General features: G+C 51.0%; 198 protein-coding genes, 3 pseudogenes and 1 riboswitch (1 of these 202 cut by a window edge). Of the genes and pseudogenes, 44 read left to right on the plus strand and 157 right to left on the minus strand.

What is annotated here, in order from left to right:
- The 9 genes from ACETK5_RS25520 to ACETK5_RS25560 form a co-directional block, all read right to left on the minus strand.
- On the minus strand, positions 1-2,306 hold the 5' portion of the coding sequence (locus ACETK5_RS25520; RefSeq protein WP_394058611.1) for a helix-turn-helix domain-containing protein. It extends 4 nt beyond the left edge of the window; 2,306 of the gene's 2,310 nt are visible here — the first part of the coding sequence; the start codon lies at positions 2,304-2,306; its stop codon lies beyond the left edge, outside the window.
- Between the two features lie 361 nt (positions 2,307-2,667).
- Positions 2,668-3,429, minus strand: a complete 762-nt coding sequence (locus ACETK5_RS25525) for a CPBP family intramembrane glutamic endopeptidase (RefSeq protein ID WP_394058613.1) — start codon at positions 3,427-3,429, stop codon at positions 2,668-2,670.
- Positions 3,410-3,961, minus strand: a complete 552-nt coding sequence (locus tag ACETK5_RS25530) for a helix-turn-helix transcriptional regulator (protein ID WP_394059087.1) — start codon at positions 3,959-3,961, stop codon at positions 3,410-3,412. Before ACETK5_RS25530 ends, ACETK5_RS25525 begins: the two co-directional genes overlap by 20 nt.
- 195 nt (positions 3,962-4,156) lie before the next feature.
- On the minus strand, positions 4,157-4,405 hold the full coding sequence (locus ACETK5_RS25535; RefSeq protein WP_394058615.1) for a hypothetical protein: 249 nt from the start codon (positions 4,403-4,405) through the stop codon (positions 4,157-4,159).
- 160 nt (positions 4,406-4,565) lie between these two features.
- The gene (locus ACETK5_RS25540; RefSeq protein ID WP_394058616.1) at positions 4,566-6,824 is read right to left on the minus strand and encodes an outer membrane protein assembly factor BamB family protein; all 2,259 of its coding nucleotides are present in this window, start codon (positions 6,822-6,824) and stop codon (positions 4,566-4,568) included.
- A gap of 195 nt (positions 6,825-7,019) precedes the next feature.
- A complete protein-coding gene (locus ACETK5_RS25545; protein WP_394058618.1) occupies positions 7,020-7,340 on the minus strand; it encodes a hypothetical protein in 321 nt (106 codons plus the stop codon).
- A gap of 252 nt (positions 7,341-7,592) precedes the next feature.
- Entirely contained in the window at positions 7,593-8,810 is a 1,218-nt protein-coding gene (locus ACETK5_RS25550; RefSeq protein ID WP_326117236.1) for a sensor histidine kinase, read from the minus strand.
- A gap of 21 nt (positions 8,811-8,831) precedes the next feature.
- Positions 8,832-9,524: a response regulator transcription factor gene (locus ACETK5_RS25555; protein WP_394058619.1), complete on the minus strand. Its 693-nt coding sequence runs from the start codon at positions 9,522-9,524 to the stop codon at positions 8,832-8,834.
- Positions 9,525-9,678: 154 nt separating this feature from the next.
- The gene (locus ACETK5_RS25560) at positions 9,679-10,863 is read right to left on the minus strand and encodes an acyltransferase (protein WP_394058621.1); all 1,185 of its coding nucleotides are present in this window, start codon (positions 10,861-10,863) and stop codon (positions 9,679-9,681) included.
- A 591-nt stretch (positions 10,864-11,454) separates the two neighbouring features.
- On the opposite strand from ACETK5_RS25560, the gene ACETK5_RS25565 reads away from it, so the two are divergent.
- Positions 11,455-12,201, plus strand: a complete 747-nt coding sequence (locus tag ACETK5_RS25565) for a class I SAM-dependent methyltransferase (protein ID WP_394058623.1) — start codon at positions 11,455-11,457, stop codon at positions 12,199-12,201.
- A 181-nt stretch (positions 12,202-12,382) separates the two neighbouring features.
- On the opposite strand, the gene ACETK5_RS25570 is transcribed toward ACETK5_RS25565, so the two are convergent.
- The 13 genes from ACETK5_RS25570 to ACETK5_RS25630 all read right to left on the minus strand — a co-directional run bounded on the left by ACETK5_RS25570 (position 12,383) and on the right by ACETK5_RS25630 (position 26,734).
- A complete protein-coding gene (locus ACETK5_RS25570; RefSeq protein WP_071221197.1) occupies positions 12,383-12,871 on the minus strand; it encodes a cation:proton antiporter regulatory subunit in 489 nt (162 codons plus the stop codon).
- A gap of 81 nt (positions 12,872-12,952) precedes the next feature.
- Positions 12,953-14,173, minus strand: a complete 1,221-nt coding sequence (locus ACETK5_RS25575) for a cation:proton antiporter (RefSeq protein WP_394058626.1) — start codon at positions 14,171-14,173, stop codon at positions 12,953-12,955.
- Positions 14,174-14,541: 368 nt separating this feature from the next.
- Positions 14,542-15,144 (minus strand): response regulator transcription factor, encoded by a 603-nt coding sequence (locus ACETK5_RS25580; RefSeq protein WP_100540608.1) that lies wholly within the window; start codon positions 15,142-15,144, stop codon positions 14,542-14,544.
- Positions 15,141-16,274 carry a sensor histidine kinase gene (locus tag ACETK5_RS25585; RefSeq protein ID WP_100540607.1) on the minus strand — a complete coding sequence of 378 codons (1,134 nt, stop codon included), beginning with the start codon at positions 16,272-16,274 and terminating at the stop codon, positions 15,141-15,143. Before ACETK5_RS25585 ends, ACETK5_RS25580 begins: the two co-directional genes overlap by 4 nt.
- A gap of 99 nt (positions 16,275-16,373) precedes the next feature.
- Positions 16,374-17,450: a Delta(5) desaturase DesA gene (desA, locus tag ACETK5_RS25590; protein WP_394058629.1), complete on the minus strand. Its 1,077-nt coding sequence runs from the start codon at positions 17,448-17,450 to the stop codon at positions 16,374-16,376.
- Positions 17,451-17,576: 126 nt separating this feature from the next.
- Positions 17,577-18,575 (minus strand): Gfo/Idh/MocA family protein, encoded by a 999-nt coding sequence (locus ACETK5_RS25595; RefSeq protein WP_394058631.1) that lies wholly within the window; start codon positions 18,573-18,575, stop codon positions 17,577-17,579.
- A 50-nt stretch (positions 18,576-18,625) separates the two neighbouring features.
- Positions 18,626-19,081 carry an acyl-CoA thioesterase gene (locus ACETK5_RS25600; protein ID WP_394058633.1) on the minus strand — a complete coding sequence of 152 codons (456 nt, stop codon included), beginning with the start codon at positions 19,079-19,081 and terminating at the stop codon, positions 18,626-18,628.
- Positions 19,082-19,369: 288 nt separating this feature from the next.
- A complete protein-coding gene (locus ACETK5_RS25605) occupies positions 19,370-20,365 on the minus strand; it encodes an ABC transporter permease (protein ID WP_100540603.1) in 996 nt (331 codons plus the stop codon).
- Entirely contained in the window at positions 20,362-21,852 is a 1,491-nt protein-coding gene (locus ACETK5_RS25610; RefSeq protein WP_394059090.1) for a sugar ABC transporter ATP-binding protein, read from the minus strand. The genes ACETK5_RS25605 and ACETK5_RS25610 overlap by 4 nt, the downstream gene beginning before the upstream one ends.
- Before the next feature lie 144 nt (positions 21,853-21,996).
- On the minus strand, positions 21,997-23,118 hold the full coding sequence (locus ACETK5_RS25615) for a sugar ABC transporter substrate-binding protein (protein WP_100540602.1): 1,122 nt from the start codon (positions 23,116-23,118) through the stop codon (positions 21,997-21,999).
- Between the two features lie 182 nt (positions 23,119-23,300).
- Entirely contained in the window at positions 23,301-23,837 is a 537-nt protein-coding gene (locus ACETK5_RS25620) for a GNAT family N-acetyltransferase (protein WP_326115544.1), read from the minus strand.
- Between the two features lie 182 nt (positions 23,838-24,019).
- Positions 24,020-24,655, minus strand: a complete 636-nt coding sequence (locus ACETK5_RS25625) for an SGNH/GDSL hydrolase family protein (protein ID WP_394058636.1) — start codon at positions 24,653-24,655, stop codon at positions 24,020-24,022.
- A gap of 336 nt (positions 24,656-24,991) precedes the next feature.
- Entirely contained in the window at positions 24,992-26,734 is a 1,743-nt protein-coding gene (locus ACETK5_RS25630) for an ABC transporter ATP-binding protein (protein WP_100540599.1), read from the minus strand.
- Between the two features lie 147 nt (positions 26,735-26,881).
- Here ACETK5_RS25630 and ACETK5_RS25635 point away from each other — a divergent pair, with 147 nt between their 5' ends.
- The 3 genes from ACETK5_RS25635 to ACETK5_RS25645 all read left to right on the plus strand — a co-directional run bounded on the left by ACETK5_RS25635 (position 26,882) and on the right by ACETK5_RS25645 (position 31,751).
- Positions 26,882-28,324 carry an ABC transporter permease gene (locus ACETK5_RS25635; protein WP_100540598.1) on the plus strand — a complete coding sequence of 481 codons (1,443 nt, stop codon included), beginning with the start codon at positions 26,882-26,884 and terminating at the stop codon, positions 28,322-28,324.
- 13 nt (positions 28,325-28,337) lie between these two features.
- Positions 28,338-29,846: an ABC transporter permease gene (locus ACETK5_RS25640; RefSeq protein ID WP_100540597.1), complete on the plus strand. Its 1,509-nt coding sequence runs from the start codon at positions 28,338-28,340 to the stop codon at positions 29,844-29,846.
- 84 nt (positions 29,847-29,930) lie between these two features.
- A complete protein-coding gene (locus tag ACETK5_RS25645) occupies positions 29,931-31,751 on the plus strand; it encodes an ABC transporter substrate-binding protein (protein ID WP_394058639.1) in 1,821 nt (606 codons plus the stop codon).
- Positions 31,752-32,215: 464 nt separating this feature from the next.
- Here ACETK5_RS25645 and ACETK5_RS25650 read toward each other — a convergent pair whose 3' ends face one another.
- The 14 genes from ACETK5_RS25650 to ACETK5_RS25715 all read right to left on the minus strand — a co-directional run bounded on the left by ACETK5_RS25650 (position 32,216) and on the right by ACETK5_RS25715 (position 52,531).
- Positions 32,216-32,758: an alpha/beta hydrolase gene (locus ACETK5_RS25650; RefSeq protein WP_326117241.1), complete on the minus strand. Its 543-nt coding sequence runs from the start codon at positions 32,756-32,758 to the stop codon at positions 32,216-32,218.
- Between the two features lie 311 nt (positions 32,759-33,069).
- The gene (locus ACETK5_RS25655; RefSeq protein ID WP_326117242.1) at positions 33,070-35,628 is read right to left on the minus strand and encodes a beta-mannosidase; all 2,559 of its coding nucleotides are present in this window, start codon (positions 35,626-35,628) and stop codon (positions 33,070-33,072) included.
- A 160-nt stretch (positions 35,629-35,788) separates the two neighbouring features.
- Positions 35,789-36,805, minus strand: coding sequence for a glycosyl hydrolase (locus ACETK5_RS25660; RefSeq protein ID WP_326117243.1), 1,017 nt, complete (start codon positions 36,803-36,805; stop codon positions 35,789-35,791).
- A 229-nt stretch (positions 36,806-37,034) separates the two neighbouring features.
- Complete coding sequence (locus tag ACETK5_RS25665) at positions 37,035-38,030, minus strand: carbohydrate ABC transporter permease (protein WP_100540593.1); 996 nt, start codon at positions 38,028-38,030, stop codon at positions 37,035-37,037.
- A 48-nt stretch (positions 38,031-38,078) separates the two neighbouring features.
- On the minus strand, positions 38,079-38,978 hold the full coding sequence (locus ACETK5_RS25670) for a carbohydrate ABC transporter permease (protein WP_394058643.1): 900 nt from the start codon (positions 38,976-38,978) through the stop codon (positions 38,079-38,081).
- Entirely contained in the window at positions 38,975-41,551 is a 2,577-nt protein-coding gene (locus tag ACETK5_RS25675; protein WP_394058645.1) for a DUF5696 domain-containing protein, read from the minus strand. The genes ACETK5_RS25670 and ACETK5_RS25675 overlap by 4 nt, the downstream gene beginning before the upstream one ends.
- 14 nt (positions 41,552-41,565) lie before the next feature.
- On the minus strand, positions 41,566-42,186 hold the full coding sequence (locus ACETK5_RS25680; RefSeq protein WP_100540590.1) for a Yip1 family protein: 621 nt from the start codon (positions 42,184-42,186) through the stop codon (positions 41,566-41,568).
- Positions 42,167-43,630 (minus strand): gluconolactonase, encoded by a 1,464-nt coding sequence (locus ACETK5_RS25685; RefSeq protein ID WP_394058647.1) that lies wholly within the window; start codon positions 43,628-43,630, stop codon positions 42,167-42,169. The genes ACETK5_RS25680 and ACETK5_RS25685 overlap by 20 nt, the downstream gene beginning before the upstream one ends.
- A 10-nt stretch (positions 43,631-43,640) precedes the next feature.
- Complete coding sequence (locus ACETK5_RS25690) at positions 43,641-44,552, minus strand: carbohydrate ABC transporter permease (protein ID WP_100540588.1); 912 nt, start codon at positions 44,550-44,552, stop codon at positions 43,641-43,643.
- A gap of 4 nt (positions 44,553-44,556) precedes the next feature.
- Positions 44,557-45,525: a carbohydrate ABC transporter permease gene (locus ACETK5_RS25695; protein WP_100540587.1), complete on the minus strand. Its 969-nt coding sequence runs from the start codon at positions 45,523-45,525 to the stop codon at positions 44,557-44,559.
- A gap of 12 nt (positions 45,526-45,537) precedes the next feature.
- Positions 45,538-48,495: an extracellular solute-binding protein gene (locus tag ACETK5_RS25700; RefSeq protein WP_100540586.1), complete on the minus strand. Its 2,958-nt coding sequence runs from the start codon at positions 48,493-48,495 to the stop codon at positions 45,538-45,540.
- A 59-nt stretch (positions 48,496-48,554) separates the two neighbouring features.
- A complete protein-coding gene (locus ACETK5_RS25705; protein ID WP_394058651.1) occupies positions 48,555-49,922 on the minus strand; it encodes an ABC transporter substrate-binding protein in 1,368 nt (455 codons plus the stop codon).
- 429 nt (positions 49,923-50,351) lie between these two features.
- The gene (locus ACETK5_RS25710) at positions 50,352-51,395 is read right to left on the minus strand and encodes a LacI family DNA-binding transcriptional regulator (protein ID WP_394058653.1); all 1,044 of its coding nucleotides are present in this window, start codon (positions 51,393-51,395) and stop codon (positions 50,352-50,354) included.
- 221 nt (positions 51,396-51,616) lie between these two features.
- Complete coding sequence (locus ACETK5_RS25715) at positions 51,617-52,531, minus strand: hypothetical protein (RefSeq protein WP_394058655.1); 915 nt, start codon at positions 52,529-52,531, stop codon at positions 51,617-51,619.
- A gap of 379 nt (positions 52,532-52,910) precedes the next feature.
- Here ACETK5_RS25715 and ACETK5_RS25720 point away from each other — a divergent pair, with 379 nt between their 5' ends.
- On the plus strand, positions 52,911-53,960 hold the full coding sequence (locus ACETK5_RS25720; RefSeq protein WP_100540582.1) for an S-layer homology domain-containing protein: 1,050 nt from the start codon (positions 52,911-52,913) through the stop codon (positions 53,958-53,960).
- Between the two features lie 93 nt (positions 53,961-54,053).
- Here the strand turns inward: ACETK5_RS25720 and ACETK5_RS25725 are convergent, their stop codons facing one another.
- The gene (locus ACETK5_RS25725; protein WP_100540581.1) at positions 54,054-54,479 is read right to left on the minus strand and encodes a VOC family protein; all 426 of its coding nucleotides are present in this window, start codon (positions 54,477-54,479) and stop codon (positions 54,054-54,056) included.
- 101 nt (positions 54,480-54,580) lie between these two features.
- Positions 54,581-55,420 (minus strand): putative RNA methyltransferase, encoded by an 840-nt coding sequence (locus ACETK5_RS25730; protein ID WP_326115566.1) that lies wholly within the window; start codon positions 55,418-55,420, stop codon positions 54,581-54,583.
- A gap of 503 nt (positions 55,421-55,923) precedes the next feature.
- Here ACETK5_RS25730 and ACETK5_RS25735 point away from each other — a divergent pair.
- From ACETK5_RS25735 to ACETK5_RS25745, 3 genes are all read left to right on the plus strand, one after another.
- A complete protein-coding gene (locus ACETK5_RS25735; protein WP_100540847.1) occupies positions 55,924-56,439 on the plus strand; it encodes a DUF6773 family protein in 516 nt (171 codons plus the stop codon).
- A 25-nt stretch (positions 56,440-56,464) separates the two neighbouring features.
- Entirely contained in the window at positions 56,465-56,662 is a 198-nt protein-coding gene (locus ACETK5_RS25740; RefSeq protein WP_009594955.1) for a helix-turn-helix transcriptional regulator, read from the plus strand.
- Between the two features lie 173 nt (positions 56,663-56,835).
- Entirely contained in the window at positions 56,836-58,287 is a 1,452-nt protein-coding gene (locus tag ACETK5_RS25745; protein ID WP_394058658.1) for an erythromycin esterase family protein, read from the plus strand.
- A 147-nt stretch (positions 58,288-58,434) separates the two neighbouring features.
- On the opposite strand, the gene ACETK5_RS25750 is transcribed toward ACETK5_RS25745, so the two are convergent.
- The 3 genes from ACETK5_RS25750 to ACETK5_RS25760 form a co-directional block, all read right to left on the minus strand.
- Positions 58,435-59,106, minus strand: coding sequence for a DUF4097 family beta strand repeat-containing protein (locus ACETK5_RS25750; protein ID WP_394058660.1), 672 nt, complete (start codon positions 59,104-59,106; stop codon positions 58,435-58,437).
- Positions 59,107-59,250: 144 nt separating this feature from the next.
- Positions 59,251-59,739 (minus strand): helix-hairpin-helix domain-containing protein, encoded by a 489-nt coding sequence (locus ACETK5_RS25755; protein ID WP_394058661.1) that lies wholly within the window; start codon positions 59,737-59,739, stop codon positions 59,251-59,253.
- Between the two features lie 41 nt (positions 59,740-59,780).
- Entirely contained in the window at positions 59,781-60,269 is a 489-nt protein-coding gene (locus ACETK5_RS25760) for a DinB family protein (RefSeq protein WP_394058663.1), read from the minus strand.
- Between the two features lie 111 nt (positions 60,270-60,380).
- Here ACETK5_RS25760 and ACETK5_RS25765 point away from each other — a divergent pair, with 111 nt between their 5' ends.
- On the plus strand, positions 60,381-61,328 hold the full coding sequence (locus tag ACETK5_RS25765) for a helix-turn-helix transcriptional regulator (RefSeq protein WP_100540575.1): 948 nt from the start codon (positions 60,381-60,383) through the stop codon (positions 61,326-61,328).
- A 283-nt stretch (positions 61,329-61,611) separates the two neighbouring features.
- Complete coding sequence (locus ACETK5_RS25770; protein ID WP_394058665.1) at positions 61,612-62,208, plus strand: CatB-related O-acetyltransferase; 597 nt, start codon at positions 61,612-61,614, stop codon at positions 62,206-62,208.
- Between the two features lie 131 nt (positions 62,209-62,339).
- Here ACETK5_RS25770 and ACETK5_RS25775 read toward each other — a convergent pair whose 3' ends face one another.
- The 9 genes from ACETK5_RS25775 to ACETK5_RS25815 all read right to left on the minus strand — a co-directional run bounded on the left by ACETK5_RS25775 (position 62,340) and on the right by ACETK5_RS25815 (position 70,935).
- Positions 62,340-62,630 carry a hypothetical protein gene (locus ACETK5_RS25775; RefSeq protein WP_100540573.1) on the minus strand — a complete coding sequence of 97 codons (291 nt, stop codon included), beginning with the start codon at positions 62,628-62,630 and terminating at the stop codon, positions 62,340-62,342.
- An 81-nt stretch (positions 62,631-62,711) separates the two neighbouring features.
- Positions 62,712-63,851 carry an N-acetylglucosamine-6-phosphate deacetylase gene (locus tag ACETK5_RS25780; RefSeq protein ID WP_394058668.1) on the minus strand — a complete coding sequence of 380 codons (1,140 nt, stop codon included), beginning with the start codon at positions 63,849-63,851 and terminating at the stop codon, positions 62,712-62,714.
- A 16-nt stretch (positions 63,852-63,867) separates the two neighbouring features.
- Positions 63,868-64,659: a glucosamine-6-phosphate deaminase gene (locus ACETK5_RS25785; protein WP_100540571.1), complete on the minus strand. Its 792-nt coding sequence runs from the start codon at positions 64,657-64,659 to the stop codon at positions 63,868-63,870.
- Between the two features lie 17 nt (positions 64,660-64,676).
- Positions 64,677-65,705 carry a Gfo/Idh/MocA family protein gene (locus tag ACETK5_RS25790; protein WP_100540570.1) on the minus strand — a complete coding sequence of 343 codons (1,029 nt, stop codon included), beginning with the start codon at positions 65,703-65,705 and terminating at the stop codon, positions 64,677-64,679.
- A 53-nt stretch (positions 65,706-65,758) separates the two neighbouring features.
- Positions 65,759-66,769: a Gfo/Idh/MocA family protein gene (locus ACETK5_RS25795; RefSeq protein ID WP_326116173.1), complete on the minus strand. Its 1,011-nt coding sequence runs from the start codon at positions 66,767-66,769 to the stop codon at positions 65,759-65,761.
- Entirely contained in the window at positions 66,766-67,632 is an 867-nt protein-coding gene (locus tag ACETK5_RS25800; protein ID WP_394058671.1) for a sugar phosphate isomerase/epimerase family protein, read from the minus strand. Before ACETK5_RS25800 ends, ACETK5_RS25795 begins: the two co-directional genes overlap by 4 nt.
- A 60-nt stretch (positions 67,633-67,692) precedes the next feature.
- Positions 67,693-68,517 carry a carbohydrate ABC transporter permease gene (locus tag ACETK5_RS25805; RefSeq protein WP_100540568.1) on the minus strand — a complete coding sequence of 275 codons (825 nt, stop codon included), beginning with the start codon at positions 68,515-68,517 and terminating at the stop codon, positions 67,693-67,695.
- 60 nt (positions 68,518-68,577) lie between these two features.
- Positions 68,578-69,543, minus strand: coding sequence for a carbohydrate ABC transporter permease (locus tag ACETK5_RS25810; protein WP_012819332.1), 966 nt, complete (start codon positions 69,541-69,543; stop codon positions 68,578-68,580).
- Between the two features lie 30 nt (positions 69,544-69,573).
- Positions 69,574-70,935 (minus strand): ABC transporter substrate-binding protein, encoded by a 1,362-nt coding sequence (locus ACETK5_RS25815; protein WP_394058673.1) that lies wholly within the window; start codon positions 70,933-70,935, stop codon positions 69,574-69,576.
- Between the two features lie 193 nt (positions 70,936-71,128).
- On the opposite strand from ACETK5_RS25815, the gene ACETK5_RS25820 reads away from it, so the two are divergent.
- Both ACETK5_RS25820 and ACETK5_RS25825 read left to right on the plus strand, forming a co-directional pair.
- Entirely contained in the window at positions 71,129-72,997 is a 1,869-nt protein-coding gene (locus ACETK5_RS25820) for a sensor histidine kinase (RefSeq protein ID WP_394058675.1), read from the plus strand.
- Entirely contained in the window at positions 72,975-74,036 is a 1,062-nt protein-coding gene (locus ACETK5_RS25825) for a response regulator transcription factor (protein WP_394058677.1), read from the plus strand. Before ACETK5_RS25820 ends, ACETK5_RS25825 begins: the two co-directional genes overlap by 23 nt.
- Before the next feature lie 17 nt (positions 74,037-74,053).
- Here ACETK5_RS25825 and ACETK5_RS25830 read toward each other — a convergent pair whose 3' ends face one another.
- Together ACETK5_RS25830 and ACETK5_RS25835 are read right to left on the minus strand one after the other, a co-directional pair.
- Positions 74,054-74,581: a GrpB family protein gene (locus ACETK5_RS25830; protein WP_100540845.1), complete on the minus strand. Its 528-nt coding sequence runs from the start codon at positions 74,579-74,581 to the stop codon at positions 74,054-74,056.
- A 191-nt stretch (positions 74,582-74,772) separates the two neighbouring features.
- Positions 74,773-75,321, minus strand: coding sequence for an NAD(P)H-dependent oxidoreductase (locus ACETK5_RS25835; protein WP_326117260.1), 549 nt, complete (start codon positions 75,319-75,321; stop codon positions 74,773-74,775).
- A 248-nt stretch (positions 75,322-75,569) separates the two neighbouring features.
- On the opposite strand from ACETK5_RS25835, the gene ACETK5_RS25840 reads away from it, so the two are divergent.
- The 4 genes from ACETK5_RS25840 to ACETK5_RS25855 all read left to right on the plus strand — a co-directional run bounded on the left by ACETK5_RS25840 (position 75,570) and on the right by ACETK5_RS25855 (position 78,925).
- Complete coding sequence (locus ACETK5_RS25840) at positions 75,570-75,956, plus strand: winged helix-turn-helix transcriptional regulator (RefSeq protein WP_326117261.1); 387 nt, start codon at positions 75,570-75,572, stop codon at positions 75,954-75,956.
- 377 nt (positions 75,957-76,333) lie between these two features.
- Complete coding sequence (locus ACETK5_RS25845; protein ID WP_100540561.1) at positions 76,334-76,879, plus strand: PadR family transcriptional regulator; 546 nt, start codon at positions 76,334-76,336, stop codon at positions 76,877-76,879.
- Between the two features lie 42 nt (positions 76,880-76,921).
- Positions 76,922-78,073 carry an MFS transporter gene (locus ACETK5_RS25850; RefSeq protein WP_326116179.1) on the plus strand — a complete coding sequence of 384 codons (1,152 nt, stop codon included), beginning with the start codon at positions 76,922-76,924 and terminating at the stop codon, positions 78,071-78,073.
- 225 nt (positions 78,074-78,298) lie between these two features.
- Complete coding sequence (locus ACETK5_RS25855; protein ID WP_100540558.1) at positions 78,299-78,925, plus strand: DUF3298 and DUF4163 domain-containing protein; 627 nt, start codon at positions 78,299-78,301, stop codon at positions 78,923-78,925.
- A gap of 112 nt (positions 78,926-79,037) precedes the next feature.
- On the opposite strand, the gene htpG is transcribed toward ACETK5_RS25855, so the two are convergent.
- The 9 genes from htpG to ACETK5_RS25900 form a co-directional block, all read right to left on the minus strand.
- On the minus strand, positions 79,038-80,915 hold the full coding sequence (htpG, locus tag ACETK5_RS25860) for a molecular chaperone HtpG (protein ID WP_394058681.1): 1,878 nt from the start codon (positions 80,913-80,915) through the stop codon (positions 79,038-79,040).
- Positions 80,916-81,163: 248 nt separating this feature from the next.
- Positions 81,164-82,405, minus strand: a complete 1,242-nt coding sequence (locus ACETK5_RS25865; protein ID WP_394058682.1) for an MFS transporter — start codon at positions 82,403-82,405, stop codon at positions 81,164-81,166.
- Positions 82,406-82,458: 53 nt separating this feature from the next.
- Positions 82,459-85,557: a glycoside hydrolase family 2 TIM barrel-domain containing protein gene (locus ACETK5_RS25870; RefSeq protein ID WP_394059092.1), complete on the minus strand. Its 3,099-nt coding sequence runs from the start codon at positions 85,555-85,557 to the stop codon at positions 82,459-82,461.
- Positions 85,558-85,705: 148 nt separating this feature from the next.
- Positions 85,706-86,518 carry a carbohydrate ABC transporter permease gene (locus tag ACETK5_RS25875; protein ID WP_100540555.1) on the minus strand — a complete coding sequence of 271 codons (813 nt, stop codon included), beginning with the start codon at positions 86,516-86,518 and terminating at the stop codon, positions 85,706-85,708.
- Positions 86,515-87,528: a carbohydrate ABC transporter permease gene (locus tag ACETK5_RS25880; protein WP_100540554.1), complete on the minus strand. Its 1,014-nt coding sequence runs from the start codon at positions 87,526-87,528 to the stop codon at positions 86,515-86,517. The genes ACETK5_RS25875 and ACETK5_RS25880 overlap by 4 nt, the downstream gene beginning before the upstream one ends.
- 23 nt (positions 87,529-87,551) lie before the next feature.
- Positions 87,552-88,829, minus strand: coding sequence for an ABC transporter substrate-binding protein (locus tag ACETK5_RS25885; protein WP_394058684.1), 1,278 nt, complete (start codon positions 88,827-88,829; stop codon positions 87,552-87,554).
- Positions 88,830-88,970: 141 nt separating this feature from the next.
- Complete coding sequence (locus ACETK5_RS25890; RefSeq protein WP_394058686.1) at positions 88,971-90,143, minus strand: response regulator transcription factor; 1,173 nt, start codon at positions 90,141-90,143, stop codon at positions 88,971-88,973.
- Positions 90,121-91,866, minus strand: a complete 1,746-nt coding sequence (locus ACETK5_RS25895; protein ID WP_394058688.1) for a cache domain-containing sensor histidine kinase — start codon at positions 91,864-91,866, stop codon at positions 90,121-90,123. Before ACETK5_RS25895 ends, ACETK5_RS25890 begins: the two co-directional genes overlap by 23 nt.
- A gap of 412 nt (positions 91,867-92,278) precedes the next feature.
- Positions 92,279-93,985, minus strand: a complete 1,707-nt coding sequence (locus tag ACETK5_RS25900) for an amylo-alpha-1,6-glucosidase (RefSeq protein ID WP_394058689.1) — start codon at positions 93,983-93,985, stop codon at positions 92,279-92,281.
- Positions 93,986-94,185: 200 nt separating this feature from the next.
- On the opposite strand from ACETK5_RS25900, the gene ACETK5_RS25905 reads away from it, so the two are divergent.
- Positions 94,186-94,323: a hypothetical protein gene (locus ACETK5_RS25905; protein WP_165789766.1), complete on the plus strand. Its 138-nt coding sequence runs from the start codon at positions 94,186-94,188 to the stop codon at positions 94,321-94,323.
- A gap of 5 nt (positions 94,324-94,328) precedes the next feature.
- On the opposite strand, the gene ACETK5_RS25910 is transcribed toward ACETK5_RS25905, so the two are convergent.
- The 7 genes from ACETK5_RS25910 to ACETK5_RS25940 form a co-directional block, all read right to left on the minus strand.
- On the minus strand, positions 94,329-95,021 hold the full coding sequence (locus tag ACETK5_RS25910; protein ID WP_394058691.1) for a YqeB family protein: 693 nt from the start codon (positions 95,019-95,021) through the stop codon (positions 94,329-94,331).
- Complete coding sequence (locus ACETK5_RS25915; RefSeq protein WP_394058693.1) at positions 95,014-95,613, minus strand: TetR/AcrR family transcriptional regulator; 600 nt, start codon at positions 95,611-95,613, stop codon at positions 95,014-95,016. Before ACETK5_RS25915 ends, ACETK5_RS25910 begins: the two co-directional genes overlap by 8 nt.
- 170 nt (positions 95,614-95,783) lie before the next feature.
- Positions 95,784-95,981, minus strand: a complete 198-nt coding sequence (locus ACETK5_RS25920; RefSeq protein ID WP_100540546.1) for a hypothetical protein — start codon at positions 95,979-95,981, stop codon at positions 95,784-95,786.
- A 20-nt stretch (positions 95,982-96,001) separates the two neighbouring features.
- Complete coding sequence (locus tag ACETK5_RS25925) at positions 96,002-97,210, minus strand: hypothetical protein (RefSeq protein ID WP_326117271.1); 1,209 nt, start codon at positions 97,208-97,210, stop codon at positions 96,002-96,004.
- Complete coding sequence (locus tag ACETK5_RS25930; RefSeq protein WP_326117272.1) at positions 97,207-97,674, minus strand: RNA polymerase sigma factor; 468 nt, start codon at positions 97,672-97,674, stop codon at positions 97,207-97,209. The genes ACETK5_RS25925 and ACETK5_RS25930 overlap by 4 nt, the downstream gene beginning before the upstream one ends.
- A gap of 490 nt (positions 97,675-98,164) precedes the next feature.
- The gene (locus tag ACETK5_RS25935) at positions 98,165-99,160 is read right to left on the minus strand and encodes an NAD-dependent epimerase/dehydratase family protein (protein ID WP_394058696.1); all 996 of its coding nucleotides are present in this window, start codon (positions 99,158-99,160) and stop codon (positions 98,165-98,167) included.
- A gap of 139 nt (positions 99,161-99,299) precedes the next feature.
- Positions 99,300-99,818, minus strand: a complete 519-nt coding sequence (locus ACETK5_RS25940) for a TetR/AcrR family transcriptional regulator (RefSeq protein ID WP_394058698.1) — start codon at positions 99,816-99,818, stop codon at positions 99,300-99,302.
- A gap of 245 nt (positions 99,819-100,063) precedes the next feature.
- Here ACETK5_RS25940 and ACETK5_RS25945 point away from each other — a divergent pair, with 245 nt between their 5' ends.
- A complete protein-coding gene (locus ACETK5_RS25945) occupies positions 100,064-100,534 on the plus strand; it encodes a DinB family protein (RefSeq protein WP_394058700.1) in 471 nt (156 codons plus the stop codon).
- A gap of 122 nt (positions 100,535-100,656) precedes the next feature.
- Here ACETK5_RS25945 and ACETK5_RS25950 read toward each other — a convergent pair whose 3' ends face one another.
- The 14 genes from ACETK5_RS25950 to ACETK5_RS26015 all read right to left on the minus strand — a co-directional run bounded on the left by ACETK5_RS25950 (position 100,657) and on the right by ACETK5_RS26015 (position 117,802).
- A complete protein-coding gene (locus tag ACETK5_RS25950) occupies positions 100,657-101,388 on the minus strand; it encodes a nucleoside phosphorylase (RefSeq protein ID WP_394058702.1) in 732 nt (243 codons plus the stop codon).
- A 1-nt stretch (position 101,389) separates the two neighbouring features.
- Positions 101,390-102,064 (minus strand): sulfite oxidase-like oxidoreductase, encoded by a 675-nt coding sequence (locus ACETK5_RS25955; RefSeq protein ID WP_394058704.1) that lies wholly within the window; start codon positions 102,062-102,064, stop codon positions 101,390-101,392.
- A gap of 97 nt (positions 102,065-102,161) precedes the next feature.
- Positions 102,162-103,085, minus strand: a complete 924-nt coding sequence (locus ACETK5_RS25960) for an ABC transporter permease (protein WP_100540538.1) — start codon at positions 103,083-103,085, stop codon at positions 102,162-102,164.
- Positions 103,069-104,136: an ABC transporter permease gene (locus ACETK5_RS25965; RefSeq protein WP_394058705.1), complete on the minus strand. Its 1,068-nt coding sequence runs from the start codon at positions 104,134-104,136 to the stop codon at positions 103,069-103,071. Before ACETK5_RS25965 ends, ACETK5_RS25960 begins: the two co-directional genes overlap by 17 nt.
- A complete protein-coding gene (locus tag ACETK5_RS25970; RefSeq protein WP_394059094.1) occupies positions 104,136-105,629 on the minus strand; it encodes an ABC transporter ATP-binding protein in 1,494 nt (497 codons plus the stop codon). The genes ACETK5_RS25965 and ACETK5_RS25970 overlap by 1 nt, the downstream gene beginning before the upstream one ends.
- A gap of 70 nt (positions 105,630-105,699) precedes the next feature.
- Positions 105,700-106,743: a BMP family lipoprotein gene (locus tag ACETK5_RS25975; RefSeq protein WP_100540535.1), complete on the minus strand. Its 1,044-nt coding sequence runs from the start codon at positions 106,741-106,743 to the stop codon at positions 105,700-105,702.
- A gap of 991 nt (positions 106,744-107,734) precedes the next feature.
- Entirely contained in the window at positions 107,735-108,103 is a 369-nt protein-coding gene (locus ACETK5_RS25980; RefSeq protein ID WP_394058708.1) for a mCpol domain-containing protein, read from the minus strand.
- Positions 108,096-108,710 (minus strand): Cap15 family cyclic dinucleotide receptor domain-containing protein, encoded by a 615-nt coding sequence (locus ACETK5_RS25985; protein WP_394058710.1) that lies wholly within the window; start codon positions 108,708-108,710, stop codon positions 108,096-108,098. Before ACETK5_RS25985 ends, ACETK5_RS25980 begins: the two co-directional genes overlap by 8 nt.
- A 114-nt stretch (positions 108,711-108,824) precedes the next feature.
- A complete protein-coding gene (locus ACETK5_RS25990; protein ID WP_394058712.1) occupies positions 108,825-109,289 on the minus strand; it encodes a Mov34/MPN/PAD-1 family protein in 465 nt (154 codons plus the stop codon).
- Positions 109,286-111,073 (minus strand): ThiF family adenylyltransferase, encoded by a 1,788-nt coding sequence (locus ACETK5_RS25995; RefSeq protein ID WP_394059096.1) that lies wholly within the window; start codon positions 111,071-111,073, stop codon positions 109,286-109,288. The genes ACETK5_RS25990 and ACETK5_RS25995 overlap by 4 nt, the downstream gene beginning before the upstream one ends.
- A complete protein-coding gene (locus ACETK5_RS26000) occupies positions 111,057-112,028 on the minus strand; it encodes a CBASS cGAMP synthase (protein WP_394058713.1) in 972 nt (323 codons plus the stop codon). Before ACETK5_RS26000 ends, ACETK5_RS25995 begins: the two co-directional genes overlap by 17 nt.
- The gene (locus tag ACETK5_RS26005; protein ID WP_394058715.1) at positions 112,021-113,028 is read right to left on the minus strand and encodes a CBASS cGAMP-activated phospholipase; all 1,008 of its coding nucleotides are present in this window, start codon (positions 113,026-113,028) and stop codon (positions 112,021-112,023) included. The genes ACETK5_RS26000 and ACETK5_RS26005 overlap by 8 nt, the downstream gene beginning before the upstream one ends.
- Before the next feature lie 491 nt (positions 113,029-113,519).
- Positions 113,520-113,726, minus strand: coding sequence for a hypothetical protein (locus ACETK5_RS26010; RefSeq protein ID WP_394058717.1), 207 nt, complete (start codon positions 113,724-113,726; stop codon positions 113,520-113,522).
- Positions 113,727-113,938: 212 nt separating this feature from the next.
- On the minus strand, positions 113,939-117,802 hold the full coding sequence (locus tag ACETK5_RS26015; RefSeq protein WP_394058719.1) for an RCC1 domain-containing protein: 3,864 nt from the start codon (positions 117,800-117,802) through the stop codon (positions 113,939-113,941).
- A 189-nt stretch (positions 117,803-117,991) separates the two neighbouring features.
- On the opposite strand from ACETK5_RS26015, the gene ACETK5_RS26020 reads away from it, so the two are divergent.
- Complete coding sequence (locus tag ACETK5_RS26020; protein ID WP_394058721.1) at positions 117,992-120,613, plus strand: LuxR C-terminal-related transcriptional regulator; 2,622 nt, start codon at positions 117,992-117,994, stop codon at positions 120,611-120,613.
- A 156-nt stretch (positions 120,614-120,769) separates the two neighbouring features.
- Here ACETK5_RS26020 and ACETK5_RS26025 read toward each other — a convergent pair whose 3' ends face one another.
- Positions 120,770-122,122, minus strand: coding sequence for an MATE family efflux transporter (locus tag ACETK5_RS26025; protein WP_326116197.1), 1,353 nt, complete (start codon positions 122,120-122,122; stop codon positions 120,770-120,772).
- Between the two features lie 398 nt (positions 122,123-122,520).
- Between ACETK5_RS26025 and ACETK5_RS26030 the strand changes: the two genes are divergently transcribed.
- Complete coding sequence (locus ACETK5_RS26030; RefSeq protein WP_394058723.1) at positions 122,521-123,795, plus strand: chitinase; 1,275 nt, start codon at positions 122,521-122,523, stop codon at positions 123,793-123,795.
- A 100-nt stretch (positions 123,796-123,895) separates the two neighbouring features.
- On the opposite strand, the gene ACETK5_RS26035 is transcribed toward ACETK5_RS26030, so the two are convergent.
- Positions 123,896-124,261, minus strand: a complete 366-nt coding sequence (locus ACETK5_RS26035) for an MmcQ/YjbR family DNA-binding protein (RefSeq protein WP_326116200.1) — start codon at positions 124,259-124,261, stop codon at positions 123,896-123,898.
- A 146-nt stretch (positions 124,262-124,407) separates the two neighbouring features.
- Between ACETK5_RS26035 and ACETK5_RS26040 the strand changes: the two genes are divergently transcribed.
- Both ACETK5_RS26040 and ACETK5_RS26045 read left to right on the plus strand, forming a co-directional pair.
- Positions 124,408-124,800, plus strand: coding sequence for a hypothetical protein (locus ACETK5_RS26040; RefSeq protein WP_100540530.1), 393 nt, complete (start codon positions 124,408-124,410; stop codon positions 124,798-124,800).
- Between the two features lie 81 nt (positions 124,801-124,881).
- Positions 124,882-125,637, plus strand: a complete 756-nt coding sequence (locus tag ACETK5_RS26045; protein WP_394058725.1) for a YheC/YheD family protein — start codon at positions 124,882-124,884, stop codon at positions 125,635-125,637.
- A gap of 109 nt (positions 125,638-125,746) precedes the next feature.
- Here the strand turns inward: ACETK5_RS26045 and ACETK5_RS26050 are convergent, their stop codons facing one another.
- The 7 genes from ACETK5_RS26050 to ACETK5_RS26080 form a co-directional block, all read right to left on the minus strand.
- Positions 125,747-126,133 (minus strand): RidA family protein, encoded by a 387-nt coding sequence (locus ACETK5_RS26050; protein ID WP_394058727.1) that lies wholly within the window; start codon positions 126,131-126,133, stop codon positions 125,747-125,749.
- A 185-nt stretch (positions 126,134-126,318) separates the two neighbouring features.
- On the minus strand, positions 126,319-127,791 hold the full coding sequence (gene nhaC / locus ACETK5_RS26055; RefSeq protein WP_100540527.1) for a Na+/H+ antiporter NhaC: 1,473 nt from the start codon (positions 127,789-127,791) through the stop codon (positions 126,319-126,321).
- Between the two features lie 146 nt (positions 127,792-127,937).
- Positions 127,938-129,110, minus strand: coding sequence for a MalY/PatB family protein (locus tag ACETK5_RS26060; RefSeq protein ID WP_394058729.1), 1,173 nt, complete (start codon positions 129,108-129,110; stop codon positions 127,938-127,940).
- A gap of 56 nt (positions 129,111-129,166) precedes the next feature.
- Entirely contained in the window at positions 129,167-129,838 is a 672-nt protein-coding gene (locus tag ACETK5_RS26065; protein ID WP_394058731.1) for a helix-turn-helix transcriptional regulator, read from the minus strand.
- Between the two features lie 319 nt (positions 129,839-130,157).
- On the minus strand, positions 130,158-130,667 hold the full coding sequence (locus tag ACETK5_RS26070) for a CYTH domain-containing protein (RefSeq protein ID WP_326116206.1): 510 nt from the start codon (positions 130,665-130,667) through the stop codon (positions 130,158-130,160).
- Between the two features lie 129 nt (positions 130,668-130,796).
- Positions 130,797-131,261, minus strand: a complete 465-nt coding sequence (locus ACETK5_RS26075) for a DinB family protein (protein WP_394058734.1) — start codon at positions 131,259-131,261, stop codon at positions 130,797-130,799.
- 196 nt (positions 131,262-131,457) lie between these two features.
- A complete protein-coding gene (locus ACETK5_RS26080; RefSeq protein ID WP_100540522.1) occupies positions 131,458-131,772 on the minus strand; it encodes a hypothetical protein in 315 nt (104 codons plus the stop codon).
- Positions 131,773-132,043: 271 nt separating this feature from the next.
- Between ACETK5_RS26080 and ACETK5_RS26085 the strand changes: the two genes are divergently transcribed.
- A complete protein-coding gene (locus tag ACETK5_RS26085; RefSeq protein ID WP_127589783.1) occupies positions 132,044-133,018 on the plus strand; it encodes an aldo/keto reductase in 975 nt (324 codons plus the stop codon).
- Between the two features lie 65 nt (positions 133,019-133,083).
- Here the strand turns inward: ACETK5_RS26085 and ACETK5_RS26090 are convergent, their stop codons facing one another.
- A complete protein-coding gene (locus tag ACETK5_RS26090) occupies positions 133,084-134,022 on the minus strand; it encodes an aldo/keto reductase family protein (protein WP_127589784.1) in 939 nt (312 codons plus the stop codon).
- A gap of 160 nt (positions 134,023-134,182) precedes the next feature.
- Between ACETK5_RS26090 and ACETK5_RS26095 the strand changes: the two genes are divergently transcribed.
- A complete protein-coding gene (locus ACETK5_RS26095; protein WP_100540519.1) occupies positions 134,183-134,521 on the plus strand; it encodes a winged helix-turn-helix transcriptional regulator in 339 nt (112 codons plus the stop codon).
- Positions 134,522-134,665: 144 nt separating this feature from the next.
- On the opposite strand, the pseudogene ACETK5_RS26100 reads toward ACETK5_RS26095, so the two are convergent.
- From ACETK5_RS26100 to ACETK5_RS26110, 3 genes and pseudogenes are all read right to left on the minus strand, one after another.
- A pseudogene (locus ACETK5_RS26100) lies at positions 134,666-134,872 on the minus strand (KGG domain-containing protein); the annotation flags it as partial.
- 72 nt (positions 134,873-134,944) lie between these two features.
- On the minus strand, positions 134,945-135,796 hold the full coding sequence (locus ACETK5_RS26105) for a manganese catalase (protein ID WP_100540517.1): 852 nt from the start codon (positions 135,794-135,796) through the stop codon (positions 134,945-134,947).
- A 152-nt stretch (positions 135,797-135,948) separates the two neighbouring features.
- A complete protein-coding gene (locus ACETK5_RS26110; RefSeq protein ID WP_326117287.1) occupies positions 135,949-136,698 on the minus strand; it encodes a MerR family transcriptional regulator in 750 nt (249 codons plus the stop codon).
- Between the two features lie 187 nt (positions 136,699-136,885).
- Here ACETK5_RS26110 and ACETK5_RS26115 point away from each other — a divergent pair, with 187 nt between their 5' ends.
- The gene (locus ACETK5_RS26115; RefSeq protein ID WP_100540515.1) at positions 136,886-137,842 is read left to right on the plus strand and encodes an LCP family protein; all 957 of its coding nucleotides are present in this window, start codon (positions 136,886-136,888) and stop codon (positions 137,840-137,842) included.
- A 52-nt stretch (positions 137,843-137,894) separates the two neighbouring features.
- On the opposite strand, the gene ACETK5_RS26120 is transcribed toward ACETK5_RS26115, so the two are convergent.
- The gene (locus ACETK5_RS26120; RefSeq protein ID WP_326116210.1) at positions 137,895-138,674 is read right to left on the minus strand and encodes an AraC family transcriptional regulator; all 780 of its coding nucleotides are present in this window, start codon (positions 138,672-138,674) and stop codon (positions 137,895-137,897) included.
- Between the two features lie 158 nt (positions 138,675-138,832).
- Here ACETK5_RS26120 and pyk point away from each other — a divergent pair, with 158 nt between their 5' ends.
- Both pyk and ACETK5_RS26130 read left to right on the plus strand, forming a co-directional pair.
- Positions 138,833-140,248 carry a pyruvate kinase gene (pyk, locus tag ACETK5_RS26125; protein WP_100540513.1) on the plus strand — a complete coding sequence of 472 codons (1,416 nt, stop codon included), beginning with the start codon at positions 138,833-138,835 and terminating at the stop codon, positions 140,246-140,248.
- Positions 140,249-140,396: 148 nt separating this feature from the next.
- Positions 140,397-141,614: an L-dopachrome tautomerase-related protein gene (locus ACETK5_RS26130; protein ID WP_100540512.1), complete on the plus strand. Its 1,218-nt coding sequence runs from the start codon at positions 140,397-140,399 to the stop codon at positions 141,612-141,614.
- Positions 141,615-141,829: 215 nt separating this feature from the next.
- Here ACETK5_RS26130 and ACETK5_RS26135 read toward each other — a convergent pair whose 3' ends face one another.
- The 4 genes from ACETK5_RS26135 to ACETK5_RS26150 form a co-directional block, all read right to left on the minus strand.
- The gene (locus ACETK5_RS26135) at positions 141,830-142,792 is read right to left on the minus strand and encodes a phosphotransferase enzyme family protein (RefSeq protein WP_394058739.1); all 963 of its coding nucleotides are present in this window, start codon (positions 142,790-142,792) and stop codon (positions 141,830-141,832) included.
- Positions 142,793-143,054: 262 nt separating this feature from the next.
- Positions 143,055-144,020, minus strand: coding sequence for a peptide-methionine (S)-S-oxide reductase MsrA (msrA, locus tag ACETK5_RS26140; RefSeq protein ID WP_394058741.1), 966 nt, complete (start codon positions 144,018-144,020; stop codon positions 143,055-143,057).
- 293 nt (positions 144,021-144,313) lie between these two features.
- The gene (locus ACETK5_RS26145; protein WP_394058743.1) at positions 144,314-146,908 is read right to left on the minus strand and encodes a glycoside hydrolase family 95 protein; all 2,595 of its coding nucleotides are present in this window, start codon (positions 146,906-146,908) and stop codon (positions 144,314-144,316) included.
- 72 nt (positions 146,909-146,980) lie between these two features.
- On the minus strand, positions 146,981-149,761 hold the full coding sequence (locus ACETK5_RS26150; protein WP_394059098.1) for a discoidin domain-containing protein: 2,781 nt from the start codon (positions 149,759-149,761) through the stop codon (positions 146,981-146,983).
- A gap of 284 nt (positions 149,762-150,045) precedes the next feature.
- On the opposite strand from ACETK5_RS26150, the gene ACETK5_RS26155 reads away from it, so the two are divergent.
- Positions 150,046-151,878, plus strand: a complete 1,833-nt coding sequence (locus ACETK5_RS26155) for a glycoside hydrolase family 97 protein (protein WP_394058745.1) — start codon at positions 150,046-150,048, stop codon at positions 151,876-151,878.
- A 94-nt stretch (positions 151,879-151,972) separates the two neighbouring features.
- Here ACETK5_RS26155 and ACETK5_RS26160 read toward each other — a convergent pair whose 3' ends face one another.
- The 26 genes from ACETK5_RS26160 to tenA form a co-directional block, all read right to left on the minus strand.
- A complete protein-coding gene (locus tag ACETK5_RS26160) occupies positions 151,973-153,814 on the minus strand; it encodes a cache domain-containing sensor histidine kinase (RefSeq protein ID WP_100540506.1) in 1,842 nt (613 codons plus the stop codon).
- The gene (locus tag ACETK5_RS26165; protein ID WP_100540505.1) at positions 153,811-154,836 is read right to left on the minus strand and encodes a response regulator transcription factor; all 1,026 of its coding nucleotides are present in this window, start codon (positions 154,834-154,836) and stop codon (positions 153,811-153,813) included. Before ACETK5_RS26165 ends, ACETK5_RS26160 begins: the two co-directional genes overlap by 4 nt.
- A 213-nt stretch (positions 154,837-155,049) precedes the next feature.
- On the minus strand, positions 155,050-156,630 hold the full coding sequence (locus ACETK5_RS26170) for an extracellular solute-binding protein (RefSeq protein WP_100540504.1): 1,581 nt from the start codon (positions 156,628-156,630) through the stop codon (positions 155,050-155,052).
- Positions 156,631-156,770: 140 nt separating this feature from the next.
- Entirely contained in the window at positions 156,771-157,643 is an 873-nt protein-coding gene (locus tag ACETK5_RS26175) for a carbohydrate ABC transporter permease (RefSeq protein ID WP_100540503.1), read from the minus strand.
- 17 nt (positions 157,644-157,660) lie between these two features.
- Entirely contained in the window at positions 157,661-158,611 is a 951-nt protein-coding gene (locus tag ACETK5_RS26180) for an ABC transporter permease (RefSeq protein ID WP_100540843.1), read from the minus strand.
- 774 nt (positions 158,612-159,385) lie between these two features.
- Positions 159,386-160,420, minus strand: coding sequence for a glycoside hydrolase family protein (locus tag ACETK5_RS26185; RefSeq protein WP_100540502.1), 1,035 nt, complete (start codon positions 160,418-160,420; stop codon positions 159,386-159,388).
- A 7-nt stretch (positions 160,421-160,427) separates the two neighbouring features.
- Positions 160,428-162,239, minus strand: coding sequence for an alpha-L-fucosidase (locus ACETK5_RS26190; protein ID WP_100540501.1), 1,812 nt, complete (start codon positions 162,237-162,239; stop codon positions 160,428-160,430).
- Between the two features lie 213 nt (positions 162,240-162,452).
- Positions 162,453-163,388 carry a dihydrodipicolinate synthase family protein gene (locus ACETK5_RS26195; RefSeq protein ID WP_100540500.1) on the minus strand — a complete coding sequence of 312 codons (936 nt, stop codon included), beginning with the start codon at positions 163,386-163,388 and terminating at the stop codon, positions 162,453-162,455.
- Between the two features lie 18 nt (positions 163,389-163,406).
- On the minus strand, positions 163,407-164,444 hold the full coding sequence (locus tag ACETK5_RS26200; protein WP_394058750.1) for a sialidase family protein: 1,038 nt from the start codon (positions 164,442-164,444) through the stop codon (positions 163,407-163,409).
- On the minus strand, positions 164,434-167,187 hold the full coding sequence (locus ACETK5_RS26205; protein ID WP_394058752.1) for an exo-alpha-sialidase: 2,754 nt from the start codon (positions 167,185-167,187) through the stop codon (positions 164,434-164,436). Before ACETK5_RS26205 ends, ACETK5_RS26200 begins: the two co-directional genes overlap by 11 nt.
- A gap of 14 nt (positions 167,188-167,201) precedes the next feature.
- On the minus strand, positions 167,202-168,086 hold the full coding sequence (locus ACETK5_RS26210) for a carbohydrate ABC transporter permease (RefSeq protein WP_394058754.1): 885 nt from the start codon (positions 168,084-168,086) through the stop codon (positions 167,202-167,204).
- A gap of 11 nt (positions 168,087-168,097) precedes the next feature.
- A complete protein-coding gene (locus ACETK5_RS26215; protein WP_394059100.1) occupies positions 168,098-169,054 on the minus strand; it encodes an ABC transporter permease in 957 nt (318 codons plus the stop codon).
- 21 nt (positions 169,055-169,075) lie between these two features.
- Positions 169,076-170,626, minus strand: a complete 1,551-nt coding sequence (locus tag ACETK5_RS26220) for an extracellular solute-binding protein (protein ID WP_394058756.1) — start codon at positions 170,624-170,626, stop codon at positions 169,076-169,078.
- A gap of 203 nt (positions 170,627-170,829) precedes the next feature.
- Positions 170,830-173,217 (minus strand): helix-turn-helix domain-containing protein, encoded by a 2,388-nt coding sequence (locus ACETK5_RS26225; RefSeq protein WP_394058758.1) that lies wholly within the window; start codon positions 173,215-173,217, stop codon positions 170,830-170,832.
- A 271-nt stretch (positions 173,218-173,488) separates the two neighbouring features.
- On the minus strand, positions 173,489-174,751 hold the full coding sequence (locus tag ACETK5_RS26230) for a DUF4073 domain-containing protein (RefSeq protein ID WP_394058760.1): 1,263 nt from the start codon (positions 174,749-174,751) through the stop codon (positions 173,489-173,491).
- Positions 174,752-175,191: 440 nt separating this feature from the next.
- Positions 175,192-175,623, minus strand: coding sequence for a hypothetical protein (locus ACETK5_RS26235; RefSeq protein ID WP_394058762.1), 432 nt, complete (start codon positions 175,621-175,623; stop codon positions 175,192-175,194).
- Positions 175,624-175,630: 7 nt separating this feature from the next.
- Complete coding sequence (locus ACETK5_RS26240; protein WP_394058764.1) at positions 175,631-176,029, minus strand: hypothetical protein; 399 nt, start codon at positions 176,027-176,029, stop codon at positions 175,631-175,633.
- 47 nt (positions 176,030-176,076) lie between these two features.
- A complete protein-coding gene (locus ACETK5_RS26245; protein ID WP_394058766.1) occupies positions 176,077-176,445 on the minus strand; it encodes a hypothetical protein in 369 nt (122 codons plus the stop codon).
- A 468-nt stretch (positions 176,446-176,913) separates the two neighbouring features.
- Complete coding sequence (locus ACETK5_RS26250) at positions 176,914-177,543, minus strand: TetR/AcrR family transcriptional regulator (RefSeq protein WP_394058768.1); 630 nt, start codon at positions 177,541-177,543, stop codon at positions 176,914-176,916.
- A gap of 146 nt (positions 177,544-177,689) precedes the next feature.
- A complete protein-coding gene (locus tag ACETK5_RS26255) occupies positions 177,690-178,856 on the minus strand; it encodes a dicarboxylate/amino acid:cation symporter (protein WP_394059102.1) in 1,167 nt (388 codons plus the stop codon).
- Positions 178,857-179,167: 311 nt separating this feature from the next.
- Positions 179,168-181,186, minus strand: a complete 2,019-nt coding sequence (locus ACETK5_RS26260) for a fructose-specific PTS transporter subunit EIIC (RefSeq protein WP_394058770.1) — start codon at positions 181,184-181,186, stop codon at positions 179,168-179,170.
- Between the two features lie 247 nt (positions 181,187-181,433).
- A complete protein-coding gene (locus ACETK5_RS26265) occupies positions 181,434-183,386 on the minus strand; it encodes a BglG family transcription antiterminator (protein WP_394058772.1) in 1,953 nt (650 codons plus the stop codon).
- Positions 183,387-183,628: 242 nt separating this feature from the next.
- On the minus strand, positions 183,629-184,309 hold the full coding sequence (gene thiE, locus ACETK5_RS26270; RefSeq protein ID WP_100540487.1) for a thiamine phosphate synthase: 681 nt from the start codon (positions 184,307-184,309) through the stop codon (positions 183,629-183,631).
- Positions 184,306-185,322 carry a bifunctional hydroxymethylpyrimidine kinase/phosphomethylpyrimidine kinase gene (thiD, locus tag ACETK5_RS26275; RefSeq protein ID WP_100540486.1) on the minus strand — a complete coding sequence of 339 codons (1,017 nt, stop codon included), beginning with the start codon at positions 185,320-185,322 and terminating at the stop codon, positions 184,306-184,308. Before thiD ends, thiE begins: the two co-directional genes overlap by 4 nt.
- On the minus strand, positions 185,319-186,161 hold the full coding sequence (gene thiM, locus ACETK5_RS26280; RefSeq protein ID WP_100540485.1) for a hydroxyethylthiazole kinase: 843 nt from the start codon (positions 186,159-186,161) through the stop codon (positions 185,319-185,321). The genes thiD and thiM overlap by 4 nt, the downstream gene beginning before the upstream one ends.
- Positions 186,162-186,216: 55 nt before the next feature.
- On the minus strand, positions 186,217-186,903 hold the full coding sequence (gene tenA, locus ACETK5_RS26285; RefSeq protein ID WP_394058775.1) for a thiaminase II: 687 nt from the start codon (positions 186,901-186,903) through the stop codon (positions 186,217-186,219).
- 141 nt (positions 186,904-187,044) lie between these two features.
- Positions 187,045-187,148, minus strand: a riboswitch (TPP riboswitch).
- Positions 187,149-187,412: 264 nt separating this feature from the next.
- Here tenA and ACETK5_RS26290 point away from each other — a divergent pair.
- The 3 genes from ACETK5_RS26290 to ACETK5_RS26300 all read left to right on the plus strand — a co-directional run bounded on the left by ACETK5_RS26290 (position 187,413) and on the right by ACETK5_RS26300 (position 189,769).
- The gene (locus ACETK5_RS26290) at positions 187,413-187,913 is read left to right on the plus strand and encodes a VOC family protein (protein ID WP_394058777.1); all 501 of its coding nucleotides are present in this window, start codon (positions 187,413-187,415) and stop codon (positions 187,911-187,913) included.
- A gap of 178 nt (positions 187,914-188,091) precedes the next feature.
- Positions 188,092-188,367: a hypothetical protein gene (locus ACETK5_RS26295; protein WP_394058779.1), complete on the plus strand. Its 276-nt coding sequence runs from the start codon at positions 188,092-188,094 to the stop codon at positions 188,365-188,367.
- Between the two features lie 1,204 nt (positions 188,368-189,571).
- Entirely contained in the window at positions 189,572-189,769 is a 198-nt protein-coding gene (locus ACETK5_RS26300; protein WP_394058780.1) for a hypothetical protein, read from the plus strand.
- 189 nt (positions 189,770-189,958) lie between these two features.
- On the opposite strand, the gene ACETK5_RS26305 is transcribed toward ACETK5_RS26300, so the two are convergent.
- Positions 189,959-190,981 carry an ABC transporter substrate-binding protein gene (locus tag ACETK5_RS26305; protein ID WP_100540481.1) on the minus strand — a complete coding sequence of 341 codons (1,023 nt, stop codon included), beginning with the start codon at positions 190,979-190,981 and terminating at the stop codon, positions 189,959-189,961.
- A gap of 197 nt (positions 190,982-191,178) precedes the next feature.
- Between ACETK5_RS26305 and ACETK5_RS26310 the strand changes: the two genes are divergently transcribed.
- Genes ACETK5_RS26310 through ACETK5_RS26320 form a run of 3 tightly spaced genes read left to right on the plus strand, consistent with a single transcriptional unit; the run spans position 191,179 to position 194,101 of the window.
- Positions 191,179-192,162 (plus strand): FecCD family ABC transporter permease, encoded by a 984-nt coding sequence (locus ACETK5_RS26310; protein WP_326115854.1) that lies wholly within the window; start codon positions 191,179-191,181, stop codon positions 192,160-192,162.
- Entirely contained in the window at positions 192,159-193,205 is a 1,047-nt protein-coding gene (locus tag ACETK5_RS26315) for a FecCD family ABC transporter permease (protein WP_100540479.1), read from the plus strand. The genes ACETK5_RS26310 and ACETK5_RS26315 overlap by 4 nt, the downstream gene beginning before the upstream one ends.
- Positions 193,206-193,225: 20 nt before the next feature.
- Positions 193,226-194,101: an ABC transporter ATP-binding protein gene (locus ACETK5_RS26320; RefSeq protein WP_394058783.1), complete on the plus strand. Its 876-nt coding sequence runs from the start codon at positions 193,226-193,228 to the stop codon at positions 194,099-194,101.
- Between the two features lie 331 nt (positions 194,102-194,432).
- On the opposite strand, the gene ACETK5_RS26325 is transcribed toward ACETK5_RS26320, so the two are convergent.
- Entirely contained in the window at positions 194,433-194,615 is a 183-nt protein-coding gene (locus ACETK5_RS26325) for a hypothetical protein (RefSeq protein WP_394058785.1), read from the minus strand.
- A gap of 177 nt (positions 194,616-194,792) precedes the next feature.
- On the opposite strand from ACETK5_RS26325, the gene ACETK5_RS26330 reads away from it, so the two are divergent.
- Positions 194,793-195,281 carry a hypothetical protein gene (locus tag ACETK5_RS26330; protein ID WP_394058787.1) on the plus strand — a complete coding sequence of 163 codons (489 nt, stop codon included), beginning with the start codon at positions 194,793-194,795 and terminating at the stop codon, positions 195,279-195,281.
- A 97-nt stretch (positions 195,282-195,378) separates the two neighbouring features.
- Here ACETK5_RS26330 and ACETK5_RS26335 read toward each other — a convergent pair whose 3' ends face one another.
- The 15 genes from ACETK5_RS26335 to ACETK5_RS26405 form a co-directional block, all read right to left on the minus strand.
- Positions 195,379-195,957, minus strand: coding sequence for a YecA family protein (locus tag ACETK5_RS26335; protein WP_100540475.1), 579 nt, complete (start codon positions 195,955-195,957; stop codon positions 195,379-195,381).
- Between the two features lie 338 nt (positions 195,958-196,295).
- Positions 196,296-196,844, minus strand: coding sequence for an SGNH/GDSL hydrolase family protein (locus tag ACETK5_RS26340; protein ID WP_394058789.1), 549 nt, complete (start codon positions 196,842-196,844; stop codon positions 196,296-196,298).
- 117 nt (positions 196,845-196,961) lie between these two features.
- A complete protein-coding gene (locus tag ACETK5_RS26345) occupies positions 196,962-198,278 on the minus strand; it encodes an ABC transporter substrate-binding protein (RefSeq protein ID WP_100540473.1) in 1,317 nt (438 codons plus the stop codon).
- A gap of 294 nt (positions 198,279-198,572) precedes the next feature.
- Positions 198,573-199,529, minus strand: a complete 957-nt coding sequence (locus ACETK5_RS26350) for a glycoside hydrolase family 113 (protein WP_394058792.1) — start codon at positions 199,527-199,529, stop codon at positions 198,573-198,575.
- A 36-nt stretch (positions 199,530-199,565) separates the two neighbouring features.
- Positions 199,566-200,396, minus strand: a complete 831-nt coding sequence (locus ACETK5_RS26355) for a carbohydrate ABC transporter permease (protein ID WP_100540471.1) — start codon at positions 200,394-200,396, stop codon at positions 199,566-199,568.
- Positions 200,393-201,277, minus strand: coding sequence for a carbohydrate ABC transporter permease (locus ACETK5_RS26360; protein WP_100540470.1), 885 nt, complete (start codon positions 201,275-201,277; stop codon positions 200,393-200,395). Before ACETK5_RS26360 ends, ACETK5_RS26355 begins: the two co-directional genes overlap by 4 nt.
- A 114-nt stretch (positions 201,278-201,391) precedes the next feature.
- Positions 201,392-202,897 (minus strand): response regulator transcription factor, encoded by a 1,506-nt coding sequence (locus ACETK5_RS26365; protein WP_394058795.1) that lies wholly within the window; start codon positions 202,895-202,897, stop codon positions 201,392-201,394.
- Entirely contained in the window at positions 202,872-204,761 is a 1,890-nt protein-coding gene (locus ACETK5_RS26370; protein ID WP_394059105.1) for a sensor histidine kinase, read from the minus strand. Before ACETK5_RS26370 ends, ACETK5_RS26365 begins: the two co-directional genes overlap by 26 nt.
- 7 nt (positions 204,762-204,768) lie before the next feature.
- A complete protein-coding gene (locus tag ACETK5_RS26375) occupies positions 204,769-205,827 on the minus strand; it encodes a LacI family DNA-binding transcriptional regulator (RefSeq protein ID WP_394058797.1) in 1,059 nt (352 codons plus the stop codon).
- A gap of 233 nt (positions 205,828-206,060) precedes the next feature.
- A complete protein-coding gene (locus ACETK5_RS26380) occupies positions 206,061-207,194 on the minus strand; it encodes an SGNH/GDSL hydrolase family protein (protein WP_394058798.1) in 1,134 nt (377 codons plus the stop codon).
- Positions 207,195-207,317: 123 nt separating this feature from the next.
- On the minus strand, positions 207,318-208,733 hold the full coding sequence (locus ACETK5_RS26385) for a radical SAM protein (RefSeq protein WP_076322754.1): 1,416 nt from the start codon (positions 208,731-208,733) through the stop codon (positions 207,318-207,320).
- Positions 208,734-208,750: 17 nt separating this feature from the next.
- The gene (locus ACETK5_RS26390) at positions 208,751-209,539 is read right to left on the minus strand and encodes a prolipoprotein diacylglyceryl transferase family protein (RefSeq protein WP_100540466.1); all 789 of its coding nucleotides are present in this window, start codon (positions 209,537-209,539) and stop codon (positions 208,751-208,753) included.
- Between the two features lie 65 nt (positions 209,540-209,604).
- Positions 209,605-209,868, minus strand: a complete 264-nt coding sequence (locus ACETK5_RS26395; RefSeq protein WP_326117326.1) for a B-box zinc finger protein — start codon at positions 209,866-209,868, stop codon at positions 209,605-209,607.
- A gap of 585 nt (positions 209,869-210,453) precedes the next feature.
- On the minus strand, positions 210,454-211,590 hold the full coding sequence (locus ACETK5_RS26400) for an alpha/beta hydrolase (RefSeq protein ID WP_394058801.1): 1,137 nt from the start codon (positions 211,588-211,590) through the stop codon (positions 210,454-210,456).
- A gap of 112 nt (positions 211,591-211,702) precedes the next feature.
- Positions 211,703-212,362 (minus strand): TetR/AcrR family transcriptional regulator, encoded by a 660-nt coding sequence (locus ACETK5_RS26405; RefSeq protein ID WP_394058803.1) that lies wholly within the window; start codon positions 212,360-212,362, stop codon positions 211,703-211,705.
- A 166-nt stretch (positions 212,363-212,528) separates the two neighbouring features.
- On the opposite strand from ACETK5_RS26405, the pseudogene ACETK5_RS26410 reads away from it, so the two are divergent.
- Positions 212,529-212,767 (plus strand): annotated as a pseudogene (locus ACETK5_RS26410) (recombinase family protein); the annotation flags it as partial.
- Here the strand turns inward: ACETK5_RS26410 and ACETK5_RS26415 are convergent.
- From ACETK5_RS26415 to ACETK5_RS26445, 7 genes are all read right to left on the minus strand, one after another.
- On the minus strand, positions 212,719-212,970 hold the full coding sequence (locus ACETK5_RS26415; RefSeq protein ID WP_394058805.1) for an RNA polymerase sigma factor: 252 nt from the start codon (positions 212,968-212,970) through the stop codon (positions 212,719-212,721). The pseudogene ACETK5_RS26410 and the gene ACETK5_RS26415 overlap by 49 nt on opposite strands.
- A 35-nt stretch (positions 212,971-213,005) precedes the next feature.
- Positions 213,006-213,128: a hypothetical protein gene (locus ACETK5_RS26420; RefSeq protein ID WP_394058807.1), complete on the minus strand. Its 123-nt coding sequence runs from the start codon at positions 213,126-213,128 to the stop codon at positions 213,006-213,008.
- Complete coding sequence (locus ACETK5_RS26425; RefSeq protein ID WP_394058809.1) at positions 213,122-213,301, minus strand: sigma factor; 180 nt, start codon at positions 213,299-213,301, stop codon at positions 213,122-213,124. Before ACETK5_RS26425 ends, ACETK5_RS26420 begins: the two co-directional genes overlap by 7 nt.
- Positions 213,302-213,907 (minus strand): DUF2087 domain-containing protein, encoded by a 606-nt coding sequence (locus tag ACETK5_RS26430; RefSeq protein ID WP_326117329.1) that lies wholly within the window; start codon positions 213,905-213,907, stop codon positions 213,302-213,304. It abuts the gene before it with no gap.
- 205 nt (positions 213,908-214,112) lie between these two features.
- A complete protein-coding gene (locus tag ACETK5_RS26435) occupies positions 214,113-214,301 on the minus strand; it encodes a hypothetical protein (protein WP_394058811.1) in 189 nt (62 codons plus the stop codon).
- A 234-nt stretch (positions 214,302-214,535) separates the two neighbouring features.
- Entirely contained in the window at positions 214,536-214,982 is a 447-nt protein-coding gene (locus ACETK5_RS26440; protein WP_100540838.1) for an NUDIX hydrolase, read from the minus strand.
- Between the two features lie 45 nt (positions 214,983-215,027).
- Positions 215,028-215,459, minus strand: a complete 432-nt coding sequence (locus tag ACETK5_RS26445; protein ID WP_394058813.1) for an NUDIX hydrolase — start codon at positions 215,457-215,459, stop codon at positions 215,028-215,030.
- Positions 215,460-215,587: 128 nt separating this feature from the next.
- Here ACETK5_RS26445 and ACETK5_RS26450 point away from each other — a divergent pair.
- Both ACETK5_RS26450 and ACETK5_RS26455 read left to right on the plus strand, forming a co-directional pair.
- Positions 215,588-216,130: pseudogene (locus ACETK5_RS26450) on the plus strand (MFS transporter); the annotation flags it as partial.
- 154 nt (positions 216,131-216,284) lie between these two features.
- A complete protein-coding gene (locus ACETK5_RS26455) occupies positions 216,285-216,830 on the plus strand; it encodes an MFS transporter (RefSeq protein WP_394058814.1) in 546 nt (181 codons plus the stop codon).
- 81 nt (positions 216,831-216,911) lie between these two features.
- Here ACETK5_RS26455 and ACETK5_RS26460 read toward each other — a convergent pair whose 3' ends face one another.
- A complete protein-coding gene (locus ACETK5_RS26460; RefSeq protein ID WP_100540458.1) occupies positions 216,912-217,157 on the minus strand; it encodes a PepSY domain-containing protein in 246 nt (81 codons plus the stop codon).
- Between the two features lie 199 nt (positions 217,158-217,356).
- Between ACETK5_RS26460 and ACETK5_RS26465 the strand changes: the two genes are divergently transcribed.
- A complete protein-coding gene (locus ACETK5_RS26465; RefSeq protein ID WP_394058816.1) occupies positions 217,357-218,088 on the plus strand; it encodes a class I SAM-dependent DNA methyltransferase in 732 nt (243 codons plus the stop codon).
- An 84-nt stretch (positions 218,089-218,172) separates the two neighbouring features.
- On the opposite strand, the gene ACETK5_RS26470 is transcribed toward ACETK5_RS26465, so the two are convergent.
- From ACETK5_RS26470 to ACETK5_RS26490, 5 genes are all read right to left on the minus strand, one after another.
- Positions 218,173-219,645, minus strand: a complete 1,473-nt coding sequence (locus ACETK5_RS26470) for a DEAD/DEAH box helicase (RefSeq protein ID WP_394058818.1) — start codon at positions 219,643-219,645, stop codon at positions 218,173-218,175.
- A gap of 155 nt (positions 219,646-219,800) precedes the next feature.
- Positions 219,801-220,676 (minus strand): radical SAM/SPASM domain-containing protein, encoded by an 876-nt coding sequence (locus tag ACETK5_RS26475; RefSeq protein WP_100540837.1) that lies wholly within the window; start codon positions 220,674-220,676, stop codon positions 219,801-219,803.
- A gap of 290 nt (positions 220,677-220,966) precedes the next feature.
- Positions 220,967-222,412: a M56 family metallopeptidase gene (locus ACETK5_RS26480; protein WP_394058821.1), complete on the minus strand. Its 1,446-nt coding sequence runs from the start codon at positions 222,410-222,412 to the stop codon at positions 220,967-220,969.
- Positions 222,413-222,420: 8 nt separating this feature from the next.
- Positions 222,421-222,795, minus strand: a complete 375-nt coding sequence (locus ACETK5_RS26485; protein ID WP_394058823.1) for a BlaI/MecI/CopY family transcriptional regulator — start codon at positions 222,793-222,795, stop codon at positions 222,421-222,423.
- A gap of 264 nt (positions 222,796-223,059) precedes the next feature.
- Positions 223,060-223,287 carry a hypothetical protein gene (locus tag ACETK5_RS26490; protein ID WP_100540453.1) on the minus strand — a complete coding sequence of 76 codons (228 nt, stop codon included), beginning with the start codon at positions 223,285-223,287 and terminating at the stop codon, positions 223,060-223,062.
- Between the two features lie 246 nt (positions 223,288-223,533).
- Here ACETK5_RS26490 and ACETK5_RS26495 point away from each other — a divergent pair, with 246 nt between their 5' ends.
- The 5 genes from ACETK5_RS26495 to ACETK5_RS26515 all read left to right on the plus strand — a co-directional run bounded on the left by ACETK5_RS26495 (position 223,534) and on the right by ACETK5_RS26515 (position 229,964).
- Positions 223,534-224,556 (plus strand): ABC transporter substrate-binding protein, encoded by a 1,023-nt coding sequence (locus ACETK5_RS26495; RefSeq protein WP_326117337.1) that lies wholly within the window; start codon positions 223,534-223,536, stop codon positions 224,554-224,556.
- Positions 224,557-224,578: 22 nt separating this feature from the next.
- Positions 224,579-225,691, plus strand: a complete 1,113-nt coding sequence (locus tag ACETK5_RS26500; protein WP_394058826.1) for an ABC transporter ATP-binding protein — start codon at positions 224,579-224,581, stop codon at positions 225,689-225,691.
- The gene (locus ACETK5_RS26505; protein WP_100540450.1) at positions 225,688-227,343 is read left to right on the plus strand and encodes an ABC transporter permease; all 1,656 of its coding nucleotides are present in this window, start codon (positions 225,688-225,690) and stop codon (positions 227,341-227,343) included. The genes ACETK5_RS26500 and ACETK5_RS26505 overlap by 4 nt, the downstream gene beginning before the upstream one ends.
- Before the next feature lie 139 nt (positions 227,344-227,482).
- Positions 227,483-229,183 (plus strand): sensor histidine kinase, encoded by a 1,701-nt coding sequence (locus ACETK5_RS26510; RefSeq protein ID WP_394058828.1) that lies wholly within the window; start codon positions 227,483-227,485, stop codon positions 229,181-229,183.
- A complete protein-coding gene (locus tag ACETK5_RS26515; protein WP_100540449.1) occupies positions 229,176-229,964 on the plus strand; it encodes a response regulator transcription factor in 789 nt (262 codons plus the stop codon). Before ACETK5_RS26510 ends, ACETK5_RS26515 begins: the two co-directional genes overlap by 8 nt.
- Positions 229,965-230,056: 92 nt before the next feature.
- On the opposite strand, the gene ACETK5_RS26520 is transcribed toward ACETK5_RS26515, so the two are convergent.
- The gene (locus ACETK5_RS26520) at positions 230,057-230,617 is read right to left on the minus strand and encodes a delta-aminolevulinic acid dehydratase (RefSeq protein ID WP_394058831.1); all 561 of its coding nucleotides are present in this window, start codon (positions 230,615-230,617) and stop codon (positions 230,057-230,059) included.
- Positions 230,618-230,686: the final 69 nt, after the last annotated feature.

A 230,686-nucleotide genomic window follows, 5' to 3' on the forward strand; every position in this document is an offset into this window, starting at 1 on the left:
TGATGAAAACTCCGGTATTTGGCTGGGGTAATGCCTTCATATCGACGGAAAGCCCGAATCAAAGAATTTCGCCCCCAATACCCAACCTTCTCGGCAATTTCGTCTATTTTCAAATCGGTTTCAAGCAAAAATTGCTTTGCCTTCATCAGCCGGTACTTCGCGATATATTCCACGTACTTCTCACCGACCTCCTCTTTGAAGGTACGGCTGAAATGCCCGATGGACATATTCATCATGCCGGCGAAATGCTCAATCGACAGCTCTTGATCATAATGCTCATGAATGTATTCCACAATCTCCATAAACTGTTGACTCCGGCTGCTGGAAGCCGGCTTCCGGAACAGAAAACCATGAATGTCCTCGAAGCAGCACGTCAGCTCGTCCCATGTCATGCAGCGATTCATCCGTTCGAACAGACCCGAGTAATACGGAACGTTGAGTTCATTGCGCTCCGATTCCACGGCCCGAATCCAGGTGTTGAGCACATCGGCAAGCAGATATTTCATCTGCATGGCGGAGGCATCCTTGCCCTTTCCCTCCTCCAGCAGAGCAAGCACGGAATGAAGCAGCTTGTCATACTCCCTCGTTTTGTACTGATTGAGAATCCGCTGGACCTCTTGTACGGATAAGAAAGGATCCCACTGCTGCAGCTCCCGGGAAGGCTGACTGCCGCAAATCTCCACCGCGGAATGCAGCCCCCGGTACTTCAGCATGGCTAGAGCATGCTCATAGGACTGGTGCAGCTCTTCGATGGCATGAACGGTCTTTCCGATACCGATGGTCGCTTTATAATAAGCACCGTATTCCAGAAAAATGCCCCGAATCTGCTCTGCTACTTTTTCCGAATAATCCTCCGTGATGGGACCATGCTCAACAATGCAAGCCATCAGATCCGGCCTTGTTTGGCAGATCCAGATCATGCCGGGTGCCAGCCGGTGAATCTTGTCCTTCAGCTCCGTCAGCAAAAAAGTCTTGGTGGATTCCGATGCCGAATCGTAAACGGTTGGATCATAATGGAACGAAATGCACAGGACGGTTCTCGCCGCCTTATGGCTGTAGGCAAATTCAATCTCCTTGGCGTAAAACTCAATCGATAAGGCATCCCGGTATTGCCCCAGCAGGATTTTCGTAAAAAACTGCTCCTGCACGATCGGCAGCATCCCGTTCACCATCTGGAACAGCTCTTTATTCTCCGTCATGATGAACTGGGAGTAGCGTTTGATGACATCAAACTCGTTTCCTTCGTGGCCGACCTTCCCGCTGGGAGCGTGATGCAGCTTCAATTCATCCTTAATCTCCCGGATCGGCCGATATAAGCGCCGACTTAAATAATATGAGGCGAGCGCGCCGACTATGAGGAAGAATAGGAGGAACAACCAGCAGATCCATCGGGTCATATAGACCGGCTTCATCAATGTTTCTAAATCGATCATGCTGATATAATGCCAGGACTCGTCGAAGCCGGATGCCATGAAGGACAGCCCCATCTTGTCCGATATCGTGAATGGCGAAGCAACGCCGTCTGTACGTATTCGCTGCTGCAGGGTAAGCTGGTCCTGCTCGGTCAGTCCGGTCTGGGCTATCACTTTGGCTCCATCATCTACAATCGCCGTGCCTGTAACCCAGCTCTCCGGAATATGAATCTGCTCCTCTAGCTTGTCTCGTTTCACTTCGACCAGGAGATAGACTTCAGGAGCCGCGGTATTAAACGGGTAGCTCATGGATGCCGTCAAAGTGTCGGGGGAATCCATGAAATCCATCATTTTTTTGCCGGATAACTCGGCTTCCAGCTGATGGCGGCGGTTCAAATCCAAGGGATAACGGGAATGGAAATAATACGCTTTATTCGTATAGGTTTCGGCATCGATCATCAAATCCTGGTGAACAAAATAATAATACGCCCTCTCGACAAGATCGTCCGATTCCAGCTGCTGCAGCTGCTCCCGCAGGGAATGAAGCAGTTCCGGAAGCAGTTGGCTATCCGGCGAAGAAGCCATGGGAGCGAGAAGCACGCTCCGTAATCTGGAGGTGCTGAGGATATTAATCATGCTCGTCTTTAAGGATTGAAGCTCGGTGTCCGTCTGCTCGGAGAATCGGTTCATCATCACTTGATTGAAACGCTCGGCATCCTTTTCAATGATGCGAACGACCAGCACCTGGGCAAGAACCGATGCCACAATAACGGGAATGAGAATGAGGAGAAAATAGTTGGCGAACAGCCTCCAAAACAGGGTGTTCCTTCTGGGAGGCGGAGAATCGGTATCTCCCGGCTCAGGTGATCGGTTAGGCGGCGTCCTTCGCTTCATGAATGTCCCCCCTTTGTTATTTAAAATTGCAAGCAGCAGGGCTTGCATTTACGTCTACTATATTTTGATGTAAGTTATATTATTCGCTGCACCTTCCTTGCACGGAAATTGTACTGAAATGACGTTTACCGGACATGTATGCGTCCATAGCAAAAAGAGCCAGGAATCTCCTGGCCCTTCTTACGTTTCGCTTCCCAAGTGGAAAATGGTTATTCACGAAAAAATAAACCATTAGCTTTTGCTTTGCTCACGCATCCACTCAAAATCAAGATCCACACTATTTATACAGTAAATCGCTGTGACACCCCAGCAGCACACTTGATATCGGTTATATCAACGTTTACTAATATCATATTTTCCACTAACCCACTTGATGTATTCGTGCGGATACCGGAGGTTTCCTTAAAGAGAGAGACAGCCAGACACAGTGGACGGCCAACACCAGCAAAATGAACAGGTCGTAACCGATAAATGCATCACTATTGTCATTACCGGCAAACTGGATAAAGTTGTGAAGGAAGTGGAATAGAATCAGAGGGATGATATTTTGGTTCTTCACCATCAGCAGAGCCAGTACAGCGCCTATAAGCAGAGCATATACAATCTGTAAAATCGTTTGGAATGCGTCCTGCCCTGATAAGACGTTCAGTACGTGCGTGACCGCGAACAGAATGCTGGAGGTGATGACCGCAGTTTTAATGCCTTTGGGGAGAAGCGTCTTCAGAATCAATCCCCGATAGATGCTCTCCTCCACAAATCCAACGAGCAGTGTGAAAAAGATAAAGAACAGGATCTCCGAAGCGCTGATTTCTCGCATCCCATTGAGCGAGATGGTAACCAGTATAAGGAGTAAGGGGGAATAATAGAGCCAACCGGCGGCCGGTATACTGTTCAGCTTACGGAAACCGAGCAGGTGCCACTTCTTTTTCCATGTAAAGTACGCCATCAACACCAGAGCGATTGGGATAAATGAGATCAGCACAGGCGAAGTGTAACTCAACCCTTTAATCGTGGCGTAAGCTCCGGCAGCAAATACGGCTAATAACAGCAGAACCTCGATAATGACTACGGTTAAAATCGGGTGTTTTTGCGAAAAAGAAACCTTAGTTTTCCGGTTTGACATGGTTCAAATCCTTCCTCTCCATAATATCCTTCAGCCATTGCCGTTCCATCTGAAAATGATTCAGTCCATACGCCAGAACCGATACCCGATAGTAATAATTCTCCGGATGCTCGATCTCAGCCAATTCTCCAGCCACGACGTTCTGCACCGCCTCAAGCATGTGAATTTCCTGATCCAGCTTAAATATGTACTCAGCCAATCGTTTTTGACGAAGGTCTTCATCCAAATAATCAAAAAAGAAAATGCGGATTAGCTGCTCATTACGCCCTGTCTGCATCGGTCCGGACAACCAGTCCAGAAAAGCCTTTTGACCACTGGGCCGCAGAGAATATAGCTTCTTGTTCTTGCTGTTGTCCGTTTCGGTCAGTTTTACCATGTCCTTGTCGGCGAGTCTCTTGAGCGCAGGGTAGAGACTGCCGTAACTGGCCTTGTAGAAAGTGCCCACGGTGCTGTCGATCGTTTTTTTCAGATCATAGCCGCTCATCGTTCCTTCCATCAGCATGCCGAGGAGAATGTACTCCAGCAATGTCATCACCACATTTCATATAATGTATCTGTTCGATATATCTGTTTGATATATTAATCATCGTCTTTTTTCCAAAAGTAATCAAGGAAAATTTTAACAAGTAATTCTTCTTGTCCGTCCGTTCATCCATCGCAATCCACAAAAAAACACCCCCAGCATCTGTTTCCAGACGCCAGGGACGCTTATCGTTCATCCATCCACTTATTCCATGCGCTCAAACACCTTGAACCTTCGATCTTCCTGCAAAGCCACCAACATATCATCATCATCATCCACTACGTAGATTTCAGTGCCGACCAGCAGTTCATTCGATGATAAATGCGTATCCGGGTATTGGTCCGGCTCGAGCTGCTTCTGGATGGTGCCTGCCAAGGTCAAATTCGCCTCTGCAAAAGCCTCCGCACCCTCGATGCCTTTTCCTATATACTCTTCATCATTGTACTTTAACAAAAGACGCATAACTGGCCGACGGTTTACTGCCGCAGCCCATGCACAGGATCAACAATAGGCTGATGACCGGAATCCCTGTTATCTTAAGCCTCTTGCCCATAAGTCTTCCTCCCTTGCGGCATCATCCATACGGTCTCATCATCTATCGATAAAAGCCAGGCTATAACAGCTCATCCAGGCGTTCCTTCAATCTTTGCGCATCATAGCGAATGAAGGCTCCACTAACCGTACCGACGAGCACTTCATGATCCGTTACGTTCAGCGCACCGTTTCTGGCATATAACTCTCGCAAATCGACGTTGCCGGTGATCACGTTATGCAATCTTCCCAAGCTTCTGCCGTCCTCCTTATTCAACACCACAAGATCGCTTCCCCAACTCAGAAGCAGGTACTGATCCAGGATTCCATAACTGCTGGCGACCAAATGGGACAGATCGTCACTGGCTTTGGCAGTAGTCTCCATCTTCCATATAATGCTGCCGCTCTCTTTATCTACAGCTGCCGGAATGCCGTTCAAGGTAAGATAGACTCGCTCCCCCTCGATGACGCCGCGGGCGGCCTTGCCTTTCACGGTCCATAATTCCTTATCTTCCAGGCTGTCATACAATACGCTTTCGTAAGCGGTAGCCCCGCTGAAATACTCCCCATTCAGTGCACGCTGCACCAATAGATACCGCTCATTCAGCACCTCGAGCCGTTCCATCTCACGTGCTGGATATACGCTTTTGCGCTCGCCGGTTTCCGTATGGAGCAGAACCCATTCCTTGCCAAGCAGCATCCATCTTGTGGTCATATCCGCAGGAGATACCGGATCGTAACGGTAGCCTCCGGTGAAATAGGGATCTCGGGACGGATCGTCCATGAACTTGTTCCCGACTTTAATATCCCATGCCGATCTGCCGGTTACGGGATCGTAAGCGGTAAGCTGTCCGTTCAGCTCGATAAGCACGTACGGATCATCCGTGCCTTGGTTCAACAAGCGGTGTTCACCGGACAACGTTTTTTTCCAACGCAGCTTTCCGGTTTCCTGATCCAGCACACTTAGCACGCTTTTGGTTTCGTTCATGTTCAAAGCTTCATCCAGAATAATCGTATCGGCTGCAGCCGTCATCGTCAGGCCAAATTCATGCTTCGGCTTAACCTCCCATAACACTTGTCCATCCGACAACCGGATATGCCGCACGCGGGCTACATAATCCTTAACCTCCGGGTTATAAGCCGAGTACATGGTAACATGCTCCCGCTCCTTGTCCGTGACAGCCGTGTACCAGCCAAATCCCGCATCCTCCTGCCACAGCTTCTTGCCGGTGCCCCGGTCTATCGCATACAAGGAAGAATTATCGTGCATTCCGCTATATCCGCCATCATCCCCCTTGAGGAGCAAAACCTCGTCGTTTGCCTCAAGCAGGAAGGTAAAATTCAGATTGCCCTGATTTCGCCAGTCGGGCTCGGCTTCTAGAGACTTCAGCGGCGGTACGGCGGCAAAACGATAGGTAAACTCGTAATCATCGCCAGGACTGTAACTCCGCTCAAAGGAATCGGTCCCCGGAATCGTCCATTCGCTGGCCGTCAGCTTTCCGGACGGAGAGAACGTCACGGTATAATGGGCATCCCGCTGCTCATATCTCCAGGTCTCCCCGAGTATCATCGGTTTATTGGAGCTCATCTCCTGATTCCGCGATGTCTCCCTCGCCTGCGGTTCGCCAAGCAGCTTTTTCACATAAAAAGAAGGGGTGCCTTTCTTGAAAAGAAACTCCGTCAAGTTGCGTACCGCATCCGTCGTTACTTCCGAATTTCCATCGAGAAGCCCGTCAGGCATCGCCTTCTTGGCGGTCGTGTCCTTGCCCCGTACCCACATCATGGCCGGACGGTAGATCCGGTAATCTTCCTTCCACTTGGCAGGACTAATCATGACGCCGTACCAGTCCTTCCACTGGGCAACGGCGATGAGTGACGTTCCGGTTTGGGATATCGGCCATTTCACCGTGCTTCCGGGAGCAAGATATATACTGCCGCTGCTGCGCAGTTGAAGCGAGAGCGGGGAAATTGGTTTCATTTGGGCAGCTTCCTTGGAAACATACCATGTCGGGAGCCACAGGTCTCCACGGGAATCGGATTTGATTAACGCCATTTCCCCCTTTACGGAGTGAAGTCGGAGCGATTCTCCCTTGGCCCCATAATAACTGACCTTGAGATTTGTCGGATGGCTGTTCCTACTAAGCGCATTAGGGAAAAAAGCTGCCTTTTGCTGAAGTATGACGCGTTGACCGGATGTAAAGCCCCCGGCTCCGGCAGCATCGGCGAATACGGTACGAGCGCTCTCCTGCGTCTGCTGAGCCGGAATCCCAACAAGTGAAATACAGACGGCTGCCGTTATTCCGATGAATAGTCGCTTTCGGATTGATACGCGTAAACTCACAGAAACCATCCTCTCCCATACAAGCATATATAATGTAAACGCTATTATAAGGCAATCTGTTCCAAAATCAAAACAAAAAAACTCCCTTCCAGGAAAGGAGCCTATCCAAAATCTCTTTATGGTCGTCTACATTCACGAAAAGTTCTCGTTAAAATAATTTCTGCTGCAACTTCACAATCAGCCGTCTTCCCTGTATTATCGTACCTCCACACGCCGACTTGCTTCGGATAGGGTATGGCCCTGCGTTTGCCTGCCTGTCATTTTTCTGGTGCGGTTTGTCACCCCGTTTGCTATTTCCCCCCATAACTGCCCCAGAAAGGATGCTGGAGCCATCGACGTGCTTCTATGCATTGCTGTTGCCGTCCCGCCAATGGATCGATTCTCAATCCGCGGATCTTCGACGGACATCTTGAGCTCTGCGCATCCCGATAGCAATATGACACCAACCATCACAATGATTGCCGGCCATGCCATCGTAATCCTAATGCTCCGTTTCACATGTTGTATGGATTCCATCCCGACTGCCTCCTTATGTACGTTCCTAAAGGAAAGTATAAGGAACACATCTTATCAATCCATGGTCCAAGTTCTTAACGAATGCTTAAATAAAGCTGAACAATTCCATATGGACCACGCAGAAGAAAGGCGAAACTTCCGTCTTAGAATCATATAAAAAACGCCCCCTTCGAGGGAGCGTTCGCTTGGATATCCTCTGCTGCTATGCAAAGGTAGAAAAACCACCGCGCGGCAAACTTGAAGAAGCAGCCACTATACGACTTTAGGAAATCGGGTTTCAAAAATTGTCCTCTGCCGATCGCTCCGCACCCGGATTTCGCCGCCCTGGACTTCGACAATGCTCTTCGTAATGGCCAATCCCAAGCCGGTGCCCCCTGTCTGCTTCGAACGGGAAGCCTCCACACGGTAGAAGCGGTCAAAGATGAACGGCAAATCCCGCTCGGGAATCGGATCGCCATAGTTGGTGAAGCTGATGCTCACCTGATTGCCATCGCTGCGGACGGCGATGTCGATCCTTTTGCCCGACTCACCGTAACGGATCGCATTGGTTATCAAATTCTCGTAAGCCCGGACGAGCTGGGCGCCGTCTGCCCGAATAACGAGGCCTTCCTCTGCCGCAAGCTTGCATTCCATCCCGGATTTCTCCAGGGCGGGAACGAATTCCTCGATCAGCTGTCTCATGAACTGAGCCATATCGATCTCCCGGATATCCAGCGGAAGCCCGTTATTAATCCGTGTGTACTCGAATAAATCATCAATCAGCTTCTTCAGATTTTGCGCTTTCTCATAAGCGATATTCACGTAATATCGCAGCTCCACTTCATCCTGGTACCGGTCTTCCTCGATCACCTCCAGAAAACCCAGTATCGATGTAAGCGGCGTCCGCAAGTCATGGGAAACTCCCGTAATCAGATCATTCTTTGTTTTCTCCGCGTTGCGCTCCTCCAGAATGGATTGGTGAAGCTGCCTTCTCATCTGGTTGATGCTCTCAGCCACCTCACCCAACTGGCTGCCTGACTGAACCGGGATGTCGGTGTCGAAATTCCCCTTGGCAATCTCGCGAAGCCCGTTCCTGATTTCCTCCAGATAAACGTTCAGCTGTTCGGTCATGCGGTTTATGCTGGAAGCGACGACGCCTAATTCGTCTTGGGATTTGAGCTCGATTCTGGAATCGAATCGTCCCGCCGTGATGTCCTGAAGACCGGTCTGGATTTTCTGCAGATCAAGGACAAACCACTTCGTGCTCATATAATAGCTGACAAAAAAGAGAAGGATGCCCGCAACCAGCATAACCGGATCCGAGCCAATATGGTTAATGATCCAGACTAGCGGCGGCTTGATTGCCGGAATAGAGAGTATCAGCGTACTTAACGCATAGAGTATGATAAGCAGGGCTGCCGTGATGCCGATGCTGGTAAGCAGCATAAGCAGCATCTTCAGGCGGATGCTATGAAGCTTCATTACTTTCAAGTTAGTCACCTCTGCTTAAGTTTACTCTATTTTGTAGCCGATCCCCCACACTGTCTTAATATATTCCGGCTGCTGCGGATCCTTCTCGATCTTCTCGCGCAGCTTGCGAATATGTACCATGACCGTATTTTTCGATTCCATGAACGGTTCATTCCACACCTCGGTATAAATCTTGTCCATGCTAAGCACGAGTCCGCGATTGATGGCCAGCATATGCAGCAGGTCAAATTCGCGCGGCGTCAGCTTAATCTCAACGCCTGCCACCGTTACCCGGTGGGAAGCGACATTCATAATCAGCTCATCAATCTGAATTTCGTTCTCATCCCTCACCGAGCTGCTGTTCAGCTGTTTGTATCGGCGAAGCTGTGATTTGATTCTAGCGATCAATTCCAGCGGGCTGAACGGCTTGGTCACATAATCATCCGCGCCGATGCTGAGCCCGGCGATCTTGTCAATCTCCTGACTCTTGGCGGACAGCATGATGATCGGCGTGTTGTTCTCCTCCCGAATTCTCATGCATGCCTCAATGCCATCCATCTTCGGCATCATGACATCAAGGATGATCAAATCCACTTTATGTTTTTTTAGAATCTCCAGCGCTTCCATGCCATGAGATGCGGTGAGGAGCGTATAACCCTCATTCCTGACGTAAATCTCCATCAGTTTCAAAATTTCCGTTTCATCATCAACCATCAATATCGTAACTCCAGACATGGCTCCTCCTTAATTAAAAGCGGCAGTCAGCATAACGCCTTTTACGACGTCTTGCACCATGGATGTGCAGACTGTGCGTTGCTGCTGTTTTGGTTTTTCTTCGCCACGGCCATGCCCTCGTCAGGTATACATCCTTGTTGGCTATCGCCATAGACTATGAACCGGAAAGCGGCACAGCCGGCGTATCGGTTGGTTTAACCGATCTCTTCGCCTTCGGAATATTACCGAATATCACCCATGAACCCGGTATATATCGAACCGTCAATTCCACGACGATCCATGAACATCCTAAGGCTGCCGCAAAACCGCCTGCATACCATAGATGGGTCAGCATCGAGTTCCCCGTGGTTAGCGGGAATTGACGGTAGACGAGCAGAAAGATTGGATGAATAAGATAAATCCCGAAGGACACGGCCCCCAGTCTCTCCAGCGCCGGCGTCCATCCGCGTACTCCGGCCCGGTAGAACAAAATGGCGAACTGGAGCAGGACAAGCGTCCCAAAGTAAGTATGCATATTCCACAGCAGCTCATACAGCGTTGAATTATATCCGGTTCCGTGAAGGCGGTTGTTGTAATAAATGTACACATGGCCGAGACCGGCAGCGGCCCATGCCATCCACAGCATCGTCCAAGCAGCGATGCGGTAAGGCTGTGCGTTGGCACGGCTGATCACAAGCCAGGCCTTCAGTTTCGGGTAATAGATGCCGATAAAGGCGCCCAGCATGAAATAGGCAATGTAGGACAATGCCCAGCTCCCTTTATTCGGTACCTGCCAGTAGTACTTATTCATCAGTATAAACGTCCACTGGATCACCAGTCCAATCGGTATCGCCCATTTTGCAAGCTGGGGGACCTTCTTGAACAGCCACAATACAAGCGGAAACAGCACATAAAACTGAATGCTGATAAATACGAAATATAGATGCGTGTACGCTTTGCCCGTCAACAGCATTTGAACAAAGCTCTCCATCGTCTCGCCGAACGGCCTGCCCTGATAATATAAATAGTGCAGGAGTGCGAAGTAGAACACGGAGAACAGCGTATACGGAATGATAATATACAGCAGTCTTTTTTTGTAAAATCCGCCGATCAGCTTCTTTGTCGTGGGACGGTCATAGTAATTATAGAAGAGTACCAGACTGCTCAAAAATATAAATGTCGGCGTTCCGTATTTCATGAAGATGTTCATGAAATTGTATATAAAAAAGTATTTGGAGTCCGTCATCGCAGATACGGCATACGATGTGGAGTGAACGGACAGCACGCCGATGATGGCGAATGCGCGTACCAATTGCAGCTCGGGAAGACGTTCCCTTGGTAAAGCGTTTATTTTGTTCATGGCAGTACCCTCTCATCTTTTAAAATCCGATTATTCTCGTTCTTCGCGAAACAGATTCATCTAGTATAGTAGACAGTTCTTAACGCCATACTTCCAAATTCTTATCATTTGCTTAAGATTATGGTCCTTCCTCCTAATAAAATTCTCCTTGATCATAAAGAATCCTTGGACTTACAATAAGAAAAACATCTATCGACGTACTTTCTCAGAAGACAAACCGCGTATAGCGGAAGTTTTTCTTGCGAGATAAGGATGGTAAGCCTCTGAAGTTTATACTTTCTTATCTCTTAAAAATAATAATCTTTTCCGAATTGGGGGGAATTGGATGTTGCACTTGATCCGTATCATTCGAAGTAGCTAGGCTCGGGTTCATAGAGGACCGGGCCATGTCCAAGTTATAACTCGTCGCCATAGAGCCTGCTTTTTGCTATAAAACGTAAATCAGCTGCCGGACATTAGGGAGCCGACCGTCCTTTTGGACAAGTCCCTGATCTACAGCAAAGAACTCTACCGGCTTCTGGCTTCGAACGAATGAGGGTCAATCTGTTTACAGCATCCCATTTTATCTCATGTGGAAGGTGGACAATATAAATGAATTCACAGGAATACAAGCAGTTTTATGATATCGTAGGAGCCTTAAACGGCTGGGACTTCAGCCAGGTCCGATGTATCTCGGAAGGTGTAAAGTGGGATTTTTACGATCAGGTTGGCAAATTATGCCAACCATCCGACGTTGTGCTCGATATCGGAACGGGCGGCGGAGAAAGCTTGTTATCCATCGCTGACAAAGCAGCATCGCTGGTTGGAATCGATCTTTCGCATGCGATGATCGAGACAGCCCGGCGGAATGAACGGAACGTATCGGCTTCCAATGTACGCTTTATGCAGATGGATGCAGAGGCGCTTCAATTCCCGGAGGCGTTTTTCAATTTGATCTCATGCAGACACTCCCCTTTCCGTGCATCACAGGCGGCAAGAGTATTAGCAGAGGATGGCGTGTTTTTGACACAGCAGGTTCGCGAATGTGATAAAGCCAATCTGGCTCAAGCCTTTGGCAGAGGACAATCCTCCCGTGAAGACGGTGCCTTAAAGGATCAATATATGAAGGAACTTCGGCTTGCCGGGTTCCGCGATATCCAATATGCCGAGTACGATGCGGTCGAATACTATGAGCGTGAAGAGGATCTCATCTTTCTGCTCAAGCACACGCCCATCATCCCCGGGTTTGGACAGGAGGAATCGGATTTTCGCATCCTGCAGCAGTTCATCAGAGACCATCGCACAGATCGCGGAATCCGAACGAATTCCGCACGGTTTATGATAGTGGCACGGAAATAACCGGCTCCTCTGGAAATCCATAACCCGCAGCATTCCGCTGGTAAACAGAAAAAGCGCACAAGGGTCGAAGCCCTTGGCGCTTTTTTTAGAGAGGATTCCCAGCACATAAAAAAGCAAGCCCCTCGCAAAAGGAGGAGCTTGCTTTCGGTATGGTTATCATCTCATCGACCAAGGAGCGCTATTAACCGTTGACCAGCAGTTCTTTCAGCTGCTTGATCTGCTTACGTTCGCCCGCTAGTACCAGCGTCGATCCCGCTGTCAGGATGTCGTCCGGACCCGGATTGATTTTCTGCTCTTTCTTGTTCACAATCGCTAATACATTAGCACCTGTACGTTGACGAACCTGAAGCCCTGCAATGGATTGTCCCACGCATTTGTAATGCGGCTCGATGCGAGCCCATTCGATGATCAGGTCTTCAAGTGTCACCTCGATGGTCTCCAGCGCTTTCGGCTTATACGTCATGCCTCCGATGATGCCGGCGATTTGTCTAGCCTCATCATCCTCTAATGTAATCTGGGAGATGGTCTCCTCAGGATCGTCATCTTCAAAATGGTACAGCTCTCTACGGCCATCGTCATGAATAACAATAACCAGCTTATCCCCTGATCTCGCCTGAATAAGGAACTTCTTCCCGATACCCGGCAGATCAGATTCGCGAATAATACTCATGTGAAAATCCTCCGTTCTGGGGTTAATTCAATCTCTAGATTATATAGATTAGTTGGAAGAAAGTAAATCATCCCGGCATCCTTACACTTTCCTTTTTTTTACTTTCTCCACAGGGTCGCTCCATTTGAATATTTTATTCACTCCACGGTAGACACGTTTTGATTCCTTGGCTAGAAGAGGCCCGAGGATCGCAAGAATCAGAACATAAAGCGCCGAGAATGGTTTCAGCACGGCGGACAGTCCGCCAGCGAGTCCCAGATTCGCAACGATGATCGTAAACTCCCCGCGTGCCATGATAGTCAATCCGATGTTAAGCGACGACTTATGCGACAGTCCGGCCTTGCGTCCCGCGATCATGCCTGCTACAAGATTACCAATAATGGTCAGTCCCACAGCACCGAGTGCCAGCCATAACGCATTCCCCAGCGTGGTCGGGTCGATGCCGAGACCGAAGCTGAAGAAGAAGATCGCGCCAAAGAAATCACGGAAAGGAATGACCAGCTGTTCGATCCGTTCGCTATGATCCGTCTCGGATAAGGCTAGTCCGAACAGCAGCGCGCCAATCGCTTCAGCTACGTGCAGCGTCTCAGAAAATCCAGCAATAAAGAACATCGATGAGAAAACAACGATAATGAAAATTTCGCTGGACGTTATATTCAGCAATTTGTTAAGTATAGGTGGACCTTTTCTCGCAATAACAAAGAACAACAGCATATAACCAATGGATATACACACGGAGATAATCGTTGCCCCTACCGATGTGGCCCCGCCCAACAGCAGTCCGGACATAATCGATAAGAACACCGCAAGGAATATATCATCGAACAAAATCATGCCGAGTATTAGCTCCGTCTCCGCATTACCGGTGCGCCGCAGATCCACCAGTACTTTCGCCACAATCGCAGTAGAGGAAACGGACAACATCCCTGCTATGATTAACGTCTCGTACAGCGGCATGTTGATCACAAATCCGTAAGCCAGGCCCAGAGCAAAGTTCAATATGACATATACGGTTCCGCCTACCACGATGTTTCGCCCGGACTTGATTAATTTCTGAACGGAGAATTCAAGACCAAGGTAAAAGAGCAGGAATAGAATACCGATCTGTCCCAGAAAATCTATGATTCCCTGGCTCTCAATAAATTTAAAGTCTAGAATTCCTATCGTTGGTGCATGCGGACCTACAAGCATCCCGAGTACAATCAAGAACGGTATAATCGAGAACTTGAGCTTTCCTGCAATTATGGAGGCTATAGCAACCAGAATCAGAGCAGTTCCAACCTCAAACATCATATGGTCCATAGAAGACCTCCTCCTCCTCAAATTTGACTTCTGGCAATCATTTCTATTATACATAAAAATGCATACATTTACAAAGCAACGGCAATATTCTTGTTTGAACACCCATTGCATGCTAAATTATACACATGAAGTACAGGCTTAATTTTATTATCGATTTTATGGTTTCCAAAAAATATAAATTATATCCAAATTCTTTACCACACAAAAGAGTATGAATATTTATGCATTATAATGAATACAATACCAGGTAAAAAAATCCATATATTGCGCGAATCAAACGGCCTTCTGGACTATCACCTTTCTCTTATTTCACACGAAAAAGAAGCCCGGTGGCTGCAACCACGGGGCTTCCGGCTATTTTCAGATGATTATTTAAACCAACCTTTTTCTTTAAAACGCGTGATCGCTTCGATCCGGTTGCTGACGCCAAGCTTATCAAGAATAACGGAAATATAATTCCGCACGGTACCTGTCGTAATAAACAGCTGGTTGGCAATTTCCTTCGTATTCTTGCCGTCCGCTATCAGGCCCAGCACTTCCTTTTCCCGCTCCGTCAGCGGATTCTCTTCACCGGAATACGCTTCATCCACCAACTCGGAGGCGTATATTCGTCTGCCTGCCATAATGCTCCGAATGGATGCAGCCAGTTCCTCGCTTGGGCTGTCCTTAAGCAGGTAGGCGTTGGCGCCGGCCTTCACGGCACGCTCGAAATACCCCGGCCGGGCAAAGGTCGTCAAGATCATTACCTTGCAGCCAAAGCCCTTTAATGCTTCGGCAGCCTCAAGTCCGTTCATCATCGGCATCTCAATATCCATGATACAGATATCCGGTTTATGAAGTTTGACAAGCTGTACGGCATCCTTCCCGTTCCCTGCCGTCCCGACCACTTGCATATCTTCTTCCAGATCAAGCAGTGAGGCCAGGGCTCCAAGCAGCAATCGCTGATCTTCGGCTATGACAATTCGGATCATATTCCCGCCTCCTTATCCGGCATTCTGAGCACATTAGGTACACGAAGGACCAGCGTAGTCCCCTCGCCGGAAGTGAGCTCCATGCTTCCGTTTACGAATTCAAGCCGCTCTCTCATTCCCCGCAGTCCATTTCCGCGGTTTCTCGCATCGGTCACGAACCCTGTTCCATTGTCCTTCACCCTCGCAACCAGATCCGTTTCCGTGGATTCGATCACAATGGAGCACGCCGTAGCATTGCTATGTTTCACTATGTTATTCACGGCCTCTTTCAGGCACATGCTGATCACATTTTCATTCATTAACGACAGATTTTCCGGCTCCAACGTTCCTTCAAAGTTCAATTCAATCTGGGCAGCCTTTAGAATTTGCTGAATGCGGAAAATTTCATCCGTGAGCCGGGTCCCCCGCATCCGTGTCACCATCTCACGCACTTCCTGGAGTGCCGTTCTCGCCGTCTGGCGCACATCGTTGATCTCTGCCTGAGCTCTTTCCGTATCTTGCGTCATCAATTTACCGGCCAAATCACTTTTGAGGCCGATGAGAGACAGCTTCTGTCCGAGCGTATCATGCAAATCGCGTGCTATCCGCTGACGTTCCTCCAGCTTCACCAGTTCCGAAATCCGTTTGTTGGCATCCTCCAGCTGACCCTGCAGCTGATCATTCTTATTCCGGTTATAGTTCGTCACGGGCAGCAGAATCACCCCGACTACACTGACAAGCATAAATGGGAGCTGCGTGATAAAGAACGGATTCCGCGTTAACAATCCATAATTGACCGTAATGATGGTCGTGACCAGATGGATGGAGTACAGCGTGATAAACCCGGCTTTATTCTTGATGTTCCCGATGAAAAATGCGAGGAACAACGAGAAATAGATATACCCGAATACCAATGACATCGTTATCGATATTAAAATTTGCAGACTCGTCCAGAAGTAGACGAGCCAGCCTTTGGCCAGAAATGAAAGCACATAGAAGGCGAAGAACATCACAATCATCAGTGTTCCGAAGACAACCTGGTAGGTAGAGGTCGAACGAAAGATGAAATAAAACGGAAGGATGTAGAAGACGACCCATACATAAGGGCTCAGCCCCGTACTTTTATGAAATATCTGATACCATTTCTGCATGGAGTCCCACCTTCTGTCGGTTCAAGCTTTAGTCCTCATTTCTACATAACGGACCCGTATTCTTATTCATTTCTATTATAACCTCGTACCGGCAAGGAATTACTCGCCCTGCACTCTCGGTCTGCTGCTCGCCAGGCTCTTCTCGGCTTTCGCCAATACCGATTCCTGCGGTTTACGGAGCGACTTCTTGGCTTCCCTAAACGTGACGAACACCTTTTTCTCTTCATCCCACAGACGGAAACGAATAGACTTCAAACTGGTCTTGAGCGTAATTGTCGTTGCCTTTTGCAGCGGAGGAGCGGCTTCATGCGCCTTCTCCAGGTTATAATTAGGAACCTTCGGGCTAAGATGGTGAACGTGATGGAAGCCGATGTTGCCGGTGATCCATTGGAGGACCTTCGGAAGTTTGTAATAAGAGCTGCCTTCTACGGCTGCATTGATATAACTCCACTCTTCATCATGCTCATAGTACGTTTCTTCGAATTGATGCTGTACATAGAACAACCAAATGCCAAGCATTCCCGATACCATGAATATAGGAGCTTGAACGAGCAGGAATGCCTGCCATCCAATCGCCCAGCACAGCAATGCATACAATGCAACAATCGAAATATTCGTTATATAGTTACTGATCTTCTCCTTGCGTCTCGCACCTTTGCGGTTGAAACGATAGGATATCAGAAATATGGCGATGGGACCAAGTCCGAACATCACGATCGGATTACGGTATACCCGGTAGTATAAACGCTGCCAAAAGGAAGCCGCTCCATACTCTTCAACGGTTAATACCCACATATCCCCGATTCCCCGCTTATCGAGATTGCTGCTCGTCGCGTGATGAATCGCGTGCGTGTTCTTCCATTGCTCGTAAGGGCACAATGTAAGCACGCCTGTAATCGTACCGAGAATTTTGTTCGCCTTGCGGCTTTTAAAGAAAGATCCGTGACAGCAGTCATGGAATATGATAAACGTCCGGACAACAAACCCCGATGCAATCACCGCTATGGGAATGGTAAGCCAGTACGATACGGATAGGCTTAAATAGGCTGCATACCATAGCAATATCAAGGGAACCAGTGTATTGAAAAGCTGACCTATACTCGCCTTTGTGTCAATTTCTTCATAAGGGGCAACGTTCTTTTTCAAGCTGGATAGTTTGTTATCGGGTTTAGCCATAGTTGTCTTCCTCCTCGAAATGGCGCAAGGACGTTATACATGTATCACGCACTTGTCTAATTTAAGTATAGACAAAACGTCATGCGTGTCGTAGTCATAAACGTCATTTCGGGAGTATGACAAATATCATATATCGGTCCTGGAATCGGCCGGAAACCGCAGTCCGACCTGGCGTCTGGCTTCCTCCATGATTTCAGCCGTAATGAGTGAGTTGGCATGGGTATTGATTGCACTTTCCCGTTCGCCGCACCGGATTAAATCGATAAATTCCCGGGCTTCATAATACATCGATTCATGCGTCTGCAGCTGGGTGACGTTCTCAATGGTGCCGTCTCTATAATGGATCTTCACATCATAAGGCTGATTGATCTTGTCGATAATCATCGTGCCGTTCTCGCCCTGAATTTCGGCAGGTGCATAGGAATCGCTGATCTTGGAGTGCATGATCACGGCATCCATCTCGGGATAGGACAACAACAGGCTGCCCTCGCCATCAACCCCGGAGGATAGCATATAGCCGGAAGCTTTGACAGAATCCGGTTTACCGAACAGAGTGACCATCGGGTACAGGCAATAAATCCCCAAATCCATGAGTGAACCGTTGGAATACTCAGGGTTGAACGCATTCAGTACCGTCCTCTGCTTGAACGCGTCATAGCGGGAGGAATATTGGCAATAGCTTGCAAAATAACGCCGAATTGGGCCCAGCTTGTACAGGTTGTCCCTGACGGTCTTGAAGTTTGGCATCAGCGTCGACTTTAACGCTTCCATTAGCAAAACGTTGTTATTCTTCGCTGCTTCAATCATGGCGGACACTTCGACTGCATTAGAAGCCATCGGCTTCTCGCAAAGGACATGCTTCCCGTGGTTCATGCATAATATCGCCTGATCGACGTGATAGGAATTCGGACTCGCAATGTACACCGCGTCAATCTCGTCATCCTGCAGCATCGTCACAAGATCCGTGTACACTTTGGGATCCGCGTACTTGGCCGCGAAAGCCCTGCCCTTCTCTTCCGTACGGGAGTATACGGCAGCAAGAATAAATTCTTCCGTCTCCAGAGCGGCTTGGAGAAACCGCTCGGTAATCCAGTTTGTGCCGATAACGGCAAAACGGATGTTCATCCCTAATCCCTTCCCTTCTTATCTGATTGTGATTGATCTTTCGCTTTCCGTTACATCCATCCTTCAAACGTTGAAATTCGCTCGCGTGCCGAATCCGGAATGTGCGTGCTCTTGCCGGATTCGGTATCGATGAGCACAATGGTTCCACGCCCTGCCGCCTTTAAGGCGCCGTCCACCACGATCGCATACTGGATGTCCATGGAGGAGCGTCCGATCTCAGCTACCCGGACATGAAGCTTAAGTGCGTCCTTCAGATACAATTGAGCAAGATACTGACACTCCAGATCCGCAACCACCGACACCTTTTTGTCGCTGAACAGATCCTCGGTCAATCCCAAGTTCTCGAAATACTCAATGCGTCCCTGCTCAAAATACATAAAATAACTGACGTTATTGACATGACCCAGCATATCCGTTTCGCAGTACCTTATCTTTATCGGAATTTCAAAGTGAAACGTGTCCAGCCAAGCCTTGGGATCCGGTTGTATGAAGGTTGTTTTTTTCATGATGAGTCCCCTTTCTCTTTATAAGAGACAAATGTATGTACAATTTATAATCAGTCTTATACAAGGATAATGAATACAAGTTGAGTCCGTCAACTAAATAACCATATCATGGATAAAATGCCGGATTCGCCCGTAGAATAAGGCTTGAAATCCGCTTCTCTCATAGCTTGCCTAAATGCAGCTAGCCATGAAAAAAGACCACCCGCTCCGGAGCAGGATCACTGGAGGGATGGTCTCGATAAGTATGCATGGAACAAAGCTCGGTTAAAAAAAGCGCAGCTCAGGCGATCAATGCCGCTTCTTATAGTAGGTTAAAGCAAGCGCCAACGCCAGCACGGCGCCCTTCACGATATCCATCGCATAATACGGCACGGACAGCATGATCAGACCATTTTGCAATATTCCGATCAATACTGCCCCAACAAAGGTTCCGAGCGCGTTCGGCTTGCCCGCTCCGAATACGGAGTATCCGATAAAGGTTGCAGCGACGGCATCCATCAGATAAGGTCCGCCGGAGTTGACTTCGGCTGTCATAACCCGAGCCCCGAGGATAATGCCGCCGATGGCGGCAAACAAAGCGGAGACCAGATAAGCGATCAGTCGGTATTTACTCACCGGTATCCCGGATAAAGCCGCGGCTTCGCGGTTGCCCCCGATCATGTACATGTACCGCCCGTGTTTCGTATAGGTCAGAAACAGATGGACCACGAGGACCACGAGCACCATAATGATGATGATCCATGGCACCTGCCCGATCTTCTCAAACACCGCCGGAATTTTACCGGTGGCAAAGTCTCCGCTCGGCAGGATCATATTCTGGGAAATGGTAGCGCCGCGGGTATACGTGAGCGCAACGCCCTGAAAGATAAACATCGTCGCCAACGTCATCAGCATATCATCAATTTTGAAATTGATGACCAGGAAGGCGTTGATCAATCCCACGACCAGACAGAACAGCAGCGTGAGACCAATGCCGATGCCGATATTTTGCCCGTGCCAGACAAACATGGAAATGACCAGCGCGTTCGCCAGGGAAGCCGTCGAGCCAACAGACAGGTCAAAGCCGCCAACGGCCAGCGATACGGTCAGCCCTACAGCAATGATCGTCACGATCGAGATCGAACGGAGTATGTTAATAATGTTGCTTGTATTCAAAAAGTTGTCGGCGACGGTCCCGAATACCAGAATAAGTACGAATACCGTAATCAACGTGCCGTATTTATACAGAAAATCAAAAGCGAAACTAGCCGCCGGCTTCTCCTTAACAGGTCTTGCTGTATTCATGTCAACCCGCCTCCTGTGCAATAAAGCAATATTTCCTCTTCGTTGGATGACTGCGTAATTAGCTCCTTCGTGATGCCGCCGTCATACATCACATACACCCGATCCGTGATGCCAACGATTTCGGACAGCTCGCTTGAGGCGTACAGCACGCATTTCCCCCGTTTGGCCAGCTCGGCCACCAGATGGAAAATGTCCCTCTTCGCGCCAACGTCAACCCCTTTGGTCGGTTCATCAAAAATATACACATCCGCGTCAACCAGCAGCCACTTGCCGATCGCCACCTTCTGCTGGTTGCCCCCGGACAGGTTTCTCACCTTGGCTCGCTCATTCGGCGTCTTAATCCCGAGCGACTCGATCATCTCCCTCGCCGCCTGCTTTTCCTTGCCGAAGCTAAGCCAGGATCCCCACTTGGAAAAACGGGACAGCACCGCAGCCGTTAAATTGACGGATACCGGCTCTTCCACGAAGACGCCTTCACGACGGCGTTCCTCAGGGACCAGCGCAATGCCATGCGAAACGGCATCGTGCGGCGAGCGGATGCGGAGCTTATTTCCGTTCAGCGTGATCTCGCCGGTTGATGTGTCGGATGCTCCGAATATCGCCCGGCACAGCTCGGTTTTCCCGGCCCCGACCAGTCCGGCCAGACCGACGATCTCCCCTTTGCGAATGTGCAGGTCAACGCCGTTGATTTTGCCTGGGTCCAACATGTCCTTCACCTCGAACCAGACGGTGCCGATGTCTCGTTCAATATGGGGAAACTGCTGCTCCATCTTGGAGCCCAGCATGTACTCCACCACTTTTGGCTGTTCGATATTCGCAATGCGGTCGCTCTTCACCAGCTGACCATCCCGCATGATCGTAATATCATCGCAGATTTCATACAGCTCCGGCAGCCGGTGCGATATGAAAATAATGCCGACCCCATCCTGCTTCAACTTGCGCACCAGCTTGAACAGCTGCTCCGTCTCGCTGTGGCTGAGCGGCGCGGTCGGTTCATCCAGCACCAGAATCCGGCACTGCTTGGAAACGGCTCTTGCGATCAGCACCATCTGCTTCTCCGCCAGCGTCAGCTCGGAAATCAGCTTCTTGCCGGGAACCCGGATATTCATCCGTGCAAGAATCGATTCGGCTTCCCGATGGAGCTCCTTCCAGCGGACCAAGTGCCGTTTGCCCATATCGTGAACCGTCCGGTCAAGCATAATGTTCTCCCCGACCGTCAGGTTCGGAATGAGCGCCGTATCCACCTCTTGATAAACGATCTGAATGCCCAGGTCCTTCGCTTCCTTCGGTGAACGAATGTCCGCCTTGCTCCCATCGATCCAGATCTCGCCCTCGTAATGGTTGTACGCTCCCGACAGAATCTTCATCAATGTAGATTTCCCTGCGCCATTCGCGCCGATCAACGCATGTGCCGTTCCTGCGGTCGTCTGAAAATCCACATCGGTTAACGCCTTAACGCCCGGAAAAGAAATCGATACGTGCTTCATTTGAAGTAAGGGTGCCGTATTCGACGAGTGGGTCGAGGCGGCAGTAGTTGGCTCCATCACGCTTCGCAAGTGTATTCTTCCCTTCAAATAGGATAGGGCGCCCCTATCGATGACCGATAAGAGCGCCTGTATGGATATTGCTGTTTATTTGCCGCTGGCTTCTTTCAACGCCTTCATCCAATCCTCTTCGAATTCGGTGCTTGTCCCCCAGCTAGGGATAATATCCGCCAGGTTGACCATGTTAACCGCTTCAGCCGCACCCGCAAGGTCGGAGCGCTCAATCAATACAGGCTCCAGATTATGCGTAGCAGGTGTTTCCTCGCCGGCAATCTTCTTAGCCAGCAAGCGAACGTTGATCGCGCCGATCGTTTTCGGGTCTACGGCCGCCGTAGCTACCCAAGGGCTGTCCGGCTTCTGGATCAGCTCCAGGTCTGCGTTGGATACGTCGATGCCGTAAATCTTAACCTCGGTGCGTCCCGCTTCCTCCAGCGCTCTGGCTGCGCCGATGGCGAATGCATCCCAGGTTGCGAAGATTGCATCGATTTCGCCCTTCGGATATTTCGTTAGGATGGCGGATACCGCATTTTGCGTTTCCAGGGAAGTCTGGTCGCTCGCTACGCCAAAACGCTCCACTTCCTTGATGCCCGGATTGTTCTTCAGCGTTTCCTGATATACGGCATTGCGTCGTACCATCGGCGGGAATCCGTCTACCCAGAGATAGACAATGTTGGCTTCCGGCCCTTGCTCTTCAACCAGCTTGTCCAGCGCCAGCTTCGCGAGCTGCTCGTCATCCTGCGAGGTCTGGGTTACCCCTGCAATGTCGCCGATCTCTGGCAAGGAGTCAAATGTGACGACCGGAATTCCTTTTTCGGTAATCTTCTTTACGTCCTGCACCGATGCAGGATCGTCGCCATGCGATATGATAAATCCATCGTAGTCGCTGTCAATGGCTTGTGCGATCGCATCGTGGAATTTGGCGGAGTCTCCGTTCGCCGAGAAGGTATCTACCTTAAACCCGAGAGCTTCGCCTTCCTGTTTCGCACCTGCCAAAAATTGCGCCGTATGATCATCGCCCCCGATTTTCCGGACGACCATCAATTTCACCGGATCCTTCTCGGCAATGCCTGCCGGCAGGTTCTCGACCTTGTCCGCCAGATTGCCTGCCCCGCTACCGCCGCCGCTGCCCGATTCGGCACATCCGGTTAAGACGATCATAAACGCGAGCACCAGCGTCGTTAATTTCCTTACATGTTTACTGCCTTTCATGTTCTCTCTCCCCCTGTTTTCCGTAAAAAGGACAAATATTAATACAAGTAATCCTATAGGATTTAACTGGAGGCGTCAACCATTATTTTTCCGCTTTAATGCATTACACCACATAGGCAAAAAAAATGAAAGTGATTTCTAACTCTCGTTCGGCTTTCGAGAAGCTTTCATTTTTAAAAAAGTCAGGCCCTTACGACATATTCAGAATGAAGCAAACTCATCAGAATACGATCCACATACGAGCCGTTCTTATACGCTTCATCACGCAGAATTCCGTCCCGCTGAAAACCGGCTTTTTCATAACACCGAATTGCGCCGGCATTGGTAGCATCCACGGTAAGATACACCTTGTGCAAATTCAGTCTCTCAAAAGCGAACTGAACTAGGACTTGCGTAACCTCCGTGCCGTAGCCTTGTCCCCACACGCTTTTATCTCCGATCCATATCCCGAATTCCGCTTTGCGCGCCCAAGGATCGATCTTGAACAACTGAGCATTGCCGAGCGGCTTCCCGTCCAGGTTGAGCACAGTGAAATATGCACCTGACGGGTCACCCTCCGCATATTTCTGTGTCCGTTTCTTCACGATTGCCGGGGTTAAAGGCACCCCGGTACCGGATGGCAGTGTAGAACTCACTTCAGGATCCGTAAGCCATTGATATCGTTGCTCCCAATCCTCTTCGACGACTGGTCTGAGAATTACCCGTTGCCCATACAGCATAACGTCATCCCCTTTGTTTATATATGTATCGGTAGCTCCAAGCCCCTATTTCATACTCTAAGTTCAAATCTTATTTAAAAAGAGCTTCGGGACGCAGTGATTCACGCCCGAGCTCTTTCTAATTGATAAGCCGTTCAAGATAATCCCGAGTTGGTTGCCTCTAACTTCGGCTCTTAAATCTGTTAATCCAAACGAATGCCCATTGTTTCGAGCCAAGCCTTCGCAATCAGGCCGTGTCCGGCAGGTGACGGATGCACGCCGTCCGGCGCCCAGAAGGCAGCTTCGCGGCGTACCGACGCAGCAGCGAACAATCCGTCCAGCGGCACCAGCAGCGCTCCGAATTCCACCGCCAATTCGCGAACGGCCGTGATTTTCGGATCCAGATCCTCGCGCCATAATCTGCGATCCTCCGGATGCGGCAGCACGAACGGTTCAACCAGAATCAGCTTGGCGTCCAGTGCCCCTTTAGTGCGTTCGATCAATTTACGGTAGCCGGCTTTATAATCCTCGGTGCTCGTCGGGTCCCCGCTGTCATACCGGCGCCAAGTGTCATTGATGCCGATATAGATGGATACCCAGTCCGGTTTCAGGTCCAGGCAATCCTCCTGCCATCTGTCATTCAAGTCGACAACCCGGTTTCCGCTGATCCCTCTATTCAAAAAGGTTACGTTTAACTCAGGAAATTTCATGCCGAACAACGAGTCGATCAATAGCGGGTAGCCGTTCCCCAAGCTACCGGAAAAGTTCCGGTCACGACCGCAATCCGTAATGCTGTCCCCTTGAAATAATACGACATCCCCTTGCTGCAAACGATTCATTCCACTTCCTCCTCATCGGTATGTTGCTATTGTGCGTACCATTGGAAATTCGTAGGCTCATGTCTCGTGAGAACGCTTCCTAACATTTAAATATTTGCCGTGCAGGGCTCAATTCCTTTTTATAAACCAAGCAAATCATTGATTATGACCGAATTTTTTTGGAATCCCCGTTAGGTGAGTAAAACGTCTATCAACGTACTTTCCCGGAAGACAGACCGCATCTAGCGGAAGTTTTTCTTGCGAGCTCAGGATGGTCGACCTCTGAAGCCAGATACTTATTATCTCATAAAAAAACCTGCCCCGACTTCGGTCGGGACAGGTTCTAGTATGGTTCGATTAGGCTCCGGTCGGCATGGCCACCCAGTGGCCCTCCGATACTTCCACAAGCTCCGAATGCTCGAGATTATATTTGTCCTCTCCGGTGCGCTCTTCCAACAGTACCCGTTTCTTCTTGGATTCGATCTTCGGATCGGGGACCGGAATCGCCGCGAGTAAAGACTTCGTATAATCATGCTGGGGATTGGAGTACAGCTCTTCGCTTTCCGCCAGCTCTACGATTTTGCCCATATACATAACGGCAACGCGGTCACTGATATGCTTCACCATCGACAGGTCATGCGCAATAAACAGATAGGTCAAGCCCAGACGGTGCTGCAGCTCTTCCAGCAGCTTCACGATCTGCGATTGGATCGACACGTCGAGCGCGGAGAGCGGCTCATCGCACACGATGAATTTCGGCTCCACCGCCAGCGCCCGGGCAATCCCGATCCGCTGGCGCTGACCGCCGGAGAATTCATGCGGATAGCGCGTGGCGTACGCCGGATCCAATCCGACCATATCCAGCAGCTCCTCGACCCGTTTCTTCCGCTCCTGCTTACTGCCGGTCAATTTGTGAACATCCAGCGCTTCGCCGATAATGTCCACCACCTTCAATCTCGGGTTGAGCGAAGCATACGGATCCTGGAAAATCATCTGCATATGGCGCCGCATGGCCTTCATTTCCGAAGGAGATAGGCGATTCACGGACATTCCCTGATACAGCACTTCTCCACCGGTCGGCTGATGAAGGCGAAGGATAGCTCGTCCCGTCGTCGATTTACCGCTTCCGGATTCCCCGACGACCCCGAGCGTTTCCCCTGCCTGAATGTGAAAGCTGATATCATTCACCGCTTTAAGCACATTCCCTTTGCCCATATCAAAATATTGCTTCAAAGACTTAACCTCTAACAGCGGTCCTTTGTAATCCGTGCTTGGCACGATGATCGGCGCAGGCTTTGCTTTCTTCTTCTCGTCCAGACGCGGAAGCGCGTTTAACAGCTTCAAAGTATAGGGGTGCTGAGGATTCTCGAAGATTTCCTCCGTTGTTCCCGTTTCCACAATCACGCCGTCCTTCATCACCGCCACGCGGTCGCACATGCCTGCAACGACGCCGAGATCATGCGTGATCAATATAATGGAAGAACCGAAGCGCTCCTGCATATTTTTCATCAAATTAAGGATCTGGGCCTGAATGGTTACGTCAAGCGCCGTTGTAGGCTCATCCGCAATCAGCAGCGCAGGTCTGCACGCCAGGGCGATGGCAATCATCACGCGCTGCCGCATGCCGCCCGAGAACTCATGCGGGTACTGGTTATAGCGCGCTTCGCTGTTCGGTATGCCGACTAGCTTCAGCATCTCAAGCGCCTGCTTCTTCGCTTCCTGCTTGGACAGCTTCTGGTGTTTCACCAGGCTCTCCGATATTTGTTCCCCGATTCGGATCGTCGGATTAAGCGAGGTCATCGGATCCTGAAAAATCATCCCGATATCGCGTCCGCGGATGCTCTCCATCTCTTTCTCGGTTTTCTCGGCCAGGTTCTGGCCAAGGAACAGGATCTCCCCATCCTTCATATAGGAAGGCGGAGACGGCAGCAGCCGCATGATCGAGCGCGCCGTGACGCTTTTGCCGCTCCCGGATTCTCCAACGATCCCGAGAGTCTCCCCTTTCTTCACTTCAAAGCTGACCCCACGCACCGCGTGAAATTCTGAATCACGGGATTGAAAGGCTACACTCAAATTTTTAACCTGCAATATCGGTTCCAACTCTGCTCACCTGCCATTATGCATTTATGTCATTAAAGTAATATCCTCTACAACTCTTATAATCTATTGACTTTTAAAATAGGCTAAAATAAAATATACTATATCACTCGGAATAATGCAATTTGAAACAAGGAGGAAAGGCAGCTTATGGGGGGGACAGAAGCAGCAAGACCAAACAGACTCATAGGTTTGATAAGCAGCACATACAGTAAGATCCTTCTGAATCCTTCTTATAGATACTTACTATTATTATTGGGAGCGCCCGTGAATCTCGTGGTCTTCCTATTTTATTTGGTTCAGAGAAAGAAGGACGACTACACAGCGGCGGAGAACCGCATACGCAGCGAGATGCTGGCTGCCGGATATCTGGAGGCCCTACGCTCCGAGATGATGGAGCAGCAGAAACGCAAGCACGACTTTTTCAAGCAAAAAGTCAATGAGGGGCAGCTCCGGCAGGAAGTCGACAAGATCGTAGAAGCAAGGTTCCAGGAAGTCCTCAAGGAACGGACCGCCAAGGAACTGAAGCTGAACAACCGTAAACGGTTGACCATGGCCGATACGTTTGGTTCTCTTATCGAGAATCCATTGTTCTTCATTATATCACTTATTCCAGGCTTGCTGATGTACATCCTTATTTTTTTGTACAGCAATCCTTACCTGAAATATATTCTGGAGAGACTCGTGATGACGGTCTTCGTTATCTTTGGCGTAGCGGTGCTCGTCTTTACGATTCTCCACTTGTCGCCGTTCAACCCTGCAGCCAACATCCTGGGCGAGACGGCAACACCGGAACAGATCGCGGCTTTTAACAAAATGCACGGACTGGATCAGGGCTATCTCACGCAGCTGTGGAACAACATTAAAGGAATTGCCTACTTCGATCTCGGCAAATCCTTCTCGGGCAATGAAGAGATTACCTCAAGCATCGCCAGAAAGTTCCCGATTACGCTGACGCTTACGGTCATTTCCCTGATTATCGCGATTGTGATCGCATTGCCGATCGGGATTATCTCGGCTACGAGACCGAATTCGTTTTTTGATTATACGTTTATGTTTATCGCGCTGATCGGGCTGTCCATTCCGAATTTCTGGCAGGGACTGATCTTCATCCTGAATTTCTCGATCAAGCTGCAGTGGCTCCCTGCCACCTTTAATCCGGAGAACTGGTTGTCCATGATCATGCCGGTGATCGTGCTCGGTACAGGACTTACCGCTTCAGTAGCGAGAATGACGCGCTCCTCAACGCTGGAAGTTATTAATGAAGATTACATGATAACAGCCAGAGCGAAGGGGCTCAGCAAGGGTACCATCCTGATGAAGCATGCTGTCCGCAACGCCATCATTCCGATCATTACCGTCATCGGACTTCAGTTCGGCGGGATGCTCGGCGGCTCTGCCGTTACGGAGAAGGTATTCAACATCAGCGGTATCGGCAGCTACATCGTCGATAAACAATTCATCCCTGACATTCCGGCCATTATGGGCGGCGTAGTGTACACCGCCATTACCATATCGCTGGTGAACGTCATCATTGATATCTTGTACGCGTTCTTCGATCCACGGATCAGATCCAAGATGAAACAATACTAAAGCAGGTGTACTCATGATCAAGAAGCTTCTTTCTAAACAAGAAACCAAACACCAGCTGAAATCCTCACACGAGTACAGTCAAGCCAGCTTCACATGGGTTATTTCTTTGACCTTAACGGTGATCCTGCTTCTGAACAGCTTTGATTTCACTGGGGGAACCATTAAACCGTGGGTGTTCACCGCCTTTGCGGTATACGCATTGTTTACCATCATTCAGATTATCATTACGCTGTTGATCCGAAGAGATCTTCAAAGCCAGGGAGAAATCCGGCGCTCGACGAGGATCCTGGGTTACATTCAGCTGCTGAGCATTGTCACGGGAAATCTGTTTACCGTCACTTTCGGTTTCAATCTGATTAAAAAGCAGAAGCCTCCCGAATATACGATTGCCGTCTACATGCTGTTAACCCAGCTGTTTGTCATCGCGATATCGGCGCTGAACCTGTTCAAGCCTTACGTCTCGAATACGTTTCTGCCGGCGATGGCCGTGCTTCTGGTTGTAGCCGTCATTCAGCTGATCGCGCTTATCCTTGTTGCCAGGTACGTCAAAGCGAATTACGCGCATCCCGCATTGACCTGGCTTGCCTTTCCGATCATACTGACTGCGGTAACGGGCAATATTTTTGCTCTGGTGCTCGGCATCAACCTGCTTGCGAAGATACGCAAGAACGGTAATCCGGCGATGACCCGCTGGGGTGACGTGTGGGTGAAGCTTACTGCCAACTCGACAGCCATGTCCGGACTGTTCTTTGTAATCTTCCTGTTCTGTCTGTCGGTAACCAGTCTGTTTACCTTCGATTACAGCATTGCGATCGATAACAACTATAGCGCCATCCTGCAGCCGCCAAGCCTGGTGTACCCTTTTGGTACGGACAACTTCGGCCGGGATTTGTTCTCCCGAATCGTATTTGGAGCCCGAATCTCGCTGATCGTCGGATTTGCTTCTACAGCCATCCCGGTTGTCATCGGCGGTGTTCTCGGTGCCATCTCCGGCTACTATGGCCGCCATACCGATAACATCATCATGCGTTTGCTGGATGTGCTGTACGCCATTCCGGGCATCTTGCTCGCCATTGCGATTATTGCTGCATTCGGAGCCAACACCGTCAATCTCATCCTGGCACTCAGCGTAGGCGCTATACCGACTTATGCGAGAACCATGAGGGCGAACGTGCTCCTGGTCTCCACCTTTGAATACGTCGATGCGGCCAGAGCCTTCGGCTCCAGCAATTTTTCGATTATATTCAAGCATATCGTTCCTAACTCGCTTGCACCCATGATTGTGAAATCCACGCTAACCATCGGTGCAGCCGTCATCTCGACGAGCAGCTTGAGTTATCTGGGTCTCGGCGTTGAGCCGCACATCCCGGAATGGGGCAATATCCTTAAGATCGGAAGCACGTATCTTGAGACGCATTCCTACTTGGCCATTTATCCGGGTCTAGCCATCATCGCGCTTGTCTTGTCCTTCAACTTCCTTGGCGACGGACTCCGGGATGCCCTTGATCCTAAGCTGGATTAATGCTTCAGTGCCCTTGGCACACTAACTAATGGTTTCAAAAAATATTTTATATAAATATATATACAACTCAGGAGGGTATCACCAATGAAAAAGAGTTCCTTGCTGTTACTGTTTCTCACGCTAGTCATCGTACTGGCCGGATGCAACGTAACAACCAAAGATGATGCACAGCAAAATCAGCAAGAACCAGCGGATACAGCCACGGACACATCTGCTGTTAATATCGAACTGCTCGGCATGAGCTCTAACGAATCGGATGTTAACATCATTCGCGACCAGCTCACGAAGAACGGCTTCAACGTGAAGCTGAATCTGCAGCCGGACTACGGCAGCTTCAAGGCACAACAGGATGCCGGCAACTACGACGTCGCGCTGTCCAGTTGGACTACCGTTACGGGTAACCCTGACTATGCCGTTCGTTCCCTGTTCAAAACCGGCGGCGACTACAGCATCATGTCCGACGAAGAAGTGGACAAGCTGATCGACCAAGCAGCTACGCAAACGCCTGAAGACGCTGTTGAAACCTACAAACAGCTGGAGCAACGTCTTGTTACAGACAAAGCTTACATCGCTCCACTGTACATTTCCTTGAAGAGCCAAGCGTTCAACAAGGACGTGCTGGACGAGAATTCGGTCCGTCTTTCGAAATCCCGTTCCCTTCCTTGGGAAGCCGTTGATTTCAAAGACCCATCCAAGCGTGCTACGCAGCCGCTGATTCTGTCCCAATCGATCTCTGAACTGACCTCTCTTGATCCGATCAAGGGTAATGACGGTTCCATCAACATCATCAACACCAACATGAACGTACGTCTGATCAACCTGACCGATGATGACAAAATCACATCCGAAGGATCGCTGTCGTATAACCATGCCATTGGCGAAGGCAACTCGGAATACTACTTCATTCTTAGAGACGATATTAACTTTGCCAAAATCACGAACAAAAAAGCTGAAGATTCCGGCGAGCGCGTAGGCGCCGACGATGTCATCTTCTCCATGAACAGAGCCAAAGACAAAAATTCAGTGCCTGATCATCGTACCTACACGCTTCACGAGCACATCAACACGGTTGAAGCTGTAACGGATTTGAGCGCACTGGAGAACACCAAAGTATCCGGCGGCAGCGAAAGCGTCAAGGATGCTCTGGAAGCCGGCTTGGATACCAAGATCACTTCCCTTGTTGATGACAAGAACCAAGCAAGCACCAAAGACGGTAAGTACCAAGTCATTAAATTGACGACAACCGAGCCGTTCCCGCAAGTATTGAACTACCTGGCTCACCAATCGGCCGGTATCGTGTCGAAGAAACAGGTCGAGTCCATCAACACGTATGACGTTGAGAAATTCGACGTGAACAAAGACATCCCTTACGGCGACCAAAATACGGTAACCGAAGGCGACAAATACAATAATACGCTGTATGCCAGCGGTCCGTACATCCTGTCTTCCAAAACGGACTATGAAGCCACCTTCTTCAAAAACCCTGGCTACATGAAGGGCTCGGAGCACGAACCGAAAATCGAGCAAGTGAAAGTTCGCTTTATCAAGGATGCGGACAGCACGCTCTCCGCACTGCGCAGCGGCGAAATTCACCTGTACTATGGCGTGCCTGAAACGAAATACGATGTGGTTAAAGGCGACAGCAAGCTGAAGCTGCAAACCATCGAAAGCAACGCCGTCTCCTACTTGCTGTTCAACACGAAAAACCGTGATGTAGCAACAAGCGACGATCTGAGAAGAGCGGTGCTCTACTCCATTAACCAGGATGAGATCCTGACTTATTACAACAACAACAAAATCAAAGCCTACTCCACCGTCAGCCCAATCGTAAAAACTGGCAACGAGCTGGTCGCCGATCCGGCGAAGGTGAAGGAATTCTTGAGCGCATATAAAGCGAGCAAGTAAAAAAGAGGACGACATTAGCGAAAAGCTGATGTCGTCTTTTTTTGATGCGAGGTTTATATGCGCCACTTCTTGCTCCTATAGCATCGCAATGGAACGGGTAGTTCTTTGCATCGCTCCGCATGCGGATGATTCTTCCGATCTCTGTTGCCCCCAGATTTCTATGAATGAATGGGCCAATGTAGAAATCCGGGGGCGGTTTACGCTTACGATGCAGCTTTCTTTCAGAAAGCTTTCAGGAGACCGCTACCCGCTTCTCCAGAATCATTCCGCCTTCTCCGCTGGAGCACTACCTTAAGTAGTCCGTTGTTAGCTCATGTTTCGATACATCTCACATTAGCCATAAAAAGGGACGAATGATAGCCGCGGCGCAGCTACTCTCGCCTTTTTTTGGGGAGGGGGGAGTGAGAGGAAGCCCCCCTGTAATTAACATATACAGGGGGGCTTACCAAGATTGATGCCTTGGATTACAGGCGCTTGATATCATCTACAAGCTCAGGCAAGCCCTCGCAGAAATAGTGATCGTCGCCCTCGTATTCTCGGGTGACAGCTTGGGGGAGCTGCTTCGCGTAGTGCTGAGCGTGCGCGAAAGGCACCACGGGATCGTGGCGGCTGTGGTACAGGTACAGACTGGATATGCGAGGCAGCATGGTGGCGAAAGAATCAGGCAATCTAAAATCTTCACTCCGCCAATCGTCGTCTTTCTCCCAATAGGGGGCGGCGATCAAAAACAGTCCAGAGACGGTTAGCTGGCAGTCTTCTTCCGAAAGATATTTCAGTAGCACGGAGCCGCCTAGGGAATGACCTATGAGCAGCACCTCCCCATCCCATGCCTTGATTTCATTGGCGATCTGCGTTTTCCACGGAATGTAATCCGGATCCGGCATGCCGGGGGATAAGATATGGTAAACTTCCCCGAGCTGTTCTTGTAGATGGGCGATCAAGCCACGGCTTCCTTGGTTAGGACCTTGGGGTCCTGCGCTATGGATGAACAAAACTTGTTTTTTCATGTTCAGTCTCCTTCCCGATCCTTGCTTATGGGTATGAGCATGTCCAACAGGATGTGTACCAACCTAGAATATCCTATGGAGAGGGGTTCGACTTCTTTTCATTTGCTGACATTTAATTGGAACGGGTTTATTCCTTGCATCTTACCCGGAAACGCCCTCACTTGGTAATCATGCTTAAGATCAAGCAGCGAGGATTCGTTCTCTATCAGCCTCAAATCTACGTGGTACTCCATCTAAGACAAACAAAACCGCCCCTTCACCAGAAACGGTTGAAGGGGCGGCTCTTTTTAGCGGATCGATTATAGGATGAATTAAACCGTCAGCACCATCGACGGATCGATACAATCGGCCATGGACCGAACCACGGCCCGGCCTGGCTTGCCCGGTACGAATGCCTGCTCGCCGTCATCGCGGCGGCTGAAGGAAACGGTCATCGGGATGCCTGGAATCAGGTCGAAGAAGTTATCGCTGTAGAAGCCTTCCGCTTCCGAGGACAGCCATACGTGGCGGGCGAGCACACTGCTCTCCAGCACAAACGTCGTGCCGTCGCTTCCCTCGACTTCTTTTATGCTGATGGTCGGGCTGTGCAGACGAAGATGCTTGTCATTCACGAAATAGAATGTTTTACTGTCAAGCACGTCTCCATCCTGAAGCAATTGCGCCAGGAGCACGACCTGGGATGCATCATGTCCGCCAAGCAGCTCATCGGCCACCGCGCGGAATACGACGAGGGACGCCTGCTCTTCCGCACGGATCGGCTGCTCGGATATATAGAGCTCTTTTCCGTTAAAATCGAATAACTGAATCTTCAGTGTGCCCTGGACCGCTTCTGAAATATCGGATACGAGATGGACGATGATCTCTTGTTCCTTGGATTCGATCGTGACACTGACATCCCGGAAGCTGCGCTTAGCCACATACTGCAGTGCTTTCCATCTGCCGAGGTAATCCATGCCCGCCCACGAAGCGACCGGCCAGCAGTCATTCATCTGCCAATACAAGGTGCCCATGCAGTACGGTTTGTTGCGGCGATGGGCTTCAATCGCCATCTTCATCGCTTCGCCCTGCTGAATTTGGCTCATATGCAGGAAAGCTTCAAAATCCTTCGGCTCGTTATAATATTGATCCATGTAAGTCTTGATCAAGCGGTTGCCGGCACCGTTCTTCTGGTGCGCCAGCATGACCTTGGACTCCAGCTCCATATCGCTATCTTCCGCGTATGTGCGGACCGTCTTCGGTTCCGGGAAGGACTGGAACCCATATTCGCTCATGAATCGGCCAACATAAACATTGTAGTTATCAAACGGCTCCGTGTTATGCCACACGCCCCAGTAATGGATGTCTCCGCTCGTTGTGGACGGATTGGCATGCTGCTCCTTATCATGGCTGAGCGATACCAGCGGAGATGAAGGCCAGTACTCTGCTCCAGGTGCATAACCGGTTACAGCCTCCGGCAGAATTCCGTGGAATACCTTTTCGTAGTCGCTCCAGATCTTTTCGCGGAGTTCTTCGGTATATTGCTGCTTCCAGCCCCAACCGGCCTTCTCTTCATAGTGCGCCCAAGCGGAATCTATCTCGTTGTTGCCGCACCAGAGCACGATGCTCGGATGATTCCGCAGCCGGATCAGGTTCTCCTCCGCTTCCAGCCTGACGTTCTCCAGAAACGCCTCATCGCCCGGATACATGCTGCAAGCGAACATGAAGTCCTGCCACACCATGAGTCCGTATTCATCACAGAGATCGTAGAATACGTCCTCTTCATAAATACCGCCGCCCCATACGCGCAGCATGTTCATGTTGGACTCCGCTGCGGACGCAATTTCATGACGGTATCGCTCCGCCGTCACTTCCGTTATGAAGCTGTCATTCGGGATATGGTTTGCCCCTTTGGCAAACACGGGCGTCCCATTGAGCTCAATGTAAAAGGAAGTACCGCGGTTATCCTGTTCCCGAACGAGCTTCACGCTGCGCAGGCCGGTTCGAACCTTTTTCTCCGCAACGGTTCGTTCTGCTTCCACCAGCTCGGCATGGAACGAATACAGATGAGGCTCGCCCAGGCCGCGGCACCACCACAGCTTCGGCTCCGCAAGCGCAAGGCTCAATTCAACCGAATGACGGCCCTCTTCCAGCCGAACATCCTGTTCCCATGTCTGGCCGTCTGCACTTACCCGAAGCACGCCTTGCCAAGCATGCTCCGCCGCAATGGAGGCAACAGCCGTGACCCTGGCCATTTCTGCCGTAACCTCATCCTGGCGAATAAACAAATCATCCAGCCTGACTTCGGACCAAGCCTCTAGCCTGGCCTCCCGCCAGATCCCGCTGGTCACGAAACGCGGTCCCCAATCCCAGCCGTAATGATAAGGCGCTTTCCGGGCAAAAATACTCACTTTCTGGTCGCCCATCCCGCCAACCTCGGACTGGTCATTCGAAGCAGGCAGCGAATATCCGAGCTTCTCAAGCTTCGGCAGATCCTCCTGGATAGGGGAACGGAAGCGGATTTTAATCACATTTCCCGAATCCTTGAGCTGCGATTTCACATCGATCCGCCATGAACGAAACATATTATCGGCGGAAAGCACCTTGGCCCCGTTCACGTACACATCCGCGTAGGTATCCAATCCGTCGAATACGAGTTCGATGCGGGATTGGGCGCTCAGATTCGAATCCACATCAAACGACGTCTCATATTCCCAATCCTTCTTATCGATCCACTGCAGGTCATGCTCATTCGTCCCGTAGAAGGGATCGGGGATGATGCCATTCTTCAGCAGGTCGGTATGAACGCAGCCCGGCACCTGGGCCGGCAGCCACTCGGATTCGTCGCAAGCTTTGAAGTTCCATTGATTTAAAGTCATAACGTTAAAATTCATGATAGTCTCTCTCCATCTCTATATATTGATTTTGATGCGGTTCGGGTCATACTCCTTACAGATATGGCTTCTTTCGCGTATCAGCTTGTTCTCCACGCTTCGATCAGCTTCCCGGCGAGCGGCAGCGGCCTACAACTGGCATGCCTTACAGATCAAGCCGTCAGCCTTTCAGATCCGGAAGTTCATCCAGCGTGACGGTATACGGATGATGATAGGTGCGAATCAGCTGCAACTCATCCGTATACTCTTCGGAATACCTCCGGTTATTTCCTTCCCCTGTGAACACAAAGTTTCCATACCACGTGCAATTCCATGACCACGGGCATCCGTCTGCCTGCATGAGATCGGGGTCGGGTATGACGCCGTTCTCGGTCAGGGCAATGATTTTCTTCGTGACCGTATACGATAATGCCCTGCGGAACCGTTCGGATTGCGAGCTGTAATCCCGGGCAGGCGGATAAATGTCCTCCCCGATGATATCGACGTAGGAATCACCCGGATACCAATCCTTGTGCTGCCCGTTCCATACCCAGATCAGGTTGTTCAATTCGTGGTGATGCGTCATGCGTTCGTACATCAGCTTCCAGAGCGCGATGCAAGGCTCGGGGCCTTTGGCCCCCCACCAGAACCACCCGCCGGAGGCCTCGTGAAGCGGTCTCCACAGCACCGGGATGCCGGCATCCTGCAGACGTTTGAGCTCGACAGCGATCGTATCGATATCCCGGAGGATAAGGCCATACTCTTCCGACGAAGGCTCCGACATCGCCCTTGCGATATCAAAGGTTGTCGCATTGGTGTAAAAGCCTCGGCCCCAGGTCCGATCCGGCGGCAAATCGATCAGATCCTTCGGGGCATTCCAATGCCAGCAGAAGGTCACGATCCCGCCGCGCTTCCACCACTTCATCGCCAGATCCGTATCTTGACGCTCGGCCCCTCGCTCCACCCGGGATGGGGAGTAATTCATGAAATCGAACCCGCCGACGGCCGGGTATTTGCCCGTGACCTCGTGGATCATCTCGAACTCCGGCGTTGACACAACGCCAATCTGCTGCCCGGTCAGCATCCGCTTGCCGTAAATGCTGCACAGATAGCCCATTAACCGTTTCGCTTCATCGGAAGCGGCCGGGTTGATCAAGTCCGGTTGGACCTCATAGCGGGTGCTGCTTGCTTTTGTCATGCGATTCACTCCTATCCTGTAATTGCCGTATGGATGAAAGAACCTACAGATTTCCTTCACCGTAACCCAAATGGCACAGCCCAATTCCAGCAGCATACCTATCAAGCAAGCACGATACCTAACTCACGCCCTCCACTCATCCAGCGCACACGGCATCTATCTTGCAATACAATATCTATCCTGCGATATGATATCTATCCTGCAACACGACATCCATCCTCGGCAGCTTCTACCCGACAACCCCCGTACGCTCCACGCTCTCCACAAAATGGCGCTGCACGAACAGATACAATCCGATCAGCGGCAGAATGGCCAGCAATATCCCCGTATCCACCACGAGTGCCACATAGTTCGGATCGGCCTTGGCCGATGAGCCGAGCCCCATCAGTGCCGGGAGAAACTGGTTGGCGTCCGCCGGCAGTGAAGCGATTTTCAGCGGCATGAGGGACTGTTCGCTCATAAAAAGCGAGGTATAGAAGGTGTCGTTATACTGCCAAACGAACGAGAACAGCGTCACCGTAATGAGCGGCGGAATCGCATTGGGAAGCATAATCGCAAAAAACGTCTTGATCCCGCCTGCACCGTCGATCAACGCCGCCTCCTCAATCTCCTTCGGCAGCCCCCGGAAAAATTGACGGAAGATATAAATGAACAGTCCAGCCTTTAGCCCGGTGGCCGTAGCCGAAGTAATGATCGAGGGCCAATAGCTGTTTAACAGATTGATACCCTCTTTTCCGGTAAACAAGTGAACCAGCCCCAAAATATCGAAGCTGCGAAAGTGCAAATACATCGGTACCATCAGCGTGCTCATCGGGATCAGGATCGTCAGCACCACTAGGCCGAAGAGCAGGTTGCTTCCCGGAAAGGTGAACCTGGCAAAGCCATACCCGGCAAGCGCGGTCGACATCGTGGTCAGCAGCATCGTGATGAATACGTAAATCATCGTATGAAGCAGCAGCGGCCAATAATCCAGCAAGTCGAGCACGAGCTTGAAGTTATCCAACGTGAAATGCACCGGAATCATGTAAATCGTCGGATTATAAATATCCTGTTTGTCTTTGAACGCGACGGAGAACTTGGAGATGATCGGATAGATGATGATGAATGTGATGCCGATGATCAGCAGGTAGCGGAACACCGCCCATAGGATAGGCAGCGCCTTGTTCTTGAACCGGTTCATTCGTTCCTGAGCCGCTTCGTCCGAGCGATCCCGAATCGATGCCATACGGACCTCCTTTTTTCCTGCACCCGTCAGTCAGGAATCTCTTTGCCATTAATTTTGATAAAAGGTTTTCCTCGATACGATGATCCCCATGATAATCAGCAGCACGCTGATGACGATGGTATACAGCCACGCCATCGCGGCACTGAGTCCGAAATTCTGCGTCTTGAAGGCTGTCTCGTAAATCGTCCGGGTCACCGTGCTGTCTGCAAACGAATCAATGATGGTATAAATCATGTTTGTCAGGATGAGCGGGCTCACCATCGGAAACGTGATTTTCCAAAAGGATTCATAGGCGGTAGCCCCTTCGATCTTCGCCACCTCATACATCGAGCCCGGCACGGCCTGCAAGGCTGCAAGAAAGATCAGAATCTGCACGCCCGAGCTGCTGATGATATCGTAGATCCTCATGACGGCCCCGATAATATACTCGGTTACGGTAATCGGAAATCCGGCCTCGGATAAAATGCGCACCATCGACAGCACATTGAATTGCCCGGAGGTTTGCCCGAGCTCCTCCGCCACCGTCGCGTTTCCGACCAGATTGATCAAACCCGAGGTTTCCGCTGCGGAAATCGCGCCTGACGCCAGGATGACCGGCAGGAAGAAAATCGCCCTGGCAAGGGCTCTCCCCCTGAATTTCTGATTCAGCAGAACGGCCGAGAACAAACTGAAAAACAAGATCAACGGAACGTCCACCACCATGCCCAGTATCGATTCCGTCAAGATTCGGTTAAAATTCGCGTCCACGAACAGCGCCGTGTTGAAATTGCTCCATCCAACCGACTCCAGTTCATAGCCTGTGGGGGAAATGTTCAATTTACTGAAGCTGAACAGAATCGACTGTAACAGGGGTCCGGCAAACAGAAATATGAAACCGATCAGCCATGGCGCGATGAAGAGTAGGCCGAGCATGGATCTTTTCTGAGTCAGGGACAATCTCATTTTCATGCCCGGTCACCCCCTACGGCATAATTTTGCGGTCCCACTAGAGTTCCGTTCACATCGACGGCTTGATCGGTATAATTGATCAGAATCGACGTGCCGCTCTCATACCTCACTTCAACGACGCCGTCAGCATGCCGTATATGCTCCACTATCCGCTGCGTCCGGAGCGGCGCCAGCACCTCACTTAGCTCTTGATACAAGGAAACCGCCTCATCGAACCAATCCTTGTAATGGGTGGCGTACATGTCATCGAAACGCGTGTACTTCAGCTTCGAGCTTGGCTCATAAGACCACAGAAAGTGTGGAGCCGATCCGAATTCCAGCGACTGCAGAAGCTGCTTGCGCAGGTTTTGCTCATTCAGGTTATTGACCGATGCCCCTGCATAATCCAGATATCCGTGAATGACCATTTGATAAAAGGGGACTTCCTCATCTGTCAGCCCAAATCCGCTGCTCGACGACGGTACATCAATCACGTGGCTGGCATAAGGCCAGCTGTATGCATTGGCACCGGAAACCATCGTATCCGGGTAGGCCTCATGCAGCTTCTGCAGCTGATCCGTCACGATAAACTTCGCGGTTTCTCGGAAAACCACCCGCTGCACCCGGTAATCGGAGCTCAGGATATCGCCCAGGTCCCGCAATGACACGGCCCCCATGCCAAACCGTTCATATTGCCCCGCAAATCGGTCCACGTAATAGGGAAGCTTCGCCGGCGACATCAGGTTGTACGTGCCGTAATACGAGTCCATCCGGTTCGTGTTCCGATCATACGGATGCAGCGCTGCCGTTTCCCTGGTCACGTAACGGGATGCATCGGATGACGGCGTAAACGCCCCATCGTCATGGTAGACATGCTGGAAGGCGATATCCGGGTACAACCCGCCGCCGGCGTCCTGCAATTGCTTGGACAGTGCCTTCAGCTCGGCGGCGCTTCCAACAACGCTGTCTGTCTTTACCTTCACCGGAGTTTTGTGATGGACGCCTTTGCCAAACCATCCGAGGTAACGCATTCGAAGATTGGCGATGCCCTCGCCTTTCAGAAGAGCGGCAATCTCGCCTGCCTGCTCGAAGGTGGTCATCGAGACGACGGCATCATACGGCACGCCCAGAAAAGATTTCCGTTTATCCACGCTTCCCAGCATATCGAGATAGAACGGGATGCCCTCCGCTTCTTCCAGGGGAGCCAGCTTGTTTTCCTCCACAAGCGTTTCCTGATATAAGCGGGCCATGCCCGAGTAGCTGGCCTCGTCGCCGGACAGGAAACGGTATCTTACGGACAGCTTTCCGTTGTAGAGCTTGTCATTCAGCAGCTGGATCTCCTGTATCGTGCTGCCGGTGTATAGCTCCAGCATATCCTCGCCGCGCAAGGCAAAGCTGCTGAATATATGATTGTACGAGTTCTGCTTCCCGCCGATATCGGCGGACACGCTCGCGATGGCGTCGCCTTCTTCAATCACGGCAAACCAGCCGCGATCGCCGCTCTTCATGCCGAACACAGGCATCCGTGCCTGCTCCGCCACTTGCCCGCGGCTGCTGCTGTTATTATTCGGATCGGTGCCGTATATTCGCTGCACGTACTGCTCTTCCTTCACTTTGCCGTTATTCAGCTTAATCAGACTGCCGCTGCCGTCCGGCACCAGCATGTATCCCTCGGCCTTCGAGCCCGCCGCGCCGAAATAGCCAAGCAGCTCCACGCTGCGCAAACGGTGGCTCTCACTTTCCGTTACCTGATCAAGCGGTATGGAAACGATCAGCGAATCCTCTTCCAGCCTGTATTCGAGCGGAACCTTGAACTGCGGTTTCGAAGAGGCGCTTGCGGCCGCTCCTCCACCCGCTTCGTTATCGTAGGCAAGATCCTCCGCGGTGTAGCCCGCTTGTTCAAACGCCCCCAGCATTTTTTTCAGCACCAGCTCCTTCTTGATCTGGTCATCCAATCGCTCCAGCATCGCAGGGTTATCCTTCAAGGGGTAGTACCGGGCCTGAACGTATCTCGCCAGGGACTCATCCAGCTTGCTGATCACCTTCTCCTGCAGCCGGTCCTGCGAGATGTATTTCGGCAAGGCATCGATCCCGAGCGACACATCTCCCAGCGTATACGTGACTCGAATTCCGTTGTCCAAGCTTTCCGCCGTGTAGTTCCCGTTCATCACGCTCCACGTATAATTCGGATAGGTCTCAAGCGTGCCGATCTCATCCCGGAACGTCAGCGTCAATTGCGAAGATAGCACTTCCTTCTCAAACGGCGAGGCAATTCCGTCCTCCATCCGGTCTGGCGGATTGCTGTACCATACCGTGTCGCTCCGCTTATCCCGAACCGCCACCTCGGTCGTTTCCGGATGATAATACAGGGCAAGCGCCGCCGTCTCCGCTACCAGATCCATACTGGGTACGCCGTCCGTCGAATCGTTCAGGACGGTCAGCTCACCGCCCGGCGTCGGCTCGGCTGCCGCGGTACGGTAAGCCGCCACGTCCACCGCCGGTGCTCCCCGGTTCACGTAGAACAGAAAGCTCGCAGCCATGCACGTTATAACGGTACATGCAAGCACCGTGTACAGCCATTTTCTTTTTTTCACGGCCCACGGCCTCCTTATTGCCTGAATAGGATCTCTCGGTAAACGTTGACAACGAACGTGTAAATCTGCTGCAGCATGCTCAGGACGAGCGTGCCCAGAAATACAATAATGCCCATGACGATCAAGCTCAGAAACATCGTGACGATCGTTTTGCCTGCGGAGTATTGATGAACCGTCATCGTACCGACAAAGAGCAGCCCGATAAACCAGATCGCCGCTACCAATGTGAGCAGATAGTAGAACACGGTCTCTTCCTGGACCATGAACCGGCTCGCCAGCGTCATGGGCGGATAAATCAGAACCATCGGAATCAGGGCATACGCGCTGGCCATCACAATCTCTTTAAACTTTCCTTCCCCGCCCATGAGCGTGGTGACCGACCAATTGGAGACGCACCACAGAAAGAACGGGAGCACGAAATAGATCAGTTCGTCGATGCTGCTCAGCGTCCTCGGATCATTGTAATTGACCAGAAATCCCGCATACTGCCGCTGCAGAATCATGGCCATGACCACAAGCGCCAATACGACATAAGCAACTCCGAGGCGTCCTCTGTTCTCATACTTCAGGTCCCAATACCCATCGAAGGGGTGCACGATCAAATGAAGGGGGAATCTAAGATAATCCTGTTTCATGCTTCCCTTCCCTCCTCTGCTTTCGGTATCTCACCGTTCTATAGACCGCATAGAGCAGCACAGCGCTGGTCCCAACCGATAAAATGGTGCCGAAATGCTCCTTCATGACCTCCCTGCGATATCGTTTATAAGCAACGGAATAATTTTTGCGGTCCATGCCTAACTCAAAATATCGAAGGGCTTCCTTGTTCTCCCCCTTCATGAGCTTCGCTTTCCCGATGCCGATATAAGCGATGTCATAGTTGGCATTCAGCTGAAGCACGCGTTCCCAGTACCTTTCCGCCTCCGCATCTTCTCCCCGGTAATGATGGCGGACAGCAAGGTTAACGTGCTTCCCGAACTCGGTCGGCTCGAACATGACAATGCTCGCTTTTCCCCGGTCCAGCACAAGCTGACGGTCTCCAAGCTGTTCAATTGCCGCCGGCGTCTTAAACACGCCCAGCTGATTCCCGATGCCGCCGTAGACATACAGCAGGTTCCCGGTCTCATCGTAGGTGAATACGCGCCCCTGGGTAGAGTCCAGCGCGCTGTATATCCCGTCGCCAAGCACTTTAATATCAACGAACTTGGAGGGACCTACCGTTCTCCGATAATAAATATCCCCGGCAACCGGAAAGTAGCCAAAGCGTTTCAGCACATCCTCACCCGACGGATTGAGGCGTTTAATCGGCTCCTTGGAGCCGACATCAATATTCGTGGCATAAACGAACCCTTTTCCGTCGATATCCAGATTGGAGAATTCGGTCGGGATGAACAGTCTCATCTGGGCCTTTTGCGCGCTCGTCGATACCAATCGCCAGAAATAATCGCCATAATCGCGCTTCACCTTAATCGTTCCGACGTAGCCTAGAAAGGTACCGTCCTCCTCGAACTGCATTATGCCTTCGTAAACGCCGCGTGCGACAACGAATACCCGCTTGGCTTCATCCACCGTTACTTTCAGCGGAATGAATTGAAAGCCTTGAGGCAGCACATCCGACTCCGGCTGCTCGATGATCCGGACAAGCGTGCCTTCCGCCGTTAATACGACAACCCGCTGGTGGTCCGTATCCGCAACATAGATTTGCTCATCTCCGTCAATGAAGATGCCGGTAGGGTTCGCAAAACCGTCCTCTTTCCCATCATTCATAAAAGTATCGATGACACGAACGACCTTCCACGTTTCATCGAGGCAAACAATACGTTTGTTGCCACTGTCCATCACGTAGATGTTTCCGGCCTCTGACACATGCATATCGCTGGGCTCCAGAAACTCCCCGATACCCAGATCCTTCCCTGTCACGGAGCGAACCGGCAGATAGGCTGCAGGCACGGCGACCGTTTCCTCCCAATAATTGTAGATATAGCTCTCATACGGAGCACTGGCGGAGACGCTCCCCGGCATCAGGCCGGTTAGCAGCAGGGAGGCCGCCGCGAGCGATAGCAACCATTTTTTCGCTGACATGTGATCCCCCCTAATCCTTCATTCCGGATGTGGCCATCGTCTCGATAATCCGGCTCTGCGAGAACAGAAAGAGCACAATCGGCACGCTCATCAGGATGACTGCCACGGCTGCGCCTGCGCCGGCCCGGGAAATACCGCCCAGAATGATCTGATTGGAAGCATAATGCAGGGTCTTGAGCTGCTCGCTGTAAATAAAGCCGTTGCCATCGGTTCCCCACAGGATCTGGAACAGTAAAATGATCAGCGTGAGCCAAGCCGGCTTCACGTTCGGCATCACGATGGACCAGAAGATCCGGTATTCGCTGGCTCCGTCGATCTTGGCCGCCTCCAGCAGGGCATCCGGTATCTGCTCCATGAACTGCTTCATCAGATATAACCCTAGCGAATAGCCGAAAGCCGGTATAATGACGGCCCAGTAGGTGTCGATCAGCCCCAGCCACGACAGGATCATATAGTTCGGCGTCGCCGTAACGACCGGCGTGAACATCAGGGACAGCACCACGACCTGGAACAGGAATACCTTGCCCGGAAACTTATGCTTGGCCAGCGGATAAGCCGCGGCGGAGGCAAAGATCACATGCCCGACAATGCCGACCCCGGTTATGAAGACCGTATTGAAGATATACCGCGAGAACGGTACCCAGGACTGGCCCAGCAGATTGATCAAATCGGAAAAGTTATTCCATGTTGGATTGCGGACAAACAATGTGGGCGGGAACAGGAAAATTTCGTCCAGCGGCTTGAACGCATTGTTGATAGCGTACACCAATGGCAGCGCCATGAAAGCGCCGAACACCGCCAGCAGCGCAAACAGGGAGATGGTGCCCATGAAGGAACGGTTTACCCGTTTGCTGCGAGCTTTAAGACTTACGTTCAGCAGGCGGCTGCCCCGTTTTTTCGGAAGTTCGTATGTAACCCTCATGCGTCTACTCACCTACCTTGCGCAGCAATTTTTGGACGATCAGGTTGGTTCCCACCATCAGGATGAACAGCACGGTCGCAATCGCCGACGCAAAGCCCATCTCGAAGCGCGTCGTGCCGAAATCAATGAGATGCGTTACGATCGTTTCCGCCGCGTAGTTCACGCTGGGGAAACCGGCAAGCGCAATCGAGACGTCGGCCACGGCAAACGATGTCGTTAGCTGAATGACCGCGCCGAACATGAGCTGGGGCCGCATCGAAGGCAGCGTAATGAACCACAGCTCCTGCCAGCGGTTGCGGACCCCGTCCACGGCCCCGGCTTCGTAGAGCGTTTTATCTACGGTCTGAAGACCGGCGATGAAAGCCAGGAAGCCGGTTCCAAGGCTGAGCCACAGCTGGACCAGAATGATAATCGGCATGATCAACGCTTCGGTCTTCAGCCATTGGATCGGCTCCAGAATGATGCCGAGCTTTATCAGCATGCCGTTCGCTATGCCGTAGCGGTCGCCCGAGAAGATCATCAGCCAAATGAAGTAAATGTTCCCCGAGATCGAAGGCGCATAGAAGATCAGAGTCATGAACGCCCGCAGCCGCGGACCCAGCTCATTGATGACCCAAGCAAACAGAAAGCAGGCCAAATAGCTGATGGGTCCTGTTATGGCGGCGAAGAGCAGCGTGTTCTTCAGCGCAACCAGAAAGATATCGTCCTCCAGGAACAGTCGTGTGTAATTATCCCAACCGACAAACCGCGGAAACTCCAGCATATTAAAGTACGTAAAGCTGAGAATCATCGAAATGACGACCGGAAACACGGTAAACAGCGTGAACAGGATCATATAAGGCGCAAGCAATATATAGGAATGCTTGCTGGCCTTCATCTCCGCCAGCTTCCGCTTCCACCAGGATTGCGGCTTGACGGGGCGGATAGCGGCGGGCATCGTAACCTCAGGATCCTGAAGGCTGGCATTATGCAATTTGGACTCCCCCTATTCCTGCAGCTCGCCGAATTCTTCTTGCTTGGTTCGGATTTCGTCGTGAATATACTGCACCGAATCCATCAAGGCCTCCCGCGGCTCGATGCCGCTGATGACCGCACGGTAGAAGGCATTGAACAAATGTCTGCCCGTGGAATAGCCGCCCGGCACCTCGGGTATTCCCTGGACCCATTCAAATTGGGATTTCAAATTCTCATAGTCGGCTACCGGCCATGGCAGACTGTCCAGCGCCTTGATGTTGGCGGTCGGATAGCGGGCCGCCGCCCCCATAAGTCCTTCCATCTCGCGGCCAAAGTTCGTCTGTGTTGCATCGCTGGTCCACCACTTCAGGAACTCCCAGGCTGCATCCTTGTCCTTCGCATCGTCCAGCATCAGCACGGCGCTGCCGCCGCTTGGAACGGTGCGGTCAATGGTGCCGTCCGTCTGAACGGTTCCCGGTACGGGCGCGAAGCCCCATACGCCCCGGATCTCCGGCGCGAACACGGACAGCTGGTTATAGGTGGTATAGTCGGAAATACCGATTGGCATCTGTCCGGTACGGAATCGGTTCGCAAAATCGTATTCCCGCTCCAGCTTGTAATCCGTGTAATATTCCGTCCATTGTTTGAAGGCCTCCAGCCCAATCTTGGAATCCAGATCCGATTCCTGATCGTTGTTGCGGTAAAATTGCCCGCCGGATTGCATCAGGAGCGCGGCATATAAAGAATTCGGCGGCAGCGTGGTCCACTGATCCGGTGCCTGCGCCACAACGGGAAGACCAAATTGCATATGATTTTTGTTTAATACGGCAAGCAGGCTGGCCACATCGTCCCAAGTCTTCGGAACATCAAGACCAAGCTCCTCCAGCACATCCTTCCGGTAGAACATCATGTTGAAGGTTTGGGTCTCGGGCAGCGCGTACACGCCGTGCCGGTATCGGTAAGGCACCAAGGCGCTGTCCCTGAACCGGTCCGCTACCGATTCGAAATCATGGAATTGCGTCAGGTCCGCTGCCGCATTCCGCATGGCGAAGTTCACCGGGAGGTCATTGCCGATCTGCATCGCGACCTCAGGTCCCTGACCTGACAACGTTGCGGGGAGCAGCGTCCCCATGTTCACCAGCTTTAGATTGACGTTGATGCCGGTCTCCGGCGTAAAGGTCTCATCAATCATTGCCTTGATGGTATTGGCCTGATCCCGCCCGCTGCCGATCCATACCGTGATCGAACGCTGATTCTTCTCATCCGAGACATTACCGATATTGTTGTAATCGATGAAGAAGGAGCTGAAGAACGTCGACACTTCATGCTTCACCTTATCGGTTGCCCCCATTCCGCTCTTCGGCAGCTTGGCATCGGCTGACGCAACGTAGAGGGCATCGATCTCGAGCGGCTGCTCCCTTGCCTGCTGCAGCCACGTTCCGAGTCCGCCGCTGTTCGTCTTGTAAGCCTCCAGCCTGCGCGGAATCGTATCCGGCTTCTCGATCATCTCATCCAGCTGAAGCGCCATGGTCTTCAGCAGGGCCTCCTGGTCGCCGGATTGTCCCGACAGCTCAACCAATCTGGCCGCGATGGCTTTTAATCTGTCACTCTCGTACCGGAAGATTTCCAGCAGCTCCGGTATCCGCTGCTCTACGCGGTAATCCCGGAATTCATCCGGATTCGTGCCGGTGATCATCAATATTTTGCGATACATGGCATTCAGGTTAAGCAGACTATCCTCCACCTCATGAATGAGCGGAGCGAATTCACCCAGACTCGCCTCGAGGCGTAACACATGCTTACCTTGCTCCAACCGGAACAGATAAGGTTCATCGCCCCCAAGCACGTCCATGCGATATCCATTCTTAAAGCGGAAAGCGACGTGGTTCATTTCTTCAAACGGAACCTTCCCGTCGATCGTCAGCTTTCTCGTCGAGTATATGCCCCTTACAAAATTTTGCTGCGATTTGAATGCAATCTGGTAGAGCCCACTCTCGGGTACATCCAGCTCCCATTCGATCCACTGTCCGGGCAGCCGCCAGTTGAAGCCGCCGATGGTATTGATCCGTACCTTCGACGCGCTGTAGGGACTGACGCTCGGACTCGAACGCTCGCTTAACGGATACAAGGTCGGCGAGGATTTGGCGACTGCGTCCTCACCCTGAATTGTAAGCACGGTTCCTTCGATTTTCCGAATCCCTTCATCCTCATACTGTTGATGCAGCTCGGCGTACGTCAGCGGGCCCTCCTGCTTAAAAAGCTTCAGCTCTCCGATCACCATCGGCTCCCTTGCTGCTGTAAGGGACACGGTATGTTCCCCTTTTTCAAAGTAAAAAAGAAACGGCTCCGTAATGTATCCGTCCGCATCCTTAAGCACTGCCTCAACCCAGGCCGGACGTTCGATTTGTTTCGGTCTCAGGTCATTGCCCTGGTTATCCTGATCGATGCTGTCCTTGGCGTTATCCCATATCCGGTCAAATTGCAAATAGGCCGCCTCCTGAAAGGGAACCTCCCCGTCGATGCGGATGGAACGCTCAATGGAGGAGCTCTTTCCTTCCACTGGATAATAGAGCAGGGACAGATTGTACAATCCCTCTTCCTCCACATGAACCTTCCATTCCACCTCACCCTTCTCGCCCGTAAAAAGCGAGGTACCCGAATGACCCTCATAGGCTTCCAGCTTGCGGAATTCCCCGCCCTCGGCACGGCTGTAATCGACAGCGGGAATCGTGATTTCACGATCCGGCCGACTCTTTTCGTCATGATCCGACAAATACTGGGCATAGGAGAGGCTTTTTCCCGGCTGCGTGCTGAGATTGACCAGCGATGCGGGACGTTCCAATGAAAGCTCGGTCCGGCTGTCTTCCGCTTTTCCGACGGATCCGAGTTCACTTCCCCCTCTATTAAAGAACACAATCAAAGCGGCCATGACCGCCAAAAGAATCCATAATCGGTTCATCCATTTTTTTAGCTGCGTTTGAAGTGTCAATGTTCATCCCCCTGTTCAGGAGAAGGGGGCGCGGCTTGCGCAAAACGCCCCCGTCCATCTTATTTGCCCATTTTATCGACAGCAGCCTGTGCCTGTTGTTTATATTTCTCGGCCGTAGCGGCTACCGATTGATTGTTCACGATAATATCCTCAATGAAAGCGCCCGTAGGGTAATCCGTGTAAGCCTCGTCAACCGTGATGACGCCGGTTCCGGCAATATGCTCGCGAATCATGTCGATGTCTTCCTGATTGGTATAGATGCTCTCCAGGTAATCCTGACCCGGATATTCCTCTGTTGGCGGTATATCGAACGTCTCTTCATAAATTTGATAGACGATGGCCGGATCTTTCACGCCTTTTGGAATGAACTTCGCGGATGCGGCGGTATTGGCATACGTTGTTTCTGCCGAGCCTTGCGGACCGCTAGGAATCGGAACCACGCCGACCTCGAACGTAATGTCGCCGAGCATCCATTCCGCTGCCGTAAACATGGCTACATCGCCGTCTTTAAAGGTGTTTGTCTCTTCCCAGTTTGTTTTGTTGCCGCTCTTGACTTTAACAACCTTCTCCACGTTGTAGAGGCGGTTCACAAATTCGGCTGCTTCCAATGTTTTTGGATCGGACAAGCCTTCTTTGCCATTGGAGTCATCAACGATTTTCCCCCCGTTAGCAGCGGTGAAATGCTTTACCGCATCAATCGCCCAGCCGGAGAAGCCCCATACGTCCGTTTTCCCGTCGTTATTCGTATCTTTGGTTGCCTGTTTGGCAATTTCCATGAGTTTATCCCAGTTCCATTCTCCCTTGGCATACAGCTCCTGAAGATCCGGGAGGCCGTTCTTCTTAAACAAATCACGATTGTAATGAAGTCCGAGCCCGATGGAGGTCGGATTATCGAATCCGTATTCCCCTCCGCCAATGGAAGGATATTTCGTCTGCAGATCGGCTTCGTTATTAATGTTGTTCTGATCCGTCGTAAACTCGCTGATCGGCAGAATCTGCCCCTTCATAATGGCCGGCAGTGCCGATTTGTACTCCAGCTGCACGATATCGGCAAACGGCTCGCCTGCCAGTACGCTTGTCGTGAATTTGTTCATGTACTCCTCAAAAGGAACGTTGACGAACTCAATCTTGCAATTGTACTTCTTCTCGATTTCAGCAATCTTCTCCAGGCGGGCTTTCTCTCCGGCTGTTGTGCCTGCCGGCTTCAGGTCCCACCAGGCAGCGACCTTAATCACGCGGCCGCCTAGATCAACAGGTTCTGCCTCAGGTTCAGCGGGTTCTTCTTTTGGAGCCTCTGTCGCGGTTTCCGTGCTAGGAGCCGGAGTCGCAGGCGGTGTCTCTGCTTGTTTTGCCCCTCCGCCGCTGCAGGCCGTAATCAAAAATAATAAACAAACAAGCAACAAAGAAAGCCCTTTCATTTTTCTCACACCAAAAACCTCCCTTATTTGTTTAACACCCTGTTAACTGCTGCATGTACCCCTAAGATGATGTTGAATAGATCGATTCCCGGTGCTCCCTGCTGCTCCCCTCGGCTCCCCCCAATCCGTTATCCCTGTTTGCCAAAAAATATATCACCCAATTTGTGAGTTAGTCAATATAAATTATGTTAATAATAACAAAAAACCTAATTTAATTATTATAATTCACCTAAATATTTAGTGATAACGATTACAATATGAATCTACACAACTCGGCTTCATTCGATATAATTCCTTATATATCAACGATTTATTTTAATTTATCTGGATAAAACACCCCTCTTAAGGCCACTACATTTGTTATTTTTTTGTTATGAATGTAAAAAGCCCCGATGTCATGAAGACATCGGAGCTAACATGAAAATATGACATTACAGCTTATTGTTCATCCGTATCGCGTGTTGCGTTATTCAAATCCCTAACAATGACATCTGCTTGAATTAGAAGCCGCTCGTAATTCGAATCCGGGTTCAGTATTCGCCAGAGCAATTGATCAACGGCACGCATCCCGAGCAGTTCCTTATCGATGTTGACGGTTGCCATAATCGGCAGGTTATCGTACGTATTATCAAATCCGGTCACCTGTACACGACCTGGTACGTCGATGCCCTGATTCCTGAGCGCCTCCATGGCGAACATGGCGGTGATATCGTTAGCGCAAACAAACACTTCCGGAAGCTCGTTTCCGGCAAGAGCCTTTCCTAACGCTTCGTGTATATTCTCAATCTCCGGGCTGATCAGGGAAGGCAGCTGCCGATGTTCGATTTTGTAATCGGCCAGCGCGGACGAGAAGCCGATCCAACGCTCATAAAAGCTCTGGGCATCTTCGATATTACCGATGAACTGATATTTTTTATAACCTCTGCTGATCAGCTTGGTCATGATTTGTTTCATGCTGTGCATATTGTCAGTGAACACCGTGTCCGATTGGAACGCCGGGTCCATGTGGTCCACCATGACCACGGGAATGTTCAGCTTCTTGATGTCCATTAAATTTTGGGTGGATACAGATCCCACCGTCACAATTCCGAGAATCCCCTGGGGATTTAGCAGAGTGAACATATGGTCATTCGAAGGCTCCGTCAGCGTCAGAATGTCCTGTCCCTTCTGATTCAGGCGAGCGGATATGCCGTCAAACACCGGTCCCCAATAAAGGGATTCCCGATTTTGATAACGGACATTCGGGAACAGGACAAGCACCGCCCCCGCCCATTTTCTGTTCTCCGGATCTTGAAGCTGCTGGTTTTTTCCCGCCGCTTGGTTCGGCTGATCCTTAAAATATCCAAGCTGTCCGGCTGCCTTCAGAATCATATCCCTGGTCTGGGGACTGACGCCCGACTTCCCCGACAAAGCACGGGATACCGCGAATTTAGACACGCCGGTAAAATCGGCAATTTCCTGAATCGTCACTTTCGTTTTCATCGTTATCAACCTACTTAAGTGCGAATTTGTCGTTCAATTTCCGTGTTATTATTGTTAGTTTTTGTTAGGTTACTGACATAATATTATTTGAAATAATCGTCAAAGTCAAAGAATATCCTGCATTTTCTTGTTTTCATTTTTACAAAAACAAAAGCCGCCCTTATGATCATGTTCAGACCATGAGAGCAGCTCTTCTCCAGTAAGCGGTAAGATTTACGATATTATGGTTTCTTCACGAGCAGTGGTTCCCATTGCAAGCCTTCTCCGGTGATTTCGATCCGAAGATCGGAGATGCTCTTCAGTGCCTCCTCGCGGCGTGTCTCGAGTGTGACCACTGTTTCCTTGTAAAGCTCCCCTATCTTCTTCTGCGTGCCGCTTGCCATTTTCGCTATTTCGGATTTTCTTGCGGCGTTGCTCTTGGAGATCGCGGTTGTCTGTTCCTTAAACAGCTTACTGTATTGGCTCTTGGCTGTTGCCTTGCTGATTTTCCCCTGTTTGTACTTCCACATCGGACTGTTCAGGTACGACGTACTGGACCCGTTCCGAAGCTTCCACATCGGGCTGTTCAAATAACTTTCACTGACCGTTTTGTTAAATTTCCACGCGGAGCTGTTCAAATAATCCGGGCTGATCGTCTTCTTATAGGTCCACATCAAGCTGTTCAAATAATCCTCGTTCATTTCTTTGCTTAGTTTCCAGAGCGTGCTATTCAAATAACTCCGGTTTGCAGCATTCGCGTACTTCCACATCGGGCTGTTCAAATAACTTGGATTGATGAACCGTTCATATTGTGTCAGCTTATCCATTAAGTCCCGGTTTCCTTCATGCTTCAGCTTCAGCTGCTCCAAATCAGCTTGAAGCTTCTCATCCCACTGCTTTTGATCCTCCAGCACTTTTTTCTCCAGCTGATCCAGCGACGCATGGCTTGTTTCATAAAATAACTTATATTTCTTGTCCGCTTGCTTCTGGTAATTGTTATAGGCGTTTACCGTCTTCTTATGATAGGATTTATACTCGCTCCATACTTGATTCATCCATTTCTGATCCGCTGCGTGAACCGTTGTTTGCGGGATCAGGACCGAGACTGCAAGCAAAAGGCTGCACAGGGTCAATAAGGATTTTCGCACCAATCTCATCAAAATTTCGCCCCTCTTCTATAGATCGTAAACAAGGGATATTTTACCTAATGGCTTGGTATCTTCCAATAGGAATTCCGAACCCCTAACTTTTAGACTATAGCTGTCTTTTTCCACGCTCGAATATTTCAGGGTACAGCGTCCTCCATTCCCTAGCTCCTTCGCGAAAAACATGTCTTTCTTTCGCAATTCCATTTCCAAAGTGGAGGATTTATGCACTTCCTTAGTCCTGTAGTCACTAAGTATCGTTTAAGTTAGTTAGCTAGTTATAACAGCCCATCTTTGACAAGAACCGCTTCCAGACGCTTGACCGCTCGAAAAACACACTTATACAATGTATTTTGTAGTATTTTAGCAAATTATAGATGGAGGATTGCAGATGTTGAAGTTCAGGACACTATGTGCGCCTATACTCCTGGTTGTCTCTTTATTCGTAGGGGCTGGCAGCGCTTCCGCCGGGGTTACGTTTCGGGATATTGATAATCACTGGGCAAAAACGACCATCGAATGGGGCGTCGATCAAGGGATTGTCAACGGTTATGCCAATGGGATGTTCATGCCCAACCAAAATGTAACCGAGGCCGAATTCATTCGTATGCTCGTTGTCGGCATCACGGGCAAAGACCTGCAGGAGAACTATTTGACCGAACTATGGTCGGATAAATATTATCATTTTCTGCACTTCAAGAACTATCCTGTTCACGGATTCGCAGACAAAACCAAGCGCAGCCAATACATAACGCGGGCCCATGTGGCCGAGCTGATATCCAGCGCCGACGGCGTGAACTACGACGGGAATCAAGCGATTCAATACGTTTTGGGTAAAAAGTACGCGCAGGGCCGGATCAAGGGCGAAAACACGATTGAAGGGTATGTAGGCAGCGGCACCATCACGCGCGCTGAAGTGCTTCAGCTTATCAAGAACCTGACCGATCGTGGAATGTCGAACCTGTATGATCGCCCCACTGTGCCAAGTGCGGAGGCGATGCTTCCGAAGCTGCCAACGCCTTGGGATGTGTACCGGGATGAGATGTATCTCGTGATTCGTCAGAAGGTATTCTCGAACTACAGCGGCTACAGGATCTATGACGACGGGTCAAACAAAATAGTCATGACCAGCACAAAGCAAACCGGCGAAACGGATTATGCCGTGTCCGTTCAATTCGAGCCGCAGATTATGCAGTTCAGCGGAATCGCGCTTTCCAATGCCGCCGATAAAACGCAGCGCAGCATGCTGATCGAGCTCCTCCAACTGTATGGATTCCAAGTCGATTCCTCCTTCCTCGCGAAGATAGACTCCGCCGAGAAGAACAAAAAGGTGATCGAGCTGAAAGTGAGCGGCAAGACGATCGTGATCGATCCGCTTGTGGCAAGCCCCGCCGGGCATGTCCACATCTACTATAAGTGGTGGGATGGATCGCGGGCGTAGATTAGGAAACTGGATTTTGGCTTTAACCGAAAAAGGCCCTGACGATTTGCCGTCAGGGCCTTTTTATTATACCTGCAGGAGTAGCATCTGCTTCTAAGCTTCAACTTCGGTTGAGATATTCCAGTTAACGCCGTATTTGTCCGCAACGATCCCGTAGGCCGGGCTCCAGAATGTTTCCTGCAGCGGCATAACGACCTTGCCGCCCTCACGCAGCGCTTCATATATCTGCTTCGCATGTTCGGCTGCATCGGTCATGATGCAGATCTGGACCTGATTGCTGGATTGGACCGGTTGACCGGGAAACGTATCGGATAACATCAAGACCGTCTCGCCGACCATAAGGTTTGCGTGGGATACCCGATCCCGCGCGCTTTCCGGCAGCGGAAAGTCCGGGTTGGCCGGCATCTCGCCAAAAGTCTGAACCATGACGACTTTGGCGTCCAAGGCCTTCTCATAGAATTGAATAGCTTCCTTAGCATTTCCATCCATAATGAGATACGGATTCATTCGAAGTGTCATGCGATAGTTAACCACCTTTTATTTTGATAACTCATATTATCTCCTATGGTGGACACTTTAGCAAAATACGACGGAGATCCCGGCAGGAAAAATACTTCCCCTTATTTCCAACCATAGAGAAGTGTGAAGTCGGCGGTTACCTCCATCTCTCCACCTGACATCCGTTCAATAACCTCAGGTGAAACGCTCCAGGATAACGGCGTCATATGAATCAGCTGCTTCGTCTGCTCGGAATCCAGCATGATGCGATACCGAATCTCTTCGAACTCGATCCGTTCAAAATGTCGGCTGAACAGCTCCATCGTGCCGTCATTGGAATACGTCTCCTTACCTGTACCTGTATAAAATAAAGCTCGAAGCTCCTGCAAATACAGGCTCCCCGGAATGACCTTCACCAACATTCCGTCACTCGTAAGCAATCGCCTGAACTCCGAATAATTGGAAGGGGACAAAATATTCAAAATGTAATCAAACTGTTGGTCAGCAAACGGGCTCTGAGACAGGTCAGCCACGCACCATATAGGGTCCGGGGATGTCTTGGCGGCCATTACGACCCCCTCTTTGGCGATATCCATGCCCACACCGAGAATGTCCGGCACCGTGGGGTGATCGAAAAGCTTACGTCCAATGGCGGATAGATGGGAACCCTCTCCGCAGCCTGCATCGAGCAGTCTCAGAGGTTTGCCGGATTCCGGCGGCTTCCGAGACTGCATCCTGATCAGACGATTCGAAATCCCTTCAATCATCGGGCCAAAGAACCCGCTGCTGTTAATCATTTTTCGTGCCTCAAACAAGGCCTTATCATATTTGGTTTTGGATCTGTTGGACAGCAGGTTGACGTACCCCTGTCTCGATATATCATAGCTATGCAGCTTCTCGCACACCAAGCTTGCCAGCTGCTGAACTCTCATGGAACTGCCGCAGATCGGGCATCTAAACATCTTCTCATGTTTCGATAGCCATTGTGCTTTTTGTAATAACCTTTCATTTCTGGACACAGCAAAAATCACCCTTTCATTCGATCATACGTAATGAAAAAGGCACAGAAAAATAAACTCAAGCCGCAATGTCAAAAAAAAAGGGCCGAGCCTACTTGGATCTGTACCTCACATTAACGTAAGCGAATGAAATGGATCATAATCATGGCAACGAACACGCTCCAGTTATCAATTCGGGCAAGAGATCTGCCCTATTCCCATTTTAAACACGCTGTGAAGCGTTGTAAACCCGCCGGCCTATAGTTCTGTTTTAGCAAAATAGATCAAGAATAAACTCCCCCTACGGACTATGATGAAATTCTTGAGACTACATCCACTTCCTCGGTCAAAAAGACAAATATTGAAATCAAAACGACATATATATATTGCAAAATGACGTGAATACTATTACAATGCAGGTATCCAGAAAATCTCAGGAACGTATCTCTAACCAAACGAAAGGAATGATGAGCTTGAATTGGTTTAAGAAAAACTCGGTTGAGGATGAGCGTATCGTCAATTTGAAGAACAAGTTATATAAAGAGGTGTATACCTTGATCATGATCATATGCAGCATTTCCGTCATCATCAAATCTTTTGCGCTGCCACGGACGGAATCCGTTTGGCTGGAAATGCTGATCATGCTGGGAGGAAGCTTATATTTTGGTATCCGCAGCGTAGCGCTGGGAATTTATTCGGATGAAGTGGAGGTCCATGACCAGCGAAGCAAAGTTTCGTTCAATAAGCGCAATGTGCTCTGGTGCTTTGCCATCGGGTTCATATTAGCTCTTTACTGTGGAATCCGCAGCGCAATCTTGTACGGAAACAACAACAGCGCCACCGAGATTAAACATTTTATCATCGTATTCTTCGCTACACTTATCATCAATGTCCCGCTCTTTGTTATAGTGAGCTCGGTGATCCACTACGGCGCCAACAAGGTAAGCCAGAAAATGTCGCAGAACGATCCGTTCGACTCGTAGAAAGGGATATCAGGGTGACTGTCGCATGAAAAACATCAAATTGAAGATGGCCCGCGTCGAGAAGGATTTATCACAGGAAGAACTGGCCCAGATTGTCGGTGTCTCCAGGCAGACCATCGGCCTGATCGAGCTGGGGAAATACAATCCGTCCCTCAGCCTGTGCGTTGCCATATGCAAGGCATTATCGCGTACGCTGAACGATCTGTTCTGGGAAGAGGACTAAGGTAGGCCATACAGTATTATAGTTCTTTAACGCCGCCGGACAGTAATTGCGGCGATGTTAAGGAGGTGATGCCAACGCTTCAAGACAAGAAATAATAGTGTTGATATTCTCTTCGAAACGTTCAACCACCACAAAACATATAACTGATCATCATCTTATAAGGAGTGACCCGCATGCCGATACATAAAGCTAGAAAAGCATTCACCGTGTTTCTGCTCACCGCTTCCCTATTGGGAACCACCTTCATCTCTGAAGGAAAAGCAGATGCTTCTGCCGCCGATTCCATCCAAGGCCAGGTTACGGAGGTTAAGACGGCACGTACGTCGGATGAAAAGATTGCCGAGTGGGAGAATTGGGCCAAAGACCATGTATACCGACTGGATACGATTCAGCCATCGAACGTGGCCAACGGCTCTAACCAGTATAAGGATCTGGCCATGCTGAAGCCCTTGCTGCATGACAAACGCATGGTGTTCCTGGGGGAAAGCTCCCACGGCGTTGCCGAGTTCAATCTGGCCAAGACCCGTTTGATCCAGTTTCTGCATCAAGAAATGGGGTATAACGTCCTGGCCTTTGAGAGCGGCCTAGGAAACAGTTCCTTGGCTTATGGCCGGGCCGGACAGCAAAGCGCCGAACAAACGATGAAGGATTCCATCTTCGGCGTTTGGTGGTCCAAGGAGATTTTGCCGTTGTTCGACTACATTAAAACAGCACAACAGAGCAAGCAGCCGCTCGTGCTGACCGGTTTTGACATGCAGCTGCAGTATCCGCTGTTGGATGGGCAATGGCTGCAGGATCAGGCCATGGCCAAGCGCCTAGCGGAAGCTGAGAAGAAATTGTCCGACTACTCTCTCGCTACGGATCTTGCTGCTTACCGCAAAGAGAAACATCAGCTGATTCAAGTATACAAGGATGCTCTGGTGTCCTTAAAGACGGAGGCAAACGAAGTTCATATAAAGAAGCTGTACCCGGATAACCCCAAACTGTCCATGCTGCTCGAGCGGACCCTGAACGACCGGATTCGGGTAGCCCGGGAGTATGTGGAGCTCTCCATCCAATCAACCCTTGGCATGGAAAGCGGCGATTATGCCCCGTTCCTGGAATCGATGGAATGGCGGGATCAGGCGATGCATGACAATCTCATGTGGCTGGCAACCGAAGTATACCCGACGGAAAAATTCATCGTGTGGGGACATAACGACCACATCCGTAAAGCCCAAACCGAAGTGATGGGTACGCCATATCCGGTTACTTTAATGGGGGAAAAGCTCTCGGAGGAAATGAAAACATACAGTTACGTACTCGGCTTGTATCCGGCCAGCGGACAAACCGCAGATAATATGGGCAATGTGCATGACGTTCTGCCGGCAGAGCCGGGATCCATGGAATCGATCCTGTCGGCTGCAGGCTCACCGTATACCTTCGTTGACCTGCGTTACCAAAAGCGTGAGGCAGGCAACTCATGGATGTTCGAGCCGCGTTTTGCCTATAGCTGGGGCATGATTCCGGAAAGCTTAATCGCCCGTGACCAATACGACGGTATTCTGCTTATTGATGACGTAAACCCGCCGCAATATATGAGATCTCCTGCTTCATCCAAGGCTTCTGTGTCTGCTGAAGACTAAGGCGCTATCATTCTTCTTTGTCATATAAGAATTTAATAGGTTAACATGCCAAGCATCCTCTGATGATCTGCTTCAAGAGCCCGAAAGCTGTAAGCTCTTGGAAAGGACCACGGGGATGTTTTTTTCTTACACTTTGTTCTTACATGGTTATTGGATCGAGATGTTCCCCGAGGAGGTTTTGAGTTTCACCTCATGCTCCCCGTCACCGGTGCGCCCTTCCGTCTTACGGTTGCTCTCGTTCCTGTCCTGTATCGGAACGGCAATGGACCTCCGTCCGCTTCCGGATTGCAGCATCCATGTTGCATCAGGCGTTTCTTCATCGAGCTGTATGTTCACGTTTCCGCTAGTCGCCGATACCTCCACATCGTTGTTCAAACGGGTAAACGCAAGTGAGATATTCCCGCTTCGCCCCTTTACCTGGAGGCTGTGGTTTTGCAAGCCGGTTCCCGTTACTTTGCCGGAAGAACCGTCTACGATGACCTTCCCCGCATAATCCTGGGGAATTCTCACGTGAAGCTGTGGCATTCGCCCGATATTCAACATCCGAGTGATAACGTTATCTAAACGAATCTTCATCCGATGGCCATCCTGATCAACAACGGCCCCCGCAGAATTGCCGCTTTGGAGCAGCGAAACCTCTAATACCTCCACATCCGCTGTCTCCACGAACAAGGTCGTGCTGCCATGGTCGATCTCCAGCTCTTCAACCTTCTCAAGCGTTACGCGTTGGAGCTGCTCTTCTTCGCCCGCTGAACTGCATGCACTGAGTAAGAATACGCCAAGGATCCATAGGATAACAGCTGGTGCATATCGTTTCATTACTTTTCCCACCCCTTTTCAACATTGAAGCCATTGTACAGGATGACGCCGCTTCACTTTCAAGCGATTTATCAAGTTTGGTAAACAACAGGAAAAAAGACACCGCCATGTGGCAGTGCCTCCTGCTAGTTCAAGGTAGGGACCCTATGGTTGTCCATCTTTTTGGTCGTACCACGATAAAGTTGGACGGGTTGGAGGGTATCCGTGCTGCTCCCTAAACTGCTTACGCACTTCGGTAAAGTCATGCCAGCTCTTCCCGCTCCCCGGATGATTGGCATGATGTACGATGCAGCGAAACGCATCCTCCACGCAAGGATCCACCCAGAAACCGCTGCTTGCTTCCATCCGGTCCGTTAAAGAGGCAGCGTCTTCATCCTTGATATCTTCCAATGCGAAATACCCCAACTGGACTACGCGTTCAGCCACTTTCGGTCCGATCGAAGGAACTGTCTGAAACTGTGCCAGTCCCCGGATATATTGGGCGCGGCTACCCGAAACACCAAGCACGCCGGACAATAACTCGATATCCATTTGCGCAATATCGATGAGCTTCATTTTGTTTGACCGCAGCTTCGCCAACTCCTCGCCAGTTAACGGCAGCTTCGGCGATTTTCTCGGTACATGCCGCTGCATCCTTCTCACCCCTGTTCTCACTCTGCTTACATACCTGACGTTTAATATAGATCGAACATATTTACTTCATAGCCTTGGGCTTTCAGGTAATTGAACATTTGCGCCCGATGATGCTGGGCATGCGTGACGATTTCAATCAGCCACTTGGCTTGGGTTGAACCGTGCTCCAAATAGAAGGGTCTCGTTGTCTTCTGCATAAATTCTTCATCTGTCAGCCCATTCATGTAGGATTTTACATCGGCAAGTCCCTTTGTCATCCAAGAGATCAGCTTGTCCTTGTCCGTGCCGTCAGCGGCGATGCCTGCCTCCAGTTCCCGGATCTCCGCTTCGCTCTTCTCTTGGAGAATCAACAGGTCCGTCGCAGGCACCGAAACCAGATGATGCACGAGTTCCTGCAGCGATCTCATATTGTGGGCAGGCCTGTAATCCCAATGCTCTGCCGAAATTTTGCCGATCAGATTCGAACTGGTACGAACGATAAGCTCCAGCTCTTCGAACAACAGCTGCTTCATTTCATGCAATTGATTCACGTTTCATCACTCCATTTATTAGTTATAAGGCGGCTCTGGGTTCTACGGCCAGTATAGCGTATAATAGTGACAACTATTGTCATAGTCATCCAACGATTCGGAGCTGATCCTATGTCCAAATCCAAACGTCTCATCGAGCTGATGATGACCGTTAACCGAATGCGAAAATTCACCGTAAGAGAACTGGCCGATCAATTCGGCGTGTCGTCTCGCACGATCTTGCGGGACCTGCAGGAGCTCAGCGAACTGGGGGTTCCGCTCTATTCCGAGGTAGGACCGCACGGAGGCTACCAGGTGCTGAAAGAACGGGTTCTTCCGCCGATCGCCTTCAGTGAGGAAGAAGCCGTTGCAATGTTTTTTGCCAGCCACGCCCTGCGTCACTATCTATTTCTTCCCTTTGAAGCCGAGTCCTCTACTGCACTTCAGAAATTTTATTATTATATGCCTGGGGATGTGCGCGACCGGATTGACCAGATGAAGAATCGGGTGGATTTTCTGACGCATACAAGGCAGCAGAAGGCCGAATCTCTCGGGGCTCTGCTGGATGCCGCCGTCGACCAGCGGGTCGTTACGGTGTTGTATGAGAGCAGGGAGGGCTATGCCGCGAGAAGCATCCAGCCCGTGGGCATCTATGCAAGCAACGGCTTCTGGTATTGTCCCGCTTATTGTTTTCTGCGCAATGATTTTCGCCTGTTCCGCTGTGACCGCATGCAGTCCGTGGCCTGTGATACAACCGGCATCGAGCCGCGGGATCACCGCCATATCCATCTGGGTAACTGGAGGGAATACGGGACAGAGAAATCGGTCTATATTCGCATGGTCGTAGATCTGAGCCGGGAAGGCGTTCAGCGCTGCGAATCCGAGTTATGTCCGGTTCCCCATATCGATATGCAGCCGGATGGAAGCGGACAGCTCGATCAGAACGTTCCTGTCAGCGAAATGTTGTATTTTGCTAAATTTTTTATCGGATTAGGAAATGAAGCCACTGTGAAGGAGCCGCAGGAACTGGTGGATCGCATGAAGGGGATTCTGACGGAGATGATGGTGAAGTACGGTTAGAGGCAGCTACCTCTTATTTGGCAAAAGGTATGGATTATTTTATCGGAATCTTGTATCCCTGTAAGTTTGACGAAAAGAACATGCCTTGTTACAATTTCATCAACAATTAGGAAAAGGATGAGGACGATGGTTCGTCGTTTGATCAGGTTTAAGAATGTGGCTACTGTATTGAGCTTCTAAGTAAACGATATATTCTACTTAGAAGCGAGGAAATAGAATGAAACAACATCAATTTGAACACTAGTCCGAAATTAAGTATTTAAAGGATATTGTCACGAACCCTATGATTAGTGTAGGAGAATACTCATACTATTCTGGATATTACGATCATCATGATTTTGAAGATGGCTGCGTTAGATACCTATGGGGGGATGAAAAATCCAGAAGGTTGTTTAATCCCATCGAAAACCATGGTTGGCATATCGATAAGTTGATTATCGGAAATTACGTATGTATCGCAAGTGGCGTCATTATTTTAATGGGCGGAAATCACAACCATCATCCTGAATGGATAACCGTGTACCCGTTTGTAGAGCAGATTGAAGCTTCTTACGCGCCAAAAGGTGATACCGTCATCGAAAGCGATGCCTGGATTGGAATGAATGCCATGATTATGCCAGGCGTAACCATAGGCGAAGGCGCCATTGTTGCGGCTGGTTCGGTTGTTACTAAGGATGTCCCGCCCTATACGATCGTAGGCGGTAACCCTGCCAAAGAGATAAAGAAACGCTTTGCGGACGAAGACATCGAAAAGTTAATGGAAATGCGATGGTACGATTGGGAACGTGAGCAAATTGAACGAGCTGCTCATATCTTGTCCAGTTCCTCCATCCATCGATTATATGACTTTTATCAAAATGAAATAAAACCCTACGTTTAAATTTCAGATGCCTCATTATAAATAGGAATGCAAAAATCCCTTCTTGAATTCAAGAAGGGATTTTTGCGTCTTGGCCTTAGACTTTTGTTCATCGTTCAAAACGCCTTGCATCCTGTTCATGGAAATCTAACTTATGGACCCAGCATTAGATATCCTAAAAAGGTGTAGATAAAATAAGAGCATAACGCAAGCCCATTGCTGGCTATTAATAGCAGGTCCTTGGCTGAATCGGTAATTCCATAGGAACGGATAGATAACACGATACCGAACGGCGGAATAACGACAGTGGATAGCAGTCCGTAAAAGTGAAACCAATGCCCATCGCGGACAAACAAAATTTCGATTGCGAATAAGAGGATAGGCAAAATAAACGTCCATGCTGAGATTTTACGCACAACGGGAACTCTCCATTTCGATGTCATGCCCCTCTCCTTCTGTCCGTAATGAGGAAAAACCCAGATATTACTCTGGGTTTTTCAAGTATCTTCTCTATATTTTAACATTTATTGGGCCGCCCGGTAAACCGAACGCCCTCCCTTGACGGTCTCCACAATGCGAAGTTTCCCCTTATGCTTCTCCAGAAGCACGAAGTCGGCCTGCGCCCCTCTCCTCAGCCCATAGCTTTCCGTTTGCCCTACCGCCTGGGCGGGCAGCATGGAAGCCATGTCCCATGCTTCAGGAAATGTGCACAGCCCCGACTGAGCCAGCCGCCATACCGCATCGGCAAGCATCATGGCCGAGCCGGCCAGCAGCTCGGGTTTGCGGGCGAGATGCAATCGGCCTTCGGAAGTCAAGACGACATGACCACCGATATGGGTCTCGTATTCGCCTGGCGGCATTCCGCTTAAATAGACGGCATCGCTGACGAGCAGCGCTTTGGACGGCTTGGCGCGGAGCATCACCTTGATGACCGAATCCGGCAAATGGTATCCGTCCGCGATGATCCCTGCCCACAGCCGATCTTGCGCAAGCTGCTCCCATATATAATTCGGATGGCGAGGCAGCGTCAGATGCGCGCCATTGCCCAGATGGGTGGACATCGTCGCTCCAGCGTCCACGGCTTCCCGAATTTGCTCAGGTGTGGCGGCAGTGTGCCCGATCGATACAACGATTCCCGCCTTCGCGCACGCCCGAATAAAATCCGCAGCTTCCGGCCACTCCGGCGATAGGGTCACGATCCGAATCCGGTTCCCCGATGCCTCCTGCCACCTTGTAAACAACGACCAGTCCGGCGCTTTGATATACCGGGAATCGTGCGCGCCTTTGGGCCCTTCCTCCGGAGAAAGAAAGGGTCCTTCCAAATGAATCCCGCCAATGGTCGAACCGACCGTTTCATCCTCCAGGCAAGCCGCGTCGATAACCCGCAGCAACTGTTCGATCTCTTCGTTGCCATTGGTAATGATGGTTGGGTAGTACAGCGTTACCCCCTTTTCCCATAAGCGCCGGGTTGCCTGGATGACCGTCTCCGTTGTAAGCGGCAGCGAATTGAAATCATGTCCATAACCGCCGTTAATCTGAAGATCGATCAATCCGGGAGCAATCCACATCTCCCCGTCGCCGTCGTAAGGAAGTGCCCGCTCTATTCGGCCGTCAGGGTTCCATGCCAGCTCAATCGGCTCATCTGTTGCATAATGTCGGCCCATACGAACAAGACCAGGGCTATCCATTCCGGATTTCCCCATACGACTCCAGGTCCACGTACAGCGTGCAATCCGGATGCCGCCGAAGAATGCTGGCGGGGCAGGCCTCGCTTATCTCGCCGTGCAGCGTCCTTTGTACCGCTGCCCGCTTGCTTGCACCCGGAACGACGCAGAACAGATGGGCACCTGACATTAACGCCGGAACCGTGAGCGTAAGCGCATATTCCGGAACCTCTTCCAAGCTCGCGAAGCAGCCGTCATTCACCTGCTGAAGGCGGCAAGCCTCGTCCAGCTTGACCCGCTTCACCCACAGCGGATCGGTAAAATCCGCAACGGGCGGATCGTTGAAGGCGATATGCCCGTTCTCTCCTATGCCCAGGACCACCATATCGATCGGCTCAGCAGTTACCAATCGGCTGTATCTGTCGCACTCCGCTTCAGGATCATTCATACCGTCGATCAAATGAACCTCCCCCGGAGATACCCGATCAAACAGCTGCCGGGATAAAAAGTTCCCGAACCGCTGAGACGCAGACGAAGGAAGGCCGATGTATTCATCCATATGAAAAGCCGTGACCCGGCTCCAGTCCAATCCTTCCGATTGAACCAGCGCCGCCAGGCATTCGTTCTGTGACGGGGCAGCCGCAAAGACGATGCGAATGCGCTCTTTCTCGGTCAGAAGGCGCTGCATGGCCGCGCGGATATCGGCGGCAGCCGCTTTTCCCATCGCTTCGCGCTGGTCATAAACGCGGACCTTCAGTTGATCTTGAACTCTTTCAATAACAGGCTTTATGCTTTGCCCAGTCTTCATAAAGTCACCTCCAGCCGTTACAACACCGGCGTTCCGGTCTGTAGTTGAATTTCCTTGCGCTGCCGGGAAGCCTCGTAGGTGCCGAGAATGATCTCCAGAGAGTGCCGCCCGTCCTTCCCGGTGACGACAGGCTCGCGGCCTTCGCGAACGGCAAGCGCCATATCTTGAATTTGGAGACGGTGGCCGTCAGGTATAACTTTAAACGGTTCGAAATCAGGCAGTTGAACTTGTTCGCCATCGATCTCAAGGGATACAATCGTATCTTCTTCGATGACAAGCGCGCCCTTCTCGCCATGAATGACCAGCCGCTGCCCTTTCCCGTCGCAGGCTGTCGTCGTGATCTCCATGACGCCGAGCGCGCCGCTCGCAAATTCAAGGGCTGCGATCACGGTATCTTCGACTTCGATATTGCGCAGCACGGCTTTGGCTTTGGCAGACAAGGATGCAACGGGTCCAACGAGCCATTGCAGCATATCCACCGTGTGGATTCCCTGATTCATCATCGCCCCGCCGCCGTCCATCGCCCAGGTCCCACGCCAGCCCGCACTGTCATAATAGGCTTGATCTCGGTACAGCATGACATACGCCGAGCATAAGCTGAGCTTCCCGAGGCGCCCTTCTTGAATGACCTGGCGGGCATATCGGGCCTGCGGGGACATACGCCTTGGAAAAACGGTTGCCAGGAGCACCCCATTCTCCGCACATACCTCAATCATGCGCTCGACATCGTCAAGCCGGATCGCCATTGGCTTCTCTACCAGCACATGCTTGCCCGCCCGGGCAACCATCGCCGTCTGCTCTGCATGCATACCGCTTGGCGTGCAGATGCAGACTACCTCTATATCCTCGCGTGCCAGCAGTTCTTCCAAGGTATCGCAGATATCTCCTCCGTACGTTGCAGTCAGTTTGACCGCAGATTCCCGTTTCGTATCGAATACGGCGGCCAGCACGGCTTCCTCCGTGTTCATGATGCTCCGTGCATGAATGTCCGCAATAATCCCGCAGCCGATAATCCCGAATCGAACCGGCAATGTTTCCTCCGTCATGTATCCTACGCCTCCTCGTTACGTTCAGTTTGCAGCAAAGCCGCATGCGTTCCCTATTCCCGAATCAGGATCCGTGCTTCCTCATCGGCTATCACCGTCGCCTCCGAGGCTTTGTAAATATCGTCATGCGTGATCACGCCCGCTTCTCCATTCACCCGGTTCAGAAAATCCTGCGAAAGGGAGAACGGCGGCGGCTTCAAAGGCATAGAACGCAGCTCCTGATCGGTGATAACAAGCACAACCTCATCGCTGGACAGCAAAGGATCGCCTTCCAGCCGAATTTCGGCAATGCCTCGCGTCCCCGTAATGAATATCCGGCCGTCTCCCCAAGTCCAGCTGCCGGCAGGTGTATGCCAGTCCGCGTAAAGCTGTGCCGTTATGCCGCCAGCCATAAATACCTGCACGCCGGCCGCATCATAAAAAGTCGGGTATTCAGGCAGCATATGCTTCGCCAGATAACCGGATGTCGTCTCGACTTCCCGGCCCGTCAGCCACCTTAACAGATCGAAGTCATGCACGAAGAGATCGTTGATGATGCCGCCGGACTGCGATTTGTCAAAATGCCAGGCCGGGCGGGCAGCCGGATTCAGCCGATGCGGCTTGCGCATCGAGATATGGACGATGTCCCCCAATTCTCCTGCCCGGATCATCCGATGAACGGTATGCAGGGATGGACGGAAACGCTCGGTCAGCATCATGCCTACCTCGATCCTTCCACGCTCCAGAACATCGCGCAGCCGGATGAGTCCCGCTCGATCCGTCACGGCAGGCTTGTCGATCATGATCGGTTTGCCGTGCAGCTCGCACAGCTCTATGACGTCCATCTTCTCATCATTGATGGCCGCGCAGCCGATGATTCCTACGCCTTCGTCTGCCAGCATCGACTCGCGATCCCCCGTCAGCTCTAGGCCGTACCGGTCGGCGAGAGTGCGGGCGAACGGCTGATTGTCCGGTTCGTATACTCCTGCACATTCGTAGCCCAGTGCCAGCATCTCCTCGATAAACATGCCGATGTGGGCATGCTGGCAGCCGATGATTCCAAATTTCCGTGCTTTTCCGCTCATCTGTTTGACACCTCCACAGCCTGCAGCCACTCCTGGATGACCCTCAGATCATAAGCGAGCCGTTCCTTCGGTGGATAGGGAGCGGCACATTCCAGTGTAAGCCAACCCGCGTACCGCTGTTCCCGAAGTCCCCTGAGCAGCCCGCCGTGATCCACTTCTCCCTCACCCAGGCGGCACTGCAGGAAGAATTCTTCCCCGTGACGGGTCAAATTTTTGAACGTTCCCGGCTCGCCCACTTGGCCGATCCGCCGTTCATCCTTGATGTGCACATGAAACAACCGGCTTCCAAGCTGCCGGACCGATTTTTCCCCAAATTCCGTGTCCGTGATGTACATATTCCCTGCATCATGAATCAGGCCAACCTGATCGTCACCGATCAAATCCAGCAACCGCAGCGCGCTGTCCGTTGTCTCCACCAGGCTCTGATTGTGAATTTCCAGCACGATCCGTTTTCCCGCAGCACGGGCTTCCTCCGCGCATTTCCGAATCCAGAAAGCCGCCTTCGCATAATGATAATCCTCTGCCAGGAAGGCATTTGGCCCTCCCTGAAAGATCCGGATCATGCCCGCCTCCAACATCACCGCGCGTTCAAGCAGGCCCATAAACTGATCATAGGCCCCGGCACATTCGGCATCCCCGCTTGTCGAGAAATGACCCATGTAACCTGCCAATGCCGGAATCTCCATACCGTGCCCATCCGCAAGTGCCTTCATTTCGCGGACTCGCGGAAGCGATGCCTCCGGACTCAAATGCGGTTCGCGGCAGGCGATTTCGATCCCGTCAAAACCGAGTTCGGCCGCAATCGACATCGCTTCATGGATGCTGTAATCGATGAGTGATCCGCTGAATGCCGCTATTTTCATCTCGTCTTTCATCCTTTCCTTCACAGACATGGCCCTTCCCGGGCCGATAGTTACGTTCCATTATTTAATCCCGGCCATATTGTGGTTCTGCACAAAATATTTCTCGGCAAACAGGAATACCAGCAGAATCGGAACCAGGCTGACCAGTGCGGCTGCAATCATAAGCTGTTCATTGCCGGTCCACTGGCCTGATAAGGAGAGAATGCCGATGGGCAGCGTATACTTCTCATTCGAGGTCAAATAAATGACAGGCGTCAGAATCTCGTTCCACTTGCCCATAAACGTAAAGATCGCCAGCGTCGCCAGCGTAGGCCTGGCCATCGGAATGAAGATCCGCAGATAAATCTGGAACGGATTGCAGCCCTCCATTTTGGCCGCTTCCTCATACTCTTTAGGTATATTCATAAAAGCCTGTCGCATGAGGAAAATCCCAAACGGCTGAGCCAGCCATTCGATAATCCACAGCGGCGTGAGCGTATCCAGCATGTTCAACTTATTAAAAATGATGAAATGCGGGATAATGATCACCACCGCCGGAATCATCATCGTTCCCAGCACCATCACGAACAGCGCACTTTTCAGCGGAAAGCGCAGTCTTGCGAACGCGTAACCGACCATCGAGCAAGAGATTAATGCGCCGATGACGGACAATGCGGCCACGAAGATGCTGTTTAGCGTGTAACCGCCAATATTTCCAAGCCGGAACACCTCGGCGTAATTGGACCATTGGAATACTTCGGGAATCCAGCGTGGCGGAACCGTTGTATATTCCTTGTAGGTTTTCAATGAATTCATGAGCGCCGACAGAAACGGCACGATCATGATGAGCGAGCTGATCCCGATCAGCACATAACCAATACTTTTTCCCAGCAGCTTTCTTCTCATTTGCGGCTCCTCCTTTCCCCGATGCAGTTCCCAATCTGCAGTTCCATCTTGACCGCTTGATCAGTCATAGTGCACCCACTTCTTCTGAGCCCTTAGCTGTATCAGCGTCAGCAGGAACAGGATCATGAACAGCACCCAAGCAATGGCGGAAGCATAACCCATCCTCATAAACGTGAACCCTTCGCGATATAAATACAGCATCATGACCAAGCTGGAGTTATTCGGGCCTCCAGCCGAGCTGATGTCGCCCCTGCCGGTCAGCACGTAGATCTGTTCGAATGCCTGGAAGGTAGAGATCGTGCTCATGATGACAACCAGGAAGGTTGTCGGCGAGATCAACGGAACCGTAATGTAGCGGAATTTGCGCAGGGCTCCTGCACCGTCGATCTCCGCGGCTTCATACAGATCTCCGGGAACGCTCTGTAGACCCGCCAGGTAAATGACCATGATATAACCGATCCCTTTCCAGACCGCAATGAAGACAAGCAGCGGAATGGCCAGCTTCGGGTCCTGCAGCCAGCCTTGCCCTTCCAGCCCCAGCTTGGCAAGCAGCGTATTCGCCAGACCGAAGCGAGGATTGAATACGGCGTCGGCAACATACAGGATGACGGTCCAGGAGGAGATCACCGGGATAAAGTGGGCCATCCGAAACCATTTAAGCCCTTTCAAACGCTGGTTTAGCGCAACAGCCAGCACGAGCGCAAGAAAGGTCTGGAGCGGCACGAATAGAACCGCAAAATACAGGGTATTCCACAGGGAACGCCAGAACATCGAATCCTCGGCCATTCGCCGGAAATTATCCAATCCACTCCACTCGGGCGGATTCAACATATCGTAATCGGAAAAGCTGAAGTACAGGGATGCGGCGAGGGGACCCGCCACAAAAATGATAAAGTGGAGAAGATAGGGGGAGGCCATGAGCAGCCCCCATCTCCCCTCATGATCCCATTTCCGTTTTCGGGCGGGCTTTCCGTGCGGCATCGGATCGGCTTTGAGTGCTGCATTGTCATTTAGCGTATTGTCCATTTCACTCCCGCCTTTCTTCCACCCTTGGTTTTATTTTTTATAAAAATCATCGAGAACCGACTGAACGGCTGCGTCCGCCTCGCTTAACGCCTGATCGATGGCTGCATCGCCCAGGAAGGCACGCTCGGCATGTTCGTTGAATTTGCCCACCCATTCTTCCCAGACCGCGTTATTGTCGAGCGTCTGTGCGAACTCCAGGCTATCGAGGAATGCCTGGCGGTTTGCCGGCTGCTCTCCCGCCTTGAGGAACACTTCGGATTCCGCTACGGATTTTTTCACGGGCACAGCTTCCCCAAGCTCAGTCCACTGCTTCTGCACATCGTCTTCCGTAGCCCAGTATTTAATCCACTCCCAGGCAGCTTCCGCTTTCTCATTGTTCGACTTCTGATTAATCACCCACGAGTTGGCGATGACCGGGGATACCCGCTTGCCGTCAGGTCCCTTCGGCAGCAGCGTCACATCGTAATTCAGACCGGCTTCATTCGCTGCCTGCACCCGGGCATAGATGCCGATCCGCATGGCGGCCGATCCGCTAGGGAACACGGCGGTATTGCTCTGGAAGCTCTTCAGGTCAACCGGATCGGTAATGATGCCGCGCTGCATGCCGTCCACCATCCATTCGAACGCCTGCTTGTTCTCAGGGGAATTGATGATCGAGTTCTCCGCCTTCTCGTCAAGGGCACCGCCTCCGTAGGATTTCATCACGGAGAACCAGCCCTCGGTAATGCTGAAGAACGTAAGCCCGAACTGGTTCACGCTCGCGGCGTCAAACCCGCTGTCCTCGGCCGTTTTCCCACTGGCATCCACCGTCAGCTTGGCTGCCGACGATTTCAGGTCTTCCCAGGTCCATTCATCCGAAGGATACGCTACGCCCGCTTTATCAAACAGCTCCTTGTTATAAAACAGCACGCCGACCTGAATGCCCTGCGGCACGCCCCAATAGCGCCCGTCCGCGTCCTTGTTGAAATCGAGGCCGTAGTACTCGTCGGCTTTCAGGTCCCTTGCGATCCAATCCGTCAGATCCTTAGCCGCGCCCCGCTGGGCGTATTTCATGACGTAGACGCCGTCGGACAGCCATACATCCGGCGCCTGGCCGGCCGCGATCTGCGTATCCAGTTTCTGATAGAACTGCCCGTATGGCGCGCTCTGCGTCTTCACCGTAATGTTCGGATGCTGTTTCTCAAACTGTTCAATCAGCTCCTTCATCTTGGCATCGGAGCTGTCGCTGGAATAATATCCGAGCAGGATTTCTACCTTCCTCCCTTCCTCGTCCCCGGTGCCCGGAGATGCTGTGCCGTCCTTACCTTCGCTGGCATTCCCGCATCCGCTTACAATGATGGATATAAGCAATAAGGCCGTTACCCAGCTGTAGAACCCTTTTCTCTTTTTCACAAATCCTCGCCCCCTGATTGATTGAAATGGATTAATGAGATTGTAGTTGATAAAGACCGAATGCGCCCATGTGCTTTCTTAGCCCACTTGTGATTTCTTGCTGCGGCATCATGGTTTTTTATTTACAACTTGTGTTTTTTTGCTACAATGTTCCTTACATTCCCTACTTCAATGCGAGGAAGGCGGAAGAGCGATGAACATCCAAGGCGTTTCCACCGGTAATCTGACCATTAACCAACGATTGTTCGTGCTGATCATCCTATTCATTGGCCTCCCCTTCTTTCTGCTCGGCAGCTTCTGGTACCAGTCGTCTACCGAAGCGATTGAACAGTTTGCCGCAGGCGCCAACAAGCGTATCATCGAGCAAACCAACGTCTCGCTGGATTCTTACATATCCAATCTGGAGAATTCCACCTATCCCTTTATCCACAACCCGCAGATCCAGCAATTTCTCTCAACTACCCAGCTTACTCCCTATGCGTACTTTCAGCTTGCCAAAAAAGTGGAGGACGACTTGTTTGCCCAGATGATCTACGGCAGGTCCGACATTATCGGAATCTCGCTCGTCGCCGAAAACAAGCGGCAAATTACCGATTACGAAAGCGCGCCGGGGCTGCTCGATATGAGTGAAATCCGCAAACGCAACCGATCCTTTCAAGCGCAGCTGGATCAATTCAACGATTTTCAAATCATCGGCCTCAGCCGGGTAGGAAACACGCCAGCCCTTACCGTGGCCCGAAAGCTGTATGACAATTCTTCCTTTCTCTATAAAGGCTTATTGATTGTCGACCTCAATCTGAAGCAAATCGGAGCCATCTGCTCTAACGATTCGCTGGGCGGCTTTGACGTCTGGATCATGGGTAAGGATGGGCAGATGATTTACCACCCGGATCCGAGTCGGGTCGGAACGCAAGTTGAATCGGGGCTGTTAACGCGTATTCAAAACCGGGACTCCTCCTTCTTCCGGCATCAAGATGCAGCTTCGGGCACCGAAAAGATGGTCCTGCATGAACGCTCGCAGATCACCGGCTGGACGGTCGTCGCCGACCTGCCGCTGAACAATCTCATCGGTGGTTTGATCACCCAGCGTAATTACTCGCTTGCGGCCGCAGCTGTTCTCATGATCATTGCATTGGCGCTCGTGGGCGGATTCTCTTTGTCTTTGACAAGGCCGCTCTCCATGCTCCAGAAGCTGATGGCCCGCGTCGAGCGGGGCGATTTTGTGCTTCCTACCACAATGAATCGGTTCCGGAACAATGAAATGACCGCGGTATTCCAGAGCTTTTACAGCATGACGGGAGAGCTGAAGCGGCTGATCCGGGAGGTCCAGGATTCCCAGCTGAAGGAACGGGAGCTCATCATCAAGCAGAAGGAATCCGAGCTCCGCTCCATGCAGTCCCACATCAACCCGCATTTTTTGTACAATTCACTGGAGATTATTAATTCATATGCCATCGCGGACGATCATATGGAAATCAGTCGCATGACGCGGGCGCTGGCCCACATGTTCCGTTACAATATCGGCCATGCCGGATCCGTTGTGCCGCTGCGGGAGGAGATGACGCATGTCCAGTATTATCTCGATCTTCAAAGCGCCCGTTTCCGCAGGCTCCAAATCGATATGGTCGTGAACGAACGGGACCTGGATCGCGTGAACGCCGTCAGGCTCACGCTGCAGCCGATTGTGGAGAATGTGTTCATCCACGGATACCGAGGCAAGAAGCCGAGCTACCTTGGGATAAGCACCCGTACGGAGGCGGACTATTTTGCCATCATCATCCGGGACAAGGGGATTGGCATGACCGCGGAAACGCTGCGGCAGATCAGGCGAATCCTGCAAACCCGCGAGAAACCGGGTGAGAGCATGCTGCGTAACAACGGGGAGGAACCCACCAGCGGCATCGGGCTCTTGAACGTGCATCAAAGGCTTCAGCTTACCTTCGGTGCCGAGTATGGCCTGCACCTTGTCGAGTCCGTGCCTTTGGAAAGCACCATATTTGAAATCAGACTGCCGTATAGGACTAGCGAGGAGGGACACCATGTACCGGATCATGATGATTGATGACGAATACGCCATTCATTTAAGTTTGCGAAAGCTTGTTGAGAGGTCTGGTCTTCCAATTGCGGTCGCCGGCGAAGCCGAAGACGGGGTTGAAGCCCTGCAAATGCTGGAGAATAGCCGGCCCGACATTATCGTGACCGACATTTGCATGCCTGAAATGGATGGATTGGAATTTATCCGCCGTGTCAGAGAATCCCATCCACAGATGCATTTTATTATCCTGTCGGGCCACGACAACTTCGAATTTGCACGCCAGGCCCTGCGCTATGGCGTTTCGGATTTCCTGCTGAAGCCCATCGACCCGGCGCAGTTCCATACAACGCTGGAACGTGCCTACAGGGAGCTGGATAACCGGAAAGCGCGATTCTCCAGGCAAACGGAATGGACGCTTGCGCAGCAGCGCTATAAAGCCAGGCTCGCTGAGCTGCTGTATTCTGCCGATGAGCAGGGAGCATTGGAGCAAATCCGCGAGATCATGACCCTTTTTGAGACGAGGGGACCGGAAGAAGTGAGCTTGTCACGATACGCCCATATGCTGCTGCAGGATCTGCTGTCTGCTCTTGAAGAACGCGGTTTGCTTCTTGCGATGGACATCGGTGAGGATCAATGGCCGCAGGACGATCCCCTGGCCTGCAACAGTCAAATACAGGATAAGGTCAAGGAAATGCTGGCGTTGATTAAGGGCTCCCGAAATCTGGGGTCTCGCCACAATATTCAGAAAGCCAAACGATACATTGAAGAGAATTATGCGATGGAGGATTTGTCCTTACAGGAGGTGGCTGATTCAGTGGGGATGTCGGTCACGTATTTAAGCCGTACCTTCAAGAGCGAAACGAATATGAACTTCGTGAAATACCTGGTGCAGGTCCGCATGGAAAAAGCGAGGGAATTGCTGGCGGAATCTGAGCTTTCCGCCCAGGAAACGGCCTACCGCGTCGGCTTCTCGGACTATGTCCATTTCAGCAAGACATTCAAAAAATTTCATGGCCTCACCCCTTCAGCGTACCGAAAGCAGTGCAAGGCCATGAATGGAGGATGAGACGGGCAGGAGCTTATTCAGCTTGTTCTCCCGTTCATCCATGCTTTGGCTCTGGCAAGAAGCTGCTCTACATATGCATGCTTCTCATTGGAATATTGGAGCAGGGTTCGGGTCCCTTGCGTAACGATCCGTCGTTTGATCTCGCTGTAACGCTCGGCCTCCACCGCATGTGCTCGCAAGTACTCCCTGATCATGATGTTATGATTCCACATGTCGCCACGGTATGACACAATATGAACGTTATAGGCATGCCTACCTCTTTTGCGGAGATATAAACGGCCGGGGATCCCCGCTTCGCCTAAGTCCTCATAACCCATAGCGGTCAGCTTGGGAATGATTTCATTCGCATGCTGCGTGTTCTCCACGCCAACCAGAATATCGATAATGGGTTTGGCCGTCATCCCCGGTACGGATGTGCTTCCGAAATGTTCGATGGCGGCCGTATAAGGGCCGATCTCCCTGATTAACGTCTGGTGTTCGTCGCTAAACCGATCCGCCCACTGCTTGTCGTAGGACTCCAAATGAATGGCTTCATCAATCGTCATGAAGGATCCTCCTTCGAATTTGGTACGTGCGTGCTGCTGGTGAAGCTCCTCGAACAAAAGTAGCAGGCCCCCATAAGAGGCATAGGCACGGCTTCAGCTCATGCGCACGCACTCACGTATGACTCCATCATGCCCTTTAGGGTTTTAATCGGCAAGAGCCAATGTGCTATTGGTTTATGGCCAAGCATACCTTAATATCGACTTTCCACAACGGCAGGTGCCAGAACCTGCTCCACATACCTGTCGGCCTCCGCCCCAAGTGTTTCATCGCTTACCCGCTCTACGTTATAGGTTACGAAGGCAGGTAGATATTGGACTTTGCACCGGTTCAACGTGGCTTGAATCGGCCGCAGCAGCTCACTGGCGGTATACCAATTGTCCCCGCCTGCACGATACCCTTGTTCTGCCCCTGCTGCGGTCGTCGCCAGCATGAATTCCTTGCCCTTCAGGCTGTTGCCTTCGGGCCCGAACGCCCAGCCGAAGGTCAGCACGTCATCGAACCATTTCTTCAGCAGGGGCGGGCAGCTGTACCAGTAAAACGGAAACTGGAACACCACCCGATCATATTGAAGAAGAAGCTGCTGCTCGCGCTCGATATCGATATTCCAATTCGGATACTCCTTGTAAAGATCCCGGACGTCTACATTTCCATTCGCATACAGCCCGCTGTGCTCCATCAGCGCTCGATTCGCACGCGAGTTGTCTAAATTCGGATGAGCTACAATCACCATGATTTTCATATTCAGGTCTCTCCTGTCTCATTTGGTTTGTTTGACACCCCCATTATGTTTCGGATCGGTTTCGTTGAAAAGTACGCTCTTTTTATGTACTTAGTCGGTTTTAGCGTACCTATTTATCCCATGCATAGTACGATAAAACGTACTAAGTACGAGAAAGAATAGTACTGGGTTTTAACCGAATACTATGCTACATTACTAACATCAAATGAACAAAGACCGATGGCACACTTCCAATGGGAGATGAGAATATGAGAACAACCAAACATGAACGGCCTAACACTGACGGCATCCTGACCACACTGCAACTAATCGGCGGCAAGTGGAAGCCGCTGATTCTGTTTATACTGCTCCAGGACGGAACCAAGCGGTTCGGGGAACTCCGGCGGCTGCTTCCGGGCGTGACCCAAGGCATGCTCACGAATCAGCTCCGTGAACTGGAACAGGATGGGCTGGTCGTACGCAAGGTATATCAGGAGATTCCGCCTAAGGTGGAGTATTCCATCTCAGAGCATGGAATGAGCTTGGACAGCGTACTCACCGACATGTGCACCTGGGGGTTTCAACATTTGGATTATGTCGACAAGGTCAACGGACAGCCTGATGAGAGTCACGGGAAAAACGCAGGCGGGCTGTAAACGAAAATAGCAGGCCAGCATGAGAGGCCTGGCATTGCTCATACATCGAGCGCATGCATTTACTCACAGCTGCGCATAACGGATTCGTGTCTGCCAGACGCCTCATGTTACCGTTGGCTTCCCCCTCCCTCTTCGCTTCTTCAGCCGTCCCTCTTGGGATCAGCTTCACTGGCTGCTCCTCTCCAGGCTGGTATTTAAAACCATAACCGAATCGCTCTCCTTGCTTCTCTTCACCTATCGCATAATCTAATCGAATATCTGCCAACGGTTGACCGTAGTTTGAAAATCGATTGCAGAAATTCACTTCCAGGTATTGCTTATTTATGTCGATACGATATATATTTATATCGTATCGACATATTTTTAGGAGGAGCTATATGTATGAGATTTATGTTCTGGGTGAATTGATGACCGGAGATAAACACGGTTATATGCTTCAAGAGATCCTTAAAAATGCAGGCGGGCCTTACCGCCAGATTAGTTCCGGTACGTTATATCCCCTGCTCTCCCGGATGGTGGATCACGAGTGGATCCATCTTCGTCTGGATGAATCCGGCGGAGGCAAACGCCCCCGGAAAATCTACGGGATTACCGATTCCGGACGGAAGAAGTTTCTCGACCTTATGGAGAACCCCCTGGAATACAACATGGATACGGAGCAAATATTCCATTTCAAGATGGTGTATTTCAGGTATGTTCCAAAGAAGGTTCGGCTCGCTTGTCTAGAGCAGTACTTGATTTATCTGGAGACCAACCTGAAACATGTGACGGACTTTGAAGCGGAGATCACGTTTTATAAACCTGAGCCTGAGAAACAGCGTCTTCAATTGCTGAGGGTGCTGGATCACCGGAAGCAGATGGGAATGACGAATATCGAGTGGATCAAGAATGAAATGGCGGCTGTCAATTCCGAAGAGGACTAGCGTTCAAACGTTTTATACATTGGACATAAGGAGGGATATAGGATGGAACGTTTATGGACGAAGCCGTTTATTCAGATGACGGTCGGAATGTTGTTTCTGTTTACGGGCTTCTATCTGCTGCTGCCCACGCTTCCGCTGTATATCAAGCATTTAGGCGGCTCCGAAACCCAGGTGGGATTGGCAGCCGGTGCGTTCACGCTGACGGCTGTGGTCTTTCGCCCGATGGTCGGCGGATTGGTGGACCGGTACGGCAGAAGAGCTTTTTACGTATGGGGTCTTATCTTCTTTGTTCTTTCGATGTATCTTTACGATTGGGTTGGCAGCATTCTGCTTCTGCTTGCGCTGCGGATCCTGCACGGCGCGAGCTGGGCTTTCTCGACAACCTCCATCGGAACGGTCATTACGGATTTAATCCCGACCTCCCGTCGTGGGGAAGGCATGGGCTGGTACGGTATGGCGATGACGGTGGCGATGGCCATCGGCCCCATGCTGGGGACTTTTATCGTCAGCGGGTATTCGTTTCGGACGTTGTTTCTTGTTGCTACCGGGCTCTCTCTGATTGCCTTCATACTGGCCTACATGACCAGAGCCCCTTATCAAGCCAAACCTTCGGCAGGGCGAATTCAGTTGGTCGAGAAATCCGTTCTCCCGGTCACGGTCGCCATCTTTTTCCTGGCCGTCGCCTATGGGGGAATTACGACCTTTCTCCCGTTGTTTGCCGAGTCCATCCGGGTCAATCCGGGAACCTTTTTCCTGGTGTACGCCGTCGCTCTTACCTTGATCAGGCCCTTTGCCGGGAAGCTGTCGGACCGTTTCGGTGAAGCGGCTGTCATCATTCCGTCCCTTGTCGTAACGGCGGCGGCTCTGATCGTTTTAAGCCTGTCGAGCGGATTGCCCGGACTGATTACAGCTGCCATTCTGTACGGTATCGGCTTCGGTTCGGCCCAGCCCGCTCTCCAAGCAGCCACCCTGCGCATTGCTCCGGAGAACCGGAGAGGCGCAGCCAACGCCTCGTTCATGACGGCGTTCGATCTCGGCATTGGACTTGGCGCCATCGTGTTGGGCCTGGTCTCCGAGCGTATCGGCTATGCATATCTGTTTACGGTAACGGCCGTGTCGGTTGTCGTATCCTTAATCATATTCGCGGTCTTTGTAAGAAGACTGCTTTCGCCCGGCGTTGCGGACAAAGAGTGATGGATATCCGATTTCAGGCAAACACGCCGCGGACCGGGACTGCCGCATAAGAGCGCTCTGTCTGCCCGAAAGCCGTTCCGAAGGGATGACCGAGCTTCCGAGCTTCCAAGCTTCCAAGCCCGCCGGCCTCCGAGGTTCCGACTTCCGACCCTCCGGCTTCGTAACCTCCGCGCCCGCTTCCGAATAGGCTAACGTATCTGATGTTAGATTGGAGCGATGGTACGCATGGCGCAATATGTACCGCCGGTGAACATCCATACCCTCACGCATACGGCACCCGGTCTCGTGATTCATTATCCGCAGGTATACGGCCTCCTGAATCCTGGAGCAGAAGAAGCCATCAACCGGGCCATTATTCTTCAAATCCAGGATATGCAGCGTGAACAGCAGCAGGTTCAGACCGGCACCAACCCGCAAACGACAGGCACCTTTGAGATTAAAACGAACGAGCGCGGCATTCTTAGCCTCGTGCTGACCAACTACACCTACTCCGAGCATATGGCGCACGGGTATACGGTGACAAAAGGACTGACCTTTTCCACGGCTAACGGACAATCCTACGCTTTATCCGACCTGTTCCGTCCAGACTCCAGCTATCAAACCGTCTTGGCCGCCGAAGTGAACCGACAGATCAAGGAACGGGGCATTCCTGTGCTGGAGAACCGTCCGGTTACCGTTTCGCCAAATCAGGACTTCTATCTGGCGGATAAGTCCCTGGTCATCTTCTATCCGCTATATGCCATCACGCCATACTATGTCGGCTTTCCGATGTTCCCCATATCGGTATATGACCTCTTGAGTATGGCGCCCGAGAACGGATTGTTATCGGATCTTGCCGCGGACGTGGTGTAACGAGCCGTACCGTGTTCAGGTGATTATGCAGAAAAAAACAAACCCGATCCCCTGGTACCTTACCAGCGTTTCGGGTTTGTTTGTTATCATCGCATGAGCTTAGCTGCGACGGTTACACCATGATTTTGCAAATATCGTTCGTGAACTCCACCGGATCGGCAATCGGCAAGCCTTCGATCAGCAGCGCCTGATTGTACAGCAGATTCGTGTAGAGCTTCAGCTTATCCTGATCGGCTTGCAGCGTCTTCAGGGATTGGAATACTTCATGGTTCGTGTTAATCTCCAGCACCTTGTCGGCTTGGATATCCTGTCCGTTCGGCATCGCCTTCAATATTTTCTCCATCTCGATCGAGACATCGCCCTCCGTGGACAGGCATACCGGATGGGATTTCAGTCGTTTGGAGGCTTTAACGGATTTTACCTTGCCAGCCAAGAGACTGCCCATGGCTTCAAAGAGTTCCCTATTGTCGTTATCTTCAGCTTCATTCTCCTGTTTGTCCGCCTCGGAGTCGAGGCCAAGATCGCCGCTGGATACCGACTTGAATTCCTTCTCCTTGTATTTCATGAGCATCTTGATTGCAAACTCATCGACATCGTCGGTAAAGTACAGAATTTCATAACCTTTATCGAGCACCATTTCCGTCTGCGGGAGCTTCTCGATCCGGTCGATGGAATCCCCGGAAGCATAATAGATATATTTCTGATCTTCCGGCATTCTCGACACGTACTCATCCAGCGAGACCAGCTTCTTCTCCTTGGAGGAAGTAAACAGCAGCAGATCCTGAAGATCTTCCTTGTTCATGCCGTAATCGTTATAGACGCCGAATTTCAAGCCTCTGCCGAAGGATGCGAAGAACTTCTCGTAGTTCTCCCGCTCGTCCTTCATCATACCCTGCAGCGCGCTTTTCACTTTGCTCTTGATGTTCTTTGCAATCAGCGTCAGCTGACGGTCATGCTGGAGCATCTCGCGGGAGATGTTCAGCGACAGATCCTCGGAATCAACCATCCCTTTCACGAAGCTGAAGTAGTCCGGCAGGAGGTCACCGCATTTGTCCATGATCAAGACGCCGTTGGAATAGAGCTCCAGCCCTTTCTCGTATTCCTTGGTGTAATAATCGAATGGCGTATTCTCGGGAATGAACAAAATCGCGTTGTATACCACGGCACCGTCCGCTTTGACGTGAATGTGTTTGAGCGGTTTATCGAAGCCGTAACGCTTCTCATTGTAGAAATTCTCGTAATCCGCGTCGGTCAGCTCGCTTTTATTCTTGCGCCAGATCGGCACCATGCTGTTGATGGTCTGCTCTTCCTGGATTTCCTCGAACTCGTTCTCGGCATCTGCCTTAGGACGCTGCGTTTTCACGTCCATCTTGATCGGATAACGGATGAAATCGGAGTACTTCTTAATGATCGCTCTTAGGCGATATTCTTCCAAGTACTCGTCATACTGATCGTCTTCCGTGTTCTCCTTGATCTTCAGCACGATCTCGGTTCCGACAGCATCCTTCTCGGCCGGCGTAATGGTGTATCCGTCCGCGCCTTCGGATTCCCACTTGAATGCTTCGTCGCTGCCGAGGGCTCTGCTGGTTACGGTAACAACATCGGCCACCATGAAAGCGGAGTAGAAGCCAACGCCGAACTGGCCGATAATGTTGTGGCCGTCCTTCGCTTCATTCTCACTCTTGAATGCAAGGGAACCGCTCTTCGCGATGACGCCGAGGTTATTCTCCAGGTCTTCCTTGGTCATCCCGATCCCCGTGTCGGTAATGGTCAGCGTACGGTTTGCTTTATCTGCGGTAATCTTAACGTAGTAATCTTCTTTATTAAAGGTCAAGTTGTCGTCGGTCAGTGCTTTATAGTAAATCTTGTCGATCGCGTCGCTGGCATTTGAAATCAGCTCACGCAGAAAAATTTCACGCTGCGTATAGATGGAGTTGATCATCATCTCGAGCAGCCGTTTGGACTCAGCTTTAAACTGTTTTTTCGCCATGAAAAAATCTCCTTTCCAATCTGAACGAGGTTTCTTTTAGCACTCTTTACAGCAGAGTGCTAACACTTCTTCTATTTAAACATGTACCAATTTTTGATGTCAATATGTTTCAAGACTTTCCCTGGAACAAATACGGGTTCAGCCTGTAGCGGTGAAGCCGACGTCGTAAGATGAATATGAAAGTGCATGCTGCAATCGGCAAAAAAGCCGCCTAAAAGAGGAATTCCCTTTTAGACGGCCCTTCACATTCATGATTCTATGCTGCTGTTTAATCTCTTGGATAAGACCGGACGAATCCACCATACGTAATACAGGCCGCATAGGAGCAGCACGCCGGCCGTGGCCAGAAAGGGGAGCCGATAATCCTGCCTGGCCAGGATCAGCCCGGCGACAAAGGTTGCCCCGGACGAGCCTAGACTTCGGAAAACCGACCGCATGCCGGCGTACAGATTTCGTTCCTTCTCATTGAAAGCCGACATCAGCAGACTGTCCAGCAGATTGGACAGCATGGTCACGCCTCCGCCCCGCAGCAGAAACAGCCCGACAAACAGCCATACGGGGAGAATCATGTATAGAGCGGCAAACAGCAAAATATTAACGATAAATACCGAGATGATGGCCGTGTTATAACCGAACCGCTCCATGACGTACGGTGTCATCAATGAGCATATAAACAGCAGGATCGCGCCGATGGCAAGAATTAGAGATACCTGGTCATCCATCCAATCCAGGCGGAACTTCACGATGACGTTCAGGAATGAGCCCGTCATCGCGATGCAGCCCCCAAGCAGCGCCGTAAATACGGCGAACAGCCACAAGGTCCCGGAGGATAGAGGCCCCGTTAACCTGGAGATTCCCCTCGAAGGCGAAGCTGCCGCCGCTTCCTCATCCACGCCCCTGTGCTCGGCAGGCAGCCAGAATGCCCGGATGATGCCGTGAAGCACAAGCACAAGCCCGGTCAGCAGAAGAGACACCTCATAGCCCCTGCTTCCTTCAAATCCCTTCGAGATATATCCGGCTGCCAGCGTTCCGAGACCCGTGAAAGCCGTAAAAACGGCAAACATCAAGGAAAATGCACGCGCCTCCTCCTTGCGGGAACGGCAATAATGGAAGAGAAGCTGAATCTCCGTCGTCTCCACAAGCGTCAAGCCGGCAGACACCAATATTTGAGCTGCATAGAACCACAGCAAATCATCGCTGACGGCAAACAGCACATTGCCTGCGGCGATAAAGAATACGCCGGTAACCAGCAGTTTTTTTCTTCCGGTCCGGTTAGCGAGCAGGGATACCGGAATGGCGAGCACGCCCATGATCAGAATGCCCATCGACACCAACGCGCCGATCTCGTCTTCCCTAAGCCCCCGGAAGAGCAGATGCAGATTCAGGACGAGCGTATAGAGGCCGATTCCGATACCATAGAAAGCCTCGCTTATGAGGAACCGGCGCACCCCCGTAGACAGCTGCAGCAGGTCTTTGATGTAAAAGGACATGTTATTCCCCTTCTCCAGAAAATCCGATGACGATCTAAAATGAAATCAGTCGGTTACTTGTATAATTCCGCTTCCGAGCGCATCCGCCGGCTCAGTCTTACCGGATCGGTATCCTCGGCAGCGTAAGCCTTCAGGAGAATGCGGAACGAAAACGGCTCCGGCTTGATCGAATGCTCCGGAGACTGTGCCGGACCGCAGCTGTTGCTGCCAAGTCCGTTCTGTCGGTAATCCAGATTCAGCGTAATGAAGCTGCGTGGAACAAGGTCGCTGGCATGCGCCGCGGACTCCACATCCTGATCGGTGTACCGGCTTGCACTGAAATTCAGGACAGGCTCGCCAACGGCGAGGAGCCCCAATCCAGCACCATCCGCGAGCGAGATCCAGCGGACATCCGATCGGTTCCCATTCTCCTGCGGATAAATATACGGCGTGAACAAGCCGTCCACCGTGCTGCGGTATTCCCCGAACCGTCCCGCTTCCAGGCTGTCCGGATAGCTTTCCCCAGGTCCTCTGCCGTACCACCGGACATGTTCCATGTCTCCCGCGACTTGCATTTGCAATCCGATTTTCGGCAGCATGGCGGGCGGCGTGCCGATCGGCTCACCCTTCACATCCATGATAATCAGGCCGCTGGAAGTGATCGTATAGGTCGTTTCGCAGCGGAAGCCCCAATCATATACCGGCGGCGCAATCCGGGAAATCCGCCGCACCTCCACGCTGTCTTGGTCCAGTCGCTTCCATTCGAAATGATCGATCCGCTCGGAGAGTCGGTCCAGATGGGCCTTGCGCCAATCCGGAAGCACGTACATATCATTATCAATCGGCGGGCGCCAGAAATTCAGCGCCGGTCCGCCAAGCGTGATTCTTTTGCCATGCAGGAATAAGCTCTCAAATCCGGAATGAAGCGAACCGAGTGACAGCTGAAAGCTGCCATTTCCCACCTTAAGCTTGTGCTTCTCCTCGGTGACCTGTAGTGGTCCCCGCCGCAATGCGGCCGTTTGCTCGAATTCAGGCTTGGACGATTCCCGCAGCAGAAACTGGTACCATGCCACCTCATGTCCCCGTTCCGCCCAGCGGCAGTCCGCAGCCAGCGAGAGGGATACCTCAAACCACAGCTCGGCATAAGGACTCACGCCTATTGTCGCTTGCTCCAAAACCTTCTGGAGGCTTAACTCCGTGCTTGTGCCTGCATCGATGCGGGGAAGCTCCAGCGCTCCGTTATGGACAAGCTGTCCATCGGCCAACACCCGGTAGTGGGCCGCCAGATGATCCAGCGAAATGAAATCATAGCGGTTTGCAATGTGCAGCAAACCCTGATTCGGCATCGTCATACGGACAGGCTCTATGACCTTTTTGTATTCCAGAAGTCCGGGTGAAGGCGTACGGTCCGGACGGACCAAACCGTCGATAACAAAATTGCTGTTGTTCGGCACATCGTCATAATCGCCGCCGTATGCATAATCCTTCCTGCCGTCCGGGGTCCTTCTGCTCAGCCCGTGATCGATCCACTCCCACACGAAACCGCCCGCAAGGCGGGGATGCGATTCAAAGGTATCGAAGTAGGGACGCAAGCCTCCGGGCCCGTTGCCCATCGCATGCGCGAATTCGCACAGAATATGCGGCTTGGGATGATTGGTCATTTTGCCGAAGCCTTCCATCTTCTCGACGGAGGAATACATCGTGCTCACCACGTCGCACACCTCGGCTTCGCGATCCTCCTCGTAATGGATCAGCCTCGTCGGATCATTCTCCCGGCACCATTCCGCCATCGCACGGAAATTGCAGCCGAAGCCGGATTCGTTGCCGAGTGACCAGAATAGCACGGACGGATGGTTCTTATCCCGTTCCACCATTCGGCGGACACGGTCCACATAGGCTTCCTTCCACTCCGGATCATCGCTCAAGCGGGAAATGTTGCCGAGCGGCTCGAAGCCGTGAGTCTCCAAATCCGTCTCTTCCATCACGTACAGTCCGTACACGTCGCACAGCTCGTAGAACCGGGGATCATTCGGGTAATGCGCCGTCCGCACGGCATTGATGTTGTGCTGCTTCATCAAACGGATATCCTCCAGCATCGTAGACAGGGTGACGGTTCGGCCCGTATCCGGATGATGGTCATGGCGGTTGACGCCTTTAAGCAGGATCGCCTTGCCGTTTACCAGGAGCTGTCCATCCTTCACTTCAATGGAGCGGAATCCGACGCGCTGCGCCACCGTCTCCAGCGTTCCCCCTTGAGCATCCCGCAGGATGATCACCAGGTGGTACAGTGCCGGTGACTCGGCAGTCCATAAATCCGGGCCGGCCACCTCGATCTCAAAATCCTCCGCAGCGGAGTGTGTGACGTCCTTTTCGACTGAACCCACCACCACGCCGGTTCTATCCAGCAGCTGCAGCCGTACCGATCCGGACTCTTTTCCTTCCAGCTCCAAATGCACGTTCAGCTTGGCGTTCAGATACTTCGCATCCAGCTCGGTCGTTACGCGGAAGTCGTTGATGCGAAGCGCCGACGGCTCGGCAACCAGGTAAACATCCCGGAAAATGCCGCTCATCCACCACATGTCCTGGTCTTCCAGATAGCTTCCATCGGACCACTGATACACCCGAACGGACATCTTGTTTACCCCGGCCTTCAGGTAAGGCGTCAGATCGAATTCCGAGGTCAGCCGGCTTCCCTGGCTGTAGCCGATAAACGACCCGTTCAGCCACACATGAAACGCACTGTCCACCCCGTCGAATTTGACGCAAATCTTTTGGCCGTCCCAATGCTCCGGAAGCTCGAACTCGCGTACGTAGCTGCCGGTCGGATTTGCGTTCGGCACATGCGGCGGATCCACGGGGAACGGATAGTACAGGTCCGTGTAATGCGGATGCCCGTAGCCCTGAAGCTGCCAGTGCCCCGGAACCGGGAGGTCATCCCAGGCCGATACATCGTAATCCTCTTCATAAAATGCTTCAGGAGCAGTTTCCGGCTCCTCGGCATAGTGAAATTTCCACACCCCGTTCAGCGATTGGTACCAAGCCGAGCTGCCTCTGTCATAACTTAATGCGCCGTCCGTATCCGCGAACGGAATGAAATAAGCCCGGCTCTTCACCCGGTTTCGTTCCAGCACGCTTAGGTCATCCCAGTCGCGGCCGATACGATGGTCCTTCATCATGTCTCTCCATCCTTTCCAAGCAGTCTAAGCTTCTAGAGGTCGTTCAAAAAGTCATCGTTCCATGACTTTTCGAACACACACTTCTATGTTCTGATGCTGCATTATGCTGCATATCCATCGTGGATGCCTCTTATCACCGGCACGGTTACCCCTTGATCCCCGTCGTGGCAATCCCGCCAACGATATAACGCTGCGCAAAGAAAAAGACGGCAAGCGGCGGAATCGAGATCAAGCAGGTGATGGCCATAATGGATTGCATATCGACGCCGTGCATGCCCTTAAATTGGGATAATCCCAGCGTCAGCGTATATTTCGTCTGATCGTTCAGGAAGATGAGCGGACCCAGATAATCGTTCCAGCAGCTCATCATATGGAACACGGCCACCAGAATGAGCGAAGGTCCCATCAGCGGCACGATGATCCGCAGCAGAACCATCATTTTGCCCGCCCCGTCAATGGTTGCCGCTTCATCCAGCTCCTTCGGCAAGGTCATGATGAACTGGCGCAGCAGGAAGATGAAATAGGCGGAACCGAACCAGGACGGTACGATGAGCGGTTTGAGTGTATTGATCCAGCCCAAGTAGTTGAATTCCATATACTGCGGAATCATGGTCACTTCCCACGGAATCATCATGGTGGCAAGCACGATCAGAAACAGCGCATCCCTTCCCTTGAACTGAAATCGGGCGAACCCGTATGCCACCAGCGTGCACGATATGAGCTGTCCGAGCGTTGAGAGCAGCGTCACGATCAGCGTATTTTTCAAAAACAGATTAAACGGCTGAATGCTCCAGGCTTCCGCGAAATTGCTGAATCTCCACACGGAAGGAAGCCATTTCGGAGGAAACAGATACAGCTCCTGCTGCGACTTCAGTGCAGTCGTGATTGCCCAGAAGAGCGGAGCAATGAACAGCAGGGAGCACAGAATGAGCAGTGCGTACGTGATCACCTTTTTCATGCGGAACGCCCCTCTCTGCCGGCAGGTACGCCTGCTTTGTTACGCTTCGGCTTCGCTTTCTCCTTCTTCGTCTTCATCTCACCCTCATAGAACACCCAGGCCTCCGAAGACTTGAACACGAGGAATGTCAGCGTCAGCACGATCAGGAACATGAACCAGGCATTGGCTGCAGAATAACCCATCTTGAAATACTTGAATGCATTCTCATACATGTACATCGCATAGAAAAACGTCGACTTCAGCGGACCACCGCCGGTAAGCAGAAGTGCCAGCGTCAGCTGCTGGAAGGCGGCGATGATGGATGTAATCAGGTTAAACAGCAGGGTTGGCGTGATCATCGGGATGGTCACATTGAAAAACTGCCTGATCTTGCCCGCCCCGTCCATCGAGGCCGACTCGTACAGGTCCTTCGGAATTCCCTTGAGACCCGCCAGAAAAATAAGCATCATGGAGCCCTGTCCCCACAGGCTTGCAATGACCATGGCGACCAGGGACCACTTCGTATCGTTCAGCCAATCCGGGCCTTCGATGCCGACAAGCGATAAAAAGAAATTCAGGATCCCATAATCCCCGCTGTACACCCACGACCAGATCATGGCGAGGGCTACGCCGGAAATGACCGACGGCAGGTAAAACGCAGTCCGGAAGAACGCGCTCCCTTTTACCTTCTGATTCAGCAGCATGGCGAGTCCCAAAGCCACGATGATGTTCAGCGGCACAAACAAAGCCGCGAATTTCAGCGTAACCAGCAGCGATTTCCAGAACAACGGATCATTCGAGAACATCTCCACATAGTTGTCGATGCCGACAAAGGTCACTTGGCCTACGATCGGCCAATCAAAAAACGAAATGACGAGGGAAAACAGCAGCGGGCCAAGCGTGAATACCAGGAATCCGAATATCCATGGAAAAATGAAGAGGTAGGGCACGGCCCCACCCCAACGTTTTGGTCCAAGTCGCTTCGGGGCCGCTGTCTGCTGTTGTGAGTAAGGCACTTGAGTGTGGGCCATTTTCGCGAACCTTCTTTCTTCGATTATTTCAAATAGCGTTCGCTATCCTTCACCGCCTGGTTCAGAACCTCCTGGGCATCGCTGCCGAACATGACGGATTCCACGGCTGCCGAGAGCTGGCGGTTTACTTCGTTCCATTTCGGATTCAGCAGGAAGGCCGGCGTATTGTCCGAACGCTCCAGCATCGTGTAATACGGCTTGTAGAGCGGATCCTGGTCCTTCTTCAGCTCGTTGACCACGCTGACCCGGACCGGAAGGTCGGCCACACGCATTTTGATCGCTTCATCCGATACGTAAAACTTGATGAACTCCCACGCCAAGTCCTTGTTCTTGGAGTCCTTCGCAATCGACAGCGCGGATTCGGCCAATACGCCTTTCACAGGCTTGCCCTCGAAGGCCGGCATCTCCACCGTGCCCACATCGATTCCGGCTTCCCTGAAGGATTCCAACGGCCAGATGCCGCTCTCCCACATGGCAATTTTGCCGGCTTTGAAAATATCCTCCCCACTCTGCTGCCCTTTGCCTCCAGTCAGGACGGCCGAGCCGTTCTTGAGCATATCGCCCAGCATCTGAATGGCTTCCGCCGTTTCCTTGCTGTTCATGTAACCTTCAATCGTTGTGCCGTCCTCCGAGATGAAGGAACCGCCGTTGCTCCATACGAACCCTTGAAGGTCATACGTATCGTTCTCGGCCCGAACGCCGAAGCCGTACTGCTTCTTGGATTTATCCGTCAGCCTCTGGGCGATTTCCTGGAACTCGCTCCAGGTCCATCCATCGCTCGGGTAGGCAATGCCCGCATCGTCGAACATCTTCTTGTTGTAGTACACCACCCGCGTCGTAAAGCCCGCCGGGATTCCGTACAGCTGATTCTCGATCTTGCCGTAGTTGAACAATCCTTGGTAAAAATCATCGATGTTCAGATCCTCGTCCTTAGACGCGTAGGAATCCAGCGGCTCCAAGGACTGGTGATACGTCGGAAAATCCCACATGTACATCACGTCCGGCGGATTGGCTGCGCCAAAACCTGCGGCCAGCTTCTGATCGAATCCGTCGGCATAAGCCTCCACCTGCACCTTGGTTCCGGGATGCGATTCCTCGAACTTCTTGGCGATCTCCTGCTCGATTTTCAGCGCATCTCCCGTATCCCAGGTAGCGAAGCGAAGCGTCGTCGCCGCGCCCGATGAATTGCCGTCCGGCTCCTTCGATGCCCCAGTCCCGCCGCTGCCGCCGCATGCGGCCAGCAAGGATCCCATTAACGTCAAAACCCAAACCAATGCGATCCATGACATTTTCTTTTTCATATTGTCAGCTCCCCTAAAGTATTGAGTTGATATGAATTGAACCGCTTTCATCATAACTCGGATGAAAGCGGTTCAAAACGTGCGCTGATTCGCAGATGATCGTATTTTTGTTCGAAATTGCGCCCCCGGGTGTTCATTTGTTTACAATGATTCCCCTTTTTGTTCGGCACGGTATTGGCTTGGCGTCTGACCCGTGCAGCGCTTGAACCATTTGCTGAAATATTTGCTGTCTCCGAGCCCCGTCTTCTCGGCGATCTCCTGCATCGTTAAGGAGGTTTCGCGCAGCAGGCCATAAGCGAGGCGAAGCTTGCGTTTATATTGGAACGCGATGAAGCTGTCGCCAACCGTTTTCTTGAACAGGATCGAAAAGTGGCTGCGGCTCAGCCCCACCTTCTGAGCCAGCTCCGCTGCCGACCACTCGTCCGCGGGATGCTCGTGCAGCAGATGAACCGCGTGCAGGATCGGCTCCGGCCAATGCTCCCCGCTCAGACCGTACACCCGCTCCAGCTCGGCTTCCTTGTGCAAGGATTGAAAGGCTCTCTGCACATCCTCCGAGTCTTGAAGACCTCCCCGCCAATTCCAGGTTAGCTTCCCGCAGCGGCTCTTGATCTCCACCAACAGGCCGTTCGCCGCTTCCTTATATTCCTCCGGTACGGCCCAATAGCAGCTGTCCGCGCCGTACGGCACCAGCTTGCTAAAGCGCAATCCCGGCTCCTCGGAGCCCTGCTCCTGCAGCAGGTCCTCCCAATTGCCGCTGCAGCCCGCCGTCTTGATCAGATACAAAGAGATGGGCTTGCCCTCCCCGCCCGCTCGGGCGCAGAGCTTACGGAGCTCTCCAGGGAAACGGTCGCTATGACCGTTAAGCCAAGCAAACAGATGGGCGGATACCTGTTCTCCCAACTCGTACCCGTAGGCCGGCATGTCGGCCAGCTCACGCTGGAATTTTCCCAGCATCGCTTCGAGCTCTTCGTCCTCGAAGGCGGTTTTCAGCAGATAACCCGAAGCGCCGAGCCGCATCCCCTCCTGGGCATATTCGAAGTCCCGGTGGCAGCTGAGCAGAATGATCCGGGTTTCCGGCGCGATTTCCTTCACCTTCCGCGACAGCTCGATCCCATCCATCTCCGGCATGACGATATCCGTAATGACGACCTGCGGTCGAAACTCCAGAAAAGCCTCCCAGGCCGCCTGACCGTTGGGGCTGTCCGCCACAACCTCCATCCCGAACCGATCCCACGGCACCGTGGAGCGGAGTCCCTTGCGAACAATGCTCTCATCGTCGGCAATCATCACTTTAATGTTCCCTGCTTTCATCATCGAAAGATTCCTCCTTTTTCGGCCAACGTATGGTGATCGTTGTTCCTTCTCCCTTAACCGAATGCACCTTCAGTCCATAGAGCGGGCCAAAATGCAGCTTGAATTTCTGGTCGGCGTTACGCACGCCAAGCCCGCCGCGACCCTTCCGCTTCATCTCCGGCGAGAATAACTGCGTCAGTTTCTCCTCCTTGATGCCGGCTCCGTTATCGCGAAGCGTGAGCACCAGCTCGTCATGATCCTCCTCGACCTTGACATGTATTTCTCCCTGACCATCGGTAAAGGCATGGAAAAAAATATTTTCAAACAGCGGCTGAAGTGTCATCCGTGGAATCAAATAAGGCATGAGCGCCTCATCGCAGTCCTGCTCATAACGGAACACCTTGCCGTACCTGATCTCCTGGATTTTCAGAAAGTGACCGATCATGCGCAGCTCCCTGTTCAGCGTAACGAGCTCCTGCGAGATATTCAAATTCCCTTCCAGCACCATCGTCAGATGGTACAGCATCTGGCGAATATCCTCCGCACCTTGTAGCCGGGCCTTCCACTGGATGGAATTGAGTGTATTGAACAGCAGATGGGGATTGATCTGATAATGGAATGCGCGCAGTTCAGCCTCTTTTTTCAGCCGCTCGCTCTGCTCCACTTCGCCAATCAGGGTCTGTACCCCCGTTACCATCCGGTTAAAACTCATATCGAGGCTGCCCAGTTCATCCCTGCCCTCGATCGGCGTACGGGTATCCAGCTTGCCAAAGCTCACCTTCTGCATCGAGTCCTTCAAGGTCCGGATTCGTGAGGTGAACCGGGAGGAGAACAGATAGGCGATGCCAAAAGCGAGCAGGCAGGAGACGATGGCAACAACCATCGTATTCGCCCGAATAACGCCCGAGGATTGATAGAACGCCTTGGCGGGAATTCTGGCTTCCATGGTCCATTGGTTGACATCGATCGCCCGGGTCCAGGTCACATCGTTGTCATGGGGCGTATACGGAGCGTCCGTCTCATATACGACCGTGCCGTCCGGCGAAGTAATAAGCAGATGGGCGTGCGTATCCGCCTCGAACTTGGCATAACTGCGCAGCAGTTCCTCGGCGTTCTCCTCAATCAGGATGACACTGCCGTCCTGAGCCTTGTCCGGGTGGTGGATCGGTACGGCCAGCCCGATGACCGGCACGTTATCGTTATCGCTGCTCTTGATGGAATGATCCTGTTTATAAAAGCCGAGCCAATAAGTCCCGGCATATGTCTTCGGTCTCGTGTTCCACATCGGGATATTGCCGAGTTTATTCACATCCAAATTGTTCTCCCCATAGTAATAGCCGGAGGTCGTAATAATGTAGATCCCGGCCGTCATCTGAGTCCGCAGGGACTTCAACAACGATTCGAAATCGTTCTTCTCCATAATGTCGCCGTAGGTGGACGGCGTCCCGCTTCCAATTCCCGAATGGCTCGGGTCCAGTAAATAGGAATAAATCGTTTCCGCCGTCTGCTTCATCCGCCCCAATACCGAAGAGGTCTGCTGCTCCAGCTGTGCTACGGCATTATCGCCGTATTTGCCGAACTGGGAGTTAATCACTTTAGCGGATTGAACATAAGAAAGTCCGCCAAGCGAGAACAGCGGAATCAGGGTGACGATTAAAAAACAAGTAAGCAGCTTGGTTCGTATACTGTGATAGGTGCCGGTGAACAGCCGGCCCACACGATCTTTGATCCCCTGAAGATTCATGGTTACTCTCCCCGTTGTCGTATCGTATCGTGAAACTTACGTCCACTCGTTCGCCATGCGGCAGGACCGCTATTCCGTCCGTGATACCGCTTTCATTATAAACCCGAACAAAGGGCTTGTAATTAGGCGGCAACTGGAAAATGAGAGGAAACGGAAAAAGCACCTCCCCCGCAAGGCAAAAGCCCGGGAAGAAGTATTTGTCCGTCATCGTTATAGAGGTTGTTCAAAAAGTCCGCTTTTGATAAGAAAACCAATCGAGGCCAAGCAAGGATGAGCGACCGCGATTCAAAAGTAGGTTTTCTTGCGATATAGAATTTCATCAGCTCTGCTGATAACGAATAAATTCTATATCTAACACGAAGCGAAAAGGAAGCAGCTTCGGTGCTGAAAATCGACCTTTTTGAACACGCACTTACAGGGTGTATTCATGTCCAAGAATCAAAAATACGCTGGAGGTCCAGGTGAACGCCCGATCGCGAAGCCCCGCTCCGGTCAGGGCATCAAAATTCTCGGCCATGCCGCTGAGACTGACCATCCGGCAGTACCGCTCCGCAATCTCCGTGGCCAGCTCATTATCGCCGGCTGCGGCCACCCCTTCGACCAGCAGCATCGTGGAAGGGGCCCAGATCGGCCCGCGCCAATATCCGTCCGGCTTGTAATATGGGCTGCTTACGCTCTCGGTAGCCCAGCCGTTGCTCGTCAGGAATCGGTTTTCATCCCGAAGCCCTTCCAGTAGAGCCGTACGGATAAACTCGGGTAGGCGCCTTCCCAGCAGGATCGGAACGAACAACAGCAAGCTGTCTCCCTCGGACACCTCATGCGTTCCCGAACGACAGGCCGTGAACCGGCCATCCTTCCAGAAGTGCCGAATCAAACGCTCCAGCGTATCGTCCGCTCTCTGTCTCCACTGACTGGTCTCCTCGGTCAGGCCCAGCAAACCCGCGATTTCGGCCAGCGTCTCCATCTGAATAATCAGATAGGCGGCAAGGTCGGGGCTCTCGACGGGAATGCCGTTATTGAACGCCGTGCTGTTGTCCCAGCCTGAATCGTTGCCGTGGTTATACTGGGGAATGCCGTCGCCGTCTTGGTCCCGATGCGTGAACCACCACTCCGTCCATTTGGACAATGGGCCATAGACCTCGCGCAGCTGGGTCTCCTTGATGAAATCGGTCCGACGCATCATCCAGGCCAGCGTCCAGCCGTGAATCGGCGGTTTGTTGCAATTCCAAAGCTCGTATTTATCGTTCACGAAGTCCGGAATCAGGCCGCTCTCATCCTGCCGGTCAAAAAAGATCATGAATTGATCCCAGGCCAGCCTGGGATTATGCCGCACGAGGGCCATTGCGTTAAAGCAGTTGTCCCAGCTCCAGATGTTGGTCATCCAGTTCTTGGACATATACATGGCTGGGCGGGTCAGGCAGCCTTCGGCCGGAACCACGCAGGACCAGGTAATATAGGCGGCGAGTTCCCTTGCTTCCTGCCACCGTTCAGAGACGGTGAGGGTGTTGTTCAGCCAATGCCCGTAATCTTCACGGACGCTTTCAACCGCATCGTCGAAGGACTCCCATTCGTCGCGCGGCTTCAAGACCGTAATGAATTCTTCAACCGCAAATTCCGCACAATTGGTTGCAGGATCCACGGAAAAGTCGGCGGTTACCCGCGAGCTCTTGATCTCGTTCCATTCGACCTCCATGCCCATCTGGCCTGCAAGCCGGGTCAGCATGAAGCGGCAGCCATGCGTGAAGCTGTTCACTTCCCAGCTGTCCGGATGGGTCTCATAGGCGTAGTCGTACGCTGCCGGAAAAAAGGTAAGCCGGATGCCGCAGCCTTCCGAGCGGAATCGCACGGTCCGGGAGTCCGATAAACAAATGTCCGCATGGCCCTCCGAATCGGCGGCCGTTAGCCTGATTTTGTCGGGTGATGCAATAGGTTCGAACGGAACCGGCTCGCTCTGCCGGTTTAGCAGCTCTATCAGAAACGCCTCGCCAAACTTGTCATCCCCTCCGCGGACGGTGCGCAGGTAAAGTCCTTGTCTGCGGTCCTTTGCCGCGGGCAGAAGGGAAATGGCCAAGAAGGACTCTCTTCGGCTGAAAGGTACGATATTCAGATCAAAATTCATAAGACAACTCCTTCGCTGAGGTATCGCTTTCATTGTAAAACTTCTCATGGAAAGAGAGGACTGCCGGATGTCTTGCCATAAGAGGGATATTGTTTGCCGCAGGCTCGCTTGAGCGAGGGAGGTGTCATTTTGTTGGATAAGAGGGGGTATAAATGTCATGGCAGCCAATAGCGATGTGAAGATCCAATAAAAAACCGCCGATGATCCCTTTATCGGCGGTGGGCGTGATGAGTGTGCAGCGTATGAGCAGGACAACTACGATTGCTTCTATACCGTTATTAATCGTGGGCATGTATCTGGTGAGCCATGATGTCGCTATGATCCGCTTTGCTGCCTAAGATCGCTATGGCCTCTGCCCGTGCTGCCTCCAATACTGTTTTTTTCCGTCATCCCGCACCGTAATTCCCAGCTTCGATAATTCCTGTCGGAGATCGGCTGCATCTTTTTTATCCTCGTTCTCCATCGCCTTCTCCCGTGCCAGGAACAGCGCGTTCATGCTGGGCGTCAATCCCGGCGAATCGGCAACCCATCTGACGTAATGATCAGCGAACGGATCGCGGTCTCTCCAGGAGTATCCGTGCCGTTTAAAGGCTTCGGCCACGACATCCCGTTTGGCTTCGGGTTTCTCCCGATAGAGCTCCTGTCCCTCGTTGCCCAGCAGCACCAGCTGCTTGCCGTCCAGAAAAACGGCCGACACCTCTTCTCTCGCAAACGTATGGTCGACTTCATGAATGCGGAGCGTGATCTCCTTGTCGGACAGGCGCACGGCAAGACTTTCTTTGATGGCGACATGGGAGAGTATCATACCGGCGAGCAGACCTAGAACTGCGGTCACGATGACAACCCACGGTCCTTGTATGGATGCGATTAACTCCAAGGGCCCTTGAAAAGGCACCCAAGCCAGGCCCGTTGCCCAATCCGCAATAGCAGGTATAAACCAGCCGATCACCGCGCCTAATAATGGCGGTACCGCCCAAACTAGGATCCGGTCAGACGCGGACAATCCAATGTCACTGTATTCCATCCCATTATTCAATGGTATCCGCTCCTTTCCTGAGAACGCTGTTCACAGCTTCTTTCCAGACGGTTTGATAGTCCAGCGGAATCTCCATCATGATATAACTCGTAATATTATCAATGACCAGAGCCAGAACATAGGCCTTGGCATCTGCATGCTGCCGATCGATAATTCCGAAGCCTGCTCCTAACCGCATCAGCTCCCGAAAGCCGTCCAGGAACGATTGCTGCATGGCAGCTACCCGCTGGCCGTAGTTGGCATTCCGGTTTGCGGTCAGCATGAACTCGCTCAATAGGCGCATCACCGGCACAAATGCCTCTTCTTCCTCCGGAAACATGCGCAGCCCGCCCTCGTACAGCTGCTTTGCAAAGTTATGCTCATTCATCCCGGTCAGGGAGAAATAATGATCGAAACGATAATCGCTGAACATATAATCAAAGACGCGCTCCACCAGTTCATCCTTGGATGCAAAATGGTAGTAGATCGACGGTTTCGTAATGCCAACTTCGCCGGCAATCATCGCAAGGCTGGTCTTGTCGATGCCATGGGATGCAAACAATCCGATGGCGGCCTCGACGATTTGCTGCGAGGTTAAATCTTTCTTTTTCACGATGTCATCCACTCCTTTTTTTACCTACCGATAGGTAGAATTTTAAGCTGGATGATGACAGGTGTCAATATTTTTTAACTATCGGTAGGCAAAAAAAACTAAAAATCGCCGACGCTTATCGCATCGACGATTCGTATAATTTCGTTTGGTGCCTTAACCGGCTCAACCGATTAGAGCATTCTTCTTCCCATCATGATGATGGTATTAAGCAGCGACTTCCACTTTCCTTCGACTGTACGTGCAGTCGTTGCGGTGTTGACCGCTGCATTGCGTTTCGATCGCAATTTCGTTGCCATCCGGCATCGTTCCAATTCCTGACGGAGATCGCGAACATGCTGTTTGGCAATATCTTCATTATTGATATTCATGGTTTCATTCCTCATTTCTTTTATAGCGACAACATTCCGACATTACCAATACCTGCAAGCTCTTCTTCCGTCCCCTTCACTATAATACTTCCATTGTTTGCCCGAAGGTAAGGGTATAAAATGCCTTTAATTCTTTTTTCCCCTACAACAACTTCGCCGAAAAGATCCAGGGAGGACACGGAAGCCTTAATATCTTCCTCAGTCACGTCATCGTCCAAGGTCAGCGTCCCGTCAACAATGAAGCTTGCCGGCTGTTCCAAAGCCAGCAGCTGATCCCTCGACCAGGTCTCCTCGCCGTTGATGAACACAAACAGCCGCTCATAACTTACGATCTCCGTATTTAGGTTGGGGCAGCGCTCCCAGACCAGATCCTCGATCTCCTCGCTGCAAATGATAAAGGAAGTCGACTGTATCTCCGACACGGCCTGGCTGAAGGCGTCACGGGTCACGTCCGCCTCGATAATGAGCGGCTTATTTGTGTAGAGCTTATGTCCTTTAAATCGCCGAACGGTTCTTCCGTTTAACCTTAACGGTTTGGTTACATATTCGAATCCTGCCGGGATCACCTCGACCAGGCCATTTATCGTTTTCAGTTTATCGTAGAAATAAGGGGATTGATGTTCATGGATAATCACCTTGCCGTTAACTTGGAGGCTGTCAATCCGGGCCGTGAACTGCTCCATATCCAGCTCCTTATCCAGATGAACCATGCCGTTCAAGACCAGGTTCATGGGCTCGTTGCTGGAGGCCAGGTACGCGTTGTTCAACTGTACCTTCCCGGACTCGAACCTGGGTTCGTATTCGTAAGCGTGAATCTCCGCGCTGGCTCCTCCCACTTTGAGGAGTGCTGAGGTAACGGCAGCGGCCAGATGCCGGGGAGCATAGACCTCGCCGTTGACCACCAGATGCAGTGCGCTGTTTTGGAAGGCTTCAAGGGATACTTCTTTATCGATAATGACCGTGCCGTTAACGAATACGCGGTCCGGCTGCTCCAGGAGCTGAAAATATTCCTCGCCCAGCCGCAGCGTGCCGCTGTAATAGCGGTGTCCCTCGGGGATTTCAAGCGTCTTGCCGATATTGCCTGCGTTTTTCAACAGCGTGAGGAGGTGTGCCGTCTCTGCCCGGTATATCACAAGGCCCACGTTTCCGATCCGCTCGATGCTTGTTACGGTTTCCTCCGTGGCCTGCGTAAGATCCAACATCCCTACATTTTCAATGATTCTGCTCATTTCATATCTTCCTCCCATAGTTTTCTCAACTTTTTAATGGCGGTTTGCAATTTGTAACGAACCGTGGCTGCCGGCATGCCCAGCTGTTCACCGATTTCCTGGCTGGACATCCCGAGCCAAAAACGCTTAAACACGATATCGCTCTGCGATTGCGGCAAACGGGCGAGCCATTCTGTCATTTCAATATTGCGGCTTGAAACGGGGAGCTCGGCGACATCCAGATCATCCTCCCACGATACGAGCCGCTTCTCCCGGCGGCTAATATCGATCATGCGATTTTTGACGACTCTGAAGAACCAGGCCTTTTGCTTGTGAAGGGCCAGAGCTGCCAGGTTCGGCTCATTGATGGCCTTCATAAAGGCATCCTGGACCAGATCATCCGCTTCATAAGCATGCTTGGCAATGGATCTGGCATAACGCTGGACATCGTCCTTCAGATTTTCATAGAGATCACATACTTGCATTAGCCAACCTCTCACTTTTCGTTTTGTCTTTTCTGTTAATATAACGTTTGGGCAAATGAAACTGATGGATATTCTCGAAATTTTTTTCGAGCCCATAAAAAAAAACACGCCAACCGTCTACGCAGTCAGCGTGTTTACCTATAATTAATCCCACATGGAGAACAGTACCAGCAGAGTGGCTGTGATGCCGAGCAAGATCGAGTGCCTGGAAAACCAAACCGAACGTATCTCTTCCTTCATACTTACATCCTCCTTATTGTTTTTATTTAACCTGATGATTCATCTTCCCTGATCTTTCAATCCCACCAGCTAAGCACACATACCAGCATAACCGCTACCAAGAAACCGTCCATAAATTTAAGCTGAAGTTTAGCCATTGGATTCACCTCCTTTAAAGAGTCAATCACTCGACGAGTAAGATATTATTCGTTTATTTAATGATTGATTGATCAATTACCAATTCTCGTAAAAAAACTTCTGCATCGCATCGTTATATCGTGGCTGCACCACGCTGTGCGTCTTCTGCTTCCCGAGCACGTTTGCCCATTAAACTCCTCATCGTTGCCGTAATCGCCTGCTCATGCGGCGTCCATTGAATCGGGCCGATCAAGCGTTCATATTTTTCACCGCTCAGCACCAGCGGCTCCTCGGTCAAATACAGCATCTCAACCACTTCTTTCATCACCGGATTGAATAACCCGATTACGGAGAGCCCGATTCGTCCCAGCGGCATCACGGCCTTGCGCTTTCCGGCAGCCTGCTGCGCAATCCGCACCAGATCATGGCCTGAAATCACGCCCGGTCCGGGGATATGCCAGTTCTGCCCATAGGACTCCTCTCTTGTTGCAATCTCCACAATCATCCGGGCGGCGTCCGGCAAATAGACATACTCGCGGGGAACGCTCATATTGCCGATGAAAGCAGTTGGCTTGCCTGCCGCAATGGCTTCCATCGTGACGGATAGATAAGATGCCTGCGCGGAAGGACCGTAATAGTCAGGAAGCCGTACGATAAGAGGCTTCGCCTTATGCCAGCGCGACGAGAATATCAGTTGCTCGTAGGCCAATCTTACTTTGCCCTTACGGGTATGCGGTTTTTTGGGATGATCCTCCGTTGCCTTTTCCATTAAGCGTCTGCCATAAGGATAGATTCCATCGACAACGACAACCTTTGCACCCAGCTTCTCTGCTGCTGTCATGACCGATTCCCCCAGCGGCAGCAGCCTGGACTCCATCTCATGATAGGGAATGTTTGCACTGTGAAATATAACGTCAGCTCCTGCCCCGGCTCTTCGGATATCCTTCGGTTTAAAAGCATCGCCTATTTCTAGCGTAAGCAGAGGGGAATGGCCCAACTGCTCAGCCAGCTCGTTGAGCTTCTGCTTAGAGCGGCCGAAGGCCACTGTTTGGACCCCACGCTTTACCAGCTCCACGGTCAATGGGGCTCCTACGCCACCTGTTGCACCCAACACAATCGCTTTTTTCATCATCAATCTCTCCTTAATTTTATGTTATTTGTTATTATTGATTGATCAATTACAATTAGTTTTAAAAAAATGCCCTTCTTCCACCGCGCACTACCTTTGCGGTACGCGGTGTGGCACTTCAAAGCGCGCTGGGCATTCTCTATCTGATGGGCATCATATTCGGCATATCCATCGCCATGGCTACATTGCACAGCATGCCCCGGGCCAGAAAATCGGAGGTTTTCTTATCGGCATCCTCAAACCCCGCTCGCACAAAGGCATTCTCCACAAGATTCTTTACCTCATTCATTCCCTGCTGCATCGCTTCGCGAATGGGCGCTTCCTGAATCGTCTGGGCCTGCATCTGGAGCAGGATCTCGCTGCGATGCGATTGCACGATTCCTTCGTATGCCTGAATCAAACCCAGCTCCAGATTCTCTGGAGAAGCGGATTTAATCACCGTTTGAAATGCCTTCACGATGCGCTCCCAGGAAACTGCCAGCGACTCCACGAGCAGCGACTCCTTGGTAAAGAACCGATAAACGTAAGGCTGGGATATCGCTGCCCGTTCGGCTACCTGAGCCGTGGTCGCGCGATAATATCCGATCTCTGCAAACACTTCGATTGCTGCCGCCACGATATCATTCCGCCGATTCGCAGAGGTCGACGCTCTAGCCATTCTACCACCCTCCCTTCACTCATTTCATTTATTTATTGATTGACCAATTACTAATTAAACTCAGTATATACGCTCCGCTTTCTTTTTGCAACTACTTTTTTCCGAATTTATCGAATTCAACATCTGGCTATAAGCTTGCGCATAGGGAAGGAATTCGCTAATTCCTATCGAACTGTTTTATGAACCGCGAATAAGGCGGTTGCATGTTAAAGACTTATTCTGCAATCGATCAAGGAGGATGAATCATGAGTCATGAAGGTCAACAGCAATTCGAACGATGGGATAGACACCGTACGGTCTTGCTTCAACTGCTGCAGGACGTACAGAACGAGCATCTGAATTATAAACCGTGGGATAACGCCTATACCTTAGGCGTATTAGCTGTTCATATTGCGGCGTCCTCGGATATGTTCCTGCGCTCCATTGCAAAAGGCTCATTCTCTCCGCCTTCGATTTCCACCCAGTTCGAAACCATCGATGACATTAGAAATATCGTGCAAGCTTCAACCGAATCGTCTACGGCGGTTTTTGCTGAATTGTCCGACAGCCAGCTCGAGCAGCCGCTGGAATTTAACGGGTTCGTTGTCCCGGGAAAAGTGTGGCTGGGCAACATGGTCGATCACGAAATCCACCATAAAGGGCAATTATTCACTTACGTGCGGGCCGTCGGAATCGAAAAGGTTCCCTTCTTCACGGTCCAGCCGCCAAAGCAATAACGATAGGCACTGCTGGAGTTGCTGCTGCAAGTCTCTAGTACTTCCCCAGATTCATCATACTAAAACAAGAAAGCCGGATTTCCTGCAGCTTGCTCTCAGGAAATCCGGCTTTCTTGCCCTTACTAACCCTGCTTCGCCAGTTTCACCACAGCCTGTAGGGCCGTGTTAATCTCGCGTTCCACCGCGTCGGCGACCACATTCGTGTTCGGGTCGTACTCGGCCGCGAGATCGGCGTCGGCAAAGCCGTCCATCGCCACAATCGCGCCGGCGCGAACGCCGCGGATCGCCGCAACGACGTACAGCGCCGCAATTTCCATCTCGACGCCGAGCGCGCCCGCTGCTTTATATTTCTGGTGCGGCACTTCCTCAACACCGTTAAAGAACACGTCCAGGGTTACGGTAATCCCCTTGCGCACCACGCCATCACCGCTCGCGAGGGCGGATTCGTACAGCGCCTCCGCCACCTGGCTGTCCGCAACCGCAGGAAAGCCGTCCGGCACCAGCTGCTTCGTCAGGCCGTCCGTACGGATCGCCGCGGTGCTGACGACAAGGCTCCCCGCAGGGGTGTCCGCACGATAAGACCCGGCCGTCCCGACGCGAATCAATGTCTTAGCGCCCGCGCGAATCAGCTCCTCGAAGCAAACCGCAGCTCCCGGGCATCCAACTCCGTGGCTGGTTACCGCCAGCTCAACGCCTTCATACGTCCCCACGAAGGTGCGGTACTCGCGGCTGAATGCGAGTTCGCGTGCATCTGCGAGCTTACGGGAAATCGTCTCCGCGCGTTTCGGATCGCCGCAGACGATCACAAATTCAGGTATATCCTCTGAGTTCACTTGCAAAATAGGCATCAACATATTAGTCAAACTCCTTACGTGTCCATTCGTCTTCGGGTATATCCAAGGCTTCGCCGCTAAACCGCTCTTCCTTGAACGGGTCCGCTTCATTGTGGAAGCCGTTGCGTTCCCAGAAGCCCGGGCGGTCTTCCTTCATAAACTCGATGCCGCGCAGCCACTTGGCGCTCTTCCAGAAATAGCGGTGCGGCACAACCGTGCGCAGCGGCCAGCCATGCTTGTCCGTCAGCGGCTCGCCGTTGAAACGATAGGCCAGCAGCACGTTATCCTGGAGCAAATCCTCGATCGGTACATTCGTGTCATAATCGGGATCGGCATGAAACATGACATACTTGGCTTCCGGCTTGATCCCCAGCTCCGCTATGAAATCCCGAAACAGGATTCCCTCCCATACCGTATCGAACTTGGACCAGCGGGTGACGCAGTGAATGTCAGTGTTCACGGTTACCGTTGGCATCGCCATAAGATCTTCATAGGTAAACGTCCGTTCTTCTTCGACTTCGCCGAATACCTTGAGGGTCCATTCCGACATGTCGTAATGAGGAACCTCCCCTTCGTGCAAAATCGGGAATTTCTCGGTCAGCGTCTGCCCCGGCGGCAGCTTGGCACGCTGCTCCTCGGTCAGGTTGCCCACCACCACCGGCTTCATTTTTTTCAATCGTTCTGCTTTTTTGTGCACCAAGTTCATCTCCTTTACGCTTTGTCGGCTTTCGCATCCGCTTATCGTCTGGATGACTTCAATCACATCACAGGTTGTCGCGGCGCGGCATACGCGCCTATCTGGAGCTTGTGCCCTGCTTCAGCGCGTCCTGCTGGAAGCTTTTATCCTTAAAGAAGAACATCGCCAGAATCGTGACGACATAAGGCAGCATCTGCGTGAAATGCGTAGGCAGCGCCAGCCCCTGGAACCGGATGCTGAGCGCATCCATAAAGCCGAACAGCAGGCTTGCCGCCGTCACCCCAAGCGGACCCGATTGACCCAGCATCGTCGCTACGAGCGCGATAAAGCCGCGTCCGGCCGTCATGCCTTCCGTAAACATCGTCACCTGTCCAAGCGACAGCTGCGCGCCAGCAAGCGCACATAACACGCCGCTCGCCAGCACGGCTCCATACTGGTACCGTCTCACACGGATGCCCACGCTTTTGGCAGCGAGTGGATTCTCGCCGGCAGCCAGGAACCGGAAGCCATTCTTCGTGCGATAGAAATAATACCACATGAGGCCCGCAATCAAAAACGACAGATAGACAAGCGGCGTCAGGCCGGCCAGTATCGGACCGATCACCGGAATATCCTCGATAATCGGAATGTTCCATTTTGGCAGCCCGACCATCGTATTGTCATAAAATGCACCTTTTACATCAAAAATAGCCCGTAAGCTAAACGTGGTCAATCCGGCCGCCAACGCATTCATCGCGATACCGACCACAATGACGTTCGCCTGCAGATTAATGCTGAGATACGCAAAGATAAAAGAGAAAATCGAAACAATCGCAATCGCGAACAAAATCGCATAAAAGACGTTGCCGAAGAAGTGGTTCCCCACCACGGCGGAAAAAGCGCCCAGCAGCATAAAGCCTTCCAAACCGACGTTGAACAATCCGACGCGCGAACACAGGGCACCGCCGAGGGCCGCAAGCAAGATCGGAGTGAGCACGCGGAGGGCCGAGTTGATTAGAGCAAGATCAAACAGCTGTTCCATCGGATTTGTTCCCCTTTCTGCGCTTCAGGAAGCTGTATGTGAATCGGGCGGAAATAAACAGAATCAGCACGGATTGGATGATCGCTCCTACCTCAAGCGGCACTTCTGTATTCCGTTCCACGCCCATACCGCCTGTCTGCAGCGCGGCCAAAAAGATCGATGCAATCAGCGTGCCGATCGGATGCGATCCTGCCAACAATGCAGCCATAATGCCCGTCCAGGCATAGTCGGCCGTAGATAATGCACCATCGATATAACGATACTGGGAGCCCAGAATTTCAACGGCCCCGCCAAGTCCGGCCAAGCCCCCGCTGAAGAACATCGCGCCAAGCATCATCGGACCGCGCTTAACGCCGCCAAACAGGGCAAACAGCGGATTGCCGCCAAGCATCCGTACCTCGTAACCGATCACGGAGCGCTTCAACAGCACGAATATAATCAACGCGGCCAGCACCGCGAGCACAAAGCCTACATGCAGCGGCATGCCGGAGATCAGCTTCGGCAGCCAGACGCTGTTATCCAGCATTTCGGATTGCGCCATCGCAGCGGAGCCCGAGCGGTCCTTCAGTGGATAGGCGACCAGATAGCCCGCAAACAATACGGCCACATAGTTCAGCAGCAGCGTGGAGATCAGCAGGTTCACCCGGAACCGGGCATCAAAATATCCGGCCATCACCGACCATAATCCGCCCGCAATCACACCCGCAAGGATGGCAGCGATGCACACCAGCCAGCCGGGGCCCGGCATATACAATCCAACCAATGCGGCAGAAAGTGCGCCAAACACCATCTGACCTTCGGCGCCAAGGTTAAAGAAACCTGCCCGAAAAGCAAACGCCGCGCCCAGACCGATCAGAATGATCGGGGTCGCCCGGGACAGCGTATTCGTAAAGAAATACATGCCGCCGAAGGCACCCTTCCACATCTCCGCGTAAGTCTGCAGGATATCGCCGCCGGCAATCATGATCGCGATGGCTCCGGCAAGCAGCCCAACAATGATGGCGGCAATCGGCTGGAGCAGCGGAAGCGTAAATTTTGTCCATTTATTCATTACAAGGCTCCTCCCGCCATCAGCAGTCCCAACTTCTCTTCTGTCGCTTCCTTCGCCGACAGCTCGCCCGCGATCCGGCCTTCAAACATAACCAGAACCCGGTCGGACAGCTTCAAAATTTCTGTTAATTCCGATGATACCAGCAGAATTCCCGTCCCCTCTTCACGCCGCTTGAGCAGCTCGCCATGGATTGTCTCCATGGCTCCGATGTCGACGCCCCGCGTCGGTTCGGCAGCGATCAGGAACGGGGTTCCCTGCTCCAGTTCCCGTGCGACGATCAGCTTCTGCAGATTGCCGCCGGATAGATATTGCGTGCTGGTCTCCAGAGATCCGGTCTTGATCGAGAACTTCTGAACCCATCCGGAAACCAGCGAACGAATGTCCTTCAGATTAAGGAAGCCGCCCTTCTGCAAGCGGCGGTGGTGCCCCATAAGCCCGGTGTCCATCACGGTTGCCGTTCGATTAGCACCCCATACATAGCGATCCTCCGGAATATGGGCTAATCCGTGCTCCCGTATTTCCCTTGTCGACATGCCGGTTACGTCCTTGCCCGAAACGGCAATCCGGCCGCTGTCCGGCTGAGCCAGACCGGAGATCACCTGCAGCAGTTCGGATTGCCCGTTGCCTGAAATACCGGCAATCCCGACAACCTCGCCTGCCCGCACTTCCAGGTTTACGCCGTCCAGAACCGGCTTTCCTTTCGTTCCGCGGATCGAAACGTCCGATACTTCCAGCACCTTCTCACCCGGCGTGATCGGCTTGCGATCTAGCTCCATGAGCTCACGGCCGACCATGAGACGGGAAAGCTCATGGGCATCGGTGTTTCCCTTCTCGACTACGCCTGTGACGGCGCCGTCACGGAGCACCGTGATGCGATCGGCCACATCAAGGACCTCGTTCAGCTTATGACTGATCAGAATAAAGCTCTTTCCCTGTTTGGAGAGCTGTTTAATGGCATCCAGAAGCTCCTGAACCTCAAGCGGCGTCAGCACGCCCGTCGGCTCATCCAATATAATGATCTCGGCGCCCTGATACAGCACCTTCAGTATTTCAACCCGCTGCTGCACGCCGGGGGCGCTGCTGCTAACGGTGGCGCGCGGGTCCACTTTCATGCCGTATTTTTCGCAGAGTCCTTCCACGATCTTCACGGCTTGCTTGCGGTCAAACCCGGCACCTGATCCCGGCTCATTGCCGATTACGATATTCTCAGCGATCGTAAACGTAGGAAACAGCATGAAGTGCTGGTGCACCATGCCGATGCCGCCTTGAATCGCGTCAAGCGGGCTTGCAAACGAAACTTCCTTGCCATTCAGCCGAATCTTACCCGAGGTTGGCTGCTCCATCCCGTACAATATCCGCATCAGCGTTGTTTTGCCTGCACCGTTTTCCCCGACAATCGCATGAACCTCACCCGCGCGCAGCGAAAAATCAATGCCGCGGTTTGCGCTAAACTCGCCATACTTTTTCGTAATATTGTCCATCTGGAGTAGCATCGAGTCATTGCCTTCCTTTCGCTTCTGAATGAAAGACCGACTGCTCATGTGCAGCCGGTCCAGGTGAGAACTAATTTTGTTCCAATGCGTTCGTTACTTTAATCTTTCCGGCGATAATATCGTCGGAAATCACCTTAAGCTGATCTACGATGTCTTGTCCAATAAATGGGTTAAGCGGTGTTTTGCTCTCATGGGTTACGTAGGTAAGACCCACGCCACCTTCTTTCAGACCGTAATCACGAATATCGAATGAGTATTTGTCTTCTGCAAAGTCTTTAACCGTTTCGTAGACAACAGCGTCTGTCCCTTTCAATTGTGCAAGCACAACGTGCTCGGGATCCGTGCCCGTGTTATCCGTATCTTGTCCTGAAGCGTAGAAGCCTTTCTCTTTCGCGGCTTCGAATACGCCCAAATCACCAACAGCGGAAAGGCCTGCAACGAAATCGGCACCTTTGGAGTTCTGCAGGAGTGCGAGTTCCTTCGCTTTAGCCGGATCTGTGAAACCGCCGACGTAGTTAACGAAAATTTCAACGTTAGGGTTTACCGATTTTGCACCTTCTGCAAAGCCGGTCATATATTTATGCATAATCGGAATGTCGTCTGCAACCACGTTGCCAACCTTGTTGGTCTTCGTAGCCAATCCAGCTGCTGCACCAAGCAGGTAAGCTGCTTCATGTTCACGGAATACGACGCTGCGGACATTCGGCAAATCCACGACCGTATCGATAATGGCAAAAGGCACGTCCGGATTCTCCGGTGCAACCTTCTTCAATGCATCTTCCATCTGGAAGGTGGATGTGATGATCAAATCATATTTTTCGGCAACCGCCGTACGCAGGTTTTGCTCAATCGAAGCCGGGTCTGTCGATTCAATTGTTTTCACTTCAACATTGAAATCAGCAGCAGCCTTCTGCAATCCTTCGTCCATCAATGCAAAGAAAGGATTCACGCCGATCTTCTCAGGGAGAACAAGTGCAATGCGTTTCTTATCTTGAGATCCATTCGAACCGCCATTAGCTGCACCACTGTCAGTAGACTTATCATCATTGCCGCAACCTGCAAGCAATCCAACGGATAATACGAGTGTTAATAGAATTGACCATGTCTTTTTCATTTCCTGACCTTATCCTCCTAGATGAGCACTTTTTTATACTATTATCCTATGGTATAGACAAGCAGATGTCAAAACAAAAATTTTAGCGTTTTATGTAGTTTAATGTGTTTTTTAGCAAAAATTTGGTGGAAAACTGCAGATATCACAGAACATTACCTTATCCAAATGTCGATAATGTTCGGAATTTGCAAGATGAAATCTCTATGTAAATGACTAGAATTGACTAGTTTAGAATAAGCGATGAATCATACAACTACTTCCTCGATACTTCATCGTCTGTCAATCTTTTATATAAACACTGTTTAAACCAACTTCCCCGAGATTGATTTGGTGATTCCAAATTATCCGAATTCGGAAAATATTTCAGCTAATAGGTTTTGTCTCAGTCTGCTTCTTTGTGACTTTTTCTCTGATTATAAGATGTATGGCTTACCCTTTATCTCAGATTGTTCCCATCTCCTCATTCTAAAAATGAACCGCTATGCCCTTCAGGTTGTCAGCTAACATCTTCTATTGCCCCCTTTGTAAAATAAATAGAGCTGACGCGATTAGCGCAGCTCCTTCTTCGCTTGATTTAACTCAGAACGTAATAAACTCTTCAGTAAGTTCGTTATTTTGATTGAGTATGAAGATAAAAACACCATCGTTATCCCCTTCTAAGGTGACGCGATTATTCGTCACATCCTAGCGATAGTGGCGCTAATTGAGAGTATCGACCAACTTTCCGGTGACAGCGTTACGGGGTATTCCTTAATCCATACCTTTTAAGATATTAGTGAGATCAGGAAATTAAGTTACAGTCGATCTGCCAAAGTAAATTATATTTCTAAGAACGATATGTGGCACCTCATATTACTAAGCATCCTTAAGCGAATCTACAATCTGTTTGAAATTAAGAGCAGAAATCCACTTTAGAATCCTGTTCACATTCGAAACGTCAGAGACATATCGATAAATACTTGCCGGTCTATTGTTGAGAATTTTAACCTTTTTATTTTATGGTGACATTTTTACCTGCGGTCTTTGCTTTCCTCAAGTTTACCAAGCAATCTACAATCGTTTCCCCTATTCCTGCACTTAGTGTTTCATTACTCGAATTCTGGAATGAAAATCTTATATTATTAGTGAATTCTTCTATTTCGGCAATATTTGTGATGTTGGTACCAATTAATATATCATCGCAACCACTCATTAGTAATACGTACTTGCTGCTACTAGTGATTTTATTTTTTATAATTTTAATTGATTCTTGAATCGTTTCATGGACCTCTTGGGCTTTAATCAGATCACCGCATAATAAATTATATTCAATTTTATCTCCAATATTATCAGCATCAAATCTAATATAGTATCTATACATGTATATTTCCTCCATGAGCTACATGATTCTTTATTTGCTCGAATGTTGAATAGTGCCTATCTTTAAAGTGACATAAACTTATTATTCCTGAGGTTTTATTTCTGGTCCAGTATTTACCATGCAAAAAAGCCGATTCATCTCTAATTACTCTTAATTCTGATACACCTTGCCTTAAGTCTTCTTCATTACTTAACAGATCGGAACAATAAAAATATGCTAAAATAACCTCATCTTCTTTTTCTTTAAATTCTAATTTTTCTATATAAGATTTACCGCAATAGTTCTCTGTAAATGTTTTAATATGAAGATTCAAAAATTGTTGTTTTATAACAATATAAAACTCGATATCGTCAACACTTTTACCATTCTCATCCAACCAGTCACTTTTAAGTGTTCCTACCCATGTACCATTTAGATTAGGCACTTTAAATAGTAAATTAAACACAGGTAGAGACCAAGCGAACTTGAAATATAATATCCAAAGTATACTAACAACCGTTAGGGCTGGGCTTATTGATTTGAGGAAATTACCTTCAAAAAAATACAGACAAATAAAAAAAACAATGACATATAGTAATATAGATACCTTTATAGTTTTATTTATCATACTCGTGTTCATTTTAATCTCCATTCCTGACTTTGCCATTATTGTCCTTCAAAATTATTTAAGATTTAAGTTCTTTTTCATTATCTAGCAATCATTCAAGGAATTAATATCGTGTTAGAAAGGTAACAACTGAGTTATATGTTTTTCACCTCTGCAACTTACTCCAACATAATTATCCCTCAAGCCGATAATGACCATAAATAAGAACTTATGATCCAAAATTGAGTCTTCCATCATACCTATAATCAATTTACGGTCAGTCAAAGAGGGTATAGGATTTGCTTCAGGGTGTGTATGCCATTCACCAAGATAACGAACTTCCCCACACGATTGTTTCCAAGCTTCCTTAACAATCCTCTGAGCACGTTCAACATTTCGGTCAAAAAAGTGACGTCCTGACCTATCTTCATTGCTGGGTGTCGTGATTTGATCAATGACAATCCTACCGTCTCCATAAATACGACCTAGTAAAATTCCACCAGACTCCGGTTGTTCCTTTTTGACTTGTCGATAAGAAAGGAAAATCTTAACCACTTCCGGTGTGAAGGTCAATCGATAGTTTCCAAACCCATACTTCATGGTTCACATTTATCGCATAAACCGATTTCTTCAATCGGTACTCGCCATGCTGAATAGGATGGGGTATTTTTCCATCTACTTGCGATCTTTCTTCCCTGCTCTTGTTGAACTTTTACATTTCCTACCCATGTGTAAACCATATTCTTTTGGACTTTATTTGCTCGAATGTCGTCTATGAAAATGTTAAGGTCATAAATAAATCGTTTTAAATCGGCCACGCCATAAGGAGTATAAGAACTCTGGCACCCAGCTTCTCTTTTAGAATACTGACTCGTATCATATAGTACGCTTCTTGGGTACCTGCGATTAGCATCAAATAAACAATTAAAACAACCAGGATAAGAGGGATCAGCATAGATGGCATGACCGCCTGCAACGTACGGTTCAACCCATACGAATAACATCGTAGTGCTTATAATACCCTCTCGCAGAAGAATACTAAGTCGGTGTTCGATTGCATAAGACCCCAATGCAACGATAGAAAGATCAAAAGAATTCAAGAGACTGGTTTCTTTAATCAATGTGTGCAAGATATCCTGTTTTCTGACAGTGATATCAAGATGGGGAAAGTGTTGTCCAAGCGAATGTTTTAAAGCGTGAGCTTTATTTTTTCCAACGTATGAAGCACCACAGCTATGACGAGCTATATTCTCGAAATTCAACCGATCTGGATCTATAAGCAATACTCGCCTGACACCGGTCTCGACTAAAGCTTGACTAAGGTGACTACCAATTGATCCGCAACCAATCATGGCGATACTAGGATTATGGTAAGTTAATCCATCCCCGCCTCGATTGAACAAACGTTTCGCGTCAACGCGTTCTACGAAGTATTTATCAATCGCTAATTCACCATAATCGCGATTTAATTCAAGTTGGGCATGCCTTTTGCCTGGTCGAAATCCATTTAATGAATCTTGTAGTCTATGTTTTCCTCGAAAGACTGTTGTCCGAAATTTAGAGTTCTTAGCGTGTGTCCAAGCTCCCATTATATAGCCATTTCGATATGGAATTGAAAAAACAATGAGTGAAGGTCGTGCGTAACGATTTAGGAATGATGTTAAATCCTTAATGGTTATTTTTCCATATTCGATAAGTCGTCTGTACATTTCTCGATTATTGGTTGGAAACGGGGGCTTTCCTAAAGAAGATAGAGGCTGAAACCACGCTTTGGTAGCCTTACCTTGCATCTTTCCATCGAATTGAGAAATCCATCGTTGCCCTTCCTCAAGAGACTCTGAAACCAACGAAAGTTCATCATCATTTTTTCGGAAATGAAGCCAATAGATTTCTTTCGAGAGACCATCTGGGGAAATCAAAGAATAAATCTTATGTTTGGTTTCTTGCACCCAATAGCTCTCAAATTCATCGATAAAATCAGTATCATTCTGTTGTGTGAAGCCTTCATTGAGTAAAAAGAAGGACCGCTCAATCACTGCATCGAGGAGCTCTATTGGCTGTTCTGCGTTTGGATGGGCTTCGTTTTTATCGAATAAACACAATTCCTGAAAGCGATCTAAATGAGGGATAGGAAACAACTCAGAAAATAAGGGATCCATAATAAAGACACTGGGAAACTCATCAGGAAAATTAAAAGGTAAACATAAAATGAATGTAAAGCATTTAATTTCAATAACTTTTTCAATTTGCAAAAACTTCACATATTTAGGATTATCCTTATAAGGAGAAGGAACCTCCACCGCTTCATGAGTATGTTTGAGATGGAGTGCGGCCTGTTCCAGCACCCCATCGTAGTATTCTTTTAAGTTAGGCCGAGCGACCATGATTGCCAAGTATCGGTGGAATTGAGGATTTGATCACGACAGAGTTCTGTTCAGAATCGGTATCGTCACCATCGTATTCAGGGAAGCGGTCACCAAATACTTTAATCCATTTTTCGGAAGATTCGGACTTCTTGCTATGGGCGACGGCAGCGTTCCCCTTTTGAATAAGGTCATTCAGCTTATTTAGGAAATTATCCCTACGTGTAACCGACCAATCTTCAAAAAGATCTTCTCCCGGGAATACTGGCCGAACCAATTTATAATCATCATTTAACGTATCATAAATTCGCTTAGCAGTTTCAACAAGTGCTATATCGTCTCGTTCGTTGGCTTCAAAGTCATTTGCGGCTAAGATGGTCAGGAACATCCCACTAGGCATCTTAACCTCCCCTTCTTTCTTATCCTTCCATGCTTTCAAGTACCGTACAATACGCTTTAGCTGATTCCCCTTGTCGCTCACTTCCCCATTAAACCATTCAGTTAGTAGCTTTGGATCACTGTCGATCCATCCCTTGGATCGGTGGGCAAGCTTAGGATGTTCATCTTTTCTCTTTACATAAATAGGAAAATCTATATGATACTCGTTTTTATAAATAACACGTACACAAGTAAGCTTATCTTCAGGAGGAGTATCGGTATGACCATCAACGGCATCTACAATCCATTGATGTACCTTTGATGGTGAGTTCCAATCATCTTCATCTTTATCTTTCAAATGTTCCAGATACACACCATCGTCAATATCAAACTCACCATTAATTGGTACTATGGTGGTGTTCATAGAATACGAGCCTTGACCATAAAAAAGAGGCTCTTTAAATCCGAGTGTCTCCGTGAAATGCTTTCTAATTTTTTGACGAAGAGCATTTCGAGACTTACGTAGTTGATTTTTCTCATCTTGGGAAAGGTAAATATGATCGTGAAAAGAAATGAATAGATCATGACAATCAGACATAAATAGGCTCCTCCTTAGTAGTTTTGACAAAAAAATTGATAAGTTCTTGCTCCTCTTTGTACTTATTGAACACTTCTTCTCCTTTCTCGGAGAGTATCGAGATTGCTTTTGGATACGCCTTGTCCAAATCAATGTGTCTCTTTTCGGCTTTCGTTAAAGGAAGGCTTGGAATTCGGAGATACTTCCCTTTTATCGATTCCAGTAAAAAGAGAATGTGATAATGAACCGATTCACTTTGAGTGTCCATCATCAAACTAAATAGCTTATCTTTCCATTTAATAAAAGGAGGCCGTCTTTTCATTTTACCTAATTCGAATTTCACATTGTCATGCAAGGTAGATAATGAGAGCAGAGAGAAATCATCATATTCTCCCTTGTCTTTATAGTACCTTATGTATTCTTGGATACCGAATAAAGATGGATTGTTAGCAACCAGTCCTCCATCTACGAATTCTTCCATGCCATCTTCCGTTTCAAATGAGGTGATAGGGAGAAACATAGGAGCAGCAGATGTGGCTAGAGCAACATCGACTAGTCGCTTTTGATTGTCTTTGGTTAATGTAGGGACATGATCTGATTTAAAAATGCGTGCTCTACCTTTGGTCATGTTAACGCTGGGGATCAGTACGTTAGTGTGACAATCGCCTATAGTACGTTCCTCAAAAACACGTTCTAAAGCTAGTTTCAGCTCTTTGTTATCGTATTTTGTTGTAGCTATAACGTGTTTAAATCGTCTCAAAGAGTGCGAAAAATTGCTTTTGTAATGAAATATTTTAGGTCCTGCTTCCTTATAGAATTGAACAATCGTCTTAGCTGGGACTCCCGAGGCCACAGCTAAAGCAATTATGCCGCCAGTAGATGTTCCACAAATTAGGTTGAAATGTTTCCATAATGGACCATATCGCTCTTCCAATTTTTCTATAACCGTAGCCGAGTAAAGCCCTTTAATTCCCCCACCATCAATAGAAAGGATTCTATAGGTTTTGTTAGCTTCAGACAATAGAGCCTCCCCTTTCAGTTGTTAAAGAAGGAAAATCCCCCTATATTTACTAGTCATTTATTACTAGGATTATTATACTACTTCAGATATCAGGTTTAAAGTAACACTTTGGATTAGAAAATATGATTGACTTTTCAATAGATAAGTGAATATATGGATATACACTTAACGCAAGCTTCTCCGTTGGGAAGTATCATTCGCTTGTGAAATTTATCTCATAATCCAAGAACACGAATTGTTATCGAATTTCTTAAATTAGCTTGATGGTGATGTTGTTACGTTGGTAAGACAAGACAGAGGAGTTTGCAATTTTTATTCCTTTAAGTTTCTGACTGTTCCAAAATTTCAACCAAGTTCCAAATAAATAACGAGATTGCAGACCCTTTTACTTTAGGAAGTCGGAAGGGAGTTGTTCATTTTCCAGGACATTTCCATGCATCTCTGCGGAAATTGGCCATCACAAAACAGGCAGTACTCCCAAGGCTCGGAGTTCACTGATACGAGTTCACGTAATTTTCTACTGCTTCCATAGACACATCCGTTGTCTTTGGCGTATCCACTTTTCCAAAGCAGGCCCAGTGCTTCTTTGCTAAGGCAGTAGAAAGCCCTATCTGTCCCATCAGGTAACAGTTTAACCTCATGATTCGCTCCACCATCGAGATCCCCAGGTTCGTCTTGTCAGCTCCCGGATCTCTCATTGAATTGAGAGTTCGTCATAGGCGCCAAGCGTACCGCTGCCTGTTAGTTTGGCAGGAGACGCATTATTTCAAATTCTCGCTATCCTCCAAACACACCTGCGAAAAAGGATGCCTGACGGCATCCTTCTAATGCTTGATTTCTATTTAAATGAAAAGTATAGACGTTGTTCCTCGAACCTGCATCCATCAACCCAGCCAATCTGTGTTTAGTATCAATCGATCAGCTCTGCGGCCTTCAATAACCGCTGCAGCATGACGGCGGCCTCGCCTCGGGACAGCTTTTGCAGCGGCTTAAGCCCCGCGTCGGTTCCTTGGGCAATTCCTTGTTTCACAAGGACTGCCGCAGCCGGTTTGGCCCAATCGGACAAGTCCTCACGGTCTCGGAAAGAGGAAAGGACGGTTGCTGCTTCCATCTCATTCACGGCACTCGTTATTCCTGCCAGCTTCATCACTCTCGCCATGACCGCCATGGCCTCTTGACGCGTAATGCCTTGATCTGGACGGAAACAGCCGTCCTCATATCCCTGAAGAAACTCATACTGCACGGCTTGTGCAATGACGCCGCTATACCAGTCGCCTGCGCTGACATCCTGAAAAGCAGGGATTTCGCCCTTCGCCTCAGGCAAACCGAGTGCCCTCACGATCATGGCAGCAAACTCCGCACGGTTCACTTGAGCATTCGGCGCGAAATGAAGCGCCGCAGACTGATTCGTACTTGTGCCTGCCGCAGCGTCGACAAGTCCGTTTCCGTTAAGGATCATTCGCGAAGCAAGATCGTTCACGGCATCCTTGGACCAATGAAACGAAACATCGGCAGCGCTCGCTTGATGAGATATGAAAGCAACGGTTCCAGCAGCTAGACGGTGCAGAACGGCCTCGCTGCTTCCATCCTTCTTCATCTCTATTCGCGTCGGTATATGATAGAAAACTCCGTTCTTATCCAACCCAACAGCTGTATTCATTGGGGCAGACAGTCCCTGTGGCCAAGAAATTCGGTGCTCCACATATTGTGGAAACGGATTTAATTGCAGGGATATGTCATGAACCTTAGCTGTAATCTCAAAATCGACTGGCAAACCGACAAGGGTTATGCCCGATTGCAGCGCGGCCTGCTGAGCGGCCCTTACCTTAACTGCATCGCTGGCAGCCATCGTCAGTATCACCGACATTTGATCCGCCGCTATCGGCTGATCCAGACTTCCCGACTTCTGCCAGCGCGATGACGCCATCACGGCAGCAGGAACATGGTAGGTACCGAGAACGGATCGGATTTCAATGGTGCCCTGCTTAGCGTCAAGAAGGTCAATTGCAGCACCGTTTATTTCCAGGGAGACATGATCTGCAGGCTGTGCAAGCGCAATAACGATGACCGGATTGTAGTCCACGGTCTTTAAACGGGCTTCCAGTTTTGCCGTATCCAGCTTCATCGAAACGACGGTATGTCCATCGGTCTCATGGAACAAGCCTGTAACCATCCCTTCCTGAGATTCATCGTTTAGCGTAACTCTGACATTCACCCTATTCTCTGATGGCGTCGCACTGCCTGATGAACCTGAATTAGCGTATCCCGAGCCGGATCCAGTACCTCCAGGAGACGAACCTCCCCCTGGTTCTTCAGGCGTTCCACCTCCGGTTGATGACGCTCTTGTCACCATCAATCTGTATTTCAGGTGCTGGCCATCCGGGGCTGTCACAACGATCTCGATGACATGGTTGCCGACGGAAACCGGCAATTCCGGGCTCTCCTGACCGGAGAGGATATCGATCGGCCCCACTTCCAAATCCCCGGCTTCCCCGTACACGCTGACCGTTACCTGCACACGGGCGTCATACACCTGGGCAGTCACCGTGAGGCGATCATTTTCGTTGGCTACCTGTGCCTTGTAATCGTAGTGATATCTATTGAATTCAGGGCTCAGACCGACTTCCCCTCCAGGTGAATTCAGCCCCAATGCTTGCAAGGTGGCGTCATACGCCGGGGCAGCAGGTTCCCTGACCGTAAAGCTCCAGGTATCAGCTCCTTGAATTCCGGTGAAATAGGTGCCCGAATGGTTACCGGTAAAAGCCCCGGACTCGATCTCGACATAATAGGTCGTTCCATAGTCGAAGCCAGTCGACGGGTCTAGGGTCACCGCATTCCCGAGTACCGCTACTTTACCTGCATCGGCTGCATCGATGCTCTCCACAACGCGCTGATCCGAAGCTTGCCTAATCGTAATCGATTTACCGGACACAACCGTCACGTCTTCATTAAAGACAACCCGCAAGGTCGCATCTCTTTCCACGCCGACAGATTGATGAGCCGGCATATACGATACCGCCGTAAGTTCGATCGGAGCCGGGTTCTTGTTCCATTTGGCATACAGCGTGACATCCTGCGTACCGAAGGTAAGCTTGCCGCCGGCCGGATAATCGATCCCGCTTCCGTCGGCCTCCGTATTCCAGCCGACGAAGGTAGATCCATCCTTGCCCAGTTGGCCTGTATTGCCCGCCACAACCGTTTCGTCGCCTCTGGCAAACAAACCGCTGCTTACCGGAACATTCCCTGCGGTATGTCCATTGCCGTCATAGGTTAACGAGTAGATTTGCGGCCATTTGGTTGTCACCTTCAGCATGCGGTATGCGCTTTTCCTGCCCACGGCATCTTTGGCAATGACGTTAAAATAAAAATCCGTGCCTTCCGTAAGTCCGTTGACCACAAGTCCGGTTTGATCCGCCGTGTAGCTTCCGACCGGCATTCCGTTCCTCTCCATTTGACTGACATCCCCGACGTTCGGGCTGCCGGATAGATATAACAGATATTGCAGCTCGTGCTGCTCCGTCATATTGTCCGAGGCTCTGGGCCATTCCAATCCAACCGAGTCGGCCGTGATGCTGTACGGATTCAGCATCCCGCTGCCGATATCCGGCGCCGTGGTATCCAGCACGGCCTTCGTCAGGGTAGGAATATCCCTGGTATTGTTGTATGTGCCGTCTCCGATCTGGCCTCCGGAATTCAAGCCCCATCCCCAGACGGTTCCATCCTTCTTCATGGCCACACTATGAAAGCCGCCGGCGGAAATCTCGCGTACATGCTCGATCCCCGGCACAAGGACCGGAATGAGGCTGGAAACAGTCGAACTCAGGCCAAGCTGCTTTCGACTGTTATCCCCCCAGCTCCATACATTTCCTGCCCGGTCCACTGCAAGGCTGTGATAACCTCCTCCCGCAACGGCTACGATATGCTGCAGGTTTCGAACCTGCACCGGTCTCGTCCGGTGCGTTCTCGTACCGTCCCCAAGCGTGCCGTACGTGTTGCTTCCCCAGGCCCATACGGTACCGTCTTGTTTAACGGCCAAACTGTGGGAACCCCCGGCAGCGATCGCAATGACGTCCGTCAGCCCGTCAACCTGCACCGGAACGTATCGGTCCGTCGTCGTCCCGTCGCCAAGCTCCCCGCTTCCGTTCACGCCCCAGGCCCATACGGTACCGTCCGATTTCAGCGCAAGACTGTAGTATCCCCCAGCCGCAATCGCCTTCACATCGCTTAGACCGGTCACCATAACCGGAGCGTTTTGTTGTATCGTCGTTCCATTGCCCAGCTCGCCGTTGTCGTTTTTCCCCCAAGTCCATACGGTGCCGTTCTCGGAAAGCGCCATGCCGTGATAGCCCAGTCCGCCCGAGATGGCCTTGATCCCGCTTAAACCCGCAACTTGCACGGGAGCGTTCACATTCGTTATCGTTCCAATTCCTAACTGTCCGTTCTCGTTTGCCCCCCAAGTCCATACCGTTCCGTCCTGCCTTAGCGCCATGGAGCTGCGGACGCCGGAGTGAATGTCAATGACATGGTTCAAATTCTTCGCCATGACCGGAGTCGTCCGGGTATTCCAGGTGCCATCACCCAGCTGCCCCCTGTCCCCGTACCCCCATGAGTAAACTTCACCGCTGCTTACGAGCGAAACGGTGTGATAGTAACCGGCAACAAGCTTCGGCGCAACCGCGGTGGCCGCGAAGGCTTGCCGGTATCCGAATACCCAATCCATCTGCATCAACAGCAAAGCTATACATAGCAGGATTTTCCCTGAACGCTTGATCATAATCTCCTCCCTATTCTTCAGCGCCTGATCAACCACATTCCCGGTCGGGACCGCGGTACCAAAGATGCTATCAAATTAATAGAAGGGAAACGATTGACAAACGTTAACTTTTCATCATTTTTTTCATATAATCTAGTTATCTTGACTCAAATTTCGTAAAAATAACGTTCGTATATTGCGAGGGTACCTATGAAATTACTGACCGATTCACCTATTCTGAAAATGAAAATAAGCCTTCCCGGGTTAAAAAAGCATCTCATTCACCGGGATCGACTTATTCAAGCGATGACAGCAGGCCACAATGGACAATTGACTGCCATTATTGCCCCTGCCGGATACGGCAAATCGACGCTGCTCGCCCAATGGGCTCATGAAAGCAACGAACGATGCGCTTGGGTGTCACTGGATGAACGGGATAACGATCCCGTCCGCTTTTGGCGATACGTTGCGGCCTCGCTGGCCTCGGTTCTTCCCAGGCAGCAAGGAGAGCGGCTTATGAACCATATGCATCTGCTGCCAAGCGCCTCGATTGAAACCTTTTTGGACACGCTGATCAGTGAATTATACGAGGAGCCAGAAGCCCTCAATCTCATTCTCGAGGACCTGCACAGCATTCACTATAAGGCAATCCATGAGGGAATATCCTACTTGATTGATTACCTCCCTGAGCATATTCATCTATTCATCTCATCCCGAACCGAGCTTCCATTCCCCACGATGAAAGGGATGGTTAACCATGAGGTCAACCATATCGGCATGAAGCAGCTGGAATTCACCTCCGATGAAACCGAGCGCTTTTTCCGGCATGAATCAGACAGCAGCCAGCCCCGTCTATCTCCGATGCAACTGGATACATTGCTTAATCAAACGGAAGGCTGGATAACCGGGCTCCAGCTTGCCTCGCTTTCCCTTCGAGCCGGCAACGATCTGGAGCCATTCGTCGAAGATATGAAGGGAAATCAACTTCTGATCTCAAAATATCTGTTTCAGGAGGTGATAGGCAGGTTACCTTCCGAGGTGCTCACTTTTCTCCTGCAGACCGCAGTCCTATCCGAGCTTCATCCTCAGGTGTGCGATGCTGTAACCGATCTCAGCGAGAGCCGCCCGATGCTGGAGGAGCTGCTGAAGCTGAATCTGTTTCTGGTTCCACTGGATGATCATCACACCTGCTTTCGCTATCATCATCTGTTCTCGCAGTTTCTGCTGGACCTCCTGCTGCGTGAATATAACGGGGAATATATAAAGCGTCATCGGCTTGCCGGGCAATATTACATTTCCATCGGTTCAATGGATGAGGCCATTAACCATATGTTTGCAGCACAGGATATGGAGAGTGCCGTGAACTTGCTGGAGCAGCATATGCAAACCGTGCTTGAACGGGGGGAAATGGCTACCTTGCTTGAATGGTTTGACCGCATTCCATCCCCATTTTCGATTACGCTTGAAATGTCATTAGCACATGCCTTTATTGTGGTTCTGGCAGGGGATCTGGAGCGGTCTGAGGTCATGCTGTCCCGGATTGAAGAAACGTGCGCCGCACTCGCGGCATCGGATCGACGGGAGCAGCTCCGAAGCAGCATCCTGTTCGTGCGTTCCAATCTTGTTTTTCTAAACGGGGACTTCGGTAAATGGTTCGCTTTCAGCGAAGGCATCCTCGACAACCTGTTGCCCGACAATCCGATATACTACCAGTTTGATTACAACCGACGGGAGCCTTACGTAAGACGTACACCGCTTGGCATGAAAGGAGCTCTTTCCGCCGATACGGAGAGGATCGCACATCTGTTTACCGGTGTGCTGGAATCCCATGGATGGGAGCATTCGCTCATGAATTTATATGTCAAGCAGTCCTTGTGCGAGGGGTATTATGAATGGAACCGGCTTACCGAATGCCGTCAGCTGCTGGCGCAGATTCGAAACGCGCCCCCCGTCAAAGAAACGATGGGTTTGTTCGTGCCGCTTCATATAACCGATGCCAAGCTGTACGCTGCGGAGGGCAAGTTTCATCTGGCCCATTATGCTCTGGATGAAGCGTGGACCGCTGTCCTTGCCAGGAAAGCAAGCTCATGGCTTGCTCCATTAAAGGCTATACGGTGCATGCTCTATATCCGGGAAGGGCGTATATCCGAAGCCCGGAAGGAAGCTGCAGGCCTCCCCATTTCCGTCAAGGACAGACCAACCTATAGCCGGGAAACCGAATATTTGGTTCTCGTTCGCCTATTAGGCAAACAGCGCAGAGAAGCCGAGGCGCTTCACCTCCTGGAGCTGTTAAAACCCCAGGCTGAGCGCGAACAGCAGCGATCCAGCATCATAGAGATCACAGGCCTGCAAGCGCTGATGGAATATCAGCGTGGTCAGCGAAAGCAGTCCCTTCATCTCCTTGGCGACGCATTGCGTATAGGAGCACAGAACGGTTATGTCCGTTCCTTCCTCGACGAAGGAGAGGATATGTACCAACTGCTGAGGCTGTACGCAAACCACCAAGGACAAGCAATCGACTTAAAGCCGGAGCAGCATCAGCTGCTTGAATATGTACGCATACTGTTGGAGTATTTCCCTGATTATTCTCAAGCGGATCCTTCATCCGATAAGGTATCCACGCCTGTTCTCCCGGAACAACTGAATCGGAACGAAATGAATCTTCTGCGTCTGATCCGGCAAGGTGCCGCCAATAAACAGATGGCCGCTGCACTTGGCCTGTCCGAAGGAACGATCCGGGTATATTTATCCAGACTGTATGGCAAGCTCGGCGTGACTACCCGCACGCAGGCTCTGGTTAAAGCCCAGTCATTAAACCTGCTGGAGGATTGATGCGGGGGCCCCAATACCATACCCCAATACAAGAATTGCTTACGCGTCGCTGAAAACTTATACATTCTGTAATCTCTAAAAAAGGAACTCCGGTCGGTCCGTGGACCCGGGGTTCCTTTTACTTTATCGATTTTCCTTAAGACAACCGTCTATCCATCATGAGCTGAAGGATCGTATCCATTTGAATCGGTTGACCTTTACGATCGCCACAAAACACTTCAGAATCTGATCGGACTTCAAGCAAATGAATATGGCGAGCGGTGATAAATGGAACACGAACGCGCATAATGCCGATGAGGGCAGCACGATCAGCCACATAAAAATCAAATCGTTGTAGAGCACAAAACGGGTGTCTCCCCCGCTTCGCACAATGCCCGTCAAGGCCGGCATCTGATAAGCGGTTCCGACTACGGTGATCGACAACACCGTCATGAAATGCAGCGCGAGGGTTTTCGCCTCATCGGATATGGAGTAGAAGCCCAGCACAAAATCCTTAATCACAAACAGCACAGCGCCCGTCAGCAAGCCGAGAAGGATATACAGAATCTGCAGCGTTTTGGCATAGGATATGATTTTGTCCATCAAACCTTCTCCGATGGTCTTCCCAATCAGCACAGCCGTTGCGCTGGCCGAAGCGTATACGATGACAGTCACCATCTGGAAAATCGTTGTGGCAATGCTGTTCGCGGCAATCGCCGATTCTCCCATATGCCCCAGGATGGCGGTTTGTGCCGCCATGGCAAGCCCCCATATCGTGTTGGACAGCAGAATCGGGGAGCCTACACGAATGTATTGTTTGAAGAGCTCCATATCGAACTGCAGGAAATCCTGCATCTTCAGCAAGATTTTACGGTCAAACCGCTTAATATAAACGATGACGATCACGCATTCAATGATCCTGGCCGTCAGGGTAGCGATAGCCGATCCGGCTACGCCCAGTTCAGGAAAACCCAAATACCCGTAGATGAGGATATAGTTCAGGCAGATGTTGATAATCAGGGTCGATAACGATACCACAAAGCCGATTTTTACCGTTTCCACGCTTCGCAGTGAAGCCAGCAAGGAATTGGTGACGGCAAAAAAGATATAAGAGAAACAGATGATTCGTAAATAGTCCACGCCGGCGGCTATGACATTCTCTTCCTTCGTAAACAAGGACAATACCTCATGCGGGAAAAAGAACACAATTGCCCATAACACAATACTGAGAAAAATGGCCATGCGCATGCCGATGCTTGCCGCTTTTTTGATGGAGCCTAGATCCTTCGCTCCCCAAAATCTGGACGACATGATGACCAATCCTTCGCATACGCCCAAAACCAGCATGTGCAGCAGGAATTGGATCTGGTTCGCGAGGGCAACGCCTGATAGCGCCGATTCACTGTATCCTCCCAGCATGACGTTGTCCGACAAGTTCACGCCGACCGATATCAGGTTCTGCATCCCGATCACAAGCGTCAGCCAGAAAAAACTTTTGTAGAACCCCTTTTCGCGAACAAATAAACTCATGTCAGTTAACCCTTCTTCGTCTATAAGATGATGAATCTCTAATATATATGAAATTACGCAAATGAACAGAACAAAATGGAGTGAGGCATCCTTTCCATAGATTAGTAGTTTGATAGATTCATAAACATAATAACATTATAATGTTTTTACATTAAAAAACTAGTCATCAAGTTGGAGGATGCTGCGAATGCCGGTATTCGAACTTCGACGGTATCCTTGGTGATTCCACAGCAAATCCCCTGCCTATCGTCACATCTCAACCCGCTTGGTCGCGCTGGAGGTTCCCTTCAGTGTCAACCGCGCGTAACATCGTGGGATTTCCTGACTATGTACAAAACAACATACCGTATATATGATGGCAGTGTAATCCAATCCCAATGATATAGAGGAGAATGTGTATGACCGTATGGAAATATCCGTTATCTCGCAGCATGATCCAGCGAAGTATGATTGCAGCCCTCGGCGCTGCGCTCCTCATGACCCCGCTTCATGCCTTTGCAGCCGATGAAGCGCCCCAAGCCGAGGCATCACCAACGAAAACGCCATCCAGCACCCAATCCAGCCCCTCGGGTCCAGCACAAATCACGGCGAATCCCATCCGTTCCCTGGCGATCGGGGAGCACCGGCTAATCAGCCGCAAGGAGATCGACCAGAACTGGGACGGGCTCGATCCGGATTACACGCCGGAGAAGGCGATCGCAGCCGTTAAAGCGCTGCTCTCGGAGGAAGATTTCGAGGCGTTGTTCCCTTACCGGCTAGGTTCGGCGGAATGGTATAAAGTCGCCAAGGGCAAAGAATACTACAAAGCCGATCAGACGGACTATTTCTCATACGATAATCTCATCCACGCGGTCGCGGAGGTCTCCAATCTGAAGATCAAGATCAACACGCGGCAAGGAACCCCTTCCGCGCAGGAGATTTACCGATTAGACAAGGACGCCCGCGTTGAAACACTCGTTGTGCGTTCAGCTGACTTCCATGCGGCTGAGAACCTTAACCAAGCGATTGAAACCGTTATCATTGACGGTGGCACTTTCCTGAAGGAAGGCTTCAAGAAGGACCGCAAGCGCGAGCTGGCAGCCTTCCTCGCCAATCTGTCCCACGAGACGGGCGGAGGTTGGGCGACCGCTCCGGGAGGACCGCTCCGTTGGGGGTTGTTCTGGAACGAGAACATCGCCGGCCGGACCGGCGTCAACAAGGATGCCTTCGTCGATCCTGACAGCGCTGAGCTGTATCCCGGAACACCAGACAAACGCTATTATGGACGGGGACCGATCATGCTCAGCTGGAACTTCAACTACGGCCTGTTCAGTTCCATCATTTATGGAGACAAAAGCGTGCTGCTGGACCATCCGGAGATCGTTGCCGCTGACGGCAAGATCGGCTACATGACCGCCATCCTGTTCTGGATGACGCCGCAGGACCCGAAGCCTTCCGCCCATGACGTGATGGTTGGCAGATGGAAGCCTTCCCCGCTCGAGAAGTTCAGAGGGCTGGGCGATCCCGGCTTCGGCACGACCGTGATGGTCTTGAACGGCTTGGAAGCCAACCTCGGTGAAACCGAGGGCAGCCCGGTACAGCGGCGCGCCGGCCATTACCGAGATATTACAAGCCGTATGGGCGTTGATATTACCGGTGAGAAAGTAGATACTTTGGGAATGAGACCCTTCTGATACGAACCGGTCTCACGGATAGGCTGGAACATATTTGATGGTATCAAATGGATGTTTTCTGCCTCCACTGCCACAGGGCGATGCTTCGTTTCAGCAGGCCTCATACCAGCCGCTGAGAGATTGCAACGCGCTGAGCTTTCGGTAAACTTTTCAGCACCAAATCATAGGAATGATCAATCATATCGTGGAGGTCCGCCTCCGTTAAGGAACCATCCACGGCAACCGTATTCCAATGTTTCTTGTTGAGATGATACCCGGGCTGCACGGCGTCATGCTGCTGGCGCAAATTCTCCGCGATCACCGGATCGCATTTCAGGGAAATATGGCTGACCTTCTCTCCTGCCGTTGTGGCAATCAGGGCAAACATTTTGCCGCCAACCTTCATGACGATCGGAAGCGGTCCGAACGGATAGTCCTCGACCGCAGCTTTCTTCGAAAGACAGTAAGCAATGAGTGGGCTTCGCACCTGGAAATTCTCTCCTTCTAGATCAGATCTATTTGATTATAGTAGATGACGTTCCCCTGTTCAATTCCGTTCCTGTTTTGTTCATGCTCCGTTCATATAACTCTTGTATATTGGGACTGATTCAGATTCAAGGGGGCGATTTATCCATGTTGAAATACAGCAAGTGGCTGATGCGGATTGCCGCAATCTATATGCTCATCGGCGCTTTGATCGGAGCGGACATGGCAGGAAAAAGCAACTACAGCATGGTTGCAGGCCACGCCCATATTCTGGTGGTAGGCTGGCTGACCTTATTTGCCTATGGCATGTTCTACTACGTGTTTCGAGAAAAACTCAGTATGAGAAAGACGGCCGCGCTGCACTTCTGGACGAGTATTCTCGGGGGCGGGATCATGCCTCTCGGCATGCTGATGTATTATCAGACGCAGAATACGGCAACCCTGCTGGCCTTTATCATTCCGGCGTCGATTCTGCTTGTCGCAGCAGTTTTATTTATCACCTTATTGTTTTTCGATAAAAAATTGTTTTCGAGCACATAGCTTGGCTCAAGGCCATCGTGGAGGCTTGCTCTACTTTTTCCGCATATGCTGAACAAAAAAAGAGAGGTGAGCCTCTTAACTATGAGCTATAAAAGCAGTACCATCAAAAGCAAGTGGAAGAAAACGAAATGGTTAAACGAAGATGCTTACTTCAGGCAGTACGTGCCGCATACGCTGCCGTTCAGCAAAAAAAACCTGAACTCCATGCTGGCGAGCTACTCCACAGTGTTCTTTAAACCCACGGATGGTTCAGGCGGCAGGAACATTATCCGGATTCGCAAAACAGACGGGGGCTACACAAGCCAGCTGAACACGACGAAAACGTCGTATTCAAGCTCATCTCAATTATACCGCGATCTGAATCGCTTTGCGGGGAGCAGACCTTATCTGCTGCAAAAAGGAATTCGCTTGGCCAAAAGCAATGGCAAGCCGTTCGATATCCGGGTGATGGTCCAGAAGACTAGGCAGGGCACCTGGGTCAGTACCGCCCTATTCACGAAGGTGGGCAAACCGAACAAAGTCGCCACCAATTATAATCAGGGCGGCTCCATCGGCACGTTCAAAAAGACGATGAGCGGCGCCAATTTCGGCCCGGCCTTCACCCAGCAGCTCGAGTCTGAACTCAAGGGACTCGGCGTTGCCGTGGGCAAAAACTTTGATCGCCACTATCGCGGCTTCAAGGAACTGGGACTGGATGTCGCCGTGGATTCAAGCGGAAGACCCTGGATTCTCGAGGTTAACACCAGACCACAAATTTATCCGCTCAAAACGTTAAAAGATCACAGCCTGTACTATAAGGTTCTGTCTTACGGGAAGCATTATGGACGTACGAAATAAACAAAGATACTTCAGTCGCTTAAACAAAACGGCCGGGCATAATGCCCGGCCGTTTTGCTGCAACCTCATTTATAACTTTATGTTCAGTTACCTCGAAGAGCGCTAATTATTACGGCTTGCTGGCTACCACTTCAATCTCAACAAGACCATCCTTCGGCAATCGGGCAACCTCTACGGCGCTCCGTGCCGGATACGGTTCGGCAAAGAAAGAAGCATACACCTCGTTGACTGCTTGAAAATCGTTCATGTCCTTCAGGAAGACGGTCGTCTTGACGATATGCTCCATGCCGAAGCCGGCAGCTTCCAGGATCGCTTTCACGTTAAGCAGGGAGCGTTTCGCCTGTTCTTCTACCGTCGGCGCGAATTGCCCAGACGCATCCATACCAAGCTGGCCGGATGTAAACAGAAGATTTCCGTATTGCACGGCTTGGGAATAAGGGCCGATTGCTCCTGGAGCCTGCTGGGTTACGATGGTTTTTCTCTCTAGTTGTGTCATGGTGTTCTCTCCTCTTTAGCGCATAGATTCACGCATATATATTAATGATTTGTTGCCTAGTTCCAAAGAAATATCCATCCTGATTCATCCTGCATGAATTGGAGCGATACAGTTCCTGATCCATCCTGCATGAATGGACCGATGCAGCTCCTGCATCATCCGCATGAGGCGAGTTCCGGTTCCCGTTATGCGGCTTTTTCGTATTCCTTTAGCATTTCCTCCTGCTGCTCGGGGGTAAGCTTCGCAATACCGAACCCGGTAAAACCCCAGATCGTCGCAAAAATAATGCCAGTCCAGCACAGCACCGCCCAAGGTAAATAGGATAGTGTCGCTACGCCCAGTGTACCGGCCATATAGGCACCCGCTGCCGTCCATGGCAGAATCGGTTCGGTAATGGCGGCGGAATCCTCCACCGTACGCCCCAGGTTCTTCGGATGGAGACCGCGCCGGATGTAAGCCTCACGGAGCATCTCGCCCGGCATCAGAATGGAGACCTGCCCGTTACTGGTCACACCGATCATGGTCAAGCCTGTTGCAATTGTGGCCAGGATCAACGATCCCGTGGAACGCACATGCTTTAAGAGCTTATCGACAATCAGCTCCAGCGATTTGGTCAGCGATATCGTGCCGGCAAATGTGATCGCGCTGAAACAGATAAGCAACGTCCCCATCATGGAACTCATGCCGCCCCGGTTAATGAGACGCGGAATGTCCGCAATGACAGCGTTCGGATCAAATCCGCTGACATGAACCATCGCGATATCGAATCCGCTTACAACCGAAGTCACTACGTCTTGCAGCGTAAAGCCATGAAATATCATGCCGTTCGCCATGGCCACGAACGATGACAGCAGCATGACGGGAATCGTAGGTTTCTTGGTGATCGAGCCGTACAGGACAATCAGCACGGGCAGGATCAAAAGCACGTTCCAATCGTATATCGTTGCCATCGTATTCATGATCTCCGTCACCTTCTCGGGAACCCCGGTGCTGGACACATGCGTGTTCAATCCTGTGACCACGTATACGATCCCCGCCACGAAAAAGGACGGCAGCGTTGTATACAGCAAATGGCCGATATGCTCATACAGATTAACGCCAGTGGACAAAGCCGCGATGTTGGTTGTATCCGAAAGGGGCGAAAGCTTGTCCCCGAAGTAAGCACCCGCTACAACCGCACCCGCCACAGCCGCAAGATTGGCGTCCATTCCGGCGCCAACCCCCATGAAGGCAACCCCGATTGTCCCTGCTGATCCCCAGGAGGTGCCCGTACATACGGAGACCACGGACGTCACGAGAAAAGCGGTAATCAGCAAAAACTGCGGATCGATGATTTTTAGGCCGTAGTAGATCATCATGGGGATCGTACCGCCGACCATCCACGCGCCGATCATAAATCCGACCACAATCAGAATGAGGATGGCGGGCATGGTTTTCGCAATTTTTTGCGAGATGGATTCCAATATATCGTTGTAGCTGTAACCCAGCTTGATCGCAATCAGGCCTGCGACAATGGCTGATACAATAATCAGAGGTTCGGGCGGCAGCTCAAATAATACGTAACCAAGGCACAGCAAAATCACCATCGTAAAAATCGGAAGCAGCGCCAGAAACATGGTCGGCTGCTTTATCGTTCGTTCCTCTTTTGGCTTAACCATTATGCATTCCCCCTGGATGTAAATAAGAAAACCTCTATCGACGTACCTTCTCAGAAGACAGACCGCATATAGCGGAAGTTTTTCTTGCGAGATAAGGTTGGTAAGCCTTTGAAGTTTATTCCTTCTGATCTCTTAAACTTTGGTTGTTAACGATGCAGCGGATAAGCCGCGGCAAGCCGCTCCAGGCCTTCCTGCAAGACAGGTCGCGGCGCAGCCACGTTGACCCTGATATAGCCTTCACCGCCAGGACCGAAGGATGAACCGAAGCTGACGCTGACGCGCGCTTTTTCCTGGATCCACTCCACCAAACCCTTTTCATGGCTGCTCACGGCCGTACAGTCGATCCACAGCAAATATGTCCCCTCAGGTTCGATCACGGCCAGCTCAGGCATATGATCCGTTATGAAAGTTCGGGCATAAGCAATGTTGTCTTTGATATAAGCGCGAAGTTCCGTTAACCATTCATCACACGATGTGTATGCGACTTCCAGTGCAGGCACGGAGAAGAATGTGGGATTATGAATCCCCGCCTGCAGCAGACCGTGCTTAAACTGCTCCCGAAGCGCAGCATTGGGAATGATAATGTTAGCGATTTCGAGACTAGCCAGGTTAAAGGTTTTGCCCGGTGACGTGCAGATAATGGAACGATTCGCAACCTCTTCGGACAGCTTGGCGATGACGGTATGCTCGTGTCCCTCATGAATGAAATCAGCATGAATATCATCGGACACGATCAGTGCGTCATACCGGATGCAAAGCTTCGCCATGCGTTCAAGCTCATCCCTCGTCCATACGCGGCCCACCGGATTGTGAGGGGATATGAGCAGGACCATCTTGACCCCTTCCTGCATCCGCCGTTCCATATCGTCAAAATCGATCTCATACCTTCCGTCTACAAGCCTTAGCGGGCTTTCAACCAATATCCGGTCATTTAACGTAACCGCTTTCGCAACGGGCTGATAAACAGGCGTGTGGACAAGAATTCCGTCTCCGGCTTCCGTGAAATTCTGAATAATGACCGAAACGGCTTGCACAATGCGCGGACAAAATACGATCCAATCGGGCTCGACCTGCCAGTCATAGGCCTTATCGAGCCATGTACGGACAGCTTCGAAGTAAGGCGGAAACGGATCGGTATATCCGTAAATGCCGTGACGCGCTGCCTCTGCCACCTTATCCACCACCATGGGCGGAGCCGGCAGATCCATATCCGCCACGGAGAGAGCGATCATGTCGCCCCCCATGCTCTGCGCCATCCCGTCCCATTTTGCGCTGTTCGTGCCAAACCGGCTGACGACCTTGTCAAAGTTATATGTCATGATGTCACCTTCCATTGTTTCAAGATGCACTACTTGAATATTAAGGTACAAGCCGCTTATTTCAGCTTCTGCAAATAGCGATACACCGTAGGCTCCGATATGGATAAAGCCGCGGCAACCTTCGAAACTCCGCCTTTCAGAAGAAACACGCCCTGCTCGTTCAATTCCTTCACAATCTCGATCTTCTCGTTCGAAGATAAACGGTCCGCCGGAACGCTGATTTTGCCTAGGACGGTCTGGATGATGTGCTGAAGCAAATCGTCCACGTTCCCCTGCAGGTATTCGGTGGACGGCTTGTCCTCCTTGGGTGCATCCAGGGCTGCCGGCGGCGTAAGCGATCCTCCCTGCAAAATGCTGTTGATCCAGTCGGCTGCAACCTCCATATGCGTGATGTCGATGTTAAGGCACATAAGGCCGACCAGCTCGCCGCTCCCGTTCTTAATAAAATACGTAGACGATCGGAAGGTCTGCCCCCGCGCGCTGGAAGCTTTGTAGTTCGCGATGAACTGCTCTTCGCGGTAGGCCTCCGCCTTCAAAATCTTCAATACGAGGTCTGTCGAGGCATCGCCGACTCTGCGTCCGCTAATATGGCCGTTCTCGATAAAGATGATGGAGCGTTCCGGATCGCTTATATCGTGAACGACCACCTCGCATTGAGGTCCGATGATCGCCGCGATAAAAGAAGCAATCGGAAAATAGCTTTCAAGCAGCTGCTGGTTTCCATTCATGAAGAGCCTCTCCCTTCTCTGATAAACCGTCATGTTTTATGAGTGTCATCACTTATAATATAATAATTAATTATCATGATAATATTATATTATAATAATAAACCGTTTACAATACTCTTGTCAAAAAAAGTCGATCGCTGCTCAAAACACCCTGCAATCGTCAAATATGGTTCGCCATACTACAGGATTTTGGCTGAATGCCATAAAAAAGGCTCTTGCGGGCGATCAAACATGACCACCCGCGAAGAGCCTTTCTTACAATCATATGAGAAAGTGCAGTATCCACATCCTAGCTGCATGCGTTTCCTATGTAAATCCGTTAGGCTTCCCTGCCTGCTTGCAGCTGCAGATCCCGCCATACCTTCTTGTTGCTGTATTGTTTATCCGTGCTGATATCTTGTCCGAACCATGCCGGCGGGACAAAGCCATCTGCAGCTTCCATGGAAGGAAACTCTACTTCCAGCACCAGCAAGCTTATCTGCGCATAATCGTCGATTTCGATGATCGTGCTGCCCCATCGGGCGGTTACCCGTCTCTTGGTCAGCGGAATTGCGCCATGTGCCTTCACCACTTGGTCATAGAGTCCTTCGGAAATCGCGTACTCCACTTCCTCCCTGGCAATCCCCCACCCTTTTTTGAACGTATGGGTGAATTCAAGCTGACCCGTTTTCAGATCCGTTATTTTGCGGACCCGAAGCTCTTGATCCCCATCCAGCGCCAAATACGTCTGCTCGATGAACTGCTCTTTTTCGACCACGATGGTTCCTTCCGATATCAAGTCTTCCGGGTAAGCCTCCAAAAGGTATTTGCGTTCGATTTCAATCGCCATAGTCGTCATATCCTCCAATCGATGATCCCATCTGTGCTGATTCCATTATAAGGATCGATCCCCGCAGCGACAAACAAAAACGATAGAAGGGATCGCTAGGCACCCTTCTATCGTTTCGTGTTCATCGTATTACTTTATCAATTTTCTGTAAGCCTTGATCGTCTGCGTGTGCATTCCTTCATGATACAAGCTGAACACAAGAAATTCTCCCACGGTTTGGAACGTCAAGGGACCGATCGTCAACGGATGAGCCGACACTTGGTCCAGGCGATTCGAGAAGGTTTCGCGGATACGGGTCGTTTGCTCCTGCAAAAGCTCCACCAGTTCGGACAGCGCAGGCGGCTTCGACGTCCAATCGGCAGGTTTGGTTCCGGTTGCGAACCAAGCCTCGAATCCTTCCGGAAGACGGGGCTGCTCGCCCGCCGTTGCAAAAGCGAACTGCTCATGCACGGTGTAGATATGTCCCAAGTTCCAGCGAATGCTATTCGCAAATCCTTCCGGGATGATATCAGCCTCTTGCTCCGTTACATTTTCGATCGACTTTAGTGTCGCTCCTCTGGCAAAATCCAATTGGTTAAAAATCGCTTCATTCATATGATAATCCCCCTTCCAAATCGTACGTAACTATCCTATCGTAATATTTGGCCAATCGCAAGGAGCCCTAAGGCTATTTGCGCAACTTTAGATTTTAGTCACAAACTTCTTCATCGATTAGGCTAAAGAAACAGTAAAGCCTGGAGCTTTGAATGAAAGATTCACTCAGGGTCCAGGCTTTATGCATGAAATAAAACTATGCTACTCTCGCAATAATGTGGTTACTCTCGAGAACCACTCGAGCTTCCTCAGTGGCAGGGCGATACCCCTTTTCCAACAGTTCTTTAATGTAAATCTTGTTATACACGAATGAGAATATGATTCCGCTAATCCAAGCTCCTATTCCCAACGTAAATGGACCGACGACGGCAGAGATAATAAACATGATTACTGCCCACTTCAGATCGCCTCGAAACAAAGCCGGGAAGAAGGCAAAGAACAGCGTCGTCCAGCTAAAGCCTACCTTTACTTGTTTAGTTACCCCAGCATCATTTTTCAGATAAATCTTCATGATTCACACTCCAACGATTAGTGAAAAAAGAAGTCGTACTCCAACATCCGAAGTAGTTCTTATGCAGCATATCCCATGGCTAATCCGAATCTTTTCTCCTAAGACTATATTACCATTTGATGGGATGGAAGTTAATCACTTTTTTTAGATATTGTCGAAAAAAGATGTAGAATCTTACATCTATATCTTTCTTTCGCGCTCGATCCATTTGAACCGATTCCGGGAACATGTTTATACTATAGGAAATCTATACATAAAGGAGTGGATCAAGATGAACTACCGCCGTCTTGGCAACAGCGGACTGAAGGTTTCGGAGCTCGGTCTTGGAACGAATGCTTTTGGCAAAAGAGCCGATCAAGAAACATCCACCCGCATCATAGACCATGCACTGGATCGTGGCATTAACTTCATCGATACCGCCAATATTTACGCGGGTTCGGAATCCGAACGCATCATTGGACAAGCGCTTGCCGGCAAACGCCATAACGTTGTATTAGCTACGAAAGCCGGTCTTGTGAACGGCCAAGGGCCGAACGAACGAGGCTCCTCCCGCTATCATCTGCAGCAAGAACTGGAGAACAGCTTGAAGCGGCTGAAAACCGACTATGTGGACCTGTATCAGATCCATACGTTTGATCCCAATACTCCCCTTGAGGAAACCTTGCGTACGCTGGACGACATGGTAACATCGGGCAAGGTCCGATATATCGGCGCTTCCAACTATGCCGCCTGGGAAATTATGAAGGCGCTTGGGATCAGCGAGCTGCGCGGATACACCCGGTATGTATCCACCCAAACGAGTTATTCCCTCGCCGACCGGACGCCGGAACTAGAGCTAGTCCCCCTCTGCCTTGATCAGGGCGTTGGCATCATCCCGTATTTCCCGCTGGCCGGCGGCATTCTCACCGGCAAATACGGTCAGGGCGCAAGCACGCCTGCCGGCTCCCGTGCGGAAACGGACCCCAACTTCAATCGCTTCCTGGAAGATCGCAATCTGAAACTCGGGCAGCAGGTCAGTCAGCTGGCTGCAGAGCATGGTCATTCCCCTAGCGCCCTGTCCCTAGCCTGGCTGATGAATCGCCCTGCCGTCTCGACCGTTATTGTCGGTGCTACGAAAACCGAGCAGCTGGACGATAACCTGAAGAGCCTGGAGATTGAGGTCGATGAGGCACTGGGCTCCAGCCTGGATGAAATCAGCGACGACTTTGTGCATGCCAAGCCGTTCGCGACTTATCGGCTGGGGTAAACACAACGTAATAAAGCCTTCTCAACGAATCGTTGAGAAGGCTTTATGTGTTTTAGTATGACTCCCTACTTCAAAATCTCTTCAATCCGAGCCTGAACCTCTTCGCTAAGCTCGATACCGGATGCCTTCGCATTCTCGGTTACCTGCTCCGGACGGCTTGCGCCGACAAGCGCACTGGCTACGTTCGGCTGGCGGAGAATCCAGGCAAGCGCCAAATTGCCCACGGACACGTCGAGCTCTGCCGCAATCTTCTCCAGCTCGCGAACCTTCGCGATTTTCTCCTCGGTAATGCCTTTGCGCATCCATTCCAGCTTCGCGGCACGGCTGTCCTCTGGAATATCGGAAGCGGAGGTATACTTACCTGTCAGCAGACCTTGTGCCAACGGTGAGAATACCACCTGCCCAATCCCGGAACGCTCGCTCAGCGGAATGATTTCCTTCTCGATGTAACGCTCAAACATATTGTAGATCGGCTGGTTAACGACAATGCGGTCGAGCAGGTAGCGATCCGCTACCGTCAACGCTTCCGCGATTTGCGATGCCTGCCATTCACTGACGCCGACATAGAGCACCTTCCCCTGGCGGACGAGGTCATCGATCGCCCGAAGCGTTTCGTCTAGCGGCGTTTCCGGATCATGACGGTGGCAGTAGAAAATATCCACGTAATCATGGTTAAGCCGCTTCAAGCTGGCATGCGCCTGCTCCATAATATGCTTGCGGGACAAGCCGCGGTCGTTCGGGCCATCGCCCATGGGCCAAAATGCCTTGGTCGCCAGCACGTAAGACTCGCGCGGATACGCTTTCAAGGTTTCGCCAACCAACACTTCGGCTGCGCCCTTCTCGTAGACATTCGCCGTATCAAAAAAGTTAATGCCAAGATCATAGGCCGTTTTAATCGCGTTGACCGCATTCTCGCGTTCAACATAACCACCATATGTAAGCCAGCTTCCCAAGCTGATCTCACTGACCTTAAGACCTGTACGTCCTAATCTTCTGTATTTCATGGCAAATCCTCCTTCAATAGAATAACTTGGATGCTACATTTGCTATTTTATAGTAGTTCCTATTCTCAGGGAAGAAGTGAAATGTTCTTCACTATATTATAAGAAGGATAGCTGATATACTTGAGTATAGTTAATAGAATACCGGAAGGAGCCTACCGTTATGGGTAATAAATCGAGCAGTTACATACCGAAAACTCCCGATCATATCGAATGTAATATCGAAAAAACGCTGCTGGTCTTAGGCGGGAAATGGGCATTTCTCGTCATCCGCGAGCTCTTTGGGGGCACGAAACGATTCGGCGAGCTGCAGCGGCAAATCCCGAATGTCAGTCCGCGGGCACTGACCACGACGCTCCGCCATCTGGAGGAACAGGGCGTGCTTGAACGCGAAGTATTCCCTACCGTTCCGGTTACGGTGGAATACACGCTGACGCCGAAAGGCATGGACCTGCATGTCATCTGCAAGGAAATGAAGCTGTGGGCGGCGCGATGGACTTAAATTCAAGATAGCCTGACAGCGTCCGGCACACGCCGGGATCAGCGGTTACGGTTGGCTCAAAAATAAAGCAGCGGCGGATTCCGTTCAACGGGAACCGCCGCTGCTTTTTAAAAGCTTGCTATTTTTGGATTGTAGATTGATTTAATCGTTATTGTTTTGATTGCCTCTGGATTCTCCGCCCTTGCGACCGATTTCCTCATAGAATTCCTTATCATGGGACTCTGATGTGGCTTCTCCGCCTTTACGGCCGATTTCTTGATAAAACTCCTTGTCGTGATTCTTGGCCGTTGCTTCGCCGCCTTTGCGTCCCGCTTCTTCTCTGCTCATTTTGCTACCGTTGTTGTTAGCCATTGTTCATCACTCCTAAGTTGTTTTTTGTTGCTGCTATGTCATGTATTTAACCCATCCCTAAAATATTAAACACTACTTCTGGGTTCCTTCATTCACCACATATGGACCTGTGCCAAGCGTGGAATGCTGGTGTTTGGCGGCAGGATTTAATACGGGGGCGTCGCCATATGCTGTCGGATTTGCCACGTATTCGAAATGGCCGGTACCGTCTGGCAGCGGTCCGTTCGCCCAGCGTCCCGCACTGCTCTCCTCGCCTACGGAGAAATTCATGAACTGGCGGGTAGCTTCTTCTACGGCACGTTCGCGCGGAAACGAAGCAGGAGCAATCGGGCCTTCAATGGCCTCAATCTCTTCGATCGCGGCCAGCCACTGATTTTGATGCATGATATCGCGGGCTATCATGAAGGACAACATGTCTCGGACACCCGGATCCGTCGTCTGCTCGTACAAGCGTACGACCTGGAGCAAGCCTTGGGACTCCGCGTTCAGATTCGCACGGAAGTCAGCCAACAGATTTCCGCTCGCTATGATGTATTTGCTGTTCCAGGGATAACCGTTGCTGTCCGTCGGCGTCGCGCCCAATCCCGATACGATGGCATGCTGAGGATTCATGCCTCCGAGTGCGGCGGCAATCAACGGATCCTTCGCCGCTTCATCGACTTGATCCGCAGGAGCACCGTCAAGAAGCTGGGCTATCATCGTACTCAGCATCTCGACATGGCCAATCTCCTCGGTTCCGATATCCAGCAGCATATCCCGATATTTCCGGTCTGCCCGGCAGTTAAATCCTTGGAAAAGATACTGCATCATAACGGACATTTCACCATACTGGCCACCCAGCACCTCTTGAAGCTTTCTTGCATATACCGGATCCGGCTTCTCAGGTTTTGCCCGGAATTGAAGCTCTTTCATATGAATAAACATCAAAGTCGTCCTCCTTCGTATATGTGATGGTAAGTCCGAGTATTTCTTACCCGGTTCGATCGATATGAAACTGTAATTCACCATGATGATCTCGATTCTATGTACCCTTAAAAAGAATAAAAGCCGCGACCCGCGCGGCTTAATCACCCTATTTACGTCAGATGCGCATACGCCTCCGCAGCCGCATGCAGATAATAGGCCAGCCCCGTCTGCTGCTCCTCCAGCATCCGGAGATGAAAGTCATCACTCAGGAAAAACCTGGATTGATCCGCAAAATCTGCAGCCGTAAAGGAATGGCCCTGCTCATTCATAAACCGCAGATGATCCCGAATCGAATCCCGTACTCGCACATCATCGTGCTTGATCCCCGTTTTCAACGCATTCGCCATGCCTGCCATAAAAGCAGCCGCTTCCCTTGCCTGCTCGTTCATGCTTGAAACATCGACAGGTTCACCCTCAAGCAAATCCACATCATACCGCTCTTTCAGATGTTGATTCTGCTCTGTCAATGCATCCTTCCATTCTTCTTCACTTTCAAAGCCTTTGAACAAATCTTGGGGCTCCATGCGCTTTCCCTCCTCCGTACTGGTTAAGGATGTTCTTAAGGTTTTTAGAATTGCCTTCAATCGATCTGCGCGATCCATCAGCAGCTTCTCCTGTTGTAACAGCATCTTCCGCCGCTCAGGGGTTTCCTCCATCAGTACCTTGATTTGTTCCAACGGAAAGTCCATTTCCCTGTAAAACAGAATGTGCTGCAATCGCTCCAGCTCATCCGAACCGTACAAGCGATATCCCGCCTCGCTGATCTCGGCAGGCAAGAGCAAACCGAGTTTATGATAATGATGCAGCGCTTTAATAGTAACCCCGGACAGCTCTGAAACCTCTTTTACCGTGTATAACATACTGTTGTTCCCTCCTTCGATTTCCAGTTTAAGGTCTCCCCTTGGAGGAGAGTCAACGAAGTCATTTCTTTTGAGGTTTATGGAGTCTTTAATCTCGCTTCTCACGAGAAAATATGATTTTTGTTCGTTATTTTGCTAGAATGGTCAATTATGCAGTTAGTAAAACAGAAAGGATGTTATAGGAACTATGAAAAGGAAATGGTTAAAATACACCATGCTCTTATTATCCGTTGGAATCTTGGGGATTATCTCGTACTATACCTACGCTATCATACAATTCTCAAACCAAATTTCGACCGCTTCGAATTCGGCGGAGCAGGCGGAAACCTCGGGCGCCGTGTCGGAGGAAATCATCGAAATACCCAAGTGGGAAGGTAAAGAACGCATGAATATTCTCCTGATTGGAGGAGACTCCCGGGGAGACGATGCCGGCAGATCCGACACCATGCTGGTGGCCTCCATCGATCCTGTCACGAAAAGAGCCCATTTATTCTCGATTTTGCGGGACACCTATGTGGACATCCCCGGCCATGGGAAAGGACGACTGAATTCGGCATTTGCTTACGGCGGAATCGAGCTGACCAGACAAACCATCAGCGATCTGTTGGACCTGCCCATACATAAATATGTTTACACCGATTTTGTCGGATTCATCGCCCTGGTCGATGCCATTGGAGGAGTCGATATCGAGGTTGAGAAAGACATGTATTACACAAGCAAAGCGGACAAGCATATGTACGACATCGATTTAAAACAAGGGCTGCAGCATCTCGACGGCAAAATGGCGCTCCAATACGTCCGGTTCCGGCACGATGCGAGATCCGATTTTGCCCGTACGGAACGACAGCGGATTCTCATGACGGAAGTTGCCAAGAAAATGCAGACCACGGGCTCATTAATCAAGCTGCCCAGCATCCTGGATTCCATCGCGCCATACATTGAAACCGACTTAAGCCCCAAAGAAATGCTGAAGCTGATGGCTCTGGGTTTTGATGTGAATTTGGATAAAATCGACCAACAACAGCTCCCCCCATTCTCCCTGCTGACAAACGAGAAAGTCGGCCGGGCACAAGTGCTTGGCGTAGATAAAAATAAACTGCGGCAGTATGTGAAGCAGTTATTCGAAAATGACGCTGCTCAATAAAATAGCAATCACCCAAAGAGGGCGAAAGCCCTCTTTTTTTCGTTGATATATCCTATACGGTTCGTGGACGCTCATGCAATAAATCCGATGGCGCGCTGCCGGTGACCCGTTTATAAATTCTATAGAAGTAGGAGAGGTCCTGATATCCGAGAAATACGGCAATCTCCTGTACCGTCAGCTGCGATTCCGTTAACAAATATACTGCCCTTTTCATCCGCTGGGCGTGCACGTACTGGCTGATGGTCTGCCCCGTCACGCTTTTAAAGAGGACCGCTGCGTAATTTGGGGTTTTGCCGATGGCATCGCCCAGCTCCTCTTTCGTTATTTTCTCACGGTAATGCCGCTCAATATAGGACTTCATCCGTTCCACATGCAAGTGCTTCTCCGGCGTGATGACGCCCTTGTCCAGTTCACGACTGATATAAATCAACACTTCTGTCAATAATGCTTCTATCATCAAAACATAATAAGATGGGCGTTCCTGCCACTGCTGATGGATCACCTTCAACCGTTCGCGGATCAACTCATAACCACCCGGTTTAAACTTCAAGGCTTCTTTCCGATCCAGCACGGATAATTCCGTCGATGCACCTTCCGTCCATTGAACGACGATCTGCGTGTGCGTCACGGTAGGGATGCTTTTGCCATAATACGGAACACCGGCTGGAATAAGCAGCAATTCCCCTTTCTCCATAATCTGCTTATCGCCATTCACCCAATATACGCATTTTCCATATGTCATAAGGCTTAAGCGCCATGCTCTATTCTCATTGTCAGCTTCTTCATACCAGTCGACACCACTCATTTGCCTTACTTCAACCGGAGTGATCATAACCCACCTCAATTGCAATACTATAATCCATTCATTGTACTATAGTTCATATCACGATTCGACAAGACAGGCTACAATGTGATCATTAGGGAGTTTGAATAAAGCTCGAATGCTGTAAAAAAATGAAGAGTGCAACTACAAAGGAGGAACAAACAGCCATGCTAAAAACAAAAATTATTTGTACGATGGGACCCGCGTGCGATTCCATCGAGCTGTTAAAGAATATGATTCAGGAGGGTATGACGGTCGCCCGATTGAATATGGCACATGGCGAGCCGGAGGATCACGTGACCCGCATTCGGAATGTTCGCCAAGCCGCATCCGAATTAAACACGTATGTACCCATCATGATGGACATTAAAGGACCCGAAGTACGGATCGGCAAGCTGAAAGAGGCTTCCTGCACGCTAAAGCCAGGTGAGGAGCTGATCCTGACTACCGAAGAAATTCTGGGCGATGCACAACGCATCTCAGTCAATTATGCCGAGTTAAATCTAGTGGTTAAGCCGGGCGACCGTATCTTGATCGATGACGGCCTCGTGGACCTGAACGTTATTCGCGTCGACGGACCGGACATTCTTTGCAAAATCATCAGCGGCGGCGTCCTCAAACCGCGCAAAGGCGTCAACCTGCCTGGGATCAAAACGACGCTGCCCGGGGTTACCGAACGCGACGTCATGCATATCGGGTTCGGACTGGAGAACAACATTGAGATCATTGCCGCTTCTTTCGTGCGCCATGGCGATAATATCCGGGAAATTCGCAGCATCCTGAAGGAACGCGGCGCGGAGCATGTACAGATCATCTCCAAGATCGAAAACGGAGAGGGCATGGAGAACCTCGACGACATCATTAAAGCATCCGACGGAATCATGGTTGCCCGCGGCGACCTTGGCGTCGAAGTGCCGATCGAAGAAGTGCCGATGATGCAAAAAGAAATGATCGATAAATGCAACCTGGCCGGCAAACCGGTCATCGTGGCCACGCACATGCTGGAATCGATGCAGGTCAATCCCCGTCCAACCCGCTCCGAGGTGAGCGACGTGGCTAATGCGGTGATCCAGGGCGCTGACGTTGTCATGCTCTCGGGCGAATCCGCTGCAGGCAAATATCCGGTGGAATCCGTGCGTACGATGGCGGCAGTCGCTCGCCGGGCCGAAACGATGATCGATTATAAAGACCAATTCGCTTTCAAATCCAGACAGCAAGTAGCCGATATTACCGAGGTTATTAGTCAGGGTGCGGTCAGCTCCTCCCTCGTGCTGAATGCCAAAGCAATCATTACGGCAACGGAGAGCGGATTTACGGCGCGGATGATTTCGAAGTATCGGCCAAAAGCACCGATTATCGCGGTCACGCAGCATGAAGAAGTGCTGGCCAAGATCTGCTTGCTCTCCGGTGTCATTCCAGTAAAAGGCGACAAAGTCACAACGACGGACGAAATGTTCGAATCCGCGACCCGCAATGCCATCAAGACAGGTTACATCGAAAAAGGCGACATTATCGTATTATCTGCCGGCGTGCCGATCGGTCAATCCGGTAACACGAATCTGATTAAGGTTCTGCAAGTGTAACAGGCAATCTGAAACAAGACCCCTCTCGTAAATATATTCGGCGCCAATCCATCTCTCTGGGCATATAACTAACTCAGAGGACTACGCGCGAAGGATACACTTCGCTGCCGTAATGGATGAACCGAGCATGTGATCGGGAGGTCTTGAAATGGTTGTACCGCATTATTCCATGGGGGGCCAGTGGCAGAAGCCTGCCGCCCCTCATTGCAAGCAAGTCCATGGCTATACAAGTCCGTACCAGATGCTCTTCCACTGGAACCGCCTGGACTGGAACTTCCCAAATCCTGCAATGAAGCAGCGATTCGAGGAGCATCAGCATTGGAAGCACTGCATGCCCGCAGGCATCAAAGTAGACCGGCAGGGACGCTTCTACGTATCGGTCCCGCGCTGGGCGGAAGGCATTCCCGCTACGCTGAATACCATTGTGATGGTGAACGGCAAGCCTGTGCTGGAGGCTTTTCCAAGCTGGGAGTGGAATACGCCGGGAGATGTGCGGATGCTGCAATCCGTCCTTGGTTACGAGATCGATGAACATCATCGGATGTGGATTCTGGATCAAGGAAAAATCGCATATGATACTTCCCCCGAGGGCTCGCAAAAGCTGGTCATCTGGGATCTGAGCGCTAACCGCCTGCTCGATTCCATTATCATTCCGGATGATATCGCCCCGCCCCGTACGTCGTTTCTAAACGACATCGTGGTGGATAACCGAAACGGTTATGCCTATATTACCGATTCGGGCTCCGGCTGGCCGGACCATCCGCTTTATGGGGGAATCATCGTCTACAATATGAGAACAAAGGAATTTCGTCGCGTCCTGGACAGTCATTACAGTACGCAGGACGTGCCCCGTTTCCGGTTTGAGATCGATACCGAGCCGGTATACCGCAGCAAGCCGATTCGGGTCGGCGCCGATGGCATAGCACTATCCGCGGATCGCGGAACGCTATTCTACTGCCAGGTAACGGGACGCAATCTGTACGCTATCGATACAGGGCTGCTGCGGAATTTCAATATTCCCGATGCGATCATCCGGGATTCCGTTCAGACCTTGGGCAGCAAAGGAACGACAACCGACGGCATGCATGCCGACAATAAAGGCCATGTGTTCTACACCATGCTCGAAGGCAAAGGGATCGGTTACTATTCACCGTACACCCGCTCGTTCAACAAGCTGCTGTCCGATGACAGAATGCTGTGGGTAGACGGTGTCGCTTTTGACCAATGCGGCTCGATCATCTTCAACAATAACCGCCTGCACCGCATGTTCGAGGAGCCGCAGAACATCGACTGGGACGATCCTTACAATCTCATTGTATGGAGAGCCTACCTCGGGCCGGATGTGAAATCGTATTTGTATGGTTGACGTTTAAGAAAAAAGGGTTAGGCAGATCGGGCACTCATGCCCTCTGCCTAACCCTTTTGTTATATAGCTGCAATGCCTGGCCGGAGCGGCCGCAATATCGTGTCCCTACTGGCGACACGGTCACGTAAGCCTCGCAGTCGATGACCAGCGTAAGCGATGTGCTTATCCGGCTCGATCATCCCAAAGCGACTGGCTCCATCACTACTTTCGGACCTTTACCACGGCTTCCTAAACCCCTGCCTATCGTTCTCGCAGTAGCGCAGCAGCTTCATTCGTAGCCCCTCATACCAAGGGGGAACATCCGTCAAATCGCTGTCCTCCAGGGAACGCAGCACTCTGGCAAATCCGTACAGCCGACCGAATCGGCGAAATCTTGGAAACTCCGCCTCCAACTCGTGATCCAAACTGCGGATGGAACGATACCCTCTCAGGAAAGCCCGTTTCTCATCCTCCGACTCGGTATCCGCAAGAGCCGTCACGAGATCCATCGCAAACCAGTGGTACATGGCATCGTCAAAATCGATCACGTGGAACGAGCGTTCCTCTGCTTCATAAAAGATATTATCCAACTGAAAGTCATAATGGATTAAGCCATACGTCTGTCTCGACGATGGCATGAATTGCAGCCAGAGGCTAACCCGGTGAAGCTCCTCTACAGCATCCTGCTCCTCGGGATGCCGCTGCAGCACCAGATCGATCATGCGCAAGATGTCCTCTGCGCTTTTTCGCTTTACGGTCCCCGGTTCATATTCGCTAGATAGCGTATGCAGCCTCGCGAGCGATTTTCCCCAATCCTTGCACTGGGTCGCCGTGAGATTGCCATCTAATGCAATCCCTGCAGCAGCGGAAAACACAACGCCGTGATAATGCCCCTCGGGCGCCTGAACCGTTTCGATCCAATTGCCGTCTACGGACGAAACCGGCGTGACGCAAGGGTATCCGTTCTTTATCAGATACCGCATGAATTCCAGCTCGGCCGTCATCTGCTCGACCGTGCTCTCCTCTTCATAATTAAACCTGAGGAAATGTCGCTCTCCATCACGCTCAAAAACATACACAAAGTTGGAGCTGGCCCGCCAGAATTTCAGCGTTCCTTCGTCAAACTCCCAGTTGCGGATGAGCTCGCGTGCTACAGCATCTCCGCGAACACCACGAACCATCGTCGTTAACTTCATCATCTACTCTTTTTCCTCCCACTACAGCCTAAAGAGGACTTCACTTCAACTTAAGTAACAAGCCCTCTCATCTGTACACCATTGTGAATATGAATCGTATTCAACAACGTCACCCCTTTCCGCACTAGACGCAAGCATGAGTCTTGCCTAATAGGTATTGTACCGGAGCCATACGTGGAGTGGATGGGAGAGAATAAGTATAGGGGAAGTTTACGAAGAACATGGGAAGCGACATATTGACGAAAACGGTATCTGCCGGCCTGCTCTACTCAAACAGCCGCGCGAATTCACCGTACCCTTCCCGAACCATCTCCTCCTCCGGCACAAAACGCAGCGCCGCAGAGTTTATCTGATAATGCAAGCCGCCAGGCGGAGGCCCGTCATGGTACAGGTGACCGAGGTAAGAGCCGGACAATCTGCCGTAGAGCGAGGTGCGTACCTTGCCGCCGCGAAGATCTCCTTTTTTGCTGATATATCCCTCATGCAGAGGTTTCATAAAAGCCGGCAATCCCGTTCGGGCGTCATATTGGTCGGTTGAGCTGAATAACGGGTCTCCGTTCACCACGTCCACGTAAATCCCCCGGCTTGTGTTATTCCAATACGTATTATCATAAGCAGGCTCATCCAAGCCTTCTTGTGTCACTGCATACTGGAGCGCGGTAAGACGTCCCACCAGTTCTGCCTTGTCCTGCTTCCGATTCCAATGCCGCTCGGCAAAAGAAGCTCGGCCGGAGCCCTCATAATACCGGTTGTAGTCATAACGATGGGTATTATAGTAATTCTGGTGAAGATCCTCTGCGGGATAGAAGGGTCCTGCCGGCAGGATCGGTGTCACGATCTTTCCCTTGAACCGCCCGCTTTGCTGCAGATCTCGCTTGGAGGCTTCCGCCTGCACGCGCTGCTCTTCATGATGAACAAAAATCGCGGTCCGGTACGACGCCCCGCGGTCCATGAACTGGCCTCCCGCATCCGTTGGATCAATCAGGCGCCAGTAAATGTCCAGGAGCCTTGTGTAAGGGAATACATTCGGTTCAAACCGGATTTGCACAGCTTCGTAATGACCCGTCGTCTCCGTTCCCACTTCCTCATAGGTTGGATCCTCCGTATGGCCGCCCGTGTAACCCGAAACCAAGGAAAGGATACCGGGAAGCTCGTCAAACGGCTTAACCATGCACCAGAAACACCCGCCCGCAAACGTCGCCAATTGCGTCTTTCCACTTGCCTGATTCAAGGCAGTCCCCCCTTTCATGTTTGTCTATTTCATTATGATACTAGTGTAGTCTTGAGGACTCAATCGCAGCAAGTATCATAACTTTTCACTAGTATTTTGTGCAATCGATCCGTTATTGAGGTCTAGAAAGGGGTATGATAAGATAAGAATAGCAATAAGGAGCAGCCGGCCTATGGCTACTCCTTTGTACAAACATCTTGAGTAGGATTTCTCCTCCAAGATCAAGTCAGGAATGAGAAAGTAACCCACTTAGGCGCCAACCTTAGGAGTGGGTTACTTTCGTCGTTATAACATTATATTTGCTCCCTCACAGACCTTCCCCAGCTACAGCTGGCACCCTGCTGCATCAAGAACGAGTAGCAATACGCTCCTCCGGATATCGTGGTACTCGTCAGCATAACCTCTCCAAGCCGTTTCTCCTCTATGAGGACAAGCGATGAACGGGACCATAGCCTGCATTCGCCCGCCCTATCGGCACGAATCTTCACCTCGGTCAGTTCACCTTCCTCCCAGCACATGTCGACAACAAAGCCGCCGCGGGCACGAAGCCCCTTCACCTCACCGCTGCTCCACTGCGAGGGCAGGGCCGGGAGCAGCCTTAACTCTCCCGAATGCGACTGCAGCAGCATTTCGGCAACGCCGGCAATCCCGCCGAAATTACCGTCGATTTGAAAAGGCGGGTGGCAATCCAATAGATTCGGATAAGTTGAAGAAGCCAGCAAATTCACAAGATGCTCGTGCGCTTCCTCGCCCCGCTGCAGCCTGGCATAATAATTGATGATCCAGGCCCGGCTCCAGCCGGTATGGCCGCCGCCATTCGCAAGTCGTCGCGCCAAGGTCTTGTTCGCTGCCTCGGCAAGCTCAGGTGACTGAACGGGATCAATTTGCTCTCCCGGATACAGGGCGAACAGCTGCGAGATGTGCCGGTGTCCGGGATCGGCCTCCTCGTAATCATCCAGCCACTCCATGATCCCTCCATGCCTTCCAATCCGCGGTGCCGGAATTTCTTGCAGCGCCGTTTGAAGCTCTACAAGGAAAGTGTCCTCATCTCCGACAAGCTGACCTGCCTCCAGACAGGCCCGAAACAAGGCCGTCGCAATCTGCGCGTCCATAGCGGGTCCCATGCAGAGGCTGCCGACGGCTCCGTTCGGAAGCACAAATCGGTTCTCCGGCGAAACGGAAGGACCGGTTATTCGACTGCCTTCCTCATCCACGGTCATATAATCCAGCAGGAATATCGCCGCTTCCTTCATGACCGGATACGCTCGTTCCTGCAGGAAATCCGCATCCCCGCCAAACCGGTAATGCTCCCATAGATGAAGGCACAGCCAAGCGGCTCCCATCGGCCATACGGTACAGGTCATCAATATTCCTTCAGGCCGGGTCTCTCCCCAGAGATTGGTATTGTGATGCGCTGCGAAGCCACGGCAGCCATACATCTCGCGAGCCGTGTCCCGGCCATTCGGGAGCATGCGGTGAATCAGGTCAAACAGCGGCTCGTGGCATTCCGCCAGGCCCAGCAGCTCTGCCGGCCAATAGTTCATCTGAATATTCACATTGATTGTATACTTCGACTCCCAAGGCGGGGTGAAGCTGTCATTCCATATGCCCTGCAGGTTCGCTGCGAGAGATCCGGGTCTGGAGCAGGAGATGAGCAAATAGCGCCCGTACTGTACGTACAGGGCAATCAATTCGGGATCGCTCTTCTCCGCAGAGGCACCTTCCGTCTTCACTCTATCCTTCAGCAGATTCAGCCGCTGATCGGTAGACAGGGATGATAAATCGTCTTCCGCTCGGTTCGGAGTTTCAACTTGATCTGAACCGAAGAGTCGGTCCTGCCCATTCGGAATGATATTTCCACTTTCGGTTAAGCCCGCTCTATTCACATCCTTCTTACTGGAACCGAGAGTTAGCGAGAAGCGTTCAAACTTCTCCCGATATTCCTCCAAATGACGGCTTTCCAGCTGTTCGAACGACATGCCTGCCGCACGATCCAGCTGTTCGAGACATGCCTGGCCCGGCTGCTGACACCGAAAGGTCGTCTGGGCTGACAGCAGCAGCGTAACGGAATCCGCCCCTTCAACCGAGAGAAAATCACCGATGGTTCGTACGTTACCTCCCTCAGCGACAGCACGCAGCGCCGTGCAGAAGGAGATGCCGTCCGCGCCGCATTCGCCCTTCATCAGCAAGGTATCGTGCCCTAACGACTCCGTTCCGCTGTCAAAAGGACGTCGGATCAGGTTCGCCGCAAACGTCAACGCCCCCGGCCGATCGGCAAACAGGCGAACAACCATCACGCCATCCGGCGCACTGGCAAAATACTGCCTGCGATAGCCTATGCCGCGCGAAGAATAGGATACGGTCACCATGGACCGCTCCAAATCCAGCTCTCGCTCGTAATGCTCCACCGCTTCCTCCGCACCCAAGAACTGGAGCAGCAGATCGCCCAGCGGCTGGTAGGGCTGCTCGTATTTCGGGGATGAAGTCATCGCCATCCGTGCCAAATGCTCGGCCTCGGCCTGACGTCCATCCCGCAGCATCTGCCTGATCTTGCTCAAATATTCGGTGGCGTCCGGGTTGGCTCCCCTTCCCGGACCACCGTACCAGAGGGAGTCTTCGTTGAGCTGCACCCGCTCAAGCGAGGTCCTGCCAAAAATCATGCCGCCCAAGCGCCCATTCCCGATGGGCAATGCCTCATTCCACTCCGCAGCCGGGGAAGCGTACCATAACCGCAAACGCCGACTTTCAGATGTGTCAGGCTGCCGCCATGCGGTTTTATCACCTACCGCTTCGAACTTGCCGTACTGCCCTGCACGATCAAGCTCCGCATGATGTCTCCGGTGAGAACGTTCCGTATCTCTTCCTGTTATCTCCCTCTCCACCTTCATACACGTCTCCTTCTTCGCGAAGAAGGGGACGATCAGCGTTTCCCCTGATAATCCCCTGTTCGCTATATATAATTAAGGCTGCGCTGGTATATCGATCGCACCGCCGCCCACAGGCGTACGGGCCAGATTATCCACCGCTTGCTGACCCAGACGGTCCGTCAACTGCTGGACGTATAGGCTCTGGAGCGCTACATGCCGGTCGGCGTATTCCCAATAGCCGTCCTCACGCGGTCTGGAATCATAATCGTTTGGAACGAGCGGTTTCACGTTCAAACCGTCTTCCGTCGGGATGTGTCCGATGACATAGTTTTGTGCCGTTGGGGGCTTCTGCGCAACAAGCCCTCCCTCGGTATTCCACATAACGTAATTCGCTCCCGCCCAGCCATGTCCGCTGCCCAGCCATCCGCGGTCGCGGACGCTGATACGCGCACTGACGTTGTCGTACAGGCCGCCCGTGGACCAGCGGTGATGCGGCTCGCTCGTATTGTATTCGCGAGTGGCCTTATTGTCGTACATGACATTCGGTCCTTGTACGCGGCTCTCAATGACATAAGCATGACGTGAAGTTTCCGTATAATTGCGCTGCACCAGATTTAATTGCCCCTGGATGAAAAAGCTGTAACGACGACCGCCGGTAATCACGCTGACCATGTCGTACATTTCGCTGTCCTGCACGGTGACCCACTTGGCCTGCCGCCCGACCTGCACCAAGGCGTAGGAGAAATGGTAGCCGTCCACCTCGCGCACCCAGGCATTCTTTACGCTGTTCATCATAATGAAGCGCTCCGCATGTGCCTCATCGGAATAATACGGGGTATCCAGAACATCGTTATCCATCTTGGTATCGGTTTTGCTCGGATCAAAATCGGATATGGCGCGCATGTTCTCGATCCCAACCTGTTCAATTCGAGATTCATCCGTTGCCTTGAACAGCCTGCCACCGCCCCATCGATGTTCAATGGCATTCGCTAATGGAGCATCCACCGTAATCCGGTTGCCGTCGATGGCCGTAATGACGCGGTCAAAATCCAGATTGAACGGGGACCACTGCTGCGTTCCCCCGGTCCCTGGCCGCATGTAGATATGATCCATGCCGATCTCATGAATCCAGCGGTCATTACCGATTCTACGAACAATGACGGAATCGCCCACCTGATAGGCCGAGGCATTCTGCACATGGAACGATCGGGATCCTGCCGGAACGTACAAATCCTGCACGTCCGTCTCCGTCCCGTCCACAACAGCGGCACCGTTCGTTCCACCGACAACAATCAAATTTCTGGCCGTTGTTCCCGTGCCGCGGATAATGGTGCCGTCCTCACTCTTGCCTTCACCCCGCAGCACGACCCCACTGGCCTGAATGTTAAGGGAACCGCCAACCAGATATGTGCCTTTCTTCAGCAGCACCGCCCCCCGGAAACCATCTGCGTCACGCGGCAGCCGGGACACCTCATCAATCGCCGCCTGCAGCATCGCCGTATCATCCCCGCCGGTCGGCTGTACGGCAATCCTCGCCTGAACGTCGGGTAGTTTCACACCGCCACCCATATAACCGACGTTCGAGAAATCGATGATCCGGTTCCCCTTATAATCGGGGACATATACCATCCTACCGTCTTTTCCGGTATAGGCGATTTGGCTCTGACCTTCAGGAATTCCCTTCTTGGGCATGACGGTGTAAAACAAGCTGTCGAAGTAGGTTCCCCCGTCTGTGGTTTGGAAAGTCATCCGCACCTCGTACGTGCCCGGTACCTTCATCCCACCCGGAAGCGTTATCGATTGCGTTACCCCTGCCTGCAGCGCCTTCGTGCCCAGCGAACCTCTGGATTGACCGTCCTTGAACCATCTGGCGGATACGGTTCCATCCCTATTGGGAGCGATGGTTACGACCGGCAGCTCCTCGCCATCACCCAAGATCGCCGCCTTGCCAATCTTCTGGACCAACGCCTTATGCGTGAACGAGCTGAAGGCAATGTATTTCGCATCCTGGAACTCCTGATCATCCTTCACCACAATCCAGAAATCCGGTGTACGTATCCCTTGACCGTTGATGCTGGTTTCCGCATATAACCGGGTCGCTCCTACCTTGACCCCCGTAACCGAACCTTCGGAAGTAACCGCAGCGCTGGTTCCCACGGCGTGATATTGAACCTGGCCTTGAGGCAGCGAAATCCATTCCCCGTTCCCCCGTTTGCCGCGCGCCTCCACGGCAGATGTGCCTCCAATGTCCAAGGTCAGTTCCTCATTGTTGGTATAAGGGGTTCCATCCGACTTCACGAAGGCCAGCTCCGTTACATCGGACGGAATCCCTTGATCTCCATCCTGCATATAAAGCTCCAACTCCTTTAGCTGAACATTGAGATTTCGGCTTAGAAGCAGCGTTACCCGAATGTGGGAAGCGCTTACGGAATTAAACGTCATCACTTCCTGACCGTCTGCTCGAATGCCCCCATTTTTCGCATAGGCTCTGCTCCAAGACTCACCGTCACGGGAGTAATCGATCTCGATACTTCCCAAATGATCTCCCCGGTTTAAATCCAGGACGACCTGGTTGAAGGACTGCTCACTCCCCAGATCCACCTGTATGTATACATTCATGTCCTCACGGTCTGTGCTCGCCGGCTGCCAGTAGGTATCACGGCTGCGGTCAACGGCTTTCCCTGCTTCACGCCCGCTGATCTCGGAACTGGCCGTCGCCTGCTTATTCCATGCCAGGTTGACCCGCTCCATTACATCCGGAGCGGCCGTTTCCCCCTGTATTGGCGGATTGCCGAACGAAAACAGCAGAATACCCAGCAGCAGTATGAACCCTCTTCTTCTTACCTGCCTGTTACGCTTGCGTACCTGTCTCATCAATCATCACCCATCCTTTGTCATAAGTAGTGATTACGATCCACCCGCGATTACAGGTGCCCTCCTTTCAAACGCCTCTTGATATGCTTCTATGATAAAACAGCGGCTGCTCGCCGGACCATGCCGTAACTTGCGGAGTGGCCGTGTTTTTTTATGGAGTAACACAACGTAAGAAAACACAACCCGGAGCGAACGGAGCCGTATGCTAAGCCTTTGCATTGTCCGTTACAATGAGGCTGCAATGGATACGTCATTCTTGTAGCGACAAGGAAGGAGTTTCGTTTATGGATCATGAGCTATCCCAGTCTCTATCAGCGCCGTTTCATGCACAGCTTCATTCACCTGACGGGAATCTGCATATCACACTGGAACAGGAGCCTAACGGCCCCCTTTTTTACACGGTGATGAACAACCGCAATCGCGTTCTTGAAAGGTCGCCGCTCGGGCTGATCACCGACCAATACAAACTTCAACAAGGCATACGTATACAAGGGGTGGAGCACAACACAATCACAGAGCGTTACGAGCTTGTAACCGGTAAGCAAAAATCGCAGTCTTACGAAGCAAACGAATTAGTGCTTCTGACTTCGGTAGAGAATCATCAGGTGAGAATCCGTTTCCGCGCTTTTCATGACGGCGTCGCATACCGGTATGAGCTGCAAGGAGAAGGGGATATTCGTTTCGAGAACGAGCTCTCCGGCTTCCATCTGCCGGAGGACCGGATGCTCAACGTCTGGGCTCAGCCGTTCATGCGGTGTTATGAACGAACCTATGACCATGCCATGCCGGATCATCTTCGGGGAAGGCATTTCGGTTTCCCGCTGCTGGTCCAATCGGCAGAGGATCATTGGCTGCTGCTGACTGAAGCAGCCGTGGACGGGAGGTATGGCGCCAGTCATCTCGCAGCGGATGAGCAAGACGGCCGGAAGCTCCGCATCGCTTACGCCCCGGATCAGGAAACGCCGATTGCCGCCAAGCTTCCGCTCTCGACGCCCTGGCGTGTCATGATCATCGGGTCGCTCAGGGATCTGGTGTCTTCATCGCTAACGACTCACTTATGTCCCCCGCCCGTGCTGCAAGACACCTCTTGGATCTCTCCCGGCAGAGCGGCCTGGTCCTGGTACGCGGAAGGCGATTCCTGCGGGGATATGGACATTCAACGGCAGCATGTAGATTTTGCCGCCGAGATGGGATGGGAATACAGCGTCGTGGACGGCGGCTGGGAGGGTGTGCTGGATGCGCCTCAGCTTATCCATTACGCGAAGACGCGCGGCGTCGGCATCTGGCTGTGGACGCATTATAAAGGGCTGAACACGGAGGAACTCCGTGAGGAGAAATTACGCCTGTGGGCATCTTGGGGCGCCGTTGGCATCAAGGTCGACTTCTTCGACAGCGACAACCAAGAGACGCTCCAGGTCTATGATGCCATTGCGGAATCCGCTGCCAGGCATCGGCTGATGGTCAATTTTCATGGTTCCACCAAACCAAGCGGCGAGCACCGGACATGGCCTCACGTGATGACAAGAGAAGGCGTTTACGGTGCGGAATACTACCGGGCACAGAGTGAAGGGCCTAATGCGGTTCATCTCTGTACCTTGCCGTTTACGCGGAACGTGATCGGGTCCATGGACTTTACGCCGGTTACGTTCAGCAGGCGGACCACGACAACCCAAGGGCTTCAGTTGGCCCTGGCCATCCTCTTTGAATCCGGCATCCAGCATTATGCGGATGCGATATCAGTCTTCGCCGATCATCCGGGCAAGCCGCTGCTGGCCGCTGTTCCGGCCGTCTGGGATGAGACGCGGCTGCTGGAAGGTTATCCGGGCCGATTCGTTACGATAGCAAGACGATCAGGTGTCGAATGGTTTGTCACCTCCATTTGCGCCGCCGGAGGACGAGACGTCCATATCCCGCTGGATTTCCTTGAAGATAATACGGCATACCGAGCGGTGATCTATCGGGAACAAGCGGAAGCGGACGAATATCGATATCGTTCCGTTCTTCCTCCTATTGAGGTTCACACGGAAACGCGCTGCGCCAAGGATACCATCAAGATCCGTCTCAAGGTGTACGGCGGCGTATCCATCCATCTGACGCCGCAAGCGGAGAACAAGTAAGTCTTGGGAGATAAGAAGGGGAAGCCTCAGAAGTTTATACCTATTACTTCAAAAAGTACAAGGCCTGACCTCCAATACGGAGACAGGCCTTGTGCTAAACACGCGGCGGACACGGCATGACCATGCGGATGGTGGTTCCCGTTCTCTCGCCTGCCGAGGTTACACGAAGTCCGTAACTCTCACCGAATACCAGCTGAATCCGCCGATGCACATTCAGCAGCCCGATGCCTCCGGTACCGCTAAGGTTTAGGGAAGATTCAGGCGAGTGATTCACGTGGTCGTACTCATAGGATAACCGTGCCGCAACCTCGCGCAGCTGTTCATCGGTCATGCCGATGCCGTTGTCCGTCACGCTGACCCAGAAGGAATTTTCATCGCACCCGGCAGCGATGATGATGTGCTGCGAGGCCTCGATGCCGTCCGGAAAGGCATGCTGGAATGCATTTTCAATCAAGGGCTGGAGCGTCAACCGCACCATTTTGTACAGGAGCAGCTCATGGGGAACCTCAACCCGAAGATCAAACTCCAGATCGTGCCGATGCTTCATGATCGTCATGTAGTTCAAAACGTGCTTGAGCTCATTGGCGACCGTGATCTCCTCCAGCGACGTCAGCAAGGAGTACCGCATCATAAAACCTAGTGAGGACACCATTTCGGTAATCTCCGACGAGCCTTCGACCTCGGCATAACACACGATGGTCTCCAGCGTGTTGTACATGAAATGCGGATTGATCTGGAGCTGAAGCGCCTGGAACTCGGCTTTTTGCCGTTCGATAATCGTCTTCTGCTGCTGCAGCTCGGTCTCGTATACCCGCTCGATTAGCTCCGACAATCGGGTCACCATCAGATTATACCGCTGCATCATTTCCGTCAGCTCGTCCTCGCGTTTAGGAAGCTCCAAGGGAATCCACCGCCCCTGCTCCGTCTGGCGCATCCCGCGGATAATCGTCTGGATGGGCTGGGTAATGGAACGAGTGAAACGGTAAGCAAGCAGACAAGCTGCAATGAGACTGATCAAGCCGATCGTCCAGACCGTAGAACGAATGCTGGCTATCGGTTTGCGCCACTCCTCCAGCGGCAACGAAGCAACCAGACGCCATCCGGAATAGGGAGACATCCGCGACATGAACACTCTCTGCTCTCCATCGGCCGTCGTATATTTGAAGGATTCCTCGTCTGCGCCCATGATGGCGGCCGTCAGCTTCGGATCCTCGGCCGGCGACGAGGCGTTATGCTCCAGTCCCTCCGGCTGGTAGACGACATGGCCGCTGGCATCCGCGATATAGAAGTATCCGCGTTCGCCCAGATCAATTCCCTTCCAGAGAGAGGATAACTCCTGGGAACGCACTTCCATGGCTAGCACGCCTTTTTCCGCTGTGGAGGATAAGCCCTTGATCAGTCTCGTCATGCGTACCACACTGCCGCTACGTCCAGGTATAATACTCTCCGTATGAATCATGAGACCGCTTTCATCTTTTGTGGTATTGCGGAGGTCTTTCAGCTGCTTCGCCTTCTCCTCTGCACTGAATACCGGTGCCGTAAAATCAGAACCGAAGCTATACGTGGCATTTCCGTTGTAAGACAGGAGATACATGGTCAGCAGCTCGGGCCCCCGGTCCATGAGGGGACGGAATACCGTATCCTTGATCGTGGAGCTGATGTGATAATACTCGTAATGATCCGCCGGGTTAGGCAAATCTACGAATTTCTTCAATTCCCGGTTGGTCAATAAGGAGATCATCGTACGGTCGTAGGATTTAATGTACAGATCGGTATGGTTTAAGGCATTCTGCACGATTTGCGACATATGCCGGTCCAGCTGGCGATCCAGCTCAGCTGATGAGCGCGTGTAGGTAACGATGCCGATCAACAAGGAAGTCAGCACAATGATGGACACAAAGTACAAAAACAATTTGCGGTACAGTTTATTTTTCATCCGTTAAAGCCCAGCATCGTCCGATATTCCGTCGGCGTATGTCCTGTTACCTTCTTGAACATTTTCGTAAAATGGGGATAATCCTCGTAACCGACGTTCGCCGCCACGTCGATGATTCGCATATGCGGCAGGGCCAGCAGCTCCTTCGCCCGCTCCATTCGCCGGTGAATCCGGTACCGGACAAACGTATCGCCCGTCATCTTCTTGAACATTGCGCTAAAATACGTCGGCGTATAACCGGCCATCTCTGCCACTTCCTCCAGGGTGATCTCCTCGGACAGATGCGTGTCGATATACGATTTCACTTCATCGAGCGGGTTCTTGAAATTCCCCCACCGCTGCGTCACCAGATCCGCGGTCATCTGCTTGACCCTTAACTCAAATTCGTTCAACAGCTGCTCCTGCACCGTGTGGTGACCGATCGGTTCAATCACCGAAACCTCCATATACCCCTTCGAGACGAGACGACGGAATATCATGCCCACTGCGTCATCCAGCAGCTGCTGGAGCTGCGGGACGCTGAGTCCCGCCGCTTGCAGATGCGCCCTCCAATCGACCAACAGCCGATCGAGCTGTTCGGTCTGCAGCATCCAGATCTCCTGCCCGATATTTTCAATCCAATCGACATAGGAAGCCAGCGAGACAATGCCTTTATTGCGGTGTTTCACAATCGCGTCAAAGGTTTGGTGCAGCACCACGCCGGTAACCGGCTTTAGCAGATAATGCTTCACCCCGTAAGCCAGACATTGCTGCGCATATTGGAATTCGCCATAACCCGATATGACGATAATTTGAATATGCCCGTACAACTCATGAAGCTCCTGACACAGCTCCAGTCCGCCCATTCGGGGCATCCGGATATCGGTCAGCAGTACATCCGGCTCGAATTCCTTGATCAGGGAGAGCGCATGCTCACCATTCACGGCCGTGTCGATGGCATCAAACTGCAGACGGTAGGTCTCCGCCATCTTGACCAGCCCTCTTCGGATTACAGGTTCGTCGTCAGCAATAAGCAACCGCATATTATTTTAGCCTCCTGTATGTAGAAGAATAAGGTATGAGGCAAACATTGAATGGAACAAGAAGGTATCCGCAGCGGATACCTGTGATGGTAAGACCGGCGGATACCTAGATTTTTCATCCTTCGCTCATTCGGGTTAAAACGCTTACATATCGGATCTATTGTACACGATATATGGAACAAACAGGAGATGCCCTACTTCCTATCTTGGATGTTATCTCGTACGGTCTACTACATTCTCCTTGTTCTTCCAGCGCTCCGTCGCTTCCTTGATGATCTCATCCCCGCCCTTGGCACGGTATTCCTCCAGCACCTTCGGCCAATCGGAGATCGGCTGCTTGCCATAGATCATCTTCACCATGCTGTCCAGGATGAATTTAGGTCCCGTATCTCCGGTCGAAGCCAGGTCCGGGAACTTGGAGAAGCTGTTCAGATTCGCCATGAACGTAATGCCGCCGCGGCCTTCATTGCTCAGCACATCGCTGAACGCCTTGATCACGTCCTGGCCATCCTCGGTAAGGGCCGTCTGCTTCTTATTATAGGTCAGCTCATGAACGAACCACAGCTGGTTGGCCCGGAAGCCCGCTTCGTCGACCTCTTGTTTGGTCACAGGCCACTTATAGTTGACATTCCCGTTCTCCATCGTGTAATTCTCGCCTTCAATCCCGAAGGAGAAGAACATATCGGCTTCCTCCGTCAGCATCCAATCCAGAAATTTAATGATTTCGATGGCTTTCTCTGTTCCCACCTTGTTATTGATATAGTACGTGGTCGATACCGAGCTGTATAAGCCGAGTCCGCCCTTGCCGTCCGGTCCGGTCGGGGATGGGTAAATATCCACCTTCATCGAAGGATCCACTTCCTTCAGCTTGGTGCGGAACCCGATCAGCCCCTCGCCGTTGGAGGCCCACATCCCGGATTTGCCGGCATTGATATTGCGTCCGTAATCCTCTTGAGAGAGCGAAGCGAAATCCTTCGGAATCAGACCCTCATCATACATCGTCTTATACGTCTGGAGCGCCTTGGTCATGTTCTCGACATCGAAAAATTTCGGTACGACCTCCCCATTCAGCTCCATGAACTGGAACGGCAGCACATCGTATGCCCCAAGGAAGGTATCCGCATATTTAAAGCCCTCACGGTACTGGTAGGGGTGCTCTACACCGAGCTTCTTAAAGGCACGCAGCATATCCAGGTACTCTTCGACGGTTTTAGGCGCTTCCTTGATACCGGCCTTCTCCATGAGATCCGTGCGAATGAATGTGGCGCGGCGCGACGGATTTTCCAGCCAGGCCGGAATGCCGTAGATTTTGCCGTTATAGGATACTTCCTCCCACGCTGCAGGAGTGACCATTTTCATCAAGTTCGGAGCATGCTCCTTGAGGAGGTCATCCAGCGGCATGAACACCCCGGCTTCCACCGAGCCCGACATGGACCCTGTTGTTGGACCTCCCCGCATATTTCCCACAACGTCCGGGATTTCGTTGCCTGCAAACATCAGACTCATCTTCTGATCAAATTCCTTGTGGGACATCAAGCGGATATCGAGATCCGTGTTCGTCATCTCCTCCAGCTTCAGCACCCATTTGTCCTTATTGATATCGGGTGACGATTCGATGTAGGTGTTGCCGCCCGTGGAGAAAGAAATCGAGAAGGACAGCTTGCTTGAGTCTGTACCTTGCTTCGTTTCTTCCGGCTTGGGACTGACAGCTCCTTCTTCCGGTTTCCCACCGCATCCCGCGAGCAGTGAGATCATCATGACGCTGATCAGTAAGACCGTCCAACTTTTTTTCATCAACCTCTCCCCTTTTTCACAAAAAATAGACAAGTGGCTCATTCATGAAGTAAGCGCTTTCGTTAAATCCATTTCATCGTAGCTCATAACCCTCATATGCAGTATTGGCGTTCTTATTATGGGATTGTGTTCTTTTACGATCAAGATTTGATCGAACCGATGAGCATGCCCTTAATAAAATATTTCTGCAGGAACGGGTAGACCAGGATGATCGGCAGCGTTGCGATCACAATCGTGGCCATTTTGATGCCCTCCGGGGACATGTTGGCCAGATTCTCAAACGTGGTGTCCATCTCTCCCATCTGATCGGTGATGACGATCTCTCTCAGACGAACCTGGAGCGGAAACAGTTGACGGCTATTGATATAGTATAGAGCGGACGAGTATGAATTCCAATGCGCAACGGCGTAAAACAATCCCATCGTCGCCATGACCGGCTTGGACAAAGGCAGCACGATGCTCGATATGATCCGCAGCTCCCCGCACCCGTCGATCCGGGCCGAATCAATGATTTCGTTCGGAAGATTCATGAAGAACGAGCGCATGATGAACAGGTTGTACGCACTGATCGCGCCGGGAATGATCAGGGCCCATACCGTGTCCAGCATGTTCAGCGATTTAATCAGCAGATAGTTCGGAATGAGCGGCGCGCTGAAAATAAAGGTGACCAGCACGAGCATGAGGATGACCTTTCGCCCCCGATATTCATTGCGCGACAGCGGGTAGGCCAGCGAAGCCGTTGCGATCAGGTTGATCCCGGTCCCCACAACGGTCACGAATACGCTGATCATAAACGAACGCCACACCGAAGTATCGTTCAAGACGATCGCATAGTTGGAAAGCGTGAACTCCACCGGCCACAGGCCAACGTCTCCCCGCGAAATGGCCACATCGCTGCTGAGCGATTGCGCCGCAACGTGCAGGATCGGGAATATCATGGCGGCCGACACGACGGCGAGGAAGATATAGTTGAACATTTCGAATACGAATTCGCCTTTTGATCGTTTTATCATGTTTTTCGGTCACCTGCCTAATATAAGGAATTTCCAGTCGTTTTGCGGCTTATAGCGTTTCCGCCCACAATGAGCAGCAGCCCGATGAGAGATTTGAACAGCCCAATGGCCGTGGTGTAGCTGTACTGCTGTCCGAGCAGACCGACGCGGTAAATGTACGTATCCAGAATATCGCCCTTATTCTCGTTCAAGGCATTCAGGAACACAAATACCCGCTCGAACCCGAAATCGAGGAAATTGCCGATGTTCAGCAGGAACAGAATCATGATCGTGGGCAGAATCGACGGAATCGTAATCGCCAGGGTTTGGCGCCACCGGTTCGCGCCGTCTACGCGTGCAGCTTCATACAGGTCCGGATTGATCCCGGCCAGCGCTGCCAGGTAAATAATCGTTCCCCAGCCCGCTTCCTTCCAAATGCCGGAGCCGATCAGAATGCTGCGAATATAGCCTTCCTCGCCAAGGAAGTAAATCGGTTCGAGTCCCACCCACATCAGGATCTGATTGATGATGCCCGTGGTCGGAGACAGAATGCCTACCGCAATCCCCCCGATGATGACCCAGGACAGGAAGTGAGGCATGTAGATGACCGTTTGCAGCACCCGCTTGTACAGGACAAGACGAATCTCGTTCAACAGCAGGGCCAGAATAATCGGGATTGGAAAAGCGAATACGATGCTGTACATCCCGATCAGCAGGGTGTTCCAGAAAATCCGCAGAAACTCCTCGTACTGAAACATGCGGTAGAACTGATCCAACCCCACCCATGGGCTTTCCCATATGCCTTTGAATAAGTTATACTCCTGAAAAGCCATGGCGCTCCCGAATAAAGGGACATATTTAAATACCAGAAAATAGAGGATGCCCGGAATCGAGATGAGGTATATCGCCTTGTACTTGCGAAAGCTGGATAACCATTCCCGGCTCCGCGCTGACGGTGTTAGCCGCGTGCTTGGGTTGATGTTCGCCATAAGGACCTCCCGTTGTAAGTTTTCCTTCGTATTCATCGTATAAGCGGAGGGCCTTGCCAACAATGGCGGCATTTGTTTGTCGATGTGTTTTTTTATGATTGTGTTTAAGAGGTTGTTCAAAAAGTCCGCTTTTGATAAGAAAACCTCTATCGAGGCCACTTCAAGGATGAGCGACCGCGATGCATAGGTAGGTTTTCTTGCGATATAGAATTTCATCAGTTCCACTGATAACTCATAAATTCTATATCTAACACGAAGCGAATCAGGAAGCAGCTCGGCATCGAATCTTGAATTCAGCCGGGCCTAAGGAGAAGCTTCCGAAGCATGTTTCCTGCGGAAACATTTCAGGTGCTCGTACCCAAAACAGCAGATGCTTTCGAAGGCGTTTTCTGCGAAAACGTGTAGCTCCGCTCCTGACGTCCCTAGCTTCATCCAACTGAAGCGTTTTGAAAAAACGCACCATCGGAAGCATAAGCTTCGGTGCTGAAAATCGACCTTTTTGAGCACGCACTTTAAGATGGGGGATTTGAGGCGGAATAGAGAAAAAAGCCCTGCTGCTAGCATGGTCTATCCGACCATGGTAAGCAGAAGGGCTTATGAGGGAAATGAACGGTGAAGTAAAACGCAGCCGTACATGAGAGCATGGGCCGCTGAGAGTAATCGGGCATTTCTCACCGCACACACTCCCAATACACGGTGCAGCATCGCATGACGGAGGGCGACCATCCGTTTCAGGTGCTGTTTATCATGCTTCGAATCGGATATGAATCGCTCTTATTCGTCGTCGTTCTCTGTAATCTCCCGAATCGGAATCGCCATATTCCAGGTCTCCGTACAATCGTAAAACCCGCGGCTCCCGTCCGAAGTCGCGGCAAACATCCAGGCCGGACGACCGTCCTCCATGAGCAAAAAAGGCCGTTCCAGGTTGCCCATCAGCCGCTCCGCACCATCATCCCACAGCACTCTGCGGGAATACACGGGTTCCCCTGGTTTGGTTGTCATCTTCCATTCTTCCCCGTTCGCTGACCACGCATGGACTCCGCTATAGCGCTCCCCACAGATGGAGCCGTCCATGTCCTTGGCAATCATTTCGTACCCGCGTGCCGTACGCCAAATGAAGGGGTCTTCAATATGAATCGCTGGAGGAAACAGCGGTTCAGGCTGACGGTTGTAAGGACCGTACACCGATTCGGCGCAGGCCAAGCCCAGCTGCATGTTGCCATAGGAATGCCCTTCATAGGGACGAGATTTATAGATAAGCTTCACCGAACCGTCCTCATGAACACAGGGGGCCGGATTAGATACCAAGAAGCTGTCAAAATGATTCGGACGCGGCAGCAGAACCGGATGATCCCTTCGAGTCCACGGGCCGGTTACGGAAGGGGCGGTCGCCACGCCGATCCGTTTGTTCGCCCTGGCTACCGCGACGAGCGGATCATTCGGAAGCAGCGGCTCCTCTTCTTCAGGCAGCGGAAACGGGAACGTCGTGCCCATATAATAAAGCACGTACGTGCCGTCCACCTTCACGATATGCGGATTGTGCACGCTGCATCCGTCCCAATAGGCCGGAGATCTGGCTCCGAGCACCGTCTCCTCGTATACGTACGGTCCGGCCGGATGGTCGGAGACCGCACGGACGATCTCCGAGGCCGCAAGCCAGCCGGGATGCATGGGCAAGGATTTCGGCCAGCGCGAAGCAAACATATGGTACCGGCCATCCTCACCCTGGATAACGCTGCCGCACCATATCCAATATCCCGGCATTCGAAAGCCTCCTGCTACCGGTGCAGGATCAAATACGATTTTCATTGATTCCTCACTCCCTCTCCATTGGCAATAGCGTAACCTTGCGCAAATTCATTAATGAATCAGAAACCAGCGATAGTCCCCGGACTTCAAGACGATGTAAGCCTGCCGAGAGAATCGTCAGTTGACCTATCTCAAATTCTCCCCAGCATCCGTCCCCACCCGTATCTTTAACGGTACAAGTCAGCTTCTGTTCATCCAGGGACAACTCAAAATGCCCCCCCGCCTGATCCGCTGCAGCGGACAAGGTGACGATCACTCGACAGTGAATCGGCATCTCTTCCTCGGAACGAAATGTCCATTGAACAGCCGCATTTGGAGCTGTCCAGCCGGTAACGCCATCATGACCGCGTTTTCCATTATCGTATCGCAGGCCATCGCCCCAGGTAACACCATCATATGCCCAGAACGTATTCGGCATCCGGGAAATAAACCTTGGAGTGAGATGCGTCTCCAGCGCTCCATCCAGCTTTAGCTTGATCACCGTCGCATAGGCGTCCTGAGGTACCGAACGCACATCAATCTGCCAGTCCCACGGCCCAAGCTGTCGGATCGGCAGGTTGTCCTCCTTCGCCTTCACTCCGATAAGCCTCGCATACTGAACTCGGCTGGCAAGACCGGGCAGGATCAAACGCCCGTCCTGCGGCCATTCTCTCACCAGCAAGTACAAGAGATTCTCATCCGGCTTCCATGTGCAATATCCCCACTGCGGCGTACCGATCGGACTGCCGCTCGTGCCGTATATCGCCTCGCCGTTCCGTTCCAGGAAGCTGCCCACCGTCTCCAGCAGGCTTCTTGACGTATCGTCAATCGTCCCGTTTCCGAGCGGCCCCACATTCAGTACCAGATTACCGTTCGTGGCTGCCACGCGCAGCAGCTGTTCGATCAATTCATCCGGACTCTTCCAATGGTCATCGTCATATCGGAACCCCCAGGAATCATTCAGCGTATGAATCGACTCCCATTCAGGCTGCACCGGATGGAACCGGAGCTGGTTATCATGCGGATTGCCGTAATCGGCAAATCGGTCATCCCGCAGTCGCTTGTTAATCAAGCAATCCGGCTGTAGCTTGCGTACCAGATCATAGAACCACACAGCGTGCTCGTCGCTGATCTTATGACCGCAATCAAACCACATCAAACCAATCGGACCGTAATCGGTAAGCAGCTCCTCTACTTGAGGAAGAGCTTTCTCATGAAGATAACGCTCGAAGCGTTCCCGCTTATCGTCATCTTCGATCCATTCCTCCAGTTGATCCCAGGCGCCGATGTTATCCGGGTAATCCAGCGTGTTCCCCTGCGAATCGGGGTGATGCCAATCCATGGCATGGGAGTAGTAGATTCCAAGGCGAATCCCCTCCGATTCGCAGGCCTCTGCAAGCTCCTTGATCGGATCCCTTGGAAAATGAGCATGACGAGTAATCGAATAATCACTGACCTTGGAATCGTACATTGCAAACCCATCATGATGCTTGGCTGTCACGATAAGATATTTTGCCCCGGACCGCTTGGCCAGCGATACCCACTCGTGCGCATCAAACGCTTCCGGGTTCATCCCGGCTGCGGCCTCCGCATACTCGGTCACCGGAATCTTTCCCCTTAACTGGATATGCTCCGCATAATTGGCATCCACCCGTTCGCCGTTCCACTTCCCGCCCAGCATCGAATAAGGCCCCCAATGCACGAAGAGCCCAAAGCGAGCTTCGCGCCACCAGGCTATCCGACGGTTACGATCATGATCATTTACCCGCTTATTGCTTATGAGAGCATCCGACCTTCCCTGCTCCAGTCCTGCCCCATCCATATATTCATCCCGCTTCATGTTTATCCCTCCTCACGATCCTCAGCGGTCCGACAGTCTAGTAACCTCCATTATAGAAGTAACGCTGGTGCAGCCTCTTTGTTTTTTTGGGTTGGGGTTGTGTTTTGTTGAGGTGTGGATCTATTTAAACGTCAAACCAACAGACCAGTCATGACCGGCCTGTTGGTTTTTTGCAGATTGTTTAAGCTCTAACGCTCTACGCTCATTGCTCCCTTAAACCTTGATTCGATGATGATGCAGCAGCTCGCTATTCCGATAATAGTCGTCAATTTGCCGCCGCTCATCCTCCGTAAATTGTTTCAAAGGCTGGCGTACCTTTGGTGAGGATAGTACTCCCTGGAGGAATAAGACATACTTCTCATACGCGATGACGTCAAACCTTACCATATGCGATACGACCTCATTCGCTTTCGACTGCAAAGACTGGAGAAGCTCCATATCCGGTCTCTCCATAGCGCTAATCTGAGCGTGCATCTGAACAAAAGGTTCAGGCATCATATTGAAAGTGCTTCCGATCGCGCCGTCGGCTCCGGCATAAGCCCCGCTTAAATATACCTCGTCATGCCCGTTATAGATCATGAATCGCTCCCCGCATAACGCTCGGATCTGCTGCATCTCAAACAGATTCAGCGAGGTGAATTTCACGCCCACACATTGAGAGTTACGGCTCATGTGGCTGTAAAAGTCCATGGTTAGACTCACGCTGGTAGCTCCCGGATAATGATAGACGAGCATGGGCAGCGGTACGGCGGTCATGATCGTTTCATAATGCTCCCGGATCTCCTGCATCGTGACTTTATAATAGAACGGGACAACGGCCGATACGGCATCCACGCTTAAGGCTTCGGCATGCCGGGCTAGCTTAACCGACTCCATGGTACTTATGCAGCCGATATGCGCGATAACGGTCACTCGACCCTTTGTCGTCTTTACGACCGACTCAAGAACTTGCTGTCGTTCTTCCGTCGTCAGAATAAATCCTTCCCCTGTGCTTCCGCCAACGTAGAAGCCTTTAATTCCCAGCGAGATTTGATGTTCAACCAAACGAGACAACGATTCGAAATCAATCGATCCGTCTTCATGCATCGGGGTCAACAGTGCCGTAAATATGCCTTTAAATTTGCTGTGTTCTCCAGATATCTGGTTCACAAAACGTCCCCCTCATGTTTACAATGATTTCAATAAAAAATCATCCTCATAAAAGCTGTACCCGCGGATTTGCGCTCTAGGCGCATCATCCGCAATATATTGCACGACATAAATCTCCCCGTCTTCGAACTGTACCCAGCCCGAATAACCAAGGTCTGCAACTGGACTACGGTCGTAATCAATCGGCATGATTCTCGTCCACTGCTCCCGCCGCTCTATCGCCTTTGCTGATTCCTGATCCGTAAGAGCTGCGAAGAAGTTCTGTGTCCAGGTGCCAAGCCAGCCCTTACCGCCTTGCATGAAACGGTACGCAATCATAATGTTCCCGCTCTGAAGCATCCCTGCAACGGGACGATGACAACCGGGGAGAGGAACACGATACGGTCCGTTCCAAGTCTGGCCCTGATCATGGGATATTGATTTATAACAATCCAATCCCTGCCCTGAGTTCTCCCGGAGAAACGCAACCAACGTTCCATCCGGGAGGGGAAGTATACTTCCTTCACACAGCTTCAGATCCGGATGAGAAGCCACAGTGACAGGTCCCACCCAGTCCGCACCCTGATTATCGGAATACCAGAGCCGCTGCTCGCTTACCCCCGAATCCGGGTTTCGCTCATGGGCCGACAGCAGCCAGCGTCCGGTTGCAAGCTCACACAGTTTATCCGGAACGATACCGGTAACGGGCGTTTCCATAGGCTCCGACCAGTTATTCCCCTCCGCGTCTCCGATCCATATATAATTGCGGCCCCCGTTCTCCTTTTTCGCCGATATCAGATCCGCCACGATAACCAGCCGGTCGTCCCGAAGCCTCGATATGCGTGCACAATTCCAGTACGGAAGTCCGGTCGTCAATGACGTGAACGGTTGTTTGTCACTCCAGGTTCTCCCTTTGTCCGTACTTTCCGTCAACATCAGGCGTGTAGCCGACCGGTCTCCGTGGTGAGTGCATTGGGAAAATACGCATACCAGCTTGCCCGCGGCCGTTAGCGTTACGTCCGGCCATGCCTCATACCATTCCGTGTCTCTGCTGATTGCAAACCTTTCAATCGCCATCATGTTCATCCTCCTCATTGACAATTCTCGCTACTTCGATGATTACCGTCTTTGTCGTTGTATGTCCGGCATGATCTCTTGCTTCATAAGTGATGCTGTACTCCCGCTTCTGTCCGCCCGGGTTGCTCGCGGCCATCAGCTCAAAAGATGTGTCGCCAGTTCCAACCTCCGCACCACGGACGATTGAACTTGGATCCTGTACACCGCTGCCGGTAACAGATACCAGTGCAATCGAAGCGATTCCGGATGATTCATCCTTGGTGTGGATTTCCATCTCCACCGGCACCCATTTGCGATTGGGTGGCCAGATAACGTTACGGTTCGGAGAAATCGTGATATCCGGTACCGTCTTGTCGATGGACAGCGTAAGGGTACGCCCCTCCTCCACATTGCCTGCCCCGTCCCGGCTCCGATACTCCATCGTGGTAATCCCTTCTGCAGAAACAGGGACCGCTCCTTCATATGCCTTCCATTCCCCGCCGTCCAGTCGATATTCCGTACCCGTTACCTCAGATTCCTCATCTGATGCCGTTAGCTCCACCGTCACATCGGAGGTGTACCATCCATTCACTCCACCCGGCTCATCCGGAGTGACTATAGCTTTCGTTATCGGTGCTATCGCATCGGATGGCAGCTGATACAGCTTCCGGACGTCGGACGGATCCAGCGCGTGACGATAAATCCGCACATCGTCCAGACTACCGTTCCAATCGCGATTCGCCACTGTGCCTTTATCGAAACCGACGAATGGCGGAGCGTCTTCGTTCGTCACATTCATGGCGGAACCATCGAACCTCGCCGACGTCGCCGCCAGCTCACCGTTCACATATACGAGCAGATTACCGCCTTCCCGGATCCCCACAACATGTGTCCATTCCCCGGTTTTAACTAGCCCCGATGGGGTTGCAATGCCAATCTCCCTGTTCAGCGGCAGTCCGTTCAAATTCATTCGAACCGCACCGTTCTGTTCGACCGACATCCACCACTGCGGCACACCCCGACCCGCCGTACCGTACCACATCAGCAGGTGTCGCTGCCGAGACAGCGTCTCCGGGTTGACCCAAGCCGCAAAGCTAAAATCGCCAGTCCCAAAATGGAGATCCTGAGCTTGGGTGATCTCGACGTGAGAACGCTGTAAGGCATCCAGATGAAGAATATGGCCCTGCCCATCGGGACGAACCGCCCCTGGCCGTACCGTTGCACCGTTCTTCAGCAAACCGGTATGTCCACTGCCTGTCACATCCGTTACGCCCTTATCGTCCATCTGCTCAAAATCCCAATTCAGCAACAGCTCCGGACGAGGTCTGGACCTATCCAATTCAATCGAATAGGTGCGTGTTTGAGTCCCCAATCTGGTCGTAATGAGAAGATCTTCAAGTCCGTCAAGCCGAACCGCTCTTGGCACTCCTGAAGCCGCCGGCTCGCCCGCTATTTCAATTTCAATTCCTTCATTTGATGTAATCGGCGTCACCGTCACCTCTTCTGTTCCTTCATACATCGTCAGACGATATTGCTCGATATCGCCTCGAAACACGGGAGACAGCGAGCCTTCCGAGAACATCAGATCGTCCAGATGCGCTTCCTCCGCATCGAACCAAGCCAAATTGAATTTCGCAAACATGATTTTGTCATATGGTGTGTAACCCCCGCCTTCAAACAACAGGCCAATCGTTCCGTCCGGCAGCACGGTAAGTGAAGAGTAGGCGGAATGCCCGCTGTATACGGTCTTTGCCTCCGGCCAGGTGGCTCCGTCATCATAACTGAGCCGGACCGTCATATTTTCTCTAACGTTCTCATTGGCCGGATTGGCGAAAAGCAGCAGCTTGCTGCCCAGCTCATTATCGGCAGGCATGTAGCGGACAATGCTCGCCTGCACAACAGGATCAATCAGCTCAGGCGTATAAAAAACCGGTGACCAGGTTGCCCCTTGGTCGCTGCTTGTCGATATCGCCCTCCGCTTCAGCTCTTTGTTAGCGGACAAACGGTCGTTCCGCATCAGCGTGCCGTCCGTCAGCTCCACAACGGTCGCCTCGTTTGTGTCCGCTTGGATATAGCCGCTCTGATACCAGGTTAAGCCATGGTCATCACTTTGAATGCTCCGTCCGATCGCCGGAATCACCAGCCTCCCTTGGTTCGGCCCATGCCGGAGCTGAATCCCGATTGCAGGTCCCGTTGCATCCCACCTTATATTGGATGGCTGCACCTCCTCGAAACGGTTCACCGGTTCCGACCAGGTGACTCCGTCATCATCACTGTATGAGCTCCAGATCGTACGCACGCCTCGGCTCGTTCCATTGTTGATCTCTTCAATCGTGTCGTCGCCATAATTATGGTTCATAAATAACCATATGCGGCCATTGCTCTCATCCTGCACCGCCGTCGGATTCCCGCAGGTATCCGCACTCATGTCGCACACCGTTTGGAGCGGCTCCCAGGTTGTGCCGCCGTCCAAGCTCCGCTTCAGCACAAGGTCGATATCACCCGTATCGGAAGCGCTGTTTTTACGTCCTTCGGCAAACGCCAGCAGGGTTCCATCCATGGTCGTCAATATGGTCGGAATGCGGAATGTATGATACCCCTCCGTACCAGCCAGAAACAAATCGATATTGCGAAATTGTGGTTCCCCATCGGCCACAGCTTGGGCCTCGGCAGCCTCACTTACGCCAACAGGTCCATAGGGAATGTGGGCAGCAATTAATATAAGCATCATCCAGCCAATGAGTAACTTACGAAATGGAATCAAGTTTATAAACCCTCCTATCCTTTAATGGAGCCAACCATAACTCCCTTAACGAAGTATTTTTGCAGGAACGGATATACAAACAATATTGGCAGCGTACTGATCATAATGACCGCGGATTTCAGCGTGGCAGCCGGGGGCGGATTGCGCACGTATTCCAGTTGGGCCTCATTCTGCGTAATTCCGGTCAGCAAAATGTTGCGCATGATGACCTGAACCGGCATCTTGTTGACATCATTAATGTAGATCGACGCCCCGAACCAATCATTCCAATGATGTACCGCATAGAATAAACCGATCGTGGCCATCGCCGGCATGGACAGCGGAATGACAATCTTGAACAGAATCAGCAAAGGGGTAGCCCCGTCAATGACGGCGGATTCCTCCAGCTCCTCCGGGAGTCCCATGAAGAAATTCCGGAGAATAAATAAATTCCACGCGCTGATCAGGCTGGGAAGGATAAGCACCCATAGCGTATCTTTAAGCCCCAGCGTATCCATCAACATATAGTTAGGGATCAAACCGCCTTGAAATATCATCGTCAGAAATATGAACAGCACAAGGCCGTTTCGTCCGGGCAAGCTCCGCCGGGCCAATCCATAAGCCAGCATGGATGTAAATAACAGATTGAGAATGGTGCCGACCACGACTCTGAAAATCGTAACCTGATAAGCATTTAAAATGATTTTCCCCCGGTTAAGCAGCACATCGTAGGCTGCGAAATCCAGCCGTTCCGGTATAAGCACGAACGCTCCGCGACGCATGGACTCCTCAGTGCTGATAAACGACGTTGACAGCACCGCAAGGAACGGAATAACAAACATGAGGGACAAGAAGATCAGAAAAACAATGTTGGCAACATCAAAAACTCGTTCACTTGTTGTAGGCTTTATTCCGCTCACCATATCCCCCCTTACCAGATTCCCGTTTGGTTCATTCGCTTCGCAATATAATTCGCGCCTAGGATGAGCACCATCGCCAGCAGATTTTTAAAAACACCGACCGCTGTGGCGAATGAATAGTTAAGCGATGTCAGGCCTTCTCTATACACATACGTATCGATAATGTCGGCCACCCCGTACACGGCAGGCGAATACAGCAGCAGCACCTTCTCGAAGCCCGCATTAAGCAAGCCTCCGATCGACAGAATGAGCATAATGACAATCACATGCGAAATGCCTGGCAATGTAATATGCCATGCCTGACGGAATCGGTTGGCACCGTCGATTTTGGCTGCCTCATACAGCCCCGGGTCAATGCCTGCCATAGCTGCCAAATACAAGATCGTCCCCCAACCGACGGTCTGCCACACATGGGATATAACGAGGATGGATCGGAAGTATTTGGGTTCTCCGAGGAACAGAATCGGCTCTCCCCCAAAAAACACGATAATCGCATTAAGCAGCCCGTTATCCGTGGACAGCATCATCATGATGAGGCCTGCCACCACGACCGTCGAGATGAAATGCGGTAAATACGAAACCGTTTGAACGATCCGTTTGAACAGCCCGTTCTTCAATTCATTCATCAAGAGCGCTAGAATGATCGCGGACGGAAACCCGAACAACAGGTTATAAAAGCTGATCAAAAACGTATTGCGGAGCACGTTCCAGAAGTAATAGGAATCAAAGAAACGGACAAAATGATCGAAACCCACCCATTCCCCCGTTAAAATCCCCCGGACCCCTTCAAACGGCGAAATGTCTTTGAACGAAATGATAACGCCGAACATCGGCACGTAATCAAATATAAGGAAATAAAGGATCCCGGGCAGAATCAGGTAATAGTAAAATCGATGCTTTTTAACTGCAGCCCATTGGCTTCGTTTCTTCAAGGCCGGCGGGGGAACAGTCGTAGTCTTAAGCTCCATCACACACGCAGCCCTCCCGTCTTATTTTTTCAGCTCAAAAAATTGCTTCGTGTATTCATCGATCCACATCTGCAATCCGGCTTTATTTAACTGCTCTATATACTGATCGAATTCACTCAGGGGTCTTACGCCGGTCACGAACTTAACGAGCTCCTCGCTCCGCAAACGGTCCAGATCTTCAAGCATCGGGACATTCTGCTTCAGCCGTTCCTTGTCATATACGACGGTTGCATCCAGTGGCATTTTGGCTGCACTCACATTGGTAATCTCATGATTCAGGTAATCGGCATGCATCTTCTTCACGGGATCACGGAATGCGTATTTGTTCTCCGTCGCTAAGCCCAGAGAAAGCATATATTCACCGGCATACCGGAGATCCGGGCTAAGCAGCTCGATCTCGAACTTGTTGTCATCGAGATACTTCCAATTCTTCCCGAAGGCTGCATTCAGCGTATTGGTTGGCAAATCCTTGTATTGATGGTTGATGAACTTGATGACAGCTTCCGGATTCTTGGCTTTTTTGGTAACCAGCATGCCCGTCGTGTTTCCGCGCGACGCTGTCATCAGCTTACCGGCAGGACCGGTTAGATCCTTAGCAATCGCATAATCGGCTCCCTCCGGGAGATTCGGCTTGATCTGCGGGAACAGCAGCGTAATCCTTGAATACCACATAGAGGAGGTTCCAACCCGGTTGGTTTTTAGCAGCTCCAGCGGGTCGAATTTTGCAAAAGCTTCCTTATAGATGTAGCCTTTCTGGTACCAATCCGCCATCTTGGCCAAATAATCCTGATAGCCGGGCGCAAGCTCAACCGGTTTGATTTTGTTGTCGGCCGGATCGAGCCAATTACTGTTGCCGCCCTCTACGTAGGCGCCCATCAGCGCATTATTCATACCGCCCAGATCGGTCATCATCGGGATTGTGTCCGCCTTGCCATTACCGTCCGGATCGCCCTCTTGGAATGCCTTTAATACCGCTTCGAGCTCATCAATGGTCTTCGGCATTTCCAAATCCAGCTTCTCCAGCCAATCGGTACGAATCCAGACCGGGTAATGAACGGACGGCAGCCCCCGGGGAATGCCCCAGATCTTCCCTTCTTTATCGGTCATATAATCCCAAGCTTCCTGAGGCCATGCCTTCAGAATGTCCTGGCCGTGCTGCTCCAGCAAATCGTTTAGCGGAATGATAGCACCCTTCGAAGCATATTGATCCCAATCCCCCTGAAATACGTCCACCTCATCCTTGGATCCAAGCAGTAAATTCAACTTTTCGCCCTCGGAGCCTTTTGGCGGTACGATCGCAATCGGTTCAATGCCAAGCTCATCCATATACATCTGCTTCATTTCCTCTAGCGCATCCGGAATACTGCCTTCCGGTTTCTGATTCAAGGCCCCGGTATTCTGATAAATATAAATTTTAGCCATCTCCCCGGAACCCTTGTTTGAATCTCCGCTAACCTCCTTGGATCCGGCAGAGGCTCCATCGCCTCCGCTCCCTCCCGATCCTCCACCTGCACATGCCGCAAGCGAAAGCACCAGCATGGCGCTCAGCGTTGTATGAAACAGCTTCTTCATTCTTATTCCCTCCTTAAATTGGGTTGGGTCCGCGTTTCCAACATGGCCGGGACCTGCTTCAGGAGACACCTTATCACGACATGTAAGCGCTTAAAATGTGAAATGCTGTACTTTTATAACACGATTTCTACTTATCAAATATTTGTTACGAAAGACAAAAATCCCGGTACTCCTTCTCTGGGAGTAAGAGGCCGGGATCGATACTATGAGTATATTTTTTTGTATTCGCCGGGAGTGATCCCGGTTATTTCCTTAAACACCTTAATAAAATAGTGGGCACTGCCGAATCCGACCTGCTTTCCGATCTCATTGATCTTAAGCCTGCCTTCCGCGAGCAGACGCTTGCTATTATCAACCCGTACCTGCTTCAGGTAATCAATGAAGGGCTGACCGGTGCTTTGCTTGAATAGTCTGCTGATATAAGCCGGGTTCAAATTCAGGTGCTCGGCAACCCACTGTAACGAGATATCTTTATCATAATCGTTCTCCAACATTTCAATGACTTTGGCAATGTGTTGGTTGCCCCTAGCGTGAATCTCTTGACGTATGCATTCAACCCCGCGCGTTATAAGCGATTGAAACCATGCGACGATATGATCCATCGAGCCCAGATCGAGCAGCTCTCGGTATGGATCTGTTCCCTTCTCGAACAGAGTTTCGATGCCTGTTCCAAACGAGCTGAATGAATACCGGATGGACGTGAACAATTGAATGAAGATCGGCTGGATCTGGTTGTAATGAAGCTTGTGTTTACAGGCCTCGATCTCGGCCACAAAGGCGTCGAATATGAAAAGAGCTTCCTGCAAGCAGGCAGTCCGGATACAACTGTTGAGCTTTTCCTCAAGCTGGTTCGGATAATGAAAGGTTTGCCCATTATCGGCACGGATATCGTCCATGGATATCACGTAACCTTTTCCATAGAGAATACGGTATTTTAACGCCTCTGCCGCTTCTTCATAAGCAAGGGGGAGCTCCTCGATCCCACTGCAGATACTTCCGACACCAAGTGAGAACTGCACGCCCAGCCGTGCATTCACCTCATCGAGCAGCTGCTGTGCCAGATGGAACAATTGCTGACGCCCTTTTCCGGAAAGGTTAAAAACAACTGCGATTTTATCCTTCTCCACATTGACGACGAAAAATGCAGTACCGAGCCCCAGTACCACGCTGTCCTGCAAGGCATCCATGATCTTGATCTTGCACAGGTCCTGCGCCAGCATATCCTCGCCGTTAGAAGCCATCTCTTCATCAATGGACAGCAAGAACACAGACAGCTCATGAAGGCTGATAGGGAGTCCAAGATAATCCTTCTTTGATTCAATTTCCTCAAGACTCATCGTATGCCGCTGCAGCAGCGACAGCTTGAAACGTTCCAATTGAAAGGGCAGGCTTTCCTCCAGCCTTTCCTTATAATAATTGCGCTCATCAATGGTGGACCTGACAAAGCTGCCAATGACGCTGAGTTCATCATCCGGCCCGTTAGATTGCTCGCTGACCAGCTGGATTTTCCCATCGCTCCTCCCCTTCGCAAGTGCATTCAAACGGGAGATCGGCTTATACAAGCTCCTGGAAGAGAAGTAGGAGAGCAGCAGCGAGAACAGCATTAAAGCGCCGGCAGAATACGTAATCGTCTGTTTGATGTCAATCGTGCCCTGCGTGTACACCCCCATATCGGATATGTTGACGAAGGTCCAACCCAATAGCGCGGAAGAAGAGTAGCTAACCAGCTTCTTGCTGCCATTGAGCTCGATGGAATACGATCCTGACTTGGCACTTTGCAGAGCCTCGGGTAATCCAATTTGCTGAACACCGCCCGTCATTGAAGATTGGCTGCGGAATACGAGATTTCCAGATGAGGACACTACGTACATGTCGTCACTCGCATTTAATTTGCTGATAATATCCTCATAAATCATGGCCGCATCGAGGTTGACGATGATGGCGTTGTTGGCTTTTTTGGATTTATAGATCACGGACAGGAGATCCTTATCCCCGTCAGGATATTGCTTCGCGGTCCGAGTGTCCAAGAAGACAGGATTCACCTGCATGGTCTGCACGGCGTCATACCAGTCTTTATCATAAAAATCCTCCCTCCGAAACTGACGATTGGAGCGGTCTTTATCCGAAGTGATCACTAGGTTCTTGCTGCTGTCATAAAAGTATACGGAATCCACGAATTGATCGGAGAGTTTGAATGAGTTCATCGTGAGGAAGGTATTCTTCTTGGCTTCCAGATAAGCATAGAGCGCTGGTAGGTCTTCCTCCGGAATCTCCCCTTGAAGCCCTTCGTAGTAAGCCCCGTTCGGGAAATTCTCGAAGCTAATGAAAGAGCGGTTGAGTGCAAGCAAATTCGAATTTTCCTTAATCCGGTTCAGCAAAATCTCAAGGGTGTTGATCGTCTGGTTCAAATATTGCAGCTTGTTGTTACCCGTCTCTTCTTCTACAATGCCGGATACCCTGTAATATGCAAAAATATTGGAGACCAAACTCGGAAGCACGGTAATGAGCACCGTCGTGACAATTAACTTCAGAAAAAACTTACGCTTTTTCATGCTTCCCACGGAATCGATCCAATTTCTTATTTGAAGCATCCTTATCCCCCTTGGCACGAATTATGAAGACAAGCAACGCGAAACTGTTCAGGGCAGCGTATTGAGCATGATGCAGTCCCGCCTCAATTATAAAGCGCTTACAATATGTATTACAGATTATACCTTATGGGCTTGTTGTTAGGTAGGTTTTATAGGCGCATATCCATCCATAATATATTGCTGGGCAAACCCTCGAGCAGAGCTAAAACGTAATTTGTGCACGCAAAAAAACAGAGCGTTAATTGAATCAACGCTCTGTTCTATTCAGACATTATTTTTTGAAAGTCACCTTTTTAGATAATCCATCTTCCAGGTTCATTTCACCTTTATGGCGAACGAATACATTTTGGTTTCCTTCAAATTTTGGAGGATTCTTCGGATCATAGTCAATCCAGCGACTATTCCCATTTCCATTTCCATTACCATTTCCGTTTACAGAATATTCCATATATTGCGTAGCACCAATGAGCTCATTTTTCTTATCATCAGCTTCAACATGAGGTGGTAATTGAGCAACAGTACCCTGATGCACACCCAGTTCTTTAATGACTTTATCTGTTTTATAATCATACGCTTTTATTACTACATCATTTCCGTTCACTTCAACCTGAAGGCCCTGTTTAAAATCATTGCCCGTCGACACTTCACCACCATTAGGCCCTGCCGATGCCCAGCCCGCTTGAATCCCAGCTGTGTTCACAACGGTAAACCCACGCTTATCTCCACCGTCGACTACCTTTTTACCTGCCCAATCCGGAAGATTCAGATCCCAGTGACTGTGGCTTGTAAAGAGAATGACTTGCGGATAATCCATTAAGATGGCTTCTAATTTTTCTTGGTCTAAGTAATCACCTGTATAAGGGGATTGATTGGAGCCTGAAATACTATCCTTCAGAATATGATGACTAAACAGAAAGATGGGTTTATTTGGATCGTTCTTTGAATATTCTTCAAGATTCTGCTTTAACCAATCAAGCTGCTCATCACTAAGGTAAACCTCATCCCACAAGGATTTATCATGGTAGTGCATATATTTTTCGGTTCCTAAGAAAAGGAACGGATATCCGTCTAACTCTTTTTTATGGTAGACTTTCTCTTCGCCAGTAAAGTTATAAAAGTTTTGGAACATTTCGGACTCCGGCGTATGATTTGGCCACGTGTTTTGCGCTAATGTGTTCGGTGTTGCCCATTTTGGTTTGTAAAACTCATGATTTCCTATGCTGTACCATACATTTTCCGGATGAGGATTATGATCTAACACCTGTTGTACGGCTTGATATTCAAAATCCCACCCTCGGTCTGTAATATCACCATTCACGATTAATGCTTTTGAAGTTGGGTTTACCTGTTTCATATCGTGAAGCACATGCTTAAAGTCATTGTAATCCCCTTGAATATCACTAATGACATCAAAAGTAAGACCTGGATTTTTTGAAAATTGATGTTCATCCAGTTTTGCTTGAGCTGATCCTGAAAAAGCACCTATATTGAAAATCATAGATGCTGCCATCATACCTGTTAGTAGCTTCTTCACAATTATTCCTCCTAGTTATCATCATTTCAGAATATCATCCGCTAAGGATATAAGTTTCTATATTATAGTAAACAGGAAATATTAAGGTAATATTCTCCTAGAGTAAATAATGCACAAAAATATGTAAATAAACCAAAGCTGCAACAATATTTAGAGAAAATAAAAACACATTCGAATGTGAATGTGTTTGAGCATCGTACTAACCAAATGTTGTTCCGCTGATGAAGATATTACCTTCTCCCTAGCTCCAGTACCCATTGTTTGATATCAGTAAACTCTCCTCTCCCCATTAACATGGAACTTATTCTTTATAATTGAACCTTCGCAAGAAAATCTTCAAGGATCTTTCCGTCGGATACCAGGAATCAACGGAGGTATCTGCCGATAGTAGCCCTCATTAGCTTATAGTTAGAGCATATTGGCAACAAATCTTCTATAGACTATATCGCTCTAGGATTCTTATAACACCAATCAGGATTATAAGGAAGTGATTTTAACCTTTTCATATCCTCCCAACTGTAAACCCAATCATAATCAGCTACCCAGAAATAATCATCAGGATTCAATTTAAGATATTCATATATAAAACGGAATATCAACTCTTGGGCACCATATATGTCTTCAATTCCACCAACCTGATAAAGAGACAGCTGTGAATCCACCCCACTAAGATCTTCATCATTTTCGTAATAAATCTCGTAGTTATTAACTCCATCAACATAAAAGATAAATTGTTGATTGTTCTCATCACTCAATGGCTTATCCGTAACATTTAATGTTGTATATAAGAACTGCTCATTCTTATATTTTTTATAATTATCAAAATATAGCCTAGCATCCGCATGGAAAGTAGCAACAATAGCATCACCCAATAATTTCTCAGGAGAATACTTTCTCTAACATTTTCTCTAATTGTCCTTCTTTAACAGCTTTAATAGACGCCTTTACTTCAATTAGCTCATTCTTTGTCATTACATCTATATCGCCTGTAACTTGACCGTCTTGCTTCAGAATTTTCTGTCCAAATGCGGTTACGTCTTTCTCTCTTCTTAAATAATCAGCAACTTTAGCTTCTGTTGCTTTCCCAATGTCTGAACTATTGAGAAAACTATCAATATCACGATTAATATTTTTGGGATGTTGATCAACCCAAGTTAGTTCATTACCTGCTGGATTGGTGTATATCGTTTTATTTCCATCCTTAACAATATTACCTTTCGGATTGCTCTTAATATCTACTCCCTGCCCCTTACCCCCATCTCCCCCCGAATCATGCATGAGATTGGGAATGTTCTTTATCCCAATCCGGTTAAGAGCAAAACCGCCTAAAGGGCCTTGGCTTCCTGCTGCCCCAAATAGGCCGACTTCCCCATCTCATTCATTCGCTCTTGCTCGGCCTGTATCCTTTCACCGAATTTCTCGCGGGTGTCGCCAACGTCAAATGCCATTTTGGCGCCCCATATGGTCGTATTCAAGACCTCCTCGGCAGTCCCTATTGTAACATCGTAAGCCATCTGTTTACCGGTTCCGATCGGATCTTCAACCAAGGCGTTTGCCTTATCTTCAACACACGACGCCAGCATCTGAATCCGTTGATTCAGCGTGTTTTTGTTCGCTTCCAGCTGATCAGAGGACCTGTCGAATTGATCCGACACTGCCAGCAGCACCTCAGGAGGTACAAGTATCTTGGACATACGTCAACCTCTTCGTCATTTTGTTAGATAGTCATTCTACTTCATTTCAAATAACTGGAAAAGGTTCCAAGGTCCTCTTTATGTGGAGTAACAACTCCGTCGAAAATTCCCTAACCCTGCATAGATCTGCAAAAGCATGCAAAAAAGAGTGCCGGTTCAGCCGACACTCGGTAGTCTTGCGCACTGTACGTTAACCTGTAGGTGTTCCCTAACTCTCCCTATCAAAACCGTTCACGAGCCTATTCTATTATATTCTTCTGATTTTCCTCCTTCTTATTTCCGGAGCAGATTAAAGATCGCCTCCAGCCGTATGTTGTGATTGCATGACTCGCAGAAATAGTTCCCTTTCCGGTTTTCCTTGAAATTTTTATATCCTATGCTTCCTTCGTACAGCCGAAATGTCTTCTTGCAGCAAAAGCATTCCACCTCATAATATATCAACATGCTCTCTCCTTCTTGGGAGCGTTCTTATTTGCGCGTGGCGTGATCAAAGATCGTAATCAGCTCCTGTACATAAGCCTTTACGTGAAGATCGGGGTTTCTCATCAATTCCAGGCTGAATCCATCGATGGCATGCCGGATAGCGAGCGCCATGACTCGGGAGGATAACGGGGTGAATTCTCGAAAGCTTCCTTCCTTCGCCCCTGCATGCAGAATCGCCTCAATAGGTTGAAACACACCTTCATCCGTATCCGCCGAAAACCGAGGCTTCCCCTCCTTCGTCCTCATGCCCGTCACGATCTCCACAACGGCAAAAACCATCTTCCGATGGTCCGCGATAAACTCCACATTCGCTTCAATATACTTCTTGAGCCTGTTTTTCGGAGATGCTTCGTCACGCAGGATGGGCTGCACAAAGGACTCATAGGCGAAATAATACTCCGTCACCACCTGCTCCAGGAGCTCATCCTTCCCGGCAAAATGATAGGAAATCACCCCTTTGCTAACGTTGGCACGCTTGGCGATTTGACCTATCGAAGCTTGGGCATAACCGACCTCGGCAATGGTTTCGATCGCACATGCCACGATCTGCGCACGGCGGGCCTTCTCAATAAACGACATTTCCTTCTGGTCATTCGTTTTATTTTTAGTATTCATGGTTACATTTTAGTACGATTGTACAGAAAAAATCAATAAGAAGCCTGCCCATCTTTTCGGAAATGGGCAGGCTTCTGCCTGAACTCATATAGATTGCTGGATCCTGACCGTCCGCGATGCAAAGTAGTAAGCCGCGCTTACATGATTTACGCAGGCTCAGATTTGCTCACGCGATCCGTGATCACGGCGATAGCTCCATCTCCGGTTACATTACAAGCCGTACCGAAGCTGTCTTGCGCAATATAGAGGGCGATCATAAGCGACGTCAGTGTCGTATCGAAGCCCAGCATGGACTCCAGCAATCCGAGTGCTGCCATAACGGCGCCTCCGGGAACTCCGGGAGCAGCAACCATCGTAATGCCCAGCATCAGAATGAATGGGAACATCATGCCGATGGAAGTCGGCATCCCTGTCAGCAGCATGACGGCCATCGAGCAGCTTACCAGTGTAATCGTGCTGCCGGATAGATGTATGGTTGCGCACAGAGGGATGACAAAATCAGCGACCTTCCCACTGACTCCGTTCAGCTTGGTTTGGCGCAGCGTAACCGGAATGGCAGCGGCAGAAGACTGCGTGCCTATCGCCGTAAAATAAGCTGGCAGCATGTTCTTCAGCATGGCAAACGGATTCTTGTGTGCGACTTGACCCGCAACCAGGTATTGTATAATCAGGAACAGCACATGCAGGACTATGATCATAATGAATACTTTGGCGAATACCGACAGGATCATGGTCACTTGCCCGCCATAGGTTAAGTTGGCAAACACGCAGAGGATATGATACGGCAGCAGCGGAATGATGATCGAGGCGATCAGTTTCTCAACAATCTCCCGGAAATCCACCATGACCTTCTGCAAGGCTTGTCCCTGGATTACAGCTGCTCCCAGCCCCAGCGTAAAGGCAAGCAGCAGAGCAGTCATCACCCCGAATACAGGCGGCATGTCAACTTTAAAAAAGGGTTCCAGCAGCGCCTCTTCCGGATTGGTGTAGGAATTAACCAGACCACCAACCTCCAACATATATGGATACAATAGTGTCGCTGCCAAGAACGCCAACAGCCCCGCGATAATGGTGGAGAGATAAGCAAGGCCCGTGGTCACGCCCAGCAGGCCACCGGCTCCTCTCCCCAGCTCCCCGATGCCGGGAGCAATGAAGCCAATGATAATTAAAGGTATGGCAAAACCAAGGAAGTTTCCAAACAACCCGCTAAAGGTAGCTAATCCGGCAACCAGCCATGCCGGCGAGAACGATCCGATCGCAATTCCTAGCGCAATGGCAATAAGGATTTTCGGCAGTAAGCCGAGTTTTTTCATGTTCATGCTGCTATCACCCACAGATGTTATTTTCGTTTAGTGTCCACTCCAAACGGACGAATTCCATTGGACACGGAATGAACAAACTTTATCATATTTTGGATATCATTGTCATTATGCAAAATATGACAACGAAACTTCACCAGTAATAGATCAGATGAGAGGCATGGGCATCAAATAAATCATGGAAAAGCGATATGCCTACTCCGGTTCAAGCACGCGCAAAATTGAAGCCAGCCCCGCTCATTTCTGTGCGGGGCTGGCTTCATTGGAGTGGCTTCATATACAACCCTGTCACTCAGCGTCTAGAATTAATGCACCTGATCCAGCAATTGATAGGCTTCTTCCTTCGTTGTCACCGCCAAGAGCGCTTCTCTGAAATCATCATCCATCAGCTTGCGGGACAACATTTGCAGCACTTTCAAATGTGCATTCTGTTTACTATTACGCGGCACGGCAATCATGAAGATCAGTTTGGCATCGCTCCCGTCCAGGCTTTTCCAGTCGACACCATCCTGCTGGATACCAAAGACTACGCTTGGCTTCAGGACAGCATCCGATTTACCGTGAGGAATCGCGATATTCATGCCGATGCCTGTGGAGCTTTCTTGTTCCCTAGCTAATATGGCCTGTTTAAAATCTCCGTCAGCTCTTACCGCACCATTCCGCTCCAATACACTGATCATTTCGTCGATAACAGCATCCTGTGTCGTTCCGACCAGATTCAGATTAATGAGATCCGGTGTTACAATATCCGTCAATTTCTCAACTCGGATAGCAGGTGTTTCCGTTGCTGTACCGTTATTGATCACGGTTGAAGCCACTTCGGTTAAGTCCGCAGCTATGGGTGCAGCTGCGTTAACTGCCAACTCTTCACCTGTTCCGGCAGGATTTTCTATCGCTTCGGCTCCTTCTCCAACAACTGCCGGAGTCTCAGCTGCAACCTCTTTCTTGAGCAGGCTCACCATGATAACCGATACGGCTGCGCCGACCATGACAGCGAGGAAGAACATCAACACATGATCCACGGCACCGAGCACGGCTACAATCGGACCGCCATGGGCTACGCTGTCACCGACACTGCCCAACATGGCAATCACTGAACCCGTCATGGAACCGACCATGATACTCGGAATGACGCGTAGAGGATCTTGTGCCGCGAATGGAATCGCTCCTTCGGTAATACCGAACAATCCCATCGTAAATGTTGCTTTTCCAGCTTCACGTTCCGCAGGTGTAAACTTCCTTTTGTTCATCATGGCCGCCAGTCCCATGGCAATCGGAGGAACACAGATGGCAACGGCAATTTGGCCCATAATCACATAATTCCCTTCACCAATCATGGCCGAGCCGAACAGGAACGCAACCTTATTCACGGGACCACCCATGTCAAAAGATATCATCGCGCCCAGAATAAGCGCGAGCAGAATCGAACTTGTGCCCTGCATTCCCGCGAGCCAGACGGTTAACGCTTCAAACAGATCCGCAACCGGAGCACCAATCACAAAGACGAAGATTAACCCTACAACTAGTGACGCCAGTACCGGGATAACGATAATGGGCATAATCGGCTGCAACGACCGAGGAACCTTGATCCTTTTAATAGCAAGTGCTACATAACCCGCCAGGAAACCGGCAATAATCCCCCCGATGAATCCAGCTCCCGCTTCACTTCCATAAAAGCTGCCGTTCGCAGCAATGAACCCACCGACCATACCTGGTGCAAGACCCGGCCTGTCCGCAATACTCATTGCGATAAATCCGGCAAGGATCGGAACCATGAAGGTAAACGCAGCCGCACCGATACTCTCAATCGTTTTCCAGATCGAACCTTCCGGTATAACCAGCCCACCCGGCGTTTTCACGCCGCCCATCGTCAGTGCGATTGCGATGAGCAGTCCACCGATCACGATAAACGGCACCATATAGGATACACCGTTCATCAAGTGACGGTAGATCGGATTTTGTTTAGGTTTGTTCTCTCCTGTCATATCTTCAGCTGACTTGGACTGTGCCTGATAGACGGGCACATCCCCTTTTATCATCCGTTGGATCAGCTCTTCCGGACGACGGATGCCATCCTGCACACCAACCACAAGCAGTTTTTTACCGACAAACCGGTCCTTCACCACCGTCTTATCCGCTGCGATAATAATGCCATCGGCTTCACGGATATCCTGCTCCGTGAATTGATTCTCCACGCCAATGGAGCCTTGGGTCTCGATCTTCAACTCAACGCCCAGCTTCGCGCCTGCCTTCTGCAGATTCTCAGCAGCCATATACGTATGTGCAATTCCGTTAGGACATGAAGTAATCGCTAATATTTTCATGATTGTCATTCTCCTTTGCTGTCATGTTCCCGCTTACATTTATAGTGTACACGCTGAAAACGCTGTTATCGGATGAACTTTTTACCGGAACTTCCGGAAAAACAGGTTTATTTCGCAATAAAATATCCCCACAAAGTGGGCATATGCTACGATGCTTATTCCAAATACTTTGCGGGAACCCCCAAAAAAAATGTAAAAAGCAGGACGCATACGTCCTGCTTCATCATCACGGTTTCTACTACTAATTTTACCCTTTTAACGTATTCAGCAATCGCATCACGTCCGTCTCCTTAGACAACGCACGGACCAATGCCGGCTGCTCACTGATCCGTGACAATTCCCTGAACAGCTGCCTCATCTCTTCCCGCTCATCGTGCTTAACCGCAAGCAAGAACACAAGCTCTACCTCCTCGGCTCCCCAGGTAATCGGCTGCTTCAATGTAACAACAACGATACAGGACTGTTTAATCCACTCCGAGCTGCCATGAGGGATGGCAATGCCACCCCCAATCGTCGTAGCAGACATATTCTCACGAACCAGCACACTTTCCGTGTACCCAGCCTCGACATACCCCTTGTCCTCCAGCATTTGCGCAAACTTGGCGATTAACTGTTCTGGACGCTCTACCTCCTGCTGAGGAAAGACGAGAAAAGGTGTCGTATATTTCAAAAAGACCGATTCCTCAGTCGCCCTGCTGTCCGGCTCATCGAGCCCCCGGATCGCTTGCTCCAGCTTCCGCTCGTCACTGGCCTCGAGCAGAGGGGAAACGAGGATATAAGGTGATTTTAGCTCGGGCAGATCAACAGTTGTAATGACAAGATCCACCTCATGAGCTGCCAGATAATCCTCAACTTCCGCTTTGGACATCGTTGTCTCTACATGCACGGACGGGAATCTCCGTTCCACCTTCGCGAGAAGCAATTGGGACATCCCGACGCCCATGTGACACACAATAATGACCTTTTGAGGATGGCTTTCATTCTGGTGAAGCCGTTCCACAGAGGCCTGAAAGTGCAGCGTCAAATATGCGGCCTCCTCTTCGGGAAAGTGCAGATGGAGCGCTCCCCCTACCTCTTCCAATGCCATGATGACCCGATCGAACATATAGGGATACATCTTTTTGATCTCAGCCAGCATCGGATTGGACACAGCCAGACCATAATGAAGACGGTGCATGGTTGTGTACAAATGCACTTTCAACCCGTTCAATAATACCTGGTCCTTGGAGAAAGGGATCATATTCAGCTCCGACATCCGCCGAATCAATTGCTCAACCAATTGGGACAGCAGTGGATGACTGTCTGCTAGATCGCTCCGCCGGGCGCCTCCATCCTCCTGCTTGTATCGGAACTTCCCGCCAAGCAGGTGCAGGGTTAGATAAGCGGTTTCTTCCTTGGAAAAAGGTACGGCGAACAGTTTTTGCAGCTTCTTTAAAAAGTCTATCGCCCATGCAAATTCCGCTTTGTTCTCCAAAAAGGCAATGTCCTGCGCAGAGAGCGAAATCGGCTGTCCCAGCTTGGTCCGTTTGACCATGAGCAGAATATGCAGCATCAGGCTTTCAAAGGTTTCATCGGTGAAGCGAAGCTGATGCTGCTTTTGCAGCGCCTTCAACTCATTGAATACGGTTGCAATCTCGTGCGGTTCATACTGGTTACGCATCATCTGTCCCGTCAACTCCGGACGGTTGATCAATTGGTTCAACCGCGCCAGCGCCATCCGTTTGTTCTTCTCCGAGCCCTCAATCATGAAGCCTACACGCTGCTTCGTCATTAAGCTCAGATCAAAGCTGCGCAGCCAGCCCTCAATCTTTTCCATATCCCGACGGATAATCGCCTTGTTCACGTAAAACGGTGAAGCCAGGTTCTGCAGGGTTACGGGCTTCGCGTTCATTAAGAGCCGATATGCCAGGTGCAGCACCCTTTCCTCATCAGATTCATCCTCGGTGGTACTCTCGTTGGAATACAAGCGGTGGAATAAATCAGCCTGATCCGCTTCTCCGATCTCCAGATAGATACCAAGTCCCGGCCTTTTCACCAAATGGCCACTGGAGTGCTTAACTATATATTCTTCAATCACCTTCAGATCGTTTCGGATCGTCTTCTCCGAGCACTCGGTCTGATCCGCCAGATCCTGAACGAGCCACAGCCGGTTCGGTTCCATTAACAAATTGCGAAATATCTCTTTTTGCCTATTATTCATTCCGATCTCCTATTCAACTTATTTGGAGAGCTCACTCATCGTGGAGCAGGTACATTGTCCTACGTATATCATATCCGGGTCTTTATGGCAATCTGATCTAGGATGTTACACGAAAATGGATGAAAAGAATGGCATGTTGACGGAAAAGCTGAGCCTACACAGTAATTTAAAATCTGACGTAAACAAAACAAGAGTGCCGCAGAAGCTTCGGCACCCTTGTTCATAATCCGCATATAATCCTCTTACATCTCAAGTAATTCGTTGGTTGCACGGCGTATCTTTCCTATAAAAGCCTCCACAGCCTCCCGCGCCGACTCCGCTCCCGTCACGGCGGAGATCACCGCGACGCCATCTGCACCCGCTTCCATGACTTCCTCCACGCGCTCCACGGTAATCCCGCCAATCCCTACGATCGGCAGATGGATTCCAGCTTCGCGCAGTTCACGAAGAATCGCTGGGCCTTGTGCAGCCTTGGCATCATCCTTCGAGACGGTTGGATAAATCGGTCCGATGCCAAGATAATCGGCACCATGGAGAAGGGCGCGCCTCGCTTCCTCCACGGTATGGGCGGAGACACCCAGAATCCGGTTGCCGATCCGCTCCCGTACGGAAGCCGCGCATTCGTCGTCCTGGCCGATGTGCACACCGTCGGCGTTCAGCTTCAGCGCCAGCTCCACATCGTCATTGACGATGAAGGGTACGCTCGCTTGGCGGCACTGATTCTGGATCCGGCGAGCCAGCTGGACCATCGGCTCCCCAACAAGCGCGCCATGTCCCTTCTCGCGGAACTGGACCATGGTCGCGCCGCCAGCCAGTGCCTTCTGCACAATTCGGCTTGGCTCTTCGATACAGTTCACGCTGCCGAGTACGAGGTACATCCGTAGATGCTGCCTCATCATTTCGGGTGTCACTCTCCCCGTCATCGCAGCACCTCCTGACGGCGGCGACGATACGCCCAATGATTCGTGGGGCCGTGTCCTTGCCCCAGGTTTAAGCCGTCTTCAATGGCCGCTTGGATGAAAGAGCGTCCGCTCTGAATGGCATCGAATGCGCTCAAGCCTTTGGCCAAGCCTGCGGTGATGGCGGCAGAGAAAGTGCACCCGGTACCATGCGTATGAACCGTATGAATTCGTTTGCCGTATAATTCCGTGAAGGCCATACCATCGTATACAAGGTCCATGACGGGAGGACTGCCGGGATTTCCGAATCTGTCGCCATTCTTGATAATTGGGGAGCGTCCCTCACTTAACTCCCCGTTATGGCTGGCAGTTCTCGTTTGGCCAGACGTTAATTCGGACCTAGGCAACTCTTCCTGCTGCGTATCCGCCATTATATCTGGTTCCCTGTCTCTTTGGTGATCCGCATCTTCATGACCGACAAGCATCCCCTCATCATGGCCGCCCTTGATCACAACGATCTTGGGCCCCAGAGCATGAATACGCCTCGCTGCTTCCTTCCGATCTTCCATTGTGCGGATACGCATCCCCGCCAATACTTCGGCCTCCGGTATGTTGGGGGTGACAATCAAGGCCAGCGGCAGCAAATCTTCTCTTAAAGCCTGCACCGCTTCGCTTTGCAGCAGCTCCGCTCCGCCTTTGGCAATCATTACAGGATCGACAACGACCTTCTCCCAGCCAAAAGCCCGAATCCGGTCAGCAACCAGGCGAATGATCTCGGCGTTGAACAGCATGCCCGTCTTCAATGCATCTACTCCAAGGTCCGGGCCTACCGCTTCCATCTGCTCGGCGGCTGCTTCGGGGGGCAGTGGATATACGCCGTGAACCCCCAAGGTATTCTGCACCGTGATCGCCGTAATCGCCGACATGCCGTATACGCCGAGCTCTTGGAAGGTTTTCAGATCGGCCTGAATGCCGGCGCCTCCGCCGCTATCGGACCCGGCAATCGTCAGTGCCCGGGGCACGCGAGTCTTGCTCATCGTGTGCCACCTGCAGCGGTCGCTTCTGCTTCCCGGACAGCCGCATATCCTTCCAGCGAGTCTGGATGGAGCTTTGCCAGCTCATCCAGGAAAGCGATCTGGAAGCTCCCCGGTCCCTGGTCTGCCGTGCGCTCTGCGGCTTTTGCCGCCGCGGCCCCGTAGAAGGCCAGTCCCGCCGTACCCGCAAGCAGCAGGTTTGCCTCCACTGCGGCAAAGGCACCCAGCACCGAGGTCAGCAGGCACCCTGCGCCGGTGACCTTCGTGAGCAGCGGGTCACCGCCAGTAATGATACGCACTTCACTTCCATCGGTAATTACGTCCTCTTCACCGGTAATGGCCACGATCGTGCCTAATTCGCGTGCAGCCCGCACAGCCAGCTCGGCATGATTGCTGCCTGCGCTGATGCCAGCGTCTACGCCTTTGATCTCGCGGGCTTCCCCAACAAGGTGAGCGACTTCAGCCGCGTTTCCACGCACAAGCGAAACCTTCACCTCGCTCAGAATCCGCAAGGCCGACTCCGTCCGAAAACGGGTCGCGCCCGCACCGACCGGATCCAGCAGGACCGGGACGCCATGGGCATTGGCCGATTGCCCCGCTATTATCATCGCATCTACCAGCTCGCGGTTCAGCGTGCCGATGTTCAATACGAGTGCGCCCGCGATGGCGGCCATATCCGCCACTTCCTCGGGCGCGTAAGCCATGACCGGCGACGCGCCCAGCGCGTACAAGCCGTTAGCCGTAAAATTCGTAACCACCACGTTTGTCATATTGTGAACGAGGGGGCTCGTCTGCTGTACCTTCGTTAAAAGCGCCGAAACCTCTTTTTCCCATGCATGCATATGAATCAGCCTCTCTTATCTATAATGGAATTTATGTGCTTGATACAGTTTCTCCTTACAGCACCGCAGCCTGCAGCTGCACCGGCCATTCCTCCTGCTTATATGCCATATCCCAGAACATATACTCCAGTTGGCAGCTCAGCATGAAATGCTCCGTCATCCGTTCCCGCTCGGCTGCCGTCGCACGCTCTGCCCATTCATCGACACGGTTGCAGAACTTGGCTGTCGCGTCTTCCCCCCGGTTGCCGTAGAAATAAATCCAGTCATAGAACGGATGGGACGCATCCGGCTTCACTTCATCCAGCAGCCTGCGGCCAATCTCCAGGTACGTCCACGGGCAAGGAAGCAGTACCGCCATAATCTCGCCCAGACTGCCCTCATGCGCCACCGTCAGCATATGACGGATATAATGATGCGCGGACGGAGCAAGCGGATACCCCTGAAGCTCTTCATAGGTCACCCCGGCGGCTGTGCAAAAATTCTGATGCGGGTGCACCTCGCTGTGCAGGATGAACGAAATCTGTTCGTTAAAGGTCACGATCTCTTCCCTGCTGGTCGATTTGGATATGGCGATACCGTAAATCCGCATGTAGGCATTCAAATACTCAAAATCCTGTTTTACATAGTGAATCAACTGCTCCCGCTCCAGATTCCCCTGGGCAATGCCTTTTACGAAGGGATGATCGAAGATTGCTTGAAAAATACCTTCCGCCTGCTGACGGAGCTCTTGCGTGAAACTCATTTTTGTCCCCACCTCCAACATATTGAAGAGCAGGAAGTCCGTAAGTCACGAGTTTCCAGGCAACGCTAAAAAGCCGCCCCCGAAAACTGGAGCGGCTTCGTCAACAAGCCCGAGTGCGCCAAAAAACGCACCGAGACCTCATATACGAAGGCTCCACTTTCCTACGCTAGTACGAACTAGATCAGGTTCAAAGGGTCCAAGATACGCTCTTGTCTCAGCCGCTAACGGCTCCCCTAGTGGACTTCCTATTCTTTTGTCTAATACTGTACATAGGTTTGTGGGTCGTGTCAAACGTGAACCGTTCGCGGACAGAACTCCACGCTTGAAACCTTTACATGACCGGGTGATCATAATGTTCTACGGTGGCGGTGGTTATTTTGCTAAATTAAAAAGCCGTATGCCCAAAACTTGTTTTGGGAACACTGACGCTCGGTTGTCATATATGCCCCCGCATAATGAGTACATCAGAGCAGCTCAAATAAATGAAATTTAAGGGAGCGAGCGTATTTATGACGAACCCATCGAAAGCGGTTAAACCCATTCCGGATGGCTATACCTCCGTGACACCGTGGATCATCTCAAGAAACTCCGCAGCGCTGATCGAATTGCTGCAGCAGGCTTTTCAAGCCGAAGAGTTAGCCCGCGTCTATGTTGGCGATGGTATCATCGGCCATGCCGAGGTGCGAATCGGGGACGCCGTCGTGATGATGTTTGACGCGAAGCCGGAATGGCCGGATAGCCCGGCATACCTCCGTTTATATGTTGAGGATTGCGATGCCGTCTACCAGCAAGCGCTGGCCGCAGGAGCCGTCTCGGTCACGGAGCCAACAAGCTTGTTCTTCGGTGACCGGGTGGGACGGGTACGGGACCCGTTCGGCAACTTATGGTGGATTCAGACGCGAATGGAGGACCTCACTTCTGAGGAAATGGAACGACGAGCCCAAGACCCGGAATACATCCGGGCGATGGCCTATGTTGCCGGAGCGGACATTGTGGTGAAGATTTCGTAAAAAGGTGGAAGCGAAGCAAAAGCGTCATTATAGGGAGGGCACGGATGGATTTGGTGTCCAGGGGATGCTTGGATGGCTGCCTACCAAAACGATGTAGAACCGCATGATTTTAAGTAGCTATGGTTTAGTGGTAGAAAACGGGGGAACTCAGAGTAGATAGCTGAGGCCACTGCTCGTCTTGGTGCTAGTGCTGATCTTGGTGCGACTGCTGGCCTTGGTGCTACTGCTGATCTTGGTGCGACTGCTGGCCTTGGTGCTACTGCTGATCTTGGTGCTAGCGCTGATCTTGGTGCTAGTGCTGATCTTGGTGCTAGTGCTGTTCTTAGTGCTAGTGCTGATCTTGGTGCTACTGCTGATCTTGGTGCTACTACTGATCTTGTTGCTACTGCTGATCTTGGTGCTACTACTGATCTTGATGCTAGTGCTCGTTTGCTACTACTCATCTTGGTGCTAGTGCTGAACTTGGTGCTAGTGCTCGAGGACAAGCGGACTGAGGATACGTTATTTAGCCAAATCGGGGTTATTTTCGAGAGCTAGCGGACACCAGATACGTTATTCATAGAATATGATGGCAAATAGGCACCTTATTGCGGTAATAAGGGATCCTGAGTCCGTTATATTTAACAATTGGGTGCGAATCAGGAAAATAAGGGAACTGGAGTCCGTTAACAGGTGGTCTTTTTGCTACTGCTCATCTTGGTGCTGCTGCTCGTTTGCTACTACTATCTTGGTGCTAGTGCTGGCCTTGTTGCTACTACTCATCTTGTTGCGACTGCTGGCCTTGTTTGCTACTGCTCGAGGGCGGCAAGCGGACTGAGGATACGTTATTTAGCCGAATGGGTGTTATTTTTGAGAGCTAGCGGACACCAGATACGTTATTCATAGAATATGATGGCAAATAGGCAGTTTATTGCGGTAATAAGGGATCCTGAGTCCGTTAGATTTAATAATTGGGTGCGAATCAGGAAAATAAGGGAACTGGAGTCCGTTAACAGGTGGTCTTTTTGCTACTGCTCATCTTGGTGCTGCTGCTCGTTTGCTACTACTATCTTGGTGCTAGTGCTGGCCTTGTTGCTACTACTCATCTTGTTGCGACTGCTAATCTTGGTGCGACTACTCATCTTGGTTCTAGCGCTCGTTTGCTACTACTCATCTTGGTTCGACTGCTGGCCTTGTTGGCTAGTGCTCGAGGGCAAGCGGACTGAGGATACCTTATTTAGCCGAATGGGTGTTATTTTTGAGAGCTAGCGGACACCAGATACGTTATTCATAGAATATGATGGCAAATAGGCACCTTATTGCGGTGATAAGGGATCCTGAGTCCGTTAGATTTATGAATTGGGTGCGAATTAAGAAAATAAGGGATCTGGAGTCCGTTAATAGGTGGCCTTTTTGCTACTGCTCATCTTGGTGCTGCTGCTCGTTTGCTACTAATATCTTGGTGCTAGTGCTGGCCTTGTTGCTACTACTCATCTTGTTGCGACTGCTAATCTTGGTGCTAGTACCGGCCTTGTTACTACTGCTCGAGGGCGGCAAGCGGACTGAGGATACGTTATTTAGCCGAATGGGTGTTATTTTTGAGAGCTAACGGACACCAGATACCTTATTTATAGAATATGATGGCAAATAGGCAGTTTATTGCGGTAATAAGGGATCCTGTGTCCTACAGATCTAAGAATCGGGAGCGAATCAGGGAAATAAGGGAACTGGTGTCCGTTAACAGTTCAGGGGCAGCGGCACGAAGAACGAAGTTGGTTAAACAGTGCTGGCAAGCGAGGTGGGATGAGCTGCCTACGCGGCGATACTCTCGACGCGGCGATGCGGCGATGTTGGCTACGCTGCGATTGCCGACGTAATGGTACTGCCTACGTGCGATGCTAGCGAGGCTGCATTGCTACCGATTCGGTGGTGTTGGCCACGCTGCGAAGCAAAAAAAGGAGGTATCCCTCAAGATCAAAGATCTTTTAGGATGCCTCCTTTTTTAGCTCTTTCCTAGCATCATCCGTTATTCGATAATACTAGCCTGCTGCATTCGTCTTCATTCATTACTGAATGCCGTAAAACTCCTGCAGCTGGTCAATCATCAGATTCGCTGCCAGGATGCCGCCTGCTGTATTCCAGATGGCATCATCCACTTTGTGGGCTTGGCCGTTCTTGACGACGTTCAGGTTTTTCCACAGCGGATCGTTGATCCATTCCTGCTCGGTTTGGTTGGCACCGCCATCCCCGGTTTCATAAGTGAAGTAGAACAGTCTGTCGGCATCTGCCTCAGGCAAACGTTCCTTCGTGATCTCGTCAACGAAATCGTCCTTGGCGTTCTTGGTCATGTCGTTGCGGGCGATACCGATTTTCTCGAAAATGACGCCCGAGAACGTATTGGTATGGTACACGCGCGTCTTGCCTGCCATGAAACGGACCACGGAGACGGTCTCGTCCAGCTTGCTTCCGGCCTTTTCTTTGAAATCCTGAATCCGCTTATCGTATGCAGCCAGGAGCTCTTCGCCTTCAGATGCCTTGTTCAGTGCCTTGGCATACAGCTCAAAATTGGTCTGCCACTCGCCGCGAAGATCCTCGGCAAAAACAGTCGGCGCGATCGCCTTCAATTGCTCATATACTTTCTCCTGACGCATCTTGTTGCCGATAATCAGATCCGGCTGCAGGCCGGCGATCAGCTCGATGTTCGGCTGGCTCTCTTCCCCGACAACGGTAACGCCTTCCATCTGGTCTTTAATATGCGGATACCATGGGTCGCCTGTCCAGGATCTAACGGCACCTACAGGCTTCACGCCCAATGCGAGAAGGGCCTCGGTTCCTTCATTCGTGAGAACCACCACTTTTTGAGGCGTTCCCTTGATCGTTTCCGTACCCATCGCATGCGTAACTTCATACGATTCGCTTGCTGCGCTTTCATTGTTACCACCTGCAGCATTCGTTGTGTCGCCGCCGGTACTGTTTGCGTTTTCTTTCGCTGGGCTTGCTCCGCACCCGGCAAGGATCACGATCATGATGAGAGCCAGCAAGCTAAACTTGAGGCCTCTCGTTGATTTATTTGCCATTCCTTTTCCCATACCTATCTAAATCCCCCTTGTGTCATATCCCTCTACTTGAAAATCATTATCAATCACTGATTCAAAACTATAAAGGGTTTTATGAAAAATATCAAGATATTTATGAGAATGATTATCAAGATCATTGACAGATGGGGTCCCTTCACCTAAAATTCATATGAACTTAATTATTCATGGACTTAAGAAAGTGAGCATATATGCGCGTATTCGGACTATTCATATCGCTATTGGCGCTGGCTGCTGCCGTTATGTGCAGCATCGCATTCGGAGTAACAAACATACCTCTTCATCAGGTATGGGAATCGTTCACTCACTTCAACGGGAGCAACGAGCATCTGATCATTCTCACGGCAAGACTGCCCCGGGCGCTCATTGCGCTTGCCGTAGGAGCAAGCCTGGCTGTTGCGGGTGCGCTCATGCAGGTTATCACCCGCAATCCGATTGCATCCCCCAGCACGCTGGGCGTGAACTCCGGTGCGGCCTTCTTCATTATTATGTCGGCGGGTTGGCTGGGCATAAGCGGACTCCAATCCCTTACCTGGGTCGCGCTGATCGGGGCCGCGGTAAGCGGCGGTATCGTGTTTTTCCTGGGCAGCATCGGCAGGGACGGCATGACGCCGGTAAAAATCACCCTCGCGGGTGCCTCCATAGCCGCCTTCTTCCATTCCTTGACACAGGGATTAATGCTCTCCGACGGCAAAATGTTCGATCAGGTCCTGGTATGGCTGGTCGGCTCGGTAGCCGGACGCGATTTGAACCAACTTGCAGCCGTGTGGCCGTACATGACCGTTGGCATGCTGGCTGCACTCCTGCTGGGCCGTCATCTGAACGCCCTCTCCATGGGAGACGACATCGCCCAGAGCCTTGGGCAAAAAACAGCCCTCATTAAGCTGTTAGCGGCAGCGGCCGTTATTTTGCTGGCCGGAGGTTCCGTTGCCGCTGCGGGACCCATCGCATTTGTCGGAATCATCATCCCGCATATCGTTCGGTATTTAATAGGAAATGATTATCGCTGGATTCTGCCTTACAGCGCGGTGCTTGGCGCACTTCTGCTGGTGACGGCCGATCTCGGCTCCCGATACATTGCCATGCCGAAGGAAGTCCCGGTCGGCGTGATGACTGCAATCATCGGCGTGCCGTTCTTCGTGTACATAGCCAGGAAAGGAAGACGAGCACAATGAGTAAACACCGCATATTCCGCTCCAGGAACGCTAAAGTATCGTTTATGCTGGAGAGAAGAACACTATGGGTATGCCTGATCCTATTCGTGCTTTGCATCGCCGCCATGATTCTTAGCACAGGAACGGGAAGCCAGTTTGTTTCGCCGCTTCATGTCATTAAAGCATTGTTCGGCGATGCTCCGCCCATGGAGCAGGTCATCGTCATGCAGCTAAGGCTGCCCCGAATTATCATCGCCGTGCTGATCGGAGCCGCTCTCGCGGTGGCGGGGGCTATTCTGCAGGGCGTCATCCGCAACCCCCTGGCCTCCCCCGATGTCATTGGCATAACGGAGGGAGCATCGCTAGGAGCCGTTCTCTTCATCTTCATATTCACAGGCACCGTATCGATCCATTGGATGCCGCTATTCGCCATCCTTGGTGCTTTTTTCATTACCGGACTGCTGTATGTGCTTGCGTGGAAGAATGGCGTATCGCCGCTACGGCTCGTCTTGATCGGGATCGGGGTATCAGCCGCCATCAAATCGATCTCCTACATGCTGATCATATCCGGTCCGCTGCAGTTGGCCGACCGCTCCCTTACCTTCATGGCAGGCAGCATTTACGGCATGTCCTGGGATAAGGATGTATTGACCCTGCTGCCTTGGGTAGCTGTACTGCTACCGCTTACCTGGCTGCAGGCCCGGAATGTGAACATCCAAGCCTTGGGAGACGACGTTGCAAGCAGCACCGGCGCCCAGGTTCAGAAACAGCGGCTGATCCTGATCGGACTCAGCGTCGCCCTGGCCGGAGCAGCCATCTCGATCGGCGGCGCCATCGCCTTCATCGGTCTGATGGCACCGCATATGGCCCGCAGGCTGGTGGGTCCATCTTTCGGGAGCGTCCTGCCGGTCAGCGCACTGATCGGTGCGATTCTGCTCCTTGTCGCGGACTTGGTAGCTCGGACGGCATTTCTGCCGCGCGACGTTCCGGCAGGTGTATTCACCGCCGCGATCGGCGCGCCGTTCTTCCTCTACTTGCTGTATCGTAACCGCAATCGATTCTAGAACCGAAAGGAGCTGGCGTCATGAATACGCTGGAAGCAAAGGGATTGGGTCTGTCCTATGGGGGAGACTTTATATTCGAAAATCTGGATTTAACCGTGCCTATAGGTAAAATCACCGTGTTTATCGGCAGCAACGGCTGCGGCAAGTCCACTTTGCTGCGCTCCATGGCCAGGCTGCTGAAACCGCAGCGCGGCTCGGTTGTATTGAACGGAGCCGACATCGCAAGCTTGTCCACCAAAGACGTGGCGCGTAAGCTCGCCATTTTGCCTCAAGGACCAACTGCTCCGGAAGGGCTGACGGTGATGCAGCTGGTGAAGCAAGGGCGCTATCCCTACCAGAGCTGGCTGCGTCAATGGTCACGCGAGGATGAGGAAGCAGTCACGGCGGCCCTGACATCCACGGGTTTGACCGAACTGGCTGACCGTACGGTTGACTCGCTATCCGGCGGCCAGCGCCAGCGGGCTTGGATCGCGATGACGCTGGCACAAGAGACGCCGCTCATTCTGCTCGATGAACCGACCACCTATCTGGATTTGACGCACCAGATCGAAGTACTGGATCTGCTGTATGAATTAAATGTTCAAGAACAACGGACCATCGTCATGGTGCTGCATGATATCAATCTGGCCTGTCGTTATGCCGATCATATCGTCGCCATTCGCGACGGGAGCATCAAGGCAGAGGGCAAACCGGGAGATATTATCGATTCCGAGCTGATGCAGACCGTGTTCCAGCTGCCGTGTGAGATCATTCCGGACCCACTGTACGGGACCCCGATGTGCGTCCCGCGCGGGAAGGGCATGCGTCGGCCTTCAGCCGTCAAGCTGGAATCGGCGGAACCCAAACCCAAACAACAAACAACGCCGACTCCAGCCCCAGAACTGGCACCGGTGTAGTATAAAGCGCAATTAAGCCGACTCCCTTTCGCATTCAAGCGGCAGGAGCCGGCCTTTTTGATTTAGGCGTTTCTTAACAGTATGGAGCTATGATCTAAAACAGGTTTCACAAAAACATGATACGAGGGGCAGCCGGGATGGCAGAGACATCAAATAAGCGTATCGGCTTTAACCCGTCCATCATTTTTGAAAACAAATGCCGACGCGAATAGAAAGACATAAAAATATGCAAAAAAAAACGCCCCCATGGTGGAAGGCGGTCCCTATATTCAAACGTAACGATCACCATGCTTCTACTGCTGTTGCTCACAACTGCTCCGCTATCGATTCATCATGACCATTTACCTAGGCGCAGGTCTCTTTTTCTCTGACGATGCGGGAGTACTTTGAACAGCTTGGATTTTTCACGTTTCCGTTGTTCCAACAGGTTCTTTACCCCTCGCATCAATATCCGGTACCTCATCTCATCCTCATGGCCGAACTTGCGCATTTCGTCAAAATACTCGTCTGTCATCCTATCACTCCAGCTGTATAAGTCTATAGAACTAGAGTATAGGACCGAACTATACAATTTCTAAACAAAACCGGTAACAGGCTAGGCCGATGGCGTTCTATGGGTGTAAAGCGAGAATTTCGGTTTCCCATTGATTGACAAGTATCATACAATGAACAGCAAAGGAGGATATCGCTCATGTGGAGTAAATGGAAGCTGAACCGGCCGGTCTGGGCAGGCATCGCCTCAGGCATTCTCCTCGGGCTGTTCCTTAAAATGATCGAGCACACCACCTCGGTGAAGGTCTATACGCTGCTGCTGAACGTTGATTACGTACCTGTCCTGAAGGAGCTGAAGCTCTCCGAACCTATCGAGTTTGCGCTGCATCTCGTCGTCTCTGTCCTGCTGAGCCTCGCTCTGGCCGTCTTTCTGAAGCAGAAGAATTGGTCCCGCGGACGAAGCTTGTCCTGGGTCTCCCTGGTCTGTATGGTCGTAGGACTTGTCCTGTATTCGACTACGGTCTTGTCCGTTCGCACACCAGAGCTGTCCGACTTCGCTGCCCTTCTATTCTGGTTGGCAGGTCATCTGCTATACGGCATTGCATTAGGCTGGCTGCTGACAAGTTCACGTGGAATCTCTGCCAAGATCGGGAAAGCAGTCATGCGAAAACGCCGATTTATGGATTAACGCAAAATGACCGCTTCACTTGAATAGGAGCGGTCACAGCTATGAAACCGAATGCGCACATGCCGCACTCTGTTATGGATCCTTCACTTTGGCGATGCTAGCGTCCCAGGGACAGGTCCTGGTCCACTTCGCTATCGGATTCCTCATCCTCGACGTTCGCGTCGTCACCGGATGCCGCTACGCCATCCATGAAATCTTGGATCTGACCGCTGTTGCGGGTCAACGTAGCAACGGAAACCTCATGCTTCTTCGCGATATCGGACTTCGTTGTTGAAATGTTAAGCGATGAAGTTACTATATATTCTAACGCACTTGCATATCCGCCCTGTTTGCGGTACTTCGGATTGGCTTCTCTGGAGAAACTGTTCCAGACCATCAGGAGGCTGAACACTTGAAACAGCTGCTGATCATCCTGCAGCTCATAATCCCGGCAGATCTGAGGAAACACAGACTCCGCAAGCTCACGATGCTCATCAGCGTTCCAGTCCATCCATCCCAGCTTGTCGTTAATCATCTGCCGCAATTGATCGACCTGTAGCTTAGGCTCTGCTGCTCTCGCACCAGGGAACTGGATGACTTTACCGTATACCGTGCGTTCATCTCTTTCAAGACAACATCTTTTGTACTTTTTCCCGCTTCCGCAGTGACATAGATCGTTTCTTCCTAGCTTTTTCATTTCCTAGCTCCTATTTGAATGATTTCTTCTATTATACATGGAAAATATGAAAATGCGCATCTCAACCTGTAGACCCTTTAGGCATGCCGGCCTGTCGCGTCGTAAACACTCTCCTACTGGGGGGGCTTCCAATAAGAAAATATCCAGGATGGATGTTAAATAGCAAAAAAAACGCGGGTTCTCTCTATGAAAGCCGCGCCCTTTCATATTATTCTATAATATCCTCATAACGCAAGTAGGATGTAACAAATTTGTTAGAACCTATAATAGACTGGTACCATTTTTGGTAAAGATTCCATAGATCCACGTCATATGGCTCTTTCGGCCCGCCCCCATGGTCACAGATAGCGACCGAGCACCTCCGCCACCGAGTCGGCGCACATCCGATAACCTTTCTCGTTCAGGTGAAGTCGGTCATACGACAAATAACCGTTCAGATCCTCTTTAACCCTGGCGTTCAGATCATGAATCGTAATGCCCATCGGCACAAGCGCCTCAATCGCAGCCTGATTGTAGGCATGGATCTCTTCATTGCTTCTGCCTGCCGATTCCGGATGCACAGGCGTCGTCGTGGCAAATACGATATGCGCGCCTGTCCGCTGCAGCTCGTGGGCAATCCGCTTCAAATGGGTTACATAATCGGTGATCGGCGTCAGCGTTTCGACCATCGGAGCCTCGTGGTGCACATCCCACAGTCCATTGTTCCAATGGACGATATCAGGCGTCCCCAGCTCTTTCATCCAGAGATTGACGCCCCACAGCGTATAAAACGAAAAGCGCCCGTTCTCCCCCGGTGCCACAACTTCTGCAAGGCCAGCCAGCCTTTCCCTAACGTAAGGCTCATATCCCTCCCGGATGGAATCGCCCAGCAACAAAATCCTCTTCATGTATCCGCCTCCTCTTCAATCCATATTATAGAGTAATAAAGTAAAACAGTCTTACCCTGATCATCCAGAGTAAGACTGCAAGAACAGCACGAGACGGAGCCCGTTATATCCCCCGGACTAGTATCCCAGTGCGGTTTTGGCTTCTTTCCACTTTGCATTCAGCTTGTCGAACGCTGCCTGCAGGTCGTCAGCCACGATATATTCCTGAACATAATCGCCGGTGCCGATGCCGATTTGCGCTTTATTGGCGATTTCGTTAAACTTCGGATCGGTCGCTTCGCTCTCGATCAACGTAGGATTAAACGATTGGAATTCGGCAAGCTGCGGGATGGAGGACTCTGCCGACTTGATGATCGGCATGAAGCCGGAATCCTCCACATAGCCGGATTCCTTCACGAAGAAATCGACCCAAGCAGTGGCAAGCTCTTTATTCTTGCTGTCTTTGCTGACAGCGATGAAGTAATCCGAACCGAGCGGTGCGTTGTACTTGCCGCTGTTATCATACGGGAGCGGGAAGAAGCCGATATCCTCCGAAGCTGCTCCTGCACCGATCACCTGCGGGATTACCCAGTTGCCCAGAAAGTACATCGCCGCTTTGCCGGCAGCCACTTCGCCCTTCGAAATCTCCCAGTTGTTCGTGTACAGGTCTTTCTCTACCCATTCGTTCTGCACGAAGGTGCGTCCGATATTCGCAAGGATCCCCCAAGCATTATCCACCTGGAACGGCGCCTCCTCGGTTACCTGCTTCGAGGCGAACTGCGGATCCCCGTTCACGTACCATGCCGAATTATCCGCCCAGTTGCCCATGGTCCATTGGGCCCCGAAGTTCATGTACAGCGGAATGATATCCGCCGCTTTCAGTTTCTCCGCAGCCGCGTAGAGCTCATCCAGCGTGGCTGGTACTTTATCGACGCCTGCGGCCTCGAATGCTTTCTTGTTATATACGATCCCTTGCGTATTCACACCCGTAGAGATTCCGTAGCGTTTTCCTTCGAATAGGGTATTGTCCGCAAAATAGACATCCTCGAACATCGCATCCGGCAGCGGCTCAAAATATTTACTGTACTCCGAGGTGGCAAGACCGGTCGGAATCATCAGCACGTCGCCGGCTTCACCCGTGGTCAGACGGACCTGAATATCCGTCGCATAGTTCGTCAATCCTTCGAATTCAATTTCGGCCTTCGGATATTTCGCTTTAAAGGCTTCCACGTATTTGTCCAGCGTGCCGTCATTCACCAGGTCGGTGCGGTGCGTCAGCACCTTCAGCTTGCCGCCAAGCTCCGCTTCGCCGGATGCCTCGGTTGGCTCGCTGCCTGCGTTATTGCTCGGCGGCGTCTCGGTACCTGCGTTATTTGTTTTATTCCCTCCGCAGGCGGCCAAAATGGATGATACGGTTAAGAGCAGAAGCAGTGCCATCGTGAATCTTTTTTTCATTTCGTCTTCCCCCTGTACGTTGAATGTGTTGCGCTTCCTGCATCCTCATGAAGCGTTACTGATATCGCTTACATTTCAAATGATAATCGCTAACACGCCCAAAACAAATGAAGTGTTTTTGTTTTTATTGTCATAAATTATGCTAACATATCATTTTCTTGTTAGGCTCCAGAAAATCTCCCCCTCTATAGCAAAATCGCACCGTGCGTTAAGCAGCATGCGGTGCGATGCTAAACCTCTATTCTAACTGTTCAGACACCGGGCTTAACCTGAGATAGCCCAACGGATTCCAATTTAAACCCGGATTCCGGCAGCATAATAATTCCTCACCGTCTCTCCGGCCTGCTTGCCGTACATACAATAATCATCATTCAGAGACGCTTCCTCCCCGCTGTACAGCCGTGCCGGCCAATCCCACAGCATATACCCCTGCATCCACTCTCGCTTGGTGCAGGCCGCGAACATCGCTTCATAATACCGCCGCTGTTCCTCCTCCGACGGGCCGCCGGGCAGCGACCAATCATTCGGGCGGGCTGCAGAGCCCTCGCGGCTTGGACAGCCGGCTTCCATGAAGAAGAACGGCTTGTTCCATCGGCGGACCGTGCCTTCGATCCGATCCAGCTGCTCCTCCCACTGGTCGATCGGATAATAGCCGCTGGAGGAGATGATATCTACCGCATCCCACCAGCGCACGCGCTCCTCCTGATATTTATCGCAGTTATACGTCACCAGTCCGCCATAGACGCTACGGACATCCGCAATGAGAGCTCGCCACTCCGCATCACGCTTGTCGGCCTGTACCATCTCACAGCCCACGCACAGCATCTCGCAATGCTCTTCCTCTGCAATTTCAGCATAATGGTGAATGAATTCCCCATAGGAGTGAAACCATTCGGCCCAGCTCGGTTCACCCGGAACCTCCTCGTCGAAGAAGGTAATGTGGGCCCGCCACGTTCCGTTCCCTACATTAACAACTGGTTTCAAGCACACCTTGAGGCCCATGCTCTTCGCCTTGCGGATGGCCCATCGCACCTCATCATCCGTCACCGTCGGTTCCTCCCGGAACGGAATCTCCGTCGACTGCGGCGTTGACTGCACGGCAGACAGCGCAATGGCCACCCAATTCACGTTCATCTCCGCCATGCGTTCCATGGAGAACGCAGCTTCAGGCCCCGTCCAGGATCCCCGCACGCCGGTCCATCCCCATGTCATGCCGCATACTTTTTCCGCCCACGTGTTCGTCGAGTTCATATATCGAGTCTCCTCTTCTTCATCGTCTAGTGTTCGTTATTTGACTGCTCCGTTCGTAACGCCCGCAAAAATGTACCGCTGCATAAAAAGGAACAACACGACCGTCGGAATGAAGATAATCAGAATGCCTGCCGAGATCACATTCAGCTGCGCCGCGTTCGGACCGATGAAGGAATAGATTGCGGTAGATACCACCTTCAGGTCCTGGCTCGGCATATACAGATACGGCGTGTAAAAATCGTTGTAAATCGAGATGCTCTTCAGAATGACCAAGGTGGCCGTAGCCGGTGCAAGCAGCGGGAAGATGATGGAACGGTAGATTTTGAACAGGGACGCTCCTTCCAGCATGGCGCTCTCATCCAGATCCCGCGGGATGCTGTTCACGAATTGCAGATAGATGACGATCTGAAGCACATCGGCTCCCAGGTACAGCAGAATCGGCGCAAACATCGTGTTGTAGGCCCCCAGGCTCTGGATGACGCTGAAGGTAGCTACCTGCGTCGTGACCATCGGGATGACCTGGGCGACCAGGTACATGCCCATGATCGCTTTTTTCATCTTGAACTCAAACCGTCCGACCGCATAAGCGACCATGGTGCCAAACAGGATATTGCCGACCACCGAAATGACCAATACGATCAGGATATTGCGAAAGCCGAGCCCCAGATCCCCGATATCGATCACCCGCTTGAAGTTATCGAAGTTCAAGAAATTGTCGGGCAAGTTAAGGCCGGATTGATAATACTCGACCTGGGTTTTGAACGCTCCCACGAAGATCGAGTAAATCGGAAAGAACACCACAAACAAAGCGACAACCAGCGTGAAATAGTTAAATATCGTAAAGCCGATCGAGCGTTCCCTTCTCATGATTGCTTCTCCTCCCTGAACAGCAGCTTCCGCTGGATGACAATGAACAGCAGCACGATAATTAGCAGCACAACCGCCATCGCCGAGGCCAGCCCGAAGTTCTGATACTTAAACGCCGTATCCACCGTCTTGATGACAAAGGTCGACGTATCGTTAGCCCCGAGCAGCATCACAAACGGAATATCAAACGCTTCGAGCGCGCCCGTCAAGGTAAGGATGAGCATTAACTCCAGCACGCCCCGTATGCTAGGCAAGGTGATATAACGGAACTTCTGCCAGCCCGATGCCCCGTCGATGGAGGCCGCTTCGTACAGGTCGCCCGGTATCGACTGCAGCGCCCCGATAAAGATGACCATGTTCAGCCCCATGTACTTCCACATCGAGATGAACGCCAGGGCAAAATTCACGATCCCCTTATCGCCCAGCCAGCTCTGCTGCCAGGACTCGAGTCCCAGCGCGCCGAGCAGCGTATTCAGTGAGCCGTATTCCATGTGGTATACGTTTTTGAACATGATGACCGTGGCTACGCTGTGCAGCACGTACGGCAGGAACAAAGCGACCCGGAAGCCGTTCCTCCCCTTCAGCTTGCTCGTCAGAATGACGGCAAAATAGAGGGCAAACACGACCTGGATGAGTCCCCCGATCAGATAATACAGATTGTTCTTCAGTGAACTGAACACTTCGGGCTTCGTAAAAATCTCGACGTAATTGTCAAAGCCGATAAAGTTCATATCCCAGCCGAGACCCGACCAGTCCGTCAAGCTGTAATACAACAGCGATAGCGCCGGATAATACGAGAAGGTCAGGGACAAGAGTACTGGAATGGCAAGGAAACCGAACAGAATAAGATAGCGCTGCGTTTTATAACTGAAATTGAACACGTTCCCTTCCTCGCTTCCTGGATGAAATGGTACCGTTTTCAATCATTATAAAAGACAGCGCCGTGAAAAATAATAGACTTTGTTTGGTTTTATTGTCCTCAATTTAGATAACAGTCACCTAACAAAATCGCGGTACTCCTTCGGCGTTTTCCCCGTCATTTTTTTGAACACTTTATTAAAATAAGCCGGGTCCGGGTAGCCCACGCGCTCGCCAACCATGTATGTTTTGAGCCCGTGATCCTCCTTCAGCAGCCGCTTGGCATGCTCGATTCGCACGGCGATGCAGTAGTCGGTAATCGTCTCGCCCGTTTCGGTCTTGAACAGCTTGCTCAAGTAGCTCGGGGTCAAATAGACCAGATCGGCGAGGTGCTGAAGCTCCAGTTCCTCGGTATAATGCTGCTGAATATAACCCTTGATCGTCTCCACTGCCCGATGTTCACCCTTCCCTTGATACAGAAGCCCGGCGGCCTGCTCAACAGCGCGCTTCAGCCTCCCCGCGAACGAACGCCAATTCTCGCTGTCCCCCGGCTCCAGGTTCCAATCCACATCTCCTGCGCCAATGCCGCGCTGCTTCATCTCATCCGCCACATGCGACTCCAGGGTCAGGCAAGCCTCTTTCAGCTCGGCCCAGCCTGGCCGCAGGGAAGCCAACTCATCCAACCAGGAGTCCACCGCGGCCGACAAGCGTGTATACTCACCGGCACGCAGTGCCGGGAGCAGCTGTTTATCCAGCGAACGGACAAGCCGGTAGCGCTCTTCCTTCTGAACCGGCGGTCTGCCTTCGCCTCCTGAGCAGCGCCGTTCGTCGCTGTACCAAGCCTGCTCCAGCACGCCCGCGGCTTCCATATAGGCTTGCGGCAGCCATCGGCTTCCACTGAACACGCCGCTGATGCCGAGTTTCGCCGAAGTCCCCGCGGGAAGCTGCTGCAGCAGCATGGCAGCCCATTCTCTCGCCATATTCGCATGGCTGGACTCCGCAATGGACACCAGGATCGCCTGCCTTCCTCCTTCCCAGCCGATAATTTTCCGCTCCGCCCCCCAAGCCGACGTCCACGCAAGCAGTCTCTCTTCCGCCATCTCCGGGAACGTGCGAAGGAGGAGCACGGCATAATATCCGTGGAACAGCGCCTGCTGATCCAGCCGGTTGCAGACTTCCTCGAACAGATGCTCCGGCATTTTTCGCTGATCCGTGCCTAACAGGAAGCTGACCAGATCATCTGACTCCAGCTTGCGCTCGTTCTGCTCGCCCTTAACCAGCTCATCGACGTTCTCCAGCATACGCAGCAGCTCTTTCATATTGACCGGTTTAAGCAAATATTCCAGGGCTCCCTGCCGCATGGCGGTCCGTGCATATTCGAAATCGTTGTAACCGCTGAGCACGGCGAATTTGGTATGGCTGGCCATCTGCTTGATATTCGCCATCAGTTGGAGCCCGCTCATTTGCGGCATTTTGATATCGGTAATGACCAGGTCAGGCTGGAGCTCATGCCATTGATCCAGCAGCTCCTGTCCGCTTGCAAACGTCCCCACGACGCGGTATTGCTCGCCTGCATCCCGTATCAGCTTGCCAAGACCCAGCCTGATCCGTTCCTCATCATCCACCACGGCGATGTTCAGCATTCGCAAGTCCTCCTGTTCTCGGTTCTTCTACATGTTCCGCGGGAAAGGTAATCCGAACGGTAGTGCCCTGCCCTTCCTCGCTGTCTACGGAAAGGCCGTAAGGCCTGCCGTATCGGAGTTGAAGTCTCTCATGCACATTTCGCAGCCCGACTCCCCGGCCGTCCGTTCCTTGGGGCTGCGCCTGATCCAGCACGCGGCGCAGCCTGGCAAGCGCTTCTGCCGACATGCCCAACCCGTCATCCGTAACGGTAAAAACATGGTTCATGCCATCCAAGGCGTAGGTAATGGTCAGATGCAGCAAGGGTTTGTTCTCGTCAAAGCCGTGATTGACGGCGTTCTCGATGATCGGCTGAAACAGCAGCTTCATCACCCGAATGGAATTAGCTGCCGAATCATCCGGCAATGTCAACACGAACCGCTCACCGTACCGGTAATTGAGCAGCTCGATGTAGGCTTTGACATGCTCCCACTCGTGCCTCACCTCAACGACCTCGCTGCCGGCATGAATGCTGTAACGGAGCTGCTGCCCTAACAGCTGAACCATATCCCCTACCTCATGATCGTTGTGAAGGACGGCCGTCATCCGAATCGTCTCCAGCGTATTGTAAATAAAATGCGGATTGATCTGGTGCTGAAGACGCTCCAGCTCCGCCTCCTTCTTCCGCTTCTCCATCGTGTAAATATCGTCGATGAGCTGTTTGATGCGTGCCATCATCCGGTTGAACGAGACCCCGATCAGCGAGGCTTCGTCACGCCTTCGGACCGGGAATACCACATCCAGCTTGCCGGTCTGCACCTGCTTCATCAGATGGACGATGGATCGCAGCGGTCTTGTCAGCGCATAAATAAGAATAAGAGAAATGATGAGCGCAAAGCTGGTAACGCCGACAGCCGCCGTGATCGTAATCTTGCGGGTCTTAAGCGCATCCTGCATCAGCTGCCGCTCCGGCACCGTAATCAGGATCAGCCAGCCGGTCTGCTCCGATTTCCGGTAAACAACAAGCTGCTGCTCGCCGTCGACCTCAAGACGAAAGCTTCCTTCGTGACCGGTGGCCTGGGCAAGCGCGGCATTGTCGGTCATGCTGCGGGACAAATATTTCTTCTCGCTGTCATAAATCACGGTCCCGTTGTCATCCAGGATGAAGGTGGTGCCGTGGGTGGTCTCCTCCAGATCGGTGACGATGTTCTCAATGACGCCGATGTTGGCATCCACCACAATGGTGCCGATGGAATGGTACGATTTATCGATAATGTCGCGCACAACCGTGAACATATACTGCTTGCTGCCGGCGGACACGGCGATCTCCTGCGTGCTGACCAGCACGGGTCGTCCGCCGGCCTCCGTGGCGAGCCTGCGCCAGTTGTCATAATACTGCTGCAGATTCGAGCGGTTGCCTCCGCTTTTGACCACGTAATACGGGTTGCCGTAAAGATCGAACAAGTACACGTTACTCGTGCCTTCCTTGATGTTGTTCATGAAATAGATGCTCCGCTCGACCTTGCGCGTAATCTGGAGCTTCAGCTCCGTCTCGTTCAGGCTTGCCCGTTCCTTTGATTCCCCTTCGGCCTGGTAGTAGCGGTTCGACATCTCAAGCCCTGACTGAATTTCATTGAGGTACGAGGGAATGATCGAAATTTTCATCATATCGGTCACGTAATCGTCCAGCTTGCCCATCATTTTGCTCGACAGCTGGGACACGTAGGCGACCGTATTGTTCTCGATGGTGGCCGTATAGCGTTCTGCCGCAAAATACGTGATGAGTCCGATCGGCAGGATAATCAGAAACAGAAAGACCACAAACAGCTTCCGGTCCAAGCGTCCGGCCGGCCGCTCCTTCCATAGACGGGTGATGTAGCCGCGCATATTCACATCACTCGACCTTCTTGGCATAAGCCGTGGATTCGCGAAGCATAAAGTCGCCGGCAAGCAGTATTTTTTCCAGCGGACTGTCCGGCTGCTCCACTCGTCTCATCAGCATCTCCACTGCCCTGCGTCCGAACGCCTCCTTGTTGACGTGAATGGTACTCAGCGACGGGGCCGCAAAAGCCGCATCCTCAATGTTGTCAAAGCCAGTAACCGAGCAGTCTGCGGGCACCTTGGTGCCCAGCTTGCCGAGCACCGTCATGACGCAGATGGCAATGGAGTCGTTCGCGCACACAAAGGCCGTCGGCAGCTCATCCATCCGGCTTATAATCATCTCCAGCGCATCCGTCATTTCGGAGCGGTTGTCCCCTTCAAAGCTAAGCAGCTCCTCAATCTGATCCAGCGGTAAGCCCTGCTCGCTGAGAACGGAGCGGTACCCTTGATAACGATCCGTGAAGCTGCGCGAGAACCGTACGTTGCCCACGAACTGGAGCCTTCGATGTCCGCACCCCGTCAGATAATTGGTTACCCGTCTCATGCACTCCACATTGTTCATGAACAGGGAGTCCGACGGAATCAGCGGATCTTCATGATCGATCAAGACGAAGGGGATATCCAGGCTGCGGATTTCGAGCAGCAGCTGTGACGAGATGAATCCGACGCCGATGATGCCTCTCACCCCGCTCGGATTAATCAGATTCGCAAAGCTGTCTTTAAATTGGTCAGTCACGATGACCATCCCCGTCTCCCTCAGCTCAAGCCCACTTGTGATGCCATCGATAATTCGCCCCCAATACAGGGAATCCCGCGTCTGGTAACGGACATTCGGCACAAGCACGATGACGGTCTCCTTTGCGGCTTGGCTGCCATCGGCGTTGGTTTCGCTCTTCTTGCCTCCGGCCTTCGGCGACTTGTTGGCAAAATAGCCGAGCTGGGTCGCGACGTTCACGATTTTCTCCCGGGTCTCCAAACTGACGCCGGATTTACCTGAAAGCGCTTTAGAAACTGCGAATTTTGAAAGGCCGAGATGATCGGCAATTTGCTGCATCGTGACTTTTCCAGCCATAACCTGCACACATCCTTTAGCGTAATCGGTTCGTTATTCGTTATAGTCATTAGCTATTTGTTATCATAACACCCCATTTATTAGGCAAACAATCAATAGTTTTGAATTAGACGACGGCACAGACAAAAGCCCGTTCCAGCCAGGAACGGGCCCTTTAACGATTCAGCTTATGAACGTTTCATTGCGTTAATGTGACTTCACCCATACGCTAACATTTGAACCTGTTAGCTGCCTTATCGCCCTGCTGCAGATGCACTATCGCCAATCACTTGCCTGAGCACAGGCTCAAGCCGGTCCGCCATCAGCTTGAAGCCGAGGTCCGTCGGATGAACCCCGTCAACCGTCGTTTCCCCGGGATCATCACCTAACCAATCCGATCCATCGACAAACGTTAGGTTATGATCTCCCGCCTCGGTCAGCTGCCGGATAAGATCCATCTGGAACTTCTTCCGCGCAAGCCGCCCTTCGAGAATCTCCGGCTTGAACGACTCGGCTCCATGGCGGATGCGGGATATCAGGATGATGGGAACCTCCGGATGAACCTTGCGGTAAGTCTCGATAAATAGAGGCAAGGTCTGTCGATAAGACTCAGTGCTCCCGGCGTTACCCTCGTAATCAATGACGAGACATGCGGGTTCCGGAATTTGAGCCGCCAGTACCGCAAGCTCCGACTCCCCTTTTCCGTTGCCGGAGAAACCCAAATTGATAAACTCCAGATGAAACCTGCGGCTTAAGATGTTTGTATACGACATGCCGGGCCGTGACGCGCATCCGCCTTGCGTAATGGATGTTCCGTATACAATCACTTTTTTGGAAGAATCATAGGATTCCGGTGCCCAAACCTCGGCCCCTGGTTCAAGTCCAATCCATATCTCTTCGACGCCCTGGTACAAGGGCATATTCAGGAGGAACGACCGTGCCTCGCTTGTCCCGGAATCAAATATGCTGCTCTCATACTCCACCTGGCCAGCCTGAAAACGAGCCGTTCCCGCATGCAGCCAATGGCCGGGGCCGCCGATATACGCATCCACGCCGCACTCCCCCGTTGGGGGCATGTGGTACATACCGGATCCAGCGGTCAGACGCACGCGGACCGACACGCTCCGCGAATTCGAGCGAAAGCGGATCTGACCGCCCGATGTGCAGTTCGCTAACGCATCCACCTCAGGTCGGATGTAAACATCCGGTACCGCAGGCAGTCTGCGATATATGCGTTCTGTATGGAACCAGCCAAATCCGGATACCTGAAACGGCCCCCTCTGGGGGGAATACCATATCCGTTCGTCCGCTCCATGGTTCTCGATCTTCATGTTCTGATCCAACTGATAAGGGGATACCTTCTCAGGTTCAGGAACATTGTTCTGCACAATTCTCGCCTCCCTATGTAGTTAGGAATGAATGGAAGCCAAAGCGCTTATCTTCTTCTCAAGTGTTATATCGCCTCATCCGCTCCGGTTTCGGAGCCATTGAGCCATAATATCAGAGCCTTCCTACCGGTCCCATGCGGTGGCAACCTCTTCCTTCAGCTCCTTCAGCAGTTCTTCCTTGTCGTCTCGGTAGAACATGTTGTAGGTGTCAAACGGGATCATTCGTCCGTCGGGATGCATGATGTGGACGCAGGATTTCTTGACGGAACGGACGTCGAAGTTATGGGCGTCCAGGAACTGCATGATAATGACCCGGAAGACGTTGTCATAGGTAATCTGCTCCGGCACGGCCGCCAGCGGCAGACAGCAGAGCAGGCTCTTCAGGGAAAGCGCAGAGGATTGCGGCGAATGGCCGGTCGACAGCAGCTCAAACATTTTGCCTCGGATCACCGGATCCTGCTCAAACACAATCGTGTTGCTGTCGCCCTCGAGCAGGATTTCCGGGTCGATCATCCGTGTCAACGGCAGCACTTCCCCGCCCAGCTTCAAGGCGTAGCCCATGGCCAGGCAATCCGGGTGGCAAGGAACCGGCAGAATGTCCGCATCCGTAAATACCTCGGACTGGTCGATGATCATCCGCCGCACTTCGCTCACGGTCAGCCGGTCGGTTGCCGGATCATACCCCTCCAGCCGGCCCGCAGCCTGAATCGGCTGAATGGTGACGCCGCGCACCGCTTTTTGCTGAAGTCCATACTGAATGATATCGCCGATTTCGCCGTCATTGAGGCCTTTCTTCAGCGTGACGACCAGTGTCGTGGAGATATTGAACTCATTCAGGTGATCGATGGCTTGCTGGCGGATGCGCCGCAGATCGGCCCCTCTCAGCTCCTTCAGCACATGAGCCTCAAAGCTGTCGAATTGCAGGTAAATTTCGAATCCTGGCATGTACTCGGCCAGCCTCCGCGCAAAATCGCGGTCCTGGGCAATGCGGATGCCGTTTGTGTTCACCATAATATGCTTGATCGGACGGCTCTTGCACATGTCCAGGATGTCAAAGAAATCCGGATGCGTCGTCGGCTCACCACCGCTGATCTGCACGATGTCAGGCTCCCCCTCGTTCTCCACGATCCGGTCGAGCATGAATTCGATCTGCGTTAGCGACCGGTACGAGGTACGATGCGGCGACGATTCCGCGAAGCAGATCGGACACTGCAGATTGCAGTGGTCCGTGATCTCTAGCAGCGTGAGGCAGCTGTGCTGCTCATGGTCCGGACAGAGCCCGCAGTCATAAGGACAGCCGTAACGGATCGGCGTATTCCAGACAAGCGGCATTTCGGACGGCTTGATAAACTTTCGCGTCTGATGGTAATAATCGGCCTCTGTGGCGATCAGCACTTTTTCCGGACCGTGAACGAGGCATCTTTTGAGCATATAGATCATGCCATTCTCCTCGATGATCTTGGCTTCCACTTTGCGGTAACAGGTCGTGCATATGCTATTCGTCAGTTCATGATACAGATAAGGCCGGTTTTTTGGCATAATCAAGACTCCTTTGGTCAACTTGGAAGATGGGAACCCGGCATGAAGCGGCGAAGCCGGTTTCTGCCGCCGATCAGCCATGCATAATAGATGAGGCCCGCGATGCAGGCTAATTGGATATTGTTCAGTCCCAGGTAAGGATGCGGCGTCGGTTTGATCCAGTCGATCACCAGGCGGAACAGCAGATACCCGGCCATAAACCATTGAAACATCCGCCCGGACACGTAGCCCTCGCGAGTGGATCTGCCGCGGCTTTGGCGGTACAGCGGAAGCAGCAGCAAGGCCAGCACGATCAGGAACAGGATCTCATACAGCTGAGTCGGATGGCGATAAACCCCGTCGCCAAAATCCACGCCTGTGAACCAGGTCGTCGGCGTGCCATAGGTATGGTCATCCAGGCCGGTCAGAAAACAGCCAATCCGTCCGAGTCCCAGGCCCAGCATCAGCGGGTAAACAAAATCGTCACCCGTGGAATGCTTCCATCCCACCAAGCGCTTTGTCAGCTCGACGCCGATCAATCCGCCCAGAAGACCGCCGACAATCGTCTTGCCTCCCCATAGCAGGTGGAATTGGCGCAGCTGTTCCCAAGTGGCAGCCGGATCCTCCAGCCAAAATAGCAGCTTGGAGCCAATGGCCGCGCCAGCGATGATTCCAGCCAGAATCTGCAGGCTCATCAGCTTGGTCATGCCGCTCGGCCTGCGGGTCCATAAATACACGCGGAAGCCGATAAAGTAAGCCAGCGATTCAAACAACACATGTGGATGAATCCGCCAGGAACCCAGGTACAAATAAACAGGAAACTCCATCTGTCCACTCCTTGAAATAATAACTGAATTGAAAATTGCGCTTGTCGGAACTAGGAACACGTGCGTTAATAAGAAAACAGTATGGCTCCGCAGATCGTCAGCAGCAGCAGCGCAAGACCGCCCAAGATAGCCAGTATGGAGACGATTACGGTCACCCATACGTTCCTAGGCCGTCCCGGCATGCCGGGAACGGGGTTCATCTCACCGCAGCGATAGCGGCAGCGGCCCGTCTCCGGATTATGGCATTCCTCGCATACCGGCTTTCCGCAGCGCGTGCACTGAGCGACGGCCTCCCTCTCGGGATGGTTCATGCAGCGGTAGACTTCCATCCAATCACCTCACTTGGCATTTAACCCTTATATTCCCTATTGTAAACGTTGCCGGGGAATTAAACTACCAGATTCGTAATGACCGTTGTCCACTGATCATGAGGAGTTTCAGTCACCTCAACTGGAGCTTCCAAACTGCGAATTCGCGTTAACAACATAAAAAGGCAAGCCATCTGCCCCATTCGAGCCAGTGCTTGCCTATCCATTCCAGTGTTCTATCCGTCAGCTCGTGGAGCATCCTGCCAAACATTAAACTTGTTGCCGTCGAGATCCTTGAATTTGAACTGCAATCCGCAGAAAAACCAGCGGCTCGACCATAAGCGACATTTATTCTGTCAACGATTACAACCTATCCCCGCGCCGAGTAGTGGACCATATTGAACAGCACTGCAAGGACATCTGTACCGTGAGCAGTGGTATGTTAAAACTTTTATCGAACAGAAATTTTCATAATATTTCGGCTGACGGCAATCAGGTAGCGAAGTATGAAAGGACATAGTCATGGCAGGTCTCAATATGAATATTTTTAAAGTGTCTGTACGACTAGCTCTTTGATATGCGTTTATCAGCAACCTCTCGGTTATGTCACTTGTTGCTGGTCTTCTTGATCAAGTCCACGCCATCGTATGCCAGACTTTCCACACTTGCAGCCTTCTGCAGTAAGTAATGATCAAAAAAGTTCTTCGTATAGTCTGTAACAAGATTTCGCATCTCCATAGCATCCCGTTCGCCTCTGAGTTCCTCATTAACACTGGTAAACACGATGTCGCAGTAATCTAAATGCGCAGCACGATCAACAGAGAAATAATAGGTTTCCATGCTATTGTTAGCGCCAATTATCGCATTCATATTATAGTTAGGTTCACAAAACAGCAGCAAGAAGGGTTTCTTAAGGTCGCTGTCCTGAAGTCCGAACGCACCGCTATCCAAGCCAATCCCGCAGGCGAACCGGTCGTCGTCCCGGCAAACAATCGCCGTCGTAGGCCCTCCATAAGAATGTCCGACTATGCCCATGCCGATGTCAAGCAGCAGTCTGCCCTTAAAGATGGAATTCAGCTCTCCAGAGTCCAGTTTGTAAAGATAATCGGCTGCATACCTTACATCTTCTGCCTGTAATTCACTATACTCTGTTACCTTGGCAAGTATCGGCAGTGTAAGCACGTTACGGCACATCTCAATGGCAGTTTCATCGTCAGGCCGCATCTCCATCTTACCAGCCAACGCCAGCATCTCCGGATCTTCGGAAAACGCCAAAATGACATCCGAAAAATCCTTTGATACATTAAACAGGCGCCCATCTTTACGCTTATACATCGTGCTATTCTGATGGCCGATGCTTACCACAACATATCCCATGCTTGCCAAGTCTGTGCAGATCACTGTACCCCATTCTGGAGAACCGCCCCCGCCGCAAACATAGAATAACACCGGATAGCGCTTTTCCTTCCCGGAGAGAGCAAGGTCGTCGTAACACTGGGTCTTGATATCTATAGAGAAAACATCCTTCAACGCAGTGAGAAGTGGCTGCTCATTAAACATCTCGTAGACTTCAGGAAACATGTACGTTGATGTAGCCTTACCTTCGCTGCTGTCGGACGGATAGTACACAAACGCCGTCAGTTCTCTTTTTGAGTGATCTGATGCCGTGTACTCAAAATCCATCTGGGTTCGACCGACAGTATAGCCGCCAATTGGTTCTGGAAATGCGTCATAAGTTTTCATTTACTTGTTCCCCCTTAATTAATAAAAGTGGCGAATATGAAATACATACGCTGCGCCATGAGCACTTTTCAAAACGGTGAAACTATTACATCCTAGCTTCAGTGAATCATATCTACTCCCTGGCTTTCTTGATATCGCTAACCATTTCAGAATATTTATGATCTTCAAGCAGCCCGTGACCCATAAAATCAGCAAAGTACTTGCTAATCTTAAATTGCAGCTTAGAGTCCTTAATACCGAATTCCCTAAAAAACATGACTAAATTAAACTGCATTGACTCAAACATAAAAGAAATCAGGTCGTCGTCAATATCAGGTCGGAGATATCCATCAACCCTCATTCGGCGTAAAATGTCCTTGATCAAGGGGAACGACTCGCCCTTTAACACATTTAGATATATTTTAAGTAGAATGTTCTCGGGAATGTGTAAGAGTGTTTCAGTGAGTTTGATTTCCAACTCATTCAGTGGCTCGGTCACAATGCCATTAACGTTACCTAATAAGCCAGTAAGGAAAAATCGGAAAAGGGAATCTTCATGACTGTTATTGAAATACGCAGCTCTTTTCTGGGTCACATTACGTATTAAGAGACAATAAAGGTCATCTTTGTCTTCAAAATACCGATAAAATGTTCCGGGGTGCATGGACAAACTATCCAAAACCATCTTCATAGTTATATCCTCGTAAAGATTATCAACAAAAAGATGCATAGCGTTATTAGATATCTCCTCGCGCCTTGCTTCATCTAAACGATAGAACGAATTTTTTGGCATAGATTACTCCTTAATGTGAAGTGTGAACTCATTCACACCATACCGATAATCCATTCACATGTCAAGTCGTATTGAAATATTAATATCCATATAAAAGATTAAAACCATTGCATAGAACATTATCCTTCCTAAGAGATAAGTTAATGGAGTTGTTTCGTTTTTTTATATGACCTTTGGTTGTGAGAGAATTTGTAGATAAAGGGAGTGGAGTTAAAAAGAAAAGGGATGGATTAACTGAGGCATTAGATTTTGTTCGAAGCGGAGACACAATCGTTGTTTGGCGATTATCGACTTGGAAGAAACATGCAGGAACTTATAAGTGTTGTTAATGATCTGAATGAAAAAGGGATTAGTTTTTATAGACTGCAGGAAAATATTACGATGGATAAAAAAATTCCACTGGGGGTATGGAAATAATGCTCGAAGTCACGGGCAAGATGCTGCTTTAAGACTTCTCTGGCACGTCGTATTCGGCTTTCAACCGCAGATACCGACATGTTAAGGAACTGTCCGATCTCTTTCATGGACCACTCGCTTAAGTAGTGCAGCACGACAACGGATTTACTCTTCTCCTCCAATTCTTGCAAGGCCCCCCCAGACGGAATCATGGATCACATATTGTTCCAGCCAGGGCGTGATAATGTCAGATGATGGAGCCGTTTCGTGCAGCGGGAGCTTTCGCTTGCTTCTTTTTGGCAAAATCGAGGCTGGTCCGGTGCGCAATCGCATATAGCCAGCTGCCAAGCTTGGCAGGATCGTTCAGCATATGCAAAACGCCTCCTGTACGGCATCCTGAGCCTCGTGGAAGTCCCCCAGTACACTGTATGCAACGGATAGCAGGGGGTTGGAATACTGATTGACAATCATCCGATAAGCTTCAAAATCCCCCGCTTTAGCATCTTCTATCCGTTGTTGGGATAGCAGTGAATCCTCCTTCATTTAGGATAGATCCTCCCACCGTGCCCACATCTCTTGCGGATTGAGCTCATACACCCCGTTGTCCCTGAACATGAAATGGTGCATGATGAACTCCCGGCGAAGAGTCGCAAAGTCCTCATGGTAACCCTGAATAAACTCGTTGATTTCCTTCTCGGTGTACTTCCGTCCCTTCTCCAGCCGGGATACCAAATGCGTAAGCACGATAAGTTTCTTCTTCAGCTGGGCAGGGATGCTCTTCAGCTTTCCTTCGGAAGTGAAAAAATTGTTCACAACAGCGTCCCTCGTCCGCTGATCTTCTTCCTCCAAGCGCTCCGGAACGCCCTCGGGCCTCACTCTTTGGTAGATTAGATTTTCCGTAGCAGTTGCACTATTTTTGATGAAATAATGGTTTAACGAGAAATAGATCGTGTTCTTATCCCTGCGCTCTTTGATCAGGCTCGCTTCCCGCAGCTTCGCTGCATGGTGCGTGATCGTTGCCGGCGTGACACCGATCTTCTCGGCCAAAACCTGTCCGTTCAATTCGCCTTCGGCTAGCAGGATCAGCATTTTAATTCGCGTCGGATCTGCAAGCGCCTTATGATAACTAACTACCTTATCCAATTGCATGGATATGTTCACTCCCTACACAATTTGACGAACATCTAATTTGCGATTCATTAAATTAGATATTATCCCATCTGAAATTCAAAGTAAACCTCCTCAATCTCACGCACATGAAATAGCCCGCTCCATTTTCGTAAGGAGCGGGCTGCTGCATGACTAACGTTTCTCAAGTTTCGTACTCACATGCAGATAACCGACGAACCGATTCTTACACGACAGCTGCGTCGACTCTGGACTGATCGGCATTCTGGCATCTCTTGCATACCTTCATCGCCTTGCCGTCCGACTTGTTGGCGACGTAGAGGAGCTTGATGCGAGACGTGCTGCATACCGGGCATGTGCCGCGGCCACGTGATGGCATGTTCCAGAGTGCGCGGCCCCGTTTTGTTTTGGCCATGTTTCATATCCCCTTTATTTCATAATCTCTCTAATGTTGTTGCGAACCCATCGCACAGCTTGTCCAATATGCGATTTCCCTTTGTTAAACGAATCGCAGGAAATACAGCCTGATATCTGTGCAACTCCATTATAGAGGACGCCCCACCGCCAAATATAGGGAATAAATGCTTATGAATTCTTTTTTACATAAGTGGTATCAAGCCTTCACGCGGTCATGAGACCAGCTCCTCCTTTATAATCCAATATTACGCTTGAGGCCTTGATAGCTTCCTGACTCCGGAAATCCTCGCTTAACGATCGTTGTAAACTTCTCGGAGAACCCATGGCTCGCTAAATCTGCGATGGGGACCAGGACCACATCGCCGATAGGATTGAGATCGAACTCGTTCGATGGAAGTCGGATCTCACCCTCCAAACGTTCCAGCAAAAAAGTAATATGTAACAGTGAGGGCGATGAATCCGGTTTATCGCATAGATATAGAAGTTTCTTCACTTTTGTGATTAGCCCGGTTTCCTCTTCCATTTCTCGAACCATGGCTTCTTCCAGGGTTTCCCCCTGCTCTACCCTTCCTCCGGGCAGCGACCAGCCACGTTCTGACGAAACACTCTGTTTGACCAGCAAAATACGTTCGTCTTCAATCAGGATTCCGGTCACTCTGACCTGCAACAGATTGCTCATGACCACACCGCCAATTCGTTGGATTCTTCTTTCCATGAAAAATACTTAGGTTAGCTTGCGCCATGCCTCCTCCGCTCTTTGCACACTTTCCTTCGTCCACGGCGGTGCCTTGGGGTGATTCATGATCTCGGACAGCGTCATCCACTGTACCGACTCGACCTCGTCCGGACTCTTGCTGTAAGGCGTCCCCTTATCATACTCGCACAGGAACACCATGTTGATGACAGGACGGTAATCGTCCGTTACAAAAGAAGAGCTGTAGACATACTTGACGTTCTCCTTCACCTCGACGCCAACTTCTTCGTAAAGCTCCCGCTTCACCGTGCGCTCCAAAATATCCAGCGTGTGCCCCTCCCTGTCGACTTTGCCTCCGGCTAACGATAGTGTTCCTCCCGCATGCTCTTCCTTCATGCTCCGCGTAATCATCAGCCACTGCCCGTCCTTGCAGACGGCCCCTTCTACGTTGACGATAAACATGACACCCCTCCTCCAACAACCTTTGATCTTACTTTACACGATTCCGGCGTCGGTTGACCATTGACTCTTACCTTACAGGAGGCCGCAAAATAGGTTCCAGCATTAAATCTGTAAGGAGGAATATCATCATGCCAAGCTCCATCCGTTTGCTCCACAACGGCTTCGTCCGAGCGATCCTGATTTCCAATGTATGCTCCCAGCTCGGAATATGGATCCGAAATTTTGCCGTCCTGCTGTATGTCATGGACATGACAGGCGGGAATGCTTTTGCCATTTCCATGATTTCCGTCGCCGAATATGGTCCGATCTTTCTGTTTTCGTTCATTGGGGGTGTATTCGCCGACCGTTGGCGTCCCAAAGCAACCATCGTCTGGTGCGAGATACTCAGTGCCTGCTCCGTCTTTATCGTGTTTCTGATGCTGGAATCCGGCTCGTGGGGCGCTGTATTCTTCGCAACCTTATGCTCTTCCATCCTCTCGCAGTTCGCCCAGCCCTCCGGCATGAAGCTGTTCAAAATCCATGTGCGGGACGAGGATGCTTCCATTGGCATGTCGCTGCTGCAAACGCTGTTCTCTCTCTTCATGATCATCGGTCCGATTCTAGGCACATGGGTGTTTCAGCAATGGGGCATATCGGCTGCCCTCGTGTTAACGAGCGGATGGTTCATGTTATCTGCCCTTGCCATGCTGTTTGTGCCTAAAGACCAAGAGGCATCTATGAACACAGCAACAGCAGCTCCCTCCATTCTTCAAGATATGGCCGACGTCATTTCGTTATGTTGTATTCAAAAGAGATCTGCTGCGGCTAAGCCTCTGCTTCATGGTTGTGGGTCTTGGGGTGGGACTGATCTCCCCGCTCAGCGTATTTCTGGTGACCGAACGCTTAGGCTTGTCCGCTCAGGACTTGCAGTGGATTACCATCCCTTACGGTGTCGGCGAAATCCTGGGTGGAATCATAACGTTTATGCTCGCTTCCCGAATCGCTCCCAGTCGGTTACTGATGATGGGGTTAATTGTGAACGGCGCAGGCATTCTCATGCTGGGTCTGTCGACGCTCCTCTGGCTGACCATGCTCTCGCAATTCCTGATTGCGCTGCTGCAGCCGGCTATTTTTATCGGGAACCATACCTTGGTCATGCAGCAAACGGAACAAGCCTACATTGGCCGGGTCACCGGAGTCCGTACGCCGCTCATGACCGGAGCCATGCTGATCACAATGGGATGCTCCGGCCTATTGAAGCAGGCCATGTCACTAACTTCCGTATATGCTTTGGCTGGCGCATGTTTTCTCGCTGGATTCTTGATGATTCTTCCACTTCTTCGTCAGGGGAATCACATGATATCTGAAGATGGTGAAGCAACCGAAACTTAACCTCCTGCACAGATCAAAAACCGAGCGAAACGCGGATTTCTCCATGTCTCACTCGGTCATTTGCTTTTTCCTAATGGCGCCTTAATCCGCGTCGTCTTCTTCCTCAACCTTTAGGATTCTTCCCGATTTCGCGAGAATTTCAACTTCAAACAATCTGTTGTCGGATGTCAGAATAAATATTTCATAGACCAACACGCCATGCTCCAAATCCATATCGACATGAACGATTTGACCCGGCACACGGGCAAGTGCTATTTCTTGAGCTTGCTGCATGGAGACTCTCTGCCTGGTCATCGGCCCTGGTACATGATAGTAATTACCGTACATTCGAAAAGTAACCCCCTCAATGAAAAAGTCCGCTCATGTACCATATGAGGGGAGCTGCTTCTTGGTGCCTATTGACGTGCCTTCTTGATTCATATCGGCACGGTTATTTAAATTATAATCGTGGCCTGGGTATTATTCCGGGAGGAACGATCCGTTATAATGAACCAGAAGGCAGGATGATTCCTAGAAAGAGGTGCTTATGAGCTATCACGGATCCGATTTTTATGACAACGACACGAACTTCGAGAAATACATGGAGCGGCGGCAAGGGCAGGAGAACGCCAACGATACATTGGAAAAACCCGTCATCTGGCAGCTGCTGGGGAATATCTCGGATCGGCATGTATTGGACCTGGGGTGCGGTGATGCTGGCTTTGGCGTGGAATTGCTCAACAAAGGCTGTGCTGCGTATGTGGGGATTGAAGGCTCTCGTAATATGGTGGAAGCCGCCTCAAGCAACCTGACCGATTACAACAACGGAACCGTTGTGCATACGAGGATTGAGGACTTTGCATATCCCCGTGATTCCTATGATCTGGTGCTCTCCAGGCTCGCCATTCATTATCTGCAGGATATCGAGCGCGTCTTTCAATGCATTCATCAGAGCTTGAAGCCAAACGGCAGGTTTGTCTTCTCCGTCGAACATCCCGTCATTACCTCCACGCTTCAGCCGTCCGGGACACGAACGAACGGGGTCGTGGACCATTACTTCAGCGAAGGCTACCGGGAACAACAATGGCTCGGCGGCACCGTTCATAAGTACCATCGAACAGTGGAGGATTACTTCCAGGCAATGCAAGAAGCCGGCTTTACCGTGGAACACCTAAGGGAGTCCAGACCTGTGCGAGAACATTTCTTAAACGAGGAAACCTATGAGCGCAGGCGCAGAATCCCACTATTTCTGTTTCTGGCGGGGAGAAAGAGCGCTTAACCCCCATTGCATTCCGAAAAAAAAGCACCCTTCCACTTCATAAGTGGGAAAGGGTGCTTTCTGCGTCACTATCGTTATTTCTGCTTACGAGGATCTGCCGGTCTTGCTTCCTTTATTAAATCCCTCGGGCTTGCGCTTACGGGCTTGGCCATCCATAGGTTTCTGAGCAGCTTCCGATTTGAACTTACGTGCCATCTCTGAATACGGATTGCTGACGGCTTCCGCCTTCGGCTTACGTGCCGAATTCGTGCTCGAATGACGAGCCGCATCTGATTTCGGCTTACGAGCCATGTCGGTCTTTGGCTTACGGGTGGTATCGGCCTTCGGTTTAGCCGATCTAACCGCTGCTGACTTGGCTTTGCCGGATTTGGCCGAGCCCGATTTCGGCGATCGGTCTACCTTAGCGGCTCTTAAGGAGCCTGACATCGGGAAGGCATGGTCCTTCACTTCGGGAATGGACTTTCCGATTAACTTCTCGATATCCCGGAGAAAAGGCACCTCGTCCACTTCGCAGAACGATATCGCCGTTCCGCTCAGTCCTGCACGCCCCGTCCGCCCAATCCGGTGAACGTACGTCTCCGGAATGTTCGGTAGGTTGAAGTTAATGACATGCGACAGCTCGTCGATATCAATGCCTCTAGCGGCAATATCCGTCGCGACCAGGACGCGGGTCGCCCCGCTTTTGAAATTGTTGAGCGCCGTCTGGCGGCTGGTTTGCGATTTGTCGCCGTGAATGGCCTGAGCCGTAATATTCACCTTGTTCAGACCGCGCGCAACCCGGTCAGCTCCCCGCTTCGTACGGGTAAAGACCAGGGCCGACACGATGGACGGGTCCTTCATCAGTTCATTCAACTGCTGCTGCTTATTCCCGGTTTCCAGCAGGTACACCGATTGCTCGATCCGTTCGGCCGTAGAGGAGACCGGCGTGATCTCGACTTTTACGGGATTGTGCAGCAAGGTTTGGACAAGCTGAGTAATTTCCGCAGGCATCGTGGCCGAGAAGAACAGCGTTTGTTTTTTGCTCGGCATTTTGGCGATAATACGCTTCACGTCATGGATAAAGCCCATATCGAGCATGCGGTCGGCCTCATCCAGCACCAAAATCTCCACATGCTGCAAATCGACGTGCTTCTGATTCATAAGGTCCAGCAGTCTGCCTGGCGTAGCAATGAGGATGTCCGCTCCTTGCTGAAGCGCCCGTTCCTGCGTCTTCTGCGAAACGCCGCCGACAATCGCGGTCGAACGCAGCTTCGTGAACTGGCTGTAGGCTTTGACGTTATCCGAAATTTGCAGGGCGAGCTCCCGGGTAGGCGACAATACCAGGGCGCGAATGCGGCGCCCCATGCCTGGTTTAGGGGGTTGCTGGTTCAACAACTGAATCATCGGTACCGAAAAAGCGGCGGTCTTCCCTGTTCCGGTCTGCGCGCAGCCCAGCAAATCTCTGCCGGCCAACACAGCTGGGATCGCCTGAGCCTGAATAGGCGTTGGCGTCTTGTAATTCTCCTTCGCTAAAGCCTTGAGAATCACGGGGGATATATTTAAATCTTGAAATGTCATGGGGTCTCCTTTAAGGTAAATACCTATATTGTCTCATCACGTAACATGGGGCATCTCATGATCGAGTCTCCACAAGCCGTTCCTTTACGTCATAACATATAAGGATACCATACATCGGTATAAAAAAAGAAGCGGAATTTTTCTCCGCCTCTTGTTTAGGCCCCAAACCGCTGCCGATACCCGCATTTTCTGCATAATTCCTCAACGGCTTCCCGACGTGAAAATCCGTCCACCAGGTTGTTCGCTCGCTCCCCATCGACGATGTCCGAGAAAGACTTCTGGTGAATATTGCCCAAATTGATGACCCCTTCCCCGTCCAGACAGCACGGGACAACCGTCCCGTCTACGAGAATGGCCGCCTGGCTGCGAAGCGCATGGCAGAAGCCTTTGCCTTCATCCTCCGGCGCTGTTAGACTTGGCCACTGGAACTCATAATCCTGGTTCAGATAGACATGGTCGGCAACCTTAACGCCACCGCCGGGTTCAACCTTTTCCTCGATTCGGTAGTCCAGATTGAATTCCTGCTCCAAAATTTCGAGTGTCTGGCGGTTACGGCTCTTCTCCAGGTTCGTTTGGTTGTCCTGCGTCAGATTCCACAAACGGAACGAAAAGATGACTTTATGTTCCTCCGCGGCACGAACAAAGGAGAGTATCTCCCGTAAATATCCCTCACGATTGGTTGAACCAACATGCCCGTCGAAGCTGTGGAGCGAGAAGTTCATCTGTCTCAAGGCTGGCTTGCCCAGCAGCTTATGCCGGTTCTTCGCGATCAACGTACCGTTGGTCGTGATATTGACCTTGAACCCCTTTTCATGGCTAATATCCAGCAGCTCATCAATCTTCGGATGGAGCAGCGGCTCTCCCTTCACATGCAGATAAATGTAACTTGTGTGCGGCTTGATCTCATCCAATCTTTTCGCGAAATCTTCCACTTTAATGAAGTTGGCCTTACGCTCTGTCGGCGGGCAGAACGTGCAGGCCAGATTACAAATACTCGTGATTTCTATGTAAACTTTCTTAAACGTCTTCAAGATGTTATCCCCAATCCCATGTCTATGATCGTATGACGATTTGCCAGCTTGGTCGCTTGCCGATCCTACATATCGTACCATAGGCGGGCTTTTACAGCTACAACAACAAATGCGATCTGGGTGCCATTCTGTATAAAACGAAAGAAGAGGGAGCGCCCTCTTCTTTCGTTTTTTCTAATTAACGTTCATCGTTAATGTTGAATTCGTCACTCTTGAGCATCAAACCATCTTTTTGACGGTTTCTTATTTATCAAAATCATACTCAGCAAGTTCTTCAAGCGTCATGGATCTTATTGTAATGGAAGTACCCGGGGGGTCTCGTTTGGCTGAGACTTCCTAGAACCCTCGTCTACAGGACGAGTTTCTTTCGGACCATCTACAACATCGTCTCCTTCATTCTTAACAAAAGCTACAGGACGAGCTTCCTTTGGATAATCCACAACACTGCTTCCATTCTCAGCTACAGCTGCAGGACGAGTTTCTTTCGGGTCATCTACAACATCGCTTCCGTCATTCTTCACGACAGCTACAGGACGAGCTTCCGTTGGATAAGTTACAACATTGCTTCCTTCATTCTCAACTACAGGTGCAGGACGAGTTTCTTCTGGCTGAGTTTCAACATAGCTTTCTTCATTCTCAACCACTGTCTCAGAAGGTACCGCTTTAGGGGCCGCTTCTGTTGGTCGAGCTTCAGCATGACTCTCCTCATTACCAATGACTCTGGGCGTATTGTTAGAAGCCCATGCCGCTGCTGATGTGCTAATTACAGTAACTAAGAATACTGCTGCTATCGTGAGATACAATGCTTTCTTTTTTTGTTTCTTTACATTAAGCATCATCATTAATCTCCTTTTTAATTGTTTGCCGTCACCGGATAAGGAAGCACAAAATTGCACGGGTAAATTCCTCGATCCTGCTACGACGCTTAGAATCGTCTCCCCATACCGTTTTCGCTCGGCATGGGACATCTCTTTTACGACTTCTTCATCACAAGACAGCTCACTCCATACGTGAATGTCCTTGCGAAGAATGTGTACCAAGGGGTTAAACCAATGTAAGGCACTTGCTCCAAGCGTGAACGCTTTGACCCATAAATCTTTCCGTTTCAGATGGATCAACTCATGACGGATCACCATGTCCACGTTAACGGTATTCTCGATAGGGAGATAAATGGTGGGTTTCCGCAGGCCGACAAGAACAGGAGTCCGAATGATGGAGCTGTAGAAAAGCCGGACGTTGCTTTTCACACCAAGGGCTTCCTTGATGAAAGGGAGCTGTTTGGCAGCTTCGCTGCTTATCGGAACAGTGGTACGCGTATGTTCTAGTTTCTTTAAAAATCTGCGATAACAATACATCTGCCATCCAGCAAAAGTTATAGCACCAATTGCCCATAAGACAATGAGGGGAAGGGCTACGTTTGCTGAAATGGTCTGATCTGGGATGAGCTGCTCCGAATGAGTCGCTAGATATGGACCGGGCAGCGCATGTTGCACAGTTGAAGGCAACTCGTTCACAATGGGGACGGTTGCTGTTCCATCGAATATAAAAAACGGTGAAATCGATTGAATACCAAGTACTACGGGCAAAAGATAAAAGCCTACGGCCATTATGCTAATTCCATAGCGCCACTTTGTAGGAACGGCATGGATCGATACGATCCGCAGTACAAGAATGCAGGCTACGACGGCACTTCCAGCAACGGTAAGGGTAAACAGCCATTCGAGAATAGTATTCATAAGCCCCCCTACTTTTGCGAAAACCATTGCTTCAGCTCTGCAATATCTTTATCTGATAGCTTTTCACCGTCATACAATGCTGAAATTAGGTTTTTGACCGAGCCTTGATATAATCCGTCCAGGACGTGCTGCGCTTCCAAAAGCTTATAATCTTCAGGCGAAATGCGAGGCATATATTGATTTGTCCGTCCATGCCTCGTAGCCGAAAGTGCCCCTTTATCCACTAAACGCGATAGGAAGGTGGAAATGGTCTGCGCTTTCCACTCTCTTCCTCTTTGGGCAAACAGACCTAGCAGTTCGGTGGATGTGACAGGCGGTGTACACTCCCAAATCACCTCCATTAGCTCCATTTCAGTATCCGATAATTTTTGAACCTGGTTCACGGTGAACACCTCTTTACGTCGTTATGCGTCCATAACGAACTTAATCACTACACGATGTAGTGATTAAAACTTACTACATCGTGTAGTGGTAAGTCAAGCGAAGATAAGTTTAAATTTTCTACTACATAGAACTAATACGCAAAAATTAAAGAACCGCGCGGGAGCGCGGTTCTTTATCTAAACATGCAGCTTCAAATTATCGAGGGCGTCGGATTCCCCGGGTCCTCTTATTTGTACTCGTACAGATGGTAGTGTTAACGCCGTTTATTTTGAATCGTTGTCGTCATTTTCTACAGTCTCGCCTGCTTTGTTTCCCAATGCTGCGCCTGCGATACCACCAGCAATCGTACCGATTGGACCCAGAATGGAACCTACAGCAGCACCCACGACGCCACCACCCGCGGTTCCTAAAGCTTCTCCAGCGTCAACACCCATGTTGGTCGTGTCGCGATCAGAATCAACCTTTTGATTACGATCATTTTTATTAGCCATCCATCTCACTCCCTCGACATTGTGATAGGAACAGCTCCTTCTTGCCAGTCGTTGTTCCAGACCATATCTTGCCCTAACCGATCTAAGATAATTCTATAAAATATACCTATTCAGGTCCTGTCTACTCCAAATTAGGTTGCGAATTTTAGACGATGTTTGCGGATTATGGGATTATGTAAACGGTACCAAGCTTGCTACAATGAACATGCAATTACGAAATGAACTTTTGTTCAAGGGGGATTATACATGAAAAAGCTGTCGATTTTACTGTTAACCTGCGTGTTGATCATAGGGGTGCTGAGCGGTTGCGCAAGCAGCGATTCCGATTCGGGATCGTCGAATAAGCTCGTCATCTACAGTCCGAACAGCGAGGAAATTATCAAAACCATCATTCCAATGTTCGAGAAGCAGACCGGGATTACGGTTGAGCTTGTAACGGCTGGGACCGGCGAAATTATTAAGCGCTTACAGTCCGAGAAGCAGAACCCATACGCTGACGTGATGTTCGGCGGTTCTATGGCGGGTTTCCGTGAAAATGAAGCTTTATACGAGCCTTACGTATCACCTGAAGACAAGAACTTAATGGAAGGCCACCGCAATACGTCGGGCTTCGCTACCCCTTATATCTCGGATGGCAGCGTGCTGCTCGTGAACAAAAACCTGATCGGCGACATCAAGATCGAAGGCTATGCGGATTTGCTGAACCCGCAGCTCAAAGGGAAGATAGCTTCCGCTGACCCGGCAAGCTCCAGCTCCGCTTTCGCCCAGTTAACGAACATGCTGAAAGCGATGGGCGGCGATTATGAGAATGAACAAGGCTGGAATTACGTCGGTCAACTGATCGAGAACCTGGACGGCAAAATCGCAAGCGGTTCCGGGGCTGTTCACAAAAGCGTGGCAGACGGTGAATATGTAGTCGGCCTTACCTACGAAGACCCTTCCAGCACCTATGTAAAGAACGGCGCTCCGGTAGAAATCGTATATCCGAAAGAAGGCGCCGTATTCCTGGATGCGGGATCCGCCATTATCAAAGATGCGCCGCATATGGACAATGCCAAAAAATTCATTGACTTCATTCTGTCCCAAGAAGCACAGGATGCGTTCGGAACGCAATTAACGAACCGTCCGCTTCGCCAAGACACAAAGCTTGGAGACCATATGAAGCCTTACGAAGAAATCCACATGATTGATGAAGACACGGACTATGTAAGCGAGCATAAATCCGAGATCGTTGAGCGTTATGTCGATTTGTTCACTAGCGTTAAATAAACTATAGAATCAGGTGACAACCATGAGCGTAACCATAACCATTCAAGACTTAATCAAAAAATACGGTGACACGACCGTCATTCCCGAGCTGTCCCTGGAGATCAAGAAGGGTGAATTCTTCACCCTTCTCGGGCCTTCCGGGTGCGGTAAGACCACACTGCTGCGCATGATCGCCGGCTTCAACAGCATTGAAGGCGGAACGATTCATTTTAACGATCGCGTCATTAACCAGGTGGAACCGGGCAAGCGGAATATCGGGATGGTCTTTCAGAGCTATGCGATCTTCCCTCACTTAACCGTCAAAGGAAACATCGCGTTCGGACTGGAGAATCGAAAGTTATCCAAGGCGGAGATTAATGCCAAGGTGGATGACATCCTAAAGGTCGTTCAGATTGAGCCCTATAAAGATCGCATGCCGAAGAACCTGTCAGGCGGCCAACAGCAGCGCGTTGCGCTAGCCAGAGCGATCGTTATCCGCCCGGATGTCCTGCTGATGGATGAGCCTCTATCCAACCTGGATGCCAAGCTTCGGGTCGACATGCGTAACGCAATTAAAGACATTCAGAGAGAAGTCGGGATTACCACCGTCTACGTCACGCACGATCAGGAGGAAGCCATGGCGGTATCCGACCGCATTGCGGTCATGAAATCCGGCGTGATTCAGCATCTCGGAACGCCACAGGAGATTTACCAGCGCCCTGCGAACGTATTCGTTGCGACCTTTATCGGACGTACCAACATTATCATGGGCAAATTAACGAAATCGGCAGACAGCAGCTATGCCCTGCAGTTCGGTTCAGGCTATTCGGAAGAACTGTCAAACATTCAAGTTCCGAATGCATTTGCTCAGGCTTCCGCTCTGAACGTTCAAATCTCGGTTCGGCCGGAAGAGTTCATTCTGACTGAGGACCAAACCGGCATGAAAGCAACGATTGTACACAGCGTATTTTTGGGGCAAAACACCCATTATTTTGTGGACTTGGCGTCCGGTCAACGCGTGGAGATTACGCAGGAATCGAAAACGTCACATATCCTTGAACCTGGTCAAGTCATCTATCTCAAGGCGAAAAAAGAGAAGATTAATGTTTATGATGCAACAGGTGAACTGAACTATACAAGGGGCGCTCGGCTATGAGAGAGACGCGAAAACGATTTGATGTCTGGACCAACATTTCGTTACTGATCTTTGTGTTCTACATTCTTTTTCTGGCCCTGCCTTTGTTTACGATGCTGTTCAAGAGTGTGTACAACGGTACGACAGGCGATTTTTCCCTCGCCTATTTCACGAAGTTTTTCAGTAAGCCCTACTATTTAAACGCCCTATTCAACAGCGTGAAAGTCACCGTCAGCGTAACCTTGCTTGCCGCCATTATCGCAACGCCGCTGGCGTACATCATGGCAACGGTGAAGATTAAAGGCAGTTCGGCTATTCGGGTCATGATTCTGATCTCCTCGATGTCGGCTCCTTTCATTGGCGCTTACTCCTGGATCCTGCTGATGGGCAGAAGCGGCGTCATTACCAAATTCGTTAGCAGCACATTCGGCATTACGATGCCGGATATCTACGGATTTACAGGGATATTAGTGGTCTTGACCTTGCAGATGGTCCCTCTGATTTTCATGTATGTATCAGGTGCACTGAAGAATATGGATCAATCGCTGATGGAAGCTGCTGAGAGCATGGGTTATACAGGCTTTGGCAAAATGCGCAAAGTGCTCCTCCCGCTCATTACGCCAACCTTGCTGGCAGGCGGACTGCTCGTCTTCATGCGCGCGCTTGCCGATTTTGGCACGCCGATGCTGATCGGCGAGGGATACAAGACCGTTCCTGTACTGATCTTTAACGAGTTCATCAGTGAGGTCGGCGGCGATGACGGCTTTGCAGCGGCGATCAGCGTCATTGTCGTTCTCTTCGCCACAACGATATTCCTGCTGCAAAAATTCGTAGCCAATCGTAAATCCTTTACGATGAGTGCTCTGCATCCCATTGAAGCCAAGAAGAAAAAAGGGATCGGCAATATCGCGGCTCATGCCGTTATCTATCTGTATACGCTAATCGCGCTGCTGCCGCAGCTCTACGTCATCTATACTTCATTCCTGAAATCCAACGGCAGAATTTTCGTCGAAGGCTTCTCACTCCAAAGCTATCGGGATGCCTTCAGTAATATTGGCGGGGTCATTCTGAACACGTTCTTCTTGGCCATCGTGTCGCTGGTCGCCATTATCCTGTTAGCGATACTGATTGCATACGTAACCGTTCGAAGAAAGAATGCGCTAACCAATACGCTGGATATCTTCACGATGTTCCCGTATATCGTCCCGGGCTCCATTCTGGGGATTGCTCTCTTGATCACGTTCAATAACAAGCCGCTGGCCTTAAGCGGAACGGCCGTCATCATGATCATCTCATTTGTCATCCGGCGCCTGCCTTATACGATTCGATCCAGCGCAGCCATCCTGCATCAGATTAACGATGGGATCGAGGAAGCAGCCATCAGTCTGGGGGCCTCCCAGATGAAGACGTTCTTCAAGATTACGCTTCCGATGATGCTGGCAGGCGTAGTCTCCGGCGCGATCCTAAGCTGGATTACCATCATTACCGAATTAAGCACCTCGATCATTCTGTATACAGGCAAGACCAAGACCGTAACGGTTGCCATATACACCGAGGTCATTCGCGGGAACTACGGCGTGGCGGCAGCCCTATCCACAATTCTTACCGTCATTACGGTGGTGTCACTGCTTGTCTTCCTGAAGCTCTCCGGACAAAAGGAAGTTTCCATGTAAATGTAATGAAATCATAAAGTAGACTACATCCAAGTCGGCACCTGCAGCATGAAGGCCGGCTTGGATGTATTTGGATGATCTGCGGCTACCGCCAGTCGGTATAATAGGATCGAGGGGCTTATCGCAGATGGAGGGCAGCATGAAACATACACATTATCGCAACTTCAAGGAATCAACCCGTCATTTATTTCGCATCTATACGATGATCCCGTTCTCCATCTTAATCGTATTGTTTTTGGCGTTCACGATTATTAATGGCAGAATGAACCTAACCCAAAAAACGACCGAAGCTGCCCAGTCCATCAGTCAGTCCATATCCGGCGTGTATCAGCAGTACTACGAGGAGATTAATCGGATGGCCGTCTCTCCTACCGTGATCGATTATGTAAGCTCGCATTTGGGCAGCGAACAAGTGTACTCCGCATTTTATGATTTCAACAACCAGCAGAAGGTCAAGAGCATTTTTCATATCGTCAATACGGATGGGGTCTTCCTGGCAAGCTCTGCCCCGGCGGATTCACTGTATTCCAATTTCGCCTTCGGCAATCTCATTCATCGAATTGATCAGCGGCCCGGCGACACGCTTACCGAAATGAACAGCTTTCGTTATTCGCATGATCGCGATACGAGTTACACGTTTGGCAAGGCCATCGTTAAGGACAAGCGGACGATAGGCTATATCATCTATCAGCTGTCCGAATCGGACATTCAGAAGGTGATTTTCAAACAAAATAATGAGATCGCCATGATCACCGATGAACATAATACCATCATTGCCACGACCAGCAATGTGACCAAAGGCGTTCTCAACAAATTTAGCCCGAAGGTCGATAACAAGGGACATGTTCTGCTGAACCAAGGCAAGTATTACATGTATGCCAAGCGAATCCCTGACACGCCGATTCAAGTCATTACGCTGAATTCCTATAAATCGGAGCAATACACCTACTATACGGTTTCTTTCTTTGTCCTTGCGGCCAGCCTGCTGCTGTGGGTCTTGATCCAGTTCCTGGCGAACAAAATGTCGACCCGAAATTCCGAATCGATCGATAAATTAATTCATGCCTTGGCCCAGCTGCGCGAAGGAAACTTCAATGGCTATGTCGACATTCAGACGAACGACGAGTTTCAAATTCTCGGCGATGAGTACAATGTGATGCTGGATCGGTTGAAGGAATTGATCGAGAAAAATAAAGAGCTGTCGGAGCTCCGCACGATTATTGAGGTAAAGCAGCTGCAATCGCAGTTCCATCCGCATTTTATTTTTAATGTCCTTGAAACCCTGCGCTATGCTATTAAGATTGACGCGAATCAAGCCCAGGACATCGTGCTGATTCTCTCCCGCTTGCTTCGATACAGCATCGGACATGATCGCAATGTCCAGCTGAAGAATGACATGAATTATGTACGGGATTACCTGAAGCTGCAGCAAATTCGGTTCAATGATCGGCTGGAATATCGGATTACCGTAGCGGAGGAAACGCTGGATGTATACGTCCCCAAGCTTCTGCTGCAGCCGATTATCGAAAACGCTATCAAATATGGATATGAGAATCAAAGTGATGTGCTGATTGAGATCAACATCTACACATCAACCGGCAAGCTCATTCTGGAAGTTCGCGACAACGGGCAAGGCATGAGTGAGCAGACCCTGCAGGAAGTGAATCAGATTCTGCAAAGTCAGACGAATACGACGCAGCATATCGGTCTGTACAACGTTCATCGTCGTTTAGTGCTTTTATATGGCGAAGAATCCGGCATTCACATTGACAGCGCGCAAGGAAAAGGTACCTGCGTGGCACTTACAATTCCTTACGAATGGAGTGAATATCATGTTTAAAGTACTGCTGGTCGAAGATGAAGATATGATTCGCAGGGGGATACGGTTCAGCATCGATTGGCTTCAATACGATTGCATCGTCATTGAAGAAGGACTGAACGGGCAGGATGGCTACGAGAAGATCTGCGAGCTGAAGCCGGATATCGTCATTACCGACATCACCATGCCGATCAAGGACGGCATTTCAATGATTCGGGAAGGTTTGCAGGAGCATACCTTCAGCAGCATCATTATCTCCGGTTATAATGAATTCCACCTTGCGAAGCAGGCACTCCAGTTAGGCGTCACCGAGTTCCTGGTGAAGCCCTTAGAGGATGAGCAGCTGGTCGCGGCACTCGAATCAGCCAAAGCCAAAGTGGATTTAATCCGCAAATATGAAGTGATCTCGAATCATCCGCAGGAGAAGGAAGAGATTCTAAACAGCAAATTTCTGGAGAAGGAAACCAAGACCTCCAAATACGTGGCCAACATGATCGCCTATGTACAGGAGAACTATGCCAAGAAGATCAGCATTCATGACCTCGTGGAGGAGATCGGCTTAAGCGCCTATTACCTGAACCAGAAATTCAAGGCAGAGACCAGCTACACCTTCAACGAGTTTCTCAATCGTTATCGCATTCAGAAATCGATCGATTTACTGAAGTCAGGCGATAACAAAGTCTATACCATCGCGCAGGATATCGGATTTAGCGACTACAAGTATTTTATAAGCATCTTCAAAAAGTACGCCCATGTCACGCCGAGTCAGTATCAGGAATATTTCGAGGAGAAGAATGGATAGATTAGGGTAATCTAGATACTAGAGGTACTCTATCGCACTTATATATTTGCACACACTCCTGCTAGGCTTGAGCAGGGGTGTAGAATCTTTATCTATGATTCCTGTCGTTCATACAGCCGGTACATGGATAGCTCACCACGCATTGCCACCGCTTGCGCAAAGGCTTCCTTCACGTCCCGTCCCTGCTGAACGATCTCATAGAACAGCCGGAGAACGAACATCAGCGCATCGTTGCCGTCCGGATAGTCATCCGGCCCGATATACATCCTGCAGCCCCTCTCCAGGAAGGCTTCGGCCAGTGCCGGATCCCCCAGCGAGCAGCCGTTCGCGATCACCGTCTTCCCGTCCAGCTTCGCATAACGCTTAATTTCAGCAGGCCCGAAGCCGCCCTTCGGCTCATCCTCCTCGTATACCTCTTCGCCGAGCTCCGGCATGATCAAGCTGCCTTCATCCCCATGAAAGTTCAACAGGATCATATCGGTGCCTTCATATATATCATCCCCTGACAAAACGGAGATCAGATCATTCGGCCTTCCGATCCAATATGTAAAAACGCGTACCCCGAAATATTCCAGAGCCGCTCTTACGGCTTGGCTCTCCATATCGCAATCCGGTCCGACGACCAGAGCGACCTGCATAACCGGCTTACTCACTACTGTATCAACTCCTGACAATTACATAGATTTGGAATTGGAGCCCCATTCTATTATTGCCGGCAACAT

This window comes from Paenibacillus ilasis, assembly GCF_043195395.1.
In the GTDB taxonomy this organism is placed as follows: Bacteria; Bacillota; Bacilli; order Paenibacillales; family Paenibacillaceae; genus Paenibacillus_AQ; species Paenibacillus_AQ lautus.

Coding starts and splice junctions, on each gene's coding strand:
- ACETK5_RS26375 (WP_394058797.1), bottom strand. CDS start 205,827: ATGGCTGGAAAAGTCACGATGCAGCAAATTGCCGATCATCTCGGCCTT.
- ACETK5_RS26165 (WP_100540505.1), bottom strand. CDS start 154,836: ATGCGGTTGCTTATTGCTGACGACGAACCTGTAATCCGAAGAGGGCTG.
- ACETK5_RS25665 (WP_100540593.1), bottom strand. CDS start 38,030: ATGGCATCGATTCGGGATCGCTCGGACGAAGCGGCTCAGGAACGAATG.
- ACETK5_RS26255 (WP_394059102.1), bottom strand. CDS start 178,856: ATGAAAAAACTCGGCTTACTGCCGAAAATCCTTATTGCCATTGCGCTA.
- pyk (WP_100540513.1), top strand. CDS start 138,833: ATGCTAAAAACAAAAATTATTTGTACGATGGGACCCGCGTGCGATTCC.
- ACETK5_RS25965 (WP_394058705.1), bottom strand. CDS start 104,136: ATGAATAAATGGACAAAATTTACGCTTCCGCTGCTCCAGCCGATTGCC.
- ACETK5_RS26460 (WP_100540458.1), bottom strand. CDS start 217,157: ATGTACGGTAATTACTATCATGTACCAGGGCCGATGACCAGGCAGAGA.
- ACETK5_RS26160 (WP_100540506.1), bottom strand. CDS start 153,814: ATGAAAAATAAACTGTACCGCAAATTGTTTTTGTACTTTGTGTCCATC.
- nhaC (WP_100540527.1), bottom strand. CDS start 127,791: ATGGTTAAGCCAAAAGAGGAACGAACGATAAAGCAGCCGACCATGTTT.
- ACETK5_RS25525 (WP_394058613.1), bottom strand. CDS start 3,429: ATGTCAAACCGGAAAACTAAGGTTTCTTTTTCGCAAAAACACCCGATT.
- ACETK5_RS26310 (WP_326115854.1), top strand. CDS start 191,179: ATGCGCGTATTCGGACTATTCATATCGCTATTGGCGCTGGCTGCTGCC.
- ACETK5_RS26390 (WP_100540466.1), bottom strand. CDS start 209,539: ATGGAGTTTCCTGTTTATTTGTACCTGGGTTCCTGGCGGATTCATCCA.
- ACETK5_RS25635 (WP_100540598.1), top strand. CDS start 26,882: ATGGGGGGGACAGAAGCAGCAAGACCAAACAGACTCATAGGTTTGATA.
- ACETK5_RS26440 (WP_100540838.1), bottom strand. CDS start 214,982: ATGAGCAATCTGTTGCAGGTCAGAGTGACCGGAATCCTGATTGAAGAC.
- ACETK5_RS25770 (WP_394058665.1), top strand. CDS start 61,612: ATGATTAGTGTAGGAGAATACTCATACTATTCTGGATATTACGATCAT.
- ACETK5_RS25645 (WP_394058639.1), top strand. CDS start 29,931: ATGAAAAAGAGTTCCTTGCTGTTACTGTTTCTCACGCTAGTCATCGTA.
- ACETK5_RS26240 (WP_394058764.1), bottom strand. CDS start 176,029: ATGCATGATTCGGGGGGAGATGGGGGTAAGGGGCAGGGAGTAGATATT.
- ACETK5_RS26185 (WP_100540502.1), bottom strand. CDS start 160,420: ATGAAAATCGTATTTGATCCTGCACCGGTAGCAGGAGGCTTTCGAATG.
- ACETK5_RS25735 (WP_100540847.1), top strand. CDS start 55,924: ATGAGCTTGAATTGGTTTAAGAAAAACTCGGTTGAGGATGAGCGTATC.
- ACETK5_RS25940 (WP_394058698.1), bottom strand. CDS start 99,818: ATGGCTAGAGCGTCGACCTCTGCGAATCGGCGGAATGATATCGTGGCG.
- ACETK5_RS25745 (WP_394058658.1), top strand. CDS start 56,836: ATGCCGATACATAAAGCTAGAAAAGCATTCACCGTGTTTCTGCTCACC.
- ACETK5_RS25935 (WP_394058696.1), bottom strand. CDS start 99,160: ATGAAAAAAGCGATTGTGTTGGGTGCAACAGGTGGCGTAGGAGCCCCA.
- ACETK5_RS26115 (WP_100540515.1), top strand. CDS start 136,886: ATGAAAAGGAAATGGTTAAAATACACCATGCTCTTATTATCCGTTGGA.
- ACETK5_RS26225 (WP_394058758.1), bottom strand. CDS start 173,217: ATGCTTCAAATAAGAAATTGGATCGATTCCGTGGGAAGCATGAAAAAG.
- ACETK5_RS26080 (WP_100540522.1), bottom strand. CDS start 131,772: ATGAAGATTTATCTGAAAAATGATGCTGGGGTAACTAAACAAGTAAAG.
- ACETK5_RS26445 (WP_394058813.1), bottom strand. CDS start 215,459: ATGTTTATCGTCAACGTAGAAGGGGCCGTCTGCAAGGACGGGCAGTGG.
- ACETK5_RS25970 (WP_394059094.1), bottom strand. CDS start 105,629: ATGCTACTCCAGATGGACAATATTACGAAAAAGTATGGCGAGTTTAGC.
- ACETK5_RS26395 (WP_326117326.1), bottom strand. CDS start 209,868: ATGGAAGTCTACCGCTGCATGAACCATCCCGAGAGGGAGGCCGTCGCT.
- ACETK5_RS26175 (WP_100540503.1), bottom strand. CDS start 157,643: ATGATAAAACGATCAAAAGGCGAATTCGTATTCGAAATGTTCAACTAT.
- ACETK5_RS25875 (WP_100540555.1), bottom strand. CDS start 86,518: ATGAAAAAGGTGATCACGTACGCACTGCTCATTCTGTGCTCCCTGCTG.
- ACETK5_RS26435 (WP_394058811.1), bottom strand. CDS start 214,301: ATGGCCAAAACAAAACGGGGCCGCGCACTCTGGAACATGCCATCACGT.
- ACETK5_RS25865 (WP_394058682.1), bottom strand. CDS start 82,405: ATGTCCTTTTACATCAAAGACCTGCTGCAGCTGTCTACGGGGGTGCGC.
- ACETK5_RS26250 (WP_394058768.1), bottom strand. CDS start 177,543: ATGAATACTAAAAATAAAACGAATGACCAGAAGGAAATGTCGTTTATT.
- ACETK5_RS25840 (WP_326117261.1), top strand. CDS start 75,570: ATGAGAACAACCAAACATGAACGGCCTAACACTGACGGCATCCTGACC.
- ACETK5_RS26060 (WP_394058729.1), bottom strand. CDS start 129,110: ATGACATATAACTTTGACAAGGTCGTCAGCCGGTTTGGCACGAACAGC.
- ACETK5_RS25775 (WP_100540573.1), bottom strand. CDS start 62,630: ATGACATCGAAATGGAGAGTTCCCGTTGTGCGTAAAATCTCAGCATGG.
- ACETK5_RS25570 (WP_071221197.1), bottom strand. CDS start 12,871: ATGAGTATTATTCGCGAATCTGATCTGCCGGGTATCGGGAAGAAGTTC.
- ACETK5_RS26385 (WP_076322754.1), bottom strand. CDS start 208,733: ATGCCAAAAAACCGGCCTTATCTGTATCATGAACTGACGAATAGCATA.
- ACETK5_RS26290 (WP_394058777.1), top strand. CDS start 187,413: ATGACGAACCCATCGAAAGCGGTTAAACCCATTCCGGATGGCTATACC.
- ACETK5_RS26095 (WP_100540519.1), top strand. CDS start 134,183: ATGGGTAATAAATCGAGCAGTTACATACCGAAAACTCCCGATCATATC.
- ACETK5_RS26145 (WP_394058743.1), bottom strand. CDS start 146,908: ATGAAGGTGGAGAGGGAGATAACAGGAAGAGATACGGAACGTTCTCAC.
- ACETK5_RS25690 (WP_100540588.1), bottom strand. CDS start 44,552: ATGAGGGTTACATACGAACTTCCGAAAAAACGGGGCAGCCGCCTGCTG.
- ACETK5_RS26190 (WP_100540501.1), bottom strand. CDS start 162,239: ATGAAGCGGGATGAATATATGGATGGGGCAGGACTGGAGCAGGGAAGG.
- ACETK5_RS26335 (WP_100540475.1), bottom strand. CDS start 195,957: ATGAAAAAGCTAGGAAGAAACGATCTATGTCACTGCGGAAGCGGGAAA.
- ACETK5_RS26320 (WP_394058783.1), top strand. CDS start 193,226: ATGAATACGCTGGAAGCAAAGGGATTGGGTCTGTCCTATGGGGGAGAC.
- ACETK5_RS25685 (WP_394058647.1), bottom strand. CDS start 43,630: ATGTCAGCGAAAAAATGGTTGCTATCGCTCGCGGCGGCCTCCCTGCTG.
- ACETK5_RS26065 (WP_394058731.1), bottom strand. CDS start 129,838: ATGAATGGAAACCAGCAGCTGCTTGAAAGCTATTTTCCGATTGCTTCT.
- tenA (WP_394058775.1), bottom strand. CDS start 186,903: ATGAGTTTCACGCAAGAGCTCCGTCAGCAGGCGGAAGGTATTTTTCAA.
- ACETK5_RS25545 (WP_394058618.1), bottom strand. CDS start 7,340: ATGGAATCCATACAACATGTGAAACGGAGCATTAGGATTACGATGGCA.
- ACETK5_RS25530 (WP_394059087.1), bottom strand. CDS start 3,961: ATGACATTGCTGGAGTACATTCTCCTCGGCATGCTGATGGAAGGAACG.
- ACETK5_RS25580 (WP_100540608.1), bottom strand. CDS start 15,144: ATGATCCGAATTGTCATAGCCGAAGATCAGCGATTGCTGCTTGGAGCC.
- ACETK5_RS25895 (WP_394058688.1), bottom strand. CDS start 91,866: ATGAATCTTCAGGGGATCAAAGATCGTGTGGGCCGGCTGTTCACCGGC.
- ACETK5_RS25990 (WP_394058712.1), bottom strand. CDS start 109,289: ATGAAGTATGGGTTTGGAAACTATCGATTGACCTTCACACCGGAAGTG.
- thiM (WP_100540485.1), bottom strand. CDS start 186,161: ATGCATGCATGGGAAAAAGAGGTTTCGGCGCTTTTAACGAAGGTACAG.
- ACETK5_RS25755 (WP_394058661.1), bottom strand. CDS start 59,739: ATGCAGCGGCATGTACCGAGAAAATCGCCGAAGCTGCCGTTAACTGGC.
- ACETK5_RS25850 (WP_326116179.1), top strand. CDS start 76,922: ATGGAACGTTTATGGACGAAGCCGTTTATTCAGATGACGGTCGGAATG.
- ACETK5_RS26015 (WP_394058719.1), bottom strand. CDS start 117,802: ATGATCAAGCGTTCAGGGAAAATCCTGCTATGTATAGCTTTGCTGTTG.
- ACETK5_RS25810 (WP_012819332.1), bottom strand. CDS start 69,543: ATGGACAATACGCTAAATGACAATGCAGCACTCAAAGCCGATCCGATG.
- ACETK5_RS25920 (WP_100540546.1), bottom strand. CDS start 95,981: ATGAATATCAATAATGAAGATATTGCCAAACAGCATGTTCGCGATCTC.
- ACETK5_RS25880 (WP_100540554.1), bottom strand. CDS start 87,528: ATGGCCCACACTCAAGTGCCTTACTCACAACAGCAGACAGCGGCCCCG.
- ACETK5_RS26010 (WP_394058717.1), bottom strand. CDS start 113,726: ATGAGAGATCCGGGAGCTGACAAGACGAACCTGGGGATCTCGATGGTG.
- ACETK5_RS25725 (WP_100540581.1), bottom strand. CDS start 54,479: ATGACACTTCGAATGAATCCGTATCTCATTATGGATGGAAATGCTAAG.
- ACETK5_RS25945 (WP_394058700.1), top strand. CDS start 100,064: ATGAGTCATGAAGGTCAACAGCAATTCGAACGATGGGATAGACACCGT.
- ACETK5_RS25660 (WP_326117243.1), bottom strand. CDS start 36,805: ATGACAAAAGCAAGCAGCACCCGCTATGAGGTCCAACCGGACTTGATC.
- ACETK5_RS26050 (WP_394058727.1), bottom strand. CDS start 126,133: ATGACACAACTAGAGAGAAAAACCATCGTAACCCAGCAGGCTCCAGGA.
- ACETK5_RS25820 (WP_394058675.1), top strand. CDS start 71,129: ATGAACATCCAAGGCGTTTCCACCGGTAATCTGACCATTAACCAACGA.
- ACETK5_RS26345 (WP_100540473.1), bottom strand. CDS start 198,278: ATGAAAAAAAGATTCACGATGGCACTGCTTCTGCTCTTAACCGTATCA.
- ACETK5_RS25560 (WP_394058621.1), bottom strand. CDS start 10,863: ATGAACAAAATAAACGCTTTACCAAGGGAACGTCTTCCCGAGCTGCAA.
- ACETK5_RS26470 (WP_394058818.1), bottom strand. CDS start 219,645: ATGACATTTCAAGATTTAAATATATCCCCCGTGATTCTCAAGGCTTTA.
- ACETK5_RS26305 (WP_100540481.1), bottom strand. CDS start 190,981: ATGGGAAAAGGAATGGCAAATAAATCAACGAGAGGCCTCAAGTTTAGC.
- ACETK5_RS26020 (WP_394058721.1), top strand. CDS start 117,992: ATGAAATTACTGACCGATTCACCTATTCTGAAAATGAAAATAAGCCTT.
- ACETK5_RS26350 (WP_394058792.1), bottom strand. CDS start 199,529: ATGAACTCGACGAACACGTGGGCGGAAAAAGTATGCGGCATGACATGG.
- ACETK5_RS25575 (WP_394058626.1), bottom strand. CDS start 14,173: ATGGACCATATGATGTTTGAGGTTGGAACTGCTCTGATTCTGGTTGCT.
- ACETK5_RS26510 (WP_394058828.1), top strand. CDS start 227,483: ATGAAACATACACATTATCGCAACTTCAAGGAATCAACCCGTCATTTA.
- ACETK5_RS25600 (WP_394058633.1), bottom strand. CDS start 19,081: ATGAAAAAAACAACCTTCATACAACCGGATCCCAAGGCTTGGCTGGAC.
- ACETK5_RS26315 (WP_100540479.1), top strand. CDS start 192,159: ATGAGTAAACACCGCATATTCCGCTCCAGGAACGCTAAAGTATCGTTT.
- ACETK5_RS26135 (WP_394058739.1), bottom strand. CDS start 142,792: ATGATGAAGTTAACGACGATGGTTCGTGGTGTTCGCGGAGATGCTGTA.
- ACETK5_RS25900 (WP_394058689.1), bottom strand. CDS start 93,985: ATGAATTTTGATCTGAATATCGTACCTTTCAGCCGAAGAGAGTCCTTC.
- ACETK5_RS25985 (WP_394058710.1), bottom strand. CDS start 108,710: ATGATAAATAAAACTATAAAGGTATCTATATTACTATATGTCATTGTT.
- ACETK5_RS25625 (WP_394058636.1), bottom strand. CDS start 24,655: ATGAATCGTTTGCAGCAAGGGGATGTCGTATTATTTCAAGGGGACAGC.
- ACETK5_RS26330 (WP_394058787.1), top strand. CDS start 194,793: ATGTGGAGTAAATGGAAGCTGAACCGGCCGGTCTGGGCAGGCATCGCC.
- ACETK5_RS26200 (WP_394058750.1), bottom strand. CDS start 164,444: ATGGCGATTGAAAGGTTTGCAATCAGCAGAGACACGGAATGGTATGAG.
- ACETK5_RS26505 (WP_100540450.1), top strand. CDS start 225,688: ATGAGAGAGACGCGAAAACGATTTGATGTCTGGACCAACATTTCGTTA.
- ACETK5_RS26070 (WP_326116206.1), bottom strand. CDS start 130,667: ATGGCGATTGAAATCGAACGCAAATACCTTTTGGAGGCTTACCCGGAA.
- ACETK5_RS25615 (WP_100540602.1), bottom strand. CDS start 23,118: ATGAAAGGCAGTAAACATGTAAGGAAATTAACGACGCTGGTGCTCGCG.
- ACETK5_RS26340 (WP_394058789.1), bottom strand. CDS start 196,844: ATGAAGAGGATTTTGTTGCTGGGCGATTCCATCCGGGAGGGATATGAG.
- ACETK5_RS25980 (WP_394058708.1), bottom strand. CDS start 108,103: ATGTATAGATACTATATTAGATTTGATGCTGATAATATTGGAGATAAA.
- ACETK5_RS25795 (WP_326116173.1), bottom strand. CDS start 66,769: ATGAGCGGAAAAGCACGGAAATTTGGAATCATCGGCTGCCAGCATGCC.
- ACETK5_RS26105 (WP_100540517.1), bottom strand. CDS start 135,796: ATGTTTATTCATATGAAAGAGCTTCAATTCCGGGCAAAACCTGAGAAG.
- ACETK5_RS26075 (WP_394058734.1), bottom strand. CDS start 131,261: ATGAATGAAGCGATTTTTAACCAATTGGATTTTGCCAGAGGAGCGACA.
- ACETK5_RS26500 (WP_394058826.1), top strand. CDS start 224,579: ATGAGCGTAACCATAACCATTCAAGACTTAATCAAAAAATACGGTGAC.
- ACETK5_RS26155 (WP_394058745.1), top strand. CDS start 150,046: ATGGATCATGAGCTATCCCAGTCTCTATCAGCGCCGTTTCATGCACAG.
- ACETK5_RS25930 (WP_326117272.1), bottom strand. CDS start 97,674: ATGCAAGTATGTGATCTCTATGAAAATCTGAAGGACGATGTCCAGCGT.
- ACETK5_RS26045 (WP_394058725.1), top strand. CDS start 124,882: ATGAGCTATAAAAGCAGTACCATCAAAAGCAAGTGGAAGAAAACGAAA.
- ACETK5_RS25710 (WP_394058653.1), bottom strand. CDS start 51,395: ATGAAAACGAAAGTGACGATTCAGGAAATTGCCGATTTTACCGGCGTG.
- ACETK5_RS25790 (WP_100540570.1), bottom strand. CDS start 65,705: ATGACGGAGGAAACATTGCCGGTTCGATTCGGGATTATCGGCTGCGGG.
- ACETK5_RS25995 (WP_394059096.1), bottom strand. CDS start 111,073: ATGGTCGCTCGGCCTAACTTAAAAGAATACTACGATGGGGTGCTGGAA.
- ACETK5_RS25950 (WP_394058702.1), bottom strand. CDS start 101,388: ATGTTGATGCCTATTTTGCAAGTGAACTCAGAGGATATACCTGAATTT.
- ACETK5_RS25620 (WP_326115544.1), bottom strand. CDS start 23,837: ATGCTGTATGGGCAACGGGTAATTCTCAGACCAGTCGTCGAAGAGGAT.
- ACETK5_RS25780 (WP_394058668.1), bottom strand. CDS start 63,851: ATGGGCCGACATTATGCAACAGATGAGCCGATTGAGCTGGCATGGAAC.
- ACETK5_RS25825 (WP_394058677.1), top strand. CDS start 72,975: ATGTACCGGATCATGATGATTGATGACGAATACGCCATTCATTTAAGT.
- ACETK5_RS26220 (WP_394058756.1), bottom strand. CDS start 170,626: ATGAAGAAGCTGTTTCATACAACGCTGAGCGCCATGCTGGTGCTTTCG.
- ACETK5_RS26465 (WP_394058816.1), top strand. CDS start 217,357: ATGAGCTATCACGGATCCGATTTTTATGACAACGACACGAACTTCGAG.
- ACETK5_RS25855 (WP_100540558.1), top strand. CDS start 78,299: ATGGCGCAATATGTACCGCCGGTGAACATCCATACCCTCACGCATACG.
- ACETK5_RS25800 (WP_394058671.1), bottom strand. CDS start 67,632: ATGAAAATAGCGGCATTCAGCGGATCACTCATCGATTACAGCATCCAT.
- ACETK5_RS26025 (WP_326116197.1), bottom strand. CDS start 122,122: ATGAGTTTATTTGTTCGCGAAAAGGGGTTCTACAAAAGTTTTTTCTGG.
- ACETK5_RS25670 (WP_394058643.1), bottom strand. CDS start 38,978: ATGAAAATGAGATTGTCCCTGACTCAGAAAAGATCCATGCTCGGCCTA.
- ACETK5_RS26480 (WP_394058821.1), bottom strand. CDS start 222,412: ATGAATACTATTCTCGAATGGCTGTTTACCCTTACCGTTGCTGGAAGT.
- ACETK5_RS25750 (WP_394058660.1), bottom strand. CDS start 59,106: ATGAAACGATATGCACCAGCTGTTATCCTATGGATCCTTGGCGTATTC.
- ACETK5_RS26370 (WP_394059105.1), bottom strand. CDS start 204,761: ATGCGCGGCTACATCACCCGTCTATGGAAGGAGCGGCCGGCCGGACGC.
- ACETK5_RS26405 (WP_394058803.1), bottom strand. CDS start 212,362: ATGCCAAAAAATTCGTTCTATCGTTTAGATGAAGCAAGGCGCGAGGAG.
- ACETK5_RS25720 (WP_100540582.1), top strand. CDS start 52,911: ATGTTGAAGTTCAGGACACTATGTGCGCCTATACTCCTGGTTGTCTCT.
- ACETK5_RS25650 (WP_326117241.1), bottom strand. CDS start 32,758: ATGAAAAAACAAGTTTTGTTCATCCATAGCGCAGGACCCCAAGGTCCT.
- ACETK5_RS26245 (WP_394058766.1), bottom strand. CDS start 176,445: ATGTCCAAGATACTTGTACCTCCTGAGGTGCTGCTGGCAGTGTCGGAT.
- ACETK5_RS26000 (WP_394058713.1), bottom strand. CDS start 112,028: ATGTCTGATTGTCATGATCTATTCATTTCTTTTCACGATCATATTTAC.
- ACETK5_RS25715 (WP_394058655.1), bottom strand. CDS start 52,531: ATGAGATTGGTGCGAAAATCCTTATTGACCCTGTGCAGCCTTTTGCTT.
- ACETK5_RS25870 (WP_394059092.1), bottom strand. CDS start 85,557: ATGAAGGACCATCGTATCGGCCGCGACTGGGATGACCTAAGCGTGCTG.
- ACETK5_RS25805 (WP_100540568.1), bottom strand. CDS start 68,517: ATGAGAAGAAAGCTGCTGGGAAAAAGTATTGGTTATGTGCTGATCGGG.
- ACETK5_RS25885 (WP_394058684.1), bottom strand. CDS start 88,829: ATGAAAAAGAAAATGTCATGGATCGCATTGGTTTGGGTTTTGACGTTA.
- desA (WP_394058629.1), bottom strand. CDS start 17,450: ATGGCTAAACCCGATAACAAACTATCCAGCTTGAAAAAGAACGTTGCC.
- ACETK5_RS26260 (WP_394058770.1), bottom strand. CDS start 181,186: ATGAAAATATTAGCGATTACTTCATGTCCTAACGGAATTGCACATACG.
- ACETK5_RS25640 (WP_100540597.1), top strand. CDS start 28,338: ATGATCAAGAAGCTTCTTTCTAAACAAGAAACCAAACACCAGCTGAAA.
- ACETK5_RS26515 (WP_100540449.1), top strand. CDS start 229,176: ATGTTTAAAGTACTGCTGGTCGAAGATGAAGATATGATTCGCAGGGGG.
- ACETK5_RS26030 (WP_394058723.1), top strand. CDS start 122,521: ATGACCGTATGGAAATATCCGTTATCTCGCAGCATGATCCAGCGAAGT.
- ACETK5_RS26150 (WP_394059098.1), bottom strand. CDS start 149,761: ATGAGACAGGTACGCAAGCGTAACAGGCAGGTAAGAAGAAGAGGGTTC.
- thiD (WP_100540486.1), bottom strand. CDS start 185,322: ATGAGCAAGACTCGCGTGCCCCGGGCACTGACGATTGCCGGGTCCGAT.
- ACETK5_RS25740 (WP_009594955.1), top strand. CDS start 56,465: ATGAAAAACATCAAATTGAAGATGGCCCGCGTCGAGAAGGATTTATCA.
- ACETK5_RS26130 (WP_100540512.1), top strand. CDS start 140,397: ATGGTTGTACCGCATTATTCCATGGGGGGCCAGTGGCAGAAGCCTGCC.
- ACETK5_RS26325 (WP_394058785.1), bottom strand. CDS start 194,615: ATGACAGACGAGTATTTTGACGAAATGCGCAAGTTCGGCCATGAGGAT.
- ACETK5_RS25595 (WP_394058631.1), bottom strand. CDS start 18,575: ATGAACATCCGTTTTGCCGTTATCGGCACAAACTGGATTACCGAGCGG.
- ACETK5_RS25960 (WP_100540538.1), bottom strand. CDS start 103,085: ATGGAACAGCTGTTTGATCTTGCTCTAATCAACTCGGCCCTCCGCGTG.
- ACETK5_RS25655 (WP_326117242.1), bottom strand. CDS start 35,628: ATGAATTTTAACGTTATGACTTTAAATCAATGGAACTTCAAAGCTTGC.
- ACETK5_RS26495 (WP_326117337.1), top strand. CDS start 223,534: ATGAAAAAGCTGTCGATTTTACTGTTAACCTGCGTGTTGATCATAGGG.
- ACETK5_RS25845 (WP_100540561.1), top strand. CDS start 76,334: ATGTATGAGATTTATGTTCTGGGTGAATTGATGACCGGAGATAAACAC.
- ACETK5_RS26090 (WP_127589784.1), bottom strand. CDS start 134,022: ATGAAATACAGAAGATTAGGACGTACAGGTCTTAAGGTCAGTGAGATC.
- ACETK5_RS26365 (WP_394058795.1), bottom strand. CDS start 202,897: ATGCTGAACATCGCCGTGGTGGATGATGAGGAACGGATCAGGCTGGGT.
- ACETK5_RS25565 (WP_394058623.1), top strand. CDS start 11,455: ATGAATTCACAGGAATACAAGCAGTTTTATGATATCGTAGGAGCCTTA.
- ACETK5_RS26110 (WP_326117287.1), bottom strand. CDS start 136,698: ATGTTATACACGGTAAAAGAGGTTTCAGAGCTGTCCGGGGTTACTATT.
- ACETK5_RS25835 (WP_326117260.1), bottom strand. CDS start 75,321: ATGAAAATCATGGTGATTGTAGCTCATCCGAATTTAGACAACTCGCGT.
- ACETK5_RS26170 (WP_100540504.1), bottom strand. CDS start 156,630: ATGAAAAAAAGTTGGACGGTCTTACTGATCAGCGTCATGATGATCTCA.
- ACETK5_RS26355 (WP_100540471.1), bottom strand. CDS start 200,396: ATGAGAAGGGAACGCTCGATCGGCTTTACGATATTTAACTATTTCACG.
- ACETK5_RS26400 (WP_394058801.1), bottom strand. CDS start 211,590: ATGAAAACTTATGACGCATTTCCAGAACCAATTGGCGGCTATACTGTC.
- ACETK5_RS25610 (WP_394059090.1), bottom strand. CDS start 21,852: ATGAAGCACGTATCGATTTCTTTTCCGGGCGTTAAGGCGTTAACCGAT.
- ACETK5_RS25905 (WP_165789766.1), top strand. CDS start 94,186: ATGATCCCTTTATCGGCGGTGGGCGTGATGAGTGTGCAGCGTATGAGC.
- ACETK5_RS25890 (WP_394058686.1), bottom strand. CDS start 90,143: ATGATGAAAGCAGGGAACATTAAAGTGATGATTGCCGACGATGAGAGC.
- ACETK5_RS26215 (WP_394059100.1), bottom strand. CDS start 169,054: ATGGAGCTTAAGACTACGACTGTTCCCCCGCCGGCCTTGAAGAAACGA.
- ACETK5_RS25605 (WP_100540603.1), bottom strand. CDS start 20,365: ATGAATACAGCAAGACCTGTTAAGGAGAAGCCGGCGGCTAGTTTCGCT.
- ACETK5_RS25585 (WP_100540607.1), bottom strand. CDS start 16,274: ATGCAGAAATGGTATCAGATATTTCATAAAAGTACGGGGCTGAGCCCT.
- ACETK5_RS26415 (WP_394058805.1), bottom strand. CDS start 212,970: ATGATTCCGTCTGGGGGGGCCTTGCAAGAATTGGAGGAGAAGAGTAAA.
- ACETK5_RS26265 (WP_394058772.1), bottom strand. CDS start 183,386: ATGAATAATAGGCAAAAAGAGATATTTCGCAATTTGTTAATGGAACCG.
- ACETK5_RS26420 (WP_394058807.1), bottom strand. CDS start 213,128: ATGCTGAACGATCCTGCCAAGCTTGGCAGCTGGCTATATGCGATTGCG.
- ACETK5_RS26120 (WP_326116210.1), bottom strand. CDS start 138,674: ATGATCACTCCGGTTGAAGTAAGGCAAATGAGTGGTGTCGACTGGTAT.
- ACETK5_RS26040 (WP_100540530.1), top strand. CDS start 124,408: ATGTTGAAATACAGCAAGTGGCTGATGCGGATTGCCGCAATCTATATG.
- ACETK5_RS25925 (WP_326117271.1), bottom strand. CDS start 97,210: ATGAGCAGAATCATTGAAAATGTAGGGATGTTGGATCTTACGCAGGCC.
- ACETK5_RS25680 (WP_100540590.1), bottom strand. CDS start 42,186: ATGAAACAGGATTATCTTAGATTCCCCCTTCATTTGATCGTGCACCCC.
- ACETK5_RS25975 (WP_100540535.1), bottom strand. CDS start 106,743: ATGAAAAAGACATGGTCAATTCTATTAACACTCGTATTATCCGTTGGA.
- ACETK5_RS26490 (WP_100540453.1), bottom strand. CDS start 223,287: ATGGCTAATAAAAATGATCGTAATCAAAAGGTTGATTCTGATCGCGAC.
- ACETK5_RS26180 (WP_100540843.1), bottom strand. CDS start 158,611: ATGGCGAACATCAACCCAAGCACGCGGCTAACACCGTCAGCGCGGAGC.
- ACETK5_RS26085 (WP_127589783.1), top strand. CDS start 132,044: ATGAACTACCGCCGTCTTGGCAACAGCGGACTGAAGGTTTCGGAGCTC.
- thiE (WP_100540487.1), bottom strand. CDS start 184,309: ATGACGGGGAGAGTGACACCCGAAATGATGAGGCAGCATCTACGGATG.
- ACETK5_RS25785 (WP_100540571.1), bottom strand. CDS start 64,659: ATGAAGACTGGGCAAAGCATAAAGCCTGTTATTGAAAGAGTTCAAGAT.
- ACETK5_RS26425 (WP_394058809.1), bottom strand. CDS start 213,301: ATGAAGGAGGATTCACTGCTATCCCAACAACGGATAGAAGATGCTAAA.
- ACETK5_RS25555 (WP_394058619.1), bottom strand. CDS start 9,524: ATGTCTGGAGTTACGATATTGATGGTTGATGATGAAACGGAAATTTTG.
- ACETK5_RS25730 (WP_326115566.1), bottom strand. CDS start 55,420: ATGTTTAGATGCCCGATCTGCGGCAGTTCCATGAGAGTTCAGCAGCTG.
- htpG (WP_394058681.1), bottom strand. CDS start 80,915: ATGGCGAAAAAACAGTTTAAAGCTGAGTCCAAACGGCTGCTCGAGATG.
- ACETK5_RS25830 (WP_100540845.1), bottom strand. CDS start 74,581: ATGACGATTGATGAAGCCATTCATTTGGAGTCCTACGACAAGCAGTGG.
- ACETK5_RS25765 (WP_100540575.1), top strand. CDS start 60,381: ATGTCCAAATCCAAACGTCTCATCGAGCTGATGATGACCGTTAACCGA.
- ACETK5_RS26430 (WP_326117329.1), bottom strand. CDS start 213,907: ATGCAATTGGATAAGGTAGTTAGTTATCATAAGGCGCTTGCAGATCCG.